The following is a 229,214-nucleotide window of genomic DNA, read 5'->3' on the forward strand; positions in this document are numbered from 1 at the left end:
GGACGTCTTCCCCGCGCTGATCAGCGGCGCCGCCCTGGTGCTGCACCCCGACCCCGCCTCGCTGACCGGGCCCGGCCTCGCCGAACTGTGCGACGACCTCTCGGTCACCATGGTCGACACCGCCTGCGCCCTGTGGCAGCAGTGGGTCGAGGAACTGGACCGGGCGGGCCTGCGGCTGCGCGGGCCGCTCACCACGATGATGGTCGGCGGCGAGAGCGTCCCGGTCGCACGGCTGCGGACCTGGGCGGGGCTGACCGGCGGGCGGGTCGCCTTCCACAACCACTACGGGCCGACCGAGGCGACCGTCTGCGCCACCTCCTACCGCACGACGGACGGCGCCGAGGTGAACGCCCCCCACCTGCCGATCGGCACGGCGCTGGCGCACACCCGCGTCTACGTGCTCGACCGGCACGGCAACCCGGCCCCGACGGGTGTGCCCGGCGAGGTGCACATCGGCGGGGAGTGCCTGGCCCACGGCTACCTCGGCCGCCCCGGCCTGACCGCCGAGCGTTTCCTGCCCGACCCGTTCTCGCCCCGGGCGGGGGCCAGGATGTACGCCACCGGGGACCTGGCCAGATGGCTGCCCGGCGGCGACCTGGAGTTCCTCGGCAGGACCGACCGGCAGGTCAAGGTCAACGGCGTCAGGATCGAGCCCGGTGAGGTCGAGGCCGCCTGCCTGGCCCACCCAGGGGTCCGCGAGGCCGTCGTCGTCGCGAGAGAGGGGCGGCTGGTCGCCTACCTCGTCGGGGAACCGGTCGGCCTGGCGCGGCTGCGGGCCTTCCTGGCCTCCAGGCTGCCCGGCTCCATGCTGCCCGGGGCCGTCGTCATGCTGCCCGCGCTGCCGCTCACCCCGCACGGCAAGATCGACCACCGGGCGCTGCCGGAACCGGACACGCGCTCCGCGCCGCCGTACGAGGCGCCGAGGGAGGGCACGGAACGGGAGCTCGCCGCGATCTGGGCGGGGCTGCTCGGCGGAGAGCCGGGACGCGGGGACAACTTCTTCGACCTGGGCGGCACCTCGCTGCTCGTGCCCCGGGTCGTCTCCGGGATCTCGGCCAGGCTCGGGGTCACGGTGCCGATGAGCGAGGTGTTCACCGCCTCCGACCTGGCCGACCTGGCCGGGATCGTGGACGGCGGGCCCGCCGAGACCGTGGACCTGCGGGCGGAGGCGGTCCTGCCGCCGGATGTCGTCCCCGGCGGGCCGGTCGTCACGGGGCCGCCCCGGCGGGTGCTGCTCACCGGCGCGACCGGCTTCCTCGGCGCCCACCTGCTGGCCGAACTGCTGCGCCGTACCGAGGCGACCGTGCACTGCCTGGTCAGGGGGAGCGAGCCGGAGGAACGGCTGCGCGCGGGCCTGGAACGCTACGGGCTGTGGGAGGAGGACCTGGCCGGGCGGATCGTCGCCGAGCCCGGTGACCTCGGCGTCCCCGGCCTCGGCCTGCCCGGCGGGCGCTTCGCGGAGCTGGCCGGGACGGCCGACCTCATCGTGCACAACGGGGCCGTGGTCAACTTCGCCTGGCCGTACCGGAGACTGCGGGCGGCCAACGTGGACGGCCTCGTCGAGGTGCTGCGCCTGGCCACGAGCGGCGGCAGGACCGTCCCGGTCCACCTGGTCTCGACCCTCGGCGTCCACCTGACCCCCGGCGAACGCACGGTCAGGGAGAAGGACCCACTGCCCGACCCGGAGCCGCTCACCCTCGGCTACGACCGGAGCAAGTGGGTCGCCGACCGGATCGCCGGGCTGGCGCGCCACGCCGGGCTGCCGGTCTCCGTCCACCGGCCCGCCAGGATCTCCGCCGACAGCGGGACTGGCACGGCCGCGCCGGACGACTTCCTCGGCCGGTTCTTCGAGACCTGCGCGCGCCTCGGCTCGGTGCCCGAAGGGGAACGGCTGGACATGGCGCCGGTCGACCACGTCGCGGCGGCGATCGTCCACCTGGCGCTGAGCGGGGCCGTCGGCGACTTCCACCACCACAACCCCGGCCTGCTGCGCCCCGCCGTGCTGGCGGAGGGACTGGCCGAGCGCGGCTTCCCCGTACGGCTCATGCCGAGCGAGGAGTGGCGCAGGCTCGCCCGTGACCGCGTCGCGGTCGGCGACGACCTGCCCATCGCCCTCTACCCGGCCTTCATCGCCGAGTACGGCGGGCAGGCCGGTCCCTCCTTCGACTGCTCGGCGACCGAGGAGATGCTCGCGCCCGCCGGGCTGGTCTGCCCGCCCGCCGACGCGGCGCTGCTCGGCCGCTACCTGGACCACTACGTGGCCTCAGGAGTGCTCGTGGGGGGCCGCCGTGACTGACGGTGTGGACGCCGGTGTGGACGCCGGTGTGGACGATGGCGTGCGCAGGTTCGCCGTCATCTGGGCCGCGCAGCTGCTGTCGATCATCGGTTCGAGCCTGACCGGGTTCGTGCTCGGGGTCTGGGTGTACCAGCGCACCGGATCGGCGACCCAGTTCACGCTGATCATGCTCTGCGCGGTGCTGCCCGAGGTGCTGCTCTCGCAGCTCGCGGGCACGGCGGCCGACCGGCTCGACCGCAGGCGGCTGCTGATGGCGGCGGACGCCGGGGCGGCCGTGGTGACCGTCGCGCTGGCCGTACTGCTGGCCACCGGCTCGCTGCAGGTCTGGCACGTCTACGTGGTCACCGCGGCGGGGGCCGTCTTCGGCACCTTCCACATGGCCGCCTACCACTCGATGATGCCGCTGATCATGCCGAGCAGGCACCTGGGCCGCGCCAACGGCCTGATGCAGGTCGCCGACGCGGTCAACATCGCGGCCCCGCTGCTGGCGGGCACGCTGCTGGTGACGGTGGGGATCACCGGCGTCGTGGTGGCCGACCTGGCGACCTTCCTGGTCACCATGGCCGTCATGTTCGCCGTACGGCTGCCGCCCGAGGTGACCCGGCCCGGCGCGGTCACCGCCCCCGAGCCGCTCCGCGGCGACCTGGCCTTCGGCTGGCGTCACCTGCGGGCCAGGCCGGGACTGCTCCTGCTGGTCGCGCTGCTGGCCGCGCACAACCTGCTCTTCGGCGCCGCGGGAGTGCTGGTCCAGCCGCTCATCCTGTCGTTCGGCTCCCCGGCCGTGCTGGGCGCGCTGATGTTCGCCGGAGGCGCGGGCGTCTTCGCCGGGGGACTGGTGCTGAGCGCCTGGGGCGGGCCCCGGCGCAGGGTGCGGGGCGTCGTGCTGTTCACGGCGCTCGGCGGGGTGCTGCTGGCCCTGCACAGCCTCGCGCCCTCGCCGTGGCTGATCGCGGTCGTGGCGCCCGCCTTCCTGTTCACGCTGCCGTTCGTGCAGGGCACGGCGATGACCGTGGTGCAGGCCAAGACGGAACCCGCCGCGCTCGGCCGGGTGCTCAGCACCGTGCGGACCCTCACCCAGACGGCGACGGTGCTCGCCTACCTGGCCGCGGGCCCCCTCGCCGACCGCGTCCTGGAACCCGCGATGGCTCCCGGCGGGGCGCTGGCGGGAGTCCTCGGCGGCGTGATCGGCACCGGCCCCGGCCGGGGTGTGGCGGCCGTCTTCCTCATCTCCGGCCTGGGCCTGCTGGTCCTGGCCCCGCTGCTCTACCTTCAGCCCCGCCTGCGCGGGGTCGAGGCCGAGCTTCCGGACGCGCGTCCGGAGCCCGACCCCACGCGGGCCGCCCAGACCGTGTGATCCGACAGGCGTCGTGTGCTCAGCGAGGAGCCACGCGCGGAGAAGTCATGCGCGGAGAAGAGCAAGGAAGCCACGTGAACCGTGCAGATCATGCAAACCATGCAAGTCGCGCAAGGAGATAGCGATGCCGCTCTACCTCGACCCCGAGGAACTCCGCTACCAGGCACCGGGACCACACCTCGACCTGATCGGGGCGATGGCCTTCCGCGCCGCCGGGGCCGCCCAGCGATTAGGGATCTTCGAGGCGCTCACGGCCGGGCCGTCGTCCGCCGCCGAACTGGCGGCCAGGACGGGCACGGACCCCGGCACACTGCCCGTCCTGCTGGACGGTCTCGTCGGTTTCGGCTACCTCGACAGGGGGGCGCGGGGAACCTACGCCAACAGCCCGATGACGGCGAACTCCCTCGACCGGCGCGACCCGTGGAGCTACGCCCCGGCGCTGGCCTTCTGGCACGACCTGCTGGGCGAGCTGTGGGACGGCCTTGAGGAGACCGTCAGGACCGGCAGGCCACAGGCCGACTTCTACACCTGGCTTGAGGGCCGCCCGCGCACGTTGCGCGACTTCCAGACCATGCTGGACGGGATGGCCGCCGCCATGGCCCCCCTCATCGCCGAGACCGCGCCCGACCCGGGGGAGCGGCTGCTCGACGTCGGCGGCGGCCACGCCCGCCACAGCGTCGCCCTCTGCCAGGTCCACCCGCGCCTGACCGCGACGGTCGTGGACCTGCCCGGCGCGATCGAGGGCGGCAGGGCCCGGGTCGAGGAGGCGGGACTCGGCGACCGTGTCACCCTCGTCCCCGGCGACGTGACCACGGCCGACCTCGGCACCGGCTACGACACCGCGCTGCTGTTCAACGTCTGCCACGGCTTCGACGCGGCGGCCAACCGCGCGCTGCTCGGCAGGGTCGCCGCCGCGCTGAGGCCCGGCGGCACGCTGCTCGTCCTGGAGACCTTCGCCGACCTGCCGGAGGGGACCTCCCCGGTCGCCGAGGCCTTCCTGCGCTCCTTCAGCCTCAACCTCGCCGTCACCCAGGGCGGCCGCCTCCACTCCTTCGCGGACGTGGCCGGATGGCTGGCCGAGGCGGGGTTCGAACACCTGGAACGTCGCGGCCTCGACGGCCCCGACGAACTGCTCGTCGCCCGTCTGGCCGGCGCCGTACGGACGACAGGGGAGGGACGATGAAACGCCGGATCCTCATCATCGGAGCGGGGCCCGCGGGCACGCTCCTGGCCTGCTACCTCGTACGGCGGGGCTTCCAGGTCGACGTCTACGAACGGCGTCCCGACCCCCGGCTCCTCGACGAGGACGAGAGCAGGTCGATCAACCTCGGCCTGTCGGCCAGGGGCATCAAGGCGCTCGACGACATCGGCCTGATGGAGAGGCTGCGGCCGCTCATCGTGCCGATGCGCGGCAGGGCCATCCACCTGCCCGGCGGCGCGCTCCCCTTCCAGCCGTACGGCGCGCACGAGGGCGAGATCCTCCACTCGGTGCTGCGCCGCGACCTCATCACCACCCTGGTCGACCACGCCGAGGCCCAGCCGGGGGTGCGCTTCCACTTCGGGCACCGGCTGGTCGACCTCGACCGCGAGGCGGCGGCCGTACGGCTCGTCGGGCCCGAGGGGGAGGAGGTCGGCGCGGCCGCGGACGCGGTGATCGGCGCCGACGGCGCGTTCTCCCGGGTGCGGGCCCGGATGCAGCACGGGCTGCGGGCCGACCTCCACCTGGAGTTCCTGGAATGGGGCTACAAGGAGCTGACCATCCCCGCGGCCGACGACGGCTCGGCCAGGACCAGGCTTGAGGCGCTGCACGTCTGGCCGGGGGAGGACGCCCTCATCGTCGCCCACCCCAACCGGGACAACTCGCTGACCGGCACCCTCTTCCTGCCCTTCGAGCGGTTCGGCGAGATCACCGACCCCGAGACGTTCCTGGCCGCGCGCTTCCCGGACACCCGGGAGCTCATGCCGTACCTCGCCAAGGAGTACGCCGAGCATCCGGTCGGGCACCTGGTCTCGGTCCGCACCTCGCACTGGCACCACAGGGACAAGGTGGCGCTGATCGGCGACGCCTGCCACGCGGTCTACCCCTTCTACGGCCAGGGCATGAACTCGGCGCTTGAGGACTGCACGGTCCTGGACCGGTGTCTCGGCGACCATCCGGACGACCTGGGCGCGGCCTTCGCCGCCTACCAGCGGCTGCGCAAACCGCACACCGACGTGCTGGACGAGCTGTCGAAGCAGAACTTCGTCGAGCTGCGCGACCGGCTCCGCTCCCCGCTCCACCTGGCCCGCAAGAAGGCCGACCTGCTGCTGGCCAGGCTGCTGCCCGGCAGATGGGTGCCGCTGTACACGATGGTCTCGCACACCACGATCCCCTACGCCGACGCGCTGGCCCGCGCCAGGCGCCAGGACGCGTCGCTGAAGGCCGGGAGTGCCGCGCTCGGGGCGGTGCTGGCGGCCACGCTCGCGTTCGCCGTGCGACGGGGGAGGGGCGGACGGCGATGCTGACCGATCCGGCAGACCCCACGCGCGCGCTCATCGAGCTCTCCGACCTGGACGGCGAGCACGAACTGGTCCGCGGGTACGGCGTGCCGCTCAAGGAGACCGTCGTGTGGGCCAGGGAGTACCTGTGCCGGCCCCACCCCGACCTGGGCAGGAAGGGACCCGTCTGCCCCTACGCCCAGACCTCGCTCGACCGGGGGGTCTTCTATCTGGCGGTGCAGCCGGGGACGCCGGACGGCGACGCGGTGGCCGAGGCTTTGGACGGCTACCGCGACTGGTTCCGCGCGCTGGTCTCCCCGCCGGGGACCTCCCCGCAGTACCGCACGATCCTGGTGCTCTTCCCCGACCTGCCGGAGGCGGAGGCGGCGCGGACGATCGACGCCGCGCAGCGGCTGCTCAAGCCGCGCTACGTCAGGGAGGGGCTGATGGTCGGGGAGTTCTACCCGGGGCCGCCGCCGAAGGCGGGGCTGTGGAACCCGGACTTCCTGCCGTTGGGCAGCCCGGTCCCGATGCTGGTGATCAGGCACATGGTGGCGACGGACTTCGCGTTCCTGCGTGAGGACCGGGAACAGCTCGCGGCCTATCTGGAGCGCTTCGGCGACCGGCCGCCCGCGGCGCTGCGCGCGGAGGTGGAGGAGGCGGCCAGGCTGCACGGGTTCACCGTCAGGGTGCCGTAACGCGGAGTTCGTGACGCTTCGGGACGAGGGGTCCGTCCCGAAGCGTGACGTACCGGGGGGCGGGCGCAGACCCGGGTGAGGGGGCCGCGAGGCTCAGATGCTGAGCAACTCGGCGGCGGCCTGGGCGTTGGCGCGGGCGGCGCCGTACGTGGCGAGGTAGGTAGCCCCCTTGGGACGCCAGATCGGCAGCCCCATCTCAACGACCGTCGTGTCGGGACGGGCGGCCAGCACCGCGGAGACAACCGACTGGCTGATCTCGTAACGGTGGGCGTCCTTGACCACGACGACCAGGGAACGGCCGCTGGCACGCTCCAGGATGTTCGGCACGTCCGCCTCCTCCGGCTTGACCCGGACGACCTCGGCCTGCGGCATCAGCGGGGCGAAACCCCACGGCACGTCGCCGACGGCGATGGTCGGGGGGGTCTCCATCTCGACCACCAGCGGGTCGACCAGCGGGGAGGTGGAGCCGGTGAGGGTCACGGCGCGGCGGGCGGCGGTGAGGCCGATCATGCTCTCCTCGGCGCGCTCCGGCTGGGACGAGCCGAACCAGGAACGCAGCTTGGCCACGCGCGCGGCGGAGGCCTCCAGCCGCTCGGCGGGCAGCCGTCCGTCGAGCACGGCGGCGACGATCTCGTCGACGATCGCGCGGACGTCCTGCTGGGTGGGCAGCGGGCCGAGGCAGAGCAGGTCCGCCCCCGCGGCGAGGGAGAGCACCGCGCCGCCGGCCAGGCCGACGCTCTCGGTGATGGCGTGCATGTCGAGGGCGTCGGTGACGATCACGCCGTCGTAACCGAGCTCACCGCGCAGCAGACCGCCCAGGGCGGCGGCCGACAGGGTGGCGGGCTCGGTGCCGGTCACCGAGGGCACCCGGACGTGCGCGGTCATGATGGACATGGTCCCGGCCTCGATCGCGGCGCGGAAGGGCACGAGCTCGCGCTCGCGCAGCAACTCGGCCGAGGCGTCGACGAGCGGGATCTCCAGGTGGGAGTCCTGCCTGGTCGCGCCGTGGCCGGGGAAGTGCTTGACGCAGGCGGCCACGCGGGCCGACTGCAGACCGTGCACGGCCGCGACGGTGTGCCGGGAGACCAGGGCGGTGTCCGACCCGAAGGACCGGGTGCCGATGACGGGGTTGTCGTCGGCGGTGTTGACGTCGGCGGACGGGGCCATGTCCAGGTTGATACCGCAGCGGGCGAGGTCGTCGCCGATGGAGCGGTAGACACGCCGGGTCAGTTCGACGTCGTCGACGGCGCCGAGGGCGGCGTTGCCCGGGTAGGGGCTGCCCACGTGGTAGGCGAGCCGGGTGACGTCGCCCCCCTCCTCGTCGAGTGAGATGACGGGGTCACCGGCATCGCGCAGGCGGGAGGTGAGCGCCGAGAGCTGGGCGGGGTCGGCGACGTTGAAGCCGAACAGGGTGACCCCGCCGAGACCGTTCTCCAGGTCGTGGAGAACCCAGTCGGGGGCGGTGGTGCCCTGGAACGCGACGAGCAGCGTTCCGGCTGCGAGACGTCGCAGTACCTGATCGCTGGGAGCCGCGATGAGCTCAGACATGGCGGTAGATGCTCCTTACCTGAGGTGAGTAGGGGACAAACGAGGACAGGGCTGGTACGGCCAGCTCCTTGTGGGGGCGTGGCCGTACCAGCACCGCGGGGTTAGCCCTTGACAGCGCCGGCGACGAGGCCGGAGACCATTCGCCGTTGCACCAGGAGAAAGAAGATGATCACCGGGATCGTCATCAGGGTCGAGGCGGCCATGATTCCGCCCCAGTCGACCGATCGCTGGCTGACGAAGTAGCGCAGTGCCACGGGCATGGTGTAACTGCCCTGATCGCTGATGAGGGTCAGCGCGAACACGAACTCGTTCCACGCGGTGATGAACGTGAAGATGCTCGTGGCCACGAGACCGGGGGCCACCAGGGGGAAGAGCACCTTCCAGAAGGTCGTGAAGCGGCTCGCGCCGTCGATCCAGGCGGCCTCCTCAAGAGACCTGGGCACCGCGGCGACGAAGGTGCGCAGCATCCAGATGCCGAACGGCAGCGTCAGCGCGACGTTCACCACGATGAGGCCGATCAGCTGGTCGTAGAGACCGGCTCGCCTGACCATCAGGAACAGCGGGATGAGCAGGGCCTCGGCCGGGACCATCTGCACGATGAGCAGCAGGATCAGGAACGAGGTGCGCCCGCGGAACCTGAAGCGGGCCACGGCGGTCGCCGACAGCAGGGAGAAGACGGCGCCGATGAGGACGGTGCCGATCGCGACGATGGCGCTGTTGAGCATGTAGCGCCAGATCGAGTGGCCGGCGACGCCCTCGCTGAAGACCCTCTCGACGTGCTCGATGGTCGGGTCCGTCGGGAAGGGGATGAACCGCGTCGTGAAGATCTCCTCGTTGCTCTTGAACGCGGTGGAGATCATCCAGTAGACGGGGAACACCGCGAACAGGAACACCAGGACGGCCGCGGTGTTGAGGCCGATCTTGCCGAGCAGCTTCCTGGTCTTGGGAGTCATCGCACGTCCTCCGTCTTCACGATCTGGCGGACGTAGAAGAAGGTGATGATGAGCAGGATCAGCGTCAGCACCACCGCGATCGCCGCGCCCAGGCCCATCTTGGGCGGGGAGCTGAACGCCTGGGTGAAGGCGTACAGCGACAGGTTGAAGGCGTCACGGTTGGAGGTTCCGCCCGCCAGCACGAACAACTGGGTGAAGACCTTGAAGTCCCAGATGACCGACAGCACGGTCAGCACGGAGAAGACCGGCTTGAGCAGCGGGAAGGTGATCTTCCAGAAGATGCGCCAGGCGGAGGCCCCGTCGACCTTGGCCGCCTCGTACAGTTCGGCGGCGATGCTGCGCAGACCCGCGAGCACCGAGACGGCGATGAAGGGGAAGCCGGCCCAGACCACGACCAGGATGAGCACCAGGTAGATGGTCACCGGGTCGTTGAGCCACGGCTCACCCGTCCAGTCGGCCCTGCCGAACAGGAGGTTGGACAGCCAGTCGGGCAGCGCGTTGAGCGCCCAGTTGATGACGCCGGACTCGGCGTCGAAGAGCCAGCGCCAGATGATGGCACTGGCGATCGCCGGGGTCGCCCAGGCGGCCATGATGCCGATGACCAGGAAGGTCGACATCTTCCTGCCGAGCTTGTTCAGCAGCAGGCCGACCAGGGTGCCCAGTCCCAGCGTGCAGGCGACCGTGACGACGGCGAACACGACGGTGTTGCGGAGCGAGGTCCAGAACAGCTCCGACTCGAACAGCTTCAGATAGTTGTCGAACCCGACGGACTTGGCGGGCACACCCCGGATCTGCCGCAGTCCCACGTCCTGGAAGGACATGACGACCATCTGGTACAGCGGGTAGAGCAGCAGTCCGGCGATGACCACCAGACCGGGGATGAGCAGCGCGTAAGGGACCACCCCTTCGGGCAGTCCTCTGGAGCCGCGCGGGGGCTTCGTGCCTCTGCGCCCCCGCGCCGGGACGGGGGAGGAGCCCCCGTCCCGGGCGATGGTTGAGGTGTTGGCCATGATTACTGGTTCAGGATCTCTTCGAGTTCCTTGTTGGCGTCGGCCAGGGCGGTGTCAATGTTCTTCTTGCCCTCGATGACCGAACGGGCCGCGTTCTGCAGAACGGCCTTGGTGTCGTTGGCCTCGGCCCAGTTGGTGTCGTTCGGGAAGCCCTTGGCGACCTTGAAGGTCTCCGCGAACGGCGCCTGCAGCGGGTCGGAGGCGAACTCGGCCAGCGCCTCCGGGTACAGCGGCAGCAGGCCGCCTTCCTTGGCGTAGCGGGTGCCGAACTCCTTGCCCGCGGCGACCTTCAGGTACTCGGCGGCGAGCTCCTGGTTCTTGGTGTCCTTCCAGATGGCGATGTCGTTGCCACCCTGGAAGGCGGGCGCCGGGCCGCTGCCGTCCTTGGCCGGCAGGGAGAAGAACGCCATCTGGTCGTCGCCGACCTTGTTCTTGCTCTGCTCCTTGATGGTGGTGATGTCCCAGCCACCGGTCACGAACATGCCGACCTTGTTGTTGGCGAAGCGGGTGCGGATGTCGATCGAGTTCTGGCTCAGGGCCGACTTACGCGACGCGCCGTGCTTGACGACCAGGTCGGTGTAGTACTGGAAGCCCTCCTTGAAGCCGGGCTCGGTCAGCTTGCCGACCCACTTGCCGCCCTCGAAGGCGGCGAAGTCGCCGCCCGCGGACCACACGAACGGCGAGAGCGACATGTTGGCGTCGGAGCCGCCGTTGAAGGCGAAGCCGTCGACGTCCTTGCCCTTCTTCTCCACGATCTTCTTGGCGGCGGCGACGAGGTCGTCCCAGTTCTTGGGAACCTCGATGCCCAGCTCCTTGAACCAGTCCTTGCGGTAGAGGACGGCCCGGGTGCCACCACCCCACGGCGCGGCGTAGATCTTGCCGTCGACCGTCTCGTAGCCCCACAGGTTCTGCGGGATCTGCTGGAAGTCGGGGTTGCTCTTGGCGAGGTCGGTGATGTCGGCCAGCGCGTCCTGCGCGACCCACGCCGCCACCTGGTCGTTGCCGAACTCGGTGACGTCGGGGCCCTCACCGCCGGCGAGAGCGGCGGTCCACTTGGCCTGGGCGTCCGGCCACGGCACCCACTGGAGGTTGACGTCGGCGCCGGTGACCTCCTTGAACTTGGCGTTCATGTCGGCCATGAGCTTGTTCTGCACTTCGTCCGGAGCGCCCAGGCGCCAGACGGTCAGGGTCTGGCCGGCGAACTTGGGGCCGGAGGCGGCGGAAGGCGCCTCGGACGCACCAGCGCTGTTCGAGGTGGTGGGCTCGCTACTGCTGCCGCACGCGGCAAGGCCCAGGGCGAGGGCGGCGGTGGTTGCCGTCGTGGTGGCGATTCTCGCGAACTTCACTTGAGTTCTCCCTTTCCGGCTTTCGACGGGGTAGGCGCTCAGCTGCTTTTTGGCTTGGGTCCCCGCGACCCTCTTACTCACGATCAGTGATCGGAGTTGTCGTAACCCGCGGCTCGGTCGCTCTTGCCTGCGGGCTGACTAGGGCTAAACTAACAAGAAACTTTCTTAAAAGAAACGATCGTTAGCGGATCGTGACGGGGGGAAGCCGATCTTGTCCAGACGTCCGGGAACCCCTCGGCTGCTGCGTCAGCTCAATGACCGCGCAGCCCTGGAGCTCCTGCTGTCCAGTGGGCCTCTCACCCGGGCTGAGCTGGGAGAACTCACCGGTCTCTCCAAGGTGACCGCCGGTCAGTTGCTCGCCAGACTGGAGGAGCGCAGGCTCGTCGCCATGGTCGGGGAGCAGGCGGGCGGGCGGGGGCCGAACGCGGCGCTCTACGGCGTCGTTCCCTCTTGTGCGTACGTCGCGGGACTCGACGTGCTGCCCGACCGGATCAGCGCGGGGGTGGCCGACATAACCGGCGAGACGGTCGCCGAGGTCTGCGTCGACCCCAGCGGTCATAACGATCCGGTACGCCTGGTGCGCGGCGCCGTGCAGAAGGCGTGCGAGTCGGCGGGCATCGGCATGGACCGGCTGCGCGCCTTCGTGATCGGGACCAGGGGCGTCGTCGACCCCCGCACCGGCGACGTCCGCTTCTCCTTCGACCTGCCCTCCTGGCACGAGGGCGTGCTCGCCCAGCTGCGCCGGGACCTCAACGTCTCGGTGACCATAGAGAACGACGTGAACCTGGCGGCGCTCGCCGAGCGCTTCTGCGGCGCGGCCTTGGACGTCGAGGACTTCGTGCTCGTCTGGGCGGGCGTCGGCCAGGGACTCGGGGTCATGCTCGGCGGGCGCCTGCACCGCGGCTTCACCGGCGGCGCGGGTGAGATCGGCTGGCTGCCCGTGCCCGGGGAGCCGCTGCCGACCGAGGTGACCGAACCCCAGTCGGGCTCGTTCCAGCGACTGGTCGGCGGCGACGCCCTGGCCAGCCTGGCGGACGCGCACGGCATCCGGGGGGAGTCGCTGGCCGACCACGTCAGCCAGGCCGTCACGAACGACTCCGGAGGCTTCCTGGACGAGCTGGCCGGGCGTCTGGCGGTCGGTGTCGCCGCGGTGGCCGTTGTGCTCGACCCCGGGCTGATCGTGCTCAGCGGCGACATCGGCAGGGCGGGCGGGAAGGTGCTCGCGGCCAGGGTCGAGGAGGCGGTGGCCAGGGTCTGCCCGAGCCAGCCCAGGGTCGTCGTCTCGGAGGTCATGGGCAACTCCGTGTTACGCGGGGCCCTGGTCTCGGCCCTGAACCAGGCCCGGGAGCAGGTCTTCTCCGAGACGGTGTGACAATTGCGGCTATGCACGACATCGTTCTGATCTCCGATCCCCGGGTGGCCGCGATTCCGGTCGAGGAGTCCGGGGAGCGGCTGGTCGACGTCCGGGGGCGGCTGCGGGTCGACGGGCGGATGGCCGACCGTGACGGGGCCTTCGCCCACCTCAGGCAGGGGCTGGTGGCCAGGCTTGAGGAGGCGCAGCGGCACCTCCCCGAGGGGTACCGGCTGCTGATCGTCGAGGGATACCGGCCGCCGTCGACGCAGCAGCAGATCTTCGACGAGTACTCGGCGGAACTCCGGGCGACATTTCCGGAAATGTCGCCCGAGGAGATCGTTTCGGCGGCCAGCCGCTACGTCTCACCGGTCGAGGTCGCCCCGCACACCGCGGGCGCGGCCGTCGACCTGACCCTGTGCACCGAGGACGGCGTCGAGGTCGACATGGGCAGCCCGCTCAACGCCACCCCCGAGCAGAGCGAGGGCGCCTGCTACACCGCCGCCCCCGGCATCTCCCCGCAGGCGCGCCGCAACCGCGAGCTCATGGGAGCCGCCCTCGACGCGGCGGGCCTGGTCAACTACCCCACCGAGTGGTGGCACTGGTCCTACGGCGACCGCTACTGGGCCATGACCACCGGAGCCCCCTCCGCCCTCTACGGTCCCCGCGCCCTCTGAGAGCCGGGGACAATCGACCCCATGCGGTTCGGCATCCTCGGCCCTCTGGACGTGCGCTCCCCGGCCGGTGAGGCGATCGCCGTACCCGGGCCGAGACCGCGCGCCCTGCTCGTGATGCTCCTGCTGGAACCGGGCCGGGTGGTGACCGTCGAGCGCCTGATCGACGGCCAGTACGGCGACGCCCCTCCCTCGGGCGCCGCCAACGCGGTGCAGGCCCAGGTGTCCAGGCTCCGCCGGGTCCTGCCCGCCGAGCTGGTCGAGTTCCACGGGACCGGCTACCGGCTGGCGGCCGACCCCGAGGACGTCGACGTCCACCGCTTCGAACGGCTCGCCCGCCAGGGGCGGCTGCTGCTGACCTCCGGCCGCCACGCCGCCGCCGCGGACGTCCTGCGTGAGGCGCTCGGCCTGTGGCGGGGGCCCGCCCTGCAGGACCTGCCCTTCGGCGGGGCGCAGGTGGCGCGCCTTGAGGAGCTGAGGCTGACCGCGGCCGAGGACCTCGCCGAGGCCGAGCTCGCGCTCCCCGAGGCCGACCCGGTGGCCGAACTGCGGCGGCTGACGGCCGCCAACCCGCTGCGGGAACGCCCCAGGGGCCAGCTGATGCGCGCGCTGAGCGCCGCGGGACGCCAGGCGGAGGCGCTTGAGGTCTTCGAGGAGACACGGAGACTGCTGGCCGGGGAACTCGGCGCCGACCCCTCACCCGAACTGGCCGCGATCCACCTGGCCGTCCTGCGCGCCGAACGCCCGGCCCCGCCCAGGGGGAACGGCCTGCCCGTGCAGCTGACCGGCTTCGTCGGGCGGGAGAAGGAGCTGGAACGGCTCGCCTCGCTACGCGGGCACCGGCTGGTCACGATCGTCGGCCCCGGCGGCACGGGCAAGACCCGGCTGGCGGTCGAGGCGGCCGGGCGCACCCGGGACGCCCGGGGCACCCAGGGTGAGGTGTGCTTCGTCGACCTGTCCCCGCTCGCCGACCCGGCCCCGCAGGGCGGCCGGGCGCCGGCCGTCACAACGACCGTCACGGCCCCCCAGGTGGCCCAGACGGTGCTCGGCGCCCTTGGGCTGCGTGAGACGGGCCTGCACTCGCTCCACGCCCCCGACCCGGTGGCGCACCTGGCCTCGGCCCTGACCGGGCGGGAGCTGCTGCTGATCCTCGACAACTGCGAGCACGTGGTCGAGGCCGCCGCGACCCTGGTCCGCGAACTGCTCGGCGCCTGCCCCGGGCTGTCGATCCTGGCCACCGGCCGCGAACCCCTGGGCATCACCGGCGAGACGCTCGTGCCGCTGGCGCCGCTTGCCGTCCCGCCCCCTGACGCCACCCCCGCGCAGGCCGCGGCCTACCCCGTCGTCCGGCTGTTCGCCGACCGGGCGGCGGCCGTACGGCCCGGGTTCGAGACGGACGAGGGCAACGTGGCGGCGGTCGCCGGGATCTGCGCGGCGCTGGACGGGCTGCCGCTCGCGGTCGAACTGGCGGCGGCGAGGCTGCGCTCCTTCACCGTCGAGGAGATCGCCGTCCGGCTGGCCGAGCACGGCCGCTTCCGGCTGCTGTCCAGGGGCGACCGTACGGCCGCCGCCCGGCACCGGACCCTGCGGGCGGTCGTCGAGTGGAGCTGGGACCTGCTCACCCCCGGCGAGCGGGTGCTGGCCAGGCGGCTGGCCGTCTTCTCCGCGGGCGCCTGCCTGGAGGCGGTCGAGGCGGTCTGCGACGTCGAGGACGCCGCGGGCCTGCTGGCCGACCTGGTGGACAGGTCACTGGTCGAGACCGACGGCGACCGCTACCGGATGCTCGACACGATCCGGCTGTTCTGCGCGGAACGGCTGGCCGAGGCCGGGGAGCGGGAGCGGATGGACCGCGCCCACGCCCGCCACTTCCTCGCCCTGGCCCGGCGCGCGGACCCGCACCTGCGCGGGGCCGAGCAGCTGACGTGGCTGGCCAGGCTGTCGGCCGACCACGGCAACCTGACGGCCGCGCTGCGCAGGTCCGTGGCCGCGGCGAAGACGGGCGACGAGGACGGCAGGCGGACGGCGCTGCGGCTGGTCACCGCGCTCGCGGCCTACTGGTGGCTGAGCGGGCGGCGCGGCCAGGTCGGGGAGATCGCCGCCGAACTCCTCGAAACGGCCCCCGAGCCCGCGGAGGGGTTCGAGGAGGAGTACGTCATGTGCGTGGTGCACGCCGTACCCCGGGCGCTGCCCGAGCACTGGCGGCGGGCGGAGGCGACCGTGGCCGGGCTTGAGCGGCTGCGCCACCCCTTCACCGTCGCGCTGTGGGGCATGGCCGCCGGGCCCCCGCCCAAGGCCGACCTGCGCACGCTGGCGGGGTCCGACCCCTGGCTGCGGGCCCTGGAGAGGCTGAGCGTCTCGTTGCTCGCGATGCTGTGGGGCGACCCGGTCTCGGCGGAACGGGGACTTCAGGAGACGCTGACCCACTTCGACGCCATCGGGGAGCGGTGGGGGACGGCCCAGGCGCTGGACGGGCTGGCCCTGATCGCGGCCGGGCGCGGCGAGTGGGCGCGCGCCCATGACATGTGGGCCCGGGCCCTGGAACTGTTCGAACGGCTCGGCGCCACCGAGGAGACCGCCGACGTGCTGACGCGCAGGGCCGAAGGACTGGTGCGCCAGGGCGAGACCGCCGCGGCCGTCGCCGACTACCGGCGCGCCGGGGAACTGGCCCGCACCACCGGCAGGCCGGGCGCGGCGGCCACGGTCCACCTGGGACTGGCGGAGATCGCCAGGCACGACGGTGACCTCGCCGAGGCGGCACGCCTGCTCGGTCTCGCCCTCGACGCCTCACAGGACGGCGACTTCGGCATCGAGGGGACACAGGCCCGCGTGCTGGTGGCGCTCGGCAGGCTGGCCGAGGCCGGGGGAGAGCGGGAACAGGCCCGTCTCATGCACCGCCGGGCGCTCGCCGTGGTCCACGGGTCCCCGATGGCCGCCGACCTCGCCGACGTCGCCGAGGGGCTGGCGGGGGCCGTGCTGCTCGACGGGGCGGGGCGGCAGGCGGCGGCGCTGCTCGGCACGGCGGTCGCGCTGCGCGGCATGGCCGTCGCCGGAGACCGCGACGTCGCCGGGATCGCCGGAGCCGCCCGCGACCTCATCGGCGCCGAGGCCTTCGCCGAGGCGTTCGCCCGAGGCGCCGCCATGAGCCAGGAGGAGGCCCGGCAGGAGGTGCTGACAGCGCCCGGCGCGTGGGACGGGTGACTGTCAACGCGGTGTCGGCGGGCTGTCAGCGCCCGCGCCGAAGCTCCTCACATGAAGAACACCACGGTCCTCATCTCCGGCGCGAGCGTCGCCGGGCCCGCCCTCGCCCTCTGGCTCGGCCGCATGGGCTGCACCGTCACCGTCGTGGAGAAGGCGCCCGCCCTCCGGCTCGGCGGCCAGGCCGTCGACTTCAAGGGGGCCACCCACCTCACCGTGCTCGAACGCATGGGCGTCCTCGACGAGGTACGGCGGCGCCAGACGGGCGGAACCGACCAGGAGGTCGTCGACGCGGACGGCAGGCGCCTGGCGGTCATACCCGGGGCGTTCACCGGCGGCGACATCGAGATCCGCCGCGGCGACCTGGCCGCCCTGCTGTACGAGCGGACAAGGCGGAGCTGCGAGTACGTCTTCGGCGACTCCATCACCTCGCTGACCGAGACGACGGGCGGCGTGCACGTCACCTTCGAGCGCGGCGCGCCGCGCACCTTCGACCTGGTCGTCGGCGCCGACGGCATCCACTCCAACGTGCGGCGCCTGGCCTTCGGTCCCGAGTCCGGCTACGTGAACTTCACCGGCCACTACTACGCGCTGGCCGACCTGGGCCTCGACCACCCGCCCGCGATGTACAACGAGCCGGGCAGGATGGCCGCGCTCGGCGGCCCCAAGGCTCCCGCGTTCTTCGTCTTCGCCTCCGAGCGGCTCGACTACGACCGCTACGACGCCGGACAGCAGAAGCGCCTGCTGATCGACGCCTACCGGGGCATGGGCTGGAAGGTCCCGGAGCTGATGGCCAGGCTGCGCGACGCAGAGGAGGTCTACCTCGACTCGATCAGCAAGGTGAGGATGGACCACTACGCGAAGGGGCGGGTCGTGCTGCTCGGCGACGCCGCCTACGGCAACACCCTGGGCGGCTTCGGCAGCGGCCTGGCGATCGTCGGCGCCCACGTGCTGGCCGGGGAACTGGCCGAGGCGGACGGCGACCACGTGACCGCGTTCGCGAGGTATGAGGAGATCATGCACCGCTACGCCACGGTGACCGGGCAGAGCAGCGCGGGTCCCTTCCTCGCCCCGCCCTCGCCGCTGCGCATCACCATGCGCAACTGGATGTTCAAGCGGAGCCTCCTGCTCCGGGTGATGCTGAAGGCGACCGACAGGTTCGCCAGGTCCGTCGAGCTCAAGGACTACCCGGCTCTCGCCCCTGCCGGAGGTTCCACCAGGTGACAGGGGCGGGTCAGCGGTCGGGCAGGGGGGTGCGCCAGAACAGCGGGCGGTCGGGGCCGGTGCCGATCAGCAGGCCCGCGTGCGCCGTCAGGACGGTGCAGCCGCCCGCGTCGCACAGGTCCTCCCACCCGGCGGGGCCGACGACCGGCGGGCGGGTGCGGATCCTGCCCTCGGCGTCGGCGATGTAGAGGCGGCCGTTCATCGCGGTGAGGCTCACGGCGCCGCCGGAGGGGCCCGCCAGGACCCAGTCGGAGGTCTCCGGGCGCAGCTTCCACAGCCCCTCGGCGTTCACCGCGAAGAACTCCCCGTTCACCATGCCCAGGCCGACCGGCTCGGCCGGCGCCTCGGCGAGGGTCGTCCAGCCGTCCTCCTGGTCGCCGAAGACGAGCCGCCCGTCCGCGGTGAGGCCGTACAGGCCGATGGGATGCGCGGTGGTCGCCTCCCTGGGGGTGGCCATGGCGACGACCCCGGGGGCGGTTCCCGCGTGCCGCCAGCGCAGGTTCTGGGCCGAGACGTCACGCACGAGCAGTGAGCCGTCGGGGGCGACGCCGTACAGGCGGGAGCCGAAGACCGTCAGCGCGCGCAGCGAACCGGCGCCGCCGACGATCTGCCAGCCGCCGACGGGCTCCGACAGGCGGTCGAGCACGTTGCGGGTGATCCGGTCGACCATGGGGTCGTGCAGGGCGTTGCCCCAGTTCACGGTCGAGGCGGTGAACACCGTCCCGGCGCCGAGGCCGAAGACGCCCATGGTCGCCATGCCTCCCTGGCCGTAGCGGTGCCAGTGGCGCAGGTCGGCGGTGGCGAGGATGACGAAGGAGGGCGGGGTGCCGTCCCTGCCGGTCGCCAGCGGGACACCGTCCACCTCGACGAAGTCGCAGGCGTCGGTCTCGTAGCCGATGGCGCCCTGGCCGAACTTGTCGCCCTCGCCGAGCCCGGTCCCCTCGAACACCCAGTGCTCGGGGAACCTGACCGTGTAGGACTCCTCGTGCATCAGCCGCATGTACGGCCCCCACGTCCCGGCGCCGCGTCTGAAGCTGACGCCGGTCAGCGTGTTCTCCGGCCGGTTCACCGGGGCGCTCGACCACTCGACCGTGGTCAGGCCCGGTTCGACCGTGGCCATCGGGTCCATGGCCGCGTCGCGGTAGCAGACCATGGTCCGGCCGTCGTCCTCAAGACGGAACTGCCACCAGCAGGTGTTGCCGGAGAACACCGCGAGGTTGCCGCCGCGGGCGACGAACGCCTCGACGTTGTCGCGCATCCCGGCCGTCCAGTACTCGTCGTGACCGTTGACGACCAGCAGCCGGTAACCGGCCAGCAGTTCGGCGCCGTCGTGCAGGTCGAGCCCCGAGCAGTAGTCGACGTCGTAGCCCGCCGGGCCGAGCCAGCGGAGCATGCCCTCCTCCCAGCGCTCGGGCGGCGGCCCCCCGCCGGGCCGGGTGAAGGAGACCTTCGCGGCGCGGGTCGGCTCCTCGGTCCAGTAGATCGACTCCCCGGGGATGCCCGCCCGGTTGTAGGCCTGCCAGGTCGGGAACGGGATCGACAGCAGGACCCGGGAGGAGGGCCTGGCCGCCCTGACGACGAAGTAGACGTCGGAGAGGCCGTCGGAGGAGTCCTCCTCCGAGGTGAAGACCGCGCGGTAGAGCGAACTGGGCCAGTCGCCGGGGACGTCGAGCGTCCAGACGGGGCCGTCGAACCTCGCCTGGAGCACCGGCCGGTCGGCGGCGACGTCCTCGACCGTGACCGAACCGCGCGCCGGGGCGCGTGAGGTGCGGGTCAGGTGGAAGCGCAGCGACCCCTCCTGGACGCACGAGGTGGACTCGGCGTAGGCGTAGACCGTCATCCGACCGGCTCCAGCGTCTCGTGGAAGGCCGCCTCGACCAGCAGCGACTCCAGGTCGCGCAGGTAGCGTTCCATGGCCTCCTTCGGCAGGTAACGGGTGTCGGCGGTCAGCGAGACACCCAGGCCGCCGCCCTCCCCGGTCACGTGCAGGCAGAAGCGGCAGTTGAGCTGGTCCTGGCTGAGCGGCCAGGTCAGCGTGGTCTCCTCCATCGCCAGCCGTACGGTCCGCTCGTCGTGGGAGGCGTCGACCCGGTCGATGAAGCGCATGTCGTTGAAGCAGCAGTAGGGGTGGACCCGGGTGCCCCGTTCGCGGCTGACCCGTTCGGTCAGCCGGTCCCTGTCCCCGGGGTCGTGGTAGGCGGAGCGGTAGGCGCGCAGCGCCGCGGGCTTGGCGGCCCTGAGCACCTCGGCGAAGGAGCGCCCGCCCACGTCGAGCACGAACAGGCCCTCCTGGGAGAGGGTGGTGACGGCCTGCGCGGCGTCCTGGCGGAAGCGGTTGCCGACGATGGGCAGCATCGCGCACACCTCGTGCCCGGTCACCGCGCAGACCAGCACGCTGGAGGCGGCCAGCAGCACGGTCGAGGTGCTGGTGCCGTACACGGCCGCGATCCGTTGCACGGCCAGGTCGAGCGCCCTGGAGACCAGCTGCGCGCGCCAGATCGGCGGCCCCTCGGGGGCGGCGACCCGGCGGTCGAACATGGTCGGCGGGATGCGCCGGTACTCCCGCTCCCAGTGCTCGGCGGCGACGCGGGCGACCCGCAGGCCGGGTTCGGAGCGCTGCCAGCGGGCCAGGTCGAGCGGGGAGGGCGGCGTCGGTCCCGGTACGGCCCCGCGCAACAGCAGCAGCCGCAGGTCGGTGATCGCGACCTCGGCGCCGAGCCCGTCGGCGGCCAGGTGGCAGAAGACGAGCACGATGTGGGTCACCGTTTCGTCCCCGGCGTCGTTCTCGCCGACCACCAGCCCGACTCTGAGCGGCCACTCGCCGGCGTAGTCGAACGGCGTCGCGGCCAGCTCCTCCATCAGCCGTTCCGGGTCGTCACGGGAGACGGTCAGCGGGATGCTCCCGGCGGTCCCGAGGACCTGCGCCGGTTCGGCGCCCCCGTCCTGCCCGCCGGTCTGCGCCGGTACCCGTGGGGAGGGGGCCGCCCCTGGCCCCGTCCCCACGGACGTCTCAAGCCCTGTGCTCAACCCGGCGCTCAGCCTCGTCCGCAGCGACTCGTGCCGTTCGACCAGGACGCCCAGGACCTCCGCGGCCCGCGCCACGGTGAGCGGCCTGGCCCGTCTCGGCACCGCGAGCACGCGGCCGAAGTTGAAGTAGTGGTCGTCCGGCGCCGTCTTCCTGATCGCGTCCCAGATGGCCCGCTGTCCCCAGGTCAGCGGAGCCGTACCCGATCGGCTCCCCGAGAACCGGATGTCCATGTTTTCTCTCCCCCGTTCGAAAAACGCCTCCCGACCGCTCTGTCAGGGGTGCCTCAGGGGCCGGAGTCTCCGGCCTGCGCGATGTGGCGTTCGAGCGCCCCCAGGTCGTCCAGCAGGTCGAGGCCGTCGCCGGACAGGTCGATCTCGATGCCGAACTCCGTCTCGACCGCGTCGATCAGCCGCATCTGGGCCAGGGAGGTGACCCCCAGGGCGGACAGCGGGACCGTGGCGTTCAGCGCCTCCTCGGCGGTGACGGCGCCGTCCGACGCCGAGGCCACCATCGCGGCCAGCCGTTCCCTAACCATTGACACTCCTCCTCAGATGACGGCCACGGACGTCGTCCAGCGAGACCCAGATCCACTCGTCGGACATGTCAGGACTTCCTTGCGCTGAGCGGGCGCAGGTCGGTCCACACCTGGTCGATGTGGGCCAGGCACTCCTCCTTGGGGCCGGAGAAGCCCTCAAGACGCCAGCCGTCCGGCAGCCGCCTGCCGTCGGGCCAGATCGAGTACTGCTCCTCGTGGTTGACCACGACGTGGTGACTCATCACGCTTCCCCGTTTCCTTGGGAGGTCTGCACGAGACCCTCGGCCTCGTCGTCGGACAGTTCCGCCAGTTCGGCGATCAGCATCTCCTCGATCGAGGCGGCGAGCCCGGCCACGGTGCCGCGCGCGAACAGCACGCGGATCGGCACGTCGATCTCGACGAGGGCGCGGATCCTGGCGATGACGCGGGTGGCGAGCAGCGAGTGCCCGCCGAGGGCGAAGAAGTCGTCGAAGGCGCCGACGTCCTCGATCCCCAGCACCTCGCCGAACACGTCGGCGACCAGCTGCTCGGCGTCGCCGCGCGGGGCGACCCGCTCCCTGGGGGCCGCCTGCGGCGCGGGCAGCGCGGCACGGTCGATCTTGCCGTTGCGGTTGAGCGGCAGCGCGTCGAGCCGCACCCACAGGGAGGGCACCATGTAGGCGGGCAGCGTCGCCCCGAGCAGCCTGGCGAGATCCTCCCCCTCGGGGGCGCCGACGGTGTAGCCGACCAGGATCCCGTCCCGTACGGCGACGGCCGCCTGGCCGACTCCGGGGCAGGCCAGCAGCCGCGCCTCGACCTCGCCGAGCTCGACGCGGAAGCCCCTGACCTTGACCTGGTCGTCATCGCGGCCGAGGAACTCCAGCCGCCCGTCGTTGCGCCAGCGCACCCGGTCGCCGGTGCGGTAGACACGTGAGCCGCCGGGGCCGGGCACGAACCGCTCGGCGGTCAGCGCGGGCCTGCCCAGATAGCCCTGGGCGACGCCCGCCCCGGTGACGCACAGCTCACCGGGCACACCCGGCGGCACCGGCTGACCGTTCCGGTCCAGGACCAGGACGCGGGTGCCGCCGACGGGCGTGCCGATGGGCGGGCGTCCCGGGGAGCCGTCCAGCTCGGCCGTGGTCGCGATGATCGTCGCCTCGGTCGGGCCGTAGGTGTTGACCAGCCGCACCCGGTCGCCGAAGCGCTCCCGCCAGCGGGCGACCGCGGCCTCGTGCACCTGCTCGCCGCCCAGGATGACCAGCCGCAGCGTGTCCGGCCACGGGACGTCGTCGATCTGGTCGACCAGCGCGTGCCAGTAGGCCGTCGGCAGGTCGAGGACCGTGACCCCGGCCAGGTGGTCGGGCAGGGTGACGCCGCCGTCGGGAAGCAGTTCGACACGCGCCCCCGCGGCCAGAGCCGGGTAGATCTCCTCGGCGTGCGTGTCGAAACTCAGTGAGGCGAACTGCACCACCCGGTCACCGGGGTGCAGGCCGTACGCCTGGCGCATCCACGCCACCCGCGCGGCGAGTCCGTCGTGCCCGACCACCACGCCCTTGGGGGTGCCGGTCGAACCGGAGGTGTAGATCACGTAGGCGGCGGCGCCCTCCGGCACCGGCCCGGCCTGGAGCGCCTGCGGCACGGACTCGGGAACCGTGTCGAGCACGAAGGACGCCCCGCTGTCCTCGACCAGGAAGGCGAGCCGTTCGGCCGGGTAGTCGGGGTCGAGCGGCAGGTAGGCGGCCCCGGCGCGCCAGACGGCCAGCAGCGCGGCGATCGTGTCCGGGGTCCTGCCGAGCCGTACGCCGACCACGTCCCCGGGGGTGACGCCCCGCGAGCGCAGCAGCCCGGCCAGCTCACCGGCCCTGGCGTCAAGCTCGGCGTAGGTCAGCGCGCGCGTCCCGCAGCCGACCGCGACGGCGTCCGGCCGCTCCCGTACGGCCGCCGCGACCAGTTCGGGGACGGAGGGCGTCGCGGGCAGGGCGGGTCCCTCACCCAGCCGGGCCAGCAGCGCCTCGTCCTCCTCGGTGCGCAGCGGCAGCGCGGAGATCCGCTCGTCCGCGGCGCCGGGCAGCGCGGTGAGCAGCAGCCGCAGCCGCGCGCCCAGCGCCTCGACCGTCGCCCGGTCGAACAGCGCGGTGTCGTAGACCAGGGTGAGCAGCAGTTCGTGCTCGTCCTGCCAGGCCTCAAGGGCGAGTTCGAGCTTGGCCTGGCGCATGCCGTGCTCGAACGCCGACGCGGTCAGCCCGGCGAAGGCGCCGCCGTCCTGCCCGCCGTCCTGGGTGTGCAGGATGAACATCGTCTGGAACAGCGGGGTGCGGGTGAGGTCGCGTTCGGCCCGCAGCGCCGTGACCAGTTCCTCGAAGGGGACACCCTGGTGGGAGAAGGCGTCCAGGACGCCGATCTGGGTGCGTTCGAGCAGTTCGGTGAAGGCGGGGTCGCCGGACAGGTCGCCGCGCAGCACCAGCGTGTCGCTGAGGTAGCCGACGACGGGTTCGAGCTGGACCCGGTCCCTGCCCGCGGTGGCGGTGCCGACCAGGACGTCGTCCTGGCCGGTGTGCCTGGCCAGCAGCACCTGGTAGGCGGCCAGCAGCACCATGAACATGGTCGCGCCGTGCCGCCTGCCGAGCAGCACCAGCTCACGGGCCTGTGCCGCGGTCAGCCTGACCTCGACCACGTCGCCGTCCCTGGTGCCGGCGGCGGTGCGCGGCCGGTCCAGCGGCAGGTCGAGCGGGGTGGGGTCGGCGAGCCGTTCGCGCCAGTGGTCGAGCAGCGCCGAGGTGTCGCGCTCCCGCTGCCAGTGGGCGACGTCGCCGAACTGCAGCGGCACCGGGGGCAGTTCGGCGCCCCCCGAGTAGAGGTGACCCAGCTCCTCGAAGATGAGGTTGAGCGACCAGCCGTCGCCGAGGATGTGGTGGATCACCACGCACAGCACGTGGTCGTCCTCGCCGATCTCGATGAGGACGGCCCGCAGCGGCGGCCGGTCGGCCAGGTCGGCGAAGGGCCGGTTGGTCAGGCCCGCGACGAGGTCGAGCGCCTCGGCCTCCCCGGCGGCGGAGATCTCCTCGACGGGCACCGGCCCCGGCGGGTCGACGACGGCCGAGGGCGCCCCGTCCACCTCGGGGAAGCGGGTGCGCAGGCTCTCGTGCCTGGCGGTGACACCCTCGAACGCCCTGGCCAGGGCCGTCCTGTCGAGCGGTCCCCGCAGCCGCCTGACCAGGCACATGTTGTAGGAGGCGTCGTCCGGGTCGAGCCGGTTGAGGAACCAGAGCCGTTCCTGGCCGAAGGACAGCGGCTGACCGGCTCCCTCCGGCCGCGGCCGGGGCCCCTCGTCGTCCCGCCCGTCACGCGCGGGCTCGGCGCCGGTGAGCAGTTCGGCCAGCGCGGCGACACCGGGCCGCAGGAAGACCTCCCTGACCGGAACCTCGATCCCGGACAGTACGGCCAGCCGCGAGGTGACCATGGTCGCCAGCAGCGAGTGGCCGCCGAGGGAGAAGAAGTCGTCGTGCGCCCCGACCGAGGGCACGTCGAGCACCTCGGAGAAGACCTGGGCGACCAGCCGTTCCGCGGGGGTTCGGGGCGCGGTCGCGCCCGTCCGCGGAGCCGCCTCGACGTCGGGCAGTGCCTTGCGGTCGATCTTCCCGTTGGGGGTGAGCGGGAGCGCGGCGACCTCGACGAGCACGCCGGGCACCATGTAGGCGGGCAGCTGCCCGCCCGCGTGCTCCCTGACGGCGTCGAGGAGTCCGGGGTCGCCCGGTTCGACGGGCACGACGAAGGCGGCGAGCCGTTCGCCGCGCACCGCGACGACGGCCTGCGCGACGCCGGGGCAGGTGTCGAGGACCGCCTCGATCTCGCCGAGCTCGATGCGGTGGCCGCGCAGCTTGACCTGGTTGTCGGTGCGGCCGAGGAACTCAAGGGTGCCGTCGCCCCGCCAGCGGGCCAGGTCCCCGGTGCGGTAGACACGTGAGCCGCCGGGGCCGGGCACGAACCGCTCTGCGGTCAGCGCGGGACGGCCGAGGTAGCCGGTGGCCACCCCGTCGCCGCCGATGAGCAGCTCGCCGGGCACGCCGATCGGGGCGGGTGAGCCCGCCGGGTCCAGCACGTGCACGACGGTGTTGGCGATCGGGCCGCCGATGACGATCTCGCCGGGCTCCTCGGGGACCTCCCAGGCCGTGGACCAGATCGTGGTCTCGGTCGGGCCGTAGACGTTGACGAGCCTTTCGACCCTGGGCCGCAGTTCCCTGGCCAGCTGGGGCGCGAGCGGCTCACCGCCGGTCAGCGCGGTCACCCTCGGCAGGTCCCCGCTGAGCAGCACCCGCCAGCCGGACGGCGTCGCCTGCACGTGGGTGACGCCCTCGTCCTGGACGAGGCGGGCGAGCGCGGCGCCGTCGCGGGCGGTTTCGGCGTCGGCGACGACGATCCTGCCGCCGGTCACCAGCGGGAGGTACAGCTCAAGGGCGGAGATGTCGAACGACAGGGAGGTCAGCGCGAGCCACACGTCCCGCGACGTCGAGCCGACCAGCGTCCGCATGGCGAGCAGGAAGTTGGTCAGCGCCCGGTGGGGCACGACGACGCCCTTCGGCCGCCCGGTCGAGCCCGAGGTGTAGAGCACGTAGGCGGTGTCGCGGGGACGGGGCCGTGTGTGCGAAACCGCCTGCGCGGGCGGCAGGTCGTCCAGGCTCGTCAGGACCAGGGCGGCGCCGGAGTCCTCGATGACGTAGGAGACGCGGGCCTGCGGGTACTCGGGGTCGACGGGCAGGTAGGCCGCACCGCTCATCGCCACGCCGAGCAGCGCGACGACCATGTCCGTCCCGCGTTCCATCCGGACGGCGACGAGCGAGTCCCGCCCGATGCCCGCGGCGGCCAGCCGCCCGGCCAGGTCGGCGGCGCGGGCGGTCAGCTCGGCGTAGGTCAGCGTGCCGACGGCCACGGCGCCGGGGGAGGCGGCGGCCTGGTCGAGCACGAGGTCGACCAGGGTCACCTCGGGCAGTTCCGCCGAGGTCTCGTTCCACTCGCCCAGCAGGGCCAGCTCGGCCTCGGGCAGCATGGGCAGCGCGCCGATCGGCGTCTCCGGGGCGGCGATCGCCGCCTCAAGCAGCCTGACGAACCTGGCGACCATCCGTTCGGCGGTCCGCTGTTCGAACAGGTCCGTGCTGTAGAGCACGGTGCCGAGCACGTGGCCGTCGGGGGTGGGGGTGAGGTCCATGGACAGGTCGACCCTGGCCCTGGTCCAGCCGTGCGGGAAGGGCTCGGCGTCGAGACCGGGCAACGGGTCGCCGGTCTCGCCGTGGGTGTGGAAGGCGAACAGGGTCTGGAACAGCGGCGTGCGGCTGAGGTCCCGTTCGACGTCCAGTTCGGCGACGAGCCGTTCGAAGGGCACGTCCTGGCGGGAGAGCGCGTTGAGCACGACCTTGCGGGTGCGCTTGAGCAGGTCGGCGAAGGAGGGGTCGCCGGACAGGTCGCAGCGCAGCGCCAGGGTGGTCGACAGGAAACCGATCATGGTCTCCAGGTCGGTGCTGTCCCGTCCCGCGGACGGTGTGCCGACGCAGAAGTCGTCCTGTCCCGTGTGCCTGGCCAGCAGCACCTGGTAGGCGGACAGCAGCACCATGTACGGCGTGCAGCGCGAGCGCCTGGCCAGTTCCGCGATCCCGGCGGCCAGTTCCCCGCCGATCTGGAAGTGCACCTCCCCGCCCTCACCGCTGCGCTGGGCGGGACGGGGCCGGTCGGCGGGCAGGTCGAGGGGCGAGACCCCGGTCAGGTGCTCGACCCACCAGCGAAGCTCGGTGTTCTCGGCGGCGCGCTGCGCGCGGGCGTGCTCGCCGTACTGCAGGGGGAGGGCCGGCAGGTCGGCGACGCCGCCGCCCGCGTAGTGGGCGGCGACCTCCGAGCACAGCACGTTCAGCGACCAGCCGTCGCCGTTGATGTGGTGCAGGACGACGCAGAGCACGTGTTCGAGCGGGCCGAGCTCGATCAGCGCCACCCGGAACGGCGGCGCGGCGGCCAGGTCGAAGGAGGTGTTGGTGACCGTGGAGACCAGCGTGCGCGCCTGTTCCTCGTCCGCCGCGGTCAGCCGCTCGACGACGATCGGAGCCGGGGGCTCGACGACCGCGACCGGTTCCCCGGCCACCTCGTGGAAACGGGTGCGCAGGCTTTCGTGCCGGGCCGCGACCGCGGTGAACGAGGCTTCGAGGGCGGCGGTGTCAAGTCGACCTTTCAACCTGTAAACATAGGATGTGTTGTAGGTTGAGTCGCCGGAGTCGAGGCGGTGAAGAAACCATAACCGCTGCTGGCCGTACGACAGCGGATACTCCGTCCAGGGCTGGCCGGGGGAAATGGTCTCTGGCTGAAGCACGCAGAGCTCCTTCGGCGGCCGCGGGATCGCACGCACATGAGCACGCCTCGTAAATGGGTATGCGAAAGCCCGCTCCGCGCATATTTGCCGAGTTGAGCACAGAAGACGAAGGGCTTCTTTCTGGAAAGAAACCTTTCAGTTAGGTCTGGGTCGTTAGTGTTACACCTCTTCCCCGGCTTCGCAAGGCCCGCCATCTCTGGGGGATCCAGGCCTATCCTGACAACCTTCCCAAAGGGCTTGCGTGGCCGTGGCGATCATGTAAGACTGGCGCTCGTTTTACAATAGTAAAGATTCTTTCCTGTAGAGACCTCGGGCGCTCTTTATGCGCCGGGTTCATACATCCGATCTTTTGTGGGAGGTTCACTTGGTGAACCTGACCGTTCCCCAGTTGCTCAGAGACCGGGCCGCAGCCGACCCGGACGGGGTCGCGTTGATCGTGCACGGCTCGGCGCCGCTCACCTATCTCCAGTGGCACCAGAGGGCGACCGCGATCGCGAACGGCCTGGTAGCCCGGGGTGTGAGCAGGGGCGACAGGGTCGGTCTCGTCTTCGGGAACGCGGACTGGGCGGACTACGCGGCCGCCTTCTGCGGCGTGCTCGCGGCCGGAGCGGTCGCCGTGCCGCTCTCCGACCGCCTGGCCCCCGCCGACCTGCGCTTCATGCTGGAGCACTGCGGCGCGAGCGGCGCCGTCCACGCCGCAGGCCTCGACGCGCCCGGAGTCGGCTGGAGCGCGACCCCGGACGAGCTGCGTGTGGAAACGTCCTATGAGATCGCCGATCCCGCGCCCGGAGACCTCGCACAGATCCTCTACACCTCCGGCACGACGGGCCGTCCCAAGGGTGTCTCGGCCACCCACGCCAACCTGGCGTACGGCTGCGGCGCGAAGCGACGTCCCTTCGCGCACTCGCGCCACCTGGTGCACGCCTTCCCGATCGGCACGAACGCCGGCCAGGCCATGCTGATCAACGCCCTCGACGCCCACCCCGCCGTGGTGACGCTGCCGCGCTTCACCCCGGGCCGCTTCGCGACGCTGATCGAGTCCTACCGGGCGGGCACCGTCTTCCTGGTGCCCGCGATGGCCATCGAACTGCTCAACGCCGGGATCGGCGACCGCCACGACCTGTCCAGCGTGCTGCTGCTCGGCTCGGCCGCCGCGCCGCTGCCCTCCGCCGTCGCCGAGGCGCTCACCGCCGCCTTCCCCAACGCGACGATCACCAACTACTACACCTCGACCGAGGCCGCCCCCGCGCAGACGGTCATGATGTTCGACCCCGAGCGACCGGGCAGCGTCGGCCGCGCCATCGCCGGGGGCCGGGTCAGGATCGCCACCGCCGACGGCCACCCGCTGCCGCCGGGCGAGACCGGCGAGGTGTGGATGCGCTCCCCGGCCGCCCCGCGTTCCTACTACGGCGACCCGGACAGCTCCACCTTCCGCGACGGCTGGGTACGGATGGGCGACCTGGGCCGCATCGACGCCGAGGGCTACCTCTATCTCGTCGACCGCGAGGGCGACGTCGTGAAGTCCGGCGCCTACAAGGTCTCCACGATCCACGTCGAGGAGGCCGTCTACCAGCACCCCGCCGTGGTCGAGGCCGCCGCCTTCGGCGTGCCGCACCCCGTGCTCGGCACCGTCGTCGCCGTCGCGATGGCCACCAAGGTCCCGCTCGCCCCCGAGGAGCTGCGCGTCTTCCTCAAGGACAGGCTGGCCCCGCACGAGCTGCCCGCGCACGTGACCACCCTCGACGCCCTGCCGCGCAACAACGGCGGCAAGGTCGACAAGCGCGCCCTGCGCGCGAGCATGGAGCGGGTGCCGTGAACGCCGGGCACGAGGTCACGTTCACCCAGCAGGGGATGTGGGTGACCGAGCAGCTCGTCGGCGCGGGCACCGCCTACCACATGCCGTTGCTGATCGGCCTGGACGGCGACCTCGACGCGGACGCGCTGCTCGCGGCGTGCACCGCGCTCGTCGAACGCCACCCCATGCTCGGCCAGGTGGCCGCCGAGGCCGAGGGCGGACTGCGGCTCGTCCCCGGCGCCGACGTCCCGGTGCGCCGCCTGCGGGTGACCGAGGGTGTGGAGGCCGCGGTACGGGAGGAGATCCTGCGCGGCTTCGACCTGGAGAAGGGGCCGCTGGCCAGGTTCACCCTCCTGGAGACGGGGCCGGGCCGTCACGTGCTCGTCTTCGTCGCCCACCACCTGGTCTTCGACGGCCACTCCAAGGACGTGCTGGCCGGTGACCTGGCCGCCCTGTACAACGGGGAACCGCTCACTCCGCTGGAGTCCCTCGACCACGGCGCCCTGGAGCGGGAGCGGGTCGCCGCCCTGCTGCCCGAGGCGCGGGACTTCTGGAAGTCCCGCTGGCGGGAGCAGGGCGAGACCGTGCTGCTCGGGCGGACGCTGCGCTCCCGGCGCGCCGGCGAGGGGCGGGAGCTGAGCTTCACCGCCGCCCCCTCGGCGGTCCCCGGGCTGACCCGCTTCGAGACGTTGCTGGCCGCCCTGCACGTCCTGCTCAGGGGATACGGCAACGACCGGGTGACCACCGCCGTCGACCTGTCCACCCGGCCGAAGGAGGCGGCGGGCCACATCGGCCTGTTCGTCAACGAACTGCCTGTCTCCTCGGAACCCTCCGTCGAGGAGGACTTCGGGTCCTTCGCGACCGCACTACGCGCGGGGCTGCGCGAGGTCTACCGGTTCCGTCAGGTTCCGCTGGTCCGCGCGATGCCCCGCATCCGGCCGCACGCCGCGCTGGTTCCCGTCTCCGTCAGCTACCGCACCCGCCGCGACGCCGACCCGGTCTTCACCGGTCTCGACGCCTCGGTCGAGTGGACGGTCTTCAACCACGCGGTGAGAGGCGCGCTGCACCTGCAGTGCGTCGACGGCCCCGGTGGGCTCACGGTCAGCCTTCGCTATGACCCAGAGGTGGTTTCGGACGCCCGAAAAGTGGCCGACGACCTGCGTCTTCTTCTGGAACGCGCCACCTCCGCCCCCGAAAAACCGATCAACACGCTACTGAACGACACTCTGGAGAAGAGATGGGTTCCGTCACCACCCTGACCGACCAGGTACGCGAGATCTGGGAAGAAGTCCTGGGCATCTCGCCGATCGACGAAAACGACGACATCTTCGACCTGGGCGGCCACTCGCTGACCATCACCCAGATCATCGCCCGGATGCGCAAGCGGCTCGACGTCGAGGTCTCCCTTGACGACTTCTTCGACAACCCGACCATCTCGGGGATCGTGGAGTCCCTCGGAGATGACTGAGACCCTCGACCGGCTCAGGCTGTCGCGCCTCGGCGACGACGACCTGGAACTGCTGCTCCTGGTCAGGCACTTCGAACTGAAGCTCTTGGAGCTGTACGGCAAGGGTGACCTGAACGGCACGACCCACACCTGCCTCGGGCAGGAGTACGTCCCCGTCTCGCTGACCCCGCTGCTCGGCGAACACGACCACGTCTTCAGCAACCACCGGGGCCACGGCCACTACCTGGCCAGGTTCCGCGACCCGCACGGCCTGCTCGCCGAGATCATGGGCAGGCAGGGCGCGGTCTGCGGGGGAGTCGGCGGCAGCCAGCACATCCACCGCGACCGCTACATGTCCACCGGCGTCCAGGGCGAGAGCATGCCCGTCGCCGCGGGCGTCGCCCTGCACCTCAAGCGCGCCGAACCGGGCACGCTCGCCTGCGTCTACATCGGCGACGGCACCTGGGGGGAGGGCGCCGTCTACGAGGCGCTGAACCTCGCCGCCCTCTGGCGGCTGCCGCTGATGGTCGTCGTGGAGAACAACGGCATCGCCCAGTCCACCCCGACCACGGCGCAGATGGCCGGGAGCGTGGCGAGCAGGGCGGCGGCCTTCGGCATCACCCACCACCTGGTCGTCTCCACCGACGTCAACGAGATCAGAGCCTCCCTTGAGGCGCCGGTCGCCGCGGTGCGGGCGGGCAGGCCCCTGATCGTCGAGTTCGCCACCCACCGGCTCGGCCCGCACAGCAAGGGCGACGACATCCGCCCGGCCGACGCCGTACAGGCGGCTAAGGACAACGACTGGTACGTCCGCTACGCCAACGACCACCCCGACCAGTTCCACCGGCTCGACGGAACGGTCAGGGCCCAGGTCGAGGCCATCGCGGAGGAGATCGCCGCGCGTCCGCCCTCCCGCTGGGAGGCGTCGTCTTCTCGGGGGACGTCGTGAGAGTCGGGGAGAACCTCAACGAGGCCCTGCACGGGCTGCTCGACGACGACCCCACCGCCTACGTGATCGGTGAGGACGTCCTCGACCCCTACGGCGGAGCCTTCAAGATCACCAAGGGTCTCTCGATGCGCTTCCCGGGACGGGTGATCGGCACCCCGATCAGCGAGGGCGCCCTGACCGGCGTCGCCGCGGGCCTGGCCCTCACCGGCAACACGGCCGTCGCGGAGATCATGTTCGGTGACTTCGTCGCGCTCGCCTTCGACCAGATCTGCAACTTCGCCAGCAAGTCGGTCTCCATGTACGGCAGCCGCCTGCCACTGCGGATGATCGTGCGCTGCCCCACCGGCGGCGGCAGGGGATACGGCCCCACGCACAGCCAGAGCATGCAGAAGCACTTCATCGGCATGCCCGGCCTGTCGCTGTACGAGATGTCGCCCTTCCACGACAACCGTGAGGCCCTCGCCTCGATGCTGGGACGCGGCGAACCCTGCCTGTTCTTCGAGGACAAGGTTCTCTACACCCGGCAGATGGGCCAGACCGACCCGATGTTCCCGGTACGCCGCGACGGCGAACTGGCCATCGCCGAGGCCGACGGCAGACCCGACTGCGTGATCATCGCGCCGGGCGGCATGGCGCACCGGGCACTGGCCGCGATGCGGACCCTGCTGCTCCAGGACGAGATCTCCTGCCGCCTGCTCGTCCCCTCCCGGCTCTACCCGCTGGACGTCGAGGCGCTGCTGCCGTACGTGGGCGGCGTCGTCCTCGTCGCCGAGGAGAGCACGGCGGGCGGCACCTGGGGCAGCGAGGTCGCGCACCTCCTGCACGAGCGCGTGTGGGACCGCCTGCGCGGCCCCGTCCGCCTCGTCCACTCGCGGGACAGCGTCATCCCCACCGCTGCCCACCTGGAGAGCGAGGTCCTGGCCGGGGAGTCCACGATCCACCACGCCGTACGAGAGGCCCTGCGTGGCTGACATCCGCGTCCCCAAGCTCAACAACAACGACAGCGAGTACCTCGTCGTGGCGTGGCTCGTCGAGGACGGCAAGCCGGTCAGGGCCGGCGAGCCCGTCGTGGTCCTGGAGACCTCGAAGGCGGCCGACGAGCTGGAGGCCGAGGAGTCCGGCTACCTGCACCACGGCGCCGCGCTCAACACCTGGGTCACCCCCGGCGCGCTGCTGGCCAGGATCACCGAGGAACCCCAGGCCCCGCCCGCCGAGGTCGTTCCCGACGCCGCCCCGGTGCCTGTCGCGATGCCTGTCGCGGCAGCGGCCCCCGCGATCGCCACGGCGGCCGTCCCCGTCGGTGTCCCCGTAAGCACTCCCGCCGACGCCCCGGCGCCGCGCGACCCCGTCATCACCGACCCCGCCCGCGCCCTCATCGCCGAACTCGGCATCACCCCGGAGCAGATCGCCTCCCTCGGCCTCGGCGTCATCCGCCGCGCCGACGTGGAACGCCTCGCCGGCCTCACCCAGGAACCGCCCGCCCCGCCGGTCGTACCCGAGGAGCTCGACGAGGCCGCGCGGCACACCCTCTCCCGGGTGCAACGGGCCGTCGCCAGGGCCGTCACCACCTCGCACAGCACGATCCCGGCCGCCTACACCGTCGTGAAGTTCGACGTCGGCCCCGCCCTGGAGCGCACCAAGGACCTCAGCAGGCAGGTCCGCAGGCCGGTCGGGCTCACCGAACTGTTCGTGCGGGCCGTGGCCGCCCTGCACCCCGAGTTCCCGCTGTTCTTCGCCGCGGTGGAAGGCGACGGCGCCAGGCTCTCCGACGCCCCGCGCGTCGGCGTCACCTTCGACATGGGGGAGGGGCTCTACGTCCCGGTGGTCCGCGAGACCGGGACGCTCAAGGAGATCGCCGACACGCTGATGCGCTACCGCCTGGCGGCGGCCGAAGGCGACTTCAAGGAGAGGGACCTCACCGGCGCCAACATCGCCGTCACCCTCCACACCGACGCCGACGTCGTCCTCGCGGTCCCCCTTGTCTTCCCGGGGACGGTCTGTGCGCTCGCGATCACCTCGCCACAACCGGAACTCGTCCTCGGGGAGGACGGCGCGGTGACGACGAGGACCGTCGCCAACATCGGCCTCGCCTACGACCACCGACTGATCAACGGCCGGGACGCCGCACACTTCCTGGCCGCCCTCCGGACGGAGCTGCAATGACCGAGACAACGCTGTCGGACGCCAAAAGGGCACTGCTCGCCCAGCGGCTCCGGCGCCGGGAGGAGTCCCGGACCATCACGGCCCGGGACCCCTCAGTCACCCCACCCCTGTCCCATGCCCAGGAACGCCTGTGGTTCCTTGAGCAGTACCGGCCGGGGACCACCACCTACACCGTTCCCGTCGCGGTGCGCCTGCGCGGCGAACTCGACGAGGAGGCGCTGCGCCGCGCCCTCGACGAGATCGTCGTCCGCCACGAGGCGCTGCGGATGCGCTTCCTCACCACCGAGGACGGCACGCCGGAACTGGTCGTCGACGGCCCCCGCCCCGCCGAACTGCGCGTCACCGAGGCCGCCGACCTGGACGCCGCCGTCGAACTCCTCGACGACGAGGTCGCGACGCCGTTCGACCTGGAGACCGGGCCGCTGCTGCGGACCCTCCTGGTACGGCTCGCCCCCGACGACCACGTCCTGCTGCTGGCCGCCCACCACACCGTCGTCGACGGCTGGTCCGTGGACCTCATCATCCGTGAGCTGCTCGCCCTGCACGACGGCAAGACCCTCAAGCCCGCCCAGGTCGGCTACGGCGACTACGCCCTCTGGCAGCGCGGACGCGACCACCGCCGCGAGGTCGACCACTGGCGCGAGAAGCTCGCCGGGCTGCCCGCCATCGAACTGCCGACCGACCGGCCGCGCCCCGCCGAGCAGGGCTACGAGGGCGCCTCCCTCGACTTCGCCGTCGACGCCGACCTCACCGCGCGCCTGACCGAACTGGCCAAGTCCTCCGGCGCGACGCCGTACATGACGTTGATGGCGGCCTTCCAGGTGCTGCTGGCGCGCTACTCCGGACAGACGGACTTCGCGGTCGGCTCCCCGGTCGCCGGGCGGGGCCTGCCCGAGCTGGACGACGTCGTCGGCATGTTCGTCAACACGCTGGTGCTCCGCGCCGACCTGGCCGACGACCCGGCCTTCACCGACTTCCTGGCCCGCACCAAGGAGACCGCGCTCGACGCCTTCGCCCACCAGGAACTGCCGTTCGACCAGCTCGTCAACGAGCTCAACGTCGTCCGCGACGTCAGCAGGTCACCCCTGGTGCAGGTCACCTTCGCGCTGCAGAACTACAAGGCGGGCCAGGAGGACGGGCGTATCTCCTACGTCTCCATGCCCGTCAGGACCACCCGCTACGACCTGGCCCTCTACCTCTTCGAGAGCCCCGACGGCCTGGTCGGCAACTTCACCTACAACACGGCGCTGTTCGACCCGGAGACCGTCGAACTGCTCGGTTCCCGCTTCATCACCCTGCTGAGCTCCATCGTCGACTCCCCGGACACCCGGGTCGGCGAGTTGTCGCTGCTGTCGGAGCAGGAGCGGGAACTCGTCCTGGGCTTCGGGTCGAGCACCGACCTCGTGCCGACCGGTCACGACCTGCTCCACGAGATCGTCACCGCGCAGGCCGGGCTCACCCCCGACGCCCCGGCGGTGACCCACGAGGACGACACCTACACCTACGCCCAGCTCGACGAGCGCTCCGGCCGGATCGCCGCGCTCCTGCGCAACCGGCACGGCATCGGCCCGGACAGCAGGGTCGGGGTGCTGCTCGACCAGTCCGCGGACGTGGCCGCCGCCCTGCTCGGCGTGCTGAAGTCCGGCGGCGCCTACGTGCCCCTGGACCCCAAGCAGCCCCGCGACCGCCTCGCCTACATGCTTGAGGACTCCGGGGCCGCCGTGGTGATCACCACCACGGACCTGGCCGACCTGGTCTCCGGTCCCCGGCTCGTCCTGCTCGACGCCGAGGCGCTTGAGGAGACCGCGTTCGACGACCCCGGTGTCATCCCGGGCAACCTGGCCTACGTCATCTACACCTCCGGCACCACCGGGCGCCCCAAGGGCGTCGGCGTGCAGCACCGGCAGGTGCTGAACTACCTGGCCGGGGTCAGGGAACGCTTCGCCGTCGAGCCCGCGGGCGTCTACACCCTGCTGCAGTCGCTGTCGTTCGACTTCGGTGTGACGATCTTCTACCTGTCGCTGATGACCGGTGGCGAACTGCACCTGGTCGACCCGCAGGCGCCGGTCGAGGACCTGGCCGAGCAGCTCGGCCGTACCGACTACATCAAGATGACCCCCTCCCACCTCGCGTCGCTGCTCGCCGACCCCGACGTGAACCCCGCCGAGCTGCTGCCGCGCAAGCTGCTCGTCCTCGGCGGCGAGGCCTCCAAGTGGAGCTGGGCCCGCGAGCTGACCGAGCACACCAGGGTCGTCAACCACTACGGCCCGACCGAGGCGACGGTCGGCATCTCCACCCACGCCGTCACCGACGAGGCCGAACGCGCGCTGAACCTGCCCATCGGCAGGCCGCTGCCCGGCGCCAGGGTCTACGTGCTCGACGAGCACCTGCGGCTCGTCCCGCCCGGCATGACCGGTGAGATCTACCTCGGCGGCGACCGGCTCGCCCGCGGCTACCTCGGTCAGCCCGGCCTGACCGCCGACCGTTTCCTGCCCGACCCGTACGGCGAGCCCGGCGCCCGCATGTACAAGACGGGTGACCTGGGCCGCTGGCTGCCCTCGGGGGACCTGTGCTTCCTCGGCCGCCGTGACCTGCAGGTCAAGGTCCGCGGCTACCGCGTCGAACTGTCGGAGATCGAGTCCGTCCTCACCGACCAGCCCGGTGTCGCCCACGCCGTGGTGGACCTGCGCGAGGACCGTCTCGTCGCCTACCTCGTGGGAGAGAAGACGACCGTCGGCGAACTGCGCGCCTCACTCGGCGAGCGGCTCCCCGAATACATGATCCCGGCACGCTTCGTCTGGCTGGACGAGCTGCCGCTGAAGTCGCACGGCAAGGTCGACCGGGCCAGGCTGCCCGAACCCGACGAGGAACGCCCCGACCAGGAGGCGGGTTTCGTCCCGCCGGCGACACCGATCGAAGAGGCGATCGCCTCGGTGTGGGCCGCGGTGCTCGGCCTGGTCCAGGTCGGCGTGCTGGACGACTTCTTCGACCTGGGCGGACATTCGCTGCTCGCCGCACAGGTGGTGGCCCGCCTGCGGAAGGCTCTCCCCGCAGGCGGGCGCCAGGTCAGCATCCTGGACCTGTTCAAGTACCGGACCGTGCGCGAACTGGCCGAGGTCGTCGAGGCGGGCGAGAGCGGCCCCCGGCTGCTGCTGCACCGCCTCACCCCCGCCAGGGCCACGACCTCCAACCTCGTCTGCGTGCCGTACGGCGGCGGCAGCGCGGCCATCTACCAGCCGCTGGCCGACGCGATGCCCAAGAAGTGGGCGCTGCACGCGGTCGCGGTACCCGGCCAGGAGATGGGCCTGATCGAGGAGACCCGCCCGGTGGCCGAGGTCGCCGAGGGCTGCGTCGAGGAGATCCTCAAGGGGGTCAAGGGCCCGCTGACGCTCTACGGCCACTGCGGTCTCGGCGTCATGCTGACCGTGGAGATCGCCAGGCGCCTTGAGGCGGCCGGCCGCCAGGTCGACGCCATCTACCTCGGCGGCGTCTTCCCCTTCGCCAGGCCGCAGTCGGCGCTGGCGTGGATGGCGAACCTGACCGACAAGCTCCGCAGCGACCAGGTCTGGGCCAACGCCCTGCAGGCCGCGGGCCTCGACGTCGACGACCTCGGCCGCGAGGAGCTCAAGCTGGTCATCGACAACCGGCGCAAGGGCACCAGGGAGGCCGAACGCTACTTCACCCGCCTGTTCGAGGAGGGGGTCGAGCCGCTCAAGGCGCCGATCATCTCCGTGGCGGGCGAACGCGACCCGGCGACCGAGTTCTACCAGGAACGCTTCCGCGAGTGGCACCTGCTGACCGACTCGACCGCGGCGGTCGTGCTCGACGAGGCGGGCCACTTCTTCCTCAAGTACCGCGCCGAGGAACTGTCGGTCATCCTCACCGGCACCCACAAGGCCATCGCCTCCGGCGAGACCGAGGAGCTGCGCCGTACGGCACGCTCCACCTGGTGGCTCGAAGGTGTCTCCAACCGCTCGGAGGGCGCCCCGGCTCCCGCCTCGGACGGCCAGGCCGTACCGGAGAGCGGGCCGAGGACCGGGCCGAAGCCGAGCATGCGGCGCTTCGCCGCGGTGGCGGCGGGCCAGCTCATCTCGATCGTCGGATCGTCCCTGACCGAGTTCGCCATCCCGCTGTGGATCTACATCCACACCGGCTCACTCGTCAGGTTCGCCCTGTTCTCGGTGCTGGCGCTGGTGCCCGGCATGCTGGTCGCCCCGCTCGCGGGCACCCTCGTCGACCGCTACGACCGGCGAAAGATCATGCTCGCCGGTGACATCGGGGCCTTCAGCACCCAGCTGATCATGGGCGTGCTGCTGTGGACCGGCAATCTGGACGTCTGGCAGATATATCCGCTGCTCGTGGTGCTGTCGGTGGCGCTCACCTTCCAACGCCTCGCCTACAACTCGGCGATCCCACAGCTGGTCCCCAAGCGCTTCCTCGGTCACGCCAACGGCGTCGTTCAGATGATCACCGGTACCGCCCAGCTGATCGTCCCGCTGGTCGCCGTCGGCCTGATGGCGGTGATCGGCCTGGAGGGCATCCTCGCCCTCGACGTCGCCTCCTACGTCTTCGCCATCGGGGTCCTGCTGTTCGTCCGCTTCCCCAAGACCATGGCCTGGAAGCGCAGGGAGACCCTCGTCGCCGAGATGGTCGAGGGCTGGAAGTTCTCCTGGGGCGTCAAGGGCTTCCGCGCGATGCTGTTCTTCTTCGCCTTCCTCAACGTCTTCCTGTCCCCGCTGTTCCTGCTCATCTCCCCGCTGGTGCTGGGCTTCGCCACCCTTGAGGACGTCGGCCGGGTCTCCTTCTTCGGCGGTCTGGGTGTCTTCATCGCGGGTCTGGCCATGACGATCTGGGGCGGCCCCAGGCGGCAGCGGCTGCGCGGCGTGATGCTCTCCACCCTCATCCTGTCGGTCTTCTGCCTGGTCGTCGGCTTCCAGCGCGACCTCGTCATCGTCTCCATCGGTGTCTTCGGGATGTCGTTCTGGCTGACCATGCTCAACGGCGTCTACGCCACGATCATCCAGGTCAAGGTGCCGCAGCGCTTCCACGGCCGGGTCATCGCGCTGAACACCCTCATCGCGTGGTCCACGCTGCCCATCGGCTTCGGCCTGGTCGCGCCGTACGGCAGCGCGATCTTCGACCCGCTGATGATGCCGGGCGGCGCGCTCGCCGACACCTTCGGCGCCGTGATCGGCACCGGCCCGGGACGCGGTGTCGGCCTGATGTACGTCCTGTTCGCCTTCGCCATCGCCGCCATCGCGGTGGCCGGACTGCGGATCAAGACACTGGCCAGGTTCGACGAGGAGGTGCCGGACGCGCTCCCCGACGACCTGGTCGGTTTCCAGACCGTCCAGCGGCGCCAGGAGGAACTCGCCGAGGTCGTCCCCATCACCACCAAGAAGCAGCCAACCGGAGTGTGACCTTCTGTTCTTCTGATGCCTTTCCTGCTCTTCTGATGTTTTTCGACCGGGTTCGGGCGTGTTCCGCTGCGGTACACGACCTTCCGGTGCGTGACTTCTGAGCACGTGCCGGGGAACCCGGGTCGCTGACCGGACTCCCGCCGGTCGGTTCCCAGCGGAAGTACCTCCCCACTGGGAACCGGCCGACGGGTCCTCCCCGCCGAGCGCCCGGCGGGGAGAAGCCCCGGCGGACGGCGAGGACGACGCGGTGTGGGGTACCCGCGTTCGTCCCTGCTCCGTCCGCACCGGGGCGAAGACAGGCACGGCGGGGTGAGGCCCTCCCCGGACCCCCTTGCCGGGACCCCCACCCCGCCGCGCCCGTCTCACCCGTCCTCGTCACCGAACCAGACGAGGTCGGAGTGCAGCCGCCTGGCGGCGCTCTGCGCGCTGTTCCACAACCCGTGCCCCCGGCCGTCGGCCCCGATGGTCGCCGCCTGCCCACAGGGCAACGTCAGCCCGTAGGCCACCACCTCGGCCCTCTCGCCCTCCCAGCCTTCCTGAACCAGTGCGAACACGCGGGGCACGTGCTCCTCGTTGACGTTCTCCATGCCGGTACTCCTCGCTGTTGGTGCTGCGCTCTCGCCGAACTTCTTTGGACGGCTCTACTGCGCTGCAGGCAGTGGCCTTTGAGGAAGGGTAGCTCTATAGTGTTCTAGAGCGATGTCGAAGTCAACGGGTGATTCAGAGTGCACTAGCACGGGAGGTTTGTGATGAGTGACGGATTTGAGGGGCTGGCCCCGTACAGGCGGATCGCCGCGCAGATCAGAGCCAGGATCGAGAGCGGTGAGATCCCGCCGGGCGACCGCATTCCCTCGGTGAGGGCGATCATGCGTGACGAGGGCGTGTCCACCGCGACCGCCACCCGGGTCGCCGCCGTGCTGAGGGCGGAGGGGTACGCCACGTCGGTTCCCGGCATCGGGACGATCGCCATGCTGCCCAAGAAGCTCACCACGGGACCGGACCGGCTTCAGATGCTGCGGGCCACGGGCAGTGGCTGTCGCCCCGGTGAGAAGGCCCAGATCCTGGGCGCCGATCTCGTCCCCGCTCCTGAGGAGGTCGCCGACGCGCTGGGCGTCGAGGCCGAGACTCCCGTGATCCGGCGTCGCCGGATGTACCGGGACGACGCGGGCGTCGTGGCGCTGTCGACATCGTGGCTTCCCGGCGAGCTGGCCGAGGCGATCCCCGAGCTGCTGTCCACCAAACCGCAGCGGGCTATGACCTTTGGTCTGGTCGAGGAGCGGACCGGCCGCCGGGCCGTACGGGGGCGCGACGTCATCGCCATCAGGCCGGTGCCCGCAGACGCGGCCGAACTGCTCGAAGTGGAGGAGGGAACGCCCGTGCTGACCATGACCAACCACTACTGGGACCAGCACGGAGAGACGACCGAATACGCCGTCGACTTCCTCGCCCCAGGCCGAGACCTCTCCGCCGACCACGACCTGGACTAGCAGGTGGATGGCGCGGGGTGCCTGACATCGGAAGCGCGGTGAACCCTGCGGAGCTGTTGCGCTCGTTCATAAAGGGCCTTTGCGGGTTGGTGATCAGGACCAAGCGATCTATGTACTACGTACTTCATATCCTGTGTGTCGGAGCGAGACAAGCGAAATGAAGTACGTAGCACAACGCTGGATAGGATCGGACGCATGTCCGCTGCCAGTCAGTACCGTGAGATCGCCAGCATTGTCCGGGCTCGCGTCCAGGACGGGACCTACGCGCGGGGTGATCAGCTCCCTCGTGAGGAGGACCTGGCCGCCCAGCTCGGAGTCAACCGGGTGACGGTGAACAGGGCATTGAAGGTCCTCGTCGCCGAAGGACTGCTACGCGTTCATCGAGGGAAGGGCACTTTTGTCCGTGAGCTTCCTCCGCTTCCCCGGCATGCCGCCGTCAGGCACAGCCGGGAGCACCGTGAGCGTGGAGGTTCGCGGGGAGCGTTGGCCACCGAACTGGCGGAGCTGGGATACGACCTGCGCTCTGACAACACGGTCGGTCCCGGTCGGCCGCCGGAGCATGTCGCGGAGATCCTCGACGTGGACCCGGAGGCGGAAAGCGTCATCGTGCGTACGCGCCACATGAAGGTGGTGCCTTCTGCGGGCAGCGGGGAGGTGCCCGTCCAGATCGCGACGAGTTACATTCCGCGCGTCATCGCCGACGGCACGCCGATCGCGGAGAGCGACTCCGGTGTGGGCGGTATCTCCAGCCGCCTGGAGGAACTGGGGCACGGCCAGCGGGAGATCGAGGAGCGCATCACGGTCCGGCCGCCTTCCCCGGAGGAGTCAAGACTGCTGGAGATGGCCGACGACCAGCGGGTCTACGACATCACGCACATCGGCTGGACGGCCGACGATCGTCCTGTGAAGGTGACGACCTACGTCATGCCCACCCACCAGTGGGACCTGAGGTACCGGTATCCGGTGAATCCAGCGGACGGCGCGTGACTTCTCCCGGAGGGCTGGTCGTGCGGTCCTCCGGAAGCTCTCATGAGAAGGGCACGAGGTGTTCAAGGGTGGGAAGCCGTTGAGGAGGCTCCATGATCAGGAGGCTTGACCGCTTCGGCTCCCGGCGGTATCTCCGTTCCCGGCGTCCAGAAGGGACCAGTCCTCTTCAGGCTGAGGCCGCCGACCAGGGTGTCCATCGTGAGCTGGTCCTCCGGGAGGTCGCGATGACCTCTCCTCCACCGGATGTCGCGGAGTTGCTTCAGGTCACCGTGGACACCCCGCTTGTCGTACGGCGCCACCTCGTCGTGCTGGACGGTCATCCGGCGGCGACCGCTGACTCCTACATTCCGGCTCACCTGGTCGAGGGAACCCGGATCGTCCGTCCGGAGAGAATCCCCGGGGGCGTGCACGTCGCTCTCGCCGAAGTCCTCGGAACGCCGCTCACCCACGCGGTGGAGGCGCTTGTGGCTCGGATGCCCACCCTGGCCGAGACGGAGACGCTGGAACTCCCGCCGGGTACGCCCGTGGTCGAACTCATCCGCACGATCCACGCCGACGACCGGCCGGTCGAGGTGACGATCTGGCTGTTCGACGCGAGCCGCCATCGGTTCGTCTACGACGTACCGGTGGACTGACGCCGATCTCCTGTAGAGATCCCAACGGAGGGAAGCTGTGAAGCCCGATACCCGAGACCAGTCCGAGCGGATCGCCGCCGACCTTCGTGCTCAGATCATGGCCGGGCAGATTCCACCCGGTGCACAGCTTCCGTCCATTCCGGCGCTGGCCGCCAAGCGTGGCGTCTCAACGACCGCCGTGCAGACCGCCTGGCGCATCCTCAAGGCGGAGGGGTACCTCGTCAGTGAGACGGGCAAGGGGGTGTTCGTGCGTGATCGTCACCAGTTCACGGTGAACGCCGCCGCGTACTTCGACCCGGCCGAACGAGGGGTCAAATACAAACTGCTCGATGTCGCCGAGGTCACGGCACCCGCCGATGTCGCCGCCGCTCTCGGTGAGGAACGAGCCGTGCTGCGGCGCCGGCTGACACTTCGCCAGGACGAGCCGGTGGAGCTGTCCTGGTCCTACTACCCGGTCAGCCTGGCCGCGGGAACTCCTTTGGCGGGGCGGGGCAAAATCCGGGGAGGCGCACCGCAGGTCCTGCACGACCTCGGTTACCCGGAGCGTGAGTTCGTGGACCGCCTGTCGGTTCGTCCGCCGACGACCGAGGAGGCGGAGGCCCTCGACATCCCGCAGGGGGTTCCCGTTCTCCGGCAGTTCCGCACGGTGTACTCCGCCGACGAACGACCGGTGGAGGTAAGCGTGATCATCAAGCCGGGACACCTCTACGAGCTGTCCTACCATCAGTCGGTCTCCATGGACGACCGAAAGTAATTGCCACTCCGGGTCAGGACGAGGCCTGGCGGAGTTCTCGGGTGGCGGTTCGGTAGGCGTGGCCTATGCGGGTGAGCAGGCCCAGGAGCAGGGGGATCTGTTCCGGGGTGTAGTGCGCGCCGATGGCGTCCAGGTGGCGTCTCGCGGAGTCGCGGGTGGCCTCGTAGTCGCCCAGGCCCTCTTCGAGTAGTTCCCCCGTGACCGCACAGCGTCATCTTGTCGTGCTGGGCCACTTCTGTCAGCGATGCATCCGCTGGGAGGCTTGAGACGACATTCACCAGGATTTTCGCAGAATGGGTTGATTATTGGAGAGTGTCTGAAAGGTCATGATTGATGTGCTCTGAGACGGTGCAGGAGCAGCATGCAAGTGGCCGTGTAGGGGTGTTCTCGGAGGTCATGATCAGCTACTCGTGGTCGCGTGACGGTCGTCGGCACCGAGCCGGTCAGGCGTAGAGCCTCTCCACGACCGAGCGGCGCGAGATCACCCGATGCGCGATATCTTGCGCGATGCCTCGTTGAAACCACTCTTTGCGTCTCGGCTCTACTCCCCATGGACGAAACTCGATTCCTTCCATCGTGGGATGAAGATCGGTGAACTGGCCCGGGAGACCGGGGTGAGCGTACGGCTGCTGCGGTACTACGAGGAGCAGAGTCTGCTCACCTCACACCGCAGCGCGAGCGGCCACCGCCACTACACCGCCGAGGTCCCCACGGTCGTCGGCCACATCCGCACCATCCTGCCCTGCATCGAGGGCCCGAGCCCCGACATCCACCCCTGCGCCCAGAACTACCTCCAGACCCACCTGCAGGACTTCGACACCCAGATAACCACCCTCCAGCGGTCCGGGACCTTCCTCACCAACCTCCTGACCGCCACGGAGAACTTCAGGACATCCTCACCCTGACCCGCGCCGCAAAGCTGTGAACGCCTTTCTTAGAAGGATGGACGCGAGCAGTAAGGGAAGCGGGGCGTAGAGCAGAAAGACCCAGATGTCGTCGCGGTACCCGTTCAACGTGACCAGCAGGTAGGCCAGAAGCAGGACTTCGAACTGCCATGAGTTCCAGAAAGACTCCTTGGCTCCGACGGCTTTCTCCTCGGTTTCCCCCTCCTCGCGGTCGGAGAGCCCACCGAAGCGCCACCTCCTGTACAGCCAGAACAGGCAGTAGGAAACGCTGACCGCCACGCAGACGAGCAGGGCCACCACCAGCACGGGAGACCCGTGACGGAACTTCGCCACACCGAACGAGAAAAACCAGAGAGCTGCCAGCCCTCCCCGCCCGGACATGTCCGAAACACCGCGAGCAGAACCCCCACGAACCACGATGCCTCCGCGAAGAAAACCGTCCAACCGTCCCAGATGCTTTCGTCGGAACAAGCCTAATCCAATTCACGCAACCCCGAGCGTCGAAGAAACGATCGGAAACAGACCGGGCACACGCCTGGGGTGGCCCGATCAGAATTTCGAGATGCGGACATGGTCATAGCGATTAGCGTTAAACCACCAGGTGATGTGCATCACGCCGAGGTCGCAGCCACGGCCGATGATCAATAGAGCTGTCTCAAAGGAGGTCGGAACCCAGCCATCGATAATGACAATGCGAAGATTTTTCTCGTGCGGATGGCGTCGCACGGGAGCGCTTGCTACATTTGACGCCAAAACGGACATAATGGTCTTCGTGGCCGAACGGTGGCGGATATCCACCGGTACGCTCGCACCCCTTTCGGCGGCCGATCGAATCGGCAAATTCGGAGGCTGTTTCGACAATGCGTCGGAATTAATATTCCGACATCTCGGCCGGGATTGACGAGCTTCCGATGGAGATGCCGCCGGAATCAATGCTCTGGCGGCATCTCCACGAAGATCAATCTAGTGCTTACAGTGTTTTCCGTACAAGGGGCCCGCTGTTCCGGCGTACTTCGCTATTACGCTGCAGCGTTCTGTTTCGGTTAGAGAGTCTCTGTACTCCCACCAGTAATTCGCATATTTTATATAGCTGTCAAAATCATTTCGAACTCCCAGAAAATCTGAGAGCGATCCTCCACATGCCCCGAAGGATTTAACATCCTTAAGACACCCGTCCCGAATCTTTGCGGCCTGCGCTATCGCCGCTCCGGGATTCCTTAGTACATCTTTTAAAGATCCGATCAGGGATTTAACGCTCTTGCCGCTGTAGTATAGTCCAATCGCTACTATGGTCAGCTTCGCGACGGCGCCAGCCAGCAAGTGATATGGGTGGTCGGAGTATGTCATATAGCACCATTCGTACCCGGACCACCCTAATTCATATGCCCAGCATTTACCATCTAGGTCCTGGCCGTTTACTGGATCTGTCGGGTAAGAATAATTGTTCTCCCCTCCTCCGATAACAGGATCGGCCTGAAGGAATCTTCCAGAACTCGGGTTGTAAAGCCTGGCTCCCATCATAATGGTTTCCGCCAGGGTGTCCTGTGAACGCTGCTCGGCGCCATGCCATGCATACCTGGAAGGAGGATTGATATTCTCAGAACGAGACGCACCATACTCGGTTTGCTCATCGTATGTGGAAATTCCAGCCACTGCTGTACTGTTCTCGGCGGTGGCCACGATGTCACCGTGAAGGTTCACCAGCTGGATTGTGCTGGTGCCGTTGCTCTTCTGGACCACCGCAAGGCCCGAGAACGAGATGACGTTGCGCGTCCACGTGCCATCTGCCTCTGAGATCCAGGACGGACTGTCTTCTCTACTGGAGTAGTGATTGGTGGTGGTACCCGCCTGGCTGCCGCCGATTGTGGTCGTCGAGCGGATCCTGTCGAGCGGGTCGAGAGTGAAACTCTTCTGCTGCCCTCCCTGATCGAGTGAGGCGACCATGTCGTTCGCATGGTACGTCGCCTGTAGTTCCCCGCTCCCTCTAACCTGATCCGCAGGAATCTTGGTCGTCCGTCCGAAGGCGTCATATACGTACCCCGCATCGACGATTCGGTCTGCGGCGTCGAAGACGGAGCTCCTGGTGGTCGAGGGGGTGGAATCCGAGCAAGCGCCCCCGGTGCCCGCACCATGGGTCACCAGGCTGGTGCGGTTGCTGTTCGCGTCGAATCCGTACAGCCTCGTGGTGCAGTTTCCCTGATAGGTGTCAAGCACCTTGGACAGGCGCCCAGCTCCGTCGTAGGAGTATTTCTGGAAGCTGCTCGACGCGTTGCCGCTCGAGGCGACACGGCCAAGACTGTCAAAGGTTTGGGAGAACGCAAGCCAGTTGGTTCCTCCCTTGCCATAGGTCAATCCGGTCTGCTTGCCGGTGCTGTCATAACGTCGTGAAGTGGCGAGGCCGTTCGGGTAGGACTCAAGAATTGTCTGTCCCTCGGCGTCGTAAGCTCCCTTGAACACGCCCACAGAACCGGTATCCACCTGGGTTGGCAGATCCCGTCGCTCAACACGTCCTGCCGCATCGAGCCCGCCGTAGGTGAAGGTGCTGATTCCCTTGCCGTCGTTGAGAGTCGCTATCTGGCTGTTCAGGGTGTAGGTGATGGTTGTCGTATTTCCGTCGGCGTCGGTCGTCGACACAATCCGTCCGAACGAGTCATAGCCGTCGCCGACGCTCACTCCACCGGCCGTGACCTGGGTACGCAGGCCGGTCACCGGGTCATAGCTGAAGTTCTTCTCCGGTACCCCGACGCCTCCTTCGCTGGGCGGGGTCACAGTGAGCGTGACCTTTGTCGGTCGAACCGCTCCGTCATAAGTGGTAGTGGAAGTACGTACGGTCGTATCCGCTCTTTCGGTTACCTCTGCTTGCGTGCCGTAGTAGCTGTACGTGGTCGTGGTAATCGGCAAGGGTCTTCCTGAAGGCTGCCCTGCTGGAGCCGTTTGGCATGTCAGGGCCGCCCACTGGGGTTTGTTGCCGCAAGCGCTGACACTGGGGTGCGTCCCGGCGGTGTAGTAGGAGGTCACCGTTGTTCCGGCGTCGTTACCCGCGGAGGCGGGCATACGCCGTTCAATCTCCCGGCCCGAGGCGTCGTACCGAGTTTTCTTCACCAGATCACTTTGGCCCGGCATGACGGTCGTCTGGCTGGTGGCGCGGCGAAGTTCCCAACCAGATGTATCACCGGAGGCGATCGGGTCGTAACCGGTCTTGGTCACGCGGGTGTCGGCGGCACCCGGCGTCGCAGAACCGTCCAGTACGACAGGTTCGACCTTCACCGTGGTGGCCAGGTGATAATCCCGGCCGCTGAGCGGTTTTCCCTCGTCATAGGTCATCGTCGTGCGTTGCCGTGCCGACACCAGAGCACCATTGGCCAACATCATCGGATGGGTCGGCCCTTGGACCGACAGAACATCTCTGTCAGCGTTGTAGGTGCTGACGGTGGCAAGTAGGTTGGCCCGCTCGGCGGAGTCGGTGCGGCCCGTCGTATACGGGTCGGTGTCAGCGGTAGGAGCCAACGCTTGGGCGCGATTGCCCGCTGACAACTGCCAGACGACGTTGCCCTTGTCGTCGTACCGAGCTGAGGTGACCTGCCAAGCCCCGGCGCCGTAGGAGACGATGTTGACTGGGCGGCCATTGACGTCGGTGTAAGTCAGCTGACCGTACTCCCAATCGCCCGCCACCGGCGCATAAGCACCGCTGCCCGCTCGAGGCGGTAGATGAGAAGCAGGGAAGATCGCAGTTCCCGTGGTGGGCAGATCGGTGTGCTGGCCCCACTTGGCGGTCTGCGTGAGAGATAGATCGATGGGAGCGCCTGTGCCACCGATCGGTACGTCATAGGCGACCGCCCAGGTCGGATCGACAGCACCGCCCTCCCGCTGAACGTGAGCCAAGCGACCAGTGGTGTCGTACTCCAGTCGCCAGGGTGCCAGGCCCGGAGGAGTGAGCTGGGAGAGGCGTCCTTCGGCGTTGTAGTAGTAGGTGGTGGCCAGGTTGATGCGGGGGTCGGAGACCTGGCGTAGGTGACCGGTGGAGTCGTAGAGGTAGGTCGCCAGCGCGGTGGTCTTCATCGCGTTCGTCTCGGGGTCGAAGGCGGTGAAGGAGACCTGCTTGACCTGCCCGGTGTAGTCACCCCAGCCTGAGGCCACACCGGTGGCGGTGGTCGAGGAGGCATAACCAAGTTCCAGCGCCCGACAGCCGGCCACCAGGGTCGTGCCACAGGTGACCCCGGTCGGAACCGGCGCCAGGACACGGGTCACCCGGCCCTGGGTGTCCCGGTAGTAGGTGACTGCGGATTCCGCCGCAGACGTTTCGGCACGGGCGACGACCCATTTACCGTTTAGCTTGGTGTAGGTGGTCTTCGAGCCGGCGGAGTCGGTGGCGGTCAACTCCTCAGCGCCCACGGTGATCTGTGAACCGTCGGAGGCGTCGTTCACCCCGGTGAAGGTTTGACCGTTGCGGACGTAGGTCAGTGTTTCACCGCTGGGGCCGACGAGCTGCAGCGAGTCAGTTCCGGTGGTTGGGGAGAAGTCCGTGATTCCGGATGGAACCGAGGGGAAGCCTGCTCGCCAGCCGGGACCGAAGACCTTGTTCTCGGCGAGTTGTTCGTCGTCGCGGTTGGCGGTCGGGTCCAGGGTGGTCAGAGTGCGATCGATTTTGATACCGAACAGACTTGCGTCTGAGGTGGTGAGAGAGAAATCGCCGGTCTGTAGCGCCACGTTTCCGGGGCCGATCTGCGCGGTGGCGTAGGAGCCGCCGAAGGCCGAGTGGTCCAGGGCCACCCGGATCGGCGGGGCGCAGTCGTAGCCGGGAGCGGAGTTCTTGTTGAAGCAGGCCCGAACCTCAACCAAGCGGTCAGTGCCGCCCGCGTCGTGCAGGGTCTTGGCCAGGTTCCAGGTCAGGTCGGCGAAGTTCTTGGAGGTGTCGGTACGGCTCTGCGGCCACGAAGAGATCGGGGTCGACGAGCCCGGCGTGCTCACATCGGCTGTGGGGATAACGGTGTAGTCGACGAATAGGAAACGGGTGCGGTACTCGTAGCGGACCTTGTCGTAGTCCGGAGCGGCCGCGGCTGAGAGAGTGACCGCTTGTCCGGTGCGGCTGTTGTCCGCCGGGGTGGCTATTCCTCCGTTGCCGACTCCGAAACTGTGCGTGGTGACCTGGGAGAGGTTGTGGGCCTTGTCACGGACCTTGATGTAGACGGTGTGCCAGCCGTCTACCGGAGTGATGGGGAAGTCGTTGACCAGCTTGCCCTGGGACCAGCCCCAGCCGGTGGCGATCCGGTTCGGAGCGGACGGGTCGTCCAGTCCCCACCACAGTTCAGTGTTGATGTCGTCCGCGTTGAATTCGTCGACGGTGACCGCGTCCGTTCCCAGCCAGCACTTGGCGTCCTGCATTCGAGCGTTCCACTGGCCTGCGGGGTAGTTGCAGTCGAAGTAGGAGATGGTGGGCGCGGTCACGTCAACGTTCAGTGGCTGCCATTGCGACCAGGCCGACGAGGAGGAGGCGTCGGAGACGCGGGCGCGCCAGCGGACCGTCCAGCCGTCGGCCAGCTTGCCCGCCGGAATCGTGATCTTCGCCTCGGCGTTGGCGGTCACGTTGTCGACCTCGCCCGACCAGATGAGGCCGCTCCCCTGAGCGGGAACTGATGGGTCGTGCTCGACCTGGAACTCGGCTTTCAGCACGCCACCGTCGACGTCGTTGACCTCGGCGGCCAGCGCGGGGGTGAGAGTGGTGACGTAGAACTTGTTGTTGGCCGCGGTCATAGGTATCGCGCGTAGCCTGCCGGTCCACGGGGTGGCACCGTAGGTGATCACCAGCTTGGGAGGATTGGCGGTGTAGTAGTCGTCGAAGTACCAGCCGAAGGTGTTAGTGCGGCTCGGTTCGTCGCTCGGTGCCAGGACGAGCCCGTAGCCCGCGGCGCCGCCGGCCCACGCCTGAGCGATCGCCGTAACGGGGATCGACCAAGGGGTCCTCTGCGCGTAGGAGGTTGGTCCGCAGACCGTCGGCGGTGCTGAGAGGACCTCACCAGCGTTGGTGGAGGAAGGCTGGTCAGCCCACATGACACTGGGGCCGTTCCACGGGTCCGGATTCCAGCTGCTGGTGATACGCCGGACCCGAAGGCTCTGGCCGACCGGGCATCTGACCAGGTCGCCGATTAGATCCAGACGCGCGTCCACCACCTGCTGGCCGGACAGGCTGGAGGTGTCGAAGTGAATCAGGGCGCGGTTGACGTTGGTGCCTCCTGACGTGCACGGCGTGATGTCGCTGATGCCAGGCGTCAGCTCCACGGACATGCCGCCGCCCCCGCTGGTCGTGCAGGGGGAGTTGACGGTGTAGCCGTTCGGTGAAGTGAGGGTCGTTGTGGGGTCCACCGTCACCGGGTACTTCGTAGCCGGGTCGGCCAGGAACTTCGGATCGGGTTTGAGCACCAGCGTCTGTTGACCGTTTTCGTCCTTGACAACCTTCGTGTCGATAGCGGCTTTCGTCGCTGCCGCGTTTCTCGGTTGAGCCGCCTTGTCGGTAGAGGAGTCGTACATGAAGGGTTCGGGGGCGGAGGCGACGACTTTGCCCTTGGGAGTCGTCAGTTTCAGGCCGCCCTTTTTGGTCATGCCGAACCGCAGTCCCTCGGTCAGCACCGGAAGCTTGAACTCCACCGGCCCGTTGGGACGTTCCCGTAGTACCACGTCATGACGGAAGCCGGTGGGCAGAGCTGTGACGACGAGGTCTGCGCCGACACCGGCAGCGTTGATGTAGGTGGCGACGTTGCCCTTGACCACGGGCTTCGGCAACGGGGCGGACCATGTCAACGCGAACGACCGTTTGTCGCCCTGCGACATCCGTGCCAACGGCCGGTCCTGGCCTCCGGCGGAGAACTCGACGTCGGCCTTGGCCGCTCTGGGTCGGAGGGCACCGTTGTCCTCGATCAGCGTAGTGTCCACCGCGACCCACCGTTCGCCCTGCCTAACGCGGGCGATACCGCTGACTGTCTCGGTGGTGAAGGTGGAGTCGGGGTTGGCGTAGGTGAGGTTCGACTCTGTTGTCTCGTCGGTGACGAGGACCCGGCTGCCCTGCAACCGGGCGGTCAGCGCGGCCGACACCCGGTCTGGGCGTTCGGCCACGGTTTTCACCTGAGGTGTTTTGGGCTGCGGAGTAGGGGCTGCTTGAGCCGGCTGCGTCGGTGTCATCACCAGGACGACGGTGAGACCTGCGGCCAGGAATCGTTCGAGTGACGGACGTCGGCGTAACGACGCGGCGGAGCGGACCATCAAGGGGGAGCCCACTCACCCTCCATTCAGACGGAAAAGGACAAAGCCGTCAGACCGTACGTCGAAGATCAACGATCATGTAAGTATCGATAAGGGATCAAAGTGATCACTTCGGATGTGCATGATCATTGGAGGGGATCCGTGCATGTGCACGTCATGTGGGTCCCGTGGGCGTCCCATCGCGTTGGCTCAGCTCAATGCCTAGATCGCTCTCGCCCCAGTGAAGACCTCGTGCCTACTCCCGGGAACCGCCTCACTTGGAGCTGATCCGAAAATCGGACGGTCGCTGGGTGGGCGGCAGCGATCCTCCGCCATTCACTGCGGGGGCTTCCGATGATGGGTGTGGTTCAGGTGGCGGGTTCGAGGGTGGCCGTGCGGCGGGGGCCGATCCTCCTGGGCCGCGCTTTCAGGACGAGGACTGGCGGAGTTCTCGGGTGGCGGTTCGGTAGGCGTGGCCTATGTGGGTGAGCAGGCCCAGGAGCAGGGGGATCTGTTCCGGGGTGTAGTGCGCGCCGATCGCGTCCAGGTGGCGTCTCGCGGAGTCGCGGGTGGCCTCGTAGTCACCCAGTCCGTCTTCGAGCAGTTCCACGGTGACCGTACGGCGGTCGCGTTCGCCGCGCACCCGCCGTACGTAACCCGCCTTCTCCAGGCGGTCGATCAGCCGGGTCGTCGAGGCAGACGGCAGGCCGAGCTCCTCGGCGATGGCTCCGACGGCGAGGGGGCCGCGCATCTCCAGCAGGATGACGGCGGCGACGTCGGCCGGTTGCAGGCCGAGCCGGTTGGCCACCGCCTCGTTGTGCTGCACGACCGCGATCAGGAACTCGCGGTAGATGTCCTCTTCCGGATGTTTGTGGGCCACTCAGCCAACCTACTCCAGCTTGGTATATCTTCATATCGGAGATACTCCGATTTGGAGGAAATATGGACATCCTTGTCGTTGGTGCCGGCGTGGGCGGTCTGGCCGTGGCGCGTCACCTGCTGGCCGCCGGTCATCGGGTGCGGGTTTTCGAGCGGGCCGCCGCCAGGCGGACGGGCGGGGCGGGATTGACCATGTTCAGCAACGGCGTCGCCGTACTGAACGATCTCGGTGTCAGCCTGGACGGTGTCGGAGGGCGCATCGACAGGATCGACGCGCTCACCTCCGGCGGCCGGTTGCGCACCACCATGGACCTGGTTCACACCGCCGCCCGGTTCGGGTTCGAGAACAAGTCGGTCTCCCGGAACATCCTGCTGGACCGTCTCGCCGAAGGGCTGCCCGAGGGACTCGTCCGCTACGGGACGGGCTTTCGGAGCGTGACGCAGGACGACGAGAAGGTCACCGTGACCTTCGACGACGGCACGACCGCCACCGGAGACCTGCTCATCGGGGCCGACGGCCATCACTCGGCGGTACGGCGGCAGCTCTGGGGCGAGGAGGTCGTCCGTACGGCGACCTTCGGCACCTGGCAGGCGCTCAGCCCGATCGACATCGACCTCACCCACACCAACCTCCACCTGATGATCACCGGGAAGGAGGGGGCGTGCGGGCTGATACCCGGGGGCGACGGACTGCTGCAGTGGTGGTTCGACGTGCGCTGGTCGCCCTCCGACCCACGGCCCGCGGAACCGCTGGCCGAGCTGAGGCGTCGCTTCGGGCACTGGGCCTCACCCGTCCCCGAGGTGCTGGCCGCCGCGCGGGAGGAGGACCTCGGGTTCTTCGGCCACCACTGGAACAGGGTCCGGACCGTCTGGGGGCAGGGCCGCGTCACCCTGATCGGCGACGCCGCCCACACCATGCCGCCGACCCTGGGGCAGGGCGCCAACCAGACCCTTGAGGACGTGTGGGTGCTCGGCCGTGAACTCGCCAAGGGTGGAGACCTTCCGGTACGGCTGCGCGCCTACGAGCGGGCCCGCTACCCGAAGGTCTCGCTGGTCTCCCGGCTGGCCAGGCGCAGTCCCGCGAACTGGCGCATCCCGCCGACGGTCGGCCGCCTGTTCCCCGAGACCTCCCAGACCACCATGCTCACCCGCTTCAGCAACCGCCTGACGGCCCTGGCGGGATGACCTACCCGCTTCCCGGGTGTCAGCGGGGGACGAACATCACCGCCGAGATGGGCTCGTCGAAGTCCCGCCGCTCCCCGGGGGCGACGGGGATGGGTGCTCCCGTGCAGTTGCGGTTGACGTACATGTTCGCGACCTCGTCGGTGCCGTTGGACACGAGCAGGACGGTTTGCCCGAACGCGGACAGGCCGATGCACCTGAGGCTCTGTGGATTGACCAGAAGGTTGGGCCGCCCGGCCTGAAGCCGGTAGACGAAGCGACCCGTCGCGGCGTAGGCCGGAAGCGCCGCGCCGGCGAGCATCGCGACGGCGCACGCGGTGGAGACGGCGGCTTTGGTGATCTGTCGCCTCATGCGAGGCACCTCCCGTGAACCTGGGGCCACTGTTTCTTCGTTTGATAACTCTCCGTAGTCGTCAATGGTCACCCGTGTCCCGTGAGTGACGGTCCGGTGTGCCCCGAAGGGCTCTTATGTCTTCCGTGGAGCTCGCTACCGGGAATCCGTGGGTCCCCGCTTCTCCGGAATTGAACGGGAGCCGGCCTCACGCCCGGTCGCGCGGAATCTCTGGACGGGTGCTTGACGCTCGAAAGGCGAGGAGAATTTCGTTTCCGCTGTTTCACCCCGGTCAACGAGCTGAGCGATCCCCCATAAAGGCCGTGGCGGAAAAAGAGGCCTTTTTCCTGAGAATGACGGAACCCCCGGTGGCCGGGGGTTCCGTTTGGGGTCCTGTGTCGGGCGGCTCACGCCGTACGCGCGCCGGTGGATCCGTACCGGGTCCGGTCCGGCCGGGCACGATCCGGGGTCAGCAGAGCTTGATGAACCAGACCGGGTCCCAGTTCGTGATGAACTTGGCTCCGGGCTCGAAGTACCTGATGGGGTTGTGCTGCTGGTCGCGGAGCTCCACACGGACGTTCTGGTTGTTGAAATAGGGCGTCGTGCCACCCCACCTCGTCAGCGCGTACTCCGCGCAGGTGTAGAACCGGAACAGAACGTACCTGTCGCCGTTGCCGGCGTTGTACCTGATCCAGGTGCAGAGCCTCTCCGGCCCGCAACTGTTGACCCAGTCGGTGGCCTGCTGCTGGCTCCAGTCGGACTTCGTGTCCCAGACCTCCGGGGCGGGGCTGACCACAGGCCAGGGGATTATGTCCTTCGCCGCGGCCGGTACGCCCTTCACGCTCGCGACATCCGCCCCGGCTGGACTGACAAGGCCCGCGAGGGCCGCGACGACAAGGGTCAGCGCTGCCAGGACGCGTTTGATAGCTGACACGTGCACTCCATCCTTGGGCGATTACCTCATCACCGATCAAATCAGAAGCAGGAGAGCGATATAGGCCGGGAAAATGCCATTTTTCGCTGGTTTACTGCCAACATTGGATCGATGAAAGGAAGGCCCTTTTCCGTGACGGCCCCCTCACGTGTCGCCATCAGGGGTCAGGCCAGGTCCCACAGCAGGCGGTAGTACGCGATGCGCTCCTCGTCAGGGGTGACGCCGTAGGCCTCGTACACCAGGTGGTCGTAGCCGGGGCCGTGGTTCCACTCGGTGCTCCAGGCCGCGACCGCGAGGTCGGCCCACCGGTCGGCCACCCCGAGCGAGCCGAGGTCGACGTGCGCGGCGAACGTGCCGTCGTCGTGCACCAGGGTGTTGGGGGCGCAGGCGTCCCCGTGGCAGACGACCAGCCGGTCGATCGGCGGAGGGTCGCCGATGATCGCCCGGGCTTCGGCGAGGCCGAGATGACGGTGTTCGGGGGACCAGTCCTGCGGCCCCTCACCGTCGGCGACGCGCTCGTCGGCGCGGGCGAGCCGCCGCTCGACGCTCCAGTCGAACGGGCACTCCGCGACGGGCAGGGCGTCGTGCAGGACGCGCAGTCCCCGGCCGATCGCGGCCGCCGCGGCCGCGGAGGCCTCCGGGCCGTCACGCCAGCGGTCGTCCACCGCGGAACGGCCGACGAGCGCCGCCGTGACCAGCCAGGAGCCGTCGGCGTCGTCGCCGTGTTCGAGGACCTGAGGGACGTTCACCCAGTGTCGCGCCCAGGTCAGGCGTTCCGCCTCGGCGGCCAGGTCGATCTCCGGAGTGCCGACGGCGATCCACTTGGCGTATCTGACGCCGCCACGCCCGTCGTCGAGCCGGAACGTCAGGCCGCCGAGCTCGTTGCGCCACACCGGGGTGATGTCGTCGTCACCGGCGAGTGTCGCGATGACGTCGGGTACGGGCACCGGGCCGGTCGGGATCTCGTCGATGTCGATAAGGCTCATGGGCCGTGATGCTTCCAGGCACGCCGTACCGGGAACAAAGGGTTTTCAGCCACGGTCACATGTCGGCCCGGGTCGTGAGCCCGCGGTCCGTGAGCACCAGGGCCAGCCCGGCCACCGAGGCGGCGACCATGATCAGGGCGAGGACGTGCAGGCGGTCGTCGTTCACCTGGGTGTGGAAGGCGAGGGAGATCAGCGCGGTGGAGGCGATCGAACCGAGGAATCCGGAGGTGCGCAGCAGCCCCGAGGCGGTGCCGAGCTGGGCGGCCGGAGCCTGGGCGTACAGGGTGGTCTGGTTGGCGCTTGAGGTCGCGGCCAGGGTGACCCCGACGGCGAGCGTGATGCCGATGACCCAGAGGATCGGGGTGTCCCTGGTCAGCGAGAGGACCCCGATCGAGGCGGCCAGGCAGCAGAACGCCGAGACGAGGAGCGGGGCGCGGACGAGGTTGCGCCGTGAGATGGGCTGCACGATCAGGACGGGAAGCGCGCTCATGGGCAGCAGGAGCAGGCCCGCCTCCTTTGAGGAGACGCCGCGTTCGGCCTGCAACCACTGGGTGAGGCCGTACAGGACGGTGTAGACGCACAGCGACGCCACGGCCCAGCGCAGGTAGGTGCGGGTGAGCGCCGGATTGGCGCGCAGCAGGCGCATGTCGATGAAGGGACGGCTCGCCCGCAGTTCCCACCACACGAGCCCGGCACCGAGCAGTACGGCCAGGCAGAGGGCGGTCCAGTTGGGACGCGGCAGCTCCATCAGGAAGACCAGCAGGGCGGCCATCGCCCCGCCGAACCCGGCGATGCCCGCCACGTCGACGCGGGCCGCGAGCTGCCGGGGCGTCACCGGCCCCTCGACCGGCGGGTCGGCGGGAATCCACAGCAGGGCCATGACCAGGGCCGCGAGCGCGACGGGCAGGTTGACCAGGAACGTGGTCCGCCAGCCCCAGGCGTCGACCAGGACGCCGCCGATGGGAAGACCGAGGGCCGCGGTGGCGGAACCGGCGAGCATCAGGCCGCCGAGCACGCCACCGGGCGGCGCGGTCAGGCCCGCCGCCTCCGCGCGGCGCCGGACGAGCAGCATCGCCGAGGGGTAGACGGCCGAGCTGCCCACACCGATCAGGGTCCTGGCCACGACCAGGGCGGTCAGGCTCCGCCCCGTCCCGCCGACGACGCCGCCCGCCAGGACGATCAGCAGGCCGGTCAGGAAGACACGGCGGGCCCCGAACTCCTCGGCGAGCTTCCCGCCGGTCGGCTGGGCGATGGCGCCCGCCAGATAGAGCGCGGAGACCAGCACCGCGGTCCGCCCGACCGGGACGCGCACGGCGGCGGCGACCGGGACCAGCGCGGTCGCGATGAGGGAGGTGTTGACCGCGTTGATCGTCGATCCGGTGAACAACGGCGCCACGAACCGCCAGGAGAAGGCGGAGTCCCGCGTCACAGGTGCTCGACCGGGGGCGGTGCGGTCATCAGGGTCTCCGGTTGGGCGAGGACGAACCCGCCGCCGGTGCGCGCCCGTTCCGGGTGGGCCGCCTCCGGGAACCGCCTGCGGACAGCGCGACGTAGCCGCCCAGGAGCGCCAGGCCGGTCAGCGTCTGCGCCACCAGGAAGGGCAGCGGGTCGGCGGGCCGTACGGCCAGGGCCAGCAGGGCGGGCGCGCAACCGGGCAGGGCGAGGTCGACGCCGGTCAGCCCCCACAGCAGCGGCCCCGTGGGAATCGCGCCGCCCGGAGTGTCGATGACCGGCATGGAGCGGTCGATCGGGCGCCTCCTGGCCATCCGCAGCGCCGCGACCGCCAGGACGGGGCCGCAGGCCGGACCGAGCAGCGGCCACCACGTGCCCGTGCCGAGGGCACCCGAGACGCTCAGCCCGGCCAGGGCCGCCCCCAGCCAGCAGGCGCCGAACAGGGCGGGCGGCAGAGCCCGTACGGCCAGCGCGGTACGGGGACCGACGGCGAGCGCCCGCAGCAGGGCGGGATTGTCACCGTCACGGCGGGCACCGGAAGTGACGGAGACCGCCGCGGCGAGCGTGCCCATGGCCGTCAGCGCGACGGCCACCTGGGACAACCCGGCGGTCACGGCCAGGGCGGGCAGCGCGGCGGCACCGGCCAGCACCGCGAGCCGTACCGGACGGCGTCCGGCGCGGCGGGCCTCCTGCCAGGCCAGCGCCCAGGCGCCCGGCACCGGCCAGCGGCGCGAGCGCAGCGCCCGGCCCCGCCAGTGGTTGTCCTCGACCGACCAGGTCAGCGCGCCCGGATCCAGGGTCACGGTCGCCTGGGCCACCCTTCCCGACCGGGCGGAGGCGGCCAGGATCGCACGGGCGGGGACACGGTCGAGCGCCGTCCAGGCCCGCCGTACCAGGAACGCGGCCACCGCCGCCGTACAGCAGGCGACCGCGCCGACCACCCCGGCGGGGAGAGCGGCCGCCACCCGGCCGGGCCCCGGACCGGACACGGCCATCAGTACGGCCACCGCCACGGTGAGGGCGATCAGGGCCTGCAACCAGGCGTCCCAGGTGGGGAAGGCCTGACCGAGGACCCCCATCGCCATGCCGCCGAGCCCGGCGCCGAGGCCGATCACCAGCGCGGCCGCCAGCCGCAGGGGGAGCAGGTCGGGGGCGCCGAGCACGGCGACCAGCGTCGTGCCCAGCACCAGCCCGCCCAGGATCGAGATCACGAGCAACGTCCGCGCCGTCCCGCCCAGGACGGTACGGCGCGACAGCGGGGAGAGCAGGCGCCAGGAGGCGTCGGCGGCGCCGAGCACCACCGGCCCGGCCGCCCTGACGACGGCCAGGTAGCCCGCGTAGGCCACGGTGACCAGCGCCAGCCCGGCTCCCACCTGCCGGGGATCGGCCGGGTGGACGAGGTTCTCCAGCACGGAGGCGATCGGCCTGCCGAGGACGGCGAGCGCCATGGCGACGCCGAACAACGTCGTGTACCGGTCCTGCCAGCGTCTCATCGCGCCGCCTCCAGCCTGACCAGGCGGGCGCCGCAGGCCTCGGCGAGGGCGAGGTCGTGGGTGGCCATGACGACGGCGCCGCCCCGCGTGGCGTACTCACGCAGGAGGTCCGCCAGGCGGTCGCGGAAGGCGGCGTCAAGGCCGCGTTCCGGCTCGTCGAGCAGCAGCAGGCGGCTCGGCCTGACCAGTGTCGCGGCCAGTGAGACCCGCTGGCGCTGCCCGGTCGACAGGGTCAGCGGGTGCAGGTCGGCGCGTCTGTCGAGGTCGAACGCGGCGAGGGCCGTCCCGGTGTCCATCCGCCCGCCACCGTGCAGCGTCGCCACCATCTCCAGGTGCTCCCGGACGCTCAGCCCCGGATACCAGGCGGGCTCGTCGCCGGCCAGCGCCACCTCGCGCCAGAATCCCGCGGTGTCCGCCGGAGGTTCGCCCAGCACCAGGACCCTGCCGTCCGCCGGGATCTCCAGTCCGGCCAGGCAGCGCAGTAGCGTCGACTTGCCCGCGCCGTTCTCCCCGATGACGGCCACGATCTCCCCGGGGCCCGCCGTCAGGCCGACTCCGCGCAGCACCGCCTGCCCGCCCAGGTCAACCCGCACGTCACACGCGGTCAGGGTCGCTTCCACGGTCACGAGCCCGGGGCGGTTTCGGTCACGCCGGAAGGCCCGGCCCAGGCCCACGGTCCTGGGGCCGTGCCGGGCGTGACGCCGCCGGGCAGGGAGGGGAGGGCACGGCTCCCGGTGAGCTCGGACCGCTGTTTCCGCAGGCCGACGATCCCAGCCGGGTGCGACTGGCGTTGGAGGGGGTTCGTCAAGATCGGTGATTCCGGCACGCCCACAGACTAGGGCGTGTCCTCCCGCCATGAGCAGGGCCCGGCGGCGCGTGCGGTTGCGGTGGGCGGCGGAGCGAACGTAACCTTCCGGCAACGCGTTGACGGAGACGAGTAGTCCCCGGGCACGGACAGGTCGGAGAGAGCCGCCGGAAGCTGCGAAGGCGGACCTGTCCCCGGGGGTGAAGACCCTCCCGAGTGCGGGGAGAAACGGCGTGCGCGCCCAATGCCCCGCCGGTCGGCCCCCGTGATCGGGCCGTCGAGGCCGTCGTGACGGCGGCGAAAGTGCGGTGGCACCGCGAGTTCCCTTCTCGCCCGCACTCCCAAGGGATCACCACTCACTGAGTTGAGGTTTGTGATGATCTCCACATCCACTCGTACCCTGGCCGCCGAGCTTCCACGGCGAATCGGCGACCGGGTCACCGTCCAGGGCTGGCTGCACCGGGGACGGACCCTGAAATCGGTGGTCTTCCTCATCCTGCGGGACCGGTCAGGCCTGGCCCAGGCCGTCTTCACCGGCCCCGAGGCCATGGCCGAGGCCGACGGCCACCCCGAGGAGACGGTCCTGAGCGTCACCGGGACCGTGACCGCCAACCCACAGGCTCCCGGAGGGGTCGAGCTGACCTCCCCGGAGGTCGTCGCCCTGTCGGGGCCCGCCGAGGCCCCGCCGTTCGACCTCTACCGGCCCGGGGTGCCCGCGACACTGCCGACCATCCTCGACCACGCCCCGGTCACGCTGCGCCACCCGGCGCTGCGCGCGCCGCACGTCATCTCGGCCGCCTCGGTCGCGGGCTTCAGGGCGGCGCTCGACGGTCTCGGCTTCACCGAGATCCACACGCCGAAGGTGGTGGCCTCGGCGACCGAGTCGGGCGCCAACGTCTTCGCGATCGACTGGTTCGGCACCCCCGCCTACCTGGCGCAGTCTCCGCAGTTCTTCAAGCAGGCCATGGTCGGGGTCTTCGAACGGGTCTACGAGACCGGCCCGGTCTTCCGGGCCGAGCCGCACGACACCGCGCGGCACCTGGCCCAGTACACCTCGCTGGACGCAGAACTCGGGTTCGTCACCGACCACCGGGACGTGATGGCGGTGCTGCGCGAGGTGCTGGCGGGCATGACGGAGGCCGTCGCACGTCAGGCGGGCGAGGAGTGCGCGCTGCTGGACGTCGCGCTGCCCAAGGTGCCCGAGCGCATCCCGGAGATCCACTTCGCCGAGGCGCAGGAGCTCATCGCCGCCCACACCGCCGAGGACCCCAGGGGGGAGCCGGACCTCGCCCCGGCCCACGAGCGCTGGCTGTCGGAGTGGGCGCTGGGCGAGCACGGCAGCGAGTTCCTGTTCGTCACCGGCTACCCGATGGTCAAGCGGCCGTTCTACACCCATCCCGAGCCGGGCAGGCCGGAGTACTCCAACAGCTTCGACCTGCTCTTCCGGGGCCTCGAACTGGTCACCGGAGGTCAGCGCCTGCACCGGTACGAGGACTACCTCGCCGTCCTGGCCGCCAAGGGCGAGTCCGCCGAGCCGTACGAGGGGTATCTGTCGGCCTTCCGGCACGGCATGCCGCCGCACGGCGGGTTCGCCCTGGGGCTCGAACGGTGGACCGCCAGGCTGACCGGCGCCGACAACGTCCGCCGCGCGACGCTGTTCCCCCGTGACCTGCACCGCCTGAACCCCTGACGTCTCCCTCCCGTACGGCCCGCCCCGGTTCCCGCTGGGGCCGGGCCGTACGGCGTGGCCGCCTGGTCAGGAGGCCCGCTCGGCGCTCTCCTCCGCACCGCCGAGCAGGTGCTCCCTGCCCCAGGCGCCCAGCGGGCCCAGCGCCGCGTTGAGCGAGGCGCCCAGCGGAGTCAGGGAGTACTCGACCCTGGGCGGCACCTCGGCGTACACCTCACGGTGCACGATGCCGTCCCCCTCAAGCTCGCGCAGGTGGGAGGCGAGCACCTTCTCGGTCACCCCCGGCACCAGCCTGCGCAGCTCGCCGAAGCGGCACGGCCGTTCGTCGAGCGCCCAGAGGATCAGGACCTTCCACTTCCCGCCGATCACGTCCATCGCCGCGTCGATCCCGCAGACGTACGCCCCCGGCCTGGGTACGGTCGCCATCTCCAGCCCTCCTGCCTGCTCACTCACCCCGGGGTAAGCACCCACTTCGAAGTGCGTACTTGATCGTTCCGGGGACCGGGATCCAGCCTAGTAGGCATGAACGACAACACTTCCGGACTCACTCTGCTCGGCCTCGGCGCCATGGGCACCGCGCTGGCCCAGGCCTGGCTGACCGCCGGTCACCGGCTGACCGTCTGGAACCGTACCCCGGGCAGGGCCGAGGCGCTCGCCGGGCGGGGCGCGCGGATCGCAGGGAGCGCGGCGGAGGCGGTGGCCGCCAACCGCCTCGTGGTGACCTGCCTGCTCGACGACGCCTCCGTCGGGGAGACCCTGGACGGCGCCGACCTGGCGGGCAGGGACCTGGTCAACCTCACCACCGGCACTCCCGGGCAGGGACGCGCCCGCGCCGCCTGGGCCGCCGAACGCGGCGCCCGCTTCCTGGACGGCGGCGTCATGGCGGTCCCCCCGATGATCGGCGCCCCGGAGTCGGGGGCCTTCATCTTCTACAGCGGCTCACGCGACCTCTTCGACGAGCACCGGGACACGCTGGCCGTACCGGCGCGGCCCGTTCACGTCGGGGAGGACGCCGGGTACGCCGCGCTGCAGGACGTGGCGTTGCTGAGCGCGATGACCGGGATGTTCGCCGGGGTCACGCACGCCTTCGCCCTGCTGCGCCGGGAGAAGGACATCTCGCCGAAGGAGTTCGCCCCCACGCTGGTGGCCTGGCTCACCGCCATGACCTCCTACACCTACGGCATCGCCGACCACCTGGAGAGCGGCGACTACACCAGGAACGTGACCTCCAACCTCGCCATGATGGTCGAGGGCAACGCGACGATGCTGCGGACGGCCGAGGAGCAGGGGATCAGCGCCGAACTGATCACCCCGTTCACGACCCTGATGGAACGCCGCCTGGCCGACGGCCACGGCGACGAGGGCACCGCGGGGGTGGTCGATCTGCTCCTCCGCTGACCCTGGGCGGTTTGTGGGGTTTTGGTGCGGGTAACCCGGCGGAACGGAGGGGTTCCCGCGCGAAGGAGCGGACATGTCAGCGACGAAGAGAATCCTGGTCGTCGTCACCAACGTCGGCGAGTACGAGAAGGCGGGCATGCGGACGGGCCTGTGGCTGGGGGAGCTGACGCACTTCTGGGACCACGCCGAGCGGGCCGGGTTCTCCCTGGACATCGCGAGCCCGTCCGGCGGCACGATCCCGATCGACCCGGAGAGCCTGGCCCACGACGTGCTGGCGGAACTGGGCACGGAACGGCGCTATCGGGACAGGAGGTTCATGAACCTCCTCGACGACACCAGGAAGGTGGCCGACGTCGACGTCGAGGACTACGACGCGATCTATCTCACCGGCGGGCACGGGGTCATGTTCGACTTCCCGCGCAGTGACGACCTGGAGTCGCTGGTCGCCAGGTTCCACGAGAGCGGACGCGTGGTCTCGGCCGTCTGCCACGGCCCCTGCGGGCTGCTGAACGTCACGCTCTCGAACGGGGAGCCGCTGGTCAGGGATAGGGACGTCACCGGCTTCTCCTGGCCGGAGGAGGAGGCGGCCGGCCGCGAGGACGCCGTCCCCTACAGCCTCCAGGAGGAGCTGAAGAGGCTCGGAGCCCACTACAGCGTCGCCGGCAGGCCGTTCGAGGCCCACGTCGTCGAGGACGACCGGCTGATCACCGGTCAGAACCCGGGCAGCGCCAGAGGGGTCGCCGAGGCCGTCGTCAGACGGCTCCAGCCCGCCTGAGCACGCCGTACGGGCTCACACGGGTGCGTTCACCGGGGCAGCAGCCGGTCGAAGAAGCGGTCGAGCGGCGCCACGTGCCGCTCCGGGTCCCGCCACCGGGCGGCCACGCTGTCGGGCAGGTGCAGCTCGCCGGTCAGCACGCCGTTCCTGAAGACCCGTACCGCCGGATGGATGGCCCCGCCTCCGGCGCCGCGGGTCACCCCCTCGGGCAGCGGGAGCCGCTCGGCCCCCAGCGCGACGGCCTCCAGGTCGTCGGGGCCGGGCTCCCTGCTCTGCCACAGGCCGACGGTCACCAGATCTCCGAAGCGCTCGACGGCGTAGTCCTCGGGAAGCTCCTCGTAGCACTCGATGCCGTGCTCGGTGATCACCAGGGCGTCGACCAGGTAGCCCGCCTGCGCCCACAGGGCCGAACTGCGGTTGACCCGGTCGAGGACCGTCCCGGTCAGCGCGGGCCGGGGGACGGGGGTGCGCGGCAGCCGTACCCCGTCGTAGCGCTCGGCGAGCAGGCGGCTGAGCGTGCGCAGGTTGTAGCGGAAGCCGTAGATGAACGCCGAGGAACCCCGCCTGGCGTCCCGGGCCTGCATCATGGTGCCCGCCACGTAGAGCCCGGGGAGACCGGCCGACTCCCAGTCGGAGGTGAGCGCGGGCAGCCTCCCGCCGGGGAGGGTCCGCAGCTCGTCGGCGAACACCTCGGTGTCCATCCGGAAGCCGGTGCAGCGCAGCACCGCGTCGTACTCCAGCCTCTCCGGGCCGCCGCCCGCGTGGTTGTGGACGACGTCGGCGGTGTAGACCGCGCCGTCGAAGGAGATCCGCTCGACCGAGCAGTCGAGCAGCGCGTGCAGCGAGCTGAAGTGGTGGCTGTCGAGCAGCGTGCCGTGACAGCCGCGCACGTCCCCCGGATGCCGGGAGTTCCAGGCGAGCCTGACCGGTCTCGGGCTGGCCAGATGGATCGCCGAGGCGTGGTCGCGCAGCGCGTGCGCCGTCTCGAAGGCCGCGTTGCCCTTGCCCAGGATCAGCACCCGTTTGCCGAGGAACGACTCGGGATCGACCGTCATGTCCTCATACCCCTCGGCGTGCTCGATGCCGGGGATGTCGGGAACGTACGGCCCGCCCCATCCGCAGGCCCAGATCAGGCACTCGGCCTGGAACTGGCCGCCGCCCTCCGTTTCGAGCCGGAACCCCTCCTCCTTGCAGGTCACCCGGCTGATCCCGGTGCCGAAGGCGACCCGCAGGTCGTGGGTGGTGTGGAAGTCGGCGAGATAGCGCCGCAGATCGTCGGGGGAGGGGAAGTAGTCGTCGCTGTAGGCGGGGAACAGCAGGGACGGATCGTCGCTCAACAGCGAGTTCCAGTCCCAGCGCAGCCTGAGCTCCGGATCGTCGGACCAGTCCCGGGCCCTGTTGATCGAGATCAGCCGCCGGTGCCGGGGAAAGCGGGCGAAGAAGTCACCCGCGGACCGCTCCCGCTCGACGATCACGTAGTCGGCGCCCCGTTCCTGCAGGAAGTAGCCGATCTGCAACCCCGCGGGCCCGGCGCCGACCACGACGTAACGATGTTCCTGGATCACGGGGCCGGCCTTTCTGGAGGTTGTACGGGCCCATGTGGGATACCCACCTCCGGCGAGGAGTCATCCCCGTGTGTCTCGTCCCGGCGTGTCCTGTCCCGGCGCGTACGGCTCAGGCGAGCAGGGCGACCAGCGCCTCGCCCTTCGCGGTCGCCCTGACGCGCACGTGGCGGCCGTGTCGCTCGCGGTCCAGCAGTCCCGCGGCCTCAAGCTGGGCGCAGTGGTAGGTCGCCGCGGCGGGGGTCGAGCGCAGCAGGGAGGCGACCTCGCTCATGGTGAGCGAGGCCCCGGCGGCCCGCAGGATGGCGGCACGGGCCTGCCCCAGGGTGAGGGCCAGGGAGTCGGGCGGGGCGTCCTTCTGGTCGCCGTCGTCCCACAGCACCCCCAGCGCGGGCAGCGGGTAGCCGATCCACACCATCCCGGGATCGTCGAAGGCGAAGATGCTCGCGCCGTTGCCCGACACGATCGGCACCAGGGCGAGCCGACGTCCGGCCAGGTCGAACCGCTTGGCCTGCTGGTCGGGAAGGCCGAGCGTGGTGCCGGAGAAGTGGAAGCGCGGGCTGAGGTTGCCCATGACCGTCTCAAGGCGGTCGGTGACCGTGGCGGCCCCGATCCGCTCCCGCTCCCGCTTGAGCAGGCTGTCCGCCCGGCGCCAGACCGGCCTGAACTCCTGCCACAGCACGCGCATGAGGTGCGAGTAGGCGTGGATCCACGCGCCGGGGCGTTCGACGACGGGCCGCCACTGGGCGGGGACGGCAGGCTGGAACTCCGTTTCGAGTTCGGCGAGCAGGGTGTCGGGGGAGAGGTCGGCCAGCCGCTCCAGATGGGTGTCGGCGTCGGGTTCCGACATCGAGACCGCCGGGCTGACGCAGTCGGGGATGACCGAGAAGGACGGGGCGAACAGCGGGCGCAGCACCTCGGCCGCGTTGCGCGGGGCGGCGGACATGACCGCCTTCTGCCAGTGCCGTGGGACGCCGTGTGGACGGCCCCCCAGGGTCCCGGCCGTCAGCGACAGCAGCGTGGCCCCGGGATGGAGCACGACCGAAACCTTGACCTCGTCCAGGCGCCCGAGGCGGAGTTCGGAAAACCCCTGCATAGGGTGCTCCCCTTTCGGTGCTTCCGCGGTGGATGTCCCGTCCCGCTGAAGCCATATTTTTGTCCCGATCCCGGGAGTGCGCACCTTTTAAGGATCATTTTAATGATTGTGGTTGATTTTGCCGTTCGCGATGCTTGTTCTGCGCGGCTCGAACGGGGGTGCCTCCCGTCCGGTCCGTGCGCGGGGCAGGAGGGGATCATGCGTTTCACGGGGGTTCGTACGGTTTCCTGAGCTCCGGGGGTGCTCGCCGGGGGATGACGGTGAGCGCCGTCCGGTGCCGGAGGTGACCGTCCCGCTCGACGTACCGGTACAGCCATGCCGGTACGGCCGCGCAGGTCGCGGCGAGTGGCGGGACGGACGGGCGGGGCGCCGGTCGCCGAGGCCCGGCGAGCGCGTGGCTCCATCGCGCGCCCGAACACGGCACCGGCGCCGCAGGGGGCGGCGGACGGCTCGCCCATGAGGGATGCGGCGGGCCCAACACCGCCGTCCGCGGCCGTGTCAGCCGCCTGACGGCGTGAGCCCGAAGGGAGCCGTCAGCAGGACACGGCCGAGCGGTACGACCCCGCGGGGGCGTGGGGGCCGTACCGCCTGAACGGCGTCGCTCAACGGAGCGACGCCGTTCAGCCGTTCTTCGGGGCTCCCGAGGGTTCCTGGGTAACCAGACTTTCAGGGATATATCCCGAAAATACGTATTAAAAGCCACAGGGTGGCGGCGGTGGCTCGGGGGAAAAATCCCTAGATCGCTTTTCTGGGATGCATGTACCCCACAAAAGATCACGAATACCCTTACGTCAATATATAAAAGCGATCATGAAGGCTGTCAGTCCGGAACGGAAGAATGCCCGCGTTCGCCCACAGGTCCCTTCGCCCAGGCGGCACCGGCTCTTCCTGGCCGTCCTGCTGGTCGCGGTGGCGCTGCGTGTTCTCACCGTCATGGGCTACTCGCCGGTCGTGTGGTTCGAGGACTCCTTCGACTACGTGGGCGTCGCCGAACGGCCGCAGCCCTACGAGGTCCGTCCCAGCGGCTACTCCCTGCTGCTGTGGCTCCTGCGACCGCTGCACAGCTTCGCCGCCGTCGCGATCCTCCAGCATCTGATGGGGCTGGCGACCGGGACGGCGATCTACGCGCTCGTCCGCCGCAGGGCGGCCGGGACACGGGCGGGGTGGGCGGTGCTCGCAGCCACCCCCGTCCTTCTCGACGCCTACCAGATCTTCTTCGAGCACACGATCCTGAGCGACGTCCCCTTCACGTTCCTGGTGGTCGTCGCCGTCGCGGTCGTGCTCTGGACGCCCGGGGTCACCCCCGGCCGTGCGGCCACGGCCGGGCTGCTGCTGGCCGTCGCGGCGCTCACCCGCTCGATCGGGCTCGTGCTGCTCCCGCTGCTCGCCGCCTACCTCCTGGTCGCCCGCGCGGGCGCCCGAGCCCTGCTCACGGCGCTGGTCGCGGTCGCGGTCCCGCTCGGCGGCTACGCCGCGTGGTACGGCGCCTGGCACGGCACCCCCGCGCTCAACGGGGGCAACGGCGTGTGGCTGTGGGCCAGGACCATGCCGTTCGCCGACTGCCGGAGGATCAGGCCGCCGCAGGAGGAGGCCGTCCTGTGCCCGTCCCAGCCGGTCGGTTCGCGCCCGGCCTCGCCGTACTTCATCTGGTCGGACTGGTCGCCCCTGCGCCGGGTGCCCGGCCACCCCGTCGTCACCCGCGCGGACCTGTTCCAGCCGAGGATCGACGCCCTGGCGGGAGACCTGGCCCGGCGCGCCGTCATCACCCAGCCGCTGGACTATCTCCGGGTGGTCGGTGAGGATTTGCGCAGGACGCTGAGCTGGCGAAGAGGACCGGTGCCGGGTGTGGCGCCGGTCGTCTACAACCGTTACGTCCTGCCCAACACCGAAGGTCCGCTGCCCGACGGGGTCAGGATTCCCGGTGGAGGCATCAGGGCCGACCTGCTGGCCTACGGGCACGGACGGCCGGAGACCCGGGTCGTCGAGCCCGCGGCGGGGGTGATGCGTGCCTACCAGTCCTTCGGCTTCCTGCCCGGACCGCTGTTCGGCGCCCTCGCGGGGGGAGCCCTCCTGGCCTGCGCGACCCGTCTCATCCCGAACACCCGAACCCGGAGCACCCGAACCCGGGACGCCCGAACCTGGCGAGCCCGGATCCGAGGCGTCGGAACTCAGGGCGTTCGAACCCGGAGCGCCGAAAGCCAGGGTGCCGAAAGCCGGTTCGCCCAGAGCTCGGACGCCCCCGGCTTGGGCACCCGGGATCCGGAGGCTCAAGATTCGGAGACCCGGAGTTCGGAGACCCGGGGTTCGAAGGTGCAGGGTTCGGAGACGGGCAGGAGAGCCACACCGGCCGGGGCGTTGCCGTTGGCCATGGCGTTCGCCCTCATCGTGGGCCCGGTGGCCGTCACCGCCTACGACAGCAGGTACTGGCTGCCCGCCGTCCCGCTGCTCTGCCTGGCGTTGAGCCTCGCCCTCATCGAACGCCGCCCCGAACCGTCCCGGTGAAGGCCACGAAAGCCATGACGGCCCATGACCCACACCTTCGTCCGTGACGTCTCAGGGTGCCTCTCGGACCTCCGGGGGTGGACGCGATTCACTCCACCGCACGGGACGGTGCCGGTCAGGCGCGCAGACGCAACCCCCTGGGGGTCGGATGGAATCCGGCGGATTCGAGGGCGGCACCCAGCGGGGAGTCGTTGATGGCGGTGCCGTCGGCCCGTTCGACGGTCAGTTTGCCCAGCGCCCCGTCGCGTACGGCCAGCGCGAGGGCGTCGACCGCGGGCTGCAGGACGTCGCCGTCGGCGAAGGACAGCAGGGTCCTGCCGCCGCGTTCCACATAGAGAACCAGGTGCCCGTCGACCAGCACCACCAGGGAACCCGCCTTCCTGCCCGGTTTGTGAGACACCTCTCCCGGGTGCGCGGGCCACGGCAGGGCGGCGCCGTACGGGTTGGCCGGGTCGGTCGCCGCCAGCACGACCGCCCGCCGCGAGGCCTCACCCCGTGGCACCGCACCCTGTGACATCGCACCCCGCGGCCCTCCGCCCCGAGCTCCCCAGGACCCGCCGCCCCACTCGCTCTCACCCCCGGGGTCCATGACCGGCGGGCCGGTCCGCCACGGGTCCGAAGACACCCCGGCGGCCGGATCGTCGAGCGAGGTGGCGGGCGGGACGGCGGATGGGGAGGCGGGCGGGCGGACGGGTGGAGCCGAGGTCGCGCGCATCCGGTCGACCGCGCCGGCCAGCGCGAACTGCGCCCCGCCGAGTCCCTCGACGAAGTAACCCCTGCGGCACCGGCCGCTCTCCTCGAAGGCGCGCAGCACGGGATAGACCGCGGCGAACCCACCGGGCAGCCGTTCGGCGGCGACCGCGCCACGGGTCACCACGCCGTGCCGTTCCAGCAGGACCTCCGCCTGGGCGTGCGCGCGCTGGGTCGCGTCCTGTGACGGGGCGGGCAACGACCACCAGCGCCCGCCGACGGTCGGCGGGCCGCTCCGGCTGGGAAGCACCGCGCGCCTGCTGCGCGAAGGCGCCCTGCGGTGGGCGGGACGCCCGGTGCCGAGCGTGGCGCGCAGCGGCGCGAGCGTGTCACCGGTGATCCGCCCCGCCCACACCAGGTCCCACAGCGCGGCGGCGAGCGCGCCGTCGTCCGGGACCGCGCCCGGCATCAGGGAGCCGACCCGGCCGGACAGGTCGCGGAAGAACAACGCGCCCCCGCCGTTCAGGACGTCGAGCACCCGCTCGTGCACCGGTGTCATGGTGATCTCCACCGGATCGGGCATCAGCAGCGGGGCGGTGTCGGCGAAGTACAGCGCGACCCAGCCGTCTCCACCGGGCAGCGACCCCTGACCCGCCCAGACGACCTCGCCGGAGGAGGTCAGCTCGTCGAGCATCGAGGGGTCGTATCCGGGCACCCGCGAGGGCAGGATCAGCGTCTCCAGCGCGGAGGCGGGCACCGCCGCCCCCTGCAACTGCTCGATGGCCCCGGCCAGCGCGTCGATGGGCGGCCTGCCTCGCTGCTGACCGCCGGTGATGCCGTGCCAGGCGGGGGAGAAGGCGGCCAGGGCCTCCGGGGGAACCGGCTCGACCTCCTTGCGGAGCCTGGCCAGCGACCTGCGGCGCAGGGTCCGCAGCACCCCGCCGTCGCACCACTCCTCACCCCGGCCCCCGGGCCTGAACTCCCCGTTCACCACCCTGCCGTGGACGGCCAGGCGGCGCAGCGCGTCGGTGACGACGGCGGGCCCGAGACCGAACCTCGCGGCGGCGGTGTCCGCCGAGAACGGCCCGCGCGTACGGGCGTGCCTGGAGACGAGGTCGCCGAGGGGGTCCTCGACCGGTTCGAGGAACACGTGCGGCACCCCGACGGGCAACGGCGCGCCGAGCGCGTCACGCAGCCGGGCGGCGTCCTCGATCGCCGCCCACTGCTCCTGCCCGGCGATCCGCACCCTGATCGCCCGCCTGGCGGCCTCAAGCGCGCCGAGCCAGGCCGGGTCGCCCTCACGCAGGCTCACATCCGCCGCGACCAGCGGGCCGTGCGAGCGGAGCAGGTCGGCCAGGTCCTCGGCGTCGCGCAACGGCCGGTCGAGCCGTGCGAGCTCCCGCTCGGTGTCGGCGATCACGTCGGGGTCGAGCAGCTCACGCAGGTCGGCCTGGCCGAGCAACTCGGCCAGCAGGCTCGTGTCGAGGGCGAGCGCCTGGGCCCGGCGCTCCGCCAGCGGGGCGTCCCCCTCGTACATGAACGCGCCCACGTAGTTGAACATCAGCGACGCCGCGAACGGCGACGCCTGCCCGGTCTCGACCTCGACCAGCCGCACCCGCCTGGCCGCGATGTCGCGCATGAGCCCGGCCAGCCCGGGGACGTCGAACACGTCCTGCAGGCACTCGCGCATCGTCTCAAGCACCACGGGGAAGGAGGCGTATCTTCCGGCGACGTCGAGCAGGTGCGAGGCCCGCTGCCGCTGCTGCCACAGCGGGGTGCGCCTGCCAGGCGTGCGCTTGGGCAGCAGCAGCGACCGGCCCGCGCACTCGCGGAAACGCGCCGCGAACAGCGCCGAACCGCCGAGCTCCTCGGTGACGATCCGTTCGATCTCGTCGGGGTCGAAGACCGCGATGTCCGAGGGAGGCCCGGAGAGCGTGTCGGGAACGCGCAGCACGATGCCGTCGTCGGAGTGCACCGCCTGGACGTCGGTGCCGTAGCGCTCCCGCAGCCGTCGCCCGATCGCCAGGGCCCACGGCGCGTGCACCCTGGCGCCGTACGGCGAGTGCACCACGACCCGCCAGTCGCCGAGCTCGTCGTGGAACCGCTCGACCAGCAACGTCCGGTCGTCCGGCACGTAACCGGTCGCCTCCCGCTGCTCGGCCAGGTAGGACAGCAGGTTCGCGGCGGCGAGCTCGTCGAGCCCGGCCGCCCGGATGCGGGACAGGGCGGCCTCGCGCGCCGCGCCGCCGTCCCCCTCCGAACCCCGCCCCGGCCTCCGCCGCCTCGGCGTCGTATCGGCCGGGTCCGGGCCGCCGGAGGCGGACGACTCCGTGGTCTTCCCGCCGCCCGAGTCCGCGCCCGCGGCGGACATCTCACGCAGGAACTCGCCGATCGCCCTGCCCAGCTCGGCAGGGCGGCCCGCGCTGTCACCGTGCCAGAAGGGCAGCTTGCCCGGCCGGCCCGGGGCGGGGGAGACCAGGACCCGGTCGGCCGTGATGTCCTCGATCCGCCACGAGGTCGCGCCCAGCACGAACACGTCCCCGGCGCGGGACTCGTAGACCATCTCCTCGTCCAGCTCGCCCACCCGGGAGGACTTCTCCCCGGCGAGGAACACGCCGAACAGCCCCCGGTCCGGGATCGTGCCCCCGTTGGTCACCGCCAGCCGCTGGGAGCCGGGGCGCCCGCTCAGCGTGCCCGTGACCCGGTCCCACACGACACGCGGCCGCAGCTCGGCGAACTCCTCGCTGGGGTAACGCCCGGCGAGCATGTCGAGCGTCGCCTCAAGCGCGCTGCGGGGCAGCCCGTGGTACGGCGCGGCACGCCGTACCACCGTCTCCAGCTCGTCGACCGTCCAGTCGTCGAGCGCCGTCATCGCCACGATCTGCTGGGCCAGCACGTCGAGCGGGTTGCGCGGGTAGCGCAGCTCCTCGATCCGCCCGTCGCGCATCCGCTCGGCGACCATGGCCGTCTGGACCAGGTCGCCTCGGTATTTGGGGAAGATCACGCCACGGGAGACGGCCCCGACCTGGTGACCGGCCCTGCCGATGCGCTGCAGGCCGCTGGCCACGCTCGGCGGCGACTCGACGCAGGCGACCAGGTCGACCGAGCCCATGTCGATGCCGAGCTCCAGGCTGGAGGTCGCCACCACCGCGGGCAGCCGCCCCGACTTCAGAGCCTCCTCGATCTGGGAACGCTCCTGCTTGGAGACCGAGCCGTGGTGGGCCCGCACGATCTCAGGGAGGGCTCCCTTCGAGGCACCGGCCTGCGCCATCATCGCCGCCGAGGTCGCCAGGGAGGCCGGGGGCGCGGGGGCGCCGGGGGGAGTGGGGAAGCCCTCGGCCCAGTGGGCGGGCTCCCCGGCCCCCGGCTCCGGCTGGGAGCCCGCCCCGTGCTGCCAGGCCAGCTCGTTGAGGCGGGTGCACAGCCGTTCGGCCAGCCGCCGCGAGTTGGCGAACACGATCGTCGAGCGGTGCCGCCCGATCAGGTCGAACAACCGCTCCTCGACGTGTGGCCAGATGGAGCGTCTGGGCGCGGGACCGGCCGGCCACCGCTCCTCGTCGGCGGGGTCGGCCGGCCGTACCGGGGCGTCGAGCTCGGTCATGTCCTCGACGGGGACGACGACCTCGACCTCGATCACCTTGTCCGAGGGCGGCTGGACCACCACGGCGGGCTTCCCGCCGCCGAGGAAGGTGGCGACCTCGCTCACCGGGCGCACCGTCGCCGACAGCCCGACGCGCTGGGCGCGGCGGGCGAGCAGGGCGTCGAGCCGTTCGAGGCTGAGGGCCAGGTGCGCGCCGCGCTTGGTCGCCGCGACCGCGTGCACCTCGTCGAGGATGACGGTCTCGACCCCGCGCAGCGCCTCACGGGCCTTGCTGGTCAGCAGCAGGAACAGCGACTCCGGGGTGGTGATGAGGATGTCGGACGGTTTGGCGGCGAAACGTCTGCGCTCCTCGGCGGAGGTGTCGCCCGAGCGGATCGCCACCGAGATCTCCGGCACCGGGAGCCCGAGCCGCCGGGCGGTCTGCCGCAACCCGGCCAGCGGTGCCCTGAGGTTGCGCTCGACGTCGACCGCCAGCGCCTTGAGCGGGGACACGTAGAGCACCCGGCACCGCCGGGAGGGCTCCTCCTCCGTCCGTTCCTCCGCCCGCGCCGCCAACCGGTCGAGTGACCACAGGAACGCGGCCAGGGTCTTGCCCGACCCCGTCGGCGCGACCACGAGAGTGTCGTCGCCCCGGGCGATGGACGCCCACGCGCCCTCCTGCGCGGCGGTCGGGGCGGAGAAGGCTCCGGTGAACCACTGCCTGGTCACGGGGGTGAAGAGACTGAGCGCCCCGCCCATGGGATCGGTGTCCGCCTCACGCACGTGAGATCGCCCCCTCGTCTCGTCCCGGCCGGACGGCCCGGCCACCGCTCCATGGTGCACGGCGCCACCGACAGAATCCGTCCCACTCCCTCACCCCACTGATAGGGGGAAAGATCACAATAAGTCGTCCTTAATAGCTTTTATCCAAATTTGTGATGCCAGCCGGGGCCCGGAAGTGGGGCATGAGTCAGAAAAGGTTCATCCACCATCAAGACGGAGATAGATCCCAGGTGAGCAACCAAGCCGGTGAGCGTGCGCGATGAGCATCGACCACCCCGCCATCGAGGCGGCACGTGAACGAATCAGGGCGGAGTACCTCAGGGATCACCGTCCGCCGAGCAGCGTCAGAGGCCTGCACCACGTCGCGCTGCTCTGTTCGGACGTCGAGACCACGATCGCCTTCTACCAGGACCTGCTGGAGTTCCCCCTCACCGAGATCGTCGAGAACCGCGACTACCGAGGCTCGAACCACTTCTTCTTCGACGTGGGAAACGGCAACCTGCTGGCCTTCTTCGATTTTCCCGGCCTGGACGTCGGCCCCTACCGGGAGGTGCTCGGCGGCCTGCACCACATCGCCCTGTCCGTCGATCCGGCGACCTGGGAACGACTGCGCGGCAAGCTGGAGGCCGCCGGGGTACCGCACCAGATCGAGAGCGGCGCCTCCATCTACTTCCGGGACCCCGACGGCACCCGCCTGGAACTGCTCGCCGACCCCCTCGGCGAGATGTACGGCTCACATGTCCTGTGACGGGGGCCTTCCCGGGTGGAAGGCCCTCGCGCCCTGACAGGTCGTGGATCCGCGCCCCCGTCGGACACCGGACGGTCGCGGCCCTGGGAATGCCGTGAAACACGGGAAACCGCCTGCTCTCCCGTCTTCGGTTCGGAAAGGCCGCACCTGAGAGGAGTTTTCGCGTGACGCGTCCTCGTTTCCATGCTCCCGGTGTGAAGTCCGGAGAAACGCCCGGATAGTACGGCCGTCGCGTTGATCTGGAGGAATGCGTATCTCGGAAGAACGCGGTCTTCGGTAGCATGGCGTGCGCTCTGTCATTCGGTCATGTCATGACCAAAAGCGCGGATAGGGTGAACTGAATCGCCGCCGAAGGTCCTTGGCCGATCCTTTCGCGCGCCGGAAACCGCCGAAGGGGAAACCATGGTCGAGCGCGTCCCATGGATTCCCGTGACATATGCGGATCTCGTTCCGGTTTCCCGTCCGCCTGACCGCGCAGGCGACCGCGGAGTCCAAGGTCCCGCACCTGGCCGCGCACCTTTCCCGAAAGGCCCAGCCCGGCCCCCTCATCCTTCTCTCCGGGACACCGATGTCGTTCTCCTCCTCCTTGTTCCTGTGGTTCTTCATGCCGGTCACGCTGCTGGCCTACTGGGTGCTCCCCTCGCACTGGCGCAACTCCCTCGTCGCGGTGGTCAGCCTGGTCTTCTACACCTGGGGGGCGGGGCCGTACACGGCGTTGCTGCTGTCGGTGATCGCCGTGAACTACGCCATGGGCCTCGCCCTGGACTCGGAGCGGCTCAGGGAACGTCCGCGGACACGCAGGGGCCTGCTGGTCACGACGATCGTGTGGGACCTCACGATCCTGGGGGTGTGGAAGTACGCCGGGTTCGCCAGCCGTCAGATCGACGCCCTGTCGAGCGCCCTGGGACTGGGGCACAGCCCGATCGTGAGCCTCGCCCTGCCGATCGGCATATCGTTCTTCACCTTCCACCACCTGTCCTACGTGGTGGACGTCTACCGGCGCAGCAGGCCCGCCCAGCGGAGCCCGGTGCGGTTCGTCACCTACATTGCGATGTTCCCCCAGCTCATCGCCGGGCCGATCGTCCGGTACCACGAGATCTCCGAGCAGCTCTCCGACACCCGGCGTGACCGGTACGCCGACTTCGCCGCGGGCTTCCCCCGGTTCGCCCTCGGGCTGGCCAAGAAGGTGATCGTCGCCGACACGATCGCCCCGGTCGCGGACGCCGCGTTCGCCCACGCCGGAGGCCAGATCACCACCCCGACCGCCTGGCTGGGGGCCGTGGCCTACACGCTCCAGATCTACTTCGACTTCTCCGGATACTCCGACATGGCCATCGGCCTGGGCATGATGCTGGGCTTCCGGCTTCCGGAGAACTTCGACCGGCCGTACTCGGCGTACTCGGTGACGGACTTCTGGCGGCGCTGGCACATGTCCCTGTCCCGCTGGTTCCGCGACTACGTCTACATCCCGCTCGGCGGCAACCGCCGGGGCACCCTGGTCACCTACCGCAACCTGCTGGTCATCTTCGTGCTCTGCGGCTTCTGGCACGGCGCCAACTGGACATTCCTCGTCTGGGGTCTGTACCACGGAGGCCTGCTGGTCGCCGAGCGGCTGCTGGGCTGGGACCGCCCGCCGGGCACCGTCACGACCGCGGCGCTGCGTCGTGCCGTGACCTTCCTGCTGGTCGTGGTCGGCTGGGTGTTCTTCCGGGCGGAGACGATGACCGGGGCGGTCGACGTCCTCCAGGCGATGTTCGGCTGGCGGCCCGGCGGCCTGGACGAGTTCACGGCCTTCGCGCTCAACCACCAGCGGACGCTCACCCTCGCGCTGGCGCTGGGCGTGGTGCTGCTGCCGGCCTCGTTCACACTCGGCCGCCTGGTCGAGGCGGGGCGGGGCCGTACGGCGGTGGCGGCGCGCGTCGTGGTGACGTGGGTGGCCGCCCCCTACTCCGCCGTCCTGGTCGCCGCGGGCACCTTCAGCCCGTTCCTGTACTACCAGTTCTGAGAGAGAGGCCGTCGATGACCGCAGTCGAGACCGAACCGGCGACCTCGGGGACCCGGCCCCGTCGCCTCCGGGGGCGGCTGCCGACGCTGCTGGCGGCGGGGCTGTTCTTCTTCGGGCCCGCGCTGGCCTTCGCCCTGGGAGACCGGGCCGTCGAGATCGAGAACCGGAGACTGCCGGAGTTCCCCTCACTGTCGGAGGGCTGGGACCTCATCCCGAAGGCCGAGTCCTGGGCGGTGGCCCACCTGCCGCTGCGGCAGTACGCCATCCGTGGCAACGCCGCCCTGTCGGAGGGGGTGTTCGGCCAGCTCCCGTCGTACAACACCGGCAGGAAACCGACCTATCCCCGGGCGATCGAGGGCCGTAACGGCTGGCTCTACTTCGGGGACGACGTGATCGAGGCGTGCGGGCCGCGCTGGAGCGTCGCCGAGACCCTGGAGCGGACACGAAGGCTGGCCGAGATCGTGCGGAGATCGGGCAGGAGGTTCGTGCTCACCGTCGCGCCGGACAAGACCACCGCCTATCCCGACGAGCTCCCGGAGCGCTTCCTCGGCCAGGGATGCCTGCAGAGGCGCAAGAAGGAGTTCTGGGCGGCGCTTGAGGCGGCCCGCCCGCCCGGCTACATGGACCTGCGGGGCCCGCTCCAACGACTGCGCGTGGAGACCGGCGCGCCGACCTACTGGCGGACCGACAGCCACTGGAACGAGCGTTCGTGCGGACTGTACGGCATGACACTGGCCCAGACGCTCGACCCCCGGCTGGCGCGGGGAACGAGCCTGGTCAAGGTCGGGCAGGAGCCCAGGGTCGGCGACCTCGGGCCGATGCTGGGCACGCCACGCGAGGAGATCATCGACCGGTGGTCCCTGGTCAGGCAGGGGGTACGGCGGACCAAGCAGGACGACACGCAGCTGCCCACCTCCTTCAGCACGGCCAACGCCTCCTCCGGGGCGCCGCTGTACGAGCCGAGGACCCTGCTCGTCGGTGACTCGTTCACCCGTAACTCGCTGCCGTGGATCACGCCGTACTTCGCGGACCTGACCTATCTGCGCAGTGACGCGCCCGCCAAGGCGGGGCCCGGGTACGTCGCGGAGAAGGTCGCCGGGAGCGAGACGGTGGTGTTCGAGATGGTGGAGCGCTACTTCGTCGGCGGGCACGGGGAGATGCTGGACGACGCGACCCTCGCCGCGATCGAGAAAGCGCTGCGCTAGCCTCTCCGCCCTCGCGATTCGATCAGGATCCGAACATCCGTAAAGGAGTGCCGAAAGCGTTTTTGTATATGGCGTCATGTCGCCCGTGCGGCGGGCGGCCCTTTCCCGTTCGGAGGGTGATGGCTTTATCACGGCTCGTGATGAATGTTCGGTCGTCGCCTCCGTGAAATCGGATTTCTCTCGTGGGGCAGGGGGCGGGCGCGCGCCACGGCGGGGCTCCTCGATCCATGGCGTCCGGCACCCGTGGCCGGGGTCATACTTGGGGGATGCGCCTGTCGGATTTCTGGGACCGGATGAAACTGCACTTCGGTGACGCCTACGCCGAGTCGTGGGCTCGTGACTACATCCTGGCCGAGCTGGGCGGCAGGACGGTGGACCAGGCGCTCGCCGACGGTTTCGCGGCCAAGGACGTCTGGCGGGCGGTGTGCGGGGTGATCGACGTCGCCCCCCGCCTGCGCTGAGGGCCCCGCCCCGGCCTCCGGGGTGCCTTCGTTCCCGGGCCGTGGGTTTCGCGCGAAACGCCGCCGGATATGGCCGCCCCTTTCCCTGCGCCGATCTTGAAGCGTGTTCCCCGGGCGGACGGGCCGGTCACCGGAAAGTTTCCGGGACGTGTCAACTAGCTGGGTAAATAAGCGCTTCGTGATCGTCCCGCCCATCACATGGGTGAGCGGGCCTCGCCGGCCATGCCGAACTTCGTATGGTTCCTCGTGTTGATCGACTTTTCTCGTAAGGCCGCCACCTGGCCGAATATCGTTCCGGTCGCAAATAGCGAGGGTTAAGTCACAAAAATTGGTAGATACATTGCGATCGCACTGTTGTATACCCGAGGTATGCGTATCCGGATAGTGGGGGTCTGTCCGCTGTGTCTCTTGTCGACCGCGAGCCGACCCGCCCCATGACCCATGGTCCGCCCGTCAGGGACGGGCCCGCCGGGAGGGCGCCCCGGCCGACACACGCGCGCGGCCTCCGCGTGCGGCGGCCGTACCTCGTGATCTGGAACCTTCGCGATCTCCTGACGGCCCGTGCGCGGGCCGTGCCCTCAGGCACGCAGGACGAGAGCCGCCGAAACCGCGATTTCCCAGGCCAGATACGGTGACGATGAAGAATGCCACCCAGAAGAAGACGGTCCTTCTGGCCGAGAGCCGCACGCTTCTCCGGATCGGACTGAGGGAGATCCTCGACGAGACCGGAGACATGGCGGTGACCGGTGAGACGACCGACTCGACGGACACCATCCGCAGCATCCGCGACCTGTGCCCCGAGGTCGTCGTGATGGGACCGCTCAGCGACTGCGCCGACTCCGTCGAGGCGACCAGGAAGATCGTGGCGGAGCTCCCCGGCGAGACCCCTCGCTTCCTCGCGCTCGTCGACGCCTGGGACGCCCGCTCCCTCGACATGGCCGAGCCCGAGGTGGGAGGTCTGCTGTTCACCAACGCCTCGGCCGAGGAACTGCGTGCCGCGATCAGGATGCTGTCCGCCGGATACTCCTTCCTGGCCCCCGAGGCGTGCCAGCGGACCGTCAGGACCGCCGCGACGGGATCGCCCAGGACGCCGCCGGTGACCGACATGACCAGCAGGGAACTGGACGTATTGCGCCTGCTGGCCCGTGGCTACACCAACGCGGAGATCTCCAGGGACCTGTCACTCAGCGAGAGCACCGTCAAGTCCCACGTCCAGAACGTGCTGCACAAGAAACACCTGCGCAACAGGGCGGGCGCGGTGATCTACGCCTACGAGACGGGCCTGATGAAGGTCGGGGAGAACCCCGTCCACCTGTCCCGCAGGAGGTATCCGCAGGAGGAACGCAGCCGGGCGGCCAACGCGTAACGGGAGGTCAGTCCACTTGCCCGCCCATTGGCACTTTCGCGAGATCATGCCGCTTGCCACGATGACACCCCGTGACGTTCATACGAGACAAGGCCGACAGGCGGCGCGGCATGATCGGTGCGGCGACCGCGATGTTCTGCGTCGGCACACTGACGGGGGTCTCTCCCGCGCTCCACGGCTATCCCGTGTACGGCGGGCAGGCGGTGCGCTACGCCGTCGGCGCGGTCCTGCTGTTCGCCGTCGTCAAAGCCAGGCGGCTGCCACCGGTCAGGCTGACCCGCCGCGAGATCCTTCTCGTCGCCGCCCTGGCCCTGGTCGGGCTGGCGGCGTTCAACGTGTTCGTGGTCGAGTCGACCCGCTACGCCGACCCGGCGATGGTCGGCACGATCGTGGCCACCGTCCCCATCGTCTTCGCGGTCGCCACACCGCTCATGGAGGGCAGGAGGCCGACCCCGCACGTCGTGGTCGCGGCGGTCGTGGTCGCCACGGGGGCGGCCGTCACGATCGGCCTGGGCGGCGCGACGCTCGTCGGGGTGCTGCTCGCGCTCGGCGCGCTCGGCGGGGAGGTCGGCTTCTCACTGCTGGCGATCCCGCTCCTGCCGAAACTCGGCGCCGTCAGGGTCGCCGCCTACTCGGCCGCCGCCTCCGTGCCGCTGCTGCTGATCGCCGGGGCCGTCGTCGACGGACCGCGGATGCTGCGGACGCCCACGCCCTCGGAGGCGGGGGCGCTGGCCTACCTCGCCGTCGTGGTCACCGCCTTCGCGTTCTTCTGCTGGTACGACGCCCTGCCCCGGCTCGGCGCGGAACGGGCCGGCCTGTTCTCCGGCTTCCTGCCGCTGGGCACCATCGTCGCCGCCGTCGTCCTGGGGACGGGCCACCCCGGCTGGCCGGAGTTCGCCGGGGCCGCCCTCGTCGTCGTGGGCCTGCTGATCGGGCTACAGCCGACGGGCCCCTCCATCTCGACGGCGGGCCGTCAGCCGGTCGAGCAGCGAGAGTAACGGGGCCGTCGCGGCGGTCGTCACCAGCGCCATGACCACCAGCACGACGAACAGCCGTTCGCTGAGCATCCCCAGGGCGAGCCCGAGGTTGAGCACCACCAGCTCCGTCAGGCCCCTGGCGTTGAGAAGCACTCCGAGCGAGGCCGAGTCGGGCCAGCTCAGCCCGGTCGAGCGGGCCATCAGCATCGGACCGGCCAGCTTGCCCAGCATCGAGACCACCACGACGAGCACGGTCACGCCGAGCAGTGAGGCGTCGAGCCCGCTGCGCCAGACGTCCGTGCGCAGCCCCGTGCCCACGAAGAAGAACGGCAGCAGCAGAAGCCCCGAGACGGAGTTGATCCGCTCGGTCAGCCGGGACAGGGATCCGGAGGGACAGCACAGGCCGTACAGGAACGCGCCGAAGATGGCGTGAATCCCGATCGCCGAGGTCACCGCGGAGGAGGCGAGCAGGCCCGCCAGCAGCACCAGCAGGCGTATCTCCGGCCGGTCCTCAAGCGCGGTGAGAATCCTGGCCAGCCAGGGACGGACCAGCCAGGTCATCACGACGCCGTAGGCGAGCACCAGCGTCACGGTGAGCGCCGCCCTGACCGGGGTGTCCCGGCCCGCGACCGCGGTCATCACGGCGATCAGGCACCAGGCGACCACGTCGGCGATCGCCGCGCACAACATGCTCAGCCTGCCCAGCGGGGTACGGAACATGTCCCGTTCGACCAGGATGCGGGCGAGCACCGGGAAGGCGGTGATCGACAGGGCGGAGCCGAGGAACATCGCGAAGACCACCGGGCTGGCCTGAGGCCCGGCCCAGTCGCGATACAGCAGGCTCGCCAGGAGCGCGCCGCCGAGGAAGGGACCCGCGATGCCCGCGTGGGCGATCGTCACGGCGGCCCCGCCCTGACCGCGGAAGGAGGTCTGCCTCGTCTCCTGGCCGACCACGAACATCAGGGCGATCAGCCCAAGGTCGGCCAGGCCCTGCAGGACGGGACGCACCTCGGCGGGGAAGAGCCAGGCGCTCACGCCGGGCAGCAGCGCGCCGAGCACCGAGGGCCCGAGGCAGAGCCCGGCGAAGATCTCCCCGACGACGGGCGGCTGCCCCACGCCCCTGGCCAGCCGTCCGAAGAGCCTGGCGGCCAGGATGACCACGGCTATCGCGGCGAACAGCTGGACGCTGTGCTCGACGGGACCGGAGGCGGAGGGCACCGGCCGCGCCGTGCCCGCCGAGGTCCCCAGCATCACCAGCAGGCCCACGGCCGCCAGCGCGGGCAGGATCGCGGTCAGGACGTAGACGGCGGCGCCCGCCCCGCGGCGTGAGACGGGGGCCCCCGACGGGCGGGGATCGAGCTCGACTGTGCCCGTGGGCGTCGGCGTCATCGTGCCTCCGAGGTGAGCAGACGGCGGTGGATCTTGCCGTTCGGTGTCCTGGGCAGCTCGTCGACGTGCCGGACGGCGTCGACGATCATGTGCCGGGGCAGCGAGGCCGCGCAGTGGCGCTTGATCTCCAGCAGGTTCGGGCGCTCGGCCCCAGAGGGCACCAGGTAGGCGACCAGCCTGGCGTCGATGCCGCTGCCGGTCAGCACGACCGCCGCGTCACCGACGGCGGGATGGGCCTGCAACACCGCCTCGATCTCGCCGATCTCGACCCGGTACCCCCGGATCTTGACCTGTCCGTCACGCCTGCCGAGGAAGCGGTAGTCGCCGTCGTCCTGCAGCAGCACCAGGTCACCCGTCGCGTACGGCCCGGCCTGCGGCGCGGAGCCCCAGTACCCCAGCATCACCGTCGGCCCGTCGACGACCAGCTCACCCTCCTCGCCGGGACCTGCCACGCCCCCGCCCTGCCTGACCGCCCACACCCGGTCACCGGAACAGGCCCGCCCGATGGGGACCGGCGTGGTCCTGTCCCCGGCCACCTCGCCGACCTCGTGGAAGGTGCACACGTTGGTCTCCGTCGGTCCGTACAGGTTGAGCATGCGCACCCCGGGCAGGTGCTCACGGAGCCTGCGCAGATGCGTCACCGGGTACGGCTCGCCGGCGAACAGCAGCGCGCGCAGCGCCGAGGGGCGCGCGTCGAGCAGCCCGCCGTCGCGGGCCATCAGGATCAGCGCCGAGGGCACCGAGTACCACACGGTGATCCGCCGGTCCAGCAGGAAGTCGACCAGCAGGCGCGGGGCGTAGGCCGTCTCCTGCGGGATCAGGTGCACCGAGGCCCCCGCGTGGAAGGCGACGTACAGGTCCAGCACCGACAGGTCGAAGTGGAAGGGGGCGTGGTTGGCGAAGCGGTCTGCGGGGACGGCCCCGAGCTCGGCGGCGGCCCAGCCGACGAAGGCCAGCGCGTTGCGGTGTGACAGGCAGACGCCCTTCGGCACGCCGGTCGAGCCCGAGGTGTACAGGATGTAGGCCAGGTCGTCGGCCGTCCCGTCCGGCTCCGGCAGCGGCGGCGGGGTGCCCTCGGGTCCCGGGCCGGGCGCCGGGACGTCCACGCCGTTGAGCTCCAGCGTCCGCAGGCGCTCGGGGGAGGTGACCACGGCGCGCGGCGCGCAGTCCCGCACCAGGTGGACGGCCCGCTCGACCGGGCTGAGCGGATCGACGGGCACGTAGGCGGCCCCCAGACGCAGCACCGCCTGGGTCGCGACCACGGCCTGCGCCGACTTGTCGAGCCAGAGCGCCACCCGGTCGCCCCGCCGTACGCCGGTCGCGGCCAGCGCGTGCGCCAGGCGGTCGGCCTCGGCGTCCAGCTCGCCGTAGGTCAGGGCGGCGTCCGGCCCGGCGACGGCGAGCGCCTGCGGGGCGCGGCGGGCGCTCCGGCGGACGAGTTCGTGCAGTCTCACAGCCCCAGCTCCTTGACGATCTGTTCGAGCTGGATCTCCGTGGTGCCGGAGAAGACGGTCGAGGGCAGCGCGTCCCGCAGCGCGCGCTCCACCCCCGCCTCGCCGCGGATGCCCGCCCCGCCGAAGATCTGCACGGCGTCGAGACCGGCCTGCACCGCGCCCTCGCTGACCGCGAGCTTGGCCATCGCGACGTCGAGTACGGCGCGCTCGCCCCGGTCGAGCCGCCAGCAGGCCCGCCACAGCAGCAGCCGTGCCGCCTCAAGGCGCAGCCGCAGCCGCGCGATGCGGTGCGAGACCGCCTGGTTGTCGGAGACACGGCGGCCGAACTGCCTGCGCTCCCCGGAGTGCTCGACGACCGCGTCGAGCAGCCGTTCGGTCAGGCCCAGGTAGCCGGCGAACAGGCAGGTGCGCTCCCAGCGCATCGAGGACTGGAAGATCGCCGCCCCCTGCCCCCGCACACCGAGCATGGCGTCCGCCGGGACACGGCACCCGTCGAGCCGGACCCGCGCGGCGGGGACGCTCTCCAGCCCCACCTTGCGGAACGGCTCACCGACGGTCAGTCCCGGCGTGCCGCGTGACACGGCGAACGCGCTGACCCCCATGTGCCCGAAGGCCGGGTCGGTCGAGGCGTAGACCGTGAAGACGTCCGCGATCGGCGCGTTGCTCACGAAGGACTTGACCCCGGTGATGACGTAGTCGTCGCCGTCGCGGACCGCGCGCGTCGTCATCGCGGTGACGTCCGAGCCCGCCTCGTCCTCGGTGATCGCGTTGGCGCCGACCAGTTCGCCGGAGCACAGGCCGGGGAGCGTCGCCGCACGCAGCTCCGCGCCGCCGTGCTCGGCGATGGGCATCGCGCAGGCGAACAGGTGCGCCATGGTGGCGAAGACCAGCCCCATGTCCTGGCAGCCCCGGCCGAACGCCTCCACGGTCAGCGCCGTGTCCAGGAAGCCGAGTCCGCCGCCGCCGTACTCGGCGGGCACGGACAGGCCCGTCAGGCCCAGCGCCGCGCACCGCCCCCAGTCCTCACGGGTGAGGAACCCGTTCTCGGTCACCGGCCATGTACGTGTCTTTTCCCGGACCAGCTCGTATCGCTCCCGCTGGTCGGAATCCCAGGCGAAATCCACGCTCGGAAGCTTAGGATCGGCCGCTTTCCGCTGTCCTCATCATTCCAGCGGAAGCTTCTGTCCCGGAAACGGGAAAACGTGGGGAACAAGTCTGCCCACTCGTCCTTTCCACCCCCCTACCAAATGAGGAGTCCACCTGTCCTCAGGGTGGCGGGGGAGAGGTGAAGTTCAATATTTGTCAGGAGGACAGTCAGAGCACCGCTTCGTAGTCTCATGCCGGTGGTCGTGCCCGGAGCGACGGCCACGGCGGTGTGATCGCCCGATGGGTCACCCATGAGACGGGAGCTGCGAATGAACGAGTCGGAGGTCTCCGACGTACTCCGCAAATACCTGCAGGAGAGAATCCTTGACACCTCGGACGTGGAGATCGAGCCGGAGACCCCGTTGCTCGAATGGGGAATTCTCAATTCGCTCACGACCACCCGGCTCGTCGGATTCATCAGGGAACAGTACGGGATCGAGATTCCCATGGAGGAGATGGTCGGCGGGAACTTCAAGGACCTGCGGAGCATCAGCGGTCTCGTCGTACGGCTCGGCAGCGAGTGAACGTGTACCGGTGTGCCCGTGAACGTGTCCACGAGGGGAAGGCCAATCATGTCTGACGTTGACTTCGACATCGCGATCATCGGAGGCGGTCCCGCGGGATCCACGATGGCCTCCTACCTGTCGCAGGCCGGGCTGTCCTGCGGCGTGTTCGAGGGCGCGATCTTCCCGCGCGAGCACGTGGGGGAGTCCCTGATCCCCGCGACCACCCCCGTGCTGTCCGACATCGGCGCGCTGCCGAAGATCGAGGCCGCGGGCTTCCCCAGGAAGTACGGCGCCGCCTGGACCTCGGCGATCGACGCGAAGATCCCCACCCTGGGATTCGAGGTCTCCCACGGGTTCGGGACGGCCGAGATCGACTTCAGCGAGCGTGACCAGGCCGGGGTCAACCAGGACTACACCTACCACGTGGACCGCGGGCGGTTCGACCTGATCCTGCTGCAGCACGCCGAGTCGCTCGGCGCCAAGGTCTACGAGGGCATCCGGGTGCGCCGGGTCGACTTCTCCGAGCCCGAGCCCAAGCTGGTCTTCAGCATGGGCCGCAGGGAGACGGACGTGCGGGCGAGGATGGTGATCGACGCCAGCGGGCGCAACACCTTCCTCGGCAGGCAGCTCAAACTCAAGGTCTCCGACCCGGTGTTCAACCAGTACGCGATCCACACCTGGTTCGACGGGCTCGACCGCGGCGCGCTGTCGGTCGACAAGGAGCAGAGCGACTACATCTTCGTCCACTTCCTGCCCATCACCGACACCTGGGTGTGGCAGATCCCCATCACCGAGACGATCACCAGCATCGGGGTCGTCACGCAGAAGAAGCACTTCAGCGAGGCCGGATCCGACTGGGAGACCTTCTTCTGGAGGTGCGTGGAGAGCCGCCCCGAACTGGCCGAGGCGCTGCGCGCGAGCAAGCAGGTCAAGCCGTTCAAGCCGGAGGGCGACTACAGCTACGCCATGCGGGAGATCTGCGGCGACGGCTGGCTGATGATCGGCGACGCGGCCCGCTTCGTCGACCCGATCTTCTCCAGCGGCGTCAGCGTGGCCATGAACAGCGCCAGGATCGCCTCCTACGACATTCTCGCGGCGGCGGAGCGGGGTGACTTCACCAAGCCCTCCTTCGCGAACTACGAGGGCAAACTACGCAACGCCGTGAGCAACTGGTACGAGTTCATCTCCATCTACTACCGGCTCAACATCCTGTTCACGGCCTTCGTCGCCGACCCGAGATACCGCCTCGACGTGCTGAAGATGCTCCAGGGAGACGTCTACGACGGCGGCGAGCCGGTGGCTTTGACCAAAATGCGAGAGATCACCCGCCAGGTCGAGGAGAATCCTGATCATCTCTGGCACAAGCACCTCGGCACGCTGCGCGCCCCCAGCGCGGCGCCGCAGTTCTAGCCGCAGTTCCGAACGGAAGGACCGGGAGATCCGTGAAGAAGTTCATCCTGGCGGAGAACGACCTGCCCCAGCAGTGGTACAACATCCTGCCCGACCTGCCCGCCCCGCTGCCGCCGTACCTCAACCCCGTCACGCACGAGCCGCTGCGCCCTGAGGACCTCGCGCCGCTGCTGCCGCAGGCGGTGATCGAGCAGGAGTTCTCCCCGGAGCGCTGGATCGACATCCCCGAGCAGGTGCGGGACATCTACCGGATGTGGCGGCCGAGCCCTCTGGTGCGGGCCGACCGCCTGGAGAAGGCGCTGGACACCCCGGCGAAGATCTACTTCAAGTACGAGGGCGTCTCGCCCGCGGGATCGCACAAGCCCAACACCGCGATCCCGCAGGTCTACTACAACGCCAACGAGGGCGTGCGGCGGCTGACGACGGAGACCGGCGCGGGACAGTGGGGCTCGGCGCTGTCCTTCGCGGGCAGCCTGTTCGGCGTCGCCGTCACGGTCTACATGGTGCGCGCCTCCTACGAGCAGAAGCCTTACCGCCGCTCGCTCATGCACACCTGGGGCGCCGAGGTGTTCCCCTCCCCGACCAGCCGCACCCAGGCGGGCCGCGACATCCTGGCCAAGGACCCCGACTCGCCCGGCAGCCTGGGCATCGCCATCAGCGAGGCCGTCGAGGACGCCCTGGCCCACGACGACACGAAGTTCGCGCTCGGCTCGGCCATGAACCACGTGGTGCTGCACCAGACCGTCATCGGTCTTGAGGCCAAGCGCCAGCTGGAGATGGCGGGCGACTACCCCGACGTCGTGGTCGGGTGCGTCGGCGGGGGCTCCAACTTCTCCGGGCTGGTCTTCCCCTTCATGGCCGACCGGCTCTCCGGGGAACGGCCGGGGACCAGGTTCATCGCGGCCGAGCCGACCGCCTGCCCGACGCTCACCCGGGGCGCCTACACCTACGACTACCCCGACTCGGCCGGGCTCGGGCCGCTGCTGCCCATGCGCACCGTCGGCCACGACTTCATGCCCGCGCCCATCCACGCGGGCGGCCTGCGCTTCCACGGGGACGCCCCGACCCTGTGCGCGCTGCACGAGCAGGGCTACATCGAGGCCCGCGCCTACGAGCAGAACGAGGTGTTCGCCGAGGCCGTGCGGTTCGCCAGGAGCGAGGGGTTCATCATGGCGCCCGAGTCGTCGCACGCGCTGCGCGGCGCCGTGCAGGAGGCGCTCGCGGCCAAGGAGGAGGGGAGCGAGCGCACGATCCTGTTCGGTCTGTCCGGGCACGGCCACTTCGACCTGGGCGCCTTCGACGCCTACCTGGCGGGCCAGCTTGAGGACTACGCGATCCCCCAGGCCCAGCTGGACGAGGCGCTGAGCCGGCTGCCGAAGATCGCGACGACCTGAGATGGGCGGCGGCTGGATCGACGTGCACCACCACAGCTACCACCCGCCGCTGATCGCCGAGCTGCGCCGGAGAGGGGTGACGCACATGGCACCGGGCGTCCCCCTCCCCGAGTGGACGGTCGAGGACTCCCTCAGGGTGATGGACGCCAACGACGTCCGGGCGGCGATCCTGTCGATCCTGCTGCCGGACGCCGCGCTCGGCCAGGGCGCCGCCTCCCTGGTACGGCAGGCGAACGAGTGGTCGGCCGAGCTGGTGCGCGACTTCCCCGGCAGGTTCGGCGCCCTGGCCGTCCTGCCCATGCCCGACGTCGAGACGACCCTGGCGGAGATCGAGTACGCGCTCGACGTGCTCGGCCTCGACGGGGTCGTCATGAGCGCGAGCCTGGCCGACGGCCGTTACCTGGGCGATCCGGCGTTCGCCCCGGTCTTCGACGAACTCGACCGGCGCGGGGCCGTGGTCTTCGTCCATCCGAACCCGGCCTACCGGTGCGACTGCGCCGGCGGGCCCGGGTTCGCCGCCAAGGTCCCGCCGCCGCTGGTCGACTTCGTCATGGACACCACGCGGGCGGTCGCCGACCTGCTCTTCGGCGGCACCCTCGGCCGCTGCCGCGACATCCGGTTCGTCCTGGCCCACGCGGGCGGCACGGTGCCGTTCCTGGCCTGGCGGCTGGAACTGGCGGCGACCTGGGTACTGCCGGGGGCGGGCGGGCTGGACGTGGCGGGAGAACTGCGGCGGCTGTACTACGAGACGGCCCAGGCGGCCTCGCCCGCGACACTGGCCTGCCTGGCCGAGGTGACCGGCAGGGAGAACGTCCTGTTCGGCACGGACTTCCCGTTCATGCGGGACGCGGTCGTCTCCGGGACCCTGCGTCACCTGGCGGACGCCGGGGACATCCCCTTCCTGGACAACGCCCTGGCCCTGTTCCCCCGCCTGGCGGACAGGCTCGCGGCGGGAAGGGAAGGGGCCGCCGATGCCGCGCGCCTTTGAGGACTTCCACGTCGGAGACGTCTTCGAGCTGGGCAGCCGGAAGATCACCCACGAGGAGATCGTACGGTTCGCCCAGGCGTACGATCCGCAGCCCCGTCACCTCGACCACGAGGACCTCATCGCCAGCGGCTGGCACGTGACGGCGACGTTCATGAGGCTCTACACGGAGGGGGTACTGCTGCACGCCGAGGCGGAGGTCTCCCCGGGCGTGGACGAGCTGCGCTGGCTGCGGCCGGTCAGACCGGGGGACGTCCTGACCGGCCGGGTGACGGTCGTCGGGCTCGCGGCCTCCCTGTCCAGGCCTGACTGCGGGATCCTCCAGCAGCGCGGGGAGTTCCTCGACGACCGGGAACGGCCCGTCATGCGGATCATGATCTACGGCCTGATGCGCAGACGCCAGGCCGCGAACCCCTAGCCGTCTCAGACCACGACCTGTACGGCGGGCGCGGGCCCGTGCCTGGCGATCTCCGACCAGGCACGGGCGAGCCGGTGGACGAGTTCGTCGAGGACCTCGGGGGAGAAGGTGAAGGGCAGCCTGATGTGGTTGGTGTGCCCGCCGTCCGGGTCCATCACGGCTCCGGGCACCACGTCGACGCCGTGCCGTACGGCGACCTGGGCGAAGGCCATGGCGTCGACACCGGGCAGCTCGACCCACAGGGCGCCGCCGCCGTCGGGGCGCCGCCAGCGCCAGCTCGGCAGCCGGTCCCGCAGCAGGGCGTCGATGTGGTCGAGCTGCAGGCCGAGTTCCTTGGCCCGTTCGGCGAGGATCCGGTCGAGGCGGGGCATCAGCCTGGCCGCGAGGGCCTGGTCGATCACCGGGCTGCCGATGTCGGCGAGGACCTTGCGCCGGGAGAGCCGCTGCACGATCTCGGCGGGCCCGCGGACCCACCCGATGCGCAGGCCGCCCCAGACGGCCTTGGCGAGCGAGCCGAGCGAGAGCATCTCCGTGCCGGGCGGCGCGTAGGCCGCGAGCGGCGCGGGTACGGCCCCCGGTTCCGCGTGGTAGGTCATGTAGGCGTTGTCCTCAAGGACGGGCACCTCGTGCTCGGCGGCCAGTTCCGCGATCCTGCGCCTGCGCGCCGCCGACATGAGCACCCCGGTCGGGTTGTGATAGGTCGGCATGAGATAGAGGAGCGAGGGTTTGCGCTCCCGCAACATGGCGCCGAGCGTGTGGATCTCAGGCCCCTCCTCGTCGAGCGGTACGGTCACCAGGCGCGCCCCGGCGGAGCGGAACACGTCCAGGCAACCGGGCCAGTTGGGCGACTCGACCAGCACCGTCGCCCCCTGGCTGACGTACAGCTCGGTCACCAGGACCAGGCCCTGGTGCGCGCCCGTCGTCACCACGATCTCGTCGTGCGCGGTCGGCAGGCCGTTCCTCGTCAGGTAACCCGCGATCGCCTCACGCAGCTCAGGAAGCCCGGAGGGGTGGTAGCCGGGCCCGGAAAGCAGGTCGTCCAGGTCGTCGCGGACCAGCTCGCGCAGCGCGACGGCCAGCTCGGGAGCCGCCCCGCCCGCCGCGACCGCGACGGAGATCAGCTCGCCGGGGCCGTCGATCAGCCGCTGGAAGATGGTCATCGCGGTGCCACCGGGCACCCGCCCGTCGGCGGTCGGCCTGCGCACCTTGACGTCCGAGGCGATCCTGGTGCCGCTTCCCTGCCGGCTCGACAGCAGGCCCGCGCCCCGCAGCTCCTGGTAGGCCGCGACCACGGTCGCCCTGCTCACCTGGAGCGCGTCGGCCAGCCCGCGCTCGGAGGGCAGCCGGTCGTCGGGGAGGAGCAGGCCGTCCTCGACGGCCTGCGCCAGCGCGTCCGCGAGCTTGCGATAGAGAGGGCCTCGGCCCGACGCCCAGTCACCGAGGAGCGCGACGATGTCACGCTCGGTGGAAATACGGTCCATTTTTCCCTCTACTGGATCTGGCCACTTGTGCCAAGGGTGCCTTGGAATGGACGCAGTGGGCAATGGAAGTGGACTGGAAAATGACCAATTTTCTCTTTTTCCTGGCCGCGGCCGTGTTCCTGGCCGTGGTTGTGCCGCGTTTCGGCGCGGACACCCGTGACGGCCGGGACTGGAAACCCGCCGATCCCTATCCGCCGGAGCGCGCGGTCGTCACCGCCGTAACCGGCAGGCAGACCGGGCGGGCGCGGGCCGGACGACGTACGCCACGGCGGAGGGCGACGGAGGTAAGGGCGTCCGGCCCGCGCGGGACGGTCGGCGTGCGTCACCCGTAGGTTCCCCGGCCCCCCGGGCGGCGGCGTTTCGCCGTGCGCGGATCAGGGGCCGGGGTCGGGGGCGCTCAGCAGCCGGTCGAGGGACTCCGCGGTCCCGCGGGGGTCCCCTGCCTTCTCCCGGCCGTCGGGGGACCACAGGAAGAGCCATCCGTCTCCGGCCGGGGTGGCGAAGACGATCGTCTGTCTCAGGCTCTCCGGATGCCACACCCACAGTACCGGGTCATCCCCGCCGACCATGCGGCTGGCCAGCCCCTGCCGCGACAGCTCGGCGGACAGGGACCCAAGGTAGGTCAGGCGTTGCTGGCTGAACGTGCTGGTCACGTCGGCACCTCAGGGTCGGCTGCCCCCAGGATCGCCCCAGGTCAGCCCCCTGACAACAGGCATGGGGGAATTCTCGGAAATATCGCCTTCCGGATGGGGTGGGTCGTCCCGCACGCCCCGGAACATGCGCTGTCGTCCGGCCTCGCTCGAACAGTCGTTCGGCTATATTGGACGCGCTGACGCTCCTCGGCGTGCTCTCCGGAAAATGTCGGTGGCACCCCGTAGCTTTCTGGCAACCGATCCAACCCGCGACCCTCCAGGGGGGCTCCCATGGCAGCTAACGACCGCGAGAAGGCGCTTGAGACCGCCCTCGCCCAGATCGAGCGGCAGTTCGGCAAGGGCTCCGTCATGCGACTCGGTGACGAGGCCCGTGCGCCCATCGAGGTGATCCCGACCAGTTCCATCGCGCTCGACGTCGCCCTCGGCATCGGCGGTTTCCCGAGGGGCCGCATCATCGAGGTCTACGGTCCCGAGTCCTCCGGTAAGACCACGGTCGCCCTGCACGCCGTGGCCAACGCCCAGCGGGCCGGCGGCATCGCGGCCTTCATCGACGCCGAGCACGCCCTCGACCCCGAGTACGCCAAGAAGCTCGGCGTCGACACCGACGCGCTGCTGGTCTCCCAGCCCGACACCGGTGAGCAGGCGCTCGAGATCGCCGACATGCTGATCCGTTCCGGCGCCATCGACCTGCTGGTCATCGACTCGGTCGCGGCCCTGGTGCCGAAGGCCGAGATCGAGGGCGAGATGGGCGACAGCCACGTCGGCCTCCAGGCTCGCCTGATGTCCCAGGCGCTGCGCAAGGTCGCGGGCGCGCTCAACAACACCGGCACCACCGCGATCTTCATCAACCAGCTCCGCGAGAAGATCGGCGTCATGTTCGGCTCGCCCGAGACCACGACCGGTGGAAAGGCGCTGAAGTTCTACGCCTCGGTCCGTCTCGACATCCGCCGCATCGAGACGCTGAAGGACGGCACCGAGGCGGTCGGCAACCGCACCCGGGTGAAGGTCGTCAAGAACAAGATGGCTCCGCCCTTCCGCGTGGCCGACTTCGACATCCTCTACGGCGTCGGCATCTCCCGCGAGGGCGGCCTGATCGACATGGGTGTCGAGCACGGCTTCGTCCGCAAGTCCGGCGCTTGGTACACCTACGAGGGCGACCAGCTCGGCCAGGGTAAGGAGAACGCCCGTAACTTCCTGAAGAACCACCCCGACATCGCCAACGAGATCGAGAAGAAGATCAAGGAGAAGCTCGGCATCGGCCCCCGCCTGGACAGCCCGGCCACCCCGCCGCCCGCCGCTCCGGCCCCCGCCGCCTCCTCCGGCCGTGGCTCCAAGGCCTCGACCCCCAAGCCGGGCGACGCCTGATCCGGGCTGACCGATGACGACGGGACCTGATTCCGGTCCGGCCGGTGAGGCCGGGCCGCGAGACTGGGGTGCCTGGCCCGACTCGGAGGACACCCGGCGGGACCGGCGCGGCCGGGGCTCCTCCCGGGGCACGCGTGCCCGGGGGAGGCGCGCCGGGCGCGCGGGGGAGGGGGACGGTCTCCTGCCCGACGGTCCGGCCGAGGGGTCGGTGGCGGCCCGGGGGCCCGACGCCGATCCGCAGGCGGTGGCGCGGGCGATCTGCCTGCGGCTGCTGACCATGGCGCCACGCACCCGGGCCCAGCTCGCCGAGGCGCTCCAACGGCGCGAGGTGCCGCAGGAGGCCGCCGAGGCGGTGCTGGAGCGTTTCTCCGAGGTCGGTCTCATCGACGACGAGGCGTTCGCCGAGGCCTGGGTGAGCTCCCGTCACACGGGGCGGGGGCTGGCCAGGAAGGCGCTCGCCTCGGAGCTGCGCCACCGAGGGGTCGACGAGGACATCGTCAAGGACGCGGTCGAACGGCTCGACCCCGAGCGGGAGGCCGAGACGGCACGCGCCCTGGTCACACGCAGGCTGTCCTCGACCCGTGGTCTGGATCCCGCGGTCAGGACCCGCAGGCTGGCGGGCATGCTCGCCAGAAAGGGCTACGGCCCCGGGCTGGCCTTCCGGGTGATCCGTGAGGCTTTGGAGAGCGAGGAGGCGGACAATTTCCCCTCCTCACCCTCTTCCATGGACGAACACGACTATTCAGAGGATTGACCCGGGAGCCGGTGGCCCCAGGCGCCCCTCCCCATTCCGTACGGCCGCCGCCCCGGTCCTGACGGGTGTCGTCGCCGTCGGCGAAACCTGAGCGGCCGGCGAGCCGGTGCGTCCTGCGGTCGTGCCGTACGGGGGAAAGGGGGGTCGCTTCACGTTCGAGTGTTTCCCGGTGCGCCTTTGCTTGCCCGTTACCTCTTTGACGCTTAACCTCGACGGCAGTGAGGAGTTACTCCGCGCAGCGCGGATTGTCATAACGGTAAATTGCGGACGAACAAGCTTCATGGATGCGGGCAGGCGACAGAGCCGGTGGGATGGGCTGATGCGGCGTCGCTCCCGGATCAACATATGTCCTGGTGATACCACCATGTGGACTTTCCGTGCCGTGCGTGTGACGCCTCGTGTCTTGCTATTGGCAACGCGAGGAGGGCGGGGCGCGCATGAATTCGGTTGTGGTCGTCACTTTGACGGTCGCGGTCGCGGTTCTCGCCGTGGCGATGATAGCCGCGCTGATCGTGTTGCTACGCCGTACCGGCGGAGCACTGGGACGGCCGAGCGGTCCCTCACCCGAGCAGCTTGAGGAGATCCAGACCGAACTTGAGGTGGCCAGGCAGGAGGCCGCCGAGATTCGCGCCAAGGCGGAGAACGACGCCGGAGACCTTCTACGCAGGTCGGAGGCCGCCGTGGAGGCCGCCGCCGGGCTGCGCAAGGAGGCGGAGGCCGAGAGCAGGCTCCTGAAGCAGGAGCTCAAGGAGTTCCGCTCCGACCTCGAACGCAGGGAGAAGCGGCTCGCCGAACGGGAGCAGCGGCTCGACGAGGAGGCCAGGCGCCAGGCCGAGCGGGCTCGCAAACTGGCCGAGACGGAGACCGAGCTCGCCGACCGCCGCGAGGACCTCGACCGGGCCGCCCAGGAACGCAGGGCCGTCCTGGAGAGGGTGGCCGGGCTCACCGGCGAGCAGGCCAAGACCGAACTGGTCAAAGAGATCGAGAACCAGGCCAAACGTGAGGCCGCCCTGATCGTCAGAGAGATCGAGGGCCAGGCCCGCAAAGAGGGGGAGAAGCGCGCCACCAAGATCGTGACACTGGCGGTCCAGCGGGTGGCCACCGAGCAGACCGCCGAGTCCGTCGTCAGCGTCCTGCACCTGCCCGGCGACGAGATGAAGGGCCGCATCATCGGTCGTGAGGGCCGCAACATCCGTGCCTTCGAGTCGACCACCGGGGTCAATCTGATCATCGACGACACCCCCGAGGCGGTCCTGCTGTCGTGCTTCGACCCGGTCCGCAGAGAGACCGCCAGGTTGACGCTGGAGAAGCTCGTCCTCGACGGGCGCATCCATCCGCAGCGCATCGAGGAGGCCCACGAGCGCAGCAGGGCCGAGGTCCAGGACCTGTGCGTGCGCGCCGGTGAGGACGCGCTGGTCGAGCTCGGCATCACCGAGATGCACCCCGAACTCGTCACCCTCCTCGGCCAGCTCCGCTACCGCACCTCCTACGGGCAGAACGTGCTCGGCCACCTGGTCGAGTCCGCCCACATCGCCGGGATCATGGCGGCCGAACTCCGGCTCGACCCTCTACTGCTCAAGCGCTGCACACTCCTGCACGACATCGGCAAGGCGCTCACCCACGAGGTGGAGGGCAGCCACGCGCTCATCGGCGCCGAGATCGCCAGACGGTACGGCGAGCACGAGGACGTGGTCCACGCGATCGAGGCCCACCACAACGAGGTCGAGGTCAGGACCGTCGAGGCCGTGCTCACCCAGGCCGCGGACGCGATCAGCGGTGGCAGGCCGGGGGCCAGGCGGGAGTCCCTCGAAGCGTACGTCAAGCGCCTTGAGCGGCTGGAGGAGATCGCCACCTCCTACGACGGCGTCGAGAAGGTCTTCGCCATGCAGGCGGGCCGAGAGATCAGGGTCATGGTCAAACCCGACGCGATCGACGACATCCAGGCCCAGGTGATCGCCCGGGACGTGGCCAAGCAGGTCGAGGAGGAGCTGACCTACCCCGGTCAGATCCGCATCACCGTGGTCCGGGAGTCCCGCGCCACGGAGTTCGCCCGATAGGGGTCGTCCAGGCGCGGGGTCACCCGGCGTGCCGGAGCCGTCAGGAGTGGAAGATCTGCTGGTAGAAGGCCAGCTCGGTGGCCAGGGCCGTGCTTCGGGTCTCGGCGCGGCGGAAGCCGTGTGACTCTCCCTCGAAGGTGAGGTAGGTGCACGGGATACCGCGCTCGGCCAGGGCGTCGGCGAAGGCCTGTGACTGCTCCGGAGGCACCACCGGGTCGGACAATCCCTGCAGCAGGAGCATCGGGCAGGTCACCTTGGAGACCATGCCCAGCGGTTCGCGGGGGCCGTACAGCGCGGGGTCCGCACCGATCAGCCAGTCGATGTAGCGGGACTCGAAGTCGTGGGTGGTGGTCACGAACGAGGCGAGCGCGCTCACCCCGTAGTAGGAGACGCCGCCCGCGAACGCGTCGGAGGCGCAGCAGGCGGCCATGACCGTCCAGCCGCCCGCGCTGCCGCCCCTGATCGCGATCCGCCGTGAGTCGGCGAGCCCCTCGGCCGCCAGCCACTCGGCCGCGGAGACCGCGTCCTCGACGTCGACGATCCCCCACTGCTCGTGCAGCAGGTCGCGGTAGGCGCGGCCGTACCCGGTGGAGCCGCCGTAGTTGAGGTCGAGCACGCCGATGCCCCTGCTGGTGAAGAAGGCCTTCTCCAGGTCGAGCGCGCTGATGCTGTGCGCGGTCGGACCGCCGTGCACGAACACCACGTACGGCGCGGGCCCCTCGCCCCTGGCCTCGGGGCTGACGGGCGGGTAGACGATCGCGTGCACCCGGCGCCCGGCTTTGCCGTCGAACTCGACGGCCCGGGGAACGGGCAGGTAGGCGGGGTCGGGCAGTTCGGTGGCGTCGCGCCGGAACTCCTCGGCGTTCCCCGTCGCGGGGTCGAGCCGGACGACGGCGCGGGGAATCTCCGGGCCGTAGGCGATCGCGGCCACCGCCCGCCCGTCGCACGACAGGGACGGGTGCCAGCCGTCGTAGGGGGTTTCGAGGTCGGTCAGTGTGCCGTCCTCGGGGTCGAGCACGCCCAGGCGCAGGTCTCCCCGGCCGTGCAGCAGGACGATCCGCCCGTCGGCCAGCGGAGCGTAGGGTGCTCCGCCGAGCTGCCACAGCGGTCCTGCGCACTCCTCCTGGAGGGGGTGGAGCGCCCGCGCGGGGGCGCCGCCGACGCCGCTCAGGTAGAGGTTCCACCAGCCGGAGCGGTCGGAGATGAAGTAAAGGCTCAGGTCGTCGCGCCAGGAGGGGGCCAGGACCGACTCCTCAAGGCCTCCGGCCACCGTCCTGGTCAGGCCGTCGGAGAGCCGGGTGACCCGTATCTCGGTGCCGTTCCACGGCATGCGGGGGTGGTCCCAGCAGACGTAGGCCAGGTGTTCGCCGTCGGGCGACAGGGCGGGGAAGGCGTAGAAGTCGCTCCCGCCGACGAGCTCGCGCGTCTCGGCCCCGCCGTCCAGCGGGATGGAGACGATCGAGCGGCTCACCCGTCCTTCGGCGTCGTGCCGCTCGCGCACGCACAGGATCCGCCCTTCGTGGACGGTCATCTCGGCGTAGCGCAGGCCGCACTCGTGCTCGGGTTCCGGCGTGAGGGGCTCGGGCTCGGAGCCGGGGGACAGAAGGTAGAGGCGCTGGTCGGCGAAGTTGGCGAACACCAGCCCCCCGCCGGGGACCAGGGCGTACGGCCGCCCGCCGTACTCGTGGACGCGGGTCCTGGCGTTCCACGGAGCCGCCAGGAGCTGCGTGCGTGTGCCGTCGGCCTCCTGCCGCACGATCGTGGTGCGGCCGCCCTCAAGGGGGCGGTCCTCGGTCCACCACATCTGGGTTCCCGACACCGTCGGGAACCCCAGGCGCAGCCCCGACCGGGCGACACCCGTGGTCGAGATGGGAGAGGGCCAGGTGGCATACGGCCGGACGACCTGCTCGGGGGACATGGCGCCATCCTGCCCGATAACCCGTCCCGTGTCGCCGGTATGGTCCTCATCCCTCGCGGCGTGCGGAAATTCGTTTCCCATGCTCACCTGATGCAGCCTCCCAAACAGTGATGATCAGCTTGTCCCGGACTCCGTCAGTCGACCGCGGAGACGCCGGGGGTCGTTCCGGACACCACGATCGCCCCGGGGGGTTCGACCGGAGCGGCCGTGGTCCTGCGGCTTCGGCGGCTGCGTCTCTCCAGCCAGGTGGCGACGGCGCCGACGGCCAGGTTGATGATGATGTAGACGATCGCGATGACGATCACGGAGGGGATGAGGTTGTTGAAGTTGGACGGCAGCACACGCGCCCCCGCGTTCAACAGGTCCTCGAAGGAGACGATGAACCCCAGCGCGGTGTCCTTCAGGAGCACCACGAGCTGAGAGACGATCGCCGGCATCATGGCCGTGACCGCCTGCGGCAGCAGGATCATCCGCATGACCTGGCCCTTGCGCAGGCCGACGGCGTAGGCCGCCTCCGACTGGCCGCGCGGCACGGCCTGGATGCCCGCCCGCACGATCTCCGCCAGCACCGACCCGTTGTACAGGACCAGGCCGACGACCACGGCGGCGAACGGGGTCACGGTGAGCCCGAAGACCGCGCTCCCGCCGTACATCACCGCGAAGATCATGATGAGCAGCGGGATCGCCCTGAAGAACTCCACCACCACACCCGCGGGGACGCGGATCACGGCGTGGTCGGACAGCCGTCCGATGCCCAGGACGAACCCGAACGGCACCGCGATCAGTGAGGCGACCAGTGCCGCGCTCAGGGTGTTCAGCAGGCCGGGCACGATCAGGTTGAGCCACACGTCGCCCCGCAGGAACGGCGTCCACAGGGCCGGGTCGAGCTGGTTCTTCTCACCCAGCTTGGCCACCATCAGGTAGGCGGCCAGCAGCGCCGCCACGACGACCAGCACCGTGAGCACGGTGTTGCGCGTCCGGGCGCGTGGCCCGGGGGCGTCGTAGAGGACGTCGGCCGAGCGCGCGTTCACCGGACCACCGCCAGCCGCCTGGACAGCCAGGTGAACAGCAGCCCGGTCGGCAGGGTCAGGACCAGGAAGCCGAGGGCGAACCCGAAGAAGATCGGGACGACCGAGTCACCGTGTGCCTCGAAGAGGGTCTTCATCGTCAGCGAGGCCTCGGTCACGCCGATGGCCGCGGCGATCGTGGTGTTCTTGGTCAGCGCGATCAGGATGCTGCCCAGCGGGGCGACCACCGCGCGCAGCGCCTGGGGCAGCACGATCAGCCTGAGGTTCTGGGAGAAGGTCAGGCCGATGGCGCGGGCCGCCTCGGCCTGGCCGACCGGCACGGTGTTGATCCCGGACCTGATCGCCTCGCAGACGAACGCGGCCGTGTAGGCGGACAGCCCGATGATCGACAGCCAGAGGTAGTTCGTGGACAGGCTCGTGGAGAAGGAGATGTCCAGCACCAGGCCCAGGCCGAGCCCGCAGAAGACGATCACCAGGGTCAGCGGCGTGTTCCGCAGGGTGTTGACGTAGACCGTGCCGATGCCGCGCAGCACGGGCAGCGGGCTGACCCGCATCGCGGCCAGGATCGTCCCGAGGACCAGGGCCGCGGCCCCGCTGGAGAGCGTGAGCCGTATCGTCAGCCAGAAGGCGCTCAGGATGGCCGGGAATTCGTCGAGGAGTGCCTGCACTCGTTCCCTCCAGGGAACCCGGGCCGGGACGCGCCCCGGCCCGGGGACGGGTCAGTAGCGCTCGATGGTCGGCGGCGTGGTGAAGAACTTACCGAACTCACCGAAGTTGGCGTCCACGGCCTTCTTCCAGCTTCCGTCGGCGAACATCTTCTCCAGAGCCTTGTTGATCTTCTCGCGGGTGTCCTTGTCCTCCAGCTTCAGGCCGATGCCGTACTTCTCCTCGGAGAAGGGCTTGCCGACGAGGCGGAACTTGCCCGGCGACCGGGCGGCGAACCCGGCCAGGATCGTCGCGTCGGTGGAGATCGCGTCCACCTGCTTGTTCTCCAGCAGCGGCAGGCAGGCGCCGTAGCCCTGCTGCTCGGTGAGGTACTGGCTCTTCCACGCCTCGCCGAACTTGTCGACCAGGCGCTTGGGCGAGGAGGAACCCTGGGCGCCGCACACCTTCTTGTTCCTCAGGTCCTCCTCACCGTTGATCGTCGTGTCGTCGGCGCGGGTCAGGATGTCCTGCCCGGTGACGAGGTACGGCCCGGCGAAGGAGATCTTCTTCTTGCGGTCGTCGGTGATCGAGTAGGTCGCGGCGACGATGTTGACCTGGCCCTGCTGGATGAACGGCTCCCGGTTGGCCGAGATGGCCTCCTTGAACTCGATCTGGTCGTCCCGGTAGCCGAGCTGCTTGGCGACGTATCTCGCCACGTCCACGTCGAAGCCCTTGAACGAGCCGTCCGGCTGTTTCTGGCCGAGCCCGGGCTGGTCGAACTTGATGCCCACGACGAACTTGCCGCCGCCGCTGCCGCCACCGCACGCGGTGAGTCCGGCCACCATGGCGGCCACCGCGACCAACACGGTTCCGGCACGCTGTACACGCATCCTGCTACCTCGTCTTCCCTTGAGAGATACCGGCGGCCCTAGTGCGTAAGGATCTTGGAGAGGAAGTCCCTGGCCCTGTCGGTCCTGGCGGAGGTGAAGAACTCCTCGGGAGTGCTCTCCTCGACGATGCGGCCCTCGGCCATGAACACCACCCGGTCGGCCGCGCGGCGGGCGAACCCCATCTCGTGGGTGACGACCATCATCGTCATGCCGTCGGCGGCCAGGCCGATCATGACGTCGAGGACCTCCTGGACCATCTCCGGGTCCAGCGCCGAGGTCGGCTCGTCGAACAGGATCATCTTGGGGTTCATGGCCAGGGCGCGGGCGATGGCCACGCGCTGCTGCTGGCCGCCGGAGAGCTGGGCGGGGTACTTCGCCGCCTGGGCGCCGATGCCGACCCGCTCCAGCAGCTCCATGCCCAGCGCGCGGGCCTCGGCCTTGCCCAGGCGGCGCACCTTGACCGGGCCGAGGGTGACGTTCTCCAGGATCGTCTTGTGCGCGAACAGGTTGAAGGACTGGAACACCATGCCGACCTCGGCCCTGAGCATGGCCAGCGCCCTGCCCTCCGCGGGGAGCGGGCGCCCGTCGAAGGTGACCGTGCCGTCGTCGACGGTCTCCAGCCTGTTGATCGTCCGGCACAGGGTCGACTTCCCGCCTCCCGAGGGGCCGATGACCACGACGACCTCCCCCCTGGAGATCGTCAGGTCGATGTCACGCAGGACGTGCAGGTTGCCGAAATGCTTGTTCACGTTCGTGAGGACGACCAGAGGAGTCGCTTCCCCGTTCTCCGTCATGAAACACAACGTAAATCCGTGATCGGCACCTCGGGCTAACCCTGAGGTACCGATCAGATCACATCCCCCTTACTCCGGGTAAAGGTTTGTTGTTTTCTGTCATATCTCGATGAGATCCACAGGCATAAAGGGCCGTTCGAGTGGTTCGGCGGGATCCTGCCCGGTGATCCCCGGCGCGGTGCCCATGGGGAGGCGGGGCGGCTCGGGCCGTACCTTGGGGTCGGCGGAGCGCCTACCCTTGTCTTGAGATGACTGCCACCGTGGAGAGCGCCCGCACGTACGAGGTTCGTACCTACGGGTGCCAGATGAACGTGCACGACTCCGAGCGCCTTTCCGGCCTTCTTGAGGACGCGGGCTACGTCCCCGTGCCCGAGGGGCAGGTCGCCGACGTGGTCGTGTTCAACACCTGCGCCGTGCGAGAGAACGCCGACAACCGGCTCTACGGCAACCTCGGGCACCTGCGCCCCTCGAAGGTCGGCAACCCCGGCATGCAGATCGCCGTCGGTGGCTGCCTGGCGCAGAAGGACCAGGGGGAGATCGTCCGCAGGGCGCCCTGGGTCGACGTGGTCTTCGGCACGCACAACATCGGCTCGCTGCCGGTGCTGCTTGAGCGGGCGCGCGTCCAGCAGGAGGCGCAGGTCGAGATCAAGGAGTCGCTGGAGACCTTCCCGAGCACGCTGCCGACCAAGCGCGAGTCGGCCTACGCCGCCTGGGTCTCGATCTCCGTCGGGTGCAACAACACCTGCACCTTCTGCATCGTGCCCTCGCTGCGCGGCAAGGAGAAGGACCGCCGTCCCGGCGACGTCCTCAGCGAGGTGCGGACCCTCGTCGGCCAGGGGGTGCTGGAGATCACCCTGCTCGGTCAGAACGTCAACACCTACGGCGTCGAGTTCGGCGACAAGCTGGCCTTCGGCAAGCTCTTGAGGGCCTGTGGCGACGTCGAGGGCCTGGAGCGGGTCCGTTTCACCAGCCCGCACCCGGCCGCGTTCACCGACGACGTCATCGCGGCCATGGCCGAGACGCCCAACGTGATGCACCAGCTCCACATGCCCCTGCAGTCCGGCTCCGACCGGGTCCTGAAGGCCATGCGCCGCTCCTACCGGGCCGAGCGCTACCTGGGCATCATCGAGCGGGTCCGCGCCGCCATGCCCGACGCGGCCATCTCCACCGACATCATCGTCGGCTTCCCCGGCGAGACCGAGGAGGACTTCCAGGAGACCCTGGAGGTCGTGCGCCGTTCCCGCTTCGCCAACGCCTTCACCTTCCAGTACTCCATCCGTCCGGGCACGCCCGCGGCGACCATGGACGGGCAGGTGCCCAAGGAGGTCGTGCAGGAGCGCTACGAGCGTCTCGTGGCCCTGCAGAACGAGATCTCCTGGGAGGAGAACCGCAAGCAGGTCGGCCGGACGCTGGAGGTGCTGGTCGCCGAGGGCGAGGGCCGCAAGGACGAGGCGACCAACCGCCTGTCCGGCCGCGCCCCCGACAACCGCCTGGTCCACTTCACCCCGGGGGACGAGACGCCCAGGCCCGGTGACATGGTCCGCGTCGAGGTCACCTACGCCGCGCCGCACCACCTGGTGGCCGACGGGCCCGCTCTCGAACTGCGCCGTACCCGCGCGGGGGACGCCTGGCAGGCCAGGCAGGGCGCTGCGGCGACCGGTGGCTCCGGCGTCATGCTCGGCATGCCGTCGATCGGCCGTCCCGCCGCCCCCATGGTCCAGGACTCCGGCTGCTCCGTCCGTTCCTGAACGCCGTTCAGCGGCCCTCAAGGCCGTCGAGCACGGCGTCGCAGTAGGCGCGGCGGATGCCGTCCAGCATGTCGCAGAAGCTCTGCCGCCTGGGCTTCCTCGCGGGGGCCTCGGGCCGTCTGATCGGTTTCTTGACCTTCGGGTGCCGCGGGAGCTGACGCGGAGCCGGGTGCGTACGACCCCACACGGTGCGCCCCTGCGGATGCGCGGGCGGCCGCAGGTGCGGACGCGCGGGCAGGTGCGCGGGCAGGCGCTCCGCCCGGTGTCCCGTCTTACGGGCCACCGGCGGCACGAGCACGGCCGCGGGCCCAGGGGGAAGCGGCGGAGGGTACGGCGCGGCCACCGGCGTCCGCGTGACGACCCGGGTGAGGCCGGGGTCCGGCCCGGGGACGGGAGGCTCGGGCGAGCCGGTGACGATCGCGACGCTGATCCCCGCCACCCCGGCGGCCACGACCACGCTCGCCAGGGCGTACGGCCACGCGTACGGCGCCCTCCCGGAGTATGACAAGCCGCACTTCCTTCCTGAGGGCCGAAGAGCCCGGGAACCCTGAGGGCCGCAGGAGCCCGGAGCGTTCGGGGGCGTCGGAGACTGGGGGACGTTTCGTGTTCCGTCCAGTTTGGCGCGCCACCCAGAGGTCCTGTGCGTGTTTTCCCTGGAGAACAGGTATTTCCGGCTCTTTCCCCGGACAGGCTTCCCGATGGGCGTGGAAACCCGGCGCGGGCGAAACGGCAAATATGGATCGATCCATTTTGCGCGCCCTATACAAGGCAACAGCGTGAAAAATCGGGAAAATGTGAGAACCGCAGTGTTGTCTCCGAGACCGGAGGAGTGCGGGACGGTCAAAGCGCTCCGTTACTCTGACGAGGTGCTTGTCGCCGCGGCGGTCTGCCCGCATCCTCCGTTGCTGTTCCCCGAGCTGGCCGGTGAGGCCGCCCCCGAGCTCGACGGGCTGAGGGACGCCTGCGCGGTCGCGGTCGGCGGCCTGCGCGAGGCCGGGCCCGAGGCGGTCCTGGTGGTCGGCGGCGCGACCCGCGCCGGGGCGTACGGCCCGCACGCCGCGGGAAGCCTGGCCCCCTGGGGGGCCGACGTCCTGGTCGGCGCCGGGCAGCCCGTGCTGCCGCTCTCCCTGACGGCGGGCCGGTGGCTGCTCGACCGGGAGGGGATGGCCGCGACCGCCTTCCACGCCGTGCCGTTCGACGCCTCCGAGGAGGAGTGCGCACGGCTGGGGGCGCGGCTGGCCGAGGAGCACGACAGGGTCGCGCTGCTGGTCATGGCCGACGGCTCCGCCCGGCTGACCGAGAAGTCACCGGGATATCTGGACCCGCGGGCGCTGCCGTACGACGCGGAGATCGTCGAGGCGCTGGGGCGGGGCGAGGTGCCGGAGCTCGACCGGGGACAGGCCGAGGAGCTGTGGGTCCAGGGCAGGGCCGCGCTACGGGTCCTGGCGGGGGCGGGCGGTCGCCTCGACGGGAGGGTCCTGTACGCCGACGCCCCCTACGGGGTCGGCTACTTCGTCGCCGCCCTCGCGTCCAGGGCCTCCACGGCCCCCTGAGGGGTCGTCAGCCCACGACGCGGTGGGGCACGGCGATTCGTTCCAGGTCGTGTGCCAGGACGACGTCGCCGCCGAAGTGGCGCCGGGCCTCGTCGAGGAAGCGGGGCTCGTCGCCGGCTCCGTAGCGTTCCGACAGGTGCGTCAGGACGAGACGGCGCACCCCGGACTCGGCGGCGACCAGGCCGGCCTGCTCCGCGGTCAGATGGCCGTAACGGGAGGCGAGCGCGGCCTCCCCGGAGAGGAACGTGGACTCGACCACCAGCAGGTCGACCCCCTCCGCGAGGGCGAACACCCCGTCGCACAGCCGGGTGTCCATCACGAAGGCGGCGCTCTGACCGGGGCGTGGCCTTGAGCACTCCGCGAGCCCGACCGTCGTGCCGTCGGGGGCGACGACCGTGCCCGTGCGCTGCAACTCCCCGATCGCGGGGCCGTGAAGACCTCGCGCGGCCAGCAGTTCGGGAACCATCCGGTGGCCGTCCGGCTCGTCGAGACGGTAGCCGTAGGAGTCCACGGGATGGGACAGCGGGCGGGCGGTGAGGGTCACCGGCCCCGCGTCGAGGCGCGTCTCCTCCCCGGAGACGGGGTGTTCGGCGATGACCGAGGTGTCGGCGAAGGCGGTGGCGTGACGCAGGCGCCGCCAGTAGACCTCCCCGCTCGCGGGGAAGACCGCCGAGACCCGGTGGGCGACCCCGTCCCTGGCGATGCGCTGGACGATGCCGGGGACCCCCAGGCAGTGGTCACCGTGGAAGTGCGTGACGCAGATCCAGGTGACGTCGTGCGAGCCGACTCCCGCGTACAGCATCTGACGCTGGGTGCCCTCCCCGGGGTCGAACAGGAAGCCCTGGCCGTCCCAGCGCAGGAGGTAGCCGTTGTGGTTGCGGTGCCGGGTGGGAACCGCGCTTGAGGTGCCGAGGACGACGAGTTCGCGATGGGACACGAGCCGATGCTAGGGCCTGTTGATCGCGATCATCGGTGGGGAATACGGCTCCATGCGGCGCTCTTTCATGAAGAATGCCGTTACCTGCCGCGGTCGGCGGGGATCGGGGACGCACTCACAAGGGGGACACATGGCGGCAACCGTGGCGTTCGGGACGGTCCAGACGCCCCTGGGGGAGATGCTCGCCGCCGTCACCGAGGACGGGGTCGCCGGGGTCGGCTGGACCCACCGTAGCGGGAACCTCAGGGCACGCATGCTGGCGGGCCTCGGCCTGGCCGAGGCCGACGACCGGGACAGGACGGCCGCGGTGCTCGGCGAGCTCGCCGAGTACTACGCGGGCAGACTGCGGACCTTCCGCGTCCCCGTCGACTGGCGGCTGACCTCGCCCGTCCAGCGCAGGGTGCTCGGCACGCTGTACGAGACGGTCGGCTACGGCAGGGCCGTGACGTACGGCGAGCTGGCCACGCGCAGTGGCACGGGTGTCCCGGCGAGGGCCATCGGGTCGATCATGGGGGCCAACCCCATCCCGATCATCGTCCCCTGTCACCGGGTGGTCGCGGGAAACGGGCTCGGCGGGTTCAGCGGGGGAGAGGGCGTGGAGTCCAAGCGCTGGCTGCTCACCCTTGAGGGCTATCTGCAGCCGACCCTCGACTGGGACTGAAAGGCCCTCTCACCTCCGCGCCCACCGAGCCTGGAACCCGTCAGACGGCGGGCGGGTCGACCCTGCCCTCGTCGGAGCGGCCCTGACCCGGGTACCCCGGGGAGGCGTCCTGCCCGGGAGGCCGTGGTGTGCCGTCCGGTTCGTCGATTCTGTCGGCCATCTCCTTCGCCTTGGCGGCCGCGGTGTCGATGTGCCGGTCGTACTTGCCGCCCGTCTTCTCCTTGGCCATCCGCGCCGCCTGATCCACGCCCTGCTTGGCGAGTTCCTCGGCCTTGGCGCTGTGGTCGCCGAGCATGCTCTTGACCTTGTCGAAGATCGACATGGGTGAATCCCCCGATCCGATGTGACGAATCATCGTCATCCCATGCATACCCAGGGAGTTGACACACTTATCACCGTGCGCCAGCTACCAGTCATCGCCGTCGTGGGTCCCACCGCCGCGGGCAAGTCCGACCTCGCCGTCGACCTCGCCCTCGAACTGGGAGGTGAGGTGATCAACACCGACTCCATGCAGTTCTACCGGGGAATGGACATCGGGACGGCCAAGCTGACCCTCGGGGAACGGCGCGGGGTCCCGCACCACCTGCTCGACATCTGGGAGGTGACCAGGACCGCGAGCGTCGCGGAGTACCAGTCGCTGGCCAGGCCGCTGATCGACGACATGCTTGCCAGGGGGGTCGTGCCCATCCTGGCCGGGGGGTCGGGGCTCTACGTGCGGGCCGCGCTCGACGACCTGGAGTTCCCCGGCACCGATCCCGGCATCCGCGCCAGGCTGGAGGCCGAGCTCGAACGCGTGGGAACCGCTCCCCTGTACGAACGGCTCCGCGAGCTCGACCCGAAGGCCGCCGGGGCGATCCTGCCGGGAAACGGCCGCAGGATCGTCCGCGCGCTGGAGGTCATCGAACTGTCCGGGAGGCCGTTCTCGGCCACCATGCCCTCCTACGACGCGATCTACCACAGCGTCCAGCTGGGGGTCGAGGTGCCCAGGGAGGTCCTCGACGAGCGGGTCGCCGTACGGGTCGAGCGGATGTGGGAGGCCGGGCTGGTGGAGGAGGTCGGACGGCTGGCCGCGCACGGCCTCGCCGAGGGCCGTACGGCCAGCCGGGCGCTCGGCTACGCCCAGGTTCTGCGCTTCCTGGACGGCGAGTGGACCGAGGAGCAGGCGAAACAGGAGACGATCCGGGCCACCCGCAGGTTCGTCCGCCGTCAGGAGTCGTGGTTCCGGCGCGACCCACGGGTGCTCTGGCTGCCCCAGCAGGAGCCCGATCTGCTGGGCAGGGCGCTCGCGCTGATACCCCGGTAGGGCGCCGATAGAGTTGGAACATGCGATTCGTCAAGGGCCACGGCACAGAGAACGACTTCGTGATCATCCCCGACCTCGACGGCGAGCTGGAGCTCTCCGCGGCGTTCGTCGCCGCGGTGTGCGACCGGCGCGCGGGGATCGGGGCGGACGGAGTGCTGCACGTGATGCCCACCAAGCTCAGCCCAGAGGTCGCCGACCAGGCGGGCCGGGCCGAGTGGTTCATGGACTACCGCAACGCCGACGGCAGCGTCGCGCAGATGTGCGGCAACGGTGTGCGGGTCTTCGCCCGCTACCTGGTCGACTCGTGCCTGGCGGACGCCGGCGAGTTCGGGGTCGCCACCAGGGGAGGCGTCAAGCGCGTACGGCTGGCCGAGACCGGCGACGTGACCGTGGAGATGGGGCGGCCGAAGACGTTCGGCGAGAGTGCGACGACCGTCTCGGGAAAGCGCTACGAGGGGCTCCACGTCGACATGGGCAACCCCCACCTGGCATGTGTCATCGGCGACCCGGTCGCCCAGCTCGACCTGTCCCGTCAGCCCGGCTTCGACCCCGCCGTGTTCCCCGAGGGGGTGAACATCGAGCTGCTCAACCCGGTCGGGGAGCGCCGCGTGGTGATGCGGGTCTTCGAGCGGGGCTCCGGCGAGACGCGTTCCTGCGGGACCGGCGCCGTCGCCTCGGCCGTCGCCGCGGCCCGGCTGGCAGGGGAGAACACGGGCACCTGGGCGGTCGAGGTGCTCGGCGGCACGGTGACCGTCACCCTCGAGGAGGACACCAGCTACCTGGCCGGGCCCGCCGTGATGGTCGCCTCGGGGGAGCTGAACCTGTGAGCTCGCGGGAGCGCTCTCACGGCCCGGCACGGCGAACTCCACCGAACCGGGTGAATCACATGGCCAATCGGGATGGCGCAGTCGTTTGGGGCATGGTCGCCGACCTGGCAGACTGACGTCCCATGGACGTGGACATCTGGGCCTGGGTGGGCGACACCCAGCGGCAACTGCACGAAGCCGGGAACACCGGCCTGGCCATGGCGATCGGCGACGTGCCCGCGCAGGCGCTGGAGGGCCGGTACGCGCAGCTCGACGTGCTCGCGCCGGCCATCGCACAGCAGGCGCAGAACCTGGGGCTGCCCTGGCTGGAGTTCTACGCCCGCTACTGGCACCTGATCGGCCGCGTCGGCGACCGCGCCCAGGGGGCCGTCGCCCTCGCCGACGCCGAGACGCTGGTCGAACTCGCCCAGCGGGAGGACATCCGTGACTGCCCCGGAGCGCCCGGGGCCGTGACGGCGCTGGCCCTCACCCAGGCGAACACCGACGGTCCCGGCTACGCCGACGAGCGGCTGGCCGCCCTCGGCGCCCTCGGGGTCGAGCCGGACTCGCTGGCCTTCTCCTCCGTCGCGGAGCAGTACGTCTCGGCTCTGCTGGACGCGGGCCGCGCCGAGGAGGCGGTCACCTACGCCGAGTCCGCGGTCGGCAGGCTCGGCGCCGCCGACAGGCAGGCGAGCTGGGAGCTCGGTGCCGCCTCCGCCCGCGCCCTGCTGGCCGCGGGGCGCGCCCAGGACGCGCTCACCGCGCTCGACGCGGCGACCGGGTTCAAGCCCGACGACCCCGTGGCCAAGGAGCACCGCGAGGGCGTGCTGCGCTCGCTCGTGCTCGCCGTGCTCGGCAAGCCGCAGGAGTCCGTCGACGCGCTGCCCGACCTGGACGTGGTCGGCGACCACCCGCGGGTCTGGGCCGAGTGGGCGCGGGCCATCCGTGAGCTCGCCGGATTCGCGAAGATCACCAACACCTGGCAGCTCGGCCGGGTGCTCAAGCAGTGGATCGACTACTTCGCCATGATGGGCGGCTACCGCACGCGGGTCGAGCTGGCGCTGGTCGCCGGGGACCTGGCGGTGAGCAGGCAGAGCGTCTGGCAGGCCAGGCAGCTGGCCGACATCGCCGAGTCCGCGGTGGGCGAGCTGAAGTCCGCCGGGGACGCCGCCGGGAGCATCGCCGAGCGGATCGCCGCGCTGCGCACCGCCGCGGACGCGGTCGTCGAGCCGGAGGCGCCGGGTCCCGAGGCTGAGCTGGTCGAGTACTTCGACGCGGCCGACGGCTTCAACGCCGACCCCGAGCGCTGGGTCGGCTGGCTGGCCCCGCTCTCCGGCCGTGACCTGCCCGCCACCCGCAGGCACACCACCACGCTGGGCTTCCTCGGTTACCCGGCCAGGGGCGCCGACATCTACTGGACCATGCTGGTCGAGTCGGGCGACATCGAGACCGCCGACCAGCAGGACGTCTCCTACCTCACCGGTCTGCTGATCGAGGCCCGTCAGGACGAGCGCCTCGAACAGATGGCGCAGCGGCTTCCCGAGGCTCAGCGTCACCTGTCCCTGGGCCGTCTGCACCGCGCGCGGGAGCGCTGGGAACAGGCCGCCGCCGAGGGCGAGGCCGCCGTCGCCGCGGGCGCGGGCATGGAGGCGAGCCGTCTGTGGGCCGCCGCCGTGCAGCAGAGCGGCGACAACGCCAAGGGCGCCGCGATCCTGCGTGACGCGCTCGACTCGGAGGAGATCGAGCCGGAGGACATCTGGCGGATGATCACCATGGCCACGGCCGCCGAGGACTGGGAGACCGTCCGCGCGGGCACCACCAAGCTCGGCATGCCGCTGCAGTCGACGGAGGGGCCGATCGAGGAGGAGATGGGCCTGGTGCGCATCGTCCTGCCCGCTCCCGACGGCAGCCAGCGTGTGGTCATCAGCCTGCGCACCGGCCCCGCCACGGCCAGGCTGGCCATCCCGCAGCCGACCGGCATGGACTACAACGCCGGTGACCTGGTTGTCTTCGACCCGCAGCTGCTGGAGCCGATCCCGGAGAGCCAGGAGGAGCAGGAGGGCTTCATCCCGCCGTTCGCCGCGGTCAGCATGCTCCGCCCGGGTGGGTACACCAGCTGGTTCTTCGACGGCGCCGCTCCGAGCGAGGCCGACTGGACCGAGTTCAACGAGGTCATGGCCGAGCGCGGCTGGCCGATGTGGGTCTACAGCGACGACAGCTACACGGTCGCGCACCCGACCTCCGGCGAGCGGCTGCCCGGCGTCTTCGGCTGGATCGCGATCCCGCCGGACGTCACGCCGGTCGAGCTCGACGCGGTGCTCGACGACGCCACCGAGCGCTGGGTGCATCCGCTGGCCTGGCTCGACCTCGCCAAGGCCGTCGACGTCGAGGTCGAGCGGCACGAGCGCATCGTCAAGGAGTACGGCCTGTAGCCGTGCCCGTATCCGTGCCCGCCCGGAGCCATCTCCTCCGGGCGGGCACGTACTCCCTGCCCGTGGGTCGCGAGGCCGTGGCGGCGGGTTCCGCGTGGCGAGTGCGGTGATCCCGGTGAATTCTCGTAACGTGAGGTAATCGTCTCACCTGAGTTAAGCATCCAGTTTCATGGAACATGCGCGCTCGTTACGTGGACATGTCACAGTTCCTGTACTCAGGTGAGTGGATGGAGGCATCTTGCAGGACATCGACCGGCTCGGCGCGGTGATCCGGGACGAGCGCCCGTGGGGTGCTTTCGAACGGTACACACTCAACGAGACGTCCACGGTGAAGATCATCGAAGTGGCGCCGGGGCAGCGGCTCAGCCTGCAGCGGCACGAGCACCGTGACGAGCTCTGGGTCGCCCTCGACCCCGGCGCGGTGTTCGAGATCGACGGTGAGCGGATCGAGCCCGCCGTCGGCGACCGGGTGCTCATCAGGGCGGGGCAGACCCACCGGCTCAGCTCGTCGGGCAAGGCGACCCGGATCCTGGAGATCGCCTTCGGATACTTCGACGAGGACGACATCGAGCGGCTTGAGGACTCCTACGGTCGCGTCTGAGGGGTTACTTACCATCGCGTCCTGAAACAGGTAATGAGGGTTACGGCGTGTGACCTTATGATTGATGACGGTGGATGCGGGTAGTTGGCCGCTTCGTCATCGCTGAAGTCGTAATTCGTCATAAGGGGTGCCATGCTGCGGTCGGCGCTTGGTCGGGGAGCGGTCGCCGCGGCGGTCGCGTTCACTCTGGCGGGATGCGGTCTCACCGGGCAGGCGGGCGGGGGGTCGTCGGCCGTCCAGGGGAAGTCCGCCGCCGAGGCCCTCGGCGAGCTGGACAGGCTGCAGGTCAAGGGGCGTGCCCCGATGACCGGTTTCGACCGCGGGGAGTTCGGCCCCGCCTGGTCCGACGTCGACCACAACGGCTGTGACACCCGCAACGACATCCTCAAGCGCGACCTGAAGGACGAGACCTTCAAGTCGGGCACTCACGACTGCATCGTGCTGACCGGGGTCCTCGACGACCCCTACAGCGGCAAGACCATCAGGTTCGAGCGCGGCCAGAAGACCAGTTCCGCGGTGCAGATCGACCATGTGGTCGCGCTGGCCGACGCCTGGCAGAAGGGCGCGCAGCAGTGGCCGGAGGGCAAGCGCAAGGAACTGGCCAACGACCCGCTGAACCTGCTGGCCGTCGACGGGCCGCTGAACAGTCAGAAGGGCGCCGGTGACGCGGCCACCTGGCTCCCGCCGCGCGGCGCCTACCGGTGCACCTATGTCTCACGCCAGATCCAGGTGAAGGCCAAGTACGGTCTGTGGGTGACGTCCGCGGAGAAGGACGCCATGCGGAAGATCCTCAACTCCTGCTGACGGGCTGCCCACGGTCGCATCCGGTCACGTCGCTCGCTCGTGATGTGACGGTAATAGGATCCGCCTTTGACAAATGGATATAAGGCGGACGTAAAGGATGGGCGATGGGCACTAAGGGACCGGTCGGCAAACGGAGGTCGCTGCGGATCTACCTGATCGCGGTGCCCCTGCTGGTGGTGTGCGCGGTGATCCTCAGCGGCTGCTCACGGGTGAGCACCCAGCCCGACGAGATGGTCCTGCACTACGCCGGCGGCCTCTTCGAGCCGATCAAGTTCGAGCGTTGTATCAACCCATCGAGCGGCGCGACGCTGCTCGGCCCCGGCGACACCCCCTACTCCTACCCGTTCGGGCAGCGGACCTTCGACTTCTCCGAGGCCAAGGACGCCGAGTCCAAGCCGTTGTCCGTCGTGTCCAAGGACAACGTCGAGATGACGGTGTCCGGGGTCGCGACGTTCACGCTCAACACCGAGTGCAAGACGCTGCAGCGCTTCCACGAGAAGATCGGGCTGAAGTTCCGCGCCTACTACGAGGACGGCCAGTCCGAGGGCTGGGGGCGGATGCTCAACCTGTACATGCGGGTGCCGCTCGACCGTGCGATGGACGCCGCCTCCCAGGAGTTCGAGTGGCGGGGGCTGTTCAACGACCCGAAGGTGAAGCAGGCCTGGGAGGCCCGGGTCGGTGTGCTGGCCAGGCAGTTCATCGAGGAGACGGGCGGCGCCGACTACTTCTGCAACCCCAACTACACCGGCAGCGGCCAGTGCGGTGACATCTCCCTGACCATCCAGAAGCCCGAGCCGCCCGAGGCGCTGGTGAACGCCCTGGCCGACGAGCAGGCCGCCAAGACCGAGAACATCGCCCAGGCGCAGCGCAACGCGAAGGTCCGCACCGAGATGGAGTCCATCAAGGACCTCGTCAAGGTCCTGGGGCCGCAGGGCGCCGTGCTCTGGCAGGCCATCCAGAAGGGCCAGGTCTCGGTGGTCCCGGTTCCCCAGGGCAGCAACCTCAACATCACCCCGCCCGCCCGGTAACCGGCGGGGTCACGCGCCCAGCGCGGTGCCGAAGTCGCGGGCGATCCCCCGCATGCCCTCCGCGAGCTCCTCCCGGTCGAGCGCCTCGATCCGCCCGGCCGGGCCGGAGATCGACATCGCGGCGACCGTGCGCGAGCCGTCGCGCACCCCGACGGCGAGGCAGTGCACGCCGAGTTCCTCCTCGCCCAAGTCCATGGCGTAGCCCCGCTCACGCACCCGCCGCAGCTCCTCCAGCATGCCGGGCAGGTCGACGACCGTGTTGGCGGTGCGCCTGGGCATGCCGGTGCGCCCGACCAGCGCCGCCACCTCGTCGTCGGCGCGGTCGGCCATCAGGACCTTCCCCACCGCCGTGCTGTGCGGCAGCACCCGCCTGCCGACCTCGGCGAACATCCGCAGCCTCCGGGGAGAGGGCACCTGGGCGACGTAGACGACGAAGTCACCTTCGAGCACCGCCAGGTTGGCCGTCTCACCGGACAGTTCGACCATCCTCGTGAGGTACGGCTGCGCCAGCGTCGCGACCATGCGCTCGGCGACCCCGCCGAGCCGTACCAGGGCGCCGCCGAGCGCGTAGCGGCGGTCGGACTCCTGACGTACGTAACCGCGCGCCAGCAGGGTGCGCAGCAACCGGTGGATCGTCCCGTACGGCAGGCCGGTCCCGGCCGCGATCTCGGAGAGCCCGGCCTCCCCGCCCCGTTCGGCGAGCGCCTCAAGCACGTCGAGCGCCCGGTCGACCGACTGCACGGTGCCGCCCGGGGAGGCCGGGGCGGCGGCTCCGTGTCGTGCGTCGCTCATATCCGTTTTGTCCATGCGGTCCGTTCCTGTTCCTTGTTCCCGCGTTCACCACGCCCGGTCCAGTCCGCGCAGGGAGGCGTCAAGCACCTGGGCGACGTGCGCGACGGGGATCGGGTCCATGCCGCGGCGGCGGACGGCCGAGGTGATCTGCAGGGTGCAGCCGGGGTTGGCCGAGACCAGCAGGTCGGCGCCGGTGGCCAGCACCCGTTCCGCCTTGCGGTCGCCGAGGTCGCGCGCGGCCTCGGGCTGCAGGAGATTGTAGGTCCCCGCGGAGCCACAGCAGATGGACGATTCGGCGATCTCCACCAGCCTGAGCCCGGGCACGGCCGACAGCAGCGCCCTGGGCTGGGCACGGATTCCCTGGGCGTGCGCCAGATGACAGGCGTCGTGATAGGCCACGGTCAGCGGCAGCGGGTGCCGCCGGGTCACGGGGCCGAGCTCGGCGAGGTACTCCGACAGGTCCACGACCCTGACGGCCCCGGCCCGTTCCGGCCCGAGCAGGTCGCCGTACTCCTTCATGGTCGATCCGCAGCCCGCGGCGTTGACCACGACCGTGTCCACTCCCGCGCGCTCGAAGGCCGCCATCGTCCGATCCGCGAGCCGTCCGGCCTGTTCCTGCCGTCCCGAGTGCAGGGACAGGGCCCCGCAGCAGCCCTGCGCGGGCGGGATCACCACCTCGCAGCCCTCCATCGCCAGCACCCTGGCGGTGGCCGCGTTGACCTGGGGGAAGAAGGCGCCCTGGACACAACCGGTGAGCATGCCGACCGTGGCCCTGCGCGGCCCGACCGGCCTGACCCTGTGCGGCAGCCGTACCCGGGCGGGGACCGGGGGCGCCAGCTCGGCCATCGCGGCCAGGGCCGGACTGATCCGCCCCAGCCTCGGGGCGAGCCTGCGGCGCACGCCCTCGGTGAGCCGTAGCGGCAGCCGCATCGCCCGCAGCCGCCGGGGATAGGGGAACAGCCGGAAGACCAGGGCACGCAGCGCCCGATCCTGGAGCGGCCTGCGGTGGACCCGTTCGACCTCGGCCCTGGTCTGTTCGATCAGCCGGTCGTACCTCACCCCGGACGGGCAGGCCGTCACGCACGCCATGCACCCCAGGCAGGCGTCGAAGTGCCCGGCCATCTCCGGGGTCAGGGGCGTGCCCTCCACGTGCTGGCCCATGAGGTGGATCCGGCCACGGGGGGAGTCCATCTCCTCGCCCCACAGCACGTAGGTCGGGCACGTCGGCAGGCAGAACCCGCAGTGCACGCAGTCGCCGATCAGCTCAGGGTCCATCTCAGATCCCTCCGACGAACCGGCCGGGGGACATCCTCCGGTCCGGGTCGAACCGCTCCTTGACCCGCCGCATCAACGGCAGCGCGCCGCTCGGCCCCCACCTGTCGATCCCCTCGTCCCGTCCGTACGGCGCGGCGAGGACGACCAGGTGGCCGCCGAGCACGCCGAGCCGGTCGCGTACGGCCGGGACGAACGCCGGGAGCGCCTCCGGCGGTGGGGCGGCCCACAGGACCCCCGAGGCGGCCGAGCCCCGGATCCGGACGGACGGCTCACACGCCGTGACCGCCCGCAGCGCGCGGCCGACCTCGGCGGGAGGCAGGCGCAGCTCGCACAGCGCCCCGCCGGGGTCACCGGGCAGGGTGTTCCACCAGCCGGGCGCGCCGTTCCCGGTCCACGCAGGACGTCCACGCGCCAGTTCCCGTACGGCCGTCGCCCGCTCCCCGGCCGCCGTCCCCTCGACGAGGGCCGTGACGAGCGGCCCGTCCCCGTCTCCCGGCCAGTCGACCTCGACGGCGCAGGGTTCGGCCTGCGAGGCGGTCAGGTCGGCCACGAGCCCGTCGAGGGCCGTGAACGGGTCCGGCTCCCGGCCGAGCCCGACGGTGATCCAGCGGCGCTCCGGCGGGGACGGATGGAGGCGGAAGACGGCCTCGGTGACGACCCCGAGCGTGCCGTAGGAGCCACACAGGAGCTTGCCGAGGTCGTAGCCCGCGACGTTCTTGACGACCCGGCCGCCGGAGGTCGCGGCCGTGCCGTCGGCCAAGACCACGGTGACGCCGATCAGCAGGTCGCGGGCGGTGCCGTACCTGAACCTTCGGGGGCCCGCGACGCCGGTGGCGAGCGTGCCGCCGACGGTTCCCGCGCCGAGCGGGTTGTCCAGGGCAAGTTCCTGGGCGATGCCGGGGAAGGAGGCCAGCGCGCCGAGGGGGAGGCCGGCGCAGACCCTGACGACCAGGTCGCCGGGGGAGTGCTCGACGGTCGTCTCACCGTCGAGGGTCAGACGGCCGGTGCGGAGCAGCAGGTCGCAACGCTCGGGAGGGTTCCCCCAGGCCAGCTTCGTGCCGTCCCCGGCGGGGACGACGGCGAGGTCGTGCCCGGCCGAGACCCGCATCAGCGCGGAGACCTCGGCGGTGGTCCTCGGCAGCGCGACCCAGCGGGGCATGACCCCGGCGACGGCGTCCCCGGGCTCTGCCGGCCGGACCGTCACGCCCGTTCCGCGCAGCGCCTCGAACGGGGCCGTCATCAGAACTGCTCCGCCTGGCCGGACTCGACCAGCGGGTGCGCGCCTTTGCGCACCCCGGGGACCTCGCCGCACAGCCGTGGGGTCGGGAAGATCTTTCCCGGGTTCGACAGGCCCGCCGGGTCGAAGGCACAACGCACCAGCTGCATGGTCGCGAGATCCTCGTCAGAGAACATTTTCGTCATATATCGGGACTTGTCGACGCCTACGCCGTGCTCCCCGGTGATCGAGCCGCCATGCTCGACGCAGAGGTCGAGAATCCTGCCGGAGACCAGCTCGGCACGCTCGGCCGCCCCGGGCTCACCGTCGTCGAACAGCACCAGCGGATGCAGGTTGCCGTCCCCGGCGTGGAAGACGTTGGCCACCCGGATGCCGTGCTCCAGGGAGATGCGGTCGATGGCAGCCAGCACCTCCGGCAGCGCGGTCCTGGGCACCACCCCGTCCTGCACGATGTAGGCCGGGCTGATCCGGCCGACCGCCGCGAAGGCCGACTTGCGGCCCTTCCAGACGGCCGCCCGCTCCGCCGGGTCCGCCGCCGTGCGCAGCTCGAAGGCACCGTTCTCCTCGCAGATCCGCCGCACCTCGGCGAACTGGTGCGCGACCTCGGGGGCGGGGCCGTCCAGCTCGACGATGAGCACGGCCCCGGCGCCCTCGGGGTAGGCGCAGGCGACCGCCGCCTCCGCGGCCTCGATCGCCAGGGCGTCCATCATCTCGATCGCCGCGGGCAGGATGCCGCCGCCGATGATCGCCGAGACCGCCCGGCCGCCCCCCTCGACGTCGTCGAAGGCCGCCAGCAGCGTCGTCACGGCCTGCGGGGCCCGTGTCAGCCGGACGGTGACCTTGGTGGTGACGCCCAGCGTGCCCTCCGAGCCGACGAAGGCACCCAGCAGGTCGTAGCCGGGATCGGTGTTCGACAGCTCGACGATGTCGCCGTCCGGGGTGACGACCTCCAGGGCGAGCACGTGGTTGACCGTGAAGCCGTACTTCAGGCAGTGGGCGCCGCCGGAGTTCTCCGCGACGTTGCCGCCGATGGAGCAGACCTGCTGGCTTGAGGGGTCGGGCGCGTAGTAGTAACCCAGGTCGCGGACCGCCTCGGTGATCGCCAGGTTGGTGACCCCGGGCTCGACGACGGCACGCCGGTTCGGCAGGTCGACCGACAGGATCCGCCGCATCCTGGAGGTGACGACGAGCACCCCGTCCGTCCTCGGCAACGCCCCGCCGGACAGGCCGGTCCCCGCGCCCCTGGCCACGAACGGCACGCCGTGGCGGACGCAGACCCGCACCACGGCCGCGACCTGCTCGGCGGTCTCCGGCAGCACGACGACGCCGGGACTCGCGCGATGGTGGGTCAGGCCGTCGCACTCGTAGGTGCGCAGCCGTACGGGATCGGTGATCACCGAGCCGGGGCCGAGGATCTCCAGGAACCGCCGGACCGGTTCGTCGAGGGTCTTCTCCGGCATCACGCCTCCCTTCCCCTGCGGGGCCCGCCGGTCCCGGGCCCCGCGGTCGCGGTCGCCTCAGGGCATGCGGGCGTAGGCGGGCAGCGTCAGGAACTCGGCGAAGTCGTCGTCGAGGGCGACCTCCTTGAACAGGGCGGTCGCCTGGGCGTAGCGCTCGGCGTCGTAGCCGGGCTGCGCGGCGATCCCGGCGAGCTCCTCCTCGATGATCCGCTCGACGAGTTCCCTTGTCACCTGGGCACCGGTGTCGGCGAGCCGGATGTCGTTGTGGATCCACTGCCAGACCTGGGAACGGGAGATCTCCGCGGTCGCCGCGTCCTCCATCAGGTTGTGGATGGCCACCGCGCCCTGGCCGCCCATCCAGGCCGCGAGGTAGCGCAGCGCCACGTCGACGTTGTTGCGCAACCCGGCCTCGGTGATCTCACCCGGGGTCTTGGAGACCGCGAGCAGGTCGGCGGCCGAGACCGAGACGTCCTCGCGCAGCCGGTCGAGCTGGTTGGGCCGCTCGCCGAGGACGGAGTCGAAGACCTCGCGGCAGACCGGGACCAGGTCGGGGTGGGCCACCCACGAGCCGTCGAACCCGTCGCCCGACTCACGGGTCTTGTCCGCGGTGACCTTCTCCAGCGCGACCTTGTTGACCTCGGGGTCACGGCGGGAGGGGATGAACGCGGCCATGCCGCCGATGGCGTGGGCGCCGCGCCGGTGGCAGGTGCGCACGAGCAGCTCGGTGTAGGCGCGCATGAAGGGGGCGGTCATGGTCACCGCGTTGCGCTCGGGCAGCAGGAACTCCCTGCCCCGGGTGCGGAACTTCTTGATCACGCTGAACAGGTAGTCCCAGCGGCCCGCGTTGAGCCCCGCGGAGTGCTCGCGCAGCTCGTAGAGGATCTCCTCCATCTCGAAGGCGGCCGGGTAGGTCTCGATCAGGACGGTCGCGCGGATCGTGCCCCGCGGGATGCCGAGCAGCTCCTGGGCCCTGACGAAGACGTCGTTCCAGAGGCGGGCCTCCTGGTGAGACTCCATCTTCGGCAGGTAGAAGTAGGGGCCCCTGCCCTTGTCGATCTGCCGCCGCGCCGAGTGGAAGAAGTACAGGCCGAAGTCGACCAGCGAGCCGGAGAACGGCTCACCGTCGAGGGTGAGGTGTTTCTCCTCCAGGTGCCAGCCACGCGGGCGGACCACGATCGTCGCGAGCTCCTCGTCGGGCCTGAGCGCGTAGTCCTTGCCGCCGGCGGAGAAGTCGATGGTCCTGTCGAGCGCGTCACGCAGGTTGAGCTGGCCGTTGACCGTGTTCTCCCAGGTGGGGGCGTTGGCGTCCTCGAAGTCCGCCAGCCAGACCTTGGCCCCCGAGTTCAGCGCGTTGATCGTCATCTTGCGGTCGACGGGGCCGGTGATCTCCACCCTGCGGTCCTCAAGGCCGGGAGCGGGCGGGGCGACCCGCCACTCGGACTCGCGCACGTGCCGCGTCTCCGGCAGGAAGTCGAGGGTGCCGCCCGCGGACAGCTCCGCCTGGCGCGCCTGGCGGGCGCCCAGCAGCTCAAGGCGCCTGGCGCCGAACTCTCGCTGGAGTGTGGCCGTGAAGGCCAGCGCCTCCGGCGTGAGGATCTCGTCGAACCGGTCCGCCGACGGGCCGTGGATCTCAACGCCGTCCATGAGCATCCTTTCCATAGGGTGGAAAAATACTTCTGAATTGTGGAATAGACGCTACTCGATGGTCACCCAGGGGGCAAAGACCGGGGTCCCCGGAGGGACTTGTCGGGGGCTTCCCCGATGGAGAGCGGGCCGTCCTCCCGGAAGAGTTGGACACGTCCCGAACAGGGGTGAACGAGGAAGGTCGGAGATGCTGTCCAAGAGGAAGAACCTGGTCGCCGCGGGGGCGCTCGCCGGGGCGGTCCTGCTGCTGTCCGGCTGCAGGCTGAACGTCGACTTCGGCGACCGGAAGCAGTCCGTCGCCACCTACACCGTCGGCGGCGGCGTCACCGCCCTTGAGACGTACGCGGAGGTGGGGGACATCGTGATCTCCGAGAGCGGGCAGCAGGAGGTCCGGGTGACCGAGACCCGCCACTGGGGCGGGGACGACAGGAACAGCCCGAAGACCGAGCACCCCGTCGCGGGCGGCACGCTCACCCTGCGCTACGACTGCCCGGGCTCCTCGAACTGCTCGGTCGACTACCGGATCGACATCCCCAAGGGGCTCGCCGTCACCCTGGAGTCGACCGCGGGTGACATCACGATGCGCTCACTGACCGGCGAGGTGAACGCGAGCGCGGGCGCCGGCGACATCGAGGGCAACGACCTGGGAGGAAAGAGCCTCGTCGCGACCACCGGGGCGGGTGAGGTCAGGGTCAGGTTCGCCGCGGCCCCCGGCCGCGTGGAGGTCGAGACCGGCACCGGCGACGCGACCGTACGACTGCCGCAGGGCAGCTACAACGTCACGGCGGGCACCGGGGTCGGCGAGGAGGTCGTCAAGGTCACCAACGACCCGGCCTCGCCCAACGGCGTCTCGGTGCGGACCGGCGCCGGGGACGCCAAGGTGCTGCCCGTGTGAGCCACACCGGATAACGGGATGAATACCCAGCCGTCCGCGTGGCACCATCATGGGAAGAGACACCGAGGTTCGGGCGTTCTCCCAGGAGATGACGCATACGAACCACGCACCTGAACGGAGCGACAACATAGACATTCGTGAGCCGCTGGAGATCGACCGATTCGACGACCTGCCGGAGATCGGCGAGATGGACCTGGCAGAGCGCCAGGCACTGCGCAGGGTCGCGGGGCTCTCGACGGAGCTTGAGGACGTCACCGAGGTCGAGTACCGCCGGCTGCGACTTGAACGAGTCGTCCTGGTCGGCGTCTGGACCTCGGGCACGGCGGCCGACGCCGAGAACTCCCTCCTGGAGCTGAAGCTCCTGGCCGAGACCGCCGGGTCGGAGGTCCTGGAAGGGCTGATCCAGCGCCGCCAGAAGCCCGACACCGCCACCTACATCGGCTCGGGCAAGGCGCAGGAGCTCGCCGACATCGTCGCGGCGACCGGAGCCGACACCGTGGTGTGCGACGGAGAGCTGAGCCCCGGCCAGCTCCGTCAGCTTGAGGAGGTCGTCAAGGTCAAGGTCATCGACCGGACCATGCTGATCCTCGACATCTTCGCCCAGCACGCCAAGAGCCGCGAGGGCAAGGCGCAGGTCGAGCTGGCCCAGCTCAACTACCTGCTGCCGCGCCTGCGAGGCTGGGGTGGCAACCTGTCCCGCCAGGTCGGCGGACGCGCCGCGGGCGGCGTCGGCATCGGCGGCCGAGGCCCCGGTGAGACCAAGATCGAACTGGACCGCAGGCGCATCCGCGAGCGGATGGCCAAACTGCGCCGTCAGATCGCGGAGATGACCACCGCCAGAGAGACCAAGCGGGCGCGGAGGCTGTCGCGCGAGGTGCCCGCGGTGGCCATCGCCGGATACACCAACGCGGGCAAGTCCTCGCTGCTGAACCGGCTCACCAGCGCCGGTGTGCTGGTCGAGGACGCCCTGTTCGCCACGCTGGACCCGACGGTCCGCAGGGCGCACACGCCGGACGGCAGGCTGTTCACGCTGGCCGACACCGTCGGGTTCGTCCGGCACCTGCCGCACCAGCTGGTCGAGGCCTTCCGCTCGACGCTTGAGGAGATCGGCGACGCCGACCTGATCCTGCACGTGGTCGACGGCTCGCACCCCGACCCGGAGTCGCAGCTGGCGGCCGTGCGGGAGGTGGTCTCCGAGATCGAGGGCGCCCGCGACATCCCGGAGATCGTCGTCGTCAACAAGGCCGACGTCGCCGACCCCGTGGTGCTGGCCCAGCTGGAGGCCAGGGAGAAGCCCATCGTCGTGGTCTCGGCCCGCACCGGCGCCGGGATCGACGAGCTGATGGCGCTGATCGAGCGGGAGATGCCCCGTTTCGACCAGGAGGTCAGACTGCTGGTGCCGTACCAGCGGGGAGACCTGATCTCCAGGGCGCACAAGGAGGGCGAGGTGCTGGGCATCGAGCACACCGGTGACGGCACGATCCTGCACGCCAGGGTCCTGCCCTCGCTCTTCGCCGAGCTGGAGCGGACCGCCAAGCCGGTCGAGACCGTCTGAGAGAGACCCTGAGCCCCGCCCCGCCGTTTCCCGGCGGGGCGGGGCTCTCTCACTCCGTGCCGCGCCGGAAGACCACCAGCGCCACGTCGTCCTCCCGGGCGCCGAACCGCCTGATCAGCCGTTCGCAGAACAGTTCGAGGTCGTCCTCGACCGTGTCCGCCAGCTGCCGTACGATCTCCAGGCTCTCGTCGAGGAGCTTGTCGCGGTCCTCGACCAGGCCGTCGGTGAACATCAGCACCGCCCCGCCCTCGGGAACGACCAGCCGGTCGACCCGGTAGGTCTCCTCGGCCACGCCGAGCAGGAGATTGCCCAGGCGGTCGTAGCGGGCCCGGCCGTCACCGATGAGCAACGGGGGGATGTGGCCCGCGTTGGCGACCTCCATGCACCCGGTCGCCGGGTCGATCAGCGTCAGGCACACGGTCGCGGTCATGCCCGGGTGATAACGCCGTAGCACGTCGTTGAGCAGTCCCATGGACGCGCCCAGGTCGACGGTGCCGATGAGCGAGGCCCGCAGCGCGTGACGCAGCTCCGCCATGACCGTCGCGGCCAGCAGGGAGTGCCCCTGGACGTCCCCGATCGCGATGAGCACGCGTTCACCGAGCCGCAGGACCTCGTAGAAGTCGCCGCCGACCTCCACGTTGTCCACCGCGGGCTGGTAACGCCAGCTGATCTCCAGACCGGGAACCTCGGGAATCCTGGCGGGCAGCAGGCTGCGCTGCAGGGTGAGGGCTATCGCGTGCTCCTCGGCGTAGGCGCGCAGCGCGTCGAGCGCCAGGGCCAGCGCCTGGCCGAGCTGCCGCAGGACGTTCGACTCGTCCTGGCCCAGCTCCGGCGTCGCCTCGACGCCGAGGAAGACCGGCGGCCTGCCCCCCTTCGTACGGCAGAGCACCCCCCGCACGTCGCCCTTGAGGTCCGCGTCGGGGATCAGCCGCAGCCAGTCGCTCGCCAGGACGGTGAAGACCCGGGTTCCCGCCGCGTTGCCCAGCGACATGGCGTCCAGCGCGGGCAGAGTGGTCGCGGTCACGTTCCGGGAGACGGCGCTGCCAGGAGGCAGCGCGGTGTATCTGCGGACGCGCCCGTCGGGCGGCAACGCCAGAGCGCCCGCCTGCCTGCCGAGGATCCTTGAGGTGCCCTCGACGGCCGTGACGAGGAGTTCGTCGAAGGTGTCCGCCGAGTTCATCGCGAGGGTGACCTCGGTGAGCGCGGCCAGCCGTTCGGCGATCCGCTCGGCCCGCTGCCTGGCCCGGTAGTAGCGCAGCGTCGCCTCGACCGTCGCGGCGAACTCGTCGGGTTCGACCGGTTCGGCCAGATAGGCGTCCGCCCCCCGTTCGAGCCCGTGCGCCCGGTCGGCCGGGGTGATCGCCGCCCCGGAGATCTGGACGACCGGGATCGAGGCGGTCACCGGATCGGCCTTGATCTGCTCGCACACCTCGTGCCCGCTGATGTCGGGCAGCCGTACGTCGAGGACGACCAGGTCGGGCCGAAGCTCCCTGACCTTGGCGAGCGCCTCGACGCCGCCCGTCGCCTGCAGTACCTCGTGTCCCGCGCGCCGCAGCCAGCTCGACAGGATGTACAGCTTGGTCGGGGTGTCGTCGACGACGAGCACCCTCGCCTGCGCCTGGTTCACCGTGCCTCCGCCTGCTCCAGGGCGCGGCGCAGGGCCGCGAGCAGGCTGTCCCTGCGCAGACCCTGCTTGGGGACGACCGCGCTCGCCTCCTGCGGGTACTGGTGCGAGCCCGCCGCGGTCACCACGACGACCGGCACCCGCCGCAGCCGCTCGTCCCGCGCCATCCGCTGCAGCAGGGCCCCGCCGTCCAGCCTGGGCATGAGGAGGTCGACCAGGGCGATGTCCGGCGGGTTCGCCGCCATCGTCTCCAACGCCACCAGGCCGTCGGCGGCCTCGTCGACGTGCGCGGCGACCCCGGAGAGCATCCGCCGTACGGTCGCGCGGAACTCCGCGTCGTCGTCGGCGACGAGCACCCGCCCGACGGAGGGCATTGCGTCGTCGCGGCTGGGCAGCCTGAGCGTGACCGTCGTCCCCGCACCCGCCACACTGGACAGCCTGAGCGTGCCGCCCATCGCCTCGACCAGCCTGCGGGCGTACGGCAGGCCGAGCCCGGTGCCCTTCGTCCTGACCTGGATCGGCCCCGGCACCTGGTAGAACTCCTCGAAGACACGCTCCTGGTGCTCCTCGGGAACGCCGATCCCGGTGTCGGTGACCAGCAGGACGACCTCGTGGGTCGCGGCGTCGAAGCTCACGTCGAGCGTGACCTCGCCCTCCTCGGTGAACTTCAGCGCGTTGGACAGCAGGTTGCGCAGCACCCGGGTGAGCATCGTCTCGTCGACGAGCATCTCCCGCGCGTCGTGCGCGATCCGCGTCGTCAGGCGCACCCGGTTGCCGCCGGTCGGGCGCAGTGACATGCGCAGCCGTTCGGCCAGGGCGACCAGGTCCACCTGGGACGGTTGCGGGTCCAGCCGTCCCGCCTGCGCCTTGGCCATGTCGAGCAGCTCGCTCACCAGGTTGAGGAGCGTCTCCGCCGAGGAGCCGATGAGCTGGATCTGGTGGAGCTGCTCGTCGGCCAGCGGCTCCCCGCCGGGGCCGACCAGGAGCCGCACCAGGCCGATGATCGAGTTGAGCGGGGTGCGCAGTTCGTGGCTGACCGTGGCCCAGAACCGGTCCTTGGCGGCGCTCGCCTCCCTGAGCTGGGCGGACTTCTCATCCAGCTCGGCGTAGAGTGCGACGACGCCGCGGTTGGTCTCCTCAAGCTCCTCGGAGAGCTGGTTGTACAGCGCGAGCACACCCTGGTTGGTCTCCTGCAGCTCGGCGTTGAGCTGGATGACCTCCTCCAGGGTCGCGGCCAGCTCGTGGTTCTGCTGGCGCAGCTCGTCCAGGGCGGTCGTGGGGGTCAGCTTCGCGAGCCTGGCGCGTATCTCCTCGACCGACGGCCTCGGCCGGCCCGGAGGAAGCCGTTTGAGCATGCTTATCGTTCCCCTGGCGGGACTCAGCTCGATCGCGTCGACGAGACGCCCCGCCAGCGCCACACCGTCCGCCGTCTGGACGGCGGCCTGCTCGGGCAGGCCGATCCTGACGACCAGGCTGTCCTGCCCCAGAAGGAAGGTGGCGAACGTCTCCGTCGTCTCGCCCAGCACCTCGCGGCCGATCTCACTCAGCGCCGTGGCCATGCGGATCTGGTCCTGGGTCTCAAGGCCCACGGCCTCGGCGACGTCGCGGCCGAGCTTGCGCATGGCGAACACGTCCCGCTCGTCGCGGACGGGGACGCTGATCAGCTCCTCACCGTCGGGTACTGAGCCCCCGCGGTTCACAGAGCGGGCCTCACGGCCACCACGCAGGCGTCGTCCCTGCGCGTGCCCGCGTCCCTCAGCAGCGTGGCGGCGACCACCGAGGGGGCCCGGGTGGCGAGCCCCGGGTAGGCGGAGATGTCCCAGCGGTCGGACAGGCCGTCCGAGTGGAGCACGACCACGCTGTGCGGCGGCGCGGTGTACTCGTACTGGCGCAGGGTCCTGGCCTGGTGGCCCGCGATCCCCGGCACCGAGATCATGCCCTGCCTGCCGTCGTGACCCGCGATCCAGGCGGAGACGTTGCCCAGGCCCGCGAAGCCGACCGTGCCCGTGACCCGGTCGACGCGGGCGACGGCGACGGCGCCGCCCCTGGTCTGGCCGAGCCCCCGGTGAAGGCGTTCCAGGATGTCCCCGGGCGCCAGGGCGGCGTGTTCCGTGAACAGCCGTACGGCCTCCCGCGAGGCGTGGGCGGCGGCGGGGCCGTGGCCGAGGCCGTCGCAGAGCATCACGGTCACCGAGGTGCCCGAGTCCGAGGCCGCGAACGCGTCACCGCAGACGCTCTCCTCGCCGATCGGGCGCGTCACGCCGCTGACCCGGCAGGCAGGCTTGGGGCTCTGACGTGCGGTGAAGTACATGCCGAGCACAGTGCCCCGTCCCGGTACCGAGTGAACCTCGTAGCCGGTGGCCATCCGCGCGATGCCGCCCATGCCGATGCCGAGGGTTCCCGCCGTCGAGTAGCCGTCGCGCAGGGCGCGGGCGACGTCGCGCATCCCCGGCCCCCGGTCCACGGCGACGACCTCGACCGCCGAGCCGAGCTCGGGGTGGGGACGGATCAGCATGGTGCCCTCGACCGCGTGCTTGACCAGGTTGGAGGCCGCCTCGCTCACGGCCACGGCGACCCGTCCGGTGTCCTCCTCGTCGAACCCCCGGTTCTCGGCGAGCACGACCGCGGCGCGGCGCAGGGAACCGATGGCGCTGGCGTCCTCGGCCCTGGCCCACACGTCGTCCTGAGAGACGATCACCTCGCCCATTTCGTCACCGTGATGAGCGTGCCCTCTCCTGGAGCCGACTTCAGGTCGAACTCGTCGACCAGCCTGCGGGAACCGCCGAGTCCGAGCCCGAGGCCGCCACCGGTGGTCCATCCGTCGGTGAGGGCCTGCTCGATGTCCGGAATGCCGGGCCCCTCGTCGCTGAAGGTCAGGCGCAGCCCCTTACGCAGACCGTTGTGCACGATCTCGACGCGGACCTGGCCGCCGCCCGCGTAGACCAGCGCGTTGCGGGCCAGCTCGCTGGCCGCGGTCACGACCTTGGTCTGGTCGACGAGGGACAACCCCACGTCCACGGCCACGGTCCTGACGTGCTGGCGTACCAGGACGACGTCGCTGTTGCCGTTGACGGGCAGTTCTGCGGGGGTGGTCACCGGGCGGCCGTGGCGATCTGGGCGCCTTCGAGATGGTTCAGCAGCGCGACACCCTTCTCAAGGTTCAGCGCGGTGCGCACGCCACCGAGGGAGAGCCCGAGCTCCACGAGGGTGATCGCCACCGCGGGACGCATCCCGACGACCACCGTCTCGGCGTCGAGCATGCGGGAGATCGCAGCGATGGTCGCCAGCATGCGCCCGATGAACGAGTCGACGATCTCGACGGCGGTGATGTCGATGATCACTCCTCGGGCCCCCGTCGCGACGACCTTGTCGGCCAGGTCCTCCTGCAGGGCCAGGACGCCCTGGTCCTGCAGGTCGATCTGGATGGAGACGATCAGGATGTCTCCGAGCTTGAGGATGGGGACGCGGTCCATCATCCCTCCTCGGTCCGTACGGCGACGCGGGTCTTCCTGCTGGCGAACTCCACGCCACTGCGCCGCAGCGCGTGCGCCAAGGCGTCGGCGAGGGAGGCCTTGGTCACGATGTCACCGAACTCGATGCCCAGGGTGACGATGGTGTGGGCGATCTGTGGGCGGATGCCGGAGATCACACACTCCGCGCCCATCAACCGCGCCGCGACCACGGTCTTGAGGAGGTGCTGGGCGACCTGGGTGTCCACCGCGGGCACACCGGTGATGTCGATGACGGCGTGTTCGGAGCCGGTGTCGACCAGCGTCTGCAGCAGCTTCTCCATCACCACCTGGGTCCTGGCCGAGTCGAGCGTGCCGACCAGCGGCACCGCGACGATGCCCTCCCAGAGCTTGACCACCGGGGTGGACAGTTCGAGGAGCTGCTCCGCCTGGTCGACGATCACCTTCTCCCTGGCGGCGGCGTAGTTCTCTATGGTGAACAGCCCCAGGTCGTCGATGAGCCGGGAGAACCAGATGAACCCCCGCAGGGCCTCGGGGGAACCGTCCGTCTCCACGCTCTCGTAGACCGCCTCCTTCAGGCCGAACACCACGACGGCGGTCTCCGAGGGCGTGAAGCCCTGGCGGGCGCGGCTGCGGGACAGCTCGGCGAGCAGGCCGTGCAGGTCGCTGGAGCCGCCCTCCTCACCGAGTGACCGCCGTAGCGCCTGGAGCAACTCGTGCAGCTGCCCCCTCAGGGCGGCACGGTCCACGTTGCCCGCCGAGGAGGAACCCGCTATTTCCTGCCAGCGCCGGAGGACGTCCTCCTCGTTGTCCTGCAGCAGCTGTTCTATGCGACGCCGACCGGCGTCTGCGGAGACGGACAAGATGACTCCCATGCGTACGGCTGACAGACGGCTCGCACGAAAGGCTACATGGCATGTCCGTTTTGGAAGCCGGGCGGAGGTTCCCCCGGCATGGTCCGCCGGTCCGGCGAGGGGCTTCGCGCCGGTGCGTGACTCGCGGACGTTCGAGAGGTGTGATACCGAGACCTGGTTCCAACAGCCTAGATAGATGGCTTGTCCTATTTCAATGGAAAAGCTTGCCTTGATGGGACTTTGTGGGGTGCACTATTGGTCTCTGAAAATCGTACAAAAGCCCCAAAAGCGACAGTGGTCGGGCAAGGTTTGGATTGCTACCATAAGGCAAATCCAGCGGAGAGCTGGGGTGCAAGTTGCCTCGGTGACCGCTGTTACGGATGGATGAGAAGTGGCTTGAGCTGCGCAGATGCGTTCAGGTCGCACGGGGCCGTGCAGCCGGTGGTTCGGGTGTGGCCACGGTGAAGCGGTGGTTCTTCCCAATTAGCCTGTACAGCGAGCTCACTTGTGAAATAACGTAACTGAACTGAAATCGCCTGATCATGATCTCGGCGATACTGTCGCCGCACAACGATATGCGGATGAGAGCAGGAGACCCCCGATGTCGTCCGGACTCACAGCGAACCCAGCAGGCATGACGCTCCGCGTCCGCCAGGCCGGTTTGCCGTCTCCGGAAACGGCGTCCCTCCCGATGTCCTTCCCTGCGTGCAAGGCTGTGATGCGATGACGGTCCGCCTTCTGACCAACATCGGCCGGCTCTGGACCGGTAACGATGTGTGCAGCAATGCCGCGATCCTGGTGCACAACGACCGGATCGCCTGGGTCGGGCGAGCCGCGGACCTGCCACAGAGCGTTCCCGGGGTGGTCGACGACATCGTCGACGTCGACCACGTCGAGAACCTTGGCGGTGCGCTGGTCACACCCGGCTTGATCGACGCCCACACCCACCCGGTGTACGCGGGCAACCGCTACGCCGAGATGGCCATGCGCTCCGGCGGCTCCAGCTCCTCGGCGATCACCGCGGCCGGCGGCGGCATCGGCTCGACCGTCACGGTGACCCGCGGCACCGACCCCTGGACCCTGTGCAACGGCGTCCGCGAACGCCTGCGCGAGTGGCTGCTCGCCGGCACCACGACCGTCGAGGCCAAGACCGGTTACCACCTCACCCGCGACGGCGAGCTCGCCGACGTGCGGCTGCTGCGCGAGCTTGAGAAGGAACCGATGATGCCGCGCGTGCACGTCACCTTCCTCGCCGCGCACGTCGTCCCGCCGGAGTACTTCGGCCGTCAGCGTGACTACGTCGAAGCGGTGGGCGCCTGGTGCGCCGACGCGGCGGCGGCCGGTGCCGACAGCGTCGACGTCTACTGCGACGAGGGGCACTTCACCACCGACGAGGCCCGCTGGGTCCTGGCGTCCGGCCGCAACGTCGGTCTGCTGCCGCGCGTGCACGCCGGGGCCTACAGCCGTCGCGGCGCGGTCCAGCTCGCCGCCGAACTCGGCTGCGCCTCGGCCGACCTGCTGCACCACACCTCCGACGAGGACATCTCGATCCTGTCCCGCTACGGTGTCCCCGCCGTGGTCTGCCCGGGAACCGCGCTCCAGCGCGGCAGCCTGCCGCCGGTCAGGCGCATGCTCGCCCAGGGCGTCACCGTCGCGCTCGGCAGCGACCACAACCCGGGGCACTGTGGGATCACCTCGATGGCCCTGGTCATCAGTCTCGCGGTGGCGGCCTTCGGGATGAGCGTCAACGACGCGCTGCGCGCGGCGACGCTCGGTGGCGCGACCGTGCTCGGCGTCCCCGACCGCGGCGTCCTCGCCCCCGGCAGACTGGCCGACATCGTCCAGTGGGACGCCGACCACGAGGGTGCCTTCGCCTGGGCGTTCGGCCTCAAGCCGCGCCGGGTCTGGCGCGGCGGCACCCCCGTCCAGTAGGTCTTCCCCCGGTCCCCGGCACCTGCCGGGTGGCCGGGGTCACCGGTGACCTCCCGCGCCTCTTCCCATGGGGCGTGTTTCCCGTGCTCCGCCCCGTAGACCCCCACGGGGGACGGCGTCACGCGACTCAAGGGTTTTCCACAGGCGGTTCGTGAGACGTGGGGTTTTCCCCAGAACCGCGTTCGGCGGCCGGAGGGGCCACGGCGTCGCCGTACCGTCCTGGGCGTGCGGACAACAGATCAGGCCACCGAACGGTTCACGGCCGGGGCACGGCTACGGCTTCTGACGGTCTCGGGCCCTCGCGAACCGGCCACCTTCCCCTCGCTTGCGGGGCGTCCCGGGGGCCGTGAGGCCCTGTTCCCCGAAGCCGGGGGCGGGACGGGGCCGTCATACGCCGGGGTGGCCTTCGGGGACGACCCGCCTTCCGCGGGCGGAGACGGCGAAGCCGCTCCGGACGGCGGTCCCAGGGGCGGAGGCGGTCCTGCGAGCTGGTTGCGGTCGGCCCCGGTGCCGCCGTTCCCGCCCTCCTTCGAGGCCCTCCGTACGGCCGTCGCAGCCCAGGGGCCGGTGCTCGGGCTCAGCCGTTCCGGGCTGCGAGCCCTCGTGCTCGTCGCGATCGTCGCCGCCGCGGTCGCGGGCGTCCACCTGTGGCTGTCCCGGCCGGAGTCTGAGCCCCTCGCGCCGCCCGCACCGATCGCCGGTCCGTCCCCGGCCTCTCAGGAACCGGTGTCCCGTCCGCCCTCCGCACCGCTCACGACGGCGGTCCGGGCCGGGACCGGCCCTCCGGGGGTCCCCGAGGTCACCGTTCATGTCACCGGCAAGGTCCGTCGCCCCGGAGTGGTCACCCTGCCCGGCGGCTCCCGCGTCACCGACGCGCTCCGGGCTGTGGGAGGTGTGCGTGGAGGCGCTTCCTCGGGCTCCCTCAACCTCGCGCGCAGGCTGGTCGACGGAGAGCAGATCGTCGTCGGAGCGCCCAGGGCTCCGGGGGCCGTCGGCGCGATCACGCCCGTCCCCGCCGACCCGGCGGCCGTCGTCCTCGACCTCAACTCCGCGACCCCGCAGCAACTGGAACAGCTACCCGGGGTCGGTGAGGTGCTGGCCCAGCGCATCGTCGAGTACCGCGACGGCCACGGGGGTTTCCGGGGGATCGAGCAACTACGCGAGATCAGCGGCATCGGCGATCGGAAGTACGCCGACCTGAAGGACAGGGTCCACGTATGACCTGGTTGACCGGGCAGGCCGCGAACCCCGGCCAGGACACAGGCCAGGACACACCTGCGCGGGCGCACACCCTGCATCTGGTCCTGCCCGCCCTCGCCTCGTGGATGGCCGCTCTCGTGCTCGTGGGCTGCCCCGCGTCCATCGGGGCCTGCGCGGCTCTGACCGCCCTCGGCGGCGCGCTCCTGACGGCGGTGGCGATCCGCGCCCGGGGTCGTACGGCCTGGCGTGGGGTGGCACTCGCCGTGCTGGTGTGCGTGGCGGCAGCAGCCGGTGTGGTCGCCTTCCACGTGCACGCGGCCGATACGGGGCCGGTGGCCGAGCTGGCCCGGCGGCGGGTCTCGGCGACGTTCGAGGCGGTGGTGACGGACGACCCCCGGGAACGCGCCCAGCGTGGCGGCCTCTCCCGCAGGAGCGGCTTCGTGGTGCCCGCACGCGTCGAGGTGGTCAGGCAGACGTCCGGCACGGCGGGAGAACCGGGAGGCGCGGTGAGGCTGCGAGCCTCGGTGATCTTGCTGGCCACGGGAGAGGAGTGGCGTTCCCTGTTGCCCAGCCAGCGCGTAGCCGTACAAGGGCGGTTCGGGCCCGCGGAGCCCGGAGAACTGCTCGCCGCGGTGGTGCTGGTGCGGGGGCCGCCCCGGGTGCTGAGCGGGCCGTCGTGGGTCCAGCGCGTCGCCGGAGCGCTCCGTGCGGGGTTGCGTGAGGCCTCCGCGGTGCTTCCTCAGGGCCAGCGCGGCCTGCTGCCCGCACTGGTTGTCGGTGACATGTCCCAGATGGACGAACAGGTGAAGGCCGACTTCAAGCAGGCCGGTCTCAGCCATCTGACGGCCGTGTCCGGGGCCAACCTCGCAGTCGTGGCCGGGGCGGCCGTCGCGCTGGCCAGGATCATGGGCCTGCGTCTTCCGCTCAGGGCGGCGCTCGCCGTTCTCGCCATGGTCTTCTTCGCCGTCGTCGCCCGTCCTTCGCCCAGTGTGCTCCGTGCGCTGCTCATGGGCGGCGTCACCGCCCTGGCGCTCGGCACGGGCCGCGCACGCGACGGCTTCGCGGCCCTGTCGGTGACCGTTCTGGGGCTGGTCCTCTTCGACCCCGGCCTCGCGCACTCCTACGGCTTCGCCCTGTCGGTCTTCGCGACCGGCGGCATCCTGGTGCTCGCGCCGCGCTGGCGGGACCGGCTCGCCGGGCGACTGCCCCGCTGGGCCGCGGAGGCGGTCGCCGTGCCCGCGGCGGCACAGGCGGCGGTCACCCCGGTGCTGGTCCTGATGTCAGGGCAGATCGCCCCGGTCGCCGTCCCCGCGAACCTGCTCGCGGGGCCCGCCGTGGCACCCGCGACGCTGCTCGGGTTCGCCGCCTCGCTGACCGCGCCGCTGCACATGGGCGCCGCGCGGTTACTGGCCCGTCCCGCGGGTCTGGCCACCGGGTGGATCGTCGGTGTGGCGGAACGCGCGGCGGGCCTTCCCCTGGCGGTGTTCCCATGGCCCGGTGGCCTCGCCGGACTGGTCGCGCTGCTGGTGGCCGCGCCGCTCGCCGTGCTGGCGCTGCGGCGCCGGTGGTCACGCCGGGTGGTCGCCGCGGTGGCCGTCGGGGTGCTCCTCGCCGTCGTCGTGGCCGGATCGGTCGTGACCCGTCGCTCCTCCGGAGGTTGGCTGCTGGTCGCGTGCGATGTGGGCCAGGGTGACGCGCTGCTGGTCGCCGCGGGTCCCGGTCGCGCCGTGGTGGTCGACACGGGGCCGGATCCCGTTCGGATGGACCGCTGCCTGAGGTCCATGGGGGTCAGGCAGGTCCCGCTCGTCGTCCTCACCCACCCGCACTTCGACCACGTGGGCGGCCTGGACGGGGTCTTCCGCGGCCGGCCGGTCGGAGCGGTCGTGGTCACCCCGCGCGATGTGGCCGAGCGCGAGAGCGTCCGGCTGAGCGCGGACCTGACCCGCCGGGGAGTCGCCGAGTGGACGGCGCAGCCGGGGACGCGGTGGCGCTTCGGCCCCTCGGAGCTCACGGTCCTCGCACCGTGGGACGGGACGTCCCCGCCAGGGGGAGGGGAGGGCACGACCATAAACAACGCCAGCGTCGTGCTGCACGTGCGCTGGGCGGCCGGTACCGCGTTGCTCAGCGGGGACGTCGAGACCGAGGCGCAGGCCGAGCTGCTCAGGAGAGGTCTGCCGCGGGCTGACATCCTCAAGGTCCCCCACCATGGTTCGGCGAGATATGACCCCGGCTTTCTCGCGGCCACCGGTGCTCGCGCGGCACTGATCAGCGTGGGTGCGGGCAACGACTACGGCCACCCGGCTCCCTCCACCGTCACCGGGCTGCTGGCGCTCGGTATGCGGGTCTATCGGACGGACCTGTCAGGCACGCTGACCGTGGTCGCACGGGAGGCGGGGCTGGCCGTCGTCAGAGAGAGGTGACGTCTCTGGACGACCTTCGGCCCGGATACTCCCGGAGGAGCCGGGCGCCTTCGGGCGGATGCCGACGTCTTCGAGGAATCCCGGTGCTCTGGGACGTTCCCCGAGGCCTCGGCCGCCCTGGGACGGCCTGGACGCCGTCGGGTGACTCGGACGCCGTCGGGTGACTCGGACGCCGTCGGGCGGCCCGGCGTCTTGGGCGGCCTGAGTGCTCTCGGTGTCTGTGGACGCCGATCGACGTGCCCGGCGGAGAGTTAGGCTTTGCTTCATGATCAAAACATGGGACGCCACAGCACCGGGGGTGATGAGGCTGCCGTCGGGGCGGCTCGTCCGGGGCCGGGGCCTTCGGTACCCGCTTCCCGAAGGGGAAAGACCCGTCTTCGCGCTCTACCTTCTGGGACGACGGCCTCCCGTCGTCAGCTGGGAGCACCGCTGGCTCCGCTGGCCCGACTTCTGGCTTCCGTCCGACCGGACGGAGGCCGTCGAGGCGCTGCGTGAGGTCTGGGAGCGTGCCGGAAGTGAGCGGGTCGAGGTCGCCTGCGGCGGTGGGCGTGGCCGTACGGGCACGGCTCTGGCCTGTGTCGCGGTGCTGGACGGGGTTCCGGCCGCGGAGGCGGTCGCCTACGTTCGTGAGCACTACGCCGCAGGGGCCGTCGAGACGCCCTGGCAGCGCCGCTACGTGGCCCGATTTCCATGACGACGGCGAACGACGGCCTTCCGGCCTGGCCGCTACCGGACGCGCCTGAGGACCTTGTCGTCCACGAAGGGCAGTTCCACCGGGTGATCGTCGGCGCGGACCGGGTCGTGTGCCTGCCACGCACCAGGGCGGCGGCCTCCCGGCTGCCCCGGCGCGTGGAGGTGCTGCGGCTGCTCGCGGAACTCGACCTCGGGTTCGACACGCCCTCACCTCTGTTCGAACACGGCACCCGGGACACGGACGGGCGATCGGCCCCCGGGGACGCGCTTCTCGGACACGGCACCGGAGACGTGGACGGATGGCCTTTTCTCGTCCTCAGCCGTGTTCCCGGGGCTCCGCTCGAGGTGGACACGCTCAAGGACCCCGCCGTGGCCGAGGCCGTGGCGGCACGGTACGTCACGCTGCTGGCCTCACTGGCCGGGGCGGGTTCGGACGAGAGGGCGCGGGCCGCCCTGACGGCGCCCCGGGACCGCTGGCGGTGTTTCGCGCAGGATGTCAGGAGTGAGCTGTTCGGGCTCATGTCGCAGGATGGGCGGCGGCGGGCCGACCGGGAACTCGTGGCCCTCGACGACCTTCCGCATCTCACCGACGCGCTGGTGCACGGCGACCTCGGTGTGGAGAACGTCCTGTGGGAGATCGTCGATGGACGGCCCCGGCTCGGCGGGGTGGTCGACTGGGACGAGGTCACGATCGGAGACCAGGCCGAGGACCTGGCGGCGATCGGCGCCGGTCACGGCGGGGCCTTCCTGAGACGGGTGTTCGCCCTCGGCGGCTGGTCCGGTGACACGGCGGCCCGTGTCACCGTGATCGGCCGGACCTTCGCCCTGCAGCAGGCCCTGTCCGCCTTCCGGGACGAGGACGAGGAAGAACTGGCGGACGGCCTGTCCGCCTACCGTTGAGCCCACCGGGTCTCCGGGTCAGACCGGGACCGCGGTCTCAAGGGGACGGTGGAACTCGGTGTCGATGTCGGCGGCGTAGAGGGAACGGCCGCAGGGGGAGCAGCGATACATGATCGGCCCCTCGTCGAGGGCCGTGCCGCAGTGCGGACAGGTGTGACGGCTGACGGTGGAATTCATTGGGAATCTCTCCTCTGTTCACCTGGAGTGTGCCGCACGCCGCCTGCGGATCGGTTGCGAATCGCTTGTCGATCGATACTCGGGTTTGTTCGCCTCGGGCGGCGCGGGTCGCCGGAGCGGGGCCGAGGAGGTGCCGCACACGTGACACAGGCCGAATCTCCGGCACTCATGCCGGGGAGCGCGTCAATCGACTGGCCGCACGTGGCATGCTGCTGGACATGGCGGCGACCAACCCAGCACCGGTGACCCTGGTAGTCGGAGACGAGGAACTCCTCGCGGACCGCGCGGTCGGCGAGGTGGTCGCCGCGGCGCGGGCGTCCGACGCGGGGGCCGAGGTCCACGACCTGGTCGGCGGGAAGGTACAGCCGGGGGAGCTGACCCAGCTGACCTCGCCGTCACTGTTCGGCGACAGGTCGGTGGTGGTGATCCGCTCCGCGCAGGACCTCGTCAAGGAGGTGATCGCGGAGATCGTCTCCTACACCGCGAACCCGTCTGAGGACACCGTGCTGGTCCTGGTCCACCCCGGCGGGGTCAAGGGCAAGGCACTGGTCGACGGCGTCAAGAAGGCCGGTGCCCACGTGGTCACCGTGGCCAAGGTCACCAAGCCGGCGGAACGGCTCGCCTTCGTCAAGGCGGAGCTGAGGCGGGCGGGGCGCACCATCGGCGGTGACGCGGCGGCCGCGCTGCTCGACGCGGTGGGGAACGATCTGCGGGAACTCGCCGCAGCCTGCAACCAGCTCGCCTTCGACACGCCGGGCAAGACCATCGACGAGGCGGCCGTCGCCCGCTACCACCGGGGGCGGGCCGAGGTCAGCGGATTCACCGTCGCGGACTCCGCCGTCGAGGGGCGCCTGGGTGACGCCCTTGAGCAGTTGCGCTGGGCGCTGGCCACCGGCACGGCGCCCGTTCTGCTGGTGAGCGCGCTCGCCGGAGGCCTGCGTTCGCTGGCGAAGGTCGGCGGGGCGCCGCGCAACATGCGTGGCGGGCAGCTCGCCAGTCACCTCGGCATGCCTCCCTGGAAGGTCGACCGGGTACAGCGGCAGCTGAACGGCTGGGGTCCTGAGGGGATCGCTCGCGCCCTTCAGGCGACCGCGGCGGCCGACGAACAGGTCAAGGGTGGCGGCGCCGATCCCGCCTACGCGCTTGAGCACATGGTGCAGATCGTCGTCGCCAGCCGTACCGGCCGTTAGCCCGCGTCGGGGGTCGAGGAGAGGCGGGCGCGGCGGAACGCCGGGAGCTGGCCCGCGACCGTCGCGGTCAGCGCCAGGAAGAAACCGGTCAGCTGGAGTGGGCTCAACGACTGGTTCAAGACGATCCAACCGGCCAGGGCGGCGGTGAGCGGGCTGAGGGTGCCCAGCAGGGAGACCTGCGGGGGCGCCAGACGGCCGACCCCGCGAAACCACAGACTGTAGGCGGCGGCCGTACCGACGAGGCCCAGCCAGGCGTAGCCGGCGACGGCGGCGCCGTCCAGCGTGGGAGGCGGCCCCTCGACGGCGAAGGCGACCGGGGCGATCATGAGGCCGCCCGCGGTGAGCTGCCAGCCGGTGAGGGTCAGGTCGCCGACGCCGGGTGGTTTGCCCCACGCACGGGTGAGGACGACCCCGGCGGCCATGCCGGTCGCGCCGAGCAGACCCGCGGCGACTCCCGTGACGTCGAGGGCGGCGTTGGCCCTCAGCACCACGAGGGAGACGCCCACGGTGGCCGCGATCGCGGCGGCGACACGGTGGAGCGAGACGGTCTCGCGGAGCACGGCGCGGGTGAGCCCGGCGACGATGAGCGGCTGGATGGAGCCGAGGACGGCCGCGACCCCGCCGGGCAGCCGGTAGGCGGACAGGAACAGCAGCGGGAAGAACAGGCCGATGTTGAGCCCGCCGAGCACCGCCGCCCGCCACCACCAGTCGCCGCGGGGCAGCGTGCGTGTCACGGCCACCAGGAGCAGCCCGGCGGGGAGCGCGCGCATCAGGGCGGTGAACAGCGGGCGCTCCGGAGGGAGCAGCACGGTGGTCACGACATAGGTCGTGCCCCAGACCGCCGGGGCGAGTGCGGTGACGGCCACCAGGGCGGCACGGGGGGAGGGCACGGAATCTCCTTCAGAAGCCTCGACGTCGATTAACTTAGTATTGAGTTAATCGACATCAAGCTATGTGATCGCGCGGACCCCTCCGAGCCGCCCAAGGGGGACAAAACAAGAACGCCGCGCCCCGTAGGGCGCGGCGTTCCGAAGAACCCTGGACTACTTGGCGGCCGCGAGGGCGGCGGCGCGCTGGGCGATCGCCGACTTGCGGTTGGCAGCCTGGTTCTTGTGGATGACGCCCTTGCTGGCGGCCTTGTCCAGCTGGCGGGAAGCGGCGCGCATGAGCACGACGGCCTCGTCGACGTTGCCCTGGTCGGCGGCCTCGCGGAACTTGCGGACGGCCGTCTTCAGGGAAGACTTGACAGCCTTGTTACGCAGCCGGGCCTTCTCGTTCTGCCGGTTGCGCTTGATCTGGGACTTGATGTTCGCCACGAAGAAGCCTCGGTGAATGTCGTCGGAGTGGGGCGCGCGGGCAGAGAGGGCGCGCCACACGCAGTTGAATAGGCTACCAATCACCCGGGTGGTCGCTCAAATCGACAACCTGGGCGTAGGAGTGTTCACCCAGCTTACCGTGTCCGCCTCCGGCCGCGTGCGCGCATCGCCGCCGGAGAGTCGTCGGAGAGCCGTCAGGGGGCCGCCGGTCTGGAAGGAGGGCTTCGGTGGCGTCAGGGGTTGAACCAGGAGTCCTCATACTCCTTCCAGTCCTCGGGTGTGGCGGCGAAGTCCACGTAGAGCGCCAGCCCGAACAGCTCCCGGCGGGTCCCGTGCGAGGTCAGCGCCAGTCTGGCGCCCTCGGCCGCCGTCGCGACGCTCTCCGCCGCGTCCCCCCAGACCACGCCGTGGTCGTGGTAGGCGGGTGCGCCGATCAGCACCGTCTTGTCGTCCGGCACGAGGCCGAGCGCCAGGGTGCCCTGCCGTACGACGTGGCCGCCGTAGAGGATCGTGGAGGGGTAGTAGGAGTCGTAGGTCATGATGGCCACCTGGTCGGTACGGGAGGCCACATCCCTGAAGTAGTCCGGGGACCAGTACTTGTCGTGTCCGATGGCCAGACGCGCGACGGGCCGGGTGAGCGGGAACGGCTCGATCTGGGGCGTCGAGACGGAGAGCAGGTCCTTGCCGACGATCTGGCGGGTCCGGTCGAGCAGGTCGAGGAAGCCGGCGTCGCCGTCCCCGACCGGTTCGAAGTCGTAGTGCACGCCGTCGTAGCCCACGGCCATGACCGCGCGGGCGCCGTCGAGCACCCGCTGGCGCGCGGCCGCGTCGCCGAGGCTGAGGCGGCCGTTCACCTTCTGCCCCAGCCACGCCGAGGCCCGGACGCCGGGAAGCCGCGCGTGGATCTCCTTGAGGAAGGCGGCGGCCCCGGAGTACTTCTCGGGGGAAAGCGCGCCGTCGAGGCCGAACGGGCCCGAATGGACGTACAGGTCCTTGATCCCGGTGCCGCGCAGCCGTACGGTCAGGGCCTTGACGTCGGCGGCGTCCTTGCGGCCGTCCACCCACATGTGACCGAGCCACAGGGCGTCATGGCCCGTGCTCTTCGCCCACGGGGCGGGCGTCCCGGTAAACTGGATCGTGAGGGTGGCCGCTGCCACCCCGGGCAGCACAAGGAGCACGGCCGCGACCGCCACGAGAAGGCGCAGGCCGCGTCGTGCTCTGGTCCGGGTAATCACCCGGACATGTCACCATGGAGAACGGCTGGTATGCCAGCCGTAGATCGTCGTCAATCCCGTCGAAACGGACACCGGTGCGCATTCAGCCTGGCCAGACCGATCCCGCGGTGATCCGCAACTTCTGCATCATCGCGCACATCGACCATGGCAAGTCAACGCTTGCCGACCGCATGTTGCAGATCACCGGCGTGGTCGACGACCGCTCCATGCGCGCCCAGTATCTCGACCGGATGGACATCGAGCGCGAGCGCGGCATCACGATCAAGTCGCAGGCGGTCAGGCTGCCGTGGCAGGTCGACGGCGCCGACTACGTCCTCAACATGATCGACACCCCCGGGCACGTCGACTTCACCTACGAGGTCTCCCGCTCCCTGCAGGCGTGCGAGGGCGCGATCCTGCTGGTCGACGCCGCGCAGGGCATCGAGGCGCAGACGCTGGCCAACCTCTACCTGGCCATGAACAACGACATGACGATCATCCCGGTGCTCAACAAGATCGACCTCCCGGCCGCCCAGCCGGAGAAGTACGCCGCGGAGATCGCCCACCTCATCGGCTGTGAGCCCGAGGACGTCCTGAAGGTGTCCGGCAAGACCGGCGTCGGCGTCAGGGAGCTGCTCGACCACGTCGTCGAGCGGGTCCCCGCCCCGGTCGGCGAGGCCGCCGCTCCCGCCCGCGCGCTGATCTTCGACTCCGTCTACGACACCTACCGCGGCGTGGTCACCTACGTCCGGGTCATGGACGGCCACCTGGGCAAGCGTGAGCGCATCCTGATGATGTCCAGCGGCGCCACCCACGAGACCCTGGAGATCGGCGTCATCTCCCCCGAGCCCAAGATCGCGGACAAGGGCCTCGGCGTCGGTGAGGTGGGCTACCTGATCACCGGCGTGAAGGACGTGCGCCAGTCGCGGGTGGGTGACACCGTCACCTCGGGCGCGCAGCCCGCCGCGAAGCCGCTCAGCGGTTACGAGCACCCCAAGCCGATGGTGTTCTCCGGCCTCTACCCGATCGACGGCGACGACTACCCCGAGCTCCGCGAGGCGCTGGACAAGCTGCAGCTCAACGACGCGGCCCTGGTCTACGAGCCGGAGACCTCGGCGGCGCTCGGCTTCGGCTTCCGCTGCGGCTTCCTCGGCCTGCTCCACATGGAGATCGTCAGGGAGCGCCTTGAGCGGGAGTTCAACCTCTCCCTCATCTCCACCGCGCCCAACGTGATCTACCGGGTGATCATGGAGGACGCCAAGGAGTTCACGGTCACCAACCCCTCGGAGTTCCCCACGGGCAAGGTGGACAAGGTCTTCGAGCCGATGGTCAAGGCGACCGTGCTGGTCCCCTCCGAGTTCATCGGCGCCATCATGGAGCTGTGCCAGAACCGCAGAGGCAATCTGCAGGGCATGGACTACCTGTCCGAGGACCGGGTCGAGATCCGTTACACCATGCCGCTCGGCGAGATCATCTTCGACTTCTTCGACCAGCTCAAGTCCCGCACGCGCGGCTACGCCTCGCTCGACTACGAGCCCTCCGGCGAGCAGGAGTCCGAGCTGGTCAAGGTCGACATCCTGCTCCAGGGCGAGGCGGTCGACGCCTTCAGCGCCATCGTCCACAAGGACAAGGCCTACTCCTACGGCGTCGAGATGGCCAAGAAGCTTCGCGAGCTCATCCCGAGGCAGCAGTTCGAGGTGCCGATCCAGGCCGCCATCGGCGCCCGGGTCATCGCCAGGGAGAACATCCGCGCCATCCGCAAGGACGTGCTCGCCAAGTGCTACGGCGGCGACATCTCCCGTAAGCGCAAGCTGCTGGAGAAGCAGAAGGAGGGCAAGAAGCGGATGAAGATGGTCGGCCGTGTCGAGGTCCCCCAGGAGGCCTTCGTCGCCGCGCTGTCCACCGAGTCCTCCTCGGCGGACAAGCCGAAGAAGTGAGATGCGACGCCCCCGCCCGCGAGGAGCGCGGACGGGGGCGTCGGGGTGGTGCGGGCGGGGCGGCCGATGACCCAGGATCGCCGGCCCCGCCCGGTCTCAGGGGAGACTCAGCGCAGGACCTTGTAGAGCGCCGAGGTGAGGGACGCCTTGTCGTCGTCCTGGTCGATGGACCACATCATCGAGCCGCCCAGGCCCCGCAGGCGGATGTAGGCCGCCTTCTGGAGCACCGTGGCCGGGTCGTCGTAGGACCAGAACTCGTTGCCGTCGTAGAGCCAGTTGGCGCCGGTCAGCACGTCGCGGTAGCGCTTTCCTGGCTTCTTGACCAGGTTCTTGTAGTCGTCGGTGCCCGCCGCCCAGGTGCCCTGCGCGGGGCCGGTCGCGGGCTTGAACAGGCCGTTGCCGCCCGCGGTCACACCGGTCCAGCCCTGGCCGTACGCCGGGATGCCGACCACGATCTTCTTCGCCGAGGCGCCGCGGTTCAGGTAGTCGCGCACGGTCTGCTCGACGCTGTACTTCACCGTGTTGGGGTCGCGCCGGTCGGTGAACAGGTTGCCGTTGTGACCGGTGATCGGGTCCCACGAGCCGCGCAGGTCGTAGCCCTGGATGGTGGCGAAGGTGAGGTTCTTGAAGACGTCGCGGACCTCGAAGCCCGCGTCGATCTTCGGTCCGCCCGCGGGCAGGAAGGCCGTCAGCTCACTGCGCCGGTCGTACTGGTTGAGCTGGCGGCGCAGCTCGGTGGTGAACAACGTGAAGTTGTGCTTGTCCTCGGGCCTGACGACGTTGCCCTCGTTGCCCTCGCTGCCGGGCCACTCCCAGTCGAGGTCGATGCCGTCGAACACGCCCGCCCCGGTGCCGGCCGCGGTGTCGGGCAGGTTGCCGCGAAGCCACAGGTCGATGCAGGAGGCGGCCAGCTTGGCGCGGCTCTCCTCGGTGAGGACGGCGTCGGAGAAGTACTTCGAGCCGCTCCAGCCGCCGAGGGAGATCAGGGCCTTGAGGCCGGGGTGCTTGGCCTTGAGCTTCTTGAGCTGGTTCAGGTTGCCGTTCAGGGCCTGGCCTGGGGCGTCGGCGACGCCGTCCACGCTCTGCTCGGCGGGTACCGGTCGCTGCCAGTCGGCCCAGGCGTCCGAGGAGACGCACGTACCCTCGGCGCTGACGGACCCGAAGGCGTAGTTGATGTGGGTCAGTTTCGCCGCCGCGCCGCTGGTCTCCATGTCCTTGACGTGGTAGTTGCGTCCGTAGACGCCCCACTGGATGAAGTAGGCGACCCGCTTGAAGCGGTCACCGTGGCCGGTGTTGGTCTGGGCCTGGGCGGGCGCCGGGGCGGCGGTGGCCGCGAGACCGGCGGCCAGGGCCGCGGCGAGCGTGTTCCGGAGGAGTCTCTGCACGGGCTTCTCCACGTTGCCTGGGGGGCCTTGGGGGGTGGAACTTATAGGAAACTTTCCTTTAAGTTTTCCCGGATCGTAGACCTGGGCGATCTACCCGTCAACGGTCTGGCCGGATCCGGCGTACCGGGCACCGCGTCCGGGGCGGCAGACTTGGTCACGTGCCATCCACACTTCCCGACGGCGATCCGGTACCCCCCTCGGGTGACCTGCCGGAGAGCGCGCTCCACGGCCTGGGGGAGCGGCCCTTCGGCTTCTACGTCCACGTCCCCTTCTGCGTGACCCGGTGCGGCTACTGCGACTTCAACACCTACACCGCCTCGGAGCTGGGCCCCGGCGCCTCCCGCGAGGACTACGCGCGCACCGCGATCAGGGAGGTACGGCGAGCACGCGCCAACCTCGGCGAGGCCGACCTGCCGGTCCGGACCGTCTTCTTCGGCGGGGGCACCCCCACCCTGCTGCCCGCGGCCGACCTGGTCGCAATCCTGAAGGTGATCGGGGAGGAGTTCGGCCTCGCGCCGGGCGCCGAGGTGACCACCGAGGCCAATCCCGAGTCGGTCGACCCGGCCTACCTTGAGGAGCTGCGCGACGGCGGGTTCACCCGGATGAGCTTCGGCATGCAGAGCGCCCGCGAGCACGTGCTGCGGGTCCTCGAACGGGCGCACACCCCCGGCCGCCCGGCCCAGGCCGTCGCGGAGGCCCGTGCGGCGGGGTTCGAGCACGTCAACCTGGATCTGATCTACAGCACGCCGGGGGAGAGCGACGACGACTGGCGGGCCTCACTGGCCGCCGCGATCGAGGCGGGGCCCGATCATGTGTCGGCCTACTCGCTGATCGTGGAGGACGGCACCAGGCTCGCGGCCAGGATCCGGCGAGGCGAGCTGCCGATGCCGGACGACGACGTGGCCGCCGACCGCTATCTCATCGCCGACGGCATGCTCGCCGAGGCCGGGTTCGAGTGGTACGAGGTGTCCAACTGGGCCACCTCGGAGGCGGCGCGCTGCAGGCACAACCTGCTGTACTGGACCGGCGGCGACTGGTGGGGGGTCGGTCCCGGAGCGCACAGCCACGTCGGGGGCACCCGGTGGTGGAACGTCAAGCATCCGGCGGCCTACGCCCAGCGCCTGACCTCCGGTGCCTCGCCCGCGTACGCCCGCGAGGTGCTCACCTCGCAGGACAGGGCGGTCGAGCGCCTGATGCTGGAGCTGAGACTCTCCGCGGGCTTCCCGCTTCGCGAGCTGGACAGGCCGAGGGTCGTCGCCAGAGCCCTGGCGGACGGCCTGCTCGAAGTGGAGCCGTTCAAGACCGGGCGGGCGGTGCTCACGCTGCGGGGCCGCCTGCTGGCCGACGCCCTGGTGCGCGACCTGACCTGACCGGTACGGGACTCAGCTCACGAACCGGATGTTCAGCGGGTAACGGTAGCTCTCTCCGCGGTTGGCCGCGACGGCGGCGATGATCATCAGGATGAGTGAGCCGATCCAGACCAGCGGCATCAGCAGGAAGCCGATCAGCACGAAGGCCAGCACCCAGGAGACCAGATAGGCGATCATCAGGGTGAGCTGGAAGTTCAGCGCCTCGGCCGCCTGGGCCCGCACGTAGGGGGCCTCGTCCCGCTTGGCGAGGTAGAGCACCAGCGGACCGACGAACGAGGTCAGCAGGCCCAGCAGGTGGGCGAGCATCGCCATGGTCGTGTCGTCGGTGCCCGGACGCGGGCCCTGCCCGCCGTAACCGCCGTAACCGGGCACGCCGTACCCCTGGTGACCGTACGGCCAGCCGCCCTGGGGCGGGTACCCCTGGTATCCCTGCCCGGGAGGAGGCCCGGGGTAGGGCCCGGGGGGAGGGCCTGGAGGGGGGCCGGGCTGAGGGCCGGGCCACGCTCCGTACCCAGGCCGGGGGTGCTCCTCGTGCGGGAACCGCTCGGGATTGTCGCTCATGGCCATCTCCTCGATGGGGTGGGTCAGTCGTCCTGGGCGGGGTCGGTCACGAAGTCGATCAGCCGCTCGACCGGGCCGAGGAGCTCCGGTTCGAGATCGGCGTAGGTGGTGACCGATCCGAGGATGCGGCGCCAGGCCTCCGCGGGATCGACGCCCCATCCGAGGGCGGCGATGACGCCCTCCTTCCACGGCAGGCCGCGCGGCACCCGGGGCCAGGCGTCGATCCTCAGCGCCGACGGTTTGACGGCCTGCCAGACGTCCACGAACGGGTGCCCGGCGACCAGCACGTGGGGCGAGGAGACCTCGGCCGCTATCCGGCTCTCCTTGGACCCGGCGACCAGATGGTCGACGAGCACACCGAGACGACGCTCAGGGCCGGGCCCGAACTCCGCGACGATCTCGGGGAGGTGGTCGACGCCCTCGAGGTACTCGACCACGACGCCCTCGACGCGCAGGTCGTGTCCCCAGACCTTCTCGACCAGCGCGGCGTCGTGCACGCCCTCCACGTAGATCCGGCTCTCCCTGGCGACCCGGGCCCGCAGGCCCTCGACCGCGATGGATCCGGAGGCGCTGCGCCGTGGCCCCTGGGGCCCCTGGGGTCCCCGGGAGCCCGGAGACGCGGCGGCGGGCCGTACCAGGGTCACCGTCCTGCCTTCGAGGAGGAACGCGGCCGGGTCGAGCGGGAACAGGCGCCGCCGCCCGAAGCGGTCCTCCAGGGTGACGGCCTCCTTGTCGCAGGCGACCACGGCGCCGCAGAAGCCGCTCTCGGCGTCCTCGACGACCAGGTCGGGCTCGGCGGGGACCTGGGGGATCCTCCCCTTGAGGGGACGACGCCAGTTTCCCGCCAGCACGTCACGCTCGTACATCACCGGCCGTCAGCCACCTCTCGCAGGGGATCACGTGGGACGGTAGCAAAGAGCGGGCCTCACCTGCCGTAGGCTCCGGGCTGTCCCCACTGGGCCGCCGCGGCCGCGGCCTGGCGCTTGCGGGCGCCGCTGCGCTTGACCAGCACGACGATCGTCACGATGACGGCCAGCAGGAACCCGATCCCCGGCACGCCGAACAGCATCAGCGTGCCGCTGATCACCGAGTCGGCCACGATCTCCTTGCCCACGCCGAACTTGGCGTCGACCCCGCCCGAGGTGGTGCAGGTGATCGGGTAGTCGCCCGCCTTGTCCACCCCGATCCGCAGGGCGAGCTCCCACAGCTGCCCGTCGGCGGTGACGGTCTGCTGGAAGCTCGGCCGCTGGAGCTTGACGGTTCCCGGGGCGCCCTCGATCTGGCACTCGAAGTTCGTGCCCTTGGCCGCGGCGACGTAGATGGCGGGCTTGTTCGCCGGGTCGATGCTGACGGTCGTCTTCTGGTCGGGGCCGAAGGAGGAGGTCGGGGCGGCTTCGGTGACCGCGTTGAAGAGACCGCCCGCGAAACCGACGAAGCCAATGATCACGCTCAGCACGAAGAGCAGCCACACGCCGACGATCCAGCCGACGCTGGGCTTCACCTTCGGCGGCGGGCCCTGGGGGGCGCCGTATCCCGGGGGCGGGTAGCCGAAGGAGGGGCCGCCCTGCTGGTACTGCTGTTGCTGCTGGTGGGGCTGGCCGTACGGCTGCTGGGGGGTGCCGTAACCCGAAGGGGATCCGAAATCATTGGACATATACCTAATTGTGGCCCTTACCACTTGGATAGCGATAGCAGCTGACTTGACAATGGCTTGCTCCAGGACCCGCTCCCGCCCATCCTGGTGCCGTGTTATCGCACCCCCCGGGCTGGAGCCGTACACTTGGCACTCGGGAACACCGAGTGCCAGACCTGGCGTTTCCCGTCCGAGCGCAGGTAGGAGGTGAGCACGTTGGTTGACGACCGCAAGCTGGCGGTCCTACGCGCCATCGTCGAGGACTACGTGTCCACCAATGAGCCGGTCGGCTCGAAGGCTCTCGCGGAGCGTCACAACCTGGGTGTGTCCCCCGCGACCATCCGCAACGACATGGCGGTGCTGGAGGAGCAGGGCTACATCGCCCAGCCCCACACCAGCGCGGGCCGGGTGCCGACGGACAAGGGCTACCGGCTGTTCGTCGACCGCCTCTCCCAGGTGAAGCCGCTGTCCGGCGCGGAGAGGAGGGCCATCGAGAGCTTCCTCGCGGGCGCCGTCGACCTCGACGACGTCGTGATGCGCACGGTACGGCTGCTGGCCCAGCTGACCCGTCAGGTCGCCGTGGTCCAGTACCCCACGATCTCCAACTCCAAGGTCCGCCACGTCGAGCTGGTCCCGCTGAACGAGCACCGCCTGATGTTCGTGCTCATCACCAACACCGGGCGGGTCGAGCAGCGCGTGGTGGAGCTGCAGGAGGTCATCGACGACAACCGCGTGGCGCACCTGCGCGCGGTGCTCAACGCCTGCCTGGACGGCTGCGGGCTGGCCAGTGTTCCCGACATGGTCGCCGACCTGCCAGAACGGCTGCCCGCCGAGGACAGGCCCGTCGCGGCCACCATCCTTTCGGTCCTGCTTGAGTCCCTTGTGGACCGGCATGATGAGAAGATCGTTTTCGCCGGGGCCGCCAATCTCGCGGGGGCCGACTTCACCGTCGGGCTCCGCGACGTGCTGGAGGCCCTGGAGGAGCAGGTGGTGCTCATGCGCCTGCTCGGTGAGACCTCGGACCTGTCGGCGCTGACGGTGCGCATCGGCTCGGAGAACCCTTACACGGGTCTCCAGGGCACATCCATCGTCGCCGCCGGATACGGTTCGGGTGGCAAGCAACTGGCCCGGCTCGGTGTGCTGGGTCCGACACGTATGGACTACCCGGTCACGATGGGCGCGGTGCGCGCGGTGGCACGCTACGTCAGCCAGATCCTGGCTGCATCCTAAGAGGTCAACTAAGTGGCTACTAAGAGTGACTACTACGGCACCCTGGGGGTGCGGCGCGACGCCAGCGCGGAGGAGATCAAGAAGGCCTACCGCCGCCTGGCCAGGGAGCTGCATCCCGATGTGAACCCCGACCCTGAGACCCAGGAGCGGTTCAAGGACATCACCCAGGCCTACGAGGTGCTGTCCGACCCCAACAAGCGTCAGATGTACGACATGGGCGCCGACCCGTTCTCCTCGGGTGGCGCGGGCGCCGGAGGCTTCGGCGCCGGCTTCCCCTTCAGCGACATCATGGACGCCTTCTTCGGCGCGGCGGGCGGCGGCGCGGGGCGCGGTCCCCGCTCGCGGGCCCGCAGGGGCCGCAACGCCACCATCAGGGTCGAACTCGACCTGCGGGAGGCGGCCTTCGGCACGACCCGCGAGCTGGTGGTCGACACCGCGATCCTGTGCGAGGTCTGCACCGGCTCCGGCGCGGCGGCGGGCACCCACCCCGACACCTGTGACGTCTGCCACGGGCGCGGCGAGGTCTCCCAGGTCACCCGGTCCTTCCTCGGCCAGGTCATGACCTCCCGTCCCTGCCCGCAGTGCGGCGGGTTCGGTTCGATCATCCGCAACCCCTGCCAGGAGTGCTCCGGCGACGGCCGGGTCCGCACCCGGCGGACCATCAAGGTCCGCATCCCCGCGGGAGTCGAGGACGGCACCCACATCCAGCTCGCCGGCGAGGGCGAGATCGGTCCCGGCGGCGGCCCGCCCGGTGACCTGTTCCTGGAGATCGTCGAGCGCCCCCACGAGACGTTCGAGCGCCGCGGCGACGACCTGCACTGCACCGTGCAGATCCCGATGACCGCCGCCGCGCTCGGCACGATCCTGACGCTGGAGACACTCGACGGCGCCGAGGAGCTGGACGTCCGCCCCGGCACCCAGTCCGGGCAGACCATCCCGCTGTACGGCAAGGGCATCCAGCGCCTCAACGAGACCGGCAGGGGAGACCTGCTGATCCACGTCAACGTCGAGACTCCCGCCCGTCTCGACCAGGCTCAGGAGGAGCTCCTGCGCGAGCTGGCCAGGCTCCGCGGCGAGGAGCGCCCGCCCGGCAAGTTCGCCCCCGGCCAGCAGGGCTTCTTCTCCCGCCTGCGGGACGCCTTCAATGGCCGCTGATCCGGCGGGCGCCCGCGGGGCCTGTGAGGGCCGATGACGGTTCCGGTCTTCCTGGCGGAGCCGGGTGACCTGGCCCGGCGGGAGTTCGTCTTCGGCGGCCCCGAGGGCCGCCACGCGGCTGCCGTACGGCGGCTGCGGGCGGGGGAGCGGCTCGACCTCACCGACGGCGCGGGGGCGGTCGCCGAGTGCGTCGTGCTCGACGCGGGCAAGGACTCGCTCCGGGTGGAGGTGCTGCGCCGCTACGAGGTCGTGCCGCCGCGCCCCCGCCTGGTCGTCGTGCAGGGCCTGCCCAAGGGCGACAGGGGAGAGCTGGCCGTCGAGATGATGACCGAGGCCGGGGTCGACGTGATCGTCCCCTGGTCCGCCGCCAGGTGCGTCACCCAGTGGAAGGGCGAGCGCGCGGCCAAGTCCCTGGCCCGCTGGCGCTCGACCGCGCGGGAGGCGGGCAAGCAGTCCCGGCGCTTCCTGCTGCCCGAGGTGACCGAACCCGCGACGACCTCCCGGGTCGCCGCCCTGCTGGCGGAGGCCGCGCTCGGCGTCGTGCTGCACGAGGAGGCCGCCACGCCGCTGTCCACCCTTCCCCTGCCCGCAGGGGACGATGGCGACATCGGAGACGTCGTCGTGGTCGTCGGTCCCGAGGGCGGCGTCACCGAGGAGGAGATCGCCGCCTTCCGTGAGGCGGGGGCGGTGGCCGCGCTGCTCGGGCCCACGGTGCTGCGCACCTCGACGGCGGGCGTCGCCGCCGCGGCAGTGCTACAGGCCCGTACCGGCCGCTGGTGACGGGGCTCGCCGGAGCGCGAACGCCTCAGGGACGGGCCGCGGGGGCGGGAGAGGAGTCCGTCTGCACCGGGGTCCGCTGGGGGTCCTGAGGGCACTCGCCGGCCGCGCAGGGAGCCTCGGAGGGGCCACCCGTCTCCGAGGGCTCCGGCGGGGCCGGGGTCTCGGTCGGCTCCCCACACCCCTTCTGCGTCTCCTCGGGCTCGACCGTGGTGCCGGGAGAGGTCGTCCCGCAGGTCGGCGACGGTGACGGCTTGGGAGTCCTGGACGGTTTCGCCGACGGCTTCGGGCTCGGCGTCCCCGACTTCGAGGCCACCGGAGGCGCGGGAGGCGTGACGCCGGGCCTGGCCGGGGCGGGGGACGGCCCGGCGGTCCGCAGCGGAGGCCGCGACGTCGCGGACATCTCCGGGCTCGTCGGCACGGTGAAGTTGACCTCGTTGCTGTGGACCTGCTTCGTGTCGTGACGGAACTGCGGCACGACCACCACGACCGCCGCCGCGACGAGGACGGCCCCGGCGACGGAGGCTCCGGCGCGCCACCACATCAGCCCGCGGAGCCCGCGTCGCTCTATGCGGGCGCGGATGATCTCCAGACCGTCCGGGGAGGGAACGACCGAGTTCGCCTCCGCGCTCAGGGCACGGCGGAGAAGCTCGCCGTACTCGTCGTCGGGGGAGTCGGTCATGACAGTTGCTCCAGTGAGGTTCGTAGGGCGGCCATGCCGCGAGCCGTGTGACTCTTGACCGCGCCTTTGCTGATGCCCATCGCGTGGGCGATCTGCGCTTCCGACAGGTCACCGTAGTACCGCAGGACCAGGGCCTCCCGCTGCCGGGCGGGCAGGCCGCGAAGCGCCTCGATGACGGCGGACCTCTCCAGTTCGCCGATGGCGCCGTTCTCGGCGCTCGGCGCGTCGGGCAGGCCCTTCGGGGCGTACTTCTCAACGACCGCCCGGTGCCGCAGCACGGAGCGTGATCTGTTGACGACCGATTGGCGCAGGTAGGCGAGTGCCTTGTCGGTGTCACGCAGGCGGCGCCAGGCGCCGTGGATGGCGACGAACGCGTCCTGCACGACTTCCTCCGCGGTTGCCATGTCGCGGACGAGCAAAACTGCGAGACGCACAAGAGACCGATAGTGCGCGCTGTAGAGCGCGGTCACGGCCATGTCGGCGTCCCAACCGACGGGCACCGCCCCCAGCGACCTGTCGGCCACGAGGGTCTCGGTGGTCACATCAGTGGGACGCTCGGCCTTCCCAGAGGGTTTACGCTCTGCCGGTTCATTAGGGGGCATGACCCAGTCGTGTCCTCGCCAGGCGGCCACATCGTGCTAATCGCATGGGCTGTCGTTGTTGAAGTTTTGCACACTTACCTTAGCTGGGCGGATCTTTGTTCGCTGACGATGTGCCATCACCGATTGACAACGGCGCGGGGAGTGGGGAAGGGGCTTCACGGGACGGCAGGGGGATAGGGTGCCCGCATGGTGAGTGAAGCCGACTGCCTGTTCTGCAGGATCGTGGCCGGGGAGATTCCCGCGGACGTCGTCCACGAGACCGAGCGGACCCTGGCCTTCAGAGACGTCAACCCCCAGGCGCCGACCCATGTCCTGGTGGTTCCCAAGGACCACTACCAGGACGCGGCGGCGCTGGCCGCGGCCGACCACGGGCTCGCCGACGAGGTGCTCAGGACGGCGCACACGGTGGCCGAGCAGGAGGGGGTCGCGGAGCCCGGATACCGCATCGTGTTCAACACCGGTCCCGGGGCGGGACAGACCGTTTTCCACGTACACGGGCACGTGCTCGGCGGACGCGGCCTGACCTGGCCGCCCGGGTGAAAACGGGAAAGCGCGATCGGGTCGAACACGGATACGATGGCGGGGAAGTCTGAACCCGATATCTGGAGGCGAACAGGCCGAAAGGCCCGCCTATGTCCGAGACAAACGATTCCAGCAGAACGTCCCAGCCCAAGGCCAAGGGCCCCAGTAGGACCCAGGCAAAGGTGGTGATTCCGGACGACCATTCGATGGTGAGCCTGCTGGGCTCGCGTGACGAGCTGCTGCGGGTCGTCGAGGGCGCCTTCCGCGCCGACATCCACGTCCGGGGCAACGAGATCACCATCACCGGCAGCCCCGAGGAGAGCAGCGTCGTGGTGCGCCTGTTCGAGGAGCTGGCCGAACTCGTCCGAGGGGGCGCGGAACTCACACCCGACGCGGTCGAGCGCAGCATCGCGATGCTGCGCATGAGCTCGGACCGCCCGGCGGAGGTGCTCTCCCTCGACATCATCTCCTCGCGGGGCCGGACGATCCGTCCCAAGACGGTGAACCAGAAGCGCTACGTCGACGCGATCGACCGGCACACCATCGTCTTCGGCATCGGCCCCGCCGGCACCGGCAAGACCTACCTGGCGATGGCCAAGGCGGTCAGGGCGCTGCAGGAGAAGAAGGTCAACCGGATCATCCTCACCCGTCCGGCGGTCGAGGCGGGCGAACGGCTCGGCTTCCTGCCCGGCACGCTCTACGAGAAGATCGACCCCTACCTGCGCCCGCTCTACGACGCGCTGCACGACATGGTCGACCCCGACTCGATCCCCCGGCTGATGGCCGCGGGCACGATCGAGGTCGCCCCGCTGGCCTACATGCGCGGCCGTACGCTCAACGACGCCTTCATCATCCTCGACGAGGCGCAGAACACCTCGCCCGAGCAGATGAAGATGTTCCTGACGCGTCTGGGGTTCAACTCGAAGATCGTCGTCACGGGTGACGTCACCCAGGTCGACCTGCCCGGCGGCACGCAGAGCGGCCTGAAGGTGGTCCAGGAGATCCTCGACGGCATCCCCGACATCCACTTCAGCCGTCTGACCAGCTCCGACGTCGTACGGCACAGGCTGGTCAGCGACATCGTCGACGCCTACGGGCGTTACGACGAGCTGCGACGTGACGAGCCGCAGCCGATCAAGGGCGTGGTGAAGCGTCCCAGGGGAAGAACGGTGAGCGACCGATGAGCATCGAGGTCAACAACGAGTCCGGTGTCGAGATCGACGAGGGGCTCATCGTCTCGCTGGCCGGGCACGTGCTGGAGCGGATGGACATCAACCCGCTCGCCGAGCTGTCCATCCTCGTCGTGGACGAGGAGGCCATGTCGGTGCTGCACGAGCAGTGGATGGGCGAGCCCGGGCCGACGGACGTGCTCGCCTTCCCGATGGACGAGCTGCGTCCCGGTCCCGGCAGCGGCGCCCGTCAGGAGGGCGACGCCCCGGCCGACCCGGCGCTCTTGGGCGATGTGGTGCTGTGCCCGCAGGTGGCGGCCAAGCAGGCCGCCGAGGCGGGGCACAGCACGGAGGCCGAGCTTGAGCTGCTGTGCACGCACGGCATCCTCCACCTGCTCGGCTACGACCACGCCGAGCCCGAGGAGCACAAGGAGATGTTCGGCCTGCAGGGCGAGCTTCTCGAATCGTGGCGGAAGGTGCGCCCCCAGCGGTGAACTTCGCCAACGGGTGGTTGCTCTCGGCCGTCGTCCTCGTCGTGGTCGGCGGCCTGATCGCCAGTGCGGAGACGGCTCTCACCCGCATCTCGCGGGTGCGGGCCGAGGAGTTCGTGCGTGAGGGCCGCCGGGGCGCGAAGCGCCTGCAGGCGATCGTCGCCGACCCGCCGCGCTACCTCAACCTGCTGCTCCTGCTGCGCCTGAGCTGCGAACTGGTCGCCACGGTGATCGCCACGCTGCTCTTCATCGATCTGCTCGGCGACGAGGGCGGGGCGTACGCCGCCGCGGCGGCCGTCATGATCGTGATCAGCTACGTGATCGTCGGGGTCTCCCCGCGCACCCTCGGCCGTCAGCACGCCGAACCGATCGCCCTGGCCAGCGCCCCTCTCGTGTACGGCCTGACCAGGATCTTCGGTCCCCTGCCCAAGCTGCTCATCCTGATCGGCAACGCCGTGACGCCCGGCAAGGGCTTCAGGGAGGGGCCGTTCACCTCAGAGGCCGAGCTGCGCGACCTGGTCGACCTGGCCGAGGAGCGCAGGGTCATCGAGCCGGACGAGCGGGAGATGATCCACTCGGTCTTCGAGCTCGGCGACACCCTGGTGCGCGAGGTCATGGTGCCCCGTACCGACATGGTCTTCATCGAGCGCGCCAAGACCCTGAACCAGGCGCTTTCGCTCGCCCTGCGCAGCGGTTTCTCCCGCATCCCCGTCGTCGGGGAGAACGAGGACGACGTCATCGGGATCGCCTACCTCAAGGACGTCGTGCGCCGCCTGCAGGAGACCGGGGAGCAGAGCCGCTCGGAGCAGATCGACACGATCATGCGCCAGGCCTCCTACGTGCCGGAGAGCAAGCCGATCGACGAGCTCCTGCGCGAGATGCAGGCCCGCCAGATCCACCAGGCCATCGTCATCGACGAGTACGGCGGGACGGCCGGTCTGGTCACCATCGAGGACATCCTGGAGGAGATCGTCGGCGAGATAACCGACGAGTACGACCAGGAGGCGCCCAGGATCGAGTCACTGGACGACGGCTCCGTGCGGGTGACCGCCCGGCTGCCCGTGGGTGACCTGGCCGACCTGTTCGACGTCGAACTTGAGGTGGACGACGTCGAGACCGTGGGCGGCCTGCTGGCGCACGCCCTCGGCCGGGTGCCGATCGCGGGCTCGGAGGCCGTGGTCGAGGGGCTCAGCCTGACGGCCGAGAGCCTCGCGGGCCGTCGCAACCGGATCGGCACGGTCCTCGTCCGGCGGGTCGCCCCCGCCGAGCCCGACTCCGTGGAGGCCTCGGCGGGACACGACTGACCCCGCGGAAAGCGGCTTTCAAGCGGGCCGCAAGCGTCCTGCAACCGGGGCCGGGCACTGTGTTCTCACGGCGCCGCTCACGCGGAGCCGATGGGGGCCGGCACCGTGAGGGGTTCGCGGGGCCGGGACGAAAAACACGGGGGAAAGGCACGAGAGGCTCCGGCAGACAGTCTCTCGTCGCTCGCTGAAGGGTGTTCTCAACCGCATGGGGTGGTTGAGAGCACCCTTAGGCGTTTCTTGGCGATTGCCGCTTTTGGTGACAGGGAAGAAAGCGGATCGGCGGGGACAAGACATCTCGCATGTGACATCGGGGGATGAGTCATGACGCGGGGGATTCAGGTTGTTATTGCGGTCACTATCTGCGGAGCGCTGGCCGTGGGGGCGGCCGCGTGCGGTGGCGGGGCGGCGCGGGACGCCTCAGCGGGGGGCGACTCCCGGGCCGAGCTCACAAGGCTGCGGGGACTGCTGCGGGAAGGAGCGTCGCACCTTCCCGACGGCTTCTCCGCCAGGCCACGCGACGGGTGGGTGCCACCGTTCAGGGCGGTCAACCAGGACTGCAGACTCCTGCTCGACACGGCAGCAGGCGCAGGAGCCGGTCCCGGCGGGGCACGGGTGGCCGCGACCTACCCGGGCGACAGGCTGGGCGAGCTGGCGGGGGTCAGCATGGCCTCCTACGCCGGGCAGGGCGCCGAACTGCGCTTCGCGGAGCTGACCCGGGCACTGGACGGCTGCCGGGTGGCCAGGAACTCCCTGGCGGGCAGAGGAACCGTGCTCCGGGTCTCCCGGTTGCGGCTGGGCGACACCGGGGCCGAGGTCCAGGCCAGGCGGCTGCGGGGCAGGCTCAACGGCTACCCCTACGAGATGCACGTCGTCTTCGCCCTCACGGGAAACACCCTGGTCTCCCTGGTGCACACCGGCGTCGCGGGCGTCGACGCGGGCCGTACCGGGCGGCTCACCCGGTCGCTCGTCGGCGGCGCGGCCTCGTGAACGGTCCCGCCGGGCGCGCGGGCCGGTCGTGCCTCGCCTCCCGGGGCTGAATACCCTTGTGCCGTGAGTGACACGACCCTCGACCCAGAGGACAACAAGATCATCGTGCTGGCCCGCTCCATCCGCGCCCGTAACGGCGCGGCCGAGGGGGCGGCCGTACGCGACGAGACGGGACGGACCTACTCGGCGACCAACGTGGCGCTGCCGTCACTGCGGTTGTCGGCGCTCCAGGTGGCCGTGGCGATGGCCGTCTCCAGCGGGGCCGAGGCCCTGGAGGCGGCGGCTCTGGTCACGGCGGCGGACGGCCCGGCGGAGGCGGACGTGCTCGTGGTCCGCGATCTGGGCGGGGAACGACTCCTGGTCGCCGGTCCCGACGGAACGTTGCGTCAGAGCTGACCGTTCCATCGGGGACAATGGTTGGCGTGAGTTCCTCAGCTGCTGATTTCCGTGCCGGTTTCGCCTGCTTCGTCGGCAGGCCCAATGTCGGCAAATCCACGCTGATGAACGCGTTGGTCGGCACGAAGGTGGCGATCACCTCCTCCAAGCCGCAGACCACTCGCAGGGCCATCAGGGGCATCGTGCACCGGCCCGACGCCCAGCTCGTCATCGTGGACACCCCCGGCCTGCACCGGCCCAGGACGCTGCTGGGCGAGCGGCTGGACAGCCTGGTGCTGTCCACCCTCACCGAGGTCGACGTGATCGGCTTCTGCGTGCCCGCCAACGAGCCCGTCGGCAAGGGAGACCGGTTCATCGCCGAGAAGCTCGCCGCCGTCAGGAAGACCCCGGTCGTCGCCGTGGTGACCAAGTGCGACCTGGCCACCCGCGAGCAGATCGCCGCCCAGCTGCTCGCGGTCTCCCAGCTCGCCGAGTTCGCGGAGATCGTCCCGGTCTCCGCGGCGTCGGGCGAGCAGCTGGACGTGGTCGCGGACGTGCTGATCGACCGGCTTCCCGAGAGCCCGCCGCTGTACGAGGGGGGACAGCTCACCGACGAGCCGGAGCAGGTGCTCGTGGGCGAGCTGATCCGGGAGGCCGCGCTTGAGGGGGTCAGGGACGAGCTGCCGCACTCGATCGCGGTCGTCGTCGACGAGATGCTGCCCCGTGAGGGCCGTGACGACCTGCTCGACATCTACGCGCACATGTTCGTCGAGCGCCCGTCGCAGAAGGCCATCGTGATCGGCCACAAGGGGACGCGCCTGAAGGAGGTCGGCAGCCGGGCCCGTAAGCAGATCGAGGCGCTGCTCGGCAGCCGGGTCTACCTCGACCTGCGCATCAGTGTCGCCAAGGACTGGCAGCGCGACCCCAAACAGCTGCGCCGTCTCGGCTTCTACGACTGAGCGTCTCCCTCACGGTTCGGAGTACGGCCGGTTTTCCCGGCCCTCTCCCGGGTTTCGCCGTACGCCGGACGCCGTCGGAAACGCCTGCGGGCGAAAGGGCGGCCGGGAGAGCCCAAAAGGGTTTTCCACGGCCGATGACCTGGTCTTGTGGTGTTTTTTCGGGACCACTGATTCGGCGATCCTGACCGGTCGGCGGGCCTTCCTGAAACCGGGGGGCATTGCCGGAGGTTTTCGCCGGTGTTTTCCCGGTACTCCGTTCGATCTCGTCTTGGTGAAGGCCCTCCTGAATCCGGGAACCCCGGCGTAGCCTTCGGGGTAAAGAGGAGGTCAAGGGCGCAGTGACCGAGAAACCCGCGCGGGGGCAGGAGCCACCCGAGCCCGAGCCCGATCGGCCCGAGCCGGAACGGCCGGCGGAGCCCGAACCGCCCGGGACGCCCGAGCCGTTCGAGGAACCGCCCCCCGCCACGGAGCGCTACGTTCCCCAGCCCGTCCCGCCGGAGCTCGGCGGCTCGACGGGCAGAGGGCGCAGGGTGCGGCGCTTCCGGCTGACCGCCTGGATCGCGCTGGTCCTGGCGGCCGTCGTGGTCGGCGCCTCGGTCCTGTGGGTCAACGGACCGCCGACGGAGGCCGAGCTGCGGGAGAAGGCGGGCCTGTTCGGCAAGGAGACTCTGCGGATCGGCGTCAAGGACGACACCCCGGGCATCGCGCTGCAGGACAGGAGCGGCGCACGCGTCTTCAGGGGCTTCGACATCGACATCGCGTACATGATCGCCGCGGATCTGGGCTATCCGAAGGACAGGGTCGCCTTCATGGCCATCGAGACCGAGGACAGGGCCCGTATGCAGGCCCGTGACAAGGACGGCCTGTTCGTCAGGGTCGACCTCGTGGTCGCCACCTTCAGCGTGACGCCCGAGCGGCAGAGGGACCCCTCAGTCGGCTTCTCCACCCCCTACCTCTACACCGAGCAGTCCGTGGTGACCAGGTCCGACTACGAGGGGAAGGTCACCTCGCTGGGGCAGTTGAGGGGCAAGAAGGTCTGCACGCTCGGCACCTCGACCTCGGAGGTCGAACTGGAGCGGGCGACCAGGGCGGACGTCACCGCGAAGAACCGGATCAGCGACTGCATCGAGGGACTGAAGAACGGGGAGTACGACGCGGTGACGACCGACGCGGCCATCCTGGCGGGGTTCGTCAAGGAGTCGGCCGGAGAGCTGGTCCACCACGACATCGCGCTGGAGAAGACCGAGATGTGGGCGGTCAACGCGGGCCCGAACGCCGCGCTGCGCGACCTGGTCAACCTCGCCCTCTACCGGTCCTACGCCGACCCGCAGAACCACGGCTGGGAGGACGCCTACAAGGACAACATCGAACCGATGCTCGCCGCCAGCCGCGACGTCAACGTGGCCCAGTCCGAGCAGCCGTGTGTACTTCCCCCGCCGATCCGCAGGTGGCCGTGGGAGCGGGGCCTGGCCGCGGCCCAGGAGTGTCTCTCCCGGTGAAACGCCCCCGGCGAGTCATGGCCACGCCGAGGAACCAGGAATGGCTGCTCGCGCTGCTGCCGGTCTTCCCCGTCGTCCTGCTGGTGCTGCGGCTGTGGTACGCCAGCAGGCAGGACACCCAGACGCTGCTCCTCCTCGTGCAGAGCATCAGTCCACTGGGCATGCTGACCGCCGTCCTGCTCACGAGCGTGTGGGTGCTGCCCGCGCTCATCCTGGGCGGCAGGGTGCTGGGCACCCTCTACTGGATCAGCGCGCGCCGTTCCTCGTGGCTGGTGCGCACCGCGCAGCGGCTTCCCAGCTGGGTGGTCGTCCTGGCCGTCGTGGTCGGCCTGTTCTCCTGGCAGCTGCGCTTCCTGCCGACGCTGGTGATGCTGGCGCTGGCCGCGGCGGGTCTCACGGTCCGCGACCGGTTCCCGCATCACGAGGGGTTGCGCACCGCCTTCTGCTACGCGCTGCCGCTGATGATCGCGCTGCTGTCCTACGTGGTGCTGTGGCCCGCGATCGTCACGGCCTTCACCATCCACGACGTGCCGACCGCGATCCTGCTGACGCTTCCGCCGGGGGTCTCGGTGCTGCTCACCGGGCCCGTCCCCCTGATCGCCGCGCGGACGCTCACCCACGGCATCGCCATCGCCATCGCGGTCTTCGCGCCGTTCCTGATCGGGGTGGTCGTGATGCGGGCGCCGATCCTGCCGCTGACCGCGCTGCAGATCGAGGAGGAGGGCAAGCCCCGGGTGCTCGTCGGCTACCTGGTCGCGGGCGACGACCGGATGTTCACCGTCCTCGGGCGGGAGGGCGCCGTGAGCTTCGTCCGCAACGACGAGCTCAAGTCCAGGGTGCTGTGCCCCGATCCGGGCGAGGTGCCCAGGACCCAGGTCAACCTGTACGGCTGGTACGTGGAGCAGAACATGGCCTCCTGGATCGCCCCGTCCCGGCCCATGCTCCCCGTCGACTCCCGCTGCCAGGGAAGGCCACTCGGCTGAGGACCCTCGGGCCGGTCCGCGCTACTGGCGGTACTCCTCGACCTCCCGCACCGGGCGCGGCGCCGCCGAGTCGGGGTCCTCGCCGAACTCCCTGTGCGCCCTGCGCTGCCTGAGCAGGTCCCACGCCTGGTCGAGGGCCTCCTCAAGCTCCCTGATCCGGTTGTTCTCCTCGTGTGAGGAGATGCCGCCGGAGGCCAGCCGCCGCCGCAGGCCGTGTTCCTCGGCGATCAGCTCGTGGATGTGGGCGAGGATGTCGTCGTCCTTCATGGTCGATCCCCCTGTCGTCGACAGCAGCGCCACGGTAACGCCACTGTAGTCCGCGACCCTCCGCGGGCCTCCCGCCGGGCGCCGCCCAGGGGACGGGCACGGCACACGCGCCGCTCACGCCCCACACGTCCCGCGATGTGAGACCGCGTCTCAGGTATTCGCAACCGTCTGCTAACGTGCTAGGCATGCTGCGCGGGCTGCTTCTTAGCTGCCGCGACGAGGGCCTGTAACAGGCCGGCTCCCTCGTCGCGGAGCGAGCCATGCGTGTCGGCCGTGATCGTCTTTCCAGCCGAGGAGCCTCATGTATCCGCAGCAGCAGCCCAGTTCCATGCCCTTCGCGCGCTATCAGCCCTTCGACGCCGTACGACTGGACGACCGCACCTGGCCGGGGAAGGTCATCGAGCGCGCCCCCCAGTGGTGCGCCGTGGACCTGCGTGACGGCAACCAGGCGCTGATCGACCCGATGGACTCCCACCGCAAGCTCAAGATGTTCGAGCTGCTGGTGGGAATGGGCTACAAGGAGATCGAGGTCGGCTTCCCCTCCGCCTCGCAGACCGACTTCGACTTCGTCCGGCAGATCATCGAAGAGGGCCGGATCCCCGACGACGTGGTGATCCAGGTCCTCACCCAGGCCAGGGCCGAGCTGATCGAGCGGACCTTCGAGTCGCTGCGCGGCGCCAAGCAGGCCATCGTCCACCTGTACAACTCGACCTCGACGCTGCAGCGCAGGGTCGTCTTCGGCCAGGACAGGGAGGGCATCACCGCGATCGCGGTCGAGGGCGCCAAGCTGTGCAAGAAGCTCGCCGCCGAGCTGGAGGGCACCGAGATCTACTTCCAGTACTCGCCCGAGTCCTTCACCGGGACCGAGCTGGAGTACGCCGTCGAGGTCTGCAACGCCGTCAACGACGTCTGGCAGCCGACCCCGGAGCGCAAGGTCATCGTCAACCTGCCCGCGACGGTGGAGATGGCCACGCCGAACGTCTACGCCGACCAGATCGAGTGGATGCACCGCAACCTGGCCTACCGCGACTCGATCGTGCTGTCGCTGCACCCGCACAACGACCGGGGCACCGCCGTGGCCGCCGCCGAGCTGGGCTACATGGCCGGGGCCGACCGCATCGAGGGCTGCCTGTTCGGCAACGGCGAGCGCACCGGCAACGTGTGCCTGGTCACGCTGGGCATGAACCTGTTCTCGCAGGGCGTCGACCCGCAGATCGACTTCTCCGACATCGACGAGGTCCGCCGGGTCACCGAGTACTGCAACCAGCTGCCTGTCCACCCGCGCCACCCCTGGGGCGGCGAGCTGGTCTACACCGCCTTCTCCGGCTCCCACCAGGACGCCATCAAGAAGGGCCTGGAGCACATGGAGCGCGACGCCGCCGCCGCGGGCGTGCCGGTGGACGACTTCACCTGGGCGGTGCCGTACCTGCCGATCGACCCCAAGGACATCGGCCGGACCTACGAGGCGGTCATCCGGGTCAACAGCCAGTCGGGCAAGGGCGGGGTCGCCTACATCATGAAGGCCGACCACCATCTGGACCTGCCGCGCCGCCTGCAGATCGAGTTCTCCCGCGTCGTGCAGGGCCGTACCGACGAGATGGGGGGAGAGGTGAGCCCGGCCCAGATGTGGGAGGTCTTCACCGACGAGTACCTCCCCAACCCGGCCAGCCCGTGGGGGCGCCTGGGCCTGCTGGCCCACCGTACGGTCTCCAGGGGGGACGACAAGGACGCCATCGGTGCCGACCTGCGCGTCGACGGTGAGATCCGTGAGGTCGAGGGCGTCGGCAACGGCCCCATCTCGGCCTTCTGCGACGCCCTGAGCGGGATCGGGGTCCAGGTCCGTGTCCTGGACTACGCCGAGCACGCGATGAGCGCGGGAACCGACGCCAAGGCGGCCTCCTACATCGAGTGTGAGGTCGATGGACAGGCCCTGTGGGGTGTCGGCATCGACGCCAACACCACGACCGCGTCCCTGAAGGCCATCATCTCCGCGGTCAACCGCGCCGGTCGTTAGGACCTCTGTCCCGGGGTTTCCCGTTCGAAGAAGGACGCCCGCCCGGCGTGATCCGCCGGGCGGCGCACCCGGGAGGCCGCCGATCGGGCGGTCGCGCCCCCGTTGTTCCCGGTGTCCTCAACCTGGCCGCGTCCACGGCGAGATCCGCCCGTGGCGCGGCCGAGTCATGTCCGGTCCGCCTCCTCGCAGGCCCCGGATTCCGGCTTCCGTTCACAGTCCCTGTCGCAGCCCCTGTCGGCGGGCAGCCGTTCGAGCTCCTGCTCCGCCCACAGCGCCCAGTCTCGCTGCATGGCACTGAAACGCATCCCCCATTCGAGCGCGAGCCTGCCGTACACCGACAGGCCGTCGTCCATCGCGCTGATCATCTCCCGCAGGGGGGCCAGTTTGCCGATTCGCTCCTCGCCGAGTTCCGCCTGCCGTCGCAGGTAGGCGCCGGCCTGCTCGTGGGAGACCTCGCCGAGGAAGAAGACACGCAGGAGCATCTCGCTGCGCCTGGCCAGGGGGCCGGGGTCGGTCTCCGTCAGCCAGCGCCGCAGCTCGGCGCGCCCCGCCTCGGTGACGGCGTACTCCTTGCGGCCCCGCGGGCCTTCCGAGGTCACCTCGACCAGGCCTGTGCTCGCCAGACGGCCGAGCTCGGCGTAGACCTGGCTCTGCGTGGCGGGCCACACGTTGGCGAGGGAGATGTCGAAGGTCTTCAGCAGGTCGTAGCCGCTCGCGGGTCCCTGACTCAGCAGGCCGAGCAATGCGTGTCGGAGGCTCATGCCTCGATCCTACATTCCTGTGTTGACATGTCATTACAGGAAGTTCTACCTTTGACCTGTCTGCACAGGAATATCGAGCGCGAAGAGAGCAAGTCATGGTCCGCAGTTTCCTTGGGTTCCTCCCGTGGATCGTCTACGCCGTGATCGCCACCGGTGACGAGTGGCGTTGGGGGGCCCTGGCCGGGCTGGTGATCGCGCTCGGGCTCATCGTCGTGGACCGCCGTTCCGGCAAGGACTGGGACCAGATGGTGATCGAGACCAGCGCCGCGATCTTCTTCGTCCTGAGCGCGGCCGTCTCCTTCGCCGGTCCTTCCTCCTCGCTCATCCCGTACGGCCCGGCCCTCGTCAACGCCTGGCTGGCGCTCACCGCCTGGGGGTCGCTGGCCATCCGCAAGCCCTTCACCCTCGGCATCGCCAGGAGCATGGCCCCTGAGGAGATCTGGCGGACTCCCCAGTTCTACCGGGTCAACGCGGTCATCACCGCGGTGTGGGGTGCCGCCTTCGTCGTCGCCGCGGTGCTGCTGGCCGTACTGCTGAGCGTCGCTCCGCACGCCACCACCGCCGTCATCGCCGTCAAGATCGTCACCTTCGTGGTGCCCATGGTCTTCACCGCCCGTTATCCCAAGATCGCCGCGGCCCGGTTCCGGGGCCAGGCGGCCTGACCGTCCTCGCGATTCCCACCGAGTCATCTGGAGCAGAACGTGACCACCACTCCCGGGATCTCCGGAACCCCCGCCTACCTCAGCGGTGACCTCGCCCCGGTCCCCGACGAGATCGGCGCCTTCGACCTGCCGGTCACCGGCGCCCTGCCTCCCGAGCTGACGGGCCGTTACTTCCGCAACGGGCCCAACCCGCTGCCCGGCCAGGACTCGGGGCACTGGTTCGCCGGGGCGGGCATGATCCACGGTGTCAGGCTGCGCGACGGCCGCGCGGAGTGGTACCGCAACCGCTGGGTCCGCACCCGCTCCTTCACCGAGGGCGCCAGGCTCCTCGGCCCGGACGGCCTCGACAGGACCGCCGTCAGCGCCAACACCTCGGTCATCCGGCACGCGGACAGGATCCTCGCGCTGGTCGAGAGCGGCTTCCCGTACGAGATGACGCCCGAGCTCGACACGGTCGGGCCGTGCGACTTCGGCGGGCGGCTGACCACGGGGATGACCGCCCACCCCAAGCTGGACCCGGTGACCGGTGAGCTGCACTTCTTCGGGTACGGCTTCATGCCGCCCTACCTGACCTACCACCGCCTGTCGGCGGCCGGGGAACTGGTGGAGAGCCGTGAGGTCGAGGTGCCCGGGCCGACGATGATCCACGACTTCGCGATCACCGAGAACCATGTGATCTGGCTCGACCTGCCGGTCGTCTTCGACATGGAACTGGTCGGCAAGAGCCTGCCGTTCCAGTGGAGCGACTCCTACGGGGCCAGGATCGGCGTGATGGACCGCGCGGGGAAGGTGACGTGGTTCGACGTCGACCCGTGCTACGTCTTCCACGTGGGCAACGCCCGTGAGGACGCCTCGGGGCGGGTGGTGCTCGACGCGATCCGCTACACGCGTGAGTCCTTCGTCTCCATCTGGGGCAGGATCGGCGGCGCCGCCAACCCCGCGGCCGAGACCGGGGGAGCGGTGCTGCACCGCTGGGTGCTCGACCCGGCGACCGGCGGGGTGACCGAGGAGCAGCGCGACGACCGCGCGGTGGAGTTCCCCACGTTCAACGAGGACCTGCTGGGCCGTGACAGCCGCCTGCTGTACACCGTCTCCGACGACGCGGTCGTGAAGTACGACACCGAGACCGGTGCGACCCTGGTCAGGGACACCGAGGGGCGCCCCGGTGAGGCGATCTTCGTGCCCGCGGCGGACGCGGCGGCCGAGGACGGCGGCTGGCTGATGTCGATCGTCACCGACCACTCGGGGGAGGGCTCCCGGCTGCTCGTCCTGGACGCGGCGGATCTGGAGTTCGTCGCCTCGGTCCGGCTTCCCCGCCGCGTCCCGGCGGGTTTCCACGGCTCCTGGCTGCCGGACCTGTAAGCCGGACGGCGTTTCCAAGGTTGACCCGGGAAGGGACCTGCGGGGGCGGGTCCCTTCCCGCTTTGCCGGTGAGGCGCTGTTTACCGCCGAGGGCTATGAGGACCTCGCAGAACCGGGAATTTGGCGGGCCCCATGGTATTGCGTAGGAAAGTTTCCTATCCAATACTTCGTCTAGATGCTCTGTCGTCGACGCGAGTCCCGCTATCGGTGGCGGACCGTTGAGGTCAAATGGTCCTGCGGGAATCTCGGCACAGCTGGGAACGAAAAGCCGAAGGCCTTTTCCCTATGGAGACAGTCATGCCTGGACGTGTTCTCACTTTGCTTTCCGGTGCCGTGCTGGCCGCCTCGGCGGTGCTCACGGTCGCCGCCCCCGCACAGGCCGCCGTCGTCGAGCGCGGCGAGAGCCCGATCACCACGGGTGAGTACTGCATCGCCCGGATCGACTCCCGCTCCGTCGTCGGTCTCTACGAACGCGGCTCCCTCAACTGCTACGGCTACGTCGGGGGGCGGTTCGCCTACCTGGGGACGGGAAACGCCTACGACGCCTGCCGGTCGAGCAACCCGGGCCGTGTGATCGTCGGTGTCAAGGAAGGCCTGCCGTCCCACTACCTGATCTGCCTGGTCGAGGTCTGAAGTCTTTCCGGCGGTCCTTCGGGATCAGCGGAGAACGGGAAACACCAGCCATTTCCTTTCTGATTGGAGACAGCTATGTCCCGACGTGTTCTCACTTTGCTCTCCGGTGCCGTGCTGGCCGCCTCGGCGGCGTTGTCGGTGGCCGCCCCCGCGCAGGCCGCCGTCGTCGAACAGGGCCAGGGGCCCATGACCACCGGTGAGTACTGCGCCGCGAAGGTCAGCTACGGCTCAGAACTGGGCTTCTACGAGTACGGCTCCATCAGGTGTTACTCCACCGACAGGAATGGGCGGCTCGTCTACAAGGGGTCGGGTGACCCGGTCGCCGCCTGCCGGTACAGCAACCCCACCAAGGTGGTCGTCGGGGCCAAGGAGGGCCTGCCCGGCCACTACCTGATCTGCCTGATCCAGGAGTGACATCGTTGTGAGGGCCGCCCGGACGCCTGTCCGGGCGGCCCTCACAGGCGGGGGTGCGCGCCCCCGCCCGTCGTGACCGCTAGCAGCTCAGCTTGTCACCCGGGTCGACCCCGAGGATCGCGGCGAAGCGCTTGTAGGCGTCGATGCGGCTCTGCACCTGCCTGGGGTTGCCGCCGTCGCACTCCAGGCGGCCGTTGATGCTGCGGATCGTCTCACCGAACCCGGCGCCGTTGACCATCGCGTTGTGCGGGGTCATCGTGCCGGGGCCGTTCTGGGTCATCCAGTACCAGATGCCGGTCATCCAGGCGACGGAGGCCTCGGTCTGCACCAGGTTGGGGTTGTTGAGCAGGTCGATGCCCAGGGCGTCGCCGGCGGCCTTGTAGTTGAAGTTCCAGCTCAGCTGGATCGGGCCCCGGCCGTAGTAGGAGGAGATGCCCGCGGGGCAGCCGAAGGGCTGGTCGGTGTCGCAGTAGTGGGGGTAGTTGGCGGTGTTCACCTCGACGATGTGGACCAGGCCGCCGGTCTCGTGGTTGATGTTGGCCAGGAAGGCCGCGGCCTCCTGCTTCTTGACCGTGTCACCGCCGGTGCCCGCGAATGCGGGGTAGGCGCTCAGTGCCGTGACCAGGCCGTTGTAGGTGTAGAAGGGGTTGCGCTTGGGGAACATCTCGTTGAACTGCGCCTCGGTGACGACGAAGTTGCCCTCGCTCGCCTCACAGGCGCCCTGGTCGGTCCAGATGCCCGACGGGCCGCCGGGGGTGTTGCCGCGCGTCCACCACTTCGCCCGCCAATTGTGGCCCTGGTAGGAGGCGGTCAGGCCACCGGCGTAGCCCTTGGCGGAATCCCAATCACTCGCGCAGATGGGCGCGGCGGATGCGGTGGAGGCCGAGGCGGGGGAGGCCAGGGGAACGGCGGCCAGCACGCCGGCGACCGCCATTGAGAAAAGGGATGACGTGAGGCGGTTTCTCGGCATTCTTTCACTTCCTTGCATGACGGAAAAAACGAGCACGAAACGACAAGAGACCGGCCCCGGGGTGGACGGTGACGCCGCGGGCGGGCTCCACAGGAGGTCGCCGTCGCGGGATTGACGACAATTAACAGGAATTTGAATTCTTGCGTCAATAGGTAGGACGCAAAGTTCCGCATAGTGCGCATCCGCCGCCCTCCCCGGGGGTCGTGCGGGCCGTACCGCGGGGTCGGGAGGAGGGGCGTGCCCCTCTACGCCGAGTTGACCGGGGCGGTTGGTGGCCGATTCGGGATTCGGGGTAGCTGACCATAGGAGGGGCCGGAGGAGCCGGGGGAGGAGTGAGCCGTGGAGTACGAGGATTTCATCGGCACCCTGAGGCGGTACGCCGGTCTGGGCGAGGACGAGGCCGAACGCGCGGTGCGCGCGACACTCGGGACGCTGGGTGAGCGGCTCTCGGTCGGCGAGGGGCTGCTCGGGCGGTTGCCGGAGCGGGTGCGCGCGTGGATGCGCACCGGCAGGGCTCCCGAGCCCTTCGACGTGGACGAGTTCCTGCGCCGGGTCGCCGAGCGTGAGGGGGTCGACGTCGAGGTGGCGGCGCGGCACGCGCGGGAGGTCTTCTGGCTGCTCGGCGAGGTGACCGCGCCCGGGGCGATCGACGGCGTGGCCGCCTGCCTGCCGGAGGACTTCGACTCCCTGGTGGCCGAGGCCCGGCGGCGCGGCGTCCGGGTGATGCCCGCGGAGGAGTTCCTCGCCAGGGTCGCGAGCCGCGCCGGGCTTGAGGCCGCCGACGCCCACCGCGCGACCGAGGCGGTGCTGGAGACGCTCGCCGAGTGCGTCGCCGAGGGCAGGGCGGAGAACCTGATCGGCGAACTGGCCGTGCCGCTGCACGAGCCGCTCAAGCGGGGGGCGGCGGAGGGACGCGCGGAGAGCGTGCGGATGCCGCTTGAGGACTTCGTGCTGCGGGTGGCCGAGCGGCAGCGGGCGGACGGTCAGGACGTGCGGGGGCACGCCAGGGCCGTCTTCACCACGCTGCGCGAGGCCACCACGGAGCGGGGCTTCCTCGACGTCATGGCGGGCCTGCCCGACGAGTATCGGACACTGCTCACCGGCCGGTGACTCAGACGGGCAGTCCGAGCAGGGCCGCGTGGCAGCGCATGGTGTGTTCGAAGGCCGTCGCGGGATCCAGGACCGCGTTGTTGAACTGGCCGAAGATCTCGAAGCTGACCCAGCCGAACAGCCCGGTCCAGGCGAGCAGGGCGCGGGAGATGACGTCGTCGGGGACCTCGGGGATGACGTCCCGCACCCGGCCCGCGTCGTCGCCGAAGGACGCGGGCGGGGCGGGAAGGCCGCCCGGCGGGTTCAGGACCCCGGCGCCGTGGGCGTCGGAGACGATCCGCCCGTAGACCACGGTGTCGCGGATCGCCGCGGCGACGGTGTCGACCGGCGCCTTGTAACCGGGCACCGGCGAGCCGTACAGCAGCGCGTACTCGTGCGGGTGGGCCAGCGCCCAGTCCCGTACGGCGTGGCAGACCGCCAGCCACCGGCCGGTGTGGTCCTCGCGCGGGACGGCGGCGTCCGCCCGCTCCACGGCCTCTCCGAGGGCGTTGTAGCCGTCGATGATCAGAGCCGTGAGCAGGTCGTCCCGGGACGGGAAGTAGCGGTAGATCGCGGAGGAGACCATCCCCATCTCCCGGGCGACGGCGCGCAGTGACAGGCCCGTCGCCCCCTCCGTGGCCAGCTGGCCTCGTGCGATGTCGGTGATCTCCCTGGTCAGTTCGGCGCGGACACGTTCGCGCGCCGTGCGGCTTGAGCTCATGCCCGGACCATATCAGAGCGATGCAAGAAAAAGAGAGCACTGCTCTTGACCGGTGCGACGGATCTGAGAGAGCATTGCTCTCGAAACGGAATGGCAATCTGCAAGGAGTCCCCCGATGCTGTCCCTGGCCAAGAACGTCAACCTCCTCGTCATGTTCCTGCTTGAGCTGGGCGTTCTCGGTTCGACCGCCTACTGGGGCTTCACCGTGGGGTCGAACTGGCCGCTGCGGCTGCTGCTCGGACTCGGCGCGCCCGCCCTGTTCATCGCGGTCTGGGCGGTCTTCGGCGCCGCCAACGGCGCGATGATCCCGCTCACCGGGTTCGCCAGGGTGGCCCTTGAGGTCCTGTGGTTCGGTGGCGGCGCCGCGGCGCTGGTCATGGCGGGCCGCGTGGCCCCCGGCGTCGTCTTCGCCGCCGTCTACGTCGTCAACGCCGTGCTGCGGCTGGTGTGGAACCAGTGACCGCGCACAACGAGGGAAAGGGAACGGACATGGGCAAGCACGTCGTCGCGGGAGCCGGACAGGTCGGCTCGCAGGTCGCCGGACTCCTGGCCGGCCAGGGACACGAGGTCGTCCTCGTCAGCCGATCGGGATCGGGCCCCGACCTGCCGGGCGTCACCCGGATCGCCGCCGACGCGGCCGACGGGAGGCGGATGACCGGCCTGGCCAGGGGCGCCGACGCCCTCTACAACTGCGTCAACCCGCCCTACCACCGCTGGGCGCAGGACTGGCCTCCGCTGGCGGAGTCGTTGCTCTGCGCGGCACGGGAGAGCGGGGCGGGATACGTCATCCTCGGCAACCTCTACGTCTACGCCGCTCCCGGACGGCCCATGCGGGAGGACGACCCGCTCACCCCGCCCAGCGCCAAGGGGGAGATCAGGGCGCGGATGTGGCGGCAGGCGCTGGAGGCCCACCGGGCGGGCCAGGTCCGGGTGACCGAGGTGCGGGGGTCGGACTACTTCGGACCCGGCTGCCTCGACCAGTCACATCTGGGGGAACGGCTGGTGCCCCGGCTGCTCGGCGGGAAGACGGTGCGTATGATCGGCGACCCCGACCAGCCGCACAGCTGGACCTACGTGCCCGACGTGGCCGCCGCCCTGGTGACGGCCGCCACCGACGACCGCTCCTGGGGCCGCGCCTGGCACGTCCCGACGACGGAGCCGATCACGGCGCGCCAGGTCGCCGAGCGGATGTGCGAGATCGCGGGCGTCAGGAACCCCGGCGTCAGGTCCATGCCCCACTGGATGATCCGCGCAGGAGGGCTCGTGTCCCCCATGCTCGCCGAGCTTGAGGAACTGCGTTACCAGTTCGTCCGGCCCTTCGTCATGGACTCGGCCGACTTCCAGACGACCTTCGGCGTGACGCCGACCCCGATGGACGAGGCGCTGGCCGCGACGATCGCCTGGTGGCGCGACCGGCCGGCCAGGGCGGCGTGAGCCGTACGCTCTGAGCATGAAGATCGCCATGATCGGCCTCGGGGACATCGCGCGCAAGGCCTACCTGCCGGTGCTGACCGCGCTCCCCGGCCTCGACCTGCACCTGTGCACCCGTGACCGCGCCACCCTCGACCGCCTCGGCGACGCCCACCGGATCGGAGGCCGCCTCGCCTCGGTCGGCGAGGTGATCGACGCCGGGGTCGAGGCGGCCTTCGTGCACGCGGCGACCGAGGCCCACGTGGAGATCGCCGAACCGCTGATCGAGGCCGGGGTGCACGTCTACCTGGACAAGCCGATCGCCTACACGCTGGCCGAGTCCGAGCGCCTGGTACGGCTCGCGCGCGACCGGGGGGTTTCGCTCTTCGTGGGGTTCAACCGCCGCTGGGCGCCGCCGTACACGGACCTGCTCGGCCTGCCCCGCCAGCTGGTCGTGATGCAGAAGAACCGGGCCGACCTCGCCGAGGACCCCCGGGTGGTCGTCCTCGACGACTTCATCCACGTCGTGGACACCCTCAGGTTCCTGGTGCCCGGACGGGTCGACCACACCGGGATCAGGACCAGGGTCAGGGACGGCCTGCTCGAACACGTGACGCTCGAACTGTCCGGAGACGGCTTCACGGCCTTCGGGATCATGAGCAGGGTGAGCGGCGCCGCCGAGGAGACGGTCGAGGTGATGGGCGGGGGAGTCAAGCGGCGGGTGGTCAACCTCGCCGACGTGATCGACCACGCCGGCGCGGAGACCCTGACCCGGCGCGGAGACTGGACCCCCGTCTCCCGCCAGCGTGGCATCGAACGTTCCTGCCTGGAGTTCCTCGGCGCAGTCCGCGCCGGCACGCCGGTGGACGCGCGGGACGCCCTGGCCACCCACGCCCTGTGCGAGGAGATCGTGACCGCCTGCGTGGGGTGAGTCGTCCCCTGGGTGTGTCGATGCCGGTTTTCTGGCCGAAGGTGGGAGACGATGCCATGGGCGGTGAGAAGCCGTCTCATCCTGTCTGTGGCGGTTGCCGGGCATCCATGATCCCCCCGTGCGGAAACCGGCCGTGACGTCACGGATTTCCAGCGAGGGGGAGAAGTGACTGAGCGGAGTGCTCGATCGGGCGCCGCGCTGACCGCGGTGTTCCTGGCGGTGATGTTGCTCGGCGGCTGCGGCACCGGCGCGCCCTCGGCCATGGCGCCTCCGGCGAGTAAGGCTCCGGCGGCCGGGGCGCCGGCGGCGGGCGGGCAGGCCAACGGGCCGGTCGGCGCGCAGGGGGCGGGGGTCGCGCCGTCGCCGACGGTCTCCGGCGACAACTCACCCTGCCCGACGACGGGCAACACCAAGCGGTTCGCCAAGACGCGCTTCGCCCTGCACGCCGGGCTCGCGCTGGGCGCCTTCCACCGCTACATCTACAAGCCGCTGCGGGCGGGCGGGTTCAAGGAGGGCGCGGACAAGCGCAAGCGCACCTTCGTCAAGGCCGCCATAGCCGGGCTGTTCGCCCTCCACGAGCTCAAGGTGGCCAAGAGGTTCGCCGAGGCCAACCCGGCGCTGTGCCACGCGGTGCAGAGCGTGACCAACAGCTTCGCCGCCCTGACCAGCAAACTGAAGGGCGGGACGGCGACCGAGAAGGACCTCGACGCGAGCAAGGACGTCTTCGGCGAACTGCAGCGGCAGGCCACCGGCAGCGGCTTCGGCTTCAAGGAGAAGAACGTCACGGTCCCGGGCGCGGGCTGAGCCAGGGCGGAACGACGACGGGGCCGGTCCTCTCAGATCCGAGAGGACCGGCCCCGTGGCGTTCTCCGGTCTTTTCCGGCCTTTTCCGGGAGGCCCCGCGCCCCGTACCCCGGCGGTACGCGGCGCGGGACGTCTCTTCCCCGCGGGCCCGCGCCGTCAGCGCTGGGCGAGGTACTGCCGGCCCAGGTCGCGCAGACGCTCGTGGGCCGACTCGTAGACGCCGCCCCCGCCGAGGTAGGCCTTGGGGAGCTTGGCGACCATCGTGTAGTTGCTGTCGCAGACGTTGCCGACCGGAGCCTCGCCGATCTGGCTGACCAGCTGGTAGGCGTCCAGCGTCTCCAGGCCGGTGACCTCCGAGGTCCAGGTGACCAGGTCGTGCTGACTGATCCGGTAGGCGTCCTCAAGCGGACGGGCCGAACCGGTCGACATCAGGCTGTGGTCGTCCTCCAGGCGCGGCCACGGGGTGGTGACGCCCTTGATCAGCTCGACCGCGACCACGGTGTTCATCGCCGACTCGATGGCCGTGCCGCACACCTCGCCGTGGCCCTGGCGGGCGTGCCCGTCGCCGACGGCGAACAGGCCGCCCGGCACGTTGACGCCGAGGTAGACGGTCACCCCGGCACGCAGCTCCGGGGTGTCCATGTTGCCGCCGTGGGCGTCCGGGGTGATGGTCATCCGGGCCTCGGACGCGCCGGGCGCGACGCCGACCGTGCCGTGCATCGGGTCGAGCGGCAGGTCCACGGTGAAGTCGCTGTTGCGGGCGTGGTAACGCGCCACACCCGCGGCCACGTCGATGTCGTAACGCCAGACGACCTCGTCGAGCGGCGGGGTCAGCATGGCGGTGGTGTGCGTGCCGGTCAGCGCCCCGAAGTGCGGGAACGTCGCCGACACGGCCCAGTCCCTGGCGGGCTCGATGGAGACGAAGTGCAGCGCCAGCGTGTCTCCGGGCTCGGCGCCCTCGACGTGGAAGGGGCCGGTCACCGGGTTCAGGTAGGGGAACTCGCAGACCTGCGAGGGCAGGTCGTCGACGGAGCGGACCCGGCCGCCGAAGCAGTCCTCGGTGTAGAGCTCGAGGATCGTGCCGGGCTTGACCGTGCCGACGGCGGGCCTGCCGCCGAAGGTGTAGCTGAGTTCCTCGGGGGAGGGACGGTAGGAGACGACGTTCACCGCACACCCGCCTGGCTGAGGCGCGTCACCGAACCGGGGAGGGCACAGGTGGAACCCTCCTCCACCTCAAGAAAGATCTCGTGCATCTACTGTCCTTGTGTGAATCGGAAGGGGGCGTGACGCGGGGGGTGTGCGGCGACGTCGCGGGGGACCTACTTCAGGGGGGCGTCGTGCGACTCGCCGAGGGCGGCCAGCAGGGGGCGGCGGCCGTAGGCGAAGAAGGTGGCGAGCACCAGCAGGCCGATGGCGAGCCAGACGATGCCCACGACCTGCGCGGCGATGCTGGCGTTGATCACCACGTAGACCAGGATGCCGAAGCCGATCAGCGGGGCGAGCAGGTGCCGCCACAGGTCACGGCTGCGCTTCTTGAAGAAGTAGTGCACGATCACCGACAGGTGCAGCGCCAGGAAGGCGGTCATCGCGCCGAAGTTCACCAGGCCGCTGATCAGGGCGACGCCGTCCTCGCGGTTGGCCAGGAAGATGCCGACCGCCAGGGAGACCAGAGCCACCAGGATGGTGGCGTTGACCGGCACCTTGGTCTTGGGGTGGATCTTGGAGAGGAAGGCGGGCAGCTGGCGGTCACGGGCCATGGCGTACAGCAGACGCGAGGTGGCGGCCTGGGCGACCAGGGAGTTGGCGAAGCCCCAGGCGATGGCGGTGGAGATCGCGGTCAGGATGCTCAGCCAGTGGCCACCGGCGAACTCGGCCATGTCGTAGAAGGCGGTGCCGTTGGGGTCGCCACCGCTCAGCAGCTGGCTGCGGTTGGGGGTGAGCAGCGCGCCGATCCAGGTCTGCACGATGAACAGGGCACCGGCCAGGCCCAGGGCGGCGATCATCGAGCGGCCGATCTTGGCGCTGTCGACCTTGCTCTCCTCGGCCAGCATGGAGATACCGTCGAAACCGAGGAAGGAGAGCACCGCGACGGAGACCGCACCGAAGGCCAGCGGCCAGGAGAAGGTGTCGGGGTTGAACAACGGAGTCAACGCGCCGGTCTGCGCCTTGCCCTGAAGGAGCGCGAACAGACCGATGATGATGAAGATCGCGAGCACGACGAGCTCGGCGATCAGCATGTACCTCGTGATCCGCGCGGTCATCTGGATGCCGGTGTAGTTGACGACCGTGTTGAGGACGACGAACACCAGCAGCCAGGCCCATACCGGCAGCGGTACGAACGACGCCATCGCCAGGCTGGCGATGAGGTACAGCAGCGCGGGCACCAGCACGTAGTCGAGCAGCATCGCCCAGCCGGCGATGAATCCGACGGGACCGACGATTCCCCGGCCCGCGTAGGTGTAGACCGAACCGGCCATCGGGAAGGCCTTGGCCATCTGCGCGTAGGAGAACGCGGTGAAGGCCATGGCGACCATACCGATGATGTACGCGAGTGCGACCATGCCACCGGACGCCTGGAAGACGCTTCCGAAGATCCCGAAGGGCGCGATCGGGACCATGAAGATCAGTCCGTAGATCAGCAGGTCGTTGAAGCTCAGCGTCCTTCGGAGCTCCTGCCGGTAACCGAACTGTTCCAGGGAGGGGTCAGTAGTCATGGAACTACTCCTAAAAGAGATGTTGCAAGCGTCACTTTAGGACGAATCCTTGAAAAGGAAAAGTTTGCAGAGGCAACTTTTTATCGAACGATGTCGAAATCGAGACCGTCCGCTCTGCCGATGTGGGCGCCACGCCGTACCCCGTGGTCCTGGAGGGTCAGGCGTCCCCGCGCGGTGATGATCGAGGTGCCGTCGGCGACCTCGTCAAGCGCGGGCACGTGGAGGGTTCCCGCGCGTCTCGCGAGTGCCGCGAGCATCAGCACCGCCTCATAGCAGCCCTGGCCGTGCCCGTTGAGCAACGGCGCATTTGATCCGAAACGGCGAGTGTAACGCTCTCCCAGACTCAAGCTGTCATCGGTGACGAGACTGGAGAAATACCCCATAGCGCCGTATAGCTCGCCGGTGTCGTCGCCGCCGATGCCGAGCAGGCCGTGCTCCTCCAGCGCCCCGCAGAGACGGGGGAAGCCGAGGCCTGCCGCGGTGAAGGCGCGGTTGAAGTCGACCAGGTCACTGCCGATCAGACTGAGAAGCACGGCATCCGGCCTGCTGGCCACCAGGTGGTCCAGAATCCTGCTCAGGTCGGGCTTGCCGTACGGGACGTAGCGTTCGCCGACCACCGACGCCCCGCGCGAGGCGAGGTAGCGCCGGGTGGCCCCGTGAACCAGGCGCGGCCAGATGTAGTCGTTGCCCAGCAGGAACCACCGCTTGGCCCGCCGCAGCTCGATCAGCCAGTCGAGCCCCGGCTTGAGCTGCCGTTCCGGTGTCTCCCCGAGGAAGTAGACGCCGGGGGAGTGGCCGCCTCCCTCGTAGGGAGGGGCGTAGACGAACGGCAGGCGCCCGGCGAGCGCCCGCACGATCGAGATCCGGACGTCACTGCCACAGGTGCCGACGACCGCGTCGATCACCTTGCCGCGCGCCAGTTCCCCGACCTCGGCGGCCACCTCCTCCGCGGGTCTCCCTCCGTCGATGAGGACCAGCTCGACCGGTCTGCCGAGAATGCCGCCTGTGAGGTTCACCTCGTCGGAGGCGAGGACGGCGCAGTTGATCGCGCATGGACCGACAAGCCCGAGGACCCCGGAGATGGGGACCACGAGCCCGACACGTAGGGCGACCCCTTGGAGGAGCTGAGCTTCCAGGGGTTCGATCACGGGTGTGATGGCTTCTGCCACATTGCAGAGTATCCTCCTGAAAGGACGGGTATGGGAGGCCCGTTACTCACCCGGGATACAGACGGGAGCTTCACATGGTGACGACCGGGCTGGGATCCTCGCTGGCCTACCTGCTCAGCCGAGCTGAGCGTAGTGTCAACCGGGGTCTGGCCGCCGCGCTCACCGCTGAGGACGTCAGCGTCGAGCAGTGGCGCATACTTCGTGCCCTCGCCGACGATTGCGGTCACTCGATGGGGGATCTGGCCGAGACGGTTCTGATGCCGCATCCGACGCTCACCAAGGCGATCGACCGGCTCATCGACCGCGCGTTCGTCTATCGCGGTCACGACCCCGCCGACCGCCGCAGGGTCGCGGTGTTCCTCGCCGACCGTGGTGCCGAGCTGCTCAACCGCGTCGAGGGATCGATCGCGGAGCACCACAGGGAGATCGAGGCCGCCTACGGCACCGAACGCACCGAACAACTCATGAGCGAGCTCGAACGACTGGTCAGGGCCCTGAACGAGGCCCCCGCGGAGCGGCCGTCGGACCGGCTCGCCGAGCGGCCTGCGGGCAGGCTCGCCGAGCGAGACGGCACCGCCGTTCCCGCGCTGCGCTCCTGAGCGTTCCCCCGCCGCCCCGAGGGCGGCGGGAGGTCTCACGGCCCGGCCCCTAGGGGGACCGGGCCTTCGCCCTGCCTCGGGGCGGGACACGGAAGGCTTACGGCAGGGGGTCTTGGAGCCGTGCCCCGTGCGCCCGGGCGACCCGCCCGACGGCGACGGCCCAGGCGGCCTGACGCAGGGTGATCCCGCGCTCGGCGGCCGTCGCCGCGACCGTGTCGAAGCACCGCCGGGCCAGGTCGGGACGGGCGGCGAGCACCTCGCCCGCACCCGTCAGGACGTCGGGGACCACGACGGTCCCCGCCTCGGCGAGGACCGCGTCGGCCCCGGGGGACAGCAGGCCGTCGGCCGCCTCGACCACGACAGAGGCCCTGACGTCGCGGGCCGGATCCGCGGTGACCGGGGCGGCCAGGACGAGCGCGTCCACCCCGAGCCCGAGAGGCTCACCGCCGGAGGGCGTGACCACCCGGAAGCCCTCCTCGGCCAGGCGCAACGCGGCCAGCCGGGCGGTTTCGCCCGGGCCGTGCACCGCGACCGTACGGACGCCTTCTCCCAGGACCCCCAGCACGGCCGCCGCCACGGCCTCGCCGGCCGCTGTGCCGGTCACCGTGCCGACCGCTGTGCCGACCGCTGTGCCGGGTGCCGAACGGCCGTCGGCCATCCAGGCGGCGATCCGCTCGTCGGCGTCCGGGTCGGGCGTGGGGACCTCCCCGTCGGAACCGGCGATCGTCATGATCTCGTTGACGTATCGCCTGGTCACCCGCTCCAGCTCCCGGGCGTCCAGCCCCGCGGGGTCGACGCGGACACCTCCCCTGGCCCCGCCGTACGGCACGCCCGCGAGCGCGTGCTTCCAGGTCGTGACCATGGCCAGCGCGGTGACCTCCTGGAGGTCTGCCGAGGGCGCGAAGCGCGTGCCGCCCCTGGCCGGGCCGAGGACGGTGCTGTGCTGCACCCGGAAGCCCTGGACGACGTCCATCCGGCCGTCCTCGCGGCGGACCGGCACCGAGACGCTCAGGGAGCGGCGGGGGGAGGCGAGCATCGCGCGCAGGCCGTCGTCCAGCCCGAGCAGGAGCGCCGTCTCGTCGAGACGGCGCAGGGCGGCTTCGAGGGGATCGTGGTCGGTGAGGGTGGTCGCCGGCGTCTTTGACGGCACCATGAGGGTCATGAGGGTCAGGCCTCCATGCGGTGAGCGGAGCGCCATTGCTCCACTCTTGATGGTTTGTGGTGATCACACTATTTATGGGTTCTTTGCCATGTCATGATGGATATGTTGCGGACTGATGGCCGTTTTTTGTGCGTTTCCCCAATGGGATGGGACAGTCGTTATCCGAACGGTCCGCCGGGCAGAGGCACACCTCGAAACGGCGGGAACCAACCGTTCCGCGATGGCCTGAGGGGATGAACGTGCCGGAACTTGTGGTCGGTCCGCTGCTGCGTCATGTGGACGCGACGAGCGCCTCGATCTGGGTCGAGACCAGCGTGCCGTGCGAGGTGACCGTCGAGGCGGACGGGGCCCGGGCGAGTTCGCCGACCTTCTCCGTCCACGGCCACCACTACGCCGTCGTGGACGTCGAGGGCGAGGGGGACTACCGGGTCCGTCTCGACGGGGAGGTGGTGTGGCCGCCGCCCGGCCGCCCGGCCGGTCACATCCGGTTCCTGGATCCGGGCGGCCCGAAAAGGGTGATGTTCGGCTCGTGCCGGACCAGTGTGCCGCACGACGCCCCGCACACCCTCTCCCACGGCGTGGACGTGCTGCGCGCCTACGCCCGCGTCCTGGCCGGCAGGCCCCCAGAGGAGTGGCCCGACCTGCTCCTGCTGCTCGGTGACCAGGTCTACGCCGACGAGCCGTCCGCCGAGATGCTCGAGTTCATCGCCGCGCGCAGGGACAGCGAGCCCAGGACCGAGATCGCCGACTTCGAGGAGTACGCCGAGCTGTACCGGATCGCCTGGACCGATCCGGAGATCCGCTGGATCCTCTCGTCCGTGCCCACCGCGATGATCTTCGACGACCACGACCTGCGGGACGACTTCAACACCTCCGCCGACTGGCGGGAGAAGATGGCCGGGGTCCCCTGGTGGCACAGGCGGGTGGTCTCCGGCCTCGGCGCCTACTGGATCTACCAGCACCTGGGCAACATGTCACCGGCCGAGCGCGCCGCCGACGGGCTGTTCCGTGAGCTGCGCGCGACCGAGGGCGACGGGGGAAAGCTGCTCGACGCCTTCGCCGAGCACGCCTACGAGGTCCCGGTGGACAGCAGGTGGAGCTACTGCCGCGACCTCGGCGACACCCGTCTGATCATGCTCGACTCCCGCTGCGCCAGGCAGCTCACCCCCGGAGACCGGCGCATGATCGACCCGGTCGAGTGGGAGTGGCTCGTCGAGCAGCTCGACAGGGACGGCGCGGAGCGCTTCGTGATCGGCACCTCGGTGCCGTTCCTGCTGCCCGCGGGCATCCACCACGTCCAGAACTGGAACGAGGCCCTCGCCCAGGGAGCCTGGGGAAGATCGGTCGCCCGCTGGTCGGAGGCCCTGCGCCAGGCCTTCGACCTCGAACACTGGGCGGCCTTCCGCCGTTCCTTCGAGGACCTGTCCCGGCTGCTGGCGAAGGTCGGCAAACCGGTCATCCTGCTCTCCGGTGACGTGCACTACTCCTACGTGGCCAAGGTGGACGGGCTGCCCGTCCACCAGCTCGTCTGCTCGCCGATCCGCAACCCGCTGAGCCGTACGCTCAGACTGGCCAACATCGTCGCGCAGTTCGGCCTGGCCACCCTGGTCGGCGGCTGGCTCGCACGCCTGGCGCGCATTCCCAGGCCGCCGTTCGCCTGGCGGGTGACCAACGGTCCGTGGTTCTCCAACGCGCTGGCCACCCTGTCCCTGGACACCACGCCGCCCTCGGCCCGCTGGGACACCGCGACCATCTCCGGGGACGACGTCTCCGAGATCACCACCGTGCGCCTCACCTGACGGCTCACCCGGTGTGGACCGGCTCCCGTTCGGGTACGGCGGCCCGCCGTACCACGGGCAGGGCGCGCAGGCCCAGGGCACCGGCCAGGGCGAGCACGACGACGTACAGGATGACGGCGTCCGAGACCAGCGGGGCGATCCACGGCCGGTAGACCTCGGCGATCCACCGGGTCAACGGTGTCGGCTGCAACCGCAGCAGGGCGGTCGCGCCCGGCAGGTAGACCAGCCCGGTGACGACGCCCCTGACGAGCAGCGGCCCGTCGAGCCGGGAGGCGGGCATCAGGGCGAGCAGCGGGAACAGCATCGCGTCGTACCAGGGGTGCTGCACCGGCGAGGTGAGCAGCCAGCCCAGGCACCACGCCAGCGCGGGCCGTACGGCGGGCAGGCCGGGCGGTCCCTGCGGCAGCCGCCAGCACAGCAGGAGCGCGGCGATCAACGCCGCGCCCAGGGCGAGCCGCCCTTCGAGCTCCACGGCCTCGGGCCCCAGGTTCTTGACGAGCACCTGCCACGGGTCGGCCAGCGAACGGTCGCCGACCTTGCCCGCCACGTTCGCCAGCGCCTCGGGACCCTGCGTCGCGTACAGCGTGACCAGCGCGGTGAACGCGCCCATCCCCAGGGTCAGGAACGGTCCCGCCCGGTGGCGGGCGGCCCAGGCGAGCCCGGCCCCGGCCAGCACGAACGGCGCCTTGACGGCCGCCGCGGCGCCCAGCAGCGCCCCGGAGACCAGGCCGGAGCCCATCCCCGGCCTGCGCAGCGCGAACAGGGCGGCCACCAGCAGGAACGCGCCCAGACCGTCCATGTGGCCGCCGAGCACCACGTGCCACAGCATCAGCGGGTTGAGGCTCCACAGCAGGTGCGCCCTGACCCGCCGATCGCGTTCCGGCCCGGCGAGCCGGTCGAGCATGACCGCCGACAGCAGGAACGCCAGGGCGAGGATGACCTTGAAGGCGAAAACGGTCGCCGCCATGGAGTCGCCGCCGAGCCGGGAGGCCGCGAGCTGCGCCCAGGTGGCCAGCGGGCCGTAAACCGAGGGGGTGTTCCGCCAGGCGAGCGGGGTCAGGTCGCCGACCGGGTCACCGATCCCGTGCAGCCAGGCCGGGGGAGTCACATACGGGTCGTGTCCCAGCGCGGCGATCCGCCCGTAGACCGCGTAGTTGAGCACGTCCGTCGACCCGGCGGGCGGTACGAGCGTCAGGAGGACGACGACGAGCGGCGTGCCGGCCGCGAACAGGCCCCGCACGGGGAGCCACCCGCGGCGCAGCGCGTACAGCGCGGCGCACGTCCCCAGGCCCCCGATGAGCAGGGCCACCCAGCCGAGCTGGATCACCGGCGTCTGCGGCGGGTCCAGGCGCAGGGACCAGGGCGGCGCACCGGCGCCCAGCTCGGGAACCGCCGCGGACGGCCCGAGCAGGGAGACGGCGAGCATGGCCGCGACGGAGATCGCGACCATGAGAAGCCCCGCGGGGCCGGTGAGCCGCGCGCGCAGGGGCGGCCTGGCGCCGGGGCCCGGCCCGGTCAGGAGAGAACGCCGACCAAGCCCACCCGACGCCGCCACCTGCCGACCCCCCCGAGTCACCGCCCGCGCCGCGTCCGCCGGGGCGGCCCGTACGGCGGCTTCCACGGCGGCGGCGTGATGTCCACTCCAGCCTAGATCGCCTGGAACGTAACCGAGGCCGGTGATCTCCTACTTCGCGAACTCCGTCAGGGCCTCGGCGAGCCGGTCGACGGCCCACAGGAGGTCCTCCTCGGAGACGACGATGGGCGGGGCGAGACGGATCGTCGAGCCATGGGTGTCCTTGGCCAGCACCCCCAGGCGCATCAGCGCCTCGGAGACCTGCCTGCCGGTGGCCAGGGAGGGGTCGATGTCGACGCCCGCCCACAGGCCACGGCCGCGTACGGTGACCACGCCCCGGCCGACGAGGGCGCGCAGCCTCTCGTGCAGCACCGCGCCGAGCTCCCTGGCCCGCGCCTGGTACTCGCCGGTGCGGAGCATCTCGACGACCGCGTTCGCGACCGCGCAGGCCAGCGGGTTGCCGCCGAAGGTCGAGCCGTGCTGGCCGGGCTTGATGACGCCGAGCACGTCCTGGTCGGCGGTGATCGCCGAGACCGGGACGACACCGCCGCCCAGGGCCTTGCCCAGCACGTAGACGTCGGGCACGACGCCCTCGTGCTCACAGGCGAAGGTCTCACCGGTACGGCCGAGCCCCGACTGGATCTCGTCGGCGATCATCAGGATGTTCTCCGCCGAGCAGAGCTCGCGGACCTGGGTGAGGTAGCCGTCCGGCGGGACGAGCACGCCCGCCTCCCCCTGGATGGGTTCGAGCAGCACCGCGACCGTGTTGGGGCCCACGGCCTCGCGGATCGCCTCGATCGAGCCGTACTTCACGATCCTGAAGCCGGGGGTGTACGGGCCGAAGCCGTCGTGGGCGTCGGGGTCGGTGGAGAAGCTGACGATCGTGGTGGTACGGCCGTGGAAGTTGTCCTCCATCACGATGATCTCGGCCTGGCCGTCCGGCACGCCCTTGACCTCGTAGCCCCACTTGCGGGCCACCTTGATCGCGGTCTCCACGGCCTCCGCGCCGGTGTTCATCGGCAGGACCATGTCCTTGCCGGTGAGGTCGCCGAGACCGGCGGCGAAGGCGGCGAACTGGTCGTGGAAGAAGGCACGGCTGGTCAGGGTGAGCCTGGCCAGCTGCTCCTGGGCCGCTTCGATGATCCTCGGGTTGCCGTGGCCGAAGTTCAGTGAGGAGTAGCCGGACAGGCAGTCCAGGTAGCGCCTGCCCTCGACGTCGGTGACCCAGGCGCCCTGAGCCTCGTGGATCACGACGGGGAGGGGGTGGTAGTTGTGCGCGCTGCGGCGCTCGCTGAGCTCGATGAACTCTTCTGTGCTCGTCATCGGTCCGTTCGCCGTTCCTTGCCTTTTGTTGCGTTCTGTCTGCTTTATCTCCGAATTTCCAGGGTGCAGCACTTGGGTCCTCCGCCCGCCTTGCGCAGTTCGGCCAGCTCGACCGGCACGACCTCGAAGCCGCGCCGCTTGAGCTCCAGCTGCAGGCCGGTCGCCTCGGCGTTGATCACCACGTGGGTGCCGTCGCTGACCGCGTTGAGGCCGAGCACCACGGCGTCGTCCTCGGTGGCGACGACGGCGTCGGGGAACAGGTTCCTGAGCACCTCCTGGCTCCCCGGGGAGAAGGCCTCGGGGAAGTACGCCACGTTGTGCCCGTTCAGTGGGAAGAGCGCGGTGTCGAGGTGGTAGAAGCGGGGATCGACCAGCCGCAGCGAGACCACCGGGCGGCCGAGGAACTCCTGCGCCTCCCCGTGCGCCGCCACCTCCGTGCGGAACCCGGTCCCCGCGAGCACCAGGTGGTCGAGGGTGAGGAAGTCGCCCTCACCCTCGTTGGTGAACTCGGCCTCACGCGCGGCGGTGTAGCCGTTGGAGGTGAACCACTCCAGATAGGCGGGGCCCTCCGCGGCCCGCTCGGGATGCGTGAAGCGCGCGCCGTACACCCGGCCGCCCACGACCAGGGCGCCGTTGGCGGCGAAGACCATGTCGGGCAGGCCCTCCACCGGGTCGATCAGGCTGACCCGGTGGCCGAGCTCCTCGTAGACGCCCCTGAGCCCCTCCCACTGGCGGATCGCGACCTCACGGTCCGCGCCCGCCTCCGGGTCCATCCACGGGTTGATCGCGTACTCGACGGCGAAGTGGTCGGGCCGACACATGAGGTAGTGCCTCGTCATTGAGAACCCCGTAAAGGATGTTGTGGTGGGAGACGGCACCAGCCTAGAAACGGGGCATATTCGGGGCCAATAGCCTGATCTTGCGCGTTGCCGCAGGTCTCTTGCGTGATTCAGGCGAGGAACGGCGATTCGTTGCGCGATGTCAGCAGAGGGGCGTCGATCAGCCGGGAGAGCACGATGGAACTCTTCGTACGGACCACGAAGGGCTCGGCGGCGATGCGCTCGATCACCTGCTCCACATGGCGCACGTCGGTGGCCCTGATGTGCAGCAGTGCGTCCGCCTCACCGGTGATGGTGCACGCCGAGACGACCTCGGGATGCCGGGTGACGGCGACCCCGATCTCCGACGGCGAGGTCTTGCCCGCGCAGAACAGTTCGACATAGGCCTCGGTGGTCCAGCCGAGCGCCGTGGGCTCGACCCTGGCGGTGAACCCGGTGATCGCCCCCACCTCGCGCAACCGGTCGACCCGGCGCTTGACCGCCGAGGCGGACAGGCCCACCCGCTGCCCGATCTCGGCATAGGTTGCGCGGGCGTCCTCGACGAGAGCCCCGATGATGTCACGATCCAACCGGTCCAGTTCCACGCTGCTTTCTAACACAGCACGAGGGCCGCGACGCGCGTCGCGGCCCTCGCTGGAGAAGCGGGATCAGGCGGGTTCGGCCTCGCCCGTCGTCTGCTCAAGGGCCTCCTCAGGGGAGGCCTCAAGGTCGTCGGAGGCCTGGGCCAGCGCGGAGGCCTTGTCCAGACGCACCCAGCTCGTCACGCTCTCCACGGCGAACAGCACGCCGAGGTACAGCGTGAGCACGGCGACGACCCAGGTGGCGGCGCCGAACGCGGCACCCGCGCCGATCGCCAGCAGCCGCAGCTCCCAGCCGAGACCGGCCTTGAACACCCAGTCGGGCGGCCAGATGCTCTGCCGCGTCCGGTAGACCGTGTCGTAGGTGTGGTAGCCGACCACGTAGAGCAGCACGAACAGCAGCCACTTGGGCACGTCGGCGGCCAGGCCGACGAGGATGATCGTCAGGAACTCGGCCGCCCTGATCAGCGGGGGAACCAGCCAGTCGAGCTTGCCCAGGTGGTCACGGGCGGCCGTCGGCAGCACCAGGACCAGCATGACCAGGGCGGGCAGGAGCAGGATCGGCCCCTGGGTCAGCACCCCGGCGACCGCGACCGCGACGATCACCACGAGCGCGGCGAGCGCCCCGGGCACCGGGGGCAGTCCGGGCCCGATCCGGCCGCGCAGCGCGGCGACGAGCGGGCCGTCGTCGCGGTAGGCGAGCAGCCGGGCGGTCTGGACGCGCAGCCGCTCCAGATAGGGGTCGGGGGCGGGGGTTGTCTGCGGCTGGGTGATCATGCGAGCGACCTCATCAGGCGTCCGGTGAGCGTGTAGGCGGTGGCGACGCCGCCCCAGATGATCAGGGTGATGAAGGTGATCCTGGCGTCGAAGAAGGCGCTGACGAGCGCGATGGCGGCGAAGCGCTCGCCGATCGGGAAGACGACCATCTTGCGGGCCCAGTAGACGGCCCTGTTCCTGCCGGCCTTGCTCCACATCTTCAGCAGGCCGCGGATGCCGCCGCTACGGGCGATCTTGCGCTGCTCCAGCGCCGCGCGCAGCTCGGTGTCAGGGCTGATCGACAGCGGCATCGAGGGCAGCGGGGCGGGAGGCCTGCGCCGGTTGGCTGCGCCGAAGGAGAAGTCGAGCAGGTGCTTGACGGACTGCAGGGCGATCGCGGTCAGCGCCAGCGTCCACACGTCACCGACCCCGGAGACGGCCGCGCCGATCGCGAGCCCGGCGAAGACCACGTACTCCTTGAACCGGTCGAAGGTGGCGTCGAGCCAGGCGCCGAGCACGCCGAACTTGCGGGCGTAACGCGCGACCTGGCCGTCCACGCAGTCGAAGACGAACGCGAAGTAGATCAGGATGGCACCCGCGATCATGCCGGGCCGCGCGCCGGTCGCGAAACACGCCGCGGACGCGACACCGAGCGCGATCGAGATCAGTGTGACCTGGTTCGGGGTGAGCCCGCGCCTGGCCGCCCAGCGGGCGATGAAGCGCGAGTAGGTGCTGACGAAGTAGGTGGTGAAGAAGCCGTCGGCGCCCTTGACCGCGTTGTTCAGGCGGGCTCTGTCCTCGTCGAACCCCGCCATCTCGGCGACCGCCTGCACGGCCTCCTCCGGGGTGTTCAACCGGCGGAAGAACAGGTCGCGCCTGCCCCGGATGCCGACCGAGACGCCACGCCGTACCAGGCCGAGGACGAGGAGCTGGACCAGGTCGTCCTCGGGGCCGAACAGGTGGGCCATGTCGGCCAGCTCACGGGCCGCCTCGGCCAGCGTGGCCGCGTGTTTGTGGTGCAGGTGCAGCGGGCCGAGCAGGACGGAGTTCGGACGGGTCACCGCGTGGAAGGCGGAGCCGACCGAGATCACCCGGGACTTGCTCGCCCGCACCCTGACCGGCAGGCCCTCCAGGCTCCGGTCGCCGATCTCCGGCAGCGCCTCGTCGATCGGGACGTCGGGGACGATGAAGTCGCCGTTCTCGTCCTCCTCACGGGGCTCCTTGGTGATCAGAGCGAGCGCGCCGCGTTTCGACTTGGTGATCTGGTAGATCAGCTCGTCGTGGATCAGCGAGTTCGCGGGGAGGATGAGCAGGTTCTCCGTCGCGTCCTCGACCGCGTCGGCGACGGCGCGCAGGTCGTCCGCGAGATTCGCGGTCTCGACGAGGCGGCCGGGAAGACCCCGGTGGGCCGCGGCCTCGCCGGAACGGACGATCGTCACCGGCGCGGGATCAAGGGAGGCGATCTGTCCGTGCAGCTTGCCGATCACCGTGGGGGAGCCGGGGAGCGCGGGCAGGGTCAGCGCGGCGGGCGGCGTCGGCTGGCCGAAAGCGGTTGAGGTGCCGGGTGAAGAACCCAGCAGGACCACGCGGGGCATGGCACCCTTTCGTACAGGGATGGGGTGAAACATGGCATGGGGAACTCGCCAGGGGCCAAAGTTTAATGAGTTTTAGGTGAACAACACGCACTCGTGATCCTTCCGTTCCCGTTGATCATGGTTGGACCGGCATGCCGCCGTGCCATCTAGACTGATCCGGTGAGCCTGTACCGTGACGAGGGCATCGTGCTGCGCACGCACAAGCTGGGCGAGGCAGACCGCATCGTCACCGTCCTGACCAGGCGAACCGGAAAGATCCGGGGCGTCGCCAAGGGTGTGCGGCGGACCATGTCGCGCTTCGGCGCCCGCCTTGAGCCCTTCACCCACGTGGACCTCCAGCTCCACACCGGCCGCACGCTCGACGTGATCACCCAGGCCGAGACCATCCGCCCGTACGGCGAGACCTTCGTGGCCGACTATCCGCGCTACACGGCGGGCAGCGCGATGCTGGAGACCGCCGACCGGCTGATCATGGCGGAGAAGGAACCGGCCCTGCGGCAGTTCCTGCTGCTGGTCGGGGGCCTGCGCACGCTGGGCTCCGGAGAGCACGAGGCCAGGCTCGTGCTCGACGCCTACTTCCTGCGCTCACTGGCCGTCGCGGGCTACGCTCCCGCCCTGGAGGAGTGCGCCCGGTGCAGGACGACCTCGGTCAGGGCGTTCGCCATCGTGGCCGGGGGAGTGGTGTGCGGGGCCTGCCGCCCGGCGGGCGCCGCCGTACCGGCGGGGGAGACCATCGCGTTGATGGTCGCCCTGCTCAAGGGCGACTGGCGGAGCGCGGACGCCTCGGAGAGCAGGCACCGCACCGAGTGCAGCGGCCTGGTCGCCGCCTACCTTCAATGGCACCTCGAACACGGCATACGCTCGCTCCGGCATGTGGAGCGGGAGCGCGCAGAAAGGGAACCCGCCACGTGAACGTCCGTCCCCCGGTGCCTCATCCGTCCGGAGCGACCCCGCCGCCCATCCCCCGCGACCTCGTGCCCCGGCACGTGGCGATCGTGATGGACGGCAACGGCAGGTGGGCCAAGCAGCGCGGCCTGCCGCGCACCGAGGGGCACAAGGCCGGTGAGTCGTCGCTGTTCGACGTGATCGAGGGCGCGATCGAGCTGGGCATCCCCTACCTGTCCGCCTACGCCTTCTCCACGGAGAACTGGAAGCGCTCGCCGGACGAGATCCGGTTCCTGATGGGCTTCAACCGCGACGTGATCCGCCGCCGCAGGGACGAGCTCAACGCGATGGGGGTGCGGGTGCGCTGGGCGGGCCGTCCGGGACGGCTCTGGAAGAGCGTCATCAAGGAGCTGCAGGACGCCGAGCGGATGACCGAGGGCAACTCGACGCTGACCCTGCAGTTCTGCGTCAACTACGGAGGCCGGGCCGAGATCGTGGACGCGGCGCTGCGCCTGGCGGAGGACATCGCCGCGGGCAGGGTCAAGCCGGGCAAGGTCAAAGAGGAGACCTTCGCCAGATATCTCGACGAGCCGGACATCCCCGACGTCGACCTGTTCGTGCGTTCCTCCGGCGAGCAGCGCACCTCCAACTACCTGATCTGGCAGATGGCCTACGCGGAGATGGTCTTCCTGAACCGCCTGTGGCCCGACTTCGACCGCCGCGACCTCTGGGAGGCGTGCGAGCTGTTCGCCAAGCGTGACAGGAGGTACGGCGGAGCCGTGCCGAACCCCGTGGCGCAGGCCCCACTCCCCTGAGACCGGCGTTCCGGGGCCGCCCCCTTCCGGGTCAGGGGCGGGCGGCCCGGTCCTGTCAGGCCTTGACCTCGCGCAGCCGTCCCGTCTCGACCTCGTAGACGAAGCCGCGGACCGAGTCGGTGTGCGGGATGAAGGGGTCGTTCCTGATCCGGCTGATGGACTGCAGGACGTCCTCCTCCAGGTCGGGGAAGGCCTCGGGCGCCCAGTCGGGCTTCGTCCCGACCTCGGCCTGGATCTGCCGCTTGAACTCGTCGTCGGTGAAGGTGAGCATGCCGCAGTCGGTGTGGTGGATGAGGATGATCTCCCGCGTGCCGAGCAGGCGCTGGCTGATGGCCAGGCTGCGCCGCTCGTCCGCGGTCACCACACCGCCCGCGTTGCGGATGACGTGCGCGTCGCCCTCGGTGAGCCCCAGCAGGCCGTAGGGGTTCAGCCTGGCGTCCATGCAGGCCAGCACGGCGACACCGCGTGCCGGGGGCAACGGCAGGTCTCCCTTGTCGAACGCCGCGGCATAACGCTCCGCGTTGGCGAGAAGCTCGTCGGTGACGCTCATGAAATCTCCTGTCATTCCTCAGGGAAACGCCACAGGCAAACCTACCTTTATTTCCTACTGAGTCAATAGGTAATTACGGAGAGTGCCTCCTCCGGGAGGCCCGGGCGGCGCGGGTGGCACGGGCGCCCAGGGCGCGCAGATACGCGACCAGCTCCGGCGGTTCGCACACCTCGAACTCGCAGCCGAGCATGAGCAGACGTGCCGCGGTCCACTCCAGCGTGTCGGCCGGCCCGCGCAGGCGGCAACGGCCCTCGTCGACCGGCTCGACGCGCCCCACCGTGCCGCCGAGCCGCCGGGCCACCTCCTCGGCGGGAAGACGCAGGACCGCCACCACCTCGTACGTGGGCGCGGACGAGTGCAGTTTGTCGGTGACGAACGCGGCCGCGTCCTGCTCGGGCGGCACCCGGGCCGGGACCCGCACGCCGGTCGCCAGCGGGTCACCGATCCGGTCCACACGGAAGCTCCGCCAGTCGTCGCGGTCGTTGTCGTAGGCCAGCAGGTACCACCGGCGCCCGGCCGTCACCAGGCGGTACGGCTCGGCCAGGCGCCTGCTCTCCGTGCCGTCCGCCGACCGGTAGGCGAAGCGCAGCCGCTCATGGTTGGCGGCGGCCCCGGCGAGCACCACCAGGGTCCGCGGATCGACGGGCGGGCCGTCTCCGGCGCCCATCGGTACGGTCGCCGCGGCGAGCGTGCCGACCCGGTGCCGCAGCCGGGACGGCAGCACCCGCTCCAGCTTGGCCAGGGCCCGTACGGACGCCTCCTCGATGCCCTCCACCGGATGTGAGGCCGCGGTGCGCAGGCCCACGGCGATGGCCACCGCCTCCTCGTCGTCGACCAGCAGCGGCGGCATGGCCGTGCCCGCGGCGAGCCGGTAACCGCCGGCCGCGCCCATCGTCGCCTGGACCGGATATCCCAGCTCGCGCAGGCGGTCGATGTCGCGGCGGACGGTCCTGGGACTGACCCCGAGGCGTCCGGCCAGCTCACTGCCGGGCCAGTCACGGGGGGTCTGGAGCAACGACAGCAGTTCGAGCAGCCGCGCGGACGTGTCACCCATGGCCCCCAGCATGCCCGACCATGTAGGACAGGTCCCGACCTACATGGCTCCTATCGTCGTCCTGTCGCCACGACCTGTCGGGAGAACCATGAACACCGAGATCCGCCCCTTCCTGATCGACATCGCCCAGGCCGACCTGGACGACCTGAACGACCGCCTCGGTCGCGCCCGCTGGCCCCGGCCGCTGCCCGGCGAAGGATGGACCCGAGGGGTTCCCACCGGCTACCTCAGGGAACTCGCCGCCCACTGGCGCGACACATACGACTGGCGTGCGCACGAGGCGCGGCTGAACGCGTTCCCGCAGTTCATGACCGAGATCGACGGCCAGGAGATCCACTTCCTGCACGTGCGCTCGGCCGAGCCCGGCGCCCTGCCCCTCGTCCTCACCCACGGCTGGCCGAACACGTTCGCGGAGTTCGCCCGGCTCATCGACCGCCTCACCGACCCCCGCGCCCACGGCGGCGACCCCTCGGAGGCGTTCCACGTCGTCGTCCCCTCCGTGCCCGGCTTCGGGTTCTCCGCGCCACCACGCGGGACCGGCTGGAACGCGGCGCGTGTGGCGCGGCTCTGGGTGGGGCTGATGCGCCACCTCGGCTACGAGCGGTACGGCGCGCAGGGCGGGGACTTCGGGGCCTACGTCGCGCCGGAGGTCGCCAGGGCCGCACCGGGCCACGTGGCCGGTGTGTATGTCCTCGCCGGCCTCGGCTTCCCCACGGAGAAGGACCTGCCGGAGATGACGGAGGAGGAACGGGCGGCCTTCGCCCGGCTCCAGGAGCAGGACTGGATGAACGGCGTCGACCACCACGCGCTGTTGCGCGCGGCGCCGCAGACCTTCGCCTACGGATGGCACGACTCACCGGTCGCGGCGCTGGCCTGGACGACGCAGAAGTTCCACGAGTTCAACGCCTCGGGCAGGCCGCTGGAGCAGGTGATCGACCGGGACCAACTGCTGACCAACGTGAGCCTGTACTGGTTCACCGGAACCTTCGGCAGCTCGGCCTGGCCGTACTACGAGAGCACCGGCTTCGGCTGGCCGCAGGGCCAGGCCGCCGTGCCGACCGGCGTCTACAGCGGCCCGCCCGGCATCCGCCGCCTGGCCGAGCGCCACAACACCATCCTCCACTGGCCGGAGGACAATCCGCCCGGCCACCACTTCATCGCCATGGACCGCCCGGCCGACCTGGCCGCCGACCTCCGGGCCTTCTTCGCCAAAGTCCGCTGACCCCAACGCTCTCCGGGTGCACCGGCGCCGTGCGTGAGGGGTTTCGGCTTGGGCGCGTCGGTGCCTGGACCGAGGAGCGAAGGAGCGCAGCGGATGAGCGACGAGGGAGGACACCGACCCGAAAGCGCCCAAGCCCGCGCCGCCGCCAGGCGGCGCAAAGAGACACAGCGGACTACGCCCGGCGCCGCGCCCGGTAGGCCGCCACATGCATCCGGTTCCCGCAGGTGCGGCTGTCGCAGTACACGCGGGAGCGGTTGCGTGACTCGTCCACGAAGACGTTGTCGCAGTCGGGCGCGGAGCAGGTGCGCAGCCGTTCCCACTCGCCTTCGACGAGCAGGTGGGCCAGCGCGACCCCCAGGTCGGCCGACAGGTGTTCGCCGACGGAGGCGCCGGGGGCGAAGTAGTGGACGTGCAGGGGGTGTCCGTCGTGCTCGGTCAGCCGCGGGGTGATGCGGGTCCCGCTCAGCAGCGTGTTCAGCCGGATGACCGCCGTCGCCTGGTCGGGGGCGGTGAAGACCTTGTGGAAGGCCTCGCGTGCCGCGCGCACCTGGTTCAGGTCGGAGGAGCAGAGCTCACCGACACCGCTGACCTGGTGGCGCTCCACGAACTCACCGAGCTCCCGCAGGTCGGTCAGCCTGTCGGGGCCTCCGGTGGCGGGGGAGGTGTTGATGAGGTCGACCACGGTCGCGAGTGAGTGCACCATGTCATGTCCGAATGGCATGTTGACTCCTGAGGATGGCGGTTTCGGCGTGGGAGGGCGCGTCCGGCGACTCGCCGTCTCGGACGATTATCCCCCGTAACGCGGGCGTGAGGGGCTTTTCACGGTACGTCAGCCACGCCGTGGCCGGGGCGGTCGTCAGGAGTGACTCACCGCCGCGTGCGTCCTGGCGGCGGTCGAGCAGGAGGCACAGGTGCCGAAGACCTCGACCGTGTGCGTGACGTCGGTGAAGCCGTGCTCGGCCCCGACCGTCTCGGCCCAGCGCTCGACCGCGGGCCCGGCGACCTCGACGGTCCTGCCGCAGCGGCGGCAGACGAGGTGGTGGTGGTGGTCGCCGCTGGCGCAGGCGCGGTAGACGGACTCACCGTCGTCGGTCCTGAGCATGTCGACGTGGCCGCTGTCGGCCAGAGCCTGCAACGCCCGGTAGACGGTCGTCAGGCCTATCTTGGCGCCCTCGGCGCGCATCTCGGCGTAGACGTCCTGCGCGCTTCGGAAGCCCTCGCTGTGGCGGAGGACGTCATGGACGGCATCGCGTCTGCTGCTCATGGATTGGACTCCTGTGGTCGGCTTCGGCGTACGAATCTACCGAGCGCGAGGGCCAGGACGAACCCTCCGAGCGCTATGACAACAATGATGGCGCCCGATGGCACCTTGACATAAAAGGAGGAAGTAAGCCCGCTGACCGTGGAAACCATCCCGAAGACCATGGACAGCAGCATCGTGCTCCTGAAGCCCCGGGTGAGTTGCTGGCTGGTGGCGACCGGGACCACCATCAGGGCGCTGACCAGGAGCAGGCCGACCACGCGCATCGCGATGACCACGGTCAGCGCCGCGGTGACGGCGATCAGCAGGCTCAGGAAACGCACCGGCAGGCCCGACGTCCTGGCGACCTCCTCGTCCTGGCAGAGCACGTACAGCTCGCGGCCGAAGAAGACGACGACGCCCAGGACGGCGACCGCGAGCAGGGCGATCACCCAGACGTCCTCGACGCTGACGCTGCTGATCGAGCCGAACAGGTAGTACAGCAGGCTGGAGTTGCTGCCTCCCGGGGCGAGCGAGATGAGCAGCACGCCTCCGGCGATGCCGCCGTAGAACAGCAGGGCGAGCGCCACGTCGCCGCCCGTCCTGCCGCGCTCACGGACCAGCTCGATGGCCACCGCGCCGAGCACCGAGACCACGACGGCGGTCAGCACGGGGGCGGTGCCGGTCAGGAAGCCGAGCGCGACACCGGTGAGGGCGACGTGCCCGATGCCGTCGCCGAGCAGGGCCAGCCTGCGCTGCACGATGAAGGTGCCGATGGCCGGGGCGGCGAGGCCGACCAGCAGCGCGGCGATCAGTGCCCGCTGCATGAACTCGTACTGCAGAAGGTCCATCACGACGTCGGTCTCCAGTCGAGCGAGCTCAGCGGTTTGCCCGCCTCATGCGGGTGGACGTGGTCGTGACCGGGCAGCGCGTGCGCGCCGACCGCGTGGGGCGGCGCGCCGTCGTGGCACACGAATCCGTTCCTGAGCACGACGGCCCGGGTGATGAGCGGTTCGAGCGGGCCGAGTTCGTGGGCGACGAGCAGGACCGTCTTGCCCTGGGCGACCAGGGAGGTCAGGGTGTCGGCCAGCAGCTGCTGGCTCTGGGCGTCGACACCTGCGGTCGGCTCGTCCATGACGAAGGTGTCGGGCTCGCCCGCCAGGGCGCGGGCGATGAGCACCCGCTGCTGCTGCCCGCCGGACAGCGCCTGGACCGGGTCGCCCGCCCTGTCGGCCATGCCGACGGCCTGTAGCGCCCTGGAGGTCGCCTCCTTGTCGGCGGCGCCGGTCAGGCGCAGGCGCCGCTGCCTGGCGATCCTGCCGGAGGCGACGACCTCGCGGATGGTGGTGGGCACGCCGCCGCCGACCGAGAGCCGCTGGGGCACGTACCCGATCCGCCACCACTGCCTGAACCGGGCGGGCGGCGTGCCGTACAGCAGGGTGGTGCCGCCGGACAGGGGGGCGAGGCCGAGCAGGGCGCGGATGAGGGTGGACTTGCCCGAGCCGTTCGCGCCCAGCACGGCCACCACCTCACCGGCTCCGATGGTCAGGTCGACGCCCCGGAGCACCGGGCGGCGGTCCAGGCTGACCTGGCCGCCGCTCATGCTGAAAACCGTTTCGATGGATGTCACGTGTCGCCTTTACGAGCAGCCGAGCGCCGTCTGGAGCGCACTGAGGTTCTGGCGCATGGCGGACAGGTAGTCGCCGTTCGCCGGCTGGCTTTCGACCGGGTCCAGGACGGCCGTCTTGGCGCCGATCTCCGTGGAGAGGACCTCGGCGACCTTCGGGCTGACGAGGGCCTCACTGAAAATCGTAGTCACTTTCTCCTGCTTGGCCACTTTCGCCACCTCGGCGAGCCGGGCGGGGGAGGGCTCGGCCTCCGGGTCGATGCCGTTGATCCCGATCTGGCGGAGCTTGTAGCGGTCGGCGAGGTAGCCGAACGCGGCGTGACTGGTGACGATCGCCGTCGAGGAGCACCCGCTCAGGCCCCGTGACATCTCACCGTCCAGGGTGGTGAGGTCGGCGACGGTCGCGGCGGCCCGGTCCCGGTAGCCCTTGGCGTGGGCCGGGTCGGCCTCGGCGAGCCTGTCGCCGAGCTTGGTGGCGATCATGGCCATCCGGGAGGGGTCGAGCCAGACGTGCGGGTCGTGGGCGGCGTCGCCCGTCTCACCCTCGCCCTGCTCCCCGGCCGAGGAGGGGATGGTCTTGACCAGGGAGGCGACGTCGAGGCCCCGGCCGGCCGCGTGCTGTTCGACGGCCTCGTCCACCGCGGGCTGCACGTCCTTGACGTAGACGACGAGACCGGTCGCCTCGATGCCGGCGACCTGGGCGGGGGACAGTTCGAGGTCGTGCGGTTCGACTCCGGGTTTGGTCAGGGTGGTGACGGTGGCGTCGGGGCCGCCGATCCGCTCCGCCAGCCACTGCAGGGGGTACATGGCCGCGGTGATGTCGGTCTTGCCTCCCTGTGCTCCGGCCGGTCCTGCCTGGCCGGAGCCGCAGGCGGTGGTGACGGTGAGGACGGCGGTGAGAGCGGCGAGCAGACTTGCTGTGCGCATGTGCATACGTCGGGAGGAGCCGGACATCATGCTCACCAGTATGCGCGTAAATGAAAATGGTTGTCAAAATCGTCTAGAACGCCCCGAATCTGTCGGCGACCAGCAGGAGCAGGAAGGTCAGCAGGGCGACGCGCAGGACGCGCCCCCTGACGCCGAGCGAGGGCCACGACATGTAGGCCAGCCAGCCGACGAACCCGATCACCGGCAACACCGCGATCCCGCCGAGGAAGGACGGCACGGCGAACCCGGCCAGCAGCAACGCCACCAGGACCACCGGCAGGATCCAGCGGGGAAGCTGGAAGAGGAAGACGAGCGGGGCCGCGCTGCGCCGTTCGACCTCGCGCCGCAGCCCCGTGGCTCCGGGCGTGAAGAACTGCTCGCCGGGCGGCAGCGGACGGGGGCCTCTCGCCGCGCCCCGGGTGGGGCGGGGCCTGGCCATCGGGTGTGCGGGGCGCTCACGGCGTTTTTCGGCCACGGCCCGAGCCTAACGCCGTGACCCCTCCCGGCGGCAGCTCCCGCACCGGTGCGCGGCGGCGGGCCGGGCTCTGGCATTCTGGGCGGATGCTCGCTCTCATCCGCTACTCGGTGCCCGCAGGCCGTACCGGGGAGTTCCTCGCCCAGGCGCACGACATCGTCGACACCCTGGCGGGGCAGCCGGGATACGTGCGCGGGCGCGTGGTCAGGTCGGTGGACGAGCCCGAGTTGTGGGCGCTGGTCAGCGAGTGGGAGGGGGCGGGGTTCTACCGGCGCGCGCTCGGCGCGGCCAGGATGGCGATGTACCCGCTGATGCCCCTGATGCTCAACGAGCCCAGCGCCTTCGAGGACGCCGAACGTCCGTAGGACCCGCCGCACGGGCGGCGTGGGGGCAATGCGCGTCTGGCGCAGGTGCGGCTCCCCTAAGCTGGGGTCTCGACCAATTCCTCGCCGACCTCCAGCCGGATGGAGATTTTCCCTTATGGCACGCCGTACGGACATCATGGACACCATCGTCAGCCTCGCCAAGCGACGTGGGCTCGTCTACCCCTCCAGCGAGATCTACGGTGGCCTCCGGGCCTCCTGGGACTACGGCCCACTGGGGGTGGAGCTCAAGAACAACGTGAAGCGGCAGTGGTGGAAGACCATGGTGCAGGGCCGCGACGACGTCGTCGGTCTTGACTCCTGCGTGATCCTCGCCCGCGAGGTGTGGCAGGCCAGCGGCCACGTGGAGACCTTCACCGACCCGCTGACCGAGTGCCAGTCGTGCCACAAGCGCTACCGGGCCGACCACCTTGAGGAGGCCTACGCCGACAAGCACGGCAAGCAGCCCGCCGAGGGCCTGGCCGACATCACCTGCCCCAACTGCGGCAACAAGGGCGCCTTCACCCAGCCCAAGCAGTTCAGCGGCCTGCTGAAGACCTACCTCGGCGCCGTCGAGGACGAGTCCGGCCTGGCCTACCTGCGCCCGGAGACCGCGCAGGGCATCTTCATCAACTACCTCAACGTGCAGCAGTCGGCGCGCAGGAAGATCCCGTTCGGCATCGGCCAGATCGGCAAGTCGTTCCGCAACGAGATCACTCCCGGCAACTTCATCTTCCGCACCCGCGAGTTCGAGCAGATGGAGATGGAGTTCTTCGTCAAGCCGGGCAGCGACGAGGAGTGGCACCAGTACTGGATCGACGAGCGTTTCCGCTGGTACACCGACCTGGGCATCACCCCGGAGAACCTGCGTCTGTACGAGCACCCCAAGGAGAAGCTCTCCCACTACTCCAAGCGGACCGTCGACATCGAGTACCGCTTCAACTTCACCGGTGGCGAGTGGGGTGAGCTGGAGGGCATCGCCAACCGCACCGACTTCGACCTGACGGCCCACGGCAAGGCCTCCGGCACCGACCTGAGCTTCTTCGAGCAGGAGACCGGCGAGCGCTACGTCCCCTACGTGATCGAGCCCGCCGCCGGTGTCGACCGCGCCACGCTCACCTTCCTGATCGACGCCTACACCGAGGACGAGGCGCCCAACGCCAAGGGCGTCATGGAGAAGCGCACGGTCATGCGGCTCGACCACCGCCTCGCGCCGGTCAAGGTCGCGGTGCTGCCGCTGTCGCGCAACGCCGACCTGTCGCCGAAGGCGAAGGACCTGGCCGCCCAGCTGCGCCGCCGGTGGAACGTCGAGTTCGACGACGCGGGCGCCATCGGCCGTCGCTACCGTCGTCAGGACGAGATCGGCACGCCGTTCTGCGTCACGGTCGACTTCGACACCCTTGAGGACCACGCGGTGACCATCCGCGAGCGCGACTCGATGACCCAGGAGCGCGTGGCCCTCGACAAGGTCGACGCCTACCTCCGTCAGCACCTCAACGACTGACCCACCCGGCCCCCGCCCCGGCGACCACGGGAGCGGGGGCCGTCTGTGTCCGCGGGGGGTCGGCGTCCTGAGGCCCGGAGCCGCCCGGGACGACCGGCCCGACCAGAGGCGCGACCCCCTGATGCACGGCGACGCAGACCACGAGCCGGTCCTCCGGCCACTCCTCCCGTAACGGGACGAAGGCCAGCGTGGCCAGCCGGTCTCCGGCGGGACTGTTCTCGAAGAGCGGCTCAAGCCGTCCCCGGCACCCCCGCGCGGCCGTCTCCCGCACCTTCGCCTCGCCCGGCCAGATCCCGGGGGGTAACAGGAACCTGGCCAGCACCTCGCCGTCGTGCGGTGCCGAACAGCTCACCAGGGGCAGGATTCCGCTGTTCTTGTCGGAGGTCGTGCTGTCGGAGACCTCGTTGACGCAGGTGCCGAGCCGGACGTCGTCGATGTAGGTGACGGCGCCGGGCTCCTGTGACCGTTCGGCGGAGGCCGGGCCCGAGGAGGCCAGGACGCCCGGCCCGGGGCGTGACAGCAGACGCGGCACGAGAACGGCCAGGCCGGCGAGCAGGGCGGCCAGCGCGAGCGTCCCCGTCAGAACCCAGGCGAGGACCCTTCTCGTACGGCGTCCCGTCCGCACGGCCCGCTTCGGAGGGCCGGCCTGCTCCCCGGCGCGGGCCGCCCAGCCGGGCCGTCCCGCCTCCCACGGCGGCCTGGCCGTCTGTCGTTCCTCCTCGCGGCTGTCCGGCCTGGCCCAGGGGTGGTCGTTCCTCGCTTCGCCACTACTCATCACAAAGGTGACAATCCCATGCGAAGCCGGGGTGAGCCAGGAGATCTTCGACAATCGGGACCCGGTCGTTTCCCGTGTGACCCCGGGAGCGTGTGTGACGCGCGTTACATCGGATGCGCGGGAGGGCCGTTCCGTACCCCATACAGCATGGGTTGAACCCTCCGTGAACGCGTTTGAATGCTGAGACAATTGGTTTATACCAATTGGTTTATACCAATTCTTGGGGTGGTCCATATCACTGCGGCTTTGCTGCTCATTTAAATTGGATTAGACCGCTATGTAGCCTTCTACCTGGGCAAACGCTCTTTCGTGGGGTGGGTGGCGTTTCGTCTTCTTCTGCGTCGGTAGAGTCCAACCAAGGCGGGACCACACGTCATTTGAAGTCGCAGAAGGAGCAACCGTGCCCAAGTACGTTTACGACTTCACCGAGGGCAACAAAGATCTCAAGGATCTGCTCGGCGGTAAGGGGGCCAATCTGGCCGAGATGACCAATCTCGGGTTGCCGGTGCCCCCCGGCTTCACCATCACCACCGACGCGTGCCGCCGTTTCCTTGAGGACGGCGGGCTCCCCGAGGGGCTGGAGGAGGAGATCTCCCGGCACCTGGCCGCGCTGGAGGGCCGGATGGGCAGGCGTCTCGGCCAGGCCGACGACCCCCTGCTGGTCAGCGTGCGCTCCGGGGCCAAGTTCTCCATGCCGGGCATGATGGAGACCGTCCTGAACATCGGGCTCAACGACCAGTCCGTGCACGGCCTGGTCAAGCAGGCGGGGGGCAACGAGCGTTTCGCCTGGGACTCCTACCGGCGCCTCATCCAGATGTTCGGCAAGACCGTCCAGGGCATCGACGGTGAACTGTTCGACGAGGCCCTGGAGGAGCTCAAGAACGGCCGTGACGACCTGGAGCTTGAGGCCGCCGACTTCCAGCGCCTGGTCGAGACCTACAAGGGCATCGTCCGCGAGCAGACCGGCCAGGACTTCCCCGCCGACCCGCACGAGCAGATGCGCATGGCCGTGATGGCGGTCTTCGAGTCGTGGAACGCCCCGCGCGCCGTCCTCTACCGCCGTCAGGAGCGCATCCCCGCCGACCTGGGCACGGCCGTCAACGTGTGCTCGATGGTGTTCGGCAACTGCGGCATGGACTCGGGCACCGGCGTCGCCTTCACCCGCGACCCCGGCAGCGGCCACCAGGGCGTCTACGGCGACTACCTGCAGAACGCCCAGGGTGAGGACGTGGTCGCGGGCATCCGCAACACCATGCCGCTGCAGGATCTGGAGCGCATCGACAAGTCCGTCTACGACGAGCTCATGAAGATCATGGAGACGCTGGAGAACCACTACCGCGACCTGTGCGACATCGAGTTCACGGTCGAGCGCGGCAAGCTGTGGATGCTGCAGACCCGGGTGGGCAAGCGGACGGCGGGGGCGGCCTTCCGCATCGCCGTACAGCTGGTCGACCAGGGCCTGATCGACCTCGACGAGGCCGTGACCCGGGTGAACGGCGCCCAGCTGGCCCAGCTGATGTTCCCGCGCTTCGACGGCGACGCGAAGAGCGCCAGGATCACCACCGGGATGAACGCCTCACCCGGCGCCGCCGTCGGCAAGGCCGTCTTCTCCTCCGCGCGGGCCGTCGAGCTGGCCGCGGCGGGAGAGGCCGTCATCCTGGTCCGCCGCGAGACCAACCCCGACGACCTGGCGGGCATGATCGCCGCCCAGGGCGTGCTCACCAGCCGGGGAGGCAAGACCTCCCACGCCGCGGTCGTCGCCCGGGGCATGGGCAAGACCTGCGTGTGCGGCGCGGAGGAGCTTGAGGTCTCCACCAAGGAGCGCAGGTTCACCGCCCCCGGCGGCGTCGTGGTCTCCGAGGGGGACGTCATCTCCATCGACGGATCGAGCGGCGCGGTCTACCTCGGCGAGGTGCCCGTCGTCCCCTCCCCGGTCGTCGAGTACTTCGAGGGCGCGACCGACCAGGACGACGAGCTGGTCACGGCGGTGCACCGCATCATGACCCACGCCGACGCCGCCAGGCGGCTGAAGGTGCGGGCCAACGCCGACAACGCCGAGGACGCCTCCCGTGCCCGCAGGTTCGGCGCCGAGGGCATCGGGCTGTGCCGTACCGAGCACATGTTCCTCGGGGACCGCAGGCAGCTGGTCGAGGACCTCGTCCTGGCCTCCTCGGAGGAGGAGCGCGACCGGGCGCTGGCGGCCCTCGAACCGCTGCAGAAGGCGGACTTCGTGGAGATCTTCCAGGCGATGGCGGGCCTGCCCGTCACGATCCGGCTGATCGACCCGCCGCTGCACGAGTTCCTGCCCGACTACACCGAGCTGTCGGTCAAGGTGGCCCTCGCCGGGGACCAGGCCGAGGAGAAGGACCGCAGGGTGCTGGCCGCCGTCAAGCGCCTGCACGAGCAGAACCCCATGCTCGGCCTGCGCGGTGTACGGCTCGGCCTGGTCATCCCCGGCCTGTTCGCCATGCAGGTCAGGGCGATCGCCGAGGCCGCCAAGGCCGTGGAGGGCGCCCGCGCCGAGATCATGATCCCGCTGGTCGGCGCGGTCCAGGAGCTGGAGCACGTCAGGGACGAGGCGCGGCGGATCCTGGCCGAGGTCGGTGTCGAGGCGCTGGTCGGCACGATGATCGAGGTGCCCAGGGCGGCGCTGACCGCGGCGCAGATCGCCGAGGCCGCGGAGTTCTTCTCCTTCGGCACCAACGACCTGACCCAGATGACCTGGGCCTTCTCCCGGGACGACGTGGAGGCGGCGTTCTTCTCCAAGTACCTGGAGCTCGGCGTCTTCGGCGTCTCGCCGTTCGAGTCGCTGGACCGCGACGGAGTCGGCAGGCTCGTGCGGATCGCGGCGGAGGAGGGACGCGCGACCAGGCCCGACCTCAAGCTCGGCATCTGCGGCGAGCACGGCGGCGACCCGGACTCCATCCACTTCTGCCACCAGGTGGGGCTCGACTACGTGTCCTGCTCGCCGTTCCGCATCCCCGTCGCCCGTCTTGAGGCGGGCCGCGCGGCCCTGGTGAGCACGGGTTCGGACACCCGCTGACGGATCGTGCGCCCCGGCCTCCTCCCTGGAGGAGGCCGGGGTTTCCAGGAGTCACCAGGTGTTTCCACGACGTTTCGCATAGGTGGCACCTTTCCTGGATAAAATCACTGCACTTATGCACGCTTATGACGAGCATGACCAGGCCAGATGGGTGCCGGAACCGCCCGGCAACCCCGAACGAAGCCCGTTCGAACGAGATCGGGCGCGGGTGCTGCACAGCGCGGGGCTGCGCAGGCTCGCCGCCAAGACCCAGGTGGTCGGACCGGCGGAGACGCTCGGCAGCGGGCAGCACATCCCGCGCACCCGGCTGACCCACTCCCTGGAGTGCGCGCAGATCGGCAGGGAGATGGGCCAGGCCCTGCGCAGGGACCCCGACCTGGTCGAGACCGCGTGCCTGGCCCACGACCTGGGGCATCCGCCGTTCGGGCACAACGGGGAGACCGCCCTCAACGAACTGGCCGCCGGGTGCGGCGGGTTCGAGGGGAACGCGCAGAGCCTGCGCCTGCTGACCCGTCTTGAGGCCAAGGTCCTCACCGAGGACGGCCGCAGCGCCGGGCTCAACCTCACCCGGGCCTGCCTGGACGCCGCGACCAAGTATCCCTGGACCAGGGAGCGAAGCCCCAAGTACTGCGCCTACCCCGAGGACATGGCGGTCTTCGAGTGGATCAGGCGGGGCGCCCCCGAGGGCAGCGTCAGCTTCGAGGCCCAGATCATGGACTGGGCCGACGACGTCGCCTACTCGGTGCACGACCTGGAGGACGCCCTGCACTCCGGCGCCGTCATGCCGCAGGTGCTGCGCGACCCGGCGGAGCGCGGGGGCGTCTGCGCGACGACCCGTGCCTGGTACGCCCCCGACGCCGAGCCCGCGGAGCTCGACGACGTCCTCGGCGGGCTGTTCGCCCTGCCGCTGTGGCCCCGGCACTTCGACGGCACGCTCGCCGACCTCGTCGCGACCAAGGCGCTCACCAGCTCCCTCATCGGCCACCTGTGCCGCTCCGCGCAGGAGGCGACCCGCGAGGCGTACGGCGAGGCCGCGGGGCGCCACGGCGCCAACCTGGTCGTCCCCCGGCGCACCCGCCTCGAATGCGCCCTGCTGAAGGGGCTGACCGCGCACTACGTGATGACCAGCGACGCGCACAGCGCCAACCAGGCCAGGCAGCGTGAGATCGTCCGTGACCTCGCCCACCTGATCATGCTCGGCGCGCCGCTCACCCTGGAGCCCGCGCTGCGTCCCGCCTTCACCAGGGCGGAGACCGACGCCGGGCGGCTGCGGGTGGTCGTCGACCAGATCGCCTCGCTCACCGACACCTCCGCGCTCACCTGGCACCGGCGCCTGTCCGGCGGCTGAGCCCCGGCCCGTGGTTCAGTGGTGGAACCCCGGCCTGTGCTCCGCCCCGCCGCCCCGGTGGAGCCGGTCCAGGCAGCGCCGGATGTCCTCGGCGAGCAGGGAGGCCTCGTCACGGCCGATGCCGTGCCTGATCAGCACCCGCTGGACGACCGTCTCCTGCCGGTCGGGCGGCAGCGGGTATGAGGGAACCTGCCAGCCCCTGGCGCGCAGTTGTTCGGACAGGTCGTAGAGGGTGAAGCCGGGGTCGGGACCGGCCAGGGTGTAGGAGACCGCGGGCAGGGCGCCCCGGCCGTCGTAGAGCAGTTCGAACGGCCCCATCTTGGCGATCCGGTCGGCCAGGAACCGCGCGGTGTCCAGGCACGCCTGCTGGACCCTGCGGTATCCCTCCCGGCCCAGCCGCAGCATCGTGTAGTACTGGGCGACGATCTCGCCGCCGGGACGGGAGAAGTTGAGGGCGAACGTCGGCATCTCACCGCCCAGATAGCTGACGTCGAAGATCAGGTCCTTCGGCAGCAGGTCGGCGGAGCGCCACACGATCCATCCGACGCCGAGCGGCGCCAGGCCGTACTTGTGGCCGGAGGCGTTGATGGAGGCGACCCGTTCGAGCCGGAAGTCCCACGGCAGGTCGGGCTGGACGAACGGGGCGACGAACCCGCCGCTGGCGGCGTCCACGTGGATCGGCACGTCCAGTCCCGTCTCGGTGTGGATCGCGTCGAGTTCGCCGGCGATGCCGGCGACCGGTTCGAAGTCGCAGGTGTAGGTGACGCCCAGGATCGCCACGACGCCGATCGTGTTCTCGTCGACGTAGTCGCGTAGCTGGTGCGGGCGCAGACCGGTCGCGTCACGTTCGAGCGGCACCTGCCGCAGCTCGACGTCGAAGTAGCGGGCGAACTTCTCCCAGCAGACCTGCACCGGGCCGCAGACCAGGTTGGGGCGGTCGGCCGGCTTGCCGTCCTCCTGGCGGCGACGGCGCCATCTCCACTTGAGCGCCAGCCCCCCGAGCATCGCCGCCTCACTCGACCCGGTCGTCGAGCAGCCCATCGTGCCCATGCCGTCGGGGGAGTTCCACAGGTCGGCCAGGATGTGCACGCACCGGGACTCGATCTCGGCCGTCTGCGGGTACTCGTCCTTGTCGATCATGTTCTTGCCGAGGCAGAGATCCATCAGACGATGGGTCTCCTCGTCGCTCCAGGTGGTGCAGAACGTCGCCAGGTTCTGCGCGGAGTTCCCGTCGAGCAGGAGTTCCGAGCTGACGAGGTCGTAGACCGCGCGTGGTTCGGCGGGGGAGTCGGGAAGGCGGCGTTTCGGCAGCGGCCGTTCGCTCAGCGGCGAGGTGTACACGTCGTCCCAGGAGGTGACCTTGTGCAGGGGCATGTGGATCTCCTGTTCGCCGGGTCAGGCCCGGTCGGCGGTACGGTGCCGGGGTCCATCGGCTACCTACCCGACCGGCAAACGCCACAAAGTCCGACGAAATTCACGAAAGGTCCAAGAGGGGTTGCGGCGCTCGTGCACGGCTGGCGTTCCGATATGTCGGGAAACCTGTGGTTTATGGCTGGATCAAGGATTGTCGGGGTTTCCCGGTCGTGATTACGTGAACCCATCGGGGACGGGCGCGCGTTCCGGTGACGCGCACGGGACGCGACGCCCTTCAACCAGTGAGGGGAACCCATGCGAGTCTTCAGCGGGCTGCTCGTCGGTGTGCTCGTCGCCACCGCCCTGGCCCTGTTACCCACCTCCGCCGCTCAGGCCCAGGTGTGTCAGCACCGTACAGGCGTCAGCCATGGCGGCGGGATCTTCCCGAACACGTTCACCGAGGACTCCGTCTGCGGCAACCAGACGGGAGCCCCGGTCCACGCCACCCCGGACGGCTCGTCGCCGCAGGTGGGGGTCATGGACACCGCCCAGAGCTGGTTCCTGTGCTGGACGCGCGGCCAGCAGCACGGCGGTGGCAACAACGTGTGGTACTACACCCAGGGCGACCGGGTGGTGAGCAACCCGGAGCGGCACGGCTACGGCTTCGTGCCCGCGCTCTACCTGAACACCTCACTGGACCCGGACGACGCCAGGCTCGCCCAGTGCCCGTCGCTGCCCGCCGATCGCTCGACCGCCTACATGGTCTACGACCGCGTCACCGGCACGTCCGTGCGCAGCGAGGAGCACAAGAGGTTCCGCTCCGCCTCGCTGGTGAAACTGCTCATCGCCCTCGACTACCTCGAAACCCTCGGCCCGGGTACGGCGGTGCCCACCGCCGACGCCCAGCTGCTGCAGAGCATGCTGCGTTCGAGTAAGGACAACGCCGCGAGCGCCCTGTGGGAGCGTGGCGGCTGGGAGACGATCGTGAGCCGGATGGTGACCAAGATCGGCCTGACCGACACGGCGCCACCGGCCGACCGGGGGATGTGGGGCTACACCGAGATCAGCGCCGCCGACGTGGTGAAGATCTACCGCTACATCCTGGAGAGAGCGGACCCGTCCTTCAGGAACCTCATCATGGGGCACCTGCGCCAGGCCACCCGGTGCGCGGACGACGGCTGGGACCAGTACTTCGGCATCCCGCGCGCCGTCTCCGCCCCCTGGGCCGTCAAGCAGGGCTGGTCCGCCTTCGACGAGGACCCGCGGTGCCCGGTGGCGGCCGGTACGCGGAGCCCGTCCGCCCGTACGGCGAGCGTCGACCTGGCCAGCCCCGCGATGCACACCTCCGGGACCCTCTGTGCGAACGACCGGAAGATCATGGTGGTGCTGACCCTCAACCCCCTGGGCACCACCTGGGCCGACGCCGCCTCCCGCATCACCACCCAGGCGGGGACCCTCTACGCGGCGGCACCCTGCTGACAGGGCGAACGCGGAAGCCCGGCCTGTAACCCGGCCTGTGGACCGAAACGGGCCCACAGGCCGGGAAGGTGCGCGCCCGGATCTCATCCGGATGAGACCGGTGGAGCGGGCCTGGGAGAGGCGCTCGTCAGACCGGGGAGAGAACCCTCCCCGGAACGGGCTCACCATACTTTGTAAAGGCGGTTTCCGGTGACCGCCGTCGAGGCCCGGAACCTCCCACGCCGTGGCTCCCCGACCGGGACGGCCGGGGGACGAGGACGGCTCCGGGGTCCGTTGGTCGCGTATCTTCGCGCACATGCCGCAGGACACCGCGTTGGCATACGGTGAGGCACGCGCTCTCGTCCGCCGGGCGGCGGGAGAGGTTCCGGACCCTCGCGCCTGCGCCGTCATCGACGACAGGGTCGGAGTCGTCCGGTGGGTTCGCCAGGAGGATGACTCAGGTTCAGGGTCCGAACCCCCGGGCCCCCGGACCGGTCACCGGATGACCCGTACCGGGGACGAACGTGCCGACATCACCCGGTGGCTGCGGCGTGAGGTGCCCGCCGAACCGGCCGCGGCCAAGGAGCGGCTGGAGCGAACCGGTGCCTGAACGGCGTTCCTGAGGCCGCCCCGTACGGGCTACCAGCCCACGGGGAAGGCGCGGGTGCCGAAGACCACCCCGTCGTAGTCGAAGGGCAGGTCGTCGTCGTCTCCGATGACGTGGAGAGCGGGCAGGCGGTCGAAGAGGGCGCGGTAGGCGATCTCCAGTTCTGCGCGGGCGAGGTTCTGGCCGAGGCACTGGTGGACGCCGTAGCCGAAGGCCAGGTGGTTGCGGGCGCCCCGGCGGATGTCGAAGTCGTCGGGCCGGTCGAAGACCCGGGGGTCGCGGTTGGCCGATGCGCCGAGCACGAACATGCCCTCCCCGGCCCGTACGGCCTGGCCCCCGATCTCCATGTCCCGGGTGGCGACCCGGTCGAAGCCCACCCAGTCGACGATCGAGTGGTAGCGCAGCAACTCCTCGACGGCCAGGGGCCAGCCGGTGGGGTCGGCGCGCAGGGCGGCGAGCTGGTCCGGGTGACGCAGCAGGGTGTGCACGCCCAGCGGGATCATGTTCGCGGTCGTCTCGTGCCCGGCGATGAGCAGCAGGAAGACCATGCCGACCATGGCGTCGTGGGTCAGCTCGCCGGTCTCCCGCCGCGCGGTGACCAGGCGTCCGATGAGGTCGTCACCCGGCTCGCTCTCCGCCTCGGTGATCAGCTTGTCGAGGTAGTGCCAGACCTCGATGGCGGCGGCGATCCCGTCGGCGGAGGAGCCGACGCCGGTGTCCATCATCTTGCGGGTCCTGGCCCGGAAGAAGTCGCGGTCGGCGTAGGGGACGCCGAGGAGCGCGCAGGTCACCATGGACGGCAGGGCGAAGCCGAAGGCGTCGACGAGGTCGGTCGGGGAGCCCGCCTTCAGCATGTCGTCGATGAGCAGGTCGGTGGCCTCCTGGATGGCCGGGCGCATCTCCTTGACCCGTCGCACGGTGAACTCGGGGATCAGCATTCGCCGGTAGAGACTGTGCTCCGGCGGATCCATGTCGATGAACTGGCCGGCCTGGAACCTCCTGCGGATCTCCAGCTCCTCCTCGGAGGGGTCGTCGGGCCGCATCGCGGGCATCGGATGGCCGGGGGACGCCGGATCGGTGCTGACCGTGGGATCGCTGAGCACCTGCTGCGCCTCGGCGTGCCGGGTCACCAGCCAGACCTCGCCTCTGGCGATCCTGGCTCTGACGAGTGGGGCCTGTTCGCGGAGCCGTTCGTACTCGTCCGGCGGAGAAAAAGGACAAGTGCGAGAAATTGGGAAATCTGTCGTCATTTGATCTTGCTCCCAAAGGGCCGCCACATTTGTTCTTTTCGGAGAACGTAGCAAAAGTTACCTGTCTGTCAAGGTGTCGCTTTTGGGTGGCCGAAAAGATGATATTTATTTATTAGAGTGATTTTTCGGATTTGGGGATGAGGATGATGATCAATCGGCCGGCGGCGCGGTGAATGAGCCGGTCACAGGGGTCATTCCGCTCAATGGAAGGCCGTTCCTGAATGCCGGAAGGCCACGGCGGGTCGCCGTACTCATGGAAACCGTGATATCCCGGCGCGGCTCTTGCGGTCCGCGCCGGCCGTGCGAACGGTGAAAGGCGCCGGAAACCCCGTCCCCGGCGGAGAGGATCCGCAGGAACGGGGTCAGTTGCCCAGGGGAATCTTCTCTTCGGGCGTCGGGGACGGCTTCTCCGGCTTGTCCGTCGAACCGGGCTTGGCGGCGCACAGGGTCGAGCACTTGGGGGAGGCGCCGACCCGGTTCATCACGGCCCGCGACTCCTCGGCGGGCGAGAGCGTGCGGTTGCCGTCCAGCCAGGCGTCCAGGTAGTTCCACGGCGGGACCATGCCGCGCCGTACCCACCAGAGGGAGTGGTCGGTCTTCCAGGAGATCGCGAAGTAGAGGTTGCTCGCGGTCGAGCGGGCGTTGCCCGAGTTGCCGACCTGGCCGAGGACCTGACCCGCGGAGACCCTGACGCCGGGCTTGATCCCCGGGGTGATCCTGTCCAGGTGGCCGCCGAGGTAGCGCACGCCGTCGTCGCCGATGACCGTGACGAAACGGCCCTCCCGGTCGGGGCCCCGGTCGGTCGAGGGCTTCCACCGGTTCTTGGCGTTGACCTCGTCGACCACCCCGTTCACCGGGGAGACGAACGAGCAGCCCTTCCCGGTCCAGATCGTGGTCTTCGGCAGCACGAGAAGCCTGCTCTCGTAGCTCACCCTGCAGTCCTTGACCGGGAAGACGTAGCTGAAGTTCGACAGCTTCGGCGGTGGGACCCGCACCGGGTCGTCACCCGCCGGCCGGGTCACGCTCGCCTGCGCGGCGGGCGTCGGGGACGGGGTGGGAATCGTCGCCGTGACCTTGCCCGGCCCCGTGGCCGCGACCTCCGCCGCGGGGGGAAGGGTGCTGACACCCGCGACCCCTCCCGGGGACGCGCAGGCCCCGGTGGCGAGCAGAACGCCCACCGTCACACTCAGTCGAGCTATGTGCCCCGATCGCATGATCTCCACCAGGCTAACGTTATCGATAACCAGCCTTTACCTTTGTAGCCGACCTTCCGTTTGGTCACGACCTGTTCGGGAAAGTCGGCGTCCCAGCCGAGGCCGCTCCGGGGCGCCCCGGGATGTCGGAGGACCGCACTAGACTCACGGCGTGGCAGGCCGGATCAGTGACGAGGACATCGCGCTCGTGCGGGAGCGCTCGCCGATCGCGGACATCGTGGGTGAGCACATCCAGCTCCGCAACGCGGGCGGCGGCAACATGAAGGGACTGTGTCCCTTCCACGACGAGAAGAGTCCCTCCTTCAACGTCACCCCCGCCCGCGGCTACTGGTACTGCTTCGGCTGCGCCGAGGGCGGCGACGTCATCACCTTCGTCCGCCGTCTTGAGCACCTGTCGTTCGGCGAGGCCGTCGAACGGCTGGCCAACCGGGCCGGCATCCAGCTGCGCTACGAGCAGGGCGGCTACGTCCCCGGGCGCGAGCAGGGGGAGCGCAGCCGCCTCATCGAGGCGCACCGGGCGGCGGCGGAGTTCTACGCCGAGCGGCTCTCCTCCCCGGAGGCCGCGGCCGGGCGCAGGTTCCTGTCCGAGCGCGGGTTCGAGCGGGCCGACGCGGAGCACTTCGGGGTCGGCTACGCGCCCGCCGAGTGGGAGGCCCTCTCCCGGCACCTGATGGCCAGGGGCTTCACCGCCGCGGAGCTGATCAAGGGCGGCCTGGCGAAGGAGGGACGGCGAGGGCCGATGGACCGCTTCCGCGGCAGGCTCGTCTGGCCGATCCGCGACATCACCGGCGACGTCATCGGATTCGGCGCCCGCAAGCTGAACGACGCCGAGGACGGCCCGAAATACCTCAACACCCCCGAGAGCCCGCTCTACAAGAAGAGCGAGGTCCTCTACGGCGTCGACCTGGCCAAACGGGAGATCTCCAAGCGGTCCCAGGCGGTGATCGTCGAGGGATACACCGACGTGATGGCCTGCCACCTGTCGGGGGTGCCGACGGCGGTCGCCACCTGCGGCACCGCCTTCGGCCAGGAGCACATCAAGGTGCTGCGGCGGCTGCTGCTCGACCAGTCGGGCTCGCAGGGCGAGGTGATCTTCACCTTCGACGGCGACGCCGCGGGGCAGAAGGCGGCGCTGCGGGCCTTCGCCGACGAGCAGAAGTTCGTCACGCAGACCTTCGTCGCGGTCCAGGGTGACGGGCTCGACCCGTGCGACCTGCGCGTCACCCGTGGCGAGGCCGCGGTCCGCGACCTGGTCGCCAGCCGGGAGCCGCTGTTCGCCTTCGCCATCCGCAGCGTGATCCTCCGCCACGACGTGAGCACGAACGAGGGCAGGCTGTCCGCGCTGGACGCCGCGGCCCCGATCGTGGCCGGCATCAAGGACAGGGCGCTGCGCCAGCTGTACGCCGTCGACCTCGACCGCTGGCTGGGCTTCAACAACGAGCAGTTCGTCGTGGACCGCATCGCCGAGATCTCCGTCGCCGCCCAGGGGGCGCCGCAGCGCCCGCAGCGGCCCGCCGGGCCGCGCAAGGTCGCCGAGCTGACCGACCCCGCGGTGCGGACCGAGGCCGAGGTGCTGAAGCTGGCCGTGCAGCGGCCCGCGTTGCTGGGGCCCGGTTACGACACGATCGGCGCCGAGGCGTTCACGTTGCCCGAGCACGTCGCCCTGCACAAGCTGATCCTGGAGGCGGGCGGTACGGCCACGGCGGGCCCCGGCGGGCGGGAGTGGGTCGACCGGCTGCTCGGCCTGGCCACCGAGGCGCTGCGCCCGCTGGTCACCCGGCTCGCGGTCGAGGGGCTGCGCGTCGACCTGGACGACGAGGAGAGATACGCCTCGGGGATGCTCACCGCGCTCGAACTGATCTCGGTCGAGCGAGCCGTCGAGCAGCTCAAGTCGCAGATGCAGCGGACCAATCCCGTCGAGGAGCAGGAGGGGTTCAACCGGCTGTTCGCCGAGCTCGTCGCGCTCGAACAGCAGCGCCGGGTGCTGAAGGATCGTGCCTCGGGCAGCTGATCACGTAATGTGCTTTGATTTCCATACGGCGATTCGACCAAACCCCAATAAGGTCTCGGTTCGATAATGATCGCCGCCTTACCTTCGGTGACAAAAATAGGTCTGCCATTTAGGGGACCGAATACAGCAGACTGTCTCCCGTGGGTGCATCGGTGCTGCCAAGTGGGCCGCCATCGGTAGACCAGGTGGCCGACCTCGTCGCGAAGGGAAGAGAGCGCGGAAGCGTCACGGTCGATGACGTAGCCGCCGCCCTCGACAAATCCGAGCTGCCGTCGGACGCGCTTGAACGCGTCGTGCGCATGCTCGCCGAACACGGAGTGGAGGTCCTCGAACCACAGGGCGACGAGGACGCCGTCCGGTCCGATGAGGAGGATGTCGGTAAGAGAGCCCCGACCAGCGATCTGGTCCGCATCTACCTGCGGGAGATCGGCCGGGTGCCCCTGCTCACGGCGGAGGAGGAGGTGGAGCTCGCCAAGTCCATCGAGGCGGGACTGTTCGCCGAGGACAAGCTGACCAATCTCGTCTCAAGAATGTCCTTCCCCGAGTTCAGGGAGCTCGTGTGGGAGGGCACACGGGCCAAGCAACGGTTGATCGAGGCCAATCTGCGGCTCGTCGTCTCGATCGCCAAAAGGTACGTCGGGCGCGGGATGTTGTTCCTGGACCTCATCCAGGAGGGCAACCTCGGGCTCATCAGAGCGGTCGAGAAATTCGACTACACCAAGGGATACAAGTTCTCCACGTACGCCACGTGGTGGATTCGCCAGGCGATCACACGGGCCATCGCCGACCAGGCGCGCACCATTCGCATTCCGGTGCACATGGTCGAGACCATCAACAAACTGGTCCGTGTTCAGCGCCAGCTCCACCAGGACCTCGGCCGGGAGCCCGCGCCCGAGGAGATCGCGCTGGAGATGGACCTGCCGATCGAGCGTGTGATCGAGATCCAGCGCATCGCGCAGGAACCGGTCTCACTGCAGTCGCCCATCGGCGAGGAGGACTCCGACCTCGGCGACTTCATCGAGGACGCCGACGCCGTCGTGCCGATGGAGGCCGCGGCCTTCATCATGCTCCAGGACCAGCTCGACGACATTCTCGCGACGCTGTCCGAACGGGAGCAGCGCATCATCCAGCTGCGCTTCGGCCTGGCGGACGGGCACCCCAGGACGCTGGAGGAGGTCGGCAGGGAGTTCGGCGTGACGCGGGAGCGCATCCGGCAGATCGAGTCGAAGACGCTGGCGAAGCTGCGTCACCCGACCCGCGCCCAGATGTTGCGCGACTACCTGGACTGAACGTCCCGTACGGCGGAGGCCCCCGGGGAACCCGTTCCGGGGGCCTCCGCCGTACCTCGTGAGGCGTTGGTCCTTTGCCGGGAAACGAGCGGGTTCGAGGGGTTCCTCCCTGCCGTTCCTGATGAGGATCGCCGGGTGCTTCGGCACGTCGCCGAGGCTGTGACGTGCGGTTACAGGATTATGGATGCTTCGGGAAAGATCTTCGGGGAGCCGTCCATGTCCGTTGTCCTTCGTCCGGCCGCGGCCTGCGGCCTGCTCGCCCTCGTCCTGACCGCGTGCGGCACGGCCGGCACCGGCACCGGCGGCGCCCCGGTCGTCCCGGCCGTTCCCGCCGCCGCGCCGCCGGGCGAACACGCCGGCCAGGAGGTGCTGGAGGCCGCGCGCGTGGTCGGGGAGTACCGGACCTACGCGGAGAAGCGGATCTACGACGCCATCGCCAAGACCGCCAAGTTCGTCAACGCGGTCAAGAAGGGCGACGTGGAGAAGGCGAAGGCCCTCTACGCGCCGAGCAGGGTCGGCTGGGAGAGCGTCGAGCCGGTCGTGGGGGCCTTCCCCGAGATCGACACCAGGGTGGACTCGCGGGAGGCCGACCTCAGCCAGGGCGAGGAGTGGATGGGCTGGCACCGGCTGGAGAAGGCGCTGTGGCGGGCACCGCAGACCCTCAGCAGGGAGGCCGCGTACGGCGACACCCTGCTGGCCGATCTCAGCAGGCTCAGGGCCCTGCTGCCGCAGGCGGAGATCACCGTGGCCTCCATGGCGGCGGGGGCGAAGGAACTGCTCGACGAGGTGGCGATCGGCAAGGTGACCGGTGAGGAGGAGACCTTCTCGCACACCGACCTGTGGGACTTCAAGGCCAACGTGGACGGCGCCTTCGAGGTCTACCGGCTGCTGCGGCCGATGGTGTTCCGGCGTGACCCCAAGCTCTCGGCCACCCTGGACACCGAGTTCGCCGACATGCGGGCCCTGCTCGCCAAGCACGCCAAGGGCGACGGGTTCGCCGCCTACAACGACCTGTCGAAGGAGCAGATCAAGGAGCTCTCCGACGGGCTCAACGCGCTGGCCGAGCCGTTGTCCAATCTGGCCGCGGTGATCGCGGGCTGAGCTGGGCCGGTCTCAGCGGCCTCTCAGCGGCCTTTCGGTGGCCTTTAGGTGGCCTTTCAGGGGCCTTTCAGGGGCCACCGTCCCCTCCGTCTCCCCCCATCCCGTCCCCGCCGGTTCCCCCCGCGCCGCCCTGGCCTCCAGCGCCCCCTGAGCCCCCTGAGCCCCCTGAGCCGCCGTCAGCGCCCCCACCGTCGCCGCCCCGGCCCTCTCGTCCATCCTGGCCGTCCCGGCCGTTCTGGCCGCTGTGTGGCGCCTCGCCGGGCGGGGTGGTCGCGCGTCCGGTGCCGGGCGTCCCCGACATCCCGGGCGTCCCGGGTGCTTCCGGTACCGCCGGTGTCCCTGGTGTTCCCGAAGGGGAGAGGTCGGCGAGGGCGGACGACGGCTGGAGGAACGCCGGGGAGAGCACGCCCGCGGCGCCGGTGACCGCCAAAGACAACATCCCGATCATGATTTTCCGCTTTATATCCATAAATGACCCCTTTTTAGTCTTCTGCCCGATAGATGTGTGTCGTACGCCGAATGGCCGATAGGGCGGGCCGATGGGAAACGGTCCTCGGGGACGCGTGGACGGTCGGGTAGAGACATGCCAGAAGCATGCAGAAGGGGCGAAGGGCTGTTCTCCCGGCGAATACTGGCCCAGACTGGGCGAATGGAGGGGCGGACAGCGGTGGACGATGTCGCACTCGGACGCGAGGCGTGGTCCGTACTCGACGCCAATCGCGCGGGCGCCGTGACCGTGCCCGCGCCCGGCCTCTATCCGCACCAGTGGAACTGGGACTCGACCTTCGTCGCGATCGGCGTCTCCCGCTGCGACACCCGCAGAGCGGGCACGGAACTGCTCAGCCTCCTGGCCGGGCAGTGGCACACCGGGATGGTGCCCCACATCGTCTTCAACCGGGGTCTCGCCGACGCCTACTTCCCCGGCCCCTCCGTCTGGCGGTCCGGGGAGCATCCCGCCGCCCCCAACGGGGTGCCGACCTCCGGGCTGACCCAGCCGCCCCTGCACGCCCTGGCCACCTGGTGGATGTGGCGGCACGCGAGGAACCGCGAGGAGGCGCGCGGCCTGGTCCGCAGGCTGTACCCCATGCTTGTGGCCCAGCACGACTACCTCGCCACGGCCAGGGACCTGGGAGGGGGAGGACTGGCCGCGATCGTCCACCCCTGGGAGTCGGGGATGGACGACAGCCCGGTGTGGGACGCCCCGCTGGACGCCGTGACCCAGGCCTCCGGCGCCCACGGGGAGGAACCGTTCCCCGACCGCTACGTCTGGCTGGCCCAGCGCTACCGCGACTCCGGCTACGACCCGGCCTACCTGCGCGCGGAGCATCCCTTCGCGGTCGAGGACCCGCTGTTCAACGGGATCTGGCTGGCCTCCTGCCAGGCGCTCGCCGAGCTGGCCCCGCTGGCCGGGGCCGATCCCGCGCCGCACCGGGAGGCGGCCGAGCGGATCCGCGCCGGGCTGCTCGAACGGCTCTGGGGCGGTGAGGCCTTCCACGCCCTCGACCTGCGCTCGGGACGGCTCAGCCCGATGTGCACCGTGGGCGCCTTCGGGCCGATGCTCGACCCCGGCCTGCCCGCCGACCGGGTGGCCAAGCTGGTCGGGGTGCTCGAATCGGCCCGGTTCATGGGGGCCGCCGGATATCCCGTGCCCAGCTGTGAGATCCGCGCCACCCAGTTCGACCGGTCGCGCTACTGGCGAGGGCCGTCCTGGGTGAACACCAACTGGCTGCTGCGGCGGGCGGCGGCCGTGCACGGGCTGGACGGCCTGGCGCGGCTGCTCGGCGTCTGCACCCTGCGCCTGGTACGGCAGGCGGGCTTCAGGGAGTGCTTCGACCCCTTCGACGGCAGCGGCAGGGGCAGCAGGGACTTCTCCTGGTCCGCCGCGCTCACCCTCGATCTGCTCGCCGATAACGTGGAGGGATGAAGCTCTTCAATCGGACGCCCGCGGGGGTCCGCGCGGCCGTGGCGCCGACCGACCGGGTGCTCACCTACGCCGAGGGGCCCGAAGGCTACGTGGTCGCGACCGACAAGGCGCTCTATCTGGGTGAGACCAGGCTGCCGTGGTTCCGGATCGACCGGGGGGTGTGGGACGAGGAGGGGCTGACGGTCGTCACCACGGAGGGGCGGACGCTCCGGGCGCCGCTGCCCGAGCCGGGGCGGGTGCCGGAGGCCGTGCGGGAGCGGGTCATGGCCTCGATCGTGGTCAGTCAGTACGCCCCGCTGGACGCCAGAGGGGGAGTGCGGCTGGTGGCGAGGAGGACCGACGACGACCAGATGATCTGGGAGTTCGTCTTCGACGCCGGGATGGACCCGCAGGACCCCGGTCTGCGCGCTCTCGCCGAGCAGGCCCTGGAGGAGACGCGCCGCAGTTTCGGCGTCTGAGGGCGTCCCACGACCGGCTTTTCTCGGTACGGAACGCGAAAGGAGCCCGCGCGGGTCCGGTGGGCGCCGTGACCCGCGCGGGCGGCGGGGTCAGTGGGGGGTGACGGCCTTCTCCTCCCGTGGCCATCCGGTGCCCGTTTCGTCGTGCTCTTCCGGCCCCCTGCCGTCGCGCGGCTGCAGGAACGGCAGTTTGTCCCTGGCCACATCACTCACCTTCGTCCTGGCCACGTCGGTGGCCCTGGAAACCTGGGCGCCGACCAGCCCCGCGGCCTCCTGGACGGCGGGGTTGTCCGAGACCCGGCGCGCCATCCGCTTGAGCTGCTCATAGCGCTCCCGGCCTGCGCGGCTCCCAAGGATGTAGCCGACCGCGAGGCCTACACCGAACATCAGTCGGTAACGCATCTCCACCTCCACAAGCGTCCTGGGCGGGACCCTACCCGCGGATCGTGAGTTGTCTCGGCCCTACCCCGGAGCATCGATGCGACACACACTCCCGGAGTGCGCTAATCTATTCCTGCGCCGCAAGGAGCGGGGGAAAACCCCAGGTCCGAACAGCGCGAAGCACGATCCCGTGTAGCTCAATCGGCAGAGCAGCCGGCTGTTAACCGGCAGGTTATAGGTTCGAGTCCTATCGCGGGAGCCATCAAGAAGGCCCCGGGAGCACAGCTCCCGGGGCCTTCGCCGTTTCGTGTCCTATTTCGCGGACAAATCCCGGTGAATCACGGAAAATAGGGGGCGCATCGCCTCGTGTCCTTCCGCTCGCACTCGGTGACCGGGCCGTGGGCGCCGTACCGCAGTGGGATCACCGCCGGGCCGGAGACATCACGCGGGACATCACGCCGAGGGAACCGTGCCGCCCGGAACGGCATGCCGTACCCGTTAGACGTATACAGGTGGTTTTTCTGTGCCGACTTGGCCGAAACCCCGGCGCCAGACGCCGGCGAGGGAACAGGGAGCACGCGCGCAGGGCTATGCGGGGGCCCACCGGGACGACGGGAGGGCGCCGTGGCAGCCGCCTTCCCAACCGGTGGCCCCGCCGGTGGACGTGACGGCCGCCGAGGAGTTCCTGACGCTGTTCCACGAGGAGAACCCGGACGCGGGCCCTGTGAAGCCCAGGCTGCGCGAGGTGCGCGCCGAGATCGCCGCGACGGGGACCTACACCCACACGCCGAAGGAACTCGTCTTCGGCGCCCGGGTGGCCTGGCGCAACAGCGACAGGTGTATCGGGCGGTTGTACTGGAAGTCGCTGCGGGTACGCGACCGGCGCCGGGTGAACACGGTCGAGGGGGTCGCCGTCGAGTGCGTCGACCATCTCCGTGAGGCCGTCTCCGACGGCCGGATCCGGCCGATGATCACGATCTTCGCCCAGGACCGGCCGGGGGCGCCGGGGCCGAGGATCTGGAACGAGCAGCTCATCCGTTACGCGGGGTACGCGATGGACGACGGTTCGGTCGTCGGTGATCCGCGCAACGCCGGGTTCACCACGATGGCCCGTAAACTCGGCTGGCCGGGCGGCCGGGGCACGCCCTTCGACGTGCTTCCCCTGGCGGTCTCGATGGGCGACGGGCCGCCTGTGCTGTCCACGATCCCCGGGGACGCGGTGCTCGAGGTGCCGCTGTCCCACCCGGCCTATCCGTGGTTCGAGCGGCTGGGGCTGCGCTGGCACGCCGTACCGGCGATCTCGAACATGTGCCTGGAGATCGGCGGGGTCTGCTACCGGGCCGCGCCGTTCAACGGCTGGTACATGGGGACCGAGATCGGGGCGCGCAACCTCGCGGACCCCGACCGCTACAACCTGGTGCCCCTGGTCGCCGCGCGGCTCGGCCTGGACACCCGTAACGAGCGTTCGCTGTGGCGCGACCACGCGCTGGTCGAGCTGAACGTGGCGGTCCTGTACTCCTTCGACAGGGCGGGGGTCACCATGACCGACCACCACGCCGAGTCCAGGCGCTTCCTGACGCACGTGGCGCGGGAGGAGAGCGCGGGCAGGACCTGCCCGGCCGACTGGAGCTGGATCGTCCCGCCCATCTCGGGGGCCGCGACCCCGGTCTTCCACCGGTACTACGACCAGGAGCGGCTCTCGCCGAACTTCGTCACCCACCCCGACTCCAGGGAGCGGTCGGCGGGCCGGTGGAGCCCGGGGCGGTGACGTCCTTCTCAGCGGTTCCCGGAGACCAGGGAGAGCCAGTGCGGAGGTGAGGCGAAGGGGGCCGTCCTGGCGGTGACGGCCTCCATCAGCGCGGCGGCCGAGGCGCGGGCGCCCTCCACGATCTCCCTGGGGTAGGCGTAGCGGACCTGGTGCTCCTCGAACTCGTCCTCGTCGTCCAGGAGCACCCGGCCGTCCTTGCGCATGCGGATCACGTCGAGGTCGAGGTCGACCATGGTCACCTCGTCGCCGTCCCAGCGCGGCACGGTCGAGACGTCACAGTAGATCTCGGCCTTGTACGGCGCCGCGTTGAAGGTGGCCGTCCACCAGGCGTCACGGGGGAAGAGGATCACGAACGGCTCGTCCCAGACGACGGGCGGCTCCTGCCCCCGCCTGCCGCTGCTGCCGGGCGGGCAGCCGACCCACACGCCGTGTTCGTCCTCGCCGAGGAGCAGGGCCGGGTGGTTCCAGTGCAGCGAGCCGTCGTACTTGCGGTAGACCACGCGGACGATCTCATGAGACATCCCCCGACTTTAAGGGTTGACAGAGATCTATGTATTTCCTACCGTCTAACTAGGTTAAGAGTGTCAGTGCAAAGCCCCGGCTCGCTGACCGGCAACCCTCGCACCGCGGCGGGGTGCCCCCGGGGAGGACCGGGTGGCACGGTCGGCGTGCCGCAAGCGCGGACCCGCACGGGTCACCGAGGCATGCCCTGGGAGTGTCACATGTCCGAGATCACACTCAACTACGCCAGCCCAGTGGACCTGGACACCCACGGCCGCTACCGGCCCGGTGGCAGGCCCGGCCCCCGCTACCCCTTCCAGGGACGGATCACCGACGACGGCACCGGGGAGTTCCCCGCCGAGGCCGGGCGCTACCACCTCTACGTCGCGGCGGTCTGCCCCTACGCGCAGCGTACGGCGATCGTGCGTTCCCTCAAAGGGCTGCAGGACGTCGTCTCGCTGTCCTACGTGGACGACGAGCGGGACGGCAGGGGGTGGGCGTTCCGCGAGCGGCGCGGCGCCGACCCGGTCAACGGCTTCGCGACCCTCAGGCAGGCCTACGAGGCGACCGAACCCGGATTCGACGGACACGTCTCCGTGCCGGTGCTGTGGGACCGGCACGGGGGGCGCATCGTCAGCAACAACTTCCCGGACATCACCATCGACCTGGGCACACGCTTCGGCGGCGACCCCGAGGCCGACCTCTACCCCGAGGAACTGCGGCCCGAGATCGACGCGCTCAACGCGCGCGTCTACGAGTACGCCAACACCGCCGCGGGCCGGGTCTCCGCCGCCACGACCGAACCGGAGTACCACCGGGCGAGGAAGGCCGTGATCGGCTTCCTCGACGAACTCGACGCCAGGCTCGCCGGCCGCAGGTTCCTGTTCGGCTCCGCGATCACCGAGTCCGACGTACGGCTCTGGCCCACCCTGGTCAGGTTCGACGTGAGCGACAACCCGTCGGCCAGGATCAGCGAGCGCCCGCTGACCGCCTTCCCCAACCTGTGGGACTACGCCAGGGACCTCTACCAGCACCCCGCCTTCCGCGAGAACACCGACCTCACCGTGCTCGCCTCCCCCACGGGGGAGACCGACCCGTGGCGGGTACCGGTCGAGCCCGCCACCCCCGACTGGGACCTGCCCCATCGAAGAGCAGCGCTGTGACGGACCGTACGAGAGGGGAGTGGTCGGCGTGAGCGCCTCCATCGCGATCGTCGGCGCCGGGCCGACCGGCACCTGCCTGGTCGAGCGGATCTGCGCCAACGCCGCCGAACTGCTCAGCTGGCCGTCGCTCGACGTCCACGTGATCGACCCCTACCCGCCGGGCGGCGGCAGGGTCTGGCGCGAGCGGCAACCCGACCTGCTCTGGATGAACTCCGCCGCCGCCGACGTGACGCTCTTCACCGACGAGTCCGTCCGGTGCGTCGGCCCGATCCGCCCCGGCCCCTCGCTGGCCGAGTGGCTCGGCTGCGACCCCGGACGCTTCGTCCCCCGGCCCGTGCAGAACGCCTACCTCACCCACGCCTTCCGGCGAGCCGTGGACACCGCCCCCCGCGGTGTCCGGGTGCACGTGCACCGGACCCGGGCACTCGACCTGACCGACGTCCCGGGAGGCCAGGCCGTACGGCTTGAGGACGGGACGACCCTTGAGGTGGGCGCCGTGATCCTCGCGCAGGGACACGGCGACGTCACCCCGGCGGCGGAGGAACGCGGGCTGACGGCCCTGGCAAGGGAGAGCGGCCTGCGCTACCTGCCGACCGGCTACACCGCGGACCTCGACCTCGGCCTGGACCGGCTGCCCGCCGGTGAACCGGTGATCGTGCGCGGCCTGGGACTGGCCTTCGTCGACCTGATGGTGCTGCTCACCTCGGGAAGGGGCGGCCGGTTCGTCAGGGAACACGACGGGGAACTCGTCTACCTGCCCAGCGGGCGGGAACCGCTGCTGCACGTGGGGTCACGGCGCGGTGTGCCGTACCACGCCAAGACCGCCTACCGCTTCCAGGGGCTCCGGCCGCCCGCGCCGCGCTTCCTGACGGCGGGGGCGCTGGGGGAGGGGCCGTGGAACTTCCGGCGGGACGTGTGGCCCCTGGCCGCCAAGGAACTCGCCTTCGCCTACTACCACGAACTCCTCAACAGCCATCCGAAACGGGTCAGGACCGGTTGGCCGGAGTTCGCCGAACGGTTCGCCGCAGAGGAATGGCGCAGCCCCGGGATGCGGCTGCTGATCCGCAAGGCCGTACCCCGGCACGCCGACCGGCTCGACCTGGACCGGCTCGACCGGCCGCTGGAGCGGATCCGCTTCGGCGACCAGGCGGGACTGCGGCGGTGGATGGACGGCTACATGGCCGCCGACCTGCAACGACGCTCCGACTCCGCGTACAGTGCCGACCACGCCCTGATCCTCGGATTACTGTCCGTCAACGGTGTCCTCGCCGAACGGGGAATCTCCGACCGGTGGTTCGAGGGCTTCTTCAGCTACGTCGCCAGCGGTCCGCCCGGCCCCCGGCTTGAGGAGCTCAAGGCCCTGGCCAGGGCGGGCGTGGTCACCTTCCTCGGCGCCGACGTCAGGGTCGAGCACCGCGGCGGGCGATGGGTCGCGCAGAGCCCCACCCTGCCCGGCGCCGTCACCGCCAGGTCCCTCGTCGAGGCCAGGCTGCCCGCACCCAGCGTGAGCCGCTCGACCGACCCGCTGATCTCCGCGCTGCGCGACCGCGGCGAGATCGACGAGTCGTCGGGCCTGCTGAGGGTACGGCCCGCCGACCGCCGCCTGCTCGACCGCCTCGACACCCCGCACCCCCGCAGGTTCGCCTTCGGCCCCTGGGTCGTCGGCGGACGGGTCACCGGCGGCTTCGCCAGACCCGGCCTCGACGCCCCGCTCTTCCGCCACGCCGACGCCCTGGCCCGGATCGTGCTGTCCGAGGCCGTCACCACCGAGATCAGACATGTCGCCTGAGGCGGCGCACGACTCCCCGAGGAGAAGGTAAGTGAAAGCGCAACGGGGCGTCCTGGCTCTGGCCGGGGTGCTGACGCTCGCCGCGTGCGGAACCGAGACCGGGGCCGCGAACCCGGCCTCAGGCGGCGGCACCGAGGGGGACTCGCTGGTGTGGGCGATCGAGACGCAGCCCATCACGTTCAACCCCCAGCAGTGGGGCCAGAACAAGGCCAGGCTGCTGGTGCACAACCAGTTCGACGCGCTCGTCGCCAGGGGCAGGGACGGTGAGTTCCTGCCGTGGCTGGCCACCTCGTGGGAGGTCTCCAAGGACGGCCTCACCTACACCTTCAAGCTCAGAAGGGACGTGACCTTCCACGACGGGGAGAAGTTCGACGCGGCCTCGGTCAAGGCCAACCTCGACCAGCTCGTCACGCCCGGGTACAACCCCGCCGTCGCCGGCATCCAGCTGCGTGAGTACTCCTCGGCCGAAGTGACGGACCCCTACACGCTGAAGATCACACTCAAGGCGCCCGACGCCCTGTTCCTGGACTTCCTGGCCTCGCCGTACGCCGGACAGGTCTCCCCGAAGTCGCTGAGGAACGCCAAGGACCTCAAGGCGGGCGGTCCCGACCTCGTCGGCACGGGACCGTTCATCCTCGACCGGTTCACCCCCGGCCAGGAGGCCCACTACCGGCGCAACCCCGCCTACAACTGGGCGCCGCCCAACGCCGCGCACCAGGGACCCGCCTACCTGGCGGAGATCACCTACCGGTTCCTGCCCGAGGCGGCGGTCCGGGTCGGCGCGCTCACCTCGGGACAGGTCCAGGTGATCGAGGGAGTGCCCGCCACCGAACTCGGCCTGCTCAAGGCCGACCCCGGTGTGAGGGTGGAGACCAGCCTCAACTCGGGCAGCGCGTTCTCCTACTACTTCAACGTCTCGCACCCGCCCTTCGACGACAAACGGGTGCGAGAGGCCTTCAGGGACGCCGTGGACGTGGACACCGTGCTCAACTCGGTCTACCAGGGCACGGCCAGGCGAGCCTGGAGCATCGTCGGCCAGGGCAGCCCGCAGTTCTACGACGCCTCCCTGGAGAACACCTACGGCAACGACACGCGACGGGCCAACGAACTGCTCGACGAGGCGGGCTGGACCGAACGCGACGCCGAGGGCTTCCGGGTCAAGGACGGCAAGCGGCTGACCGTCCGATCCGTCGAGTCGGCCCCCTACGTCAGGGACCGCCGCGACGTCCTCGCGCAGGCCGTACAGGCCGCGGTCAAACAGAGCGCGGGCATCGACTTCCAGCCCAAGGTGGTCGACCAGGGCACCCAGCAGAAGGCCCTGGAGGACGACCAGTACGAACTGTTCCAGAACTCGCGCGGCGACACCGACGCGGGGGCCGCGCTCAACCTGATCCTGCCGAAGGGCGCCGCGATCAACCGCACCCACTTCGAGAACGCGGACCTGGACAAGCTGCTCGCCGAGGCCTCGACCACCTCCGACCAGGCCAGACGCAAGGAGCTCTACGCGAGGGCACAGCGGACCGTCGTCGCGGAGGAGGCGCTGCTGCTGCCGCTCTACGTCCCGGCGGACCAGGTCGCCTACGGCGCCGGGGTCACCGGGATCACCTTCGAGCCGGTCTCCGGCACCCCCAACAGTGCTTACGACGTCCGGACAGGCACGTGAGCACCCTCACACTCACCCGGCGGCGGGGGCTGGCCGCCGCCGGGTGGACCGGCCCGGTGGTCAGGCGGCTCGGAGCAGGACTCGTCGTGCTCTGGGTCGCCGCCACCGCGGCCTACGCCGCGCTGTTGCTCGTCCCCGGCGACACCGTGGACGTCCTCATCGCCGACGGCCTCGACACCCCGCAGCGGCGGGCCGCGATCGTCGCCGAATGGGGGCTCGACCGCCCCGTCCCGCAGCAGTACGCCGACTACCTGCTGCGGCTGCTGCACGGAGACCTCGGCCGCTCCTACGTCCTGCAGCGCGACGTCGCCGAGATCCTGTCCTCGCAGGTCTGGCCGACCGTCAGGCTCGCGCTCACCGCGGCGGCCTTCGGCGTCGCGATCGCCCTGGTACTCGCGCTGACCACCGCGGGGCGCCGCTCCTGGGCCGGCGGGCTCGCCGGACTCTCCGAGCTGACCGCCGCCTCGGTCCCGCCGTTCCTGGCCGGTCTCCTGCTCCTGGCCGTCTTCTCCTTCACCCTCGGCTGGTTCCCCGTCTCCGGCGACCGCGGCTTCGCCTCCCTCGTGCTGCCCGCCCTGGCCCTCGGCCTGCAGATCGCCGGAACACTCGGCCAGGTGCTGCGCGAAGGCCTGGAACGGGCGCTTGAGGAACCGTTCGCGGTGACCGCCCGCTCGCGCGGCATCACCGAGTGGCGACTCGTCGCCAGGCACGCCCTGCGGCACGCGCTGCTGCCCGCCGTGACCCTCACCGGCTGGTTCGTCGGCGTCCTGCTCGGTGGGGCGATCGTCGTCGAGGCCGTCTTCGGCAGGCCCGGCCTGGGCCAGATCACCCTCGTCGCGGTCACCGGCAAGGACATGCCGGTGGTCATGGCGGTCATCATGCTGGCCGCCGCGGTCTACGTGACGGTCAGCACCCTCGTGGACCTCGCCTACCTCGTGATCGACCCCCGGTTGAGGAAGGGCCGATGACCGTCTCCGACAGGGAACAGGCCACGGCGCCGCCGCCGACCGGCGACGGGCCGGTTCCCGCCGTCGTCCCACGCCGGTACGGTGTGCGCCCCGGACAGGCGGTCTCACTGCTCATCCTCGCCGTCGTCGCGGTCGCCGCCCTGGCCCCGGGCCTGCTGAGCGACGCCGACCCGCTGGCCGCCGACCCACTGCACGCGCTCGCCCCGCCGAGCGCGCCGCACTGGTTCGGCACCGACCACCTCGGCCGCGACGTGTTCTCCCGGGTCGTCCACGGCGCGGGGTACTCGCTCGGCATCGGCGCCGCGGCCATCCTGTTCGCCACCGTCCTGGGCACCGTCCTCGGCGCGCTGGCCGGGCTGTCCCCCCGCTACGTCGACGAGCCGCTCAGCCGGCTGTTCGACGTGCTGGCCAGCTTCCCCGAACTGTTGCTCGCCATGCTCGTCATCAGCGTCACCGGCCCCGGCGCGGGCAACGTGATCATCGCGATCGGACTGGTCCAGCTGCCCAACTACGCCCGCGTCATCAGAGGGCAGACCTTCGTCGTGCGCCGCTCCGGCTACGTGGAACAGGCCGTCACCCTCGGACTGCGCCGGCCGGTCCTGGTCGCACGGCACGTGCTGCCCAACATCCTGGGGCCGCTGCCGGTACTCGCCACCATCGGCATGGGCACCGCCATCATCGCCACCTCGGGACTCAGCTTCCTCGGCATGGGCCCCCAGCCACCCGACCCCGAATGGGGCTCGATGCTGGCCGAGGCACGCAACTACCTGCGTGTGGCCTGGTGGACCGTGCTCTTCCCCGGCCTGTCCGTCACGCTGACCGTCGTCAGCCTGACCGTGGTCGGACGACGCCTCCAACGCCGTTTCGAGGGGAGACTCCCGTGAACCTCATCGAGATCGAGGACCTGCGTGTGACCTTCCCCAGGGCGGGGGTCGAGGCTGTCAGGGGAGTGAACCTGTCGATCGCCGAAGGCGAGTGCGTGGCGATCGTGGGGGAGTCCGGATCGGGCAAGAGCGTGACCGCCAGGACCCTGGTCGGGCTGACCGGACAGGGCGCGACCGTGACGGCGGGAAGGTTCGACGTCAGGGGAAGGGACGCCCGCCGGTTCGGGCCACGTGACTGGCGCAGGCTGCGCGGGCGCTTCGCCGGGCTCGTACTCCAGGACGCCCTCGTCTCCCTCGACCCGCTGCGCACCGTCGGAGCCGAGATCGCCGAGGTGCTCGCCGCCCACGACGTCGTGCCCCGGGCGGGCCGTAAGGAAAGGGTGCTCGAACTGCTCGACGCGGTCGGCGTCCCGGAACCTGAGCTGCGGGCCGGGCAGTACCCCCACCAGCTGTCCGGCGGGCTGCGCCAGCGAGCGCTGATCGCCTCGGCCATCGCGGCGGGCCCGCCGCTGCTCATCGCGGACGAGCCGACCACCGCCCTCGACGTCACCGTACAGGCCCAGATCCTGCGCCTGCTGGCCGCGCGCAGGGCCGAGGGCACCGCGCTGCTGATGATCAGCCACGACCTGGCAGTCGTCTCCTCCATCGCCGACCGGGTGCTCGTCATGAAGGACGGCGTGGTCGTCGAGGAGGGACCGACCGGCCGGGTGCTCTCCGCCCCGGAGCGGGACTACACCAGACTGCTGCTGGCCGCCGTACCGTCCGCCGCCTCAAGGGGAACCCGCCTGTCGGCCATCGCCACCGGCGGCGTCCCGCTGCGCACCCCGCTGCCGGAACGGAAGGTCGACCACGGCTCACCGGTCGTCGAGGTCAGAGGCCTGTCGGCCGAGTACGGCTCCCGCCGGGTGGTCGACGACGTCTCCTTCGAGGTCCACGCGGGAGAGACCGTCGGTGTCGTGGGGGAGTCGGGGTCGGGCAAGACGACCGTCGCCCGGCTCGTGATGGGCCTGATGAGGCCCGTCGCCGGGCGGGTACGGCTGGACGGCTCCCCCTGGTCGGAGCTGTCCGAACGGGAACGCCGCCCCCGCCGCTCCGTCATCCAGGTGATCTCGCAGAACCCTCTGGACTCCTTCGACCCCCGCTACACCGTCGGCCGTCTCGTCGCCGAGCCTCTCGGCGGGCCGGGACGGGAACGCGCCGCCGGGGTCGCCGAACTGCTCGAACGGGTCGGGCTGCCCGCGGACATCGCGGGACGTCACCCTCGGGCGCTGTCCGGCGGCCAGCGGCAGCGGGTCGCCATCGCCAGAGCCCTGGCCCCCCGGCCACGGGTGCTCGTCTGCGACGAACCGGTCTCCGCGCTGGACGTCTCCGTACAGGCCCAGGTGCTCGACCTGCTCGGCGAGATCCAGGCGGCCGACGGGACCGCCCTGATCTTCATCTCGCACGACCTGGGGGTCGTCCACCACATCAGCGACCGGGTCGTGGTCATGCGCGAGGGACGGGTCGTCGAGGACGGGCACGTGGACGAGGTGTTCTTCCTGCCCAGGCACGACTACACGAGGGAACTGCTCGGCGCGGTGCCCAAACTCGCGACCACCTCCTGAGACGTTTCGGCGCTGTCGCGTTCTCGGAGCGCCACGTTGTCCTCCGCCGGTCCACCGGCGGCCGTCTCGCTTCCTGGTCGCTGTCGTGTTCCCGGGTGGCCGTCTTGCTTATGTTCTCGGAGGCGGCCGTGTCGTCTTTTGATGTCCGCGGGGTTTTGGGACGCTTCGAGAGCGCCGTTCCGGTTCCCGGACCGGTCGTCCTCAGGCCAGGCGGCGGGCACCCGCCGACGGGACCGCCGGGTGGATCCCGGGGGCGGCCCAGCCGCGCTCGGCGTAGGCGGCGCTCACCGACTCCCGTACGGCCTCCACCCGCTCGTCGGGGACCAGTGCGATGACCGAGCCGCCGAAGCCGCCACCGGTCATCCTGGCACCTCTGGCCCCGCCCCTGACCGACGCCTCGACGGCCACGTCCAGCTCCGGGCACGAGACCTGGAACTGGTCGCGCAACGACAGGTGGGAGGCGTTCAGCAGCGCGCCGATCTCCCGCACCGCCCCGGCCCTCAGCAACCCGATCAGCGCCTCGACCCGGTGGTTCTCCGTCACGACGTGCTGGACCCGCCTGCGTTCGTCGCCGTCGAGCCTGCCGAGCGCGCCCGCCAGATCCGTGACGTCGCGCAGGGAGGCCACCCCGAGGCGCTTGGCGGCGTTCTCACACTCCTGGCGACGGCGGGCGTACTGGCCGTCGGCCAGCGCGTGACGCACCCCGGTGTTGACGATCAGCAGCCGCAGGCCGTGCCCGGCAGGGTCGAAGGGGACGTTCCTGGTGGCCAGGCTCCGGCAGTCCATGAACAGCGCCCGGCCCTCCTGCGCGAGCGCGGAGGCGGCCTGGTCCATGATCCCGCACGGCATGCCGACGAAGTCGTTCTCCGCCCGCCGCGCGGCCAGCGCCACCAGCATCCCCTCCAGGTCGAGGCCGTACAGGTCGTTGAGGGCCACGCAGACGGCCACCTCCAGCGCCGCGCTCGACGAGAGCCCCGCGCCCTGTGGCACGTCCCCGTCGACGACCAGGTCCGCCCCCCGCACCGGATGCCCGGCCTCGCGCAGCGCCCAGAACACTCCCGCGACGTAACGCGCCCACCCCTCGGCCTCGTCGGGACTCCCGAGGGTCACGACCCCGTCGGCCTGCAGCGAGCGGAGCCTGATGAGGTCGTCCCGTCTGGGGGAGACCGCCGCGGTGACCCCCCACGGGACGGCGAACGGCAGTACGAACCCGTCGTTGTAGTCGGTGTGCTCACCGATGAGGTTCACCCGCCCCGGGGCGTGCCACACCCCCTCGGGCTCCGCCTGGAAGGTCTCACGAAAAGCCTCAACAACGCGCATGATCGAACATCCTCCAACAAGGTCCCCCCGTAGGGTAGCGACTCCACCGAAACTCGGCGTCGCCGTTCAAGGTCACATCTTGGCCCCGTCCCGCTCGGCCGATGTGCGAACGGCGCCGACCTTTGGTTGAATGCGGCAGTACGGCGTGCGCGAGGGGCGGTAGCTCAGCCGGTTAGAGCAGGGGACTCATAATCCCTGGGTCGCGGGTTCGAGTCCCGCCCGCCCTACCTCTTGTGACCATAGGAAAAGCGCCCCTGACCTGGTGTTTCCCGGTCAGAGGCGCTTCTTTCACGTCCGGCTGGCCACGACCGTCACCGGTCGTCTGCGGCTACTTCTTCCCAATGCCTTCCCACGGGATCACGTCTCTCTGAGGGCGTCGGCGATCCGGCGCCGGGCGGTCTCGTCCTGACCGGCGATGCACTTGGCGTAGATCCGCAGCAGGACCTCCACGCTGTGTCCCGCCCACTGGGCCACCTGGGTCGCTGGAACCCCCGCGTTGAGCCACGTCGAGACGCAGGCGTGCCGGAGGTCGTAGACCCGTCTGGCCAGCGGTGAGGCGGCCTCCGCGGCGGTGAGCGCCTCGCCCCGCGCGGCGATCCACGCGCGCCGGTAGGTGATGGTCGGCAGCTCCCCGCCCTGGACTCCGTAGAACAGCCGGCCCCCGGGACCGTCGTCGAACTCCGCCAGGTGGTCGCGCAGAATCCTCACCAGCTCCGGCGGGCACGGCACGGTGCGGGTGTGCCCGTCCGGACGGTGCTTGAGCGGACGCACCTCGCGGAGCGCGCCGTCGTCGGTCCACTCCCGACCGGCGAACGGCGCCGCCTCGGCGAAGCTCAGCTCCCCCCAACCGTCCGCGGGCTCCTCCATCCGTCCCGTCTCCGGGTTCTCGACCAGGGCCGGAAGGACGACGTTGAACGCGCGGAGGTTGACGGCCTCCTCGGGACGCAGCCCGGCGTAGTACATGACCGCGAAGAACGCCTTGAGCCGTTTGCCGCTCGGCTCCTGGGCCGCGACGGCGGCCAGCAGCGCCCGCGCCTGGGCGTGGTTGACGACGCTCCGGCGGTCCACCTCGGAGGAGGTACGGGGCCGCTTCCACTTCAGCTCTTTGATCGGATTCCTCTCCAGAAGCTTGAGCTCCACGGCGTAGTCGAGGGCGTTCTGCAGGATGGTCTTGTGCCGCAGGATCGTGCTCGTCGCCGACCGCTTACCGTCGAGCCGGGTGGTCGCGACCTCCAGCAGGTCACGTACGGCCTGTGCCTCGGTGAGCACGGAGACGGGTTTGGTGTTGGTGGCGAGCCAGCGCAGGGCGGCGGCGGTCTCGCCGGTCGCCTCGTCGCGCTGCTTGGTGTTGAACGCCCAGCGCTTGAGCGCGTGCCGCAGCTGCTTGCCGTCGGGCCTGCCGCGGTCACCGGCGAACATGGCGGGCGTGGCGGCGGCCAGCGCCCGCGCGATGTCCTGACGGTAGTTCGCCGAGGACGCCTTCCACTTCATGTCCACGAACTTGCACGCGAAGCCATACCAGCTCATCTCGACGGCCGCGGCCCGGCTCCATGAGATCGGTTCTCCGGTGAGGGTGCTGAACGGTTCGCCGTTCCGTGCGGCGATGAGCAGGGAACTGCGGTAGGCGTCCGCCTGGGCCTCCTTGGGGAAGGATGCCTTCCGCAGCTTCCCCGCCGTCTGCCACGGCACCCGGTAGGACGTCACCTTGCCGCTCTTGTTCTTGCGCCTCTCGATTTTGTAGACGCGCACGTCGTAGGTGGCGTTGATCAAGCGACGTCCTCTCGGTCGGCGAGCCAGTTCTCGTAGTCCGTCAGGTAGATGCGCAGCTCTCCGTTGGGGAGCTTGGTGCACTTGGGCGCGCGGCCCTTGGTGCGCCAGTCGTAGAAGGTGGACCGGCTGATCTCCAGGTCCTTGCAGATGTAGTCGACGGTGATCTTTTTGGCGCTGGCCCTGGGCATGGGGCGTGTCCTTCCAGACTCCGTAGGCGGTGATGGTGCGTGACGGTCGTTCGGGTGGGGGAGGGGTCTGCAGCGGTGCAGCGCGTCAGCAGAAATCAGCAAAAACATTTCTGTTGTTTTTTGCTGACGTGCTGCGGCGCTGCGGACCCAGTGCGTGACCTCCGGTGAGGGTTTACGCGGTGGCTGAGGGGTGGACTTCGTAGGCCGGAGAGGCGGGCCGTCCCCGGCCGGTCTGCGGGGCGGTGGGCAGGCGCCTGATCCAGCCGTGGGCCTCCAGGACCCGTAGGGCGGGGTCCAGGTCGGCGACCTTGGCGAACCGGGAGCGCATGGCGGGCAGGACCTCGCGGGCGGTGAAGCGAGTCGTGCCGGTGCGACCGGCCCAGTCCAGCAGGGCGCGGGCGTCGGCGACGGCGGGGTCGGCGCCGATGTGGTCGTAGGCGGTCTGGGCGTGGCTGGTGAAGTACTCGCCGATCTCGCAGGCCGCGGCGAAGGTGTCCAGGTCGATCGGACGCTGCCAGCCGTCGCGTAGGTGCTTGGCCAGGTGCAGCAGGGCGGCGATGCGGATGGTGGCCCCGACGAGCTTGCCGCCCCAGTCGGTCATGTGGTGCAGGTCCCCGCCGGGCCGGAACCGTACCTCGGTGTCGGCCAGCAGCCGCGTGATGGCTTCGGCGGCTTCGGCGTCGAAGTGCAGGGTGACGGGTTCGGTCAGGTCGTGCAGGGACAGCAGCAGCGCGGTCAGGTTGGTGGCGTAGCGCTGCGCGGCCTGGGCGGGGATGGGGTCGGGGTTCTCCTTGCGGTAGCCCAGCAGCGAGGTCGGCAGCGCGTACAGCAGCCGCCCCAGCAGGCCCTGCTCCCGGAACTCGGGAGTGTCGCCGAGCCGGGCCAGCACGCCCGGCTGCACGCACACCCCCAGCGTGAGGGTCGTGGACTCGATGCGCTCGGAGGGGCGGCCCATGCGGTCGATGCGCATCTCCTCGCCCGCGTGCCCGGACAGGAACACCTCCAGGTCGGGGCTGCCGGAGTAGCGGCCGGCCAGGATGGAGAAGATCTTCCCCTCCGGTGCCAGGACCGCGAACCGGCCGCCCTGTTCGGCCAGCAGTGAGGTCAGGCGTTCCACGGTGGCGTTGGCGGTGAACAGCTTCGGCTCGGCCGGGACGGTCAGGCCGTCCAGGGCCATGGCGGCGGAGGAGGCTTCGGCCAGGGCCTCGGTCTGCCGGTCGGGGTCGGCGTTGGCAGCGATGCGGGCGGTCTTGTCGGCCTCGGCCTCGGCGATCTTCCGGGTGAGTTCGGCCTCGACGATGAGCGGCCGGGCCGCCTCGGCGAGGTGGTTCTCGGCGATGCGGACGGGGGCGGTCATCAGGGCGTAGACCTCGGACTTGCGGTTGCCGGGCGGCAGCACCACCACGACGTACAGGTTGGTCGGCTCCCGCCAGGCGGGCGCCTGCACCCACACCCGTCCGGCGGCGGCCACCGCCAGCACCGCCAACGCCAGGCACCCGGCCAGGTCCGGCGGGGTCTGGGTGACCTCGGCCACCGCCCCGGCGTACTCGCCCAGCCAGGACGGCAGCGCCCACACCGGGAACGCCGCGGCCTCCCGCACGGCCGACAACGGCGTCGGCTCCGACCACCCCTGCTCGTCGACGGCGGTCAGGGTGGCCAGTTCGGCGGTCACGGCCGCCCGCAGCTGCGCGGCCTCGGTGTGGGCGGTGGTGGTGTCGTGGCCGAGCTGGACCAGGCGGGTGCCGGCGGCGATGACCTGACGGGCGTAGGCCAGCCCCCGCAGCAGGTGCGCGTAGTAGGGGGCGTTAACGGCGGTCGGCACCATGGCGATCAGCGTGTGCAGATACGGCGCACCCCCGACCGCTGCCAGGTCCCGGCCCAGCGCGGCGCCCACCGCCAGCGGATCGGTGGGCGCCCCCTGATCGGCCAGCGCGGTGATGGTCTCCCAGATCCGGGCGTGCGCCGGACGGTGAAACACCCCGGGCTCCAGCAGCGGCCGGATCGCGGCCAGCGCGGTCGGCGACAGCATCGCCGCCCCCAGCACACACTGTTCGGCCTCGATGTTGTGCGGCAGGGGCTGCGCCCACTCGCCCCCGTCTCCGTCGCCGGGGTGGATCACCCGCAGCCTGCCCGCCGAGGTGCTCACGCCGTCCGCCTTGTCTGCGCGGCGCGGGGAAGGTACGGGAAAGCGAGCATGGGTGGATCTCCTGTCGATGGAAGAGAACGAGGGGCGCGTCTCGCTCGTACGGCTGCGCGTGG

The 229,214-nt window shown here is 70.4% G+C and carries 194 protein-coding genes, 2 tRNA genes and 1 riboswitch (1 of these 197 cut by a window edge); of the genes, 106 read left to right on the plus strand and 90 right to left on the minus strand.

Annotation, left to right across the window (positions count from 1 at the left end):
• From ABZ463_RS08500 to ABZ463_RS08520, 5 genes are all read left to right on the plus strand, one after another.
• On the plus strand, nt 1–2,296 hold the 3' portion of the coding sequence (locus tag ABZ463_RS08500) for an amino acid adenylation domain-containing protein (RefSeq protein ID WP_362774408.1). The gene continues 2,015 nt to the left of window position 1, outside the view; only the last 2,296 of its 4,311 coding nucleotides appear in the window; the start codon falls outside the window, past its left edge; its stop codon occupies nt 2,294–2,296.
• A complete protein-coding gene (locus ABZ463_RS08505; protein WP_362774411.1) occupies nt 2,289–3,650 on the plus strand; it encodes an MFS transporter in 1,362 nt (453 codons plus the stop codon). Before ABZ463_RS08500 ends, ABZ463_RS08505 begins: the two co-directional genes overlap by 8 nt.
• 124 nt (nt 3,651–3,774) lie before the next feature.
• Nucleotides 3,775–4,833: a methyltransferase gene (locus ABZ463_RS08510; RefSeq protein WP_362774414.1), complete on the plus strand. Its 1,059-nt coding sequence runs from the start codon at nt 3,775–3,777 to the stop codon at nt 4,831–4,833.
• The gene (locus ABZ463_RS08515) at nt 4,830–6,155 is read left to right on the plus strand and encodes an NAD(P)/FAD-dependent oxidoreductase (protein ID WP_362774417.1); all 1,326 of its coding nucleotides are present in this window, start codon (nt 4,830–4,832) and stop codon (nt 6,153–6,155) included. The genes ABZ463_RS08510 and ABZ463_RS08515 overlap by 4 nt, the downstream gene beginning before the upstream one ends.
• Nucleotides 6,149–6,826: a DUF6875 domain-containing protein gene (locus ABZ463_RS08520; protein WP_362774420.1), complete on the plus strand. Its 678-nt coding sequence runs from the start codon at nt 6,149–6,151 to the stop codon at nt 6,824–6,826. The genes ABZ463_RS08515 and ABZ463_RS08520 overlap by 7 nt, the downstream gene beginning before the upstream one ends.
• A 93-nt stretch (nt 6,827–6,919) precedes the next feature.
• Here the strand turns inward: ABZ463_RS08520 and ABZ463_RS08525 are convergent, their stop codons facing one another.
• The 4 genes from ABZ463_RS08525 to ABZ463_RS08540 form a co-directional block, all read right to left on the minus strand.
• Nucleotides 6,920–8,374 carry a glycoside hydrolase family 3 N-terminal domain-containing protein gene (locus ABZ463_RS08525; protein WP_352008496.1) on the minus strand — a complete coding sequence of 485 codons (1,455 nt, stop codon included), beginning with the start codon at nt 8,372–8,374 and terminating at the stop codon, nt 6,920–6,922.
• A gap of 101 nt (nt 8,375–8,475) precedes the next feature.
• Nucleotides 8,476–9,327, minus strand: coding sequence for a carbohydrate ABC transporter permease (locus ABZ463_RS08530; protein ID WP_352008497.1), 852 nt, complete (start codon nt 9,325–9,327; stop codon nt 8,476–8,478).
• Nucleotides 9,324–10,337, minus strand: a complete 1,014-nt coding sequence (locus tag ABZ463_RS08535; RefSeq protein WP_352008498.1) for a sugar ABC transporter permease — start codon at nt 10,335–10,337, stop codon at nt 9,324–9,326. The genes ABZ463_RS08530 and ABZ463_RS08535 overlap by 4 nt, the downstream gene beginning before the upstream one ends.
• Nucleotides 10,338–10,339: 2 nt before the next feature.
• Complete coding sequence (locus tag ABZ463_RS08540; RefSeq protein ID WP_352008499.1) at nt 10,340–11,683, minus strand: extracellular solute-binding protein; 1,344 nt, start codon at nt 11,681–11,683, stop codon at nt 10,340–10,342.
• Nucleotides 11,684–11,894: 211 nt separating this feature from the next.
• On the opposite strand from ABZ463_RS08540, the gene ABZ463_RS08545 reads away from it, so the two are divergent.
• Genes ABZ463_RS08545 through ABZ463_RS08560 form a run of 4 tightly spaced genes read left to right on the plus strand, consistent with a single transcriptional unit; the run spans nt 11,895 to nt 18,127 of the window.
• Nucleotides 11,895–13,055 (plus strand): ROK family transcriptional regulator, encoded by a 1,161-nt coding sequence (locus ABZ463_RS08545; protein WP_352008500.1) that lies wholly within the window; start codon nt 11,895–11,897, stop codon nt 13,053–13,055.
• A gap of 11 nt (nt 13,056–13,066) precedes the next feature.
• Nucleotides 13,067–13,711: a M15 family metallopeptidase gene (locus tag ABZ463_RS08550; protein WP_352008501.1), complete on the plus strand. Its 645-nt coding sequence runs from the start codon at nt 13,067–13,069 to the stop codon at nt 13,709–13,711.
• A gap of 21 nt (nt 13,712–13,732) precedes the next feature.
• Nucleotides 13,733–16,906 (plus strand): BTAD domain-containing putative transcriptional regulator, encoded by a 3,174-nt coding sequence (locus ABZ463_RS08555; protein ID WP_362774427.1) that lies wholly within the window; start codon nt 13,733–13,735, stop codon nt 16,904–16,906.
• Nucleotides 16,907–16,957: 51 nt separating this feature from the next.
• The gene (locus ABZ463_RS08560; protein ID WP_362774430.1) at nt 16,958–18,127 is read left to right on the plus strand and encodes an FAD-dependent monooxygenase; all 1,170 of its coding nucleotides are present in this window, start codon (nt 16,958–16,960) and stop codon (nt 18,125–18,127) included.
• Nucleotides 18,128–18,137: 10 nt separating this feature from the next.
• Here the strand turns inward: ABZ463_RS08560 and ABZ463_RS08565 are convergent, their stop codons facing one another.
• The 5 genes from ABZ463_RS08565 to ABZ463_RS08585 all read right to left on the minus strand — a co-directional run bounded on the left by ABZ463_RS08565 (nt 18,138) and on the right by ABZ463_RS08585 (nt 28,054).
• Entirely contained in the window at nt 18,138–19,967 is a 1,830-nt protein-coding gene (locus ABZ463_RS08565; protein WP_362774433.1) for a N,N-dimethylformamidase beta subunit family domain-containing protein, read from the minus strand.
• Entirely contained in the window at nt 19,964–21,385 is a 1,422-nt protein-coding gene (locus tag ABZ463_RS08570) for a hypothetical protein (RefSeq protein ID WP_362774436.1), read from the minus strand. Before ABZ463_RS08570 ends, ABZ463_RS08565 begins: the two co-directional genes overlap by 4 nt.
• Before the next feature lie 53 nt (nt 21,386–21,438).
• The gene (locus ABZ463_RS08575) at nt 21,439–21,690 is read right to left on the minus strand and encodes an acyl carrier protein (RefSeq protein ID WP_352008506.1); all 252 of its coding nucleotides are present in this window, start codon (nt 21,688–21,690) and stop codon (nt 21,439–21,441) included.
• 68 nt (nt 21,691–21,758) lie between these two features.
• Nucleotides 21,759–21,932, minus strand: a complete 174-nt coding sequence (locus tag ABZ463_RS08580; RefSeq protein ID WP_352008507.1) for an MbtH family protein — start codon at nt 21,930–21,932, stop codon at nt 21,759–21,761.
• A complete protein-coding gene (locus ABZ463_RS08585; RefSeq protein ID WP_362774439.1) occupies nt 21,932–28,054 on the minus strand; it encodes an amino acid adenylation domain-containing protein in 6,123 nt (2,040 codons plus the stop codon). The genes ABZ463_RS08580 and ABZ463_RS08585 overlap by 1 nt, the downstream gene beginning before the upstream one ends.
• A 331-nt stretch (nt 28,055–28,385) precedes the next feature.
• Between ABZ463_RS08585 and ABZ463_RS08590 the strand changes: the two genes are divergently transcribed.
• The 7 genes from ABZ463_RS08590 to ABZ463_RS08620 are packed head-to-tail and all read left to right on the plus strand — an operon-like array spanning nt 28,386 to nt 39,792.
• Nucleotides 28,386–29,834, plus strand: a complete 1,449-nt coding sequence (locus tag ABZ463_RS08590; protein WP_362774442.1) for an AMP-binding protein — start codon at nt 28,386–28,388, stop codon at nt 29,832–29,834.
• A complete protein-coding gene (locus tag ABZ463_RS08595) occupies nt 29,831–31,072 on the plus strand; it encodes a condensation domain-containing protein (protein WP_362774445.1) in 1,242 nt (413 codons plus the stop codon). The genes ABZ463_RS08590 and ABZ463_RS08595 overlap by 4 nt, the downstream gene beginning before the upstream one ends.
• On the plus strand, nt 31,051–31,281 hold the full coding sequence (locus tag ABZ463_RS08600) for a phosphopantetheine-binding protein (protein ID WP_352008511.1): 231 nt from the start codon (nt 31,051–31,053) through the stop codon (nt 31,279–31,281). The genes ABZ463_RS08595 and ABZ463_RS08600 overlap by 22 nt, the downstream gene beginning before the upstream one ends.
• On the plus strand, nt 31,274–32,209 hold the full coding sequence (locus ABZ463_RS08605) for a thiamine pyrophosphate-dependent dehydrogenase E1 component subunit alpha (protein WP_352008512.1): 936 nt from the start codon (nt 31,274–31,276) through the stop codon (nt 32,207–32,209). The genes ABZ463_RS08600 and ABZ463_RS08605 overlap by 8 nt, the downstream gene beginning before the upstream one ends.
• Nucleotides 32,206–33,180, plus strand: coding sequence for a transketolase C-terminal domain-containing protein (locus ABZ463_RS08610; RefSeq protein ID WP_352008513.1), 975 nt, complete (start codon nt 32,206–32,208; stop codon nt 33,178–33,180). The genes ABZ463_RS08605 and ABZ463_RS08610 overlap by 4 nt, the downstream gene beginning before the upstream one ends.
• On the plus strand, nt 33,173–34,372 hold the full coding sequence (locus tag ABZ463_RS08615; RefSeq protein WP_362774450.1) for a 2-oxo acid dehydrogenase subunit E2: 1,200 nt from the start codon (nt 33,173–33,175) through the stop codon (nt 34,370–34,372). Before ABZ463_RS08610 ends, ABZ463_RS08615 begins: the two co-directional genes overlap by 8 nt.
• A complete protein-coding gene (locus ABZ463_RS08620; protein WP_362774453.1) occupies nt 34,369–39,792 on the plus strand; it encodes an amino acid adenylation domain-containing protein in 5,424 nt (1,807 codons plus the stop codon). Before ABZ463_RS08615 ends, ABZ463_RS08620 begins: the two co-directional genes overlap by 4 nt.
• 362 nt (nt 39,793–40,154) lie before the next feature.
• On the opposite strand, the gene ABZ463_RS08625 is transcribed toward ABZ463_RS08620, so the two are convergent.
• Nucleotides 40,155–40,379 (minus strand): hypothetical protein, encoded by a 225-nt coding sequence (locus ABZ463_RS08625; protein WP_362774456.1) that lies wholly within the window; start codon nt 40,377–40,379, stop codon nt 40,155–40,157.
• A gap of 162 nt (nt 40,380–40,541) precedes the next feature.
• Here ABZ463_RS08625 and ABZ463_RS08630 point away from each other — a divergent pair, with 162 nt between their 5' ends.
• The 5 genes from ABZ463_RS08630 (at nt 40,542) to ABZ463_RS08650 (ending at nt 44,560) form a co-directional block, all read left to right on the plus strand.
• Entirely contained in the window at nt 40,542–41,279 is a 738-nt protein-coding gene (locus ABZ463_RS08630; RefSeq protein WP_362774459.1) for a GntR family transcriptional regulator, read from the plus strand.
• 195 nt (nt 41,280–41,474) lie between these two features.
• Nucleotides 41,475–42,266: a GntR family transcriptional regulator gene (locus ABZ463_RS08635; RefSeq protein ID WP_362774462.1), complete on the plus strand. Its 792-nt coding sequence runs from the start codon at nt 41,475–41,477 to the stop codon at nt 42,264–42,266.
• Between the two features lie 92 nt (nt 42,267–42,358).
• Nucleotides 42,359–42,901: a GntR family transcriptional regulator gene (locus ABZ463_RS08640; RefSeq protein ID WP_362774465.1), complete on the plus strand. Its 543-nt coding sequence runs from the start codon at nt 42,359–42,361 to the stop codon at nt 42,899–42,901.
• A 37-nt stretch (nt 42,902–42,938) separates the two neighbouring features.
• Nucleotides 42,939–43,655: a GntR family transcriptional regulator gene (locus ABZ463_RS08645; RefSeq protein ID WP_362774468.1), complete on the plus strand. Its 717-nt coding sequence runs from the start codon at nt 42,939–42,941 to the stop codon at nt 43,653–43,655.
• A 581-nt stretch (nt 43,656–44,236) separates the two neighbouring features.
• Nucleotides 44,237–44,560, plus strand: a complete 324-nt coding sequence (locus ABZ463_RS08650) for a MerR family DNA-binding transcriptional regulator (protein WP_362774471.1) — start codon at nt 44,237–44,239, stop codon at nt 44,558–44,560.
• Here the strand turns inward: ABZ463_RS08650 and ABZ463_RS08655 are convergent.
• The 4 genes from ABZ463_RS08655 to ABZ463_RS08670 all read right to left on the minus strand — a co-directional run bounded on the left by ABZ463_RS08655 (nt 44,552) and on the right by ABZ463_RS08670 (nt 52,673).
• A complete protein-coding gene (locus ABZ463_RS08655) occupies nt 44,552–44,941 on the minus strand; it encodes a hypothetical protein (RefSeq protein ID WP_362774474.1) in 390 nt (129 codons plus the stop codon). The genes ABZ463_RS08650 and ABZ463_RS08655 overlap by 9 nt on opposite strands.
• A gap of 168 nt (nt 44,942–45,109) precedes the next feature.
• Complete coding sequence (locus ABZ463_RS08660) at nt 45,110–45,400, minus strand: hypothetical protein (RefSeq protein ID WP_362774477.1); 291 nt, start codon at nt 45,398–45,400, stop codon at nt 45,110–45,112.
• Nucleotides 45,401–45,523: 123 nt separating this feature from the next.
• Entirely contained in the window at nt 45,524–51,667 is a 6,144-nt protein-coding gene (locus ABZ463_RS08665; RefSeq protein WP_362774480.1) for a DNRLRE domain-containing protein, read from the minus strand.
• A gap of 553 nt (nt 51,668–52,220) precedes the next feature.
• Nucleotides 52,221–52,673: a MarR family transcriptional regulator gene (locus ABZ463_RS08670; protein WP_362774483.1), complete on the minus strand. Its 453-nt coding sequence runs from the start codon at nt 52,671–52,673 to the stop codon at nt 52,221–52,223.
• 62 nt (nt 52,674–52,735) lie between these two features.
• On the opposite strand from ABZ463_RS08670, the gene ABZ463_RS08675 reads away from it, so the two are divergent.
• Nucleotides 52,736–53,857 (plus strand): FAD-dependent monooxygenase, encoded by a 1,122-nt coding sequence (locus ABZ463_RS08675; RefSeq protein WP_362774486.1) that lies wholly within the window; start codon nt 52,736–52,738, stop codon nt 53,855–53,857.
• A 19-nt stretch (nt 53,858–53,876) separates the two neighbouring features.
• Here ABZ463_RS08675 and ABZ463_RS08680 read toward each other — a convergent pair whose 3' ends face one another.
• From ABZ463_RS08680 to ccmA, 6 genes are all read right to left on the minus strand, one after another.
• On the minus strand, nt 53,877–54,206 hold the full coding sequence (locus ABZ463_RS08680; RefSeq protein ID WP_352008522.1) for a hypothetical protein: 330 nt from the start codon (nt 54,204–54,206) through the stop codon (nt 53,877–53,879).
• A gap of 448 nt (nt 54,207–54,654) precedes the next feature.
• Nucleotides 54,655–55,119, minus strand: coding sequence for a hypothetical protein (locus ABZ463_RS08685; RefSeq protein ID WP_362774489.1), 465 nt, complete (start codon nt 55,117–55,119; stop codon nt 54,655–54,657).
• Nucleotides 55,120–55,283: 164 nt separating this feature from the next.
• Complete coding sequence (locus tag ABZ463_RS08690) at nt 55,284–56,105, minus strand: aminoglycoside 3'-phosphotransferase (protein WP_362774492.1); 822 nt, start codon at nt 56,103–56,105, stop codon at nt 55,284–55,286.
• A 55-nt stretch (nt 56,106–56,160) separates the two neighbouring features.
• Nucleotides 56,161–57,534, minus strand: a complete 1,374-nt coding sequence (locus ABZ463_RS08695) for an MFS transporter (protein WP_362774495.1) — start codon at nt 57,532–57,534, stop codon at nt 56,161–56,163.
• A gap of 28 nt (nt 57,535–57,562) precedes the next feature.
• Nucleotides 57,563–59,050, minus strand: a complete 1,488-nt coding sequence (locus ABZ463_RS08700) for a DUF6297 family protein (protein ID WP_362774498.1) — start codon at nt 59,048–59,050, stop codon at nt 57,563–57,565.
• Nucleotides 59,047–59,670, minus strand: coding sequence for a heme ABC exporter ATP-binding protein CcmA (ccmA, locus tag ABZ463_RS08705; RefSeq protein WP_362774501.1), 624 nt, complete (start codon nt 59,668–59,670; stop codon nt 59,047–59,049). Before ccmA ends, ABZ463_RS08700 begins: the two co-directional genes overlap by 4 nt.
• Nucleotides 59,671–60,231: 561 nt before the next feature.
• Here ccmA and aspS point away from each other — a divergent pair.
• Nucleotides 60,232–61,545 carry an aspartate--tRNA(Asn) ligase gene (gene aspS / locus ABZ463_RS08710; RefSeq protein ID WP_362774504.1) on the plus strand — a complete coding sequence of 438 codons (1,314 nt, stop codon included), beginning with the start codon at nt 60,232–60,234 and terminating at the stop codon, nt 61,543–61,545.
• Between the two features lie 66 nt (nt 61,546–61,611).
• Here aspS and ABZ463_RS08715 read toward each other — a convergent pair whose 3' ends face one another.
• Nucleotides 61,612–61,968: a helix-turn-helix domain-containing protein gene (locus ABZ463_RS08715; protein ID WP_362774507.1), complete on the minus strand. Its 357-nt coding sequence runs from the start codon at nt 61,966–61,968 to the stop codon at nt 61,612–61,614.
• A gap of 96 nt (nt 61,969–62,064) precedes the next feature.
• Here ABZ463_RS08715 and ABZ463_RS08720 point away from each other — a divergent pair, with 96 nt between their 5' ends.
• Together ABZ463_RS08720 and ABZ463_RS08725 are read left to right on the plus strand one after the other, a co-directional pair.
• Complete coding sequence (locus ABZ463_RS08720; RefSeq protein WP_362774510.1) at nt 62,065–62,940, plus strand: NAD(P)-binding domain-containing protein; 876 nt, start codon at nt 62,065–62,067, stop codon at nt 62,938–62,940.
• Between the two features lie 73 nt (nt 62,941–63,013).
• Nucleotides 63,014–63,715, plus strand: a complete 702-nt coding sequence (locus tag ABZ463_RS08725) for a type 1 glutamine amidotransferase domain-containing protein (RefSeq protein WP_362774513.1) — start codon at nt 63,014–63,016, stop codon at nt 63,713–63,715.
• A gap of 29 nt (nt 63,716–63,744) precedes the next feature.
• On the opposite strand, the gene ABZ463_RS08730 is transcribed toward ABZ463_RS08725, so the two are convergent.
• Both ABZ463_RS08730 and ABZ463_RS08735 read right to left on the minus strand, forming a co-directional pair.
• A complete protein-coding gene (locus tag ABZ463_RS08730; RefSeq protein WP_362774516.1) occupies nt 63,745–65,280 on the minus strand; it encodes an NAD(P)-binding domain-containing protein in 1,536 nt (511 codons plus the stop codon).
• A gap of 109 nt (nt 65,281–65,389) precedes the next feature.
• The gene (locus ABZ463_RS08735; protein WP_352008533.1) at nt 65,390–66,373 is read right to left on the minus strand and encodes a hypothetical protein; all 984 of its coding nucleotides are present in this window, start codon (nt 66,371–66,373) and stop codon (nt 65,390–65,392) included.
• Nucleotides 66,374–67,183: 810 nt separating this feature from the next.
• Between ABZ463_RS08735 and ABZ463_RS08740 the strand changes: the two genes are divergently transcribed.
• Entirely contained in the window at nt 67,184–68,875 is a 1,692-nt protein-coding gene (locus ABZ463_RS08740; protein WP_362774519.1) for a hypothetical protein, read from the plus strand.
• A 115-nt stretch (nt 68,876–68,990) separates the two neighbouring features.
• Here ABZ463_RS08740 and ABZ463_RS08745 read toward each other — a convergent pair whose 3' ends face one another.
• On the minus strand, nt 68,991–73,904 hold the full coding sequence (locus tag ABZ463_RS08745) for an ATP-dependent helicase (RefSeq protein WP_362775330.1): 4,914 nt from the start codon (nt 73,902–73,904) through the stop codon (nt 68,991–68,993).
• A gap of 283 nt (nt 73,905–74,187) precedes the next feature.
• On the opposite strand from ABZ463_RS08745, the gene ABZ463_RS08750 reads away from it, so the two are divergent.
• The 6 genes from ABZ463_RS08750 to ABZ463_RS08775 all read left to right on the plus strand — a co-directional run bounded on the left by ABZ463_RS08750 (nt 74,188) and on the right by ABZ463_RS08775 (nt 80,711).
• Complete coding sequence (locus ABZ463_RS08750) at nt 74,188–74,676, plus strand: VOC family protein (protein WP_362774522.1); 489 nt, start codon at nt 74,188–74,190, stop codon at nt 74,674–74,676.
• A 436-nt stretch (nt 74,677–75,112) separates the two neighbouring features.
• A complete protein-coding gene (locus tag ABZ463_RS08755; RefSeq protein WP_362774525.1) occupies nt 75,113–76,681 on the plus strand; it encodes an MBOAT family protein in 1,569 nt (522 codons plus the stop codon).
• Nucleotides 76,682–76,695: 14 nt separating this feature from the next.
• A complete protein-coding gene (locus tag ABZ463_RS08760) occupies nt 76,696–77,886 on the plus strand; it encodes a hypothetical protein (RefSeq protein WP_362774528.1) in 1,191 nt (396 codons plus the stop codon).
• A 266-nt stretch (nt 77,887–78,152) separates the two neighbouring features.
• The gene (locus ABZ463_RS08765; RefSeq protein WP_352008539.1) at nt 78,153–78,347 is read left to right on the plus strand and encodes a DUF3046 domain-containing protein; all 195 of its coding nucleotides are present in this window, start codon (nt 78,153–78,155) and stop codon (nt 78,345–78,347) included.
• A gap of 637 nt (nt 78,348–78,984) precedes the next feature.
• Nucleotides 78,985–79,713 (plus strand): response regulator transcription factor, encoded by a 729-nt coding sequence (locus ABZ463_RS08770; RefSeq protein ID WP_352008540.1) that lies wholly within the window; start codon nt 78,985–78,987, stop codon nt 79,711–79,713.
• 71 nt (nt 79,714–79,784) lie between these two features.
• Entirely contained in the window at nt 79,785–80,711 is a 927-nt protein-coding gene (locus tag ABZ463_RS08775; protein ID WP_352008541.1) for a DMT family transporter, read from the plus strand.
• Here the strand turns inward: ABZ463_RS08775 and ABZ463_RS08780 are convergent.
• From ABZ463_RS08780 to ABZ463_RS08790, 3 genes are read right to left on the minus strand one after another with little or no spacing between them, the layout of a single operon-like run.
• Complete coding sequence (locus ABZ463_RS08780; RefSeq protein ID WP_352008542.1) at nt 80,649–82,079, minus strand: cation:proton antiporter; 1,431 nt, start codon at nt 82,077–82,079, stop codon at nt 80,649–80,651. The two genes, ABZ463_RS08775 and ABZ463_RS08780, sit on opposite strands and share 63 nt — an antisense overlap.
• Nucleotides 82,076–83,533 (minus strand): amino acid adenylation domain-containing protein, encoded by a 1,458-nt coding sequence (locus ABZ463_RS08785; protein WP_362774533.1) that lies wholly within the window; start codon nt 83,531–83,533, stop codon nt 82,076–82,078. The genes ABZ463_RS08780 and ABZ463_RS08785 overlap by 4 nt, the downstream gene beginning before the upstream one ends.
• Nucleotides 83,530–84,657: an acyl-CoA dehydrogenase family protein gene (locus ABZ463_RS08790; protein ID WP_352008544.1), complete on the minus strand. Its 1,128-nt coding sequence runs from the start codon at nt 84,655–84,657 to the stop codon at nt 83,530–83,532. Before ABZ463_RS08790 ends, ABZ463_RS08785 begins: the two co-directional genes overlap by 4 nt.
• A gap of 291 nt (nt 84,658–84,948) precedes the next feature.
• Between ABZ463_RS08790 and ABZ463_RS08795 the strand changes: the two genes are divergently transcribed.
• The 5 genes from ABZ463_RS08795 to ABZ463_RS08815 are packed head-to-tail and all read left to right on the plus strand — an operon-like array spanning nt 84,949 to nt 89,392.
• On the plus strand, nt 84,949–85,203 hold the full coding sequence (locus ABZ463_RS08795; RefSeq protein WP_352008545.1) for an acyl carrier protein: 255 nt from the start codon (nt 84,949–84,951) through the stop codon (nt 85,201–85,203).
• 48 nt (nt 85,204–85,251) lie between these two features.
• Nucleotides 85,252–86,595, plus strand: coding sequence for an NAD(P)/FAD-dependent oxidoreductase (locus ABZ463_RS08800; protein ID WP_352008546.1), 1,344 nt, complete (start codon nt 85,252–85,254; stop codon nt 86,593–86,595).
• A 32-nt stretch (nt 86,596–86,627) separates the two neighbouring features.
• Nucleotides 86,628–87,989, plus strand: a complete 1,362-nt coding sequence (locus tag ABZ463_RS08805; RefSeq protein WP_362774538.1) for a TrpB-like pyridoxal phosphate-dependent enzyme — start codon at nt 86,628–86,630, stop codon at nt 87,987–87,989.
• 1 nt (nt 87,990) lies between these two features.
• The gene (locus ABZ463_RS08810; RefSeq protein ID WP_362774541.1) at nt 87,991–88,977 is read left to right on the plus strand and encodes an amidohydrolase family protein; all 987 of its coding nucleotides are present in this window, start codon (nt 87,991–87,993) and stop codon (nt 88,975–88,977) included.
• Nucleotides 88,961–89,392 carry a MaoC/PaaZ C-terminal domain-containing protein gene (locus ABZ463_RS08815; protein WP_352008549.1) on the plus strand — a complete coding sequence of 144 codons (432 nt, stop codon included), beginning with the start codon at nt 88,961–88,963 and terminating at the stop codon, nt 89,390–89,392. Before ABZ463_RS08810 ends, ABZ463_RS08815 begins: the two co-directional genes overlap by 17 nt.
• Before the next feature lie 5 nt (nt 89,393–89,397).
• Here ABZ463_RS08815 and ABZ463_RS08820 read toward each other — a convergent pair whose 3' ends face one another.
• Complete coding sequence (locus ABZ463_RS08820; RefSeq protein ID WP_352008550.1) at nt 89,398–90,873, minus strand: PLP-dependent aminotransferase family protein; 1,476 nt, start codon at nt 90,871–90,873, stop codon at nt 89,398–89,400.
• Between the two features lie 80 nt (nt 90,874–90,953).
• Between ABZ463_RS08820 and ABZ463_RS08825 the strand changes: the two genes are divergently transcribed.
• Nucleotides 90,954–91,205: a hypothetical protein gene (locus tag ABZ463_RS08825; RefSeq protein WP_352008551.1), complete on the plus strand. Its 252-nt coding sequence runs from the start codon at nt 90,954–90,956 to the stop codon at nt 91,203–91,205.
• A 42-nt stretch (nt 91,206–91,247) separates the two neighbouring features.
• Here ABZ463_RS08825 and ABZ463_RS08830 read toward each other — a convergent pair whose 3' ends face one another.
• Entirely contained in the window at nt 91,248–91,526 is a 279-nt protein-coding gene (locus ABZ463_RS08830; protein WP_352008552.1) for a hypothetical protein, read from the minus strand.
• Between the two features lie 270 nt (nt 91,527–91,796).
• Here ABZ463_RS08830 and recA point away from each other — a divergent pair, with 270 nt between their 5' ends.
• From recA to rny, 3 genes are all read left to right on the plus strand, one after another.
• Nucleotides 91,797–92,891 (plus strand): recombinase RecA, encoded by a 1,095-nt coding sequence (gene recA, locus ABZ463_RS08835; RefSeq protein WP_352008553.1) that lies wholly within the window; start codon nt 91,797–91,799, stop codon nt 92,889–92,891.
• A 13-nt stretch (nt 92,892–92,904) separates the two neighbouring features.
• Complete coding sequence (recX, locus tag ABZ463_RS08840; RefSeq protein ID WP_362774547.1) at nt 92,905–93,645, plus strand: recombination regulator RecX; 741 nt, start codon at nt 92,905–92,907, stop codon at nt 93,643–93,645.
• A gap of 437 nt (nt 93,646–94,082) precedes the next feature.
• Nucleotides 94,083–95,702, plus strand: a complete 1,620-nt coding sequence (rny, locus tag ABZ463_RS08845) for a ribonuclease Y (RefSeq protein WP_352008555.1) — start codon at nt 94,083–94,085, stop codon at nt 95,700–95,702.
• Between the two features lie 40 nt (nt 95,703–95,742).
• Here the strand turns inward: rny and ABZ463_RS08850 are convergent, their stop codons facing one another.
• From ABZ463_RS08850 to ABZ463_RS08870, 5 genes are all read right to left on the minus strand, one after another.
• Complete coding sequence (locus tag ABZ463_RS08850; protein WP_362774551.1) at nt 95,743–97,620, minus strand: prolyl oligopeptidase family serine peptidase; 1,878 nt, start codon at nt 97,618–97,620, stop codon at nt 95,743–95,745.
• Between the two features lie 134 nt (nt 97,621–97,754).
• A complete protein-coding gene (locus ABZ463_RS08855; protein WP_352008557.1) occupies nt 97,755–98,651 on the minus strand; it encodes an amino acid ABC transporter permease in 897 nt (298 codons plus the stop codon).
• Entirely contained in the window at nt 98,648–99,316 is a 669-nt protein-coding gene (locus ABZ463_RS08860; RefSeq protein WP_362774554.1) for an amino acid ABC transporter permease, read from the minus strand. Before ABZ463_RS08860 ends, ABZ463_RS08855 begins: the two co-directional genes overlap by 4 nt.
• Nucleotides 99,317–99,367: 51 nt before the next feature.
• A complete protein-coding gene (locus tag ABZ463_RS08865) occupies nt 99,368–100,183 on the minus strand; it encodes a glutamate ABC transporter substrate-binding protein (protein ID WP_352008559.1) in 816 nt (271 codons plus the stop codon).
• Nucleotides 100,184–100,221: 38 nt separating this feature from the next.
• Nucleotides 100,222–100,977: an amino acid ABC transporter ATP-binding protein gene (locus ABZ463_RS08870; protein WP_352008560.1), complete on the minus strand. Its 756-nt coding sequence runs from the start codon at nt 100,975–100,977 to the stop codon at nt 100,222–100,224.
• A 248-nt stretch (nt 100,978–101,225) separates the two neighbouring features.
• On the opposite strand from ABZ463_RS08870, the gene miaB reads away from it, so the two are divergent.
• Nucleotides 101,226–102,725: a tRNA (N6-isopentenyl adenosine(37)-C2)-methylthiotransferase MiaB gene (miaB, locus tag ABZ463_RS08875; protein ID WP_362774559.1), complete on the plus strand. Its 1,500-nt coding sequence runs from the start codon at nt 101,226–101,228 to the stop codon at nt 102,723–102,725.
• Nucleotides 102,726–102,732: 7 nt separating this feature from the next.
• Here the strand turns inward: miaB and ABZ463_RS08880 are convergent, their stop codons facing one another.
• Nucleotides 102,733–103,233, minus strand: coding sequence for a hypothetical protein (locus tag ABZ463_RS08880; RefSeq protein WP_362774562.1), 501 nt, complete (start codon nt 103,231–103,233; stop codon nt 102,733–102,735).
• A 358-nt stretch (nt 103,234–103,591) separates the two neighbouring features.
• Between ABZ463_RS08880 and ABZ463_RS08885 the strand changes: the two genes are divergently transcribed.
• Nucleotides 103,592–104,278: a class III extradiol dioxygenase subunit B-like domain-containing protein gene (locus ABZ463_RS08885; RefSeq protein WP_352008563.1), complete on the plus strand. Its 687-nt coding sequence runs from the start codon at nt 103,592–103,594 to the stop codon at nt 104,276–104,278.
• Nucleotides 104,279–104,285: 7 nt separating this feature from the next.
• On the opposite strand, the gene ABZ463_RS08890 is transcribed toward ABZ463_RS08885, so the two are convergent.
• Complete coding sequence (locus tag ABZ463_RS08890; RefSeq protein ID WP_362774565.1) at nt 104,286–105,215, minus strand: ribonuclease Z; 930 nt, start codon at nt 105,213–105,215, stop codon at nt 104,286–104,288.
• 130 nt (nt 105,216–105,345) lie between these two features.
• On the opposite strand from ABZ463_RS08890, the gene ABZ463_RS08895 reads away from it, so the two are divergent.
• The gene (locus ABZ463_RS08895) at nt 105,346–105,876 is read left to right on the plus strand and encodes a methylated-DNA--[protein]-cysteine S-methyltransferase (protein WP_362774568.1); all 531 of its coding nucleotides are present in this window, start codon (nt 105,346–105,348) and stop codon (nt 105,874–105,876) included.
• Nucleotides 105,877–105,916: 40 nt separating this feature from the next.
• Here ABZ463_RS08895 and ABZ463_RS08900 read toward each other — a convergent pair whose 3' ends face one another.
• Nucleotides 105,917–106,198, minus strand: coding sequence for an antitoxin (locus ABZ463_RS08900; protein ID WP_362774571.1), 282 nt, complete (start codon nt 106,196–106,198; stop codon nt 105,917–105,919).
• 75 nt (nt 106,199–106,273) lie between these two features.
• On the opposite strand from ABZ463_RS08900, the gene miaA reads away from it, so the two are divergent.
• The 6 genes from miaA to ABZ463_RS08930 all read left to right on the plus strand — a co-directional run bounded on the left by miaA (nt 106,274) and on the right by ABZ463_RS08930 (nt 112,850).
• A complete protein-coding gene (gene miaA, locus ABZ463_RS08905) occupies nt 106,274–107,179 on the plus strand; it encodes a tRNA (adenosine(37)-N6)-dimethylallyltransferase MiaA (RefSeq protein ID WP_362774574.1) in 906 nt (301 codons plus the stop codon).
• Nucleotides 107,180–107,199: 20 nt separating this feature from the next.
• Complete coding sequence (gene dapF, locus ABZ463_RS08910; RefSeq protein WP_352008568.1) at nt 107,200–108,006, plus strand: diaminopimelate epimerase; 807 nt, start codon at nt 107,200–107,202, stop codon at nt 108,004–108,006.
• A 122-nt stretch (nt 108,007–108,128) separates the two neighbouring features.
• Nucleotides 108,129–110,417, plus strand: coding sequence for a tetratricopeptide repeat protein (locus ABZ463_RS08915; RefSeq protein WP_362774578.1), 2,289 nt, complete (start codon nt 108,129–108,131; stop codon nt 110,415–110,417).
• Between the two features lie 238 nt (nt 110,418–110,655).
• On the plus strand, nt 110,656–111,018 hold the full coding sequence (locus ABZ463_RS08920) for a phosphomannose isomerase type II C-terminal cupin domain (protein ID WP_352008570.1): 363 nt from the start codon (nt 110,656–110,658) through the stop codon (nt 111,016–111,018).
• 132 nt (nt 111,019–111,150) lie between these two features.
• Entirely contained in the window at nt 111,151–111,822 is a 672-nt protein-coding gene (locus ABZ463_RS08925; protein WP_362774581.1) for an HNH endonuclease family protein, read from the plus strand.
• 104 nt (nt 111,823–111,926) lie between these two features.
• Nucleotides 111,927–112,850 (plus strand): SPFH domain-containing protein, encoded by a 924-nt coding sequence (locus tag ABZ463_RS08930; RefSeq protein WP_352008572.1) that lies wholly within the window; start codon nt 111,927–111,929, stop codon nt 112,848–112,850.
• A 9-nt stretch (nt 112,851–112,859) separates the two neighbouring features.
• Here ABZ463_RS08930 and ABZ463_RS08935 read toward each other — a convergent pair whose 3' ends face one another.
• The 5 genes from ABZ463_RS08935 to aceB are packed head-to-tail and all read right to left on the minus strand — an operon-like array spanning nt 112,860 to nt 119,258.
• The gene (locus ABZ463_RS08935; RefSeq protein ID WP_352008573.1) at nt 112,860–113,642 is read right to left on the minus strand and encodes an IclR family transcriptional regulator; all 783 of its coding nucleotides are present in this window, start codon (nt 113,640–113,642) and stop codon (nt 112,860–112,862) included.
• Nucleotides 113,643–113,687: 45 nt separating this feature from the next.
• Nucleotides 113,688–114,917, minus strand: coding sequence for a heterodisulfide reductase-related iron-sulfur binding cluster (locus tag ABZ463_RS08940; protein WP_362774586.1), 1,230 nt, complete (start codon nt 114,915–114,917; stop codon nt 113,688–113,690).
• Between the two features lies 1 nt (nt 114,918).
• Nucleotides 114,919–116,157: an FAD-binding oxidoreductase gene (locus ABZ463_RS08945; protein WP_362774589.1), complete on the minus strand. Its 1,239-nt coding sequence runs from the start codon at nt 116,155–116,157 to the stop codon at nt 114,919–114,921.
• On the minus strand, nt 116,157–117,614 hold the full coding sequence (locus ABZ463_RS08950) for an FAD-linked oxidase C-terminal domain-containing protein (protein ID WP_352008576.1): 1,458 nt from the start codon (nt 117,612–117,614) through the stop codon (nt 116,157–116,159). The genes ABZ463_RS08945 and ABZ463_RS08950 overlap by 1 nt, the downstream gene beginning before the upstream one ends.
• Nucleotides 117,615–117,671: 57 nt before the next feature.
• The gene (aceB, locus tag ABZ463_RS08955) at nt 117,672–119,258 is read right to left on the minus strand and encodes a malate synthase A (protein ID WP_362774592.1); all 1,587 of its coding nucleotides are present in this window, start codon (nt 119,256–119,258) and stop codon (nt 117,672–117,674) included.
• A gap of 187 nt (nt 119,259–119,445) precedes the next feature.
• Here aceB and ABZ463_RS08960 point away from each other — a divergent pair, with 187 nt between their 5' ends.
• Nucleotides 119,446–120,153 carry a DUF4097 family beta strand repeat-containing protein gene (locus ABZ463_RS08960; RefSeq protein WP_362774595.1) on the plus strand — a complete coding sequence of 236 codons (708 nt, stop codon included), beginning with the start codon at nt 119,446–119,448 and terminating at the stop codon, nt 120,151–120,153.
• A 187-nt stretch (nt 120,154–120,340) separates the two neighbouring features.
• On the plus strand, nt 120,341–121,708 hold the full coding sequence (gene hflX, locus ABZ463_RS08965) for a GTPase HflX (RefSeq protein ID WP_352009438.1): 1,368 nt from the start codon (nt 120,341–120,343) through the stop codon (nt 121,706–121,708).
• A 49-nt stretch (nt 121,709–121,757) separates the two neighbouring features.
• Here hflX and ABZ463_RS08970 read toward each other — a convergent pair whose 3' ends face one another.
• The 6 genes from ABZ463_RS08970 to ABZ463_RS08995 are packed head-to-tail and all read right to left on the minus strand — an operon-like array spanning nt 121,758 to nt 127,677.
• Nucleotides 121,758–123,335, minus strand: coding sequence for a fused response regulator/phosphatase (locus ABZ463_RS08970; protein WP_352008579.1), 1,578 nt, complete (start codon nt 123,333–123,335; stop codon nt 121,758–121,760).
• Nucleotides 123,332–125,032, minus strand: a complete 1,701-nt coding sequence (locus ABZ463_RS08975; RefSeq protein WP_352008580.1) for an ATP-binding protein — start codon at nt 125,030–125,032, stop codon at nt 123,332–123,334. Before ABZ463_RS08975 ends, ABZ463_RS08970 begins: the two co-directional genes overlap by 4 nt.
• Nucleotides 125,029–126,039, minus strand: coding sequence for an ATP-binding SpoIIE family protein phosphatase (locus ABZ463_RS08980; protein ID WP_362774600.1), 1,011 nt, complete (start codon nt 126,037–126,039; stop codon nt 125,029–125,031). Before ABZ463_RS08980 ends, ABZ463_RS08975 begins: the two co-directional genes overlap by 4 nt.
• Entirely contained in the window at nt 126,027–126,428 is a 402-nt protein-coding gene (locus tag ABZ463_RS08985; protein WP_362774603.1) for an anti-sigma regulatory factor, read from the minus strand. The genes ABZ463_RS08980 and ABZ463_RS08985 overlap by 13 nt, the downstream gene beginning before the upstream one ends.
• Entirely contained in the window at nt 126,425–126,805 is a 381-nt protein-coding gene (locus ABZ463_RS08990) for an STAS domain-containing protein (RefSeq protein ID WP_352008583.1), read from the minus strand. The genes ABZ463_RS08985 and ABZ463_RS08990 overlap by 4 nt, the downstream gene beginning before the upstream one ends.
• On the minus strand, nt 126,805–127,677 hold the full coding sequence (locus ABZ463_RS08995) for an STAS domain-containing protein (protein WP_352008584.1): 873 nt from the start codon (nt 127,675–127,677) through the stop codon (nt 126,805–126,807). The genes ABZ463_RS08990 and ABZ463_RS08995 overlap by 1 nt, the downstream gene beginning before the upstream one ends.
• Nucleotides 127,678–128,379: 702 nt before the next feature.
• Here ABZ463_RS08995 and hutI point away from each other — a divergent pair.
• The 5 genes from hutI (at nt 128,380) to ABZ463_RS09020 (ending at nt 134,801) form a co-directional block, all read left to right on the plus strand.
• The gene (gene hutI / locus ABZ463_RS09000) at nt 128,380–129,588 is read left to right on the plus strand and encodes an imidazolonepropionase (protein WP_352008585.1); all 1,209 of its coding nucleotides are present in this window, start codon (nt 128,380–128,382) and stop codon (nt 129,586–129,588) included.
• A gap of 225 nt (nt 129,589–129,813) precedes the next feature.
• Entirely contained in the window at nt 129,814–130,809 is a 996-nt protein-coding gene (locus ABZ463_RS09005; RefSeq protein ID WP_362774608.1) for a helix-hairpin-helix domain-containing protein, read from the plus strand.
• The gene (locus ABZ463_RS09010; protein WP_362774611.1) at nt 130,806–133,208 is read left to right on the plus strand and encodes a ComEC/Rec2 family competence protein; all 2,403 of its coding nucleotides are present in this window, start codon (nt 130,806–130,808) and stop codon (nt 133,206–133,208) included. The genes ABZ463_RS09005 and ABZ463_RS09010 overlap by 4 nt, the downstream gene beginning before the upstream one ends.
• A 265-nt stretch (nt 133,209–133,473) precedes the next feature.
• Nucleotides 133,474–133,902, plus strand: a complete 429-nt coding sequence (locus ABZ463_RS09015; RefSeq protein ID WP_352008588.1) for a protein-tyrosine phosphatase family protein — start codon at nt 133,474–133,476, stop codon at nt 133,900–133,902.
• A complete protein-coding gene (locus ABZ463_RS09020; RefSeq protein ID WP_362774616.1) occupies nt 133,899–134,801 on the plus strand; it encodes an aminoglycoside phosphotransferase family protein in 903 nt (300 codons plus the stop codon). The genes ABZ463_RS09015 and ABZ463_RS09020 overlap by 4 nt, the downstream gene beginning before the upstream one ends.
• Nucleotides 134,802–134,819: 18 nt before the next feature.
• Here ABZ463_RS09020 and ABZ463_RS09025 read toward each other — a convergent pair whose 3' ends face one another.
• Nucleotides 134,820–134,978, minus strand: a complete 159-nt coding sequence (locus tag ABZ463_RS09025) for a hypothetical protein (RefSeq protein ID WP_352008590.1) — start codon at nt 134,976–134,978, stop codon at nt 134,820–134,822.
• A gap of 218 nt (nt 134,979–135,196) precedes the next feature.
• On the opposite strand from ABZ463_RS09025, the gene holA reads away from it, so the two are divergent.
• The gene (gene holA / locus ABZ463_RS09030; protein WP_362774619.1) at nt 135,197–136,168 is read left to right on the plus strand and encodes a DNA polymerase III subunit delta; all 972 of its coding nucleotides are present in this window, start codon (nt 135,197–135,199) and stop codon (nt 136,166–136,168) included.
• Here holA and ABZ463_RS09035 read toward each other — a convergent pair.
• The 3 genes from ABZ463_RS09035 to ABZ463_RS09045 all read right to left on the minus strand — a co-directional run bounded on the left by ABZ463_RS09035 (nt 136,165) and on the right by ABZ463_RS09045 (nt 138,719).
• Nucleotides 136,165–137,058 carry an EamA family transporter gene (locus tag ABZ463_RS09035; RefSeq protein WP_362774622.1) on the minus strand — a complete coding sequence of 298 codons (894 nt, stop codon included), beginning with the start codon at nt 137,056–137,058 and terminating at the stop codon, nt 136,165–136,167. The two genes, holA and ABZ463_RS09035, sit on opposite strands and share 4 nt — an antisense overlap.
• A gap of 153 nt (nt 137,059–137,211) precedes the next feature.
• On the minus strand, nt 137,212–137,484 hold the full coding sequence (gene rpsT, locus ABZ463_RS09040) for a 30S ribosomal protein S20 (RefSeq protein WP_352008593.1): 273 nt from the start codon (nt 137,482–137,484) through the stop codon (nt 137,212–137,214).
• A 233-nt stretch (nt 137,485–137,717) separates the two neighbouring features.
• Nucleotides 137,718–138,719 (minus strand): hypothetical protein, encoded by a 1,002-nt coding sequence (locus ABZ463_RS09045; RefSeq protein WP_362774626.1) that lies wholly within the window; start codon nt 138,717–138,719, stop codon nt 137,718–137,720.
• 74 nt (nt 138,720–138,793) lie between these two features.
• On the opposite strand from ABZ463_RS09045, the gene lepA reads away from it, so the two are divergent.
• Nucleotides 138,794–140,635 carry a translation elongation factor 4 gene (gene lepA / locus ABZ463_RS09050; RefSeq protein WP_352008595.1) on the plus strand — a complete coding sequence of 614 codons (1,842 nt, stop codon included), beginning with the start codon at nt 138,794–138,796 and terminating at the stop codon, nt 140,633–140,635.
• 107 nt (nt 140,636–140,742) lie between these two features.
• On the opposite strand, the gene ABZ463_RS09055 is transcribed toward lepA, so the two are convergent.
• On the minus strand, nt 140,743–142,020 hold the full coding sequence (locus tag ABZ463_RS09055) for a glycoside hydrolase family 18 protein (RefSeq protein ID WP_352008596.1): 1,278 nt from the start codon (nt 142,018–142,020) through the stop codon (nt 140,743–140,745).
• Between the two features lie 158 nt (nt 142,021–142,178).
• Here ABZ463_RS09055 and hemW point away from each other — a divergent pair, with 158 nt between their 5' ends.
• Nucleotides 142,179–143,390, plus strand: a complete 1,212-nt coding sequence (gene hemW, locus ABZ463_RS09060; protein ID WP_362774630.1) for a radical SAM family heme chaperone HemW — start codon at nt 142,179–142,181, stop codon at nt 143,388–143,390.
• A 12-nt stretch (nt 143,391–143,402) separates the two neighbouring features.
• Here hemW and ABZ463_RS09065 read toward each other — a convergent pair whose 3' ends face one another.
• From ABZ463_RS09065 to ABZ463_RS09075, 3 genes are read right to left on the minus strand one after another with little or no spacing between them, the layout of a single operon-like run.
• Complete coding sequence (locus ABZ463_RS09065; RefSeq protein ID WP_352008598.1) at nt 143,403–143,951, minus strand: DUF4870 domain-containing protein; 549 nt, start codon at nt 143,949–143,951, stop codon at nt 143,403–143,405.
• A 23-nt stretch (nt 143,952–143,974) separates the two neighbouring features.
• On the minus strand, nt 143,975–144,817 hold the full coding sequence (locus tag ABZ463_RS09070; protein WP_352009439.1) for a DUF3097 domain-containing protein: 843 nt from the start codon (nt 144,815–144,817) through the stop codon (nt 143,975–143,977).
• 59 nt (nt 144,818–144,876) lie between these two features.
• A complete protein-coding gene (locus tag ABZ463_RS09075) occupies nt 144,877–145,605 on the minus strand; it encodes a hypothetical protein (RefSeq protein WP_352008599.1) in 729 nt (242 codons plus the stop codon).
• A 195-nt stretch (nt 145,606–145,800) separates the two neighbouring features.
• Here ABZ463_RS09075 and hrcA point away from each other — a divergent pair, with 195 nt between their 5' ends.
• The 3 genes from hrcA to ABZ463_RS09090 are packed head-to-tail and all read left to right on the plus strand — an operon-like array spanning nt 145,801 to nt 148,749.
• Nucleotides 145,801–146,814, plus strand: a complete 1,014-nt coding sequence (gene hrcA / locus ABZ463_RS09080; protein WP_352009440.1) for a heat-inducible transcriptional repressor HrcA — start codon at nt 145,801–145,803, stop codon at nt 146,812–146,814.
• Nucleotides 146,815–146,826: 12 nt separating this feature from the next.
• Nucleotides 146,827–147,969 carry a molecular chaperone DnaJ gene (gene dnaJ, locus ABZ463_RS09085; protein ID WP_352008600.1) on the plus strand — a complete coding sequence of 381 codons (1,143 nt, stop codon included), beginning with the start codon at nt 146,827–146,829 and terminating at the stop codon, nt 147,967–147,969.
• Between the two features lie 33 nt (nt 147,970–148,002).
• Nucleotides 148,003–148,749: a 16S rRNA (uracil(1498)-N(3))-methyltransferase gene (locus ABZ463_RS09090; protein WP_362774635.1), complete on the plus strand. Its 747-nt coding sequence runs from the start codon at nt 148,003–148,005 to the stop codon at nt 148,747–148,749.
• 25 nt (nt 148,750–148,774) lie between these two features.
• Here ABZ463_RS09090 and ABZ463_RS09095 read toward each other — a convergent pair whose 3' ends face one another.
• Together ABZ463_RS09095 and ABZ463_RS09100 are read right to left on the minus strand one after the other, a co-directional pair.
• Nucleotides 148,775–149,428 (minus strand): hypothetical protein, encoded by a 654-nt coding sequence (locus ABZ463_RS09095; RefSeq protein ID WP_362774638.1) that lies wholly within the window; start codon nt 149,426–149,428, stop codon nt 148,775–148,777.
• Nucleotides 149,425–149,904: a SigE family RNA polymerase sigma factor gene (locus tag ABZ463_RS09100; RefSeq protein ID WP_184719763.1), complete on the minus strand. Its 480-nt coding sequence runs from the start codon at nt 149,902–149,904 to the stop codon at nt 149,425–149,427. The genes ABZ463_RS09095 and ABZ463_RS09100 overlap by 4 nt, the downstream gene beginning before the upstream one ends.
• A 315-nt stretch (nt 149,905–150,219) precedes the next feature.
• On the opposite strand from ABZ463_RS09100, the gene ABZ463_RS09105 reads away from it, so the two are divergent.
• From ABZ463_RS09105 to ABZ463_RS09145, 9 genes are all read left to right on the plus strand, one after another.
• Nucleotides 150,220–150,570: a histidine triad nucleotide-binding protein gene (locus ABZ463_RS09105; protein WP_352009441.1), complete on the plus strand. Its 351-nt coding sequence runs from the start codon at nt 150,220–150,222 to the stop codon at nt 150,568–150,570.
• A gap of 92 nt (nt 150,571–150,662) precedes the next feature.
• Complete coding sequence (locus ABZ463_RS09110) at nt 150,663–151,736, plus strand: PhoH family protein (RefSeq protein ID WP_352008603.1); 1,074 nt, start codon at nt 150,663–150,665, stop codon at nt 151,734–151,736.
• A complete protein-coding gene (gene ybeY / locus ABZ463_RS09115) occupies nt 151,733–152,215 on the plus strand; it encodes an rRNA maturation RNase YbeY (RefSeq protein WP_352008604.1) in 483 nt (160 codons plus the stop codon). Before ABZ463_RS09110 ends, ybeY begins: the two co-directional genes overlap by 4 nt.
• Nucleotides 152,212–153,516 (plus strand): hemolysin family protein, encoded by a 1,305-nt coding sequence (locus tag ABZ463_RS09120; protein ID WP_352008605.1) that lies wholly within the window; start codon nt 152,212–152,214, stop codon nt 153,514–153,516. Before ybeY ends, ABZ463_RS09120 begins: the two co-directional genes overlap by 4 nt.
• A gap of 321 nt (nt 153,517–153,837) precedes the next feature.
• Nucleotides 153,838–154,503 carry a hypothetical protein gene (locus tag ABZ463_RS09125; RefSeq protein WP_362774643.1) on the plus strand — a complete coding sequence of 222 codons (666 nt, stop codon included), beginning with the start codon at nt 153,838–153,840 and terminating at the stop codon, nt 154,501–154,503.
• Nucleotides 154,504–154,566: 63 nt separating this feature from the next.
• Nucleotides 154,567–154,899 carry a cytidine deaminase gene (locus ABZ463_RS09130; protein WP_362774646.1) on the plus strand — a complete coding sequence of 111 codons (333 nt, stop codon included), beginning with the start codon at nt 154,567–154,569 and terminating at the stop codon, nt 154,897–154,899.
• 17 nt (nt 154,900–154,916) lie between these two features.
• Complete coding sequence (gene era, locus ABZ463_RS09135; RefSeq protein ID WP_352008608.1) at nt 154,917–155,837, plus strand: GTPase Era; 921 nt, start codon at nt 154,917–154,919, stop codon at nt 155,835–155,837.
• A 338-nt stretch (nt 155,838–156,175) separates the two neighbouring features.
• Nucleotides 156,176–157,336: a transporter substrate-binding domain-containing protein gene (locus ABZ463_RS09140; protein WP_362774650.1), complete on the plus strand. Its 1,161-nt coding sequence runs from the start codon at nt 156,176–156,178 to the stop codon at nt 157,334–157,336.
• 17 nt (nt 157,337–157,353) lie between these two features.
• Nucleotides 157,354–158,319, plus strand: a complete 966-nt coding sequence (locus ABZ463_RS09145; RefSeq protein ID WP_362774653.1) for a hypothetical protein — start codon at nt 157,354–157,356, stop codon at nt 158,317–158,319.
• 21 nt (nt 158,320–158,340) lie between these two features.
• Here the strand turns inward: ABZ463_RS09145 and ABZ463_RS09150 are convergent, their stop codons facing one another.
• Nucleotides 158,341–158,586 carry a DUF2630 family protein gene (locus ABZ463_RS09150; RefSeq protein ID WP_352008611.1) on the minus strand — a complete coding sequence of 82 codons (246 nt, stop codon included), beginning with the start codon at nt 158,584–158,586 and terminating at the stop codon, nt 158,341–158,343.
• Nucleotides 158,587–158,887: 301 nt separating this feature from the next.
• On the opposite strand from ABZ463_RS09150, the gene leuA reads away from it, so the two are divergent.
• Nucleotides 158,888–160,600 (plus strand): 2-isopropylmalate synthase, encoded by a 1,713-nt coding sequence (gene leuA / locus ABZ463_RS09155; RefSeq protein WP_352008612.1) that lies wholly within the window; start codon nt 158,888–158,890, stop codon nt 160,598–160,600.
• A gap of 164 nt (nt 160,601–160,764) precedes the next feature.
• Here the strand turns inward: leuA and ABZ463_RS09160 are convergent, their stop codons facing one another.
• The gene (locus ABZ463_RS09160; RefSeq protein WP_352008613.1) at nt 160,765–161,361 is read right to left on the minus strand and encodes a PadR family transcriptional regulator; all 597 of its coding nucleotides are present in this window, start codon (nt 161,359–161,361) and stop codon (nt 160,765–160,767) included.
• Between the two features lie 95 nt (nt 161,362–161,456).
• Here ABZ463_RS09160 and ABZ463_RS09165 point away from each other — a divergent pair, with 95 nt between their 5' ends.
• From ABZ463_RS09165 to ABZ463_RS09180, 4 genes are all read left to right on the plus strand, one after another.
• Nucleotides 161,457–162,023, plus strand: coding sequence for a hypothetical protein (locus tag ABZ463_RS09165; RefSeq protein WP_352008614.1), 567 nt, complete (start codon nt 161,457–161,459; stop codon nt 162,021–162,023).
• 39 nt (nt 162,024–162,062) lie between these two features.
• Nucleotides 162,063–163,385, plus strand: coding sequence for a carotenoid oxygenase family protein (locus ABZ463_RS09170; RefSeq protein WP_362774659.1), 1,323 nt, complete (start codon nt 162,063–162,065; stop codon nt 163,383–163,385).
• A gap of 297 nt (nt 163,386–163,682) precedes the next feature.
• Nucleotides 163,683–164,018 carry a hypothetical protein gene (locus tag ABZ463_RS09175; protein WP_352008616.1) on the plus strand — a complete coding sequence of 112 codons (336 nt, stop codon included), beginning with the start codon at nt 163,683–163,685 and terminating at the stop codon, nt 164,016–164,018.
• Nucleotides 164,019–164,093: 75 nt separating this feature from the next.
• Nucleotides 164,094–164,432, plus strand: coding sequence for a hypothetical protein (locus tag ABZ463_RS09180; RefSeq protein ID WP_362774662.1), 339 nt, complete (start codon nt 164,094–164,096; stop codon nt 164,430–164,432).
• A gap of 79 nt (nt 164,433–164,511) precedes the next feature.
• On the opposite strand, the gene ABZ463_RS09185 is transcribed toward ABZ463_RS09180, so the two are convergent.
• On the minus strand, nt 164,512–165,366 hold the full coding sequence (locus ABZ463_RS09185; protein ID WP_352008618.1) for a glycoside hydrolase family 19 protein: 855 nt from the start codon (nt 165,364–165,366) through the stop codon (nt 164,512–164,514).
• 375 nt (nt 165,367–165,741) lie between these two features.
• On the opposite strand from ABZ463_RS09185, the gene ABZ463_RS09190 reads away from it, so the two are divergent.
• Nucleotides 165,742–166,512, plus strand: a complete 771-nt coding sequence (locus ABZ463_RS09190; protein ID WP_362774665.1) for a DUF2267 domain-containing protein — start codon at nt 165,742–165,744, stop codon at nt 166,510–166,512.
• 1 nt (nt 166,513) lies between these two features.
• Here ABZ463_RS09190 and ABZ463_RS09195 read toward each other — a convergent pair whose 3' ends face one another.
• Entirely contained in the window at nt 166,514–167,212 is a 699-nt protein-coding gene (locus tag ABZ463_RS09195; RefSeq protein WP_362774668.1) for a TetR/AcrR family transcriptional regulator, read from the minus strand.
• A gap of 115 nt (nt 167,213–167,327) precedes the next feature.
• Between ABZ463_RS09195 and ABZ463_RS09200 the strand changes: the two genes are divergently transcribed.
• The 4 genes from ABZ463_RS09200 (at nt 167,328) to ABZ463_RS09215 (ending at nt 170,357) form a co-directional block, all read left to right on the plus strand.
• Nucleotides 167,328–167,672, plus strand: a complete 345-nt coding sequence (locus tag ABZ463_RS09200; protein WP_352008621.1) for a YrdB family protein — start codon at nt 167,328–167,330, stop codon at nt 167,670–167,672.
• Nucleotides 167,673–167,701: 29 nt separating this feature from the next.
• Nucleotides 167,702–168,646 carry an NAD-dependent epimerase/dehydratase family protein gene (locus ABZ463_RS09205; RefSeq protein WP_362774672.1) on the plus strand — a complete coding sequence of 315 codons (945 nt, stop codon included), beginning with the start codon at nt 167,702–167,704 and terminating at the stop codon, nt 168,644–168,646.
• 16 nt (nt 168,647–168,662) lie between these two features.
• Nucleotides 168,663–169,553: a Gfo/Idh/MocA family oxidoreductase gene (locus ABZ463_RS09210; RefSeq protein ID WP_362774675.1), complete on the plus strand. Its 891-nt coding sequence runs from the start codon at nt 168,663–168,665 to the stop codon at nt 169,551–169,553.
• Between the two features lie 165 nt (nt 169,554–169,718).
• Nucleotides 169,719–170,357, plus strand: a complete 639-nt coding sequence (locus tag ABZ463_RS09215) for a hypothetical protein (protein ID WP_362774678.1) — start codon at nt 169,719–169,721, stop codon at nt 170,355–170,357.
• Nucleotides 170,358–170,513: 156 nt separating this feature from the next.
• Here ABZ463_RS09215 and ABZ463_RS09220 read toward each other — a convergent pair whose 3' ends face one another.
• From ABZ463_RS09220 to ABZ463_RS09230, 3 genes are all read right to left on the minus strand, one after another.
• The gene (locus ABZ463_RS09220; RefSeq protein ID WP_362774681.1) at nt 170,514–171,524 is read right to left on the minus strand and encodes an acetamidase/formamidase family protein; all 1,011 of its coding nucleotides are present in this window, start codon (nt 171,522–171,524) and stop codon (nt 170,514–170,516) included.
• 152 nt (nt 171,525–171,676) lie between these two features.
• Complete coding sequence (locus tag ABZ463_RS09225) at nt 171,677–173,071, minus strand: APC family permease (RefSeq protein WP_352008626.1); 1,395 nt, start codon at nt 173,069–173,071, stop codon at nt 171,677–171,679.
• Nucleotides 173,072–173,151: 80 nt separating this feature from the next.
• A complete protein-coding gene (locus ABZ463_RS09230; protein WP_362774684.1) occupies nt 173,152–174,240 on the minus strand; it encodes a substrate-binding domain-containing protein in 1,089 nt (362 codons plus the stop codon).
• A gap of 74 nt (nt 174,241–174,314) precedes the next feature.
• Between ABZ463_RS09230 and ABZ463_RS09235 the strand changes: the two genes are divergently transcribed.
• On the plus strand, nt 174,315–174,839 hold the full coding sequence (locus tag ABZ463_RS09235) for a MarR family winged helix-turn-helix transcriptional regulator (protein WP_362774686.1): 525 nt from the start codon (nt 174,315–174,317) through the stop codon (nt 174,837–174,839).
• A gap of 97 nt (nt 174,840–174,936) precedes the next feature.
• Here the strand turns inward: ABZ463_RS09235 and ABZ463_RS09240 are convergent, their stop codons facing one another.
• Nucleotides 174,937–176,001: a Glu/Leu/Phe/Val dehydrogenase dimerization domain-containing protein gene (locus tag ABZ463_RS09240; RefSeq protein ID WP_362774689.1), complete on the minus strand. Its 1,065-nt coding sequence runs from the start codon at nt 175,999–176,001 to the stop codon at nt 174,937–174,939.
• Between the two features lie 239 nt (nt 176,002–176,240).
• Between ABZ463_RS09240 and ABZ463_RS09245 the strand changes: the two genes are divergently transcribed.
• On the plus strand, nt 176,241–177,800 hold the full coding sequence (locus ABZ463_RS09245) for an alkaline phosphatase D family protein (RefSeq protein WP_362774692.1): 1,560 nt from the start codon (nt 176,241–176,243) through the stop codon (nt 177,798–177,800).
• Nucleotides 177,801–177,804: 4 nt separating this feature from the next.
• Here ABZ463_RS09245 and mptB read toward each other — a convergent pair whose 3' ends face one another.
• From mptB to ABZ463_RS09275, 6 genes are all read right to left on the minus strand, one after another.
• Complete coding sequence (gene mptB / locus ABZ463_RS09250) at nt 177,805–179,250, minus strand: polyprenol phosphomannose-dependent alpha 1,6 mannosyltransferase MptB (RefSeq protein ID WP_362774695.1); 1,446 nt, start codon at nt 179,248–179,250, stop codon at nt 177,805–177,807.
• A 234-nt stretch (nt 179,251–179,484) separates the two neighbouring features.
• Complete coding sequence (rocD, locus tag ABZ463_RS09255; protein WP_352008632.1) at nt 179,485–180,696, minus strand: ornithine--oxo-acid transaminase; 1,212 nt, start codon at nt 180,694–180,696, stop codon at nt 179,485–179,487.
• A gap of 44 nt (nt 180,697–180,740) precedes the next feature.
• Complete coding sequence (gene ddaH, locus ABZ463_RS09260) at nt 180,741–181,535, minus strand: dimethylargininase (RefSeq protein ID WP_362774699.1); 795 nt, start codon at nt 181,533–181,535, stop codon at nt 180,741–180,743.
• Nucleotides 181,536–181,645: 110 nt separating this feature from the next.
• Complete coding sequence (locus ABZ463_RS09265) at nt 181,646–182,119, minus strand: Lrp/AsnC family transcriptional regulator (RefSeq protein WP_352008634.1); 474 nt, start codon at nt 182,117–182,119, stop codon at nt 181,646–181,648.
• Between the two features lie 63 nt (nt 182,120–182,182).
• Nucleotides 182,183–182,890, minus strand: a complete 708-nt coding sequence (locus ABZ463_RS09270) for a DUF5941 domain-containing protein (protein ID WP_352008635.1) — start codon at nt 182,888–182,890, stop codon at nt 182,183–182,185.
• Nucleotides 182,887–184,464: a CDP-alcohol phosphatidyltransferase family protein gene (locus ABZ463_RS09275; RefSeq protein ID WP_362774703.1), complete on the minus strand. Its 1,578-nt coding sequence runs from the start codon at nt 184,462–184,464 to the stop codon at nt 182,887–182,889. Before ABZ463_RS09275 ends, ABZ463_RS09270 begins: the two co-directional genes overlap by 4 nt.
• A gap of 159 nt (nt 184,465–184,623) precedes the next feature.
• Between ABZ463_RS09275 and recO the strand changes: the two genes are divergently transcribed.
• Both recO and ABZ463_RS09285 read left to right on the plus strand, forming a co-directional pair.
• Nucleotides 184,624–185,376 (plus strand): DNA repair protein RecO, encoded by a 753-nt coding sequence (gene recO, locus ABZ463_RS09280; RefSeq protein ID WP_362774706.1) that lies wholly within the window; start codon nt 184,624–184,626, stop codon nt 185,374–185,376.
• A complete protein-coding gene (locus tag ABZ463_RS09285) occupies nt 185,373–186,164 on the plus strand; it encodes an isoprenyl transferase (protein WP_352008638.1) in 792 nt (263 codons plus the stop codon). Before recO ends, ABZ463_RS09285 begins: the two co-directional genes overlap by 4 nt.
• A gap of 55 nt (nt 186,165–186,219) precedes the next feature.
• On the opposite strand, the gene ABZ463_RS09290 is transcribed toward ABZ463_RS09285, so the two are convergent.
• Complete coding sequence (locus ABZ463_RS09290; RefSeq protein ID WP_352008639.1) at nt 186,220–186,714, minus strand: carbonic anhydrase; 495 nt, start codon at nt 186,712–186,714, stop codon at nt 186,220–186,222.
• A gap of 73 nt (nt 186,715–186,787) precedes the next feature.
• A complete protein-coding gene (locus tag ABZ463_RS09295; protein ID WP_362774710.1) occupies nt 186,788–187,768 on the minus strand; it encodes a YafY family protein in 981 nt (326 codons plus the stop codon).
• An 88-nt stretch (nt 187,769–187,856) separates the two neighbouring features.
• Between ABZ463_RS09295 and ABZ463_RS09300 the strand changes: the two genes are divergently transcribed.
• Complete coding sequence (locus ABZ463_RS09300) at nt 187,857–188,990, plus strand: epoxide hydrolase (RefSeq protein WP_362774713.1); 1,134 nt, start codon at nt 187,857–187,859, stop codon at nt 188,988–188,990.
• Between the two features lie 172 nt (nt 188,991–189,162).
• On the opposite strand, the gene ABZ463_RS09305 is transcribed toward ABZ463_RS09300, so the two are convergent.
• The 6 genes from ABZ463_RS09305 to ABZ463_RS09330 form a co-directional block, all read right to left on the minus strand.
• Entirely contained in the window at nt 189,163–189,711 is a 549-nt protein-coding gene (locus ABZ463_RS09305) for a CGNR zinc finger domain-containing protein (protein WP_352008642.1), read from the minus strand.
• A 135-nt stretch (nt 189,712–189,846) separates the two neighbouring features.
• Nucleotides 189,847–190,254: a transcriptional repressor gene (locus tag ABZ463_RS09310; RefSeq protein ID WP_352008643.1), complete on the minus strand. Its 408-nt coding sequence runs from the start codon at nt 190,252–190,254 to the stop codon at nt 189,847–189,849.
• Nucleotides 190,251–191,084 (minus strand): metal ABC transporter permease, encoded by an 834-nt coding sequence (locus tag ABZ463_RS09315; RefSeq protein WP_352008644.1) that lies wholly within the window; start codon nt 191,082–191,084, stop codon nt 190,251–190,253. Before ABZ463_RS09315 ends, ABZ463_RS09310 begins: the two co-directional genes overlap by 4 nt.
• Complete coding sequence (locus ABZ463_RS09320; RefSeq protein WP_352009442.1) at nt 191,081–191,833, minus strand: metal ABC transporter ATP-binding protein; 753 nt, start codon at nt 191,831–191,833, stop codon at nt 191,081–191,083. The genes ABZ463_RS09315 and ABZ463_RS09320 overlap by 4 nt, the downstream gene beginning before the upstream one ends.
• 36 nt (nt 191,834–191,869) lie before the next feature.
• The gene (locus ABZ463_RS09325) at nt 191,870–192,784 is read right to left on the minus strand and encodes a zinc ABC transporter substrate-binding protein (RefSeq protein WP_352008645.1); all 915 of its coding nucleotides are present in this window, start codon (nt 192,782–192,784) and stop codon (nt 191,870–191,872) included.
• Nucleotides 192,785–192,857: 73 nt separating this feature from the next.
• Nucleotides 192,858–193,259, minus strand: a complete 402-nt coding sequence (locus ABZ463_RS09330) for a DUF6703 family protein (protein WP_352008646.1) — start codon at nt 193,257–193,259, stop codon at nt 192,858–192,860.
• Nucleotides 193,260–193,345: 86 nt separating this feature from the next.
• Between ABZ463_RS09330 and ABZ463_RS09335 the strand changes: the two genes are divergently transcribed.
• Nucleotides 193,346–193,624, plus strand: a complete 279-nt coding sequence (locus ABZ463_RS09335; protein WP_352008647.1) for an antibiotic biosynthesis monooxygenase family protein — start codon at nt 193,346–193,348, stop codon at nt 193,622–193,624.
• Nucleotides 193,625–193,739: 115 nt separating this feature from the next.
• Nucleotides 193,740–195,125 (plus strand): glycine--tRNA ligase, encoded by a 1,386-nt coding sequence (locus tag ABZ463_RS09340; RefSeq protein ID WP_352008648.1) that lies wholly within the window; start codon nt 193,740–193,742, stop codon nt 195,123–195,125.
• On the opposite strand, the gene ABZ463_RS09345 is transcribed toward ABZ463_RS09340, so the two are convergent.
• Nucleotides 195,115–195,900, minus strand: a complete 786-nt coding sequence (locus ABZ463_RS09345; RefSeq protein ID WP_352008649.1) for a hypothetical protein — start codon at nt 195,898–195,900, stop codon at nt 195,115–195,117. The two genes, ABZ463_RS09340 and ABZ463_RS09345, sit on opposite strands and share 11 nt — an antisense overlap.
• A gap of 400 nt (nt 195,901–196,300) precedes the next feature.
• On the opposite strand from ABZ463_RS09345, the gene ppdK reads away from it, so the two are divergent.
• Nucleotides 196,301–198,943, plus strand: a complete 2,643-nt coding sequence (gene ppdK, locus ABZ463_RS09350; protein ID WP_362774720.1) for a pyruvate, phosphate dikinase — start codon at nt 196,301–196,303, stop codon at nt 198,941–198,943.
• A 115-nt stretch (nt 198,944–199,058) separates the two neighbouring features.
• A complete protein-coding gene (locus ABZ463_RS09355) occupies nt 199,059–200,291 on the plus strand; it encodes a deoxyguanosinetriphosphate triphosphohydrolase (RefSeq protein WP_352008651.1) in 1,233 nt (410 codons plus the stop codon).
• A gap of 15 nt (nt 200,292–200,306) precedes the next feature.
• Here ABZ463_RS09355 and ABZ463_RS09360 read toward each other — a convergent pair whose 3' ends face one another.
• On the minus strand, nt 200,307–201,665 hold the full coding sequence (locus tag ABZ463_RS09360) for a glutamate decarboxylase (RefSeq protein WP_352008652.1): 1,359 nt from the start codon (nt 201,663–201,665) through the stop codon (nt 200,307–200,309).
• 294 nt (nt 201,666–201,959) lie between these two features.
• On the opposite strand from ABZ463_RS09360, the gene ABZ463_RS09365 reads away from it, so the two are divergent.
• A complete protein-coding gene (locus ABZ463_RS09365) occupies nt 201,960–203,123 on the plus strand; it encodes a hypothetical protein (RefSeq protein ID WP_362774725.1) in 1,164 nt (387 codons plus the stop codon).
• Between the two features lie 618 nt (nt 203,124–203,741).
• Here the strand turns inward: ABZ463_RS09365 and ABZ463_RS09370 are convergent.
• Entirely contained in the window at nt 203,742–204,959 is a 1,218-nt protein-coding gene (locus ABZ463_RS09370) for a cytochrome P450 (RefSeq protein ID WP_362774728.1), read from the minus strand.
• 362 nt (nt 204,960–205,321) lie between these two features.
• A complete protein-coding gene (locus tag ABZ463_RS09375) occupies nt 205,322–206,143 on the minus strand; it encodes a peptidoglycan DD-metalloendopeptidase family protein (protein WP_362774731.1) in 822 nt (273 codons plus the stop codon).
• Between the two features lie 181 nt (nt 206,144–206,324).
• Between ABZ463_RS09375 and dnaG the strand changes: the two genes are divergently transcribed.
• From dnaG to ABZ463_RS09400, 5 genes are all read left to right on the plus strand, one after another.
• On the plus strand, nt 206,325–208,184 hold the full coding sequence (dnaG, locus tag ABZ463_RS09380) for a DNA primase (RefSeq protein ID WP_352008656.1): 1,860 nt from the start codon (nt 206,325–206,327) through the stop codon (nt 208,182–208,184).
• A 185-nt stretch (nt 208,185–208,369) separates the two neighbouring features.
• Complete coding sequence (rpoD, locus tag ABZ463_RS09385) at nt 208,370–209,473, plus strand: RNA polymerase sigma factor RpoD (RefSeq protein ID WP_352008657.1); 1,104 nt, start codon at nt 208,370–208,372, stop codon at nt 209,471–209,473.
• Nucleotides 209,474–209,689: 216 nt separating this feature from the next.
• A complete protein-coding gene (efeO, locus tag ABZ463_RS09390; protein WP_352008658.1) occupies nt 209,690–210,574 on the plus strand; it encodes an iron uptake system protein EfeO in 885 nt (294 codons plus the stop codon).
• A 667-nt stretch (nt 210,575–211,241) separates the two neighbouring features.
• On the plus strand, nt 211,242–212,498 hold the full coding sequence (locus tag ABZ463_RS09395; RefSeq protein ID WP_352008659.1) for a hypothetical protein: 1,257 nt from the start codon (nt 211,242–211,244) through the stop codon (nt 212,496–212,498).
• Entirely contained in the window at nt 212,495–212,956 is a 462-nt protein-coding gene (locus ABZ463_RS09400; protein ID WP_352008660.1) for a hypothetical protein, read from the plus strand. The genes ABZ463_RS09395 and ABZ463_RS09400 overlap by 4 nt, the downstream gene beginning before the upstream one ends.
• A gap of 90 nt (nt 212,957–213,046) precedes the next feature.
• Here the strand turns inward: ABZ463_RS09400 and ABZ463_RS09405 are convergent, their stop codons facing one another.
• On the minus strand, nt 213,047–213,358 hold the full coding sequence (locus ABZ463_RS09405; protein ID WP_352008661.1) for a YtxH domain-containing protein: 312 nt from the start codon (nt 213,356–213,358) through the stop codon (nt 213,047–213,049).
• A 165-nt stretch (nt 213,359–213,523) separates the two neighbouring features.
• Between ABZ463_RS09405 and ABZ463_RS09410 the strand changes: the two genes are divergently transcribed.
• Both ABZ463_RS09410 and ABZ463_RS09415 read left to right on the plus strand, forming a co-directional pair.
• Nucleotides 213,524–213,599 (plus strand) — tRNA-Asn (locus ABZ463_RS09410).
• Nucleotides 213,600–213,995: 396 nt separating this feature from the next.
• Nucleotides 213,996–215,105, plus strand: coding sequence for a nitric oxide synthase oxygenase (locus ABZ463_RS09415; protein WP_352008662.1), 1,110 nt, complete (start codon nt 213,996–213,998; stop codon nt 215,103–215,105).
• Nucleotides 215,106–215,113: 8 nt separating this feature from the next.
• Here the strand turns inward: ABZ463_RS09415 and ABZ463_RS09420 are convergent, their stop codons facing one another.
• Nucleotides 215,114–215,626, minus strand: coding sequence for a DUF402 domain-containing protein (locus ABZ463_RS09420; protein ID WP_352008663.1), 513 nt, complete (start codon nt 215,624–215,626; stop codon nt 215,114–215,116).
• A gap of 52 nt (nt 215,627–215,678) precedes the next feature.
• Nucleotides 215,679–215,791, plus strand: a riboswitch (SAM riboswitch).
• A 36-nt stretch (nt 215,792–215,827) separates the two neighbouring features.
• Here ABZ463_RS09420 and ABZ463_RS09425 point away from each other — a divergent pair.
• Genes ABZ463_RS09425 through ABZ463_RS09450 form a run of 6 tightly spaced genes read left to right on the plus strand, consistent with a single transcriptional unit; the run spans nt 215,828 to nt 223,677 of the window.
• Nucleotides 215,828–216,769, plus strand: coding sequence for a glutathione S-transferase C-terminal domain-containing protein (locus ABZ463_RS09425; RefSeq protein ID WP_362774740.1), 942 nt, complete (start codon nt 215,828–215,830; stop codon nt 216,767–216,769).
• Between the two features lie 28 nt (nt 216,770–216,797).
• Nucleotides 216,798–218,558, plus strand: a complete 1,761-nt coding sequence (locus tag ABZ463_RS09430) for an FAD/NAD(P)-binding protein (protein WP_352008665.1) — start codon at nt 216,798–216,800, stop codon at nt 218,556–218,558.
• A gap of 31 nt (nt 218,559–218,589) precedes the next feature.
• Nucleotides 218,590–220,221 (plus strand): ABC transporter substrate-binding protein, encoded by a 1,632-nt coding sequence (locus ABZ463_RS09435; RefSeq protein ID WP_362774743.1) that lies wholly within the window; start codon nt 218,590–218,592, stop codon nt 220,219–220,221.
• Entirely contained in the window at nt 220,218–221,189 is a 972-nt protein-coding gene (locus ABZ463_RS09440) for an ABC transporter permease (RefSeq protein WP_352008667.1), read from the plus strand. Before ABZ463_RS09435 ends, ABZ463_RS09440 begins: the two co-directional genes overlap by 4 nt.
• On the plus strand, nt 221,186–222,073 hold the full coding sequence (locus tag ABZ463_RS09445) for an ABC transporter permease (RefSeq protein ID WP_362774747.1): 888 nt from the start codon (nt 221,186–221,188) through the stop codon (nt 222,071–222,073). The genes ABZ463_RS09440 and ABZ463_RS09445 overlap by 4 nt, the downstream gene beginning before the upstream one ends.
• Nucleotides 222,070–223,677: an ABC transporter ATP-binding protein gene (locus ABZ463_RS09450; protein ID WP_362774750.1), complete on the plus strand. Its 1,608-nt coding sequence runs from the start codon at nt 222,070–222,072 to the stop codon at nt 223,675–223,677. Before ABZ463_RS09445 ends, ABZ463_RS09450 begins: the two co-directional genes overlap by 4 nt.
• Nucleotides 223,678–223,878: 201 nt before the next feature.
• On the opposite strand, the gene galK is transcribed toward ABZ463_RS09450, so the two are convergent.
• On the minus strand, nt 223,879–224,997 hold the full coding sequence (gene galK / locus ABZ463_RS09455) for a galactokinase (protein WP_362774753.1): 1,119 nt from the start codon (nt 224,995–224,997) through the stop codon (nt 223,879–223,881).
• A gap of 153 nt (nt 224,998–225,150) precedes the next feature.
• Between galK and ABZ463_RS09460 the strand changes: the two genes are divergently transcribed.
• Nucleotides 225,151–225,224 (plus strand) — tRNA-Ile (locus tag ABZ463_RS09460).
• Nucleotides 225,225–225,354: 130 nt separating this feature from the next.
• On the opposite strand, the gene ABZ463_RS09465 is transcribed toward ABZ463_RS09460, so the two are convergent.
• The 3 genes from ABZ463_RS09465 to ABZ463_RS09475 form a co-directional block, all read right to left on the minus strand.
• Nucleotides 225,355–226,767, minus strand: coding sequence for an integrase (locus tag ABZ463_RS09465; protein ID WP_362774756.1), 1,413 nt, complete (start codon nt 226,765–226,767; stop codon nt 225,355–225,357).
• Nucleotides 226,764–226,955 (minus strand): hypothetical protein, encoded by a 192-nt coding sequence (locus ABZ463_RS09470; protein WP_362774759.1) that lies wholly within the window; start codon nt 226,953–226,955, stop codon nt 226,764–226,766. Before ABZ463_RS09470 ends, ABZ463_RS09465 begins: the two co-directional genes overlap by 4 nt.
• Nucleotides 226,956–227,127: 172 nt before the next feature.
• A complete protein-coding gene (locus tag ABZ463_RS09475) occupies nt 227,128–229,101 on the minus strand; it encodes a DUF3987 domain-containing protein (RefSeq protein ID WP_362774762.1) in 1,974 nt (657 codons plus the stop codon).
• Between the last annotated feature and the right edge of the window lie 113 nt (nt 229,102–229,214).

Source organism: Streptosporangium sp. NPDC020145, assembly GCF_040631275.1.
In the GTDB taxonomy this organism is placed as follows: Bacteria; Actinomycetota; Actinomycetes; order Streptosporangiales; family Streptosporangiaceae; genus Streptosporangium.

Excerpts from the sequence above, each read along its gene's own strand:
- ABZ463_RS08510 (WP_362774414.1), top strand. The coding sequence starts at position 3,775 with ATGCCGCTCTACCTCGACCCCGAGGAACTCCGCTACCAGGCACCGGGA.
- ABZ463_RS08515 (WP_362774417.1), top strand. The coding sequence starts at position 4,830 with ATGAAACGCCGGATCCTCATCATCGGAGCGGGGCCCGCGGGCACGCTC.
- ABZ463_RS08520 (WP_362774420.1), top strand. The coding sequence starts at position 6,149 with ATGCTGACCGATCCGGCAGACCCCACGCGCGCGCTCATCGAGCTCTCC.
- ABZ463_RS08525 (WP_352008496.1), bottom strand. The coding sequence starts at position 8,374 with ATGTCTGAGCTCATCGCGGCTCCCAGCGATCAGGTACTGCGACGTCTC.
- ABZ463_RS08530 (WP_352008497.1), bottom strand. The coding sequence starts at position 9,327 with ATGACTCCCAAGACCAGGAAGCTGCTCGGCAAGATCGGCCTCAACACC.
- ABZ463_RS08535 (WP_352008498.1), bottom strand. The coding sequence starts at position 10,337 with ATGGCCAACACCTCAACCATCGCCCGGGACGGGGGCTCCTCCCCCGTC.
- ABZ463_RS08550 (WP_352008501.1), top strand. The coding sequence starts at position 13,067 with ATGCACGACATCGTTCTGATCTCCGATCCCCGGGTGGCCGCGATTCCG.
- ABZ463_RS08555 (WP_362774427.1), top strand. The coding sequence starts at position 13,733 with ATGCGGTTCGGCATCCTCGGCCCTCTGGACGTGCGCTCCCCGGCCGGT.
- ABZ463_RS08560 (WP_362774430.1), top strand. The coding sequence starts at position 16,958 with ATGAAGAACACCACGGTCCTCATCTCCGGCGCGAGCGTCGCCGGGCCC.
- ABZ463_RS08565 (WP_362774433.1), bottom strand. The coding sequence starts at position 19,967 with ATGACGGTCTACGCCTACGCCGAGTCCACCTCGTGCGTCCAGGAGGGG.
- ABZ463_RS08570 (WP_362774436.1), bottom strand. The coding sequence starts at position 21,385 with ATGGACATCCGGTTCTCGGGGAGCCGATCGGGTACGGCTCCGCTGACC.
- ABZ463_RS08575 (WP_352008506.1), bottom strand. The coding sequence starts at position 21,690 with ATGGTTAGGGAACGGCTGGCCGCGATGGTGGCCTCGGCGTCGGACGGC.
- ABZ463_RS08580 (WP_352008507.1), bottom strand. The coding sequence starts at position 21,932 with ATGAGTCACCACGTCGTGGTCAACCACGAGGAGCAGTACTCGATCTGG.
- ABZ463_RS08600 (WP_352008511.1), top strand. The coding sequence starts at position 31,051 with ATGGGTTCCGTCACCACCCTGACCGACCAGGTACGCGAGATCTGGGAA.
- ABZ463_RS08605 (WP_352008512.1), top strand. The coding sequence starts at position 31,274 with ATGACTGAGACCCTCGACCGGCTCAGGCTGTCGCGCCTCGGCGACGAC.
- ABZ463_RS08620 (WP_362774453.1), top strand. The coding sequence starts at position 34,369 with ATGACCGAGACAACGCTGTCGGACGCCAAAAGGGCACTGCTCGCCCAG.
- ABZ463_RS08625 (WP_362774456.1), bottom strand. The coding sequence starts at position 40,379 with ATGGAGAACGTCAACGAGGAGCACGTGCCCCGCGTGTTCGCACTGGTT.
- ABZ463_RS08630 (WP_362774459.1), top strand. The coding sequence starts at position 40,542 with ATGAGTGACGGATTTGAGGGGCTGGCCCCGTACAGGCGGATCGCCGCG.
- ABZ463_RS08635 (WP_362774462.1), top strand. The coding sequence starts at position 41,475 with ATGTCCGCTGCCAGTCAGTACCGTGAGATCGCCAGCATTGTCCGGGCT.
- ABZ463_RS08640 (WP_362774465.1), top strand. The coding sequence starts at position 42,359 with ATGATCAGGAGGCTTGACCGCTTCGGCTCCCGGCGGTATCTCCGTTCC.
- ABZ463_RS08650 (WP_362774471.1), top strand. The coding sequence starts at position 44,237 with ATGAAGATCGGTGAACTGGCCCGGGAGACCGGGGTGAGCGTACGGCTG.
- ABZ463_RS08655 (WP_362774474.1), bottom strand. The coding sequence starts at position 44,941 with ATGTCCGGGCGGGGAGGGCTGGCAGCTCTCTGGTTTTTCTCGTTCGGT.
- ABZ463_RS08675 (WP_362774486.1), top strand. The coding sequence starts at position 52,736 with ATGGACATCCTTGTCGTTGGTGCCGGCGTGGGCGGTCTGGCCGTGGCG.
- ABZ463_RS08680 (WP_352008522.1), bottom strand. The coding sequence starts at position 54,206 with ATGAGGCGACAGATCACCAAAGCCGCCGTCTCCACCGCGTGCGCCGTC.
- ABZ463_RS08690 (WP_362774492.1), bottom strand. The coding sequence starts at position 56,105 with ATGAGCCTTATCGACATCGACGAGATCCCGACCGGCCCGGTGCCCGTA.
- ABZ463_RS08700 (WP_362774498.1), bottom strand. The coding sequence starts at position 59,050 with ATGAGACGCTGGCAGGACCGGTACACGACGTTGTTCGGCGTCGCCATG.
- aspS (WP_362774504.1), top strand. The coding sequence starts at position 60,232 with ATGATCTCCACATCCACTCGTACCCTGGCCGCCGAGCTTCCACGGCGA.
- ABZ463_RS08715 (WP_362774507.1), bottom strand. The coding sequence starts at position 61,968 with ATGGCGACCGTACCCAGGCCGGGGGCGTACGTCTGCGGGATCGACGCG.
- ABZ463_RS08720 (WP_362774510.1), top strand. The coding sequence starts at position 62,065 with ATGAACGACAACACTTCCGGACTCACTCTGCTCGGCCTCGGCGCCATG.
- ABZ463_RS08725 (WP_362774513.1), top strand. The coding sequence starts at position 63,014 with ATGTCAGCGACGAAGAGAATCCTGGTCGTCGTCACCAACGTCGGCGAG.
- ABZ463_RS08735 (WP_352008533.1), bottom strand. The coding sequence starts at position 66,373 with ATGCAGGGGTTTTCCGAACTCCGCCTCGGGCGCCTGGACGAGGTCAAG.
- ABZ463_RS08740 (WP_362774519.1), top strand. The coding sequence starts at position 67,184 with ATGAAGGCTGTCAGTCCGGAACGGAAGAATGCCCGCGTTCGCCCACAG.
- ABZ463_RS08745 (WP_362775330.1), bottom strand. The coding sequence starts at position 73,904 with ATGGGCGGGGCGCTCAGTCTCTTCACCCCCGTGACCAGGCAGTGGTTC.
- ABZ463_RS08750 (WP_362774522.1), top strand. The coding sequence starts at position 74,188 with ATGAGCATCGACCACCCCGCCATCGAGGCGGCACGTGAACGAATCAGG.
- ABZ463_RS08755 (WP_362774525.1), top strand. The coding sequence starts at position 75,113 with ATGCGGATCTCGTTCCGGTTTCCCGTCCGCCTGACCGCGCAGGCGACC.
- ABZ463_RS08760 (WP_362774528.1), top strand. The coding sequence starts at position 76,696 with ATGACCGCAGTCGAGACCGAACCGGCGACCTCGGGGACCCGGCCCCGT.
- ABZ463_RS08765 (WP_352008539.1), top strand. The coding sequence starts at position 78,153 with ATGCGCCTGTCGGATTTCTGGGACCGGATGAAACTGCACTTCGGTGAC.
- ABZ463_RS08770 (WP_352008540.1), top strand. The coding sequence starts at position 78,985 with ATGAAGAATGCCACCCAGAAGAAGACGGTCCTTCTGGCCGAGAGCCGC.
- ABZ463_RS08780 (WP_352008542.1), bottom strand. The coding sequence starts at position 82,079 with ATGACGCCGACGCCCACGGGCACAGTCGAGCTCGATCCCCGCCCGTCG.
- ABZ463_RS08795 (WP_352008545.1), top strand. The coding sequence starts at position 84,949 with ATGAACGAGTCGGAGGTCTCCGACGTACTCCGCAAATACCTGCAGGAG.
- ABZ463_RS08800 (WP_352008546.1), top strand. The coding sequence starts at position 85,252 with ATGTCTGACGTTGACTTCGACATCGCGATCATCGGAGGCGGTCCCGCG.
- ABZ463_RS08810 (WP_362774541.1), top strand. The coding sequence starts at position 87,991 with ATGGGCGGCGGCTGGATCGACGTGCACCACCACAGCTACCACCCGCCG.
- ABZ463_RS08815 (WP_352008549.1), top strand. The coding sequence starts at position 88,961 with ATGCCGCGCGCCTTTGAGGACTTCCACGTCGGAGACGTCTTCGAGCTG.
- ABZ463_RS08820 (WP_352008550.1), bottom strand. The coding sequence starts at position 90,873 with ATGGACCGTATTTCCACCGAGCGTGACATCGTCGCGCTCCTCGGTGAC.
- ABZ463_RS08825 (WP_352008551.1), top strand. The coding sequence starts at position 90,954 with ATGACCAATTTTCTCTTTTTCCTGGCCGCGGCCGTGTTCCTGGCCGTG.
- recA (WP_352008553.1), top strand. The coding sequence starts at position 91,797 with ATGGCAGCTAACGACCGCGAGAAGGCGCTTGAGACCGCCCTCGCCCAG.
- recX (WP_362774547.1), top strand. The coding sequence starts at position 92,905 with ATGACGACGGGACCTGATTCCGGTCCGGCCGGTGAGGCCGGGCCGCGA.
- rny (WP_352008555.1), top strand. The coding sequence starts at position 94,083 with ATGAATTCGGTTGTGGTCGTCACTTTGACGGTCGCGGTCGCGGTTCTC.
- ABZ463_RS08850 (WP_362774551.1), bottom strand. The coding sequence starts at position 97,620 with ATGTCCCCCGAGCAGGTCGTCCGGCCGTATGCCACCTGGCCCTCTCCC.
- ABZ463_RS08865 (WP_352008559.1), bottom strand. The coding sequence starts at position 100,183 with ATGCGTGTACAGCGTGCCGGAACCGTGTTGGTCGCGGTGGCCGCCATG.
- ABZ463_RS08870 (WP_352008560.1), bottom strand. The coding sequence starts at position 100,977 with ATGACGGAGAACGGGGAAGCGACTCCTCTGGTCGTCCTCACGAACGTG.
- miaB (WP_362774559.1), top strand. The coding sequence starts at position 101,226 with ATGACTGCCACCGTGGAGAGCGCCCGCACGTACGAGGTTCGTACCTAC.
- ABZ463_RS08895 (WP_362774568.1), top strand. The coding sequence starts at position 105,346 with ATGGCGGCAACCGTGGCGTTCGGGACGGTCCAGACGCCCCTGGGGGAG.
- ABZ463_RS08900 (WP_362774571.1), bottom strand. The coding sequence starts at position 106,198 with ATGTCGATCTTCGACAAGGTCAAGAGCATGCTCGGCGACCACAGCGCC.
- dapF (WP_352008568.1), top strand. The coding sequence starts at position 107,200 with ATGCGATTCGTCAAGGGCCACGGCACAGAGAACGACTTCGTGATCATC.
- ABZ463_RS08915 (WP_362774578.1), top strand. The coding sequence starts at position 108,129 with ATGGACGTGGACATCTGGGCCTGGGTGGGCGACACCCAGCGGCAACTG.
- ABZ463_RS08925 (WP_362774581.1), top strand. The coding sequence starts at position 111,151 with ATGCTGCGGTCGGCGCTTGGTCGGGGAGCGGTCGCCGCGGCGGTCGCG.
- ABZ463_RS08930 (WP_352008572.1), top strand. The coding sequence starts at position 111,927 with ATGGGCACTAAGGGACCGGTCGGCAAACGGAGGTCGCTGCGGATCTAC.
- ABZ463_RS08935 (WP_352008573.1), bottom strand. The coding sequence starts at position 113,642 with ATGAGCGACGCACGACACGGAGCCGCCGCCCCGGCCTCCCCGGGCGGC.
- ABZ463_RS08940 (WP_362774586.1), bottom strand. The coding sequence starts at position 114,917 with ATGGACCCTGAGCTGATCGGCGACTGCGTGCACTGCGGGTTCTGCCTG.
- ABZ463_RS08945 (WP_362774589.1), bottom strand. The coding sequence starts at position 116,157 with ATGACGGCCCCGTTCGAGGCGCTGCGCGGAACGGGCGTGACGGTCCGG.
- ABZ463_RS08950 (WP_352008576.1), bottom strand. The coding sequence starts at position 117,614 with ATGCCGGAGAAGACCCTCGACGAACCGGTCCGGCGGTTCCTGGAGATC.
- aceB (WP_362774592.1), bottom strand. The coding sequence starts at position 119,258 with ATGGACGGCGTTGAGATCCACGGCCCGTCGGCGGACCGGTTCGACGAG.
- ABZ463_RS08960 (WP_362774595.1), top strand. The coding sequence starts at position 119,446 with ATGCTGTCCAAGAGGAAGAACCTGGTCGCCGCGGGGGCGCTCGCCGGG.
- hflX (WP_352009438.1), top strand. The coding sequence starts at position 120,341 with ATGGACCTGGCAGAGCGCCAGGCACTGCGCAGGGTCGCGGGGCTCTCG.
- ABZ463_RS08980 (WP_362774600.1), bottom strand. The coding sequence starts at position 126,039 with ATGGGCGAGGTGATCGTCTCTCAGGACGACGTGTGGGCCAGGGCCGAG.
- ABZ463_RS08990 (WP_352008583.1), bottom strand. The coding sequence starts at position 126,805 with ATGGACCGCGTCCCCATCCTCAAGCTCGGAGACATCCTGATCGTCTCC.
- ABZ463_RS08995 (WP_352008584.1), bottom strand. The coding sequence starts at position 127,677 with ATGGGAGTCATCTTGTCCGTCTCCGCAGACGCCGGTCGGCGTCGCATA.
- hutI (WP_352008585.1), top strand. The coding sequence starts at position 128,380 with ATGACGGTCCGCCTTCTGACCAACATCGGCCGGCTCTGGACCGGTAAC.
- ABZ463_RS09010 (WP_362774611.1), top strand. The coding sequence starts at position 130,806 with ATGACCTGGTTGACCGGGCAGGCCGCGAACCCCGGCCAGGACACAGGC.
- ABZ463_RS09015 (WP_352008588.1), top strand. The coding sequence starts at position 133,474 with ATGATCAAAACATGGGACGCCACAGCACCGGGGGTGATGAGGCTGCCG.
- ABZ463_RS09020 (WP_362774616.1), top strand. The coding sequence starts at position 133,899 with ATGACGACGGCGAACGACGGCCTTCCGGCCTGGCCGCTACCGGACGCG.
- ABZ463_RS09025 (WP_352008590.1), bottom strand. The coding sequence starts at position 134,978 with ATGAATTCCACCGTCAGCCGTCACACCTGTCCGCACTGCGGCACGGCC.
- holA (WP_362774619.1), top strand. The coding sequence starts at position 135,197 with ATGGCGGCGACCAACCCAGCACCGGTGACCCTGGTAGTCGGAGACGAG.
- ABZ463_RS09065 (WP_352008598.1), bottom strand. The coding sequence starts at position 143,951 with ATGAGCGACAATCCCGAGCGGTTCCCGCACGAGGAGCACCCCCGGCCT.
- ABZ463_RS09070 (WP_352009439.1), bottom strand. The coding sequence starts at position 144,817 with ATGTACGAGCGTGACGTGCTGGCGGGAAACTGGCGTCGTCCCCTCAAG.
- ABZ463_RS09075 (WP_352008599.1), bottom strand. The coding sequence starts at position 145,605 with ATGTCCAATGATTTCGGATCCCCTTCGGGTTACGGCACCCCCCAGCAG.
- ABZ463_RS09090 (WP_362774635.1), top strand. The coding sequence starts at position 148,003 with ATGACGGTTCCGGTCTTCCTGGCGGAGCCGGGTGACCTGGCCCGGCGG.
- ABZ463_RS09095 (WP_362774638.1), bottom strand. The coding sequence starts at position 149,428 with ATGACCGACTCCCCCGACGACGAGTACGGCGAGCTTCTCCGCCGTGCC.
- ABZ463_RS09100 (WP_184719763.1), bottom strand. The coding sequence starts at position 149,904 with ATGGCCGTGACCGCGCTCTACAGCGCGCACTATCGGTCTCTTGTGCGT.
- ABZ463_RS09110 (WP_352008603.1), top strand. The coding sequence starts at position 150,663 with ATGTCCGAGACAAACGATTCCAGCAGAACGTCCCAGCCCAAGGCCAAG.
- ybeY (WP_352008604.1), top strand. The coding sequence starts at position 151,733 with ATGAGCATCGAGGTCAACAACGAGTCCGGTGTCGAGATCGACGAGGGG.
- ABZ463_RS09125 (WP_362774643.1), top strand. The coding sequence starts at position 153,838 with ATGACGCGGGGGATTCAGGTTGTTATTGCGGTCACTATCTGCGGAGCG.
- era (WP_352008608.1), top strand. The coding sequence starts at position 154,917 with ATGGTTGGCGTGAGTTCCTCAGCTGCTGATTTCCGTGCCGGTTTCGCC.
- ABZ463_RS09145 (WP_362774653.1), top strand. The coding sequence starts at position 157,354 with ATGGCCACGCCGAGGAACCAGGAATGGCTGCTCGCGCTGCTGCCGGTC.
- ABZ463_RS09150 (WP_352008611.1), bottom strand. The coding sequence starts at position 158,586 with ATGAAGGACGACGACATCCTCGCCCACATCCACGAGCTGATCGCCGAG.
- leuA (WP_352008612.1), top strand. The coding sequence starts at position 158,888 with ATGTATCCGCAGCAGCAGCCCAGTTCCATGCCCTTCGCGCGCTATCAG.
- ABZ463_RS09160 (WP_352008613.1), bottom strand. The coding sequence starts at position 161,361 with ATGAGCCTCCGACACGCATTGCTCGGCCTGCTGAGTCAGGGACCCGCG.
- ABZ463_RS09165 (WP_352008614.1), top strand. The coding sequence starts at position 161,457 with ATGGTCCGCAGTTTCCTTGGGTTCCTCCCGTGGATCGTCTACGCCGTG.
- ABZ463_RS09175 (WP_352008616.1), top strand. The coding sequence starts at position 163,683 with ATGCCTGGACGTGTTCTCACTTTGCTTTCCGGTGCCGTGCTGGCCGCC.
- ABZ463_RS09180 (WP_362774662.1), top strand. The coding sequence starts at position 164,094 with ATGTCCCGACGTGTTCTCACTTTGCTCTCCGGTGCCGTGCTGGCCGCC.
- ABZ463_RS09185 (WP_352008618.1), bottom strand. The coding sequence starts at position 165,366 with ATGGCGGTCGCCGGCGTGCTGGCCGCCGTTCCCCTGGCCTCCCCCGCC.
- ABZ463_RS09195 (WP_362774668.1), bottom strand. The coding sequence starts at position 167,212 with ATGAGCTCAAGCCGCACGGCGCGCGAACGTGTCCGCGCCGAACTGACC.
- ABZ463_RS09200 (WP_352008621.1), top strand. The coding sequence starts at position 167,328 with ATGCTGTCCCTGGCCAAGAACGTCAACCTCCTCGTCATGTTCCTGCTT.
- ABZ463_RS09205 (WP_362774672.1), top strand. The coding sequence starts at position 167,702 with ATGGGCAAGCACGTCGTCGCGGGAGCCGGACAGGTCGGCTCGCAGGTC.
- ABZ463_RS09210 (WP_362774675.1), top strand. The coding sequence starts at position 168,663 with ATGAAGATCGCCATGATCGGCCTCGGGGACATCGCGCGCAAGGCCTAC.
- ABZ463_RS09225 (WP_352008626.1), bottom strand. The coding sequence starts at position 173,071 with ATGACTACTGACCCCTCCCTGGAACAGTTCGGTTACCGGCAGGAGCTC.
- ABZ463_RS09235 (WP_362774686.1), top strand. The coding sequence starts at position 174,315 with ATGGTGACGACCGGGCTGGGATCCTCGCTGGCCTACCTGCTCAGCCGA.
- ABZ463_RS09240 (WP_362774689.1), bottom strand. The coding sequence starts at position 176,001 with ATGACCCTCATGGTGCCGTCAAAGACGCCGGCGACCACCCTCACCGAC.
- mptB (WP_362774695.1), bottom strand. The coding sequence starts at position 179,250 with ATGGTCGCGATCTCCGTCGCGGCCATGCTCGCCGTCTCCCTGCTCGGG.
- rocD (WP_352008632.1), bottom strand. The coding sequence starts at position 180,696 with ATGACGAGCACAGAAGAGTTCATCGAGCTCAGCGAGCGCCGCAGCGCG.
- ddaH (WP_362774699.1), bottom strand. The coding sequence starts at position 181,535 with ATGACGAGGCACTACCTCATGTGTCGGCCCGACCACTTCGCCGTCGAG.
- ABZ463_RS09270 (WP_352008635.1), bottom strand. The coding sequence starts at position 182,890 with ATGATCACCCAGCCGCAGACAACCCCCGCCCCCGACCCCTATCTGGAG.
- ABZ463_RS09275 (WP_362774703.1), bottom strand. The coding sequence starts at position 184,464 with ATGCCCCGCGTGGTCCTGCTGGGTTCTTCACCCGGCACCTCAACCGCT.
- ABZ463_RS09290 (WP_352008639.1), bottom strand. The coding sequence starts at position 186,714 with ATGAGCGTCACCGACGAGCTTCTCGCCAACGCGGAGCGTTATGCCGCG.
- ABZ463_RS09295 (WP_362774710.1), bottom strand. The coding sequence starts at position 187,768 with ATGGGTGACACGTCCGCGCGGCTGCTCGAACTGCTGTCGTTGCTCCAG.
- ABZ463_RS09300 (WP_362774713.1), top strand. The coding sequence starts at position 187,857 with ATGAACACCGAGATCCGCCCCTTCCTGATCGACATCGCCCAGGCCGAC.
- ABZ463_RS09305 (WP_352008642.1), bottom strand. The coding sequence starts at position 189,711 with ATGCCATTCGGACATGACATGGTGCACTCACTCGCGACCGTGGTCGAC.
- ABZ463_RS09310 (WP_352008643.1), bottom strand. The coding sequence starts at position 190,254 with ATGAGCAGCAGACGCGATGCCGTCCATGACGTCCTCCGCCACAGCGAG.
- ABZ463_RS09320 (WP_352009442.1), bottom strand. The coding sequence starts at position 191,833 with ATGAGCGGCGGCCAGGTCAGCCTGGACCGCCGCCCGGTGCTCCGGGGC.
- ABZ463_RS09325 (WP_352008645.1), bottom strand. The coding sequence starts at position 192,784 with ATGCGCACAGCAAGTCTGCTCGCCGCTCTCACCGCCGTCCTCACCGTC.
- ABZ463_RS09335 (WP_352008647.1), top strand. The coding sequence starts at position 193,346 with ATGCTCGCTCTCATCCGCTACTCGGTGCCCGCAGGCCGTACCGGGGAG.
- ABZ463_RS09340 (WP_352008648.1), top strand. The coding sequence starts at position 193,740 with ATGGCACGCCGTACGGACATCATGGACACCATCGTCAGCCTCGCCAAG.
- ABZ463_RS09345 (WP_352008649.1), bottom strand. The coding sequence starts at position 195,900 with ATGAGTAGTGGCGAAGCGAGGAACGACCACCCCTGGGCCAGGCCGGAC.
- ABZ463_RS09355 (WP_352008651.1), top strand. The coding sequence starts at position 199,059 with ATGCACGCTTATGACGAGCATGACCAGGCCAGATGGGTGCCGGAACCG.
- ABZ463_RS09360 (WP_352008652.1), bottom strand. The coding sequence starts at position 201,665 with ATGCCCCTGCACAAGGTCACCTCCTGGGACGACGTGTACACCTCGCCG.
- ABZ463_RS09365 (WP_362774725.1), top strand. The coding sequence starts at position 201,960 with ATGCGAGTCTTCAGCGGGCTGCTCGTCGGTGTGCTCGTCGCCACCGCC.
- ABZ463_RS09370 (WP_362774728.1), bottom strand. The coding sequence starts at position 204,959 with ATGACGACAGATTTCCCAATTTCTCGCACTTGTCCTTTTTCTCCGCCG.
- efeO (WP_352008658.1), top strand. The coding sequence starts at position 209,690 with ATGTCCGTTGTCCTTCGTCCGGCCGCGGCCTGCGGCCTGCTCGCCCTC.
- ABZ463_RS09400 (WP_352008660.1), top strand. The coding sequence starts at position 212,495 with ATGAAGCTCTTCAATCGGACGCCCGCGGGGGTCCGCGCGGCCGTGGCG.
- ABZ463_RS09405 (WP_352008661.1), bottom strand. The coding sequence starts at position 213,358 with ATGCGTTACCGACTGATGTTCGGTGTAGGCCTCGCGGTCGGCTACATC.
- ABZ463_RS09420 (WP_352008663.1), bottom strand. The coding sequence starts at position 215,626 with ATGTCTCATGAGATCGTCCGCGTGGTCTACCGCAAGTACGACGGCTCG.
- ABZ463_RS09425 (WP_362774740.1), top strand. The coding sequence starts at position 215,828 with ATGTCCGAGATCACACTCAACTACGCCAGCCCAGTGGACCTGGACACC.
- ABZ463_RS09445 (WP_362774747.1), top strand. The coding sequence starts at position 221,186 with ATGACCGTCTCCGACAGGGAACAGGCCACGGCGCCGCCGCCGACCGGC.
- galK (WP_362774753.1), bottom strand. The coding sequence starts at position 224,997 with ATGCGCGTTGTTGAGGCTTTTCGTGAGACCTTCCAGGCGGAGCCCGAG.
- ABZ463_RS09470 (WP_362774759.1), bottom strand. The coding sequence starts at position 226,955 with ATGCCCAGGGCCAGCGCCAAAAAGATCACCGTCGACTACATCTGCAAG.